The sequence below is a fragment of the Methylobacterium sp. 391_Methyba4 genome (assembly GCF_029691625.1).
Taxonomy (GTDB): domain Bacteria; phylum Pseudomonadota; class Alphaproteobacteria; order Rhizobiales; family Beijerinckiaceae; genus Methylobacterium; species Methylobacterium fujisawaense.
The window spans coordinates 2,136,784-2,367,469 of sequence record NZ_CP121475.1 but is presented as its reverse complement, the minus strand read 5'-3'; the positions used below and the strand labels follow the sequence as shown (position 1 = coordinate 2,367,469).

Here is a 230,686-nt window from a genome sequence, read left to right as displayed (position 1 = left end):
CGAGGGTGAAGGCCGTCACTTCCGGTCCGCCCGCCTCGGAACGCCCGAACGGCGCGGCCTCGCCCCGGCCGGCGCTGCCGCCGAAGGACGAACCCGGACGCAGCGGGAAGAGGTGGGGCGTCGCCTTCCTGAACAGGTGCATTCCGCTTTCCTTCTGCCGGCCCCGGATCGAAGCGTTCCACGACAGGACGCGTTCGTGGTTCGGGGCCGTCCTGGTCTCCGGTGGGCAAGAGCCGTACCGGGACGATCATCTCATGTTGCCATGCCGCGTCGTCGTTGCAACGGCGACACGGCGCCCCCCGTCACTGCTGCGCGCGCTTCCGGAGATACGCGCCGGGATCCGCCTCTTCGCGTTCGCGGCTGGCGTTGTTGATCGGGTCGCTCGACGGCGGGCGGGCCAGCTTCTTGGGCGACTGGCGGTATCCGGTCGGCGGATCCGTGAGCGTGTCGCGGCTCGGCTCGATGTCGGACGGCTCGGCATTGGCGCTCTTGCCCTTCAGGAGCTCGAAGGGGCTGAGCAGGCTGTCGTCGCGGTTGTTGTCGCCGGGCTTCCGCTCGGCCGTGGTCGTGAGGCCCGCCCCGGCGCGGCGGCCGCCGCGCATCTCATCCACGGAGAGCGTCGCGTTGTTGTCGTCGTAGCGGCCCTGGGCCTGGGCACCCCTGGGATTACGCCGCTCCACGGCGGCGCGCTCGCGCTCGACGATCTCGGGATCCTTCGGCCACGCGGTGCTGGTGGAGCGCGCCCGGGGCTGGGGCAGGGCCTTGCCGTCGATCTTGGGCGGCATCACCAGCGGCGGGCGCTCGTGATAGTCGATCGGATCCTGGCGCTTCTCCAAGAGGCCGATGCCCGACAGCGCGTCGCGCATGAATTCGCCGCGCTCCTGCGCCTGCGCGGTGCCGGCGCAGAGCGGGGCCAGGACGACCGCGGCGGAGAGGAGGGGACGAAGCCTGCTATGCCCGGTCATGCTGCCTCACGGGTTCCGGACGGAGCGTCCGGCTCTGGGATGACCGCGGCGCGGCCTGATCCGACGGGTCCCGGCCTGAGACCGGTTTCCGGCGATCGTATGGCGCCTTGGCCACGTTGCGCCAGGGCAGGCATGCAGGTGGACCTGTGTGTTGCGCGGATCACAGGCGCGGCGCGGGGTCGCCCTGCGACGGAAGCGGCCGCTCCTTGCGGCTGTCCGGGGACAGGCTGTCGAGGATCAGGCCGATCACGCCGGCCACGATCGCCGCATCGGCGACGTTGAACACGTACCAGGACCAGCCGCCGGCATGCAGGTGGACGAAGTCGAACACCGCCCCGTAGGCGGCCCGGTCGATGGCGTTGCCGAGCGCCCCGCCGACGATGAGCCCCAGGGCGACGCCGAGGAGCCGCGAGCCGGCCCGGCGCATCCAGATCCCGAGGCCGATCGCGGCGGCGAGCGACAGGACCACGAGGAGCCAGCGCCCGATCCCGCCCTCCTGCTGGAACAGGCCGTAGGAGACGCCCCGGTTCCAGACCACGACGAAGTCGACGAACGGCGCCAGCCGCCAGGGCTGGGTCAGCACGAGGTCGGTGCCGAAATAGAGGCCGAGCTTGGTGGCCTGGTCGAGGACCAGGGTGAGGAGGAGGGCCAGAAGGCCGGCGCGGAAGGGGGTCACGGGCGCCGACCCCGCGACCCGTGCCGTGCGGGCGCATCGCCCTCTCCCCTCTGCGGGGGAGGGTACCCTGCGCAGCAGCGGGAGAGGGGGGAGCGACGGCGCAGAGAAAGGCTGTGGGCTTCAAGACGGTCGCGCCGCAACCGGAAGCCGGGCTCCCCTCTGCCGACCCTCGCGGACGCGAGGGCCACTCTCCCCCGCAGGGAGGAGAGGGAGAGCACCGTCGCGCGCCTCTTCACGCCGCGCTCGCCTCCGGATGCGCCGCGTCCCACTCGCGCAGGGCCCGGGCGTCGCGGGGGGTCACGTCCGGATAGTCCGGATCGCTGCCAACGCTGGGGCTCACCCGCCAGGAGCGGGCGCATTTGCGCCCCTCGGCCGGGCTCGGCACCACGGCGACGCCGCGCACCTCGTCGAGGCGGAAGGCGTCGGCCGGCCCCTCGCCCGCCACCACGGTGATGTCCGAGGTGATGCAGGTGTCGGCGAAGTCGCAGCCCTCGAGCGCGGCGAGCAACTCGGGATCCGCGACGTAGACAAGCGGGGCCGCCTCCAGGCTCGCGCCGATGCGCTTCGCCGCGCGCTCGATCTCCAGGGCGCCGGTCACGACCCGCCGCACCCGCCGGATCTTGTGCCAGCGCTCCGCGAGGGCGGCGTCGAGCCACGCGGCCGGGGTCTCCGGCAGGGTCTGGAGATGCACCGATCCGTCCTCGGACGGGTAGCGATCGAGCCACGCCTCCTCGGCCGTGAAGGCGAGCACCGGGGCGAGCCAGATCGCCACCCGCCGGAAGGCCTCGTCGATCACCTGCAGCGCCGCCCGGCGGCGGACCGAGGAGATCGGGTCGCAGTACAGGGCGTCCTTGCGGACATCGAAGTAGAAGGACGACAGGTCGCCGGTCATGAAGCCGTTGAGCAGCGCCACCACCCGCTTGGTGTCGAAGGCCGCGTAGGCCTCGCGGATCTCGCCGTCGAGCTCGGCGAGCCGGTGCAGGATCAGCCGCTCCAGCTCCGGCATGTCCGCGTAGGCCACGTCGTCGCCCTGAACCCGGTGGGCCAGCGAGCCCAGCATCCACCGCAGGGAGTTGCGCAGCTTCCGGTAGGTCTCCGCGAAGGTCTTGATGATCTCCGGTCCGATGCGCAGGTCGTCGGTGTAGTCGGAGGCGGCGACCCACAGGCGCAGGATGTCGGCCCCCGAATCCTTGATGACGCTCTGCGGCGCGACGACGTTGCCCTTGGACTTCGACATCTTCAGGCCCTTGCCGTCGAGCACGAAGCCGTGGGTCAGGACGATGTCGTAGGGGGCCCGGCCGCGGGTGCCGGCGGATTCGAGCAGCGAGGACTGGAACCAGCCGCGGTGCTGGTCGGAGCCCTCCAGGTACATGACCCGATCCTGGCCGCCGTCGCGGACGCGCGTCACTCCGGCCAGGCCCGGGAAGGCCTCCGGATCGTCCAGCACGAAGGCGTGGGTCGAGCCCGAATCGAACCAGACGTCGAGGACGTCGGTGACCTTGTCGTAGGCGGCCGGGTCGTGGTCCGGCGCCAGGAAGCGCTGGGCGGCGTCGTCCTGGAACCACGCGTCGGCGCCCTCGGCCGCGAAGGCGTCGCGGATGCGGGCGTTGACGCGCTCGTCCTTCAGGATCTCGGCCGTCTCCCGGTGAACGAACACGGTGATCGGCACGCCCCAGGCGCGCTGGCGCGAGACCACCCAGTCCGGCCGGTTGGCGACCATGCCGGTGATGCGGTTCTTCCCCTGGGCCGGCACCCACTGGGTGTCGTCGATGCCCTGAAGGGCCACCTCGCGGAGCGTCCGGTCGCCGAGGGAATCCACCGGCCGGTCCATGGCGATGAACCATTGCGGCGTGTTGCGGAAGATCACCGGCTTCTTGGAGCGCCAGGAATGCGGGTATTGGTGGCGCAGCACCCCGCGGGCGATCAGCGCCCCGGCCTCGGTCAGCGCGGCGATGACCGCCTTGTTGGCGTCGCCCTTCTCGCCCTTGGCGGTGAGCACGCGGGTGCCGGTGAAGCCCGGGGCCGCCTCGGTGAGCACGCCGTCCGCATCCACCGTGTAGGGGATGGTCGTGTCGATGCCGCGCTCGCGCAGCGACCGGCCGCTCGCCATCCAGAGCTCGAAATCCTCGCGGCCGTGGCTCGGCGCCGTGTGGACGAAGCCCGTGCCGGACTCGTCCGTGACATGGTCGCCGTCGAGCATCGGCACCGCGAAGCCGTAGCCGCGCTGGGCCAGGGGATGGTCCAGGGTGAGGGCGGCGAGCATCGCCGGGCTCACGTCGCCGACGCGCGCGAACGCCTCGACGCGGGCGGCCTTGAACACGGTCGCGGCCAGGCTGTCGGCGAGGACATAGGTCTGGCCGGGGGTCGCCCAGTTGTCGGCCGGCGCCTCGGTGACCCGGTAAAGGCCGTAGGCGATCTTCTTGGAGTAGGCGACCGCGCGGTTGCCCGGGATCGTCCAGGGGGTGGTCGTCCAGATCACCACCCGGGCCTGCGCGAGATCACCCTCGGCGCCGGACCGGATCGGAAAAGCACAAAAAATCGTGTCGCTGACGTGCTCCTCGTACTCGACCTCCGCCTCGGCCAGCGCGGTCTTCTCCACCACCGACCACATCACGGGCTTCGAGCCGCGATAGAGCTGGCCGCTCATCGAGAACTTCATCAGCTCGTCGGCGATCACCGCCTCGGCCGGGTACGCCATGGTCGCGTAGGGATGGTCCCAGTCGCCGGTGACGCCGAGCCGCTTGAATTCCTCGCGCTGCACGTCGAGCCAGTGGGCCGCGAAAGTCCGGCATTCCTGCCGGAACTCGATCACCGGCACGTCGTCCTTGTTGCGGCCCTTGGCGCGGTACTGCTCCTCGATCTTCCACTCGATCGGCAGGCCGTGGCAGTCCCAGCCCGGGACGTAGTTGGCGTCGAAGCCGAGGGCGGTCTGCGAACGGACCACCACGTCCTTGAGGATCTTGTTGAGCGCCGTGCCGATGTGGATGTTGCCGTTGGCGTAGGGCGGGCCGTCGTGGAGCACGAATTTCGGCCGGCCCTGGCCGCCGGCGCGCAGCTTCCCGTAGAGGTCCATCCGCTTCCAGCGCTCGATGAACAGCGGCTCGCGCACCGGCAGGCCGGCGCGCATCGGGAACTCGGTCTGCGGCAGGAACAGGGTCTTGGAATAGTCGCGGGCGGGCGCGGTCTCGGGGGTCGTCATCGGATCTCGCATCGGCGGTCGGGCCGGCGAAAGGCCGGCGGAATCGGGTCAGGCGGCAGGAGGATCCCGGACCTCCGCGCGGCCGCGCCGAAGCGGGCCCTCAGGCGGAGGCCGGGCCGGTAATTCGGATCGGGCGGCCGAAGCCGCGCAGGGCGCGCGAAGCGTGCATGACCCGTTCTCTATCAGCCGCTCCGGCCCGAGGCCAGCGGCAGCGCGGATCACGCGCCCGTGACCGCGGATGGGACCAATCGGCGCCTGAACCGTTGAACAGGCACATCCTCCGCGCCCCGAGGCGGCGCGGAGACTCCCAGACCGTATGACCGGAGCAGACCCATGAAGAAGCTACTGATCACGACCCTCGCCCTCGCGCCCCTCGCCTTTGCCGGCGCCGCGCAGGCCCAGGGCACGGCCCGCGGCGCCCAGCGGGGTGCCGAGGATGGCGCGGCTGCGGCCGGTCCTGTGGGCGGGGTCGTCGGTGGCGCGGTGGGCGCGGCCACCGGCACGGTCGGCGGCGTGCTCGGCACCGATCCGGATCCGGCCCGGCGTGCGCGCGAGAACCGCCGCGAGGAGCGGATGGAGCGCCAGGAGCGCATGGGCCGCTGACCCGATCCGTCACCGGATCATCCGGCCGCCTCAGGCGGCCGGACGCGTGTCCCGGCGGATCGTCTCCTGCGCCAGGAGATACAGGCCCGAGCCGACGACGATCATGGCGCCCGCCACGGTCCAGCGGCTCGGGACGTCGCCGAACAGCAGGAAGCCCAGCGTCACCGACCACAGCAGCTGCGTGTAGATGAACGGTGCCAGCACGTTGGCCGGGGCCCGGGCATGGGCCATCACCAGCAGCCAGTGGCCCAGCGTCCCGAACAGCGCGACCCCGAACAGCAGGGCCCAGTGGGTCAGGCTCGCCGGGCTCGTCCAGATCCAGGGCAGGAGCGGGGCCATCAGCGCGAGGCCCGCGAGCCCCGTGTAGAACATGGTCGTGGCGGTCGAATCGTAGGCCGCGAGCTTGCGCGTGATGATCGCGTAGAAGGCGTAGACCACGACGTTGGCGACGCACAGCAGCGCGGCCGGATGCATCCCGCCCACGCCCGGGCGCACGATCACCAGCACCCCCAGGAAGCCGACGCCGATCGCCATGAGCCGCGCCCGCGACGACCACTCGCCGAGCAGCGGCCCGGCGAGCAGCGCCACGGTGAGCGGCGCGGCGAACTGGATCGAGATCGTCTCGGCAAGTTGCAGGTAGCGCAGGGCCAGGAAGTTCAGGGCCGTGGAGGCGAAGAGCAGCAGCGAGCGGACGATCTGCAACGGCAGCCGCCGGCTCTTCACTACGCCCGGCGTGCGCACCGGGTTGATGAACAGGGAGATCATGGCGACGCTGGCCGCGTAGCGCATGAAGGTGGTGACCAGCGGGTCGACGCCGGCCCGCGCCAGGGTCTTGCCGCAGGCATCGAGGCTGGCGAAGAAGGCGACGGCCCCGCACATCAGCGCGATGCCGACGATCCGTCGGCGGCCGGCGAGGTCGACCTCCGGAGCGGCGCGCGGCGCGCCGATGTCATCGGGGACGGAGGTCGCGACCTGCGTGCTCATGCCTGACCCATCTCGGTAGAGGCCGGTTCACTGCCACGCCCGGCGCTTCGCCGGTATCCGCCGCCGCGCAGGGGAACCATGCAGCCCGCACGATCGCCCGGGCCGGGCGGAGCTCAGCGCTTCACCGCGGCCTTCTCGGCGGAGGCCGTCTTCTCGGCGGAGGCCGTCTTGGTCGCGGTCTTGGCGAGCTTCGGCTTGGGCGGCGTGGCGCCGGCGATCAGGGCAGCCAGATGCGACTGGTCGAGCCCCGGAGCGGCGCGCGCGGCCGCCACCGGAACCGCCGCCGCAGGGGCCGGCACCGAGGCGGGGACCAGCGCGGCGGCCCGCTCGACCCGGCGCGGCTCGATGGAGCCGGTCACGGTCGGTTCGGCCGGGCGCGCCGTTGCGGTGGCGGGCGCGGCGGACTCGCGCTGCACGCGCAAGGTCCAGTGGGCGGCGGTGGAGAGCGCGGCGATGCCGAGGATCGCCTTGATGCCGCTGGTGAGCAGGGCTCGCATGGTCGTCAGGCCCGAGAGAACGCGGTTACGCGGAACCGGATCCCCGGCCCGGACGCATCATCGCGCGCGAGCGTGAACGAAGCCGCAACCGTCGCGTTCGGCCCTGTCCCGGAACGGGTCAGATCGCGGCGTCGGGACGGCTCCGGCGCTCGGTCGACGGGGAATCTTGTGGGCCTTGCGCCGAACCCGCGGTTCCTGTTCCCCGCGCTCCCGACACTCCTGCAGCGACTCGGCCCACTGAGCCTCACAGGAACGGTCCAGAGAACTGGTCCGGACCGCCCCGTCACTGCCGACCCCGCTGCCATGCAGGCCCGAGCGGGCTCGCGAAACCTTCAGGCGCATCGGCCGCTGGGGACAGCCCGTGTAGAGGGTGACAGCCGAGCCGGCAACAGAGGCGGGACCGTTTCGGTGGCCCGCGCGGCGATCCGCGCGCCGCCGCGGCCGCGGCGAAGCGTATCAGCGGGCCCCGCGGCCGACCGGAGGGCGCCCCCGAGAGCGCGGGCAAGAGCGCGGGCAAGAGCGCGGGCGCGAGCCCCGTCACGCCGAGCGCGGACCGGGGTCCGCGCCCGGGAAGGATCGCCCGGAGGGCCCTACCGCAGCGAGCCGCAGAAGCGCTGGATACGCCGGCAGGCCTCCTCCAGCACCGCGTTCGACGTCGCGTAGGAGATGCGCAGGTTCGGGCCGAGCCCGAAGGCCGAGCCATGCACCGCGGCCACGCCCTCGGCCTGGAGCAGCTCCATGACGAAGTCCTCGTCGGTCTCGATGGTCTTGCCGGCCTCCGTCTTCTTGCCGATCAGCGCCGCGCAGGACGGGTAGACGTAGAACGCGCCCTCGGGCGTCGGGCAGGTCAGGCCGTTGGTCTGGTTGAGCATCGACACGACGAGGTCGCGCCGGCCCTGGAAGGCCGCCCGGAACGTGGCGAGGTGATCCTGAGGGCCGTCGAGGGCAGCGACCGCAGCCCATTGCGCGATCGTGCTGGCGCCGGAGGTCTGCTGGCCCTGGACGAAATCCATCGCCTTGATGAGCGTCTCCGGCCCGGCCGCGTAGCCGATGCGCCAGCCGGTCATGGCGTAGCCCTTCGAGACGCCGTTCATGGTCAGCGTCCGCTCGACGAGCTCCGGCTCGACCTGGGCCGGGGTGACGAATTCGAAATCGCCGTAGGTCAGGTGCTCGTAGATGTCGTCGGTGAGGATGTGCACGTCCGGATAGCGGAGCAGCACGTCGGTCAGCGCCTTCATCTCGGCGCGGGAATAAGCGGCCCCGGACGGGTTCGAGGGCGAGTTGAGGACGATCCACTTGGTCTTCGGCGTCAGGACCCGGTCGAGCTCCTCGGGCTGGAGCTTGAAGCCGTTGGCCATGTCGGTGTCGGCGAAGACCGGCGTGCCGCCGCACAGGCCGACCATCTCCGGGTAGGACACCCAGTAGGGGCGGGGGATCACCACCTCGTCGCCGGGGTTCAGGGTGGCGAGGAAGGCGTTGTACAGCACCTGCTTGCCGCCCGTGCCCACGATGGTCTGCGAGACCTTGTAGTCGAGCCCGTTCTCGCGCTTGAACTTGCGCACGATCGCCTCGCGCAGGGGCACGATGCCGGAGACCGGCGGGTAGCGGGTCTCGTTCCGGTGGATCGCCGCGATGGCGGCCTGCTTGATGTGCTCGGGCGTGTCGAAATCGGGCTCGCCCACCGACAGGCTGATGACGTCGACGCCGGAGGCCTTCAGGTCCCGGGCCTTCTGGGTCATCACGATGGTCGCGGACGGCTTCACCCGCGAGAGGACGTCGGCGAGGAGAGCCATGGCGTGCGGTGCTCCGGATTGCGTGGGCGAGGAATGCCCGTTCGCCGCCCCTTTTTGCGGCGCGGCGGACCCTAGGCCCGGGACGCTGAGCCGGCAAGGCGGTGCGCGGCACGAAGCCGGATCTCGCGCCGGGCGCGCGGCGCAGGTCTCGCCTGCGCGGCTGCTCTCGCTTTGCGGGATCGTCGTTACCAGATCCTGTCCATGACTCCGCTCTCCGTCCTCGACCTCTCCTTCGTCGGCGCCGATTCGACCCCGGCGCAGGCCCTGCACGACACCCTGGCGCTCGCCCGCCACGTCGACGGCCTCGGCTACCGGCGCTACTGGCTCGCCGAGCACCACGCCCTGCCCAACGTGGCGAGCCCCGCCCCCGAGATCATGATCGGCCAGATCGCCGCCGCGACCCGCGACCTTCGGGTCGGCTCGGGCGGGATCATGCTGCCGAACCACGCGCCGCTGATGGTGGCCGAGCGCTTCCGGGTGCTGGAGGCGCTGTTCCCGGGCCGGATCGATCTGGGTCTCGGGCGCGCGCCCGGCACCGACGGCCTCACCGCCCGGGCGCTGCGCCGCCGGGAGGCGCCGGGGGAGGGCGGCGGGGACGATTTCCTCGACCGCCTGCAGGAGCTCCTGTTCTGGGACGGCGGCTTCCCGGAGGGGCATCCGTTCGCGCGGATCGAGGCGAGCCCCGCGGGGGTGCCGCTGCCGCCGATCTTCCTGCTCGGCTCCTCCGATTACAGCGCTCGCCTCGCCGCCGAGATCGGCTGCGGCTTCGGCTTCGCGCAGCACTTCTCCGGGATGCCCGCGGAGCCGCCGATGCTGGATTACCGGAACCGGTTCCAGCCGACGCGGCTCGGCGCGAAGCCCCACGCGATCCTGGCGGTGGCGGCGATCTGCGCCCCCACGGATGCGGAGGCCGAGCGGCTGGCCTCCAGCGCGCGGCTGGCGACGCTGCGGCGGGAGCGGGGCGAGTACCGGCCGCTGCCGAGCCTCGCCGAGGCGCTGGCCTACCCGTATTCCGACGCCGAGCGGATGCAGATCGCGCGCGGCCGCGACCGCCTGCACGTGGGCGGCCCCGAGACCCTGCGGGCCCGGCTCGCCGACATGGTCCAGCGCACGCAGGCCGACGAGCTGATGGTCGTCACGGCGATCCCCGATCAGGCCGCCCGGCACGAATCCTACGCGCTGCTGGCGCAGGCCTGGGGGCTCGGCGCCGCCTCACAGGCGGCCTGAGCCGTCACCGGCCCCCGCCGCGGGGTCCTGGCGGCGCCGCCGCCGGCCGTGCAGGCTCCCGCCCGGATCACGCCCGCGACCAGACGGGCCGACCGGAGGAGAGGCAGCATGGGCAACCGACGCGAATTTCTGACCGCCACGGCCGCGGGCCTCGCCGCCGCCGCGGCGCCGGCCCGGGCCGCCGAGGAGCGCACGGCGGCTCCGAAGACCGCGCCCAACACCGCGCCGGCGGCGCCGCCGCCCTTCGGCATGCCTCGGGACATGATCCTGCTCAACATGCGCCGCGGCGACGGCTACGCCCTGGGCGTGAAGACCAGGGACGGCGTGCTCGACGTCGAAGCCGCCGGCCGGGCGCTCGGGATGCCGGTTCCCACCGACATGGACGACCTTCTCCAGAACGGGCGCGGCCCGGCGCTGCGGGCGCTGATCGACGCGGTCGAGGCCGCCCCCGACGGGCGCTTCATGCTGGCGGAATCCGGCATCGCCTACGCGCCGGTGGTCACGCGGCCCGAGAAGATCATCATGATGGGCTTCAACTACCGCCACCACGCGGAGGAGACCGGCACACCGATCCCCAAGGACCCGCCGCTGTTCAACAAGTACAACAACGCCCTGAACCACCACGGCGGCACGATCACGCTGCCGACCCAGGCGGCGCGGGAATTCGACTACGAGACCGAGCTGGTGATGGTGTTCGGCCGCGAGTGCCGGAACGTGTCCGAGGCGGACGCCCTCGACTATCTCGCCGGCTACTGCACGGGCAACGATTTCAGCGCCCGGGATCTCCAGACGCTGACCTCGCAATTCATGATCGGCAAGACCTCGGACGGGTTCGCGCCGCTCGGCCCCTACTTGGTGACCGCCGACCGGGTGAAGGACCCGAACAACCTCAAGCTCAAGACGCTGGTCAACGGCCAGGTGCGCCAGGACTGGAGCACCAACGACATGATCTTCAACTGCCGCCAGCTGATCAGCTTCGCGTCCAAGGTGATGACGATCAAGCCGGGAGACATCTTCTACACGGGCACGCCGCAGGGGGTGATCTTCGGCGAGAAGACTCCGCGCAAGGACCGGGCGTGGCTGAAGCCCGGCGACGAGGTGGTCTCGGAGCTGGAAGGGCTCGGGGCGCTGCGGTTCAAGCTGGTCTGATCGCGTTGCGCGACGGCCCGGTCCGCTGCGCCTACACGGGCGCGGCAAGCGACCGGCCCCCTTTCCCGTGCGGGAGAGGGTTGGGGTGAGGGACGAGACGCCACAGGATCGAGCCCGTCCTTGCCGCGCAGTCAGGTCGAGCCCTCTCCGGACAGACCTGATCCCTCACCCTGTCCCTCTCCCGCACGGAAGAGGGGACCCGCGCCCGATCCTGAAACCAGTCGCGCGCCCGGCCGTCCTCAGCGCCCGAACAGGCGACCGAGACGGGCGAGGAAGCCGCCCCCGTCCGCCGGCTTCACGCCGGGCGTCGCCGCCTGCGCGGGCGCCACCTTCGGCGTCAGGACCAATCCGAGGGCCGCCGTGTCGGTGGTCTCGCGGTCGATCAGGATCAGGCTGCCGGTCTCGCGGTTCTCCGCGTAGGCGTCGACCGCCACCGCCCGGTCGAGGCGCAGGGCCACGTCGGCGATGTCGTTGGCCGACAGGCGCTCGGCCGGGCCGGGCCTGCCGGTCTCGGGATCGATGCGCGAGATGATCCGCTCCACGGTCGCGGTGACCGTGGCGGTGCCGATCTTGGCGAACAGGCTGGCACCCGGGTTGAGATCGGTCTCGGCCGCCCAGAACAGGCGGGCGTCGAGGGTCTCGGTGACCCGCATCGGTGCGTCGGTGGCCACGATCACCTGACCGCGGGAGGCGTCGATCTGGTCGGCCAGCACCAGGGTGACCGACTCGTCCTCGCCGGCCTCGGGCAGGTCGCCGTCGGCGGTGTAGATCCGCGCCACGGTCGAGGTCCGGCCGGAGGGCTGGACCGTCACGGAATCGCCCGGGCGCACCCGGCCGCTGGCGATCCGGCCGCTGTAGCCGCGGAACTCGGAATTGGGCCGGTTGACCCACTGCACCGCCATGCGGAACGGCGCGTTCAGCGCCTCGGCGCGGACCGGCACGGTCTCCAGGTAGGCGAGCAGGGGGCCGCCCGTGTACCAGGGCGCCGCGATGCCCGGCTCCACGACGTTGTCGCCGTTCTTGGCCGAGAGCGGGATCGCCTTGACCTCGGCGAAGTTCAGATCCCGGGCGAAGTCGGAGAAGCCCGCGACGATGCCGTCGAAGGTGCCCTGCGCCCAGCCGGCGAGATCCATCTTGTTCACCGCCAGCACGACCCGGCGGATCCCGAGATTCGAGACCAGCAGCGCGTGGCGCCGGGTCTGGCGGGTCAGGCCCTGGCGGGCATCGACCAGGATCACCGCCACGTCCGCCGTCGAGGCGCCGGTGGCCATGTTGCGGGTGTACTGCTCGTGGCCTGGCGTGTCGGCCACGATGAACGAGCGCCTGTCGGTGGAGAAGAACCGGTAGGCGACGTCGATCGTGATGCCCTGCTCGCGCTCGGCCTGGAGGCCGTCCACCAGCAGCGCGAGATCCACCTCCTGCCCCTGCGTCCCGTGCTTGCGCGAATCGCGCTGGAGGGCCGAGATCTGGTCGTCGAAGATCTGCTTGGTGTCGTGCAGGAGCCGCCCGATCAGGGTCGACTTGCCGTCATCCACCGAGCCGCAGGCGATGAAGCGCAGCACCGCCTTGCTGCGGTGGGCCGTGAGGAAAGCCGCGTAGCCGGAGGCGCGATCGGCGAAGGCCGTGGGAGCCTGGTGCACCGTCATCAGAAATAGCCCTCCTGCTTCTTGCGCTCCATGGCGCCGGCCCCGTCCTTGTCGATCACCCGGCCCTGGCGCTCCGAGGTGCGGGCGGCGAGCGTCTCGCCGATGATCTCGGGGAGCGTCGCGGCGTCGCTCTCCACCGCGCCGGTGAGCGGGTAGCAGCCGAGCGTGCGGAAGCGGACGAGCCGCTGCTGCGGGGTCTCGCCGGGCGCCAGCGGCAGCCGGTCGTCGTCGACCATGATCAGCTGCCCGTCGCGCTCCACCACGGGCCGCTCCTTGGCGAAGTAGAGCGGCACGATCGGAATGTTTTCCTGCTCGATGTAGAGCCAGATGTCGAGCTCGGTCCAGTTCGACAGCGGGAAGACCCGCAGGGATTCGCCCCGCTTCTTCTTGAGATTGTAGAGATGCCAGGGCTCGGCGCGCTGGCGCTTCGGGTCCCAGCGGTGCTGTGCGGTGCGCAGGGAGATGATCCGCTCCTTGGCGCGGCTCGCCTCCTCGTCGCGGCGGGCGCCGCCGAAGGCCGCATCGAACTTGTGCTTGTCGAGGGCCTGCCGCAGGGCCTGCGTCTTCATCACGTCGGTGTGGACCTCGGAGCCGTGGCTCACCGGTCCGATGCCGCGGGCGAGCCCGTCCGGGTTCGTGTGGATCAGGAGGTCGAGGCCGAGTTCCTTGGCGCGGGCGTCGCGGAAGGCGATCATCTCGCGGAACTTCCACGTGGTGTCGACGTGGAGCAGCGGGAACGGCAGCCGCCCGGGCGCGAAGGCCTTGCGGGCGAGGTGCAGCAGCACCGAGGAATCCTTGCCGATCGAGTAGAGCATCACCGGGTTCTCGGTCTCGGCGACCGTCTCCCGGAAGATGTGGATGGCCTCGGCCTCCAGCCGCTTGAGGTGGCTGAGGCGGTCGGCAGAGGTCTGTGCGGACGCAGGGGCGCTCGGCGGCACGGTGGCGGCGAGGGCGGCGCTCATCGGGCGAACTCCGGCTGGCGGGCTGAATGATCTTGGTTAGTCTTTAAAGGAGTCTCGAAAACGGCGGCCTCCTGGCCGGGCTGCACCGACGCCCCGGGGCGTCCGACATGCAGGCCGCATTCCTTCTTCTCCTCCTGCTCCCACCACCAGCGGCCGGCGCGCTCGGGCTCGCCGAGCTTCACGGCCCGGGTGCAGGGGGCGCAGCCGATCGACGGGAAGCCCCGGTCGTGCAGGACGTTGTAGGGCACGAAATTGTCGCGCACGAAGCTGTCGACCTGCGCCCGGGACCAATCGGCCAGGGGGTTCAGCTTGATCAGGCCGCGGGCGGGGTCGAACTCGGCCAGCGGCGTCTCGGCGCGGTTGGCGGACTGGCCGGCCCGCAGGCCCGTGAGCCAGCCGCTCGCGCCTTCGAGCGCCCGGCCCAGCGGCTCGACCTTGCGGAAGCCGCAGCAGGCCTGCCGGGCGGCCACCGAGCGCCGGAAGCCGTTGATGCCTTCGTTCCGAACGAACGCCTCCGCGGCCGTGCGCTCGGGCGCATAGGCGGCGATCCGGATGCCGTAGGCCGCTTCGGTCTCGGTCCAGGTGTCGTAGGTCTCGGCGAAGAGGCGGCCGGTATCGAGGGTGACGATCTCGACGCGCCCCTTCGCCAGGCCCGCCATGGCCAGGGCGTGGGTGAGCGCCTGATCCTCGACGCCCAGGCTCGTCGTGAAGACGAGGCGGCCGGGGATCTCGGCGGCGATCAGGTGGAGGCGGCCTGGAAGGTCGAGCCCGGACAGCCGCTCCGCGAGGGCTTCGGCCGTCTGTCGGTCCGGACGGGTCATCGCGCCATGTCCCGGGGTTCGCGTGGTGGGTGGAAAGGCCACGGCCTGCGCCATGCCTGTTGTCGAAGGGCGGAAATGTTCGCTATACCGAACGAAGTCAAGGCGCCCCGGCGCGCTTGACGGTGTCGGGCCGGCGGTTCGGCGTGCGGTTGCGCACAGCAATCGGCGCGGGCAACCTGGTCCCGAGGTAAAAGATTCTTCTCACCGAGACCGGTAGCCTCCTATATGCGCCCGCGCCCCGCGCGCGGCGGAAGCCCACGGAGACAGCTTTGGACGCGATCGATCTGAAGATTCTCGCCCTGCTGCAGACCGACGCGACGCTCTCCATCGCGGCGATCGGCGAACGCGTGGGCCTGTCGCAGACCCCGTGCTGGAAGCGGATCCAGAAGCTGGAGGCCGATGGGGTCATCGACCGGCGGGTGGCGGTGCTCGATCCGGTGAAGCTCGGCCTCGGGCTGACCGTGTTCGTCTCCATCGAGACCGCCGACCATTCCCAGGACTGGCTGCAGCGCTTCGCCGCAACCGTCTCGGCCATGCCGGAGGTGCTGGAGTTCTACCGGATGGCGGGCGACGTGGACTACATGCTGCGGGTCGTCGTCGCCGACATGCAGGCCTATGACAGCTTCTACAAGCACCTCATCGCGGTGCTGCCGCTCAAGAACGTCACCTCCCGCTTCGCCATGGAAAAGGTGAAATCCACGACGGCGCTGCCGCTGCCGGCGCCGCCGAAGAACGGGCGCCATCTGCCCGGCACCTCTCCGGTCCTCTCCGTGGTGGGAGAATGATATTCTCTTTTTTCGCAGTGCAGCGAATGTGATGTTCTCGTCTCCGCCCGTTCTGCAAAAAGAACGTTTCTTGATTGACACGGGCCGCGCAGGCCCCGACATGGTCTCGTAATGTCCCGCCAGAACCTCCTCCCGCGCACCGCCCCGTTCGGGGACGGCGAGCGCGCCAGCCTCGATGCGGTGCTCGGCGCCGCGAGCCCCACGCAGCGCGCATGGCTGGCCGGCTTCCTGGCGGGCCTCGACGCCGCCGGTGGCCAGCCCGCCGCTTTGCCGGCCGCGCCGCCCAAGGCCGCCGCGCCGCTGACGGTGATCTACGCGAGCGAATCGGGGAATTCCGAAGCGCTCGCCGGCACCGTCGCGAAGCTCGCGCGCAAGCAGGGCTTCAAGCCGAAGGTGGTGGATTTCGCCGATCTCGACATCGCGACCCTGCCCAAGGCCGGCAAGCTCGTCGCCATCGCGGCCACCTGGGGCGAGGGCGAGCCGCCGGCCCGGGCCGTGCGGGCCTATGGCGAGCTGATGGGGGAGGGCGCCCCGCGCCTCGACGGCGTCGAGTTCGCGGTGCTGGCGCTCGGCGACACCTCCTACGCGGAGTTCTGCGCCATCGGGAAGGCCCTCGACGAACGCTTCGAGGCGCTGGGAGGCAAGCGCGCCGCGGAGCGGGCCGACCTCGACCTCGACTTCGAGAAGCCGGCGGCCGACTGGATCAAGGGCGCGCTCAAGGCGCTCGCCCCGGCGGAGCAGCCCGACAACGTCGTGGCGGTGGACTTCGCCCGCGCCGGCACCGGCGAGGAGGACGACGCCGAGCCGAGCCGCGAGCCCGTGGTGGTCGAGGTCGTCGAGCACGTGAACCTCAATTCCTCGCGCTCCGACAAGGAGACGATCCACCTCGCCCTCGCCTTCGAGGAGGGCGCCCCGGCCTACGAGCCGGGCGATTCGCTGGAAATCTTCCCTGAGAACGACCCGCAGCTCGTGGACGAGATCCTCAACGCCGCCGGGCTCTCGGGTGACGAGGCCCTGCGCAAGGCGCTGCTGGCCGAGCGGGACATCACCACGCTGTCGGCCGCCACGGTCGAGCGTTTCGTCAAGGCCACCGGCCACACGCAGGCGCAGACGCTCATCGACAGCGGCGAGGCCAAGGCCTGGATCGAGGGGCGGCACCTGATCGACCTGCTGGAGACTTACCCGGCCAAGCTCACGGCCGAGCATCTCGGCACCATCACCCGGCCGCTGCCGCCGCGGGCCTACTCGATCGCCTCCTCGCGCAAGGAGGTGGGCGACGAGGTCCACCTCGCCATCGCGGCGGTGCGCTACGAGACCCACGGCCGCGCCCGCTCGGGGGTCGCCTCGGTCCACGTGGCCGACCGGATCCGCGACGGCGCCAAGCTGCGGGTGCGGCTGAAGCCGAACCGCCACTTCCGCCTGCCGCAGGACCCGGCCACCGACATCATCATGGTCGGCCCCGGCACCGGCGTCGCGCCGTTCCGCGCCTTCGTGCAGGAGCGCCGGGCGATCGAGGCCCCCGGGCGGTCGTGGCTGTTCTTCGGCGACCGGCACTTCACCCACGACTTCCTGTACCAGCTCGAGTGGCAGGACGCCCTGGAGGACGGGTCGCTCACGAAGATCGACGTGGCCTTCTCGCGGGACCAGCCGGAAAAGGTCTACGTGCAGGACCGGATCACCCAGCACGCGCAGGAGTTGGTCTCCTGGCTGGATGGGGGCGCCCATCTCTACGTCTGCGGCGATGCCAAGAACATGGCCAAGGACGTGCGGGCCGCGGTGGTGGGCGCGTACCAGACCGTGAAGAACCTGAGCGCCGCCGACGCGGAGACCCAGGTCGCGGCTTTGGAGCGCGGTCACCGCTACCAGCAGGACGTGTACTAACGGACCGGCCTTCCGAGGCCGCAGGATCGAGATTGGAGCGGAGCAGGACGGGGCGCGGGTCCCCTCTCCCGTGCGGGAGAGGGACAGGGTGAGGGATCCAGGTCTTTCCGGAGAGGGCGCATCCCTCTCCCCGACCCTCTCCCGCACGGGAGAGTGGGGACCGTCGCGGCTCCCGCCCTTCCCGTGAACCGGCACGCGTTCCGCTCGGCACCCACCCCTGACGCGTGGGGTGGGAGACGCGTTCAGACAGACGGATTCACCCCATGGACGACCACAGCCCCCGCGACGCCGCCGAGACCCCGACCCCGGCCAAGCGCGTCTACGAGACCCCGCCGACCGACCGGCCGATCACCGATGCCGAGGCCGCCCGCGCGGCCCAGCTCGCGGCGAACGAGCACATCAAGATCGCCAGCGGCTACCTCCGCGGCACGCTCGCGGACGGCCTCCTGAAGCACGCCACGGGGGCGATCTCGGAGGATGACGGGCAGCTCGTGAAGTTCCACGGGATGTACCTGCAGGACGACCGCGACCTGCGCCCCGAGCGGACCAAGAAGAAGCTCGACAAGGCCTACAGCTTCATGATCCGCCTGCGCATCGCGGGCGGCGTCATCACCCCGAAGCAGTGGCTGATCCTCGACGACATCGCCCGGACCTACGCGGGCGGGGCGCTGCGGGCGACCACGCGCCAGACCTTCCAGTACCACGGCGTGATCAAGTCGAACCTGAAGCGCACGATGGCGGCGATCGACGGCGCGCTCCTCGACACGATCGCGGCCTGCGGCGACGTCAACCGCAACGTCATGGCGGCGACGAACCCGGCGCAGACCGGCGCCCACAAGGCCGCCTACCAGCTCGCCAAGGACATCTCCGACTCGCTGCTGCCCAAGACCAGCGCGTGGCGGGAGATCTGGCTCGACGGCGAGCGCGTGGTCGGCGGCGAGGACGCGGCCGAGGTCGAGCCGGTCTATGGCCGGACCTACCTGCCGCGGAAGTTCAAGACGGTCGTGGCGGTGCCGCCCTCCAACGAGGTCGACATCTTCGCCCACGACCTCGGCTTCATCGCGATCCTGGACAAGAAGAACCAGGTGACGGGCTGGAACGTGACGGTGGGCGGCGGCATGGGCATGACCCACGGCGAGCCCGACACCTTCCCGCGCACCGCCGACGTGATGGGCTTCGTGAAGCCGGAGGACGCCCTCAAGGTCGCCGAGGCCGTGATGACGGTCCAGCGCGACTGGGGCAACCGCAAGAACCGCAAGAACGCACGCCTCAAGTACACGATCGAGCGCTACGGGCTCGACGCCTTCCGGGCCGAGGTGGAGAAGCGGATCGGCCAGAAGCTCGGCGCGCCCAAACCCTTCACCTTCACCAACAACGGCGACCGCTACGGCTGGGTCGAGGGCGACGACGGCCGCCATCACCTGACCCTCTACGTGCCCTCGGGCCGGATCAAGGACATCGAGGGCGGGCCGCAATTCCTCTCGGGCCTGCGGCGCATCGCCGAGGTGCACGAGGGCGATTTCCGCCTCACCGGCAACCAGAACGTGATCATCGCCAACGTGCCGGCGGAGAAGCGCGCCGAGATCGACGCGCTCGTCGACGAATACGGCCTGACCCGGGGCGCGGGCGCGCTGCGGCGCAACTCGCTCGCCTGCGTGGCCCTGCCGACCTGCGGCCTCGCGCTGGCCGAGAGCGAGCGCTACCTGCCGGACCTGATGACCGAGCTGGAGGAGAGCCTCGCGTCCCATGGGCTGGCCGAGGAGGAGATCACGATCCGCTCCACCGGCTGCCCGAACGGCTGTGCCCGGCCGTTCATCTCCGAGATCGGCCTCGTGGGCCGCGGCCCCGAGCGCTACCACCTCTATCTCGGCGCCGCCCACGACGGCTCGCGCCTGAGCAAGCTCTACAAGGAGGACGTCGCGGCCTCCGAGATCCGCAGCACCCTCGATCCGCTGTTTGCCGACTACGCGAAGGGTCGGCAACCGGGCGAGCATTTCGGCGACTACCTGATCCGCGCCGGCCACGTGGCCCGGACCACCAACGGCCCGGACTTCCACGAGCGGACCGGCGCCCTCAAGCCGGCCACCCTCGGCTGACGGCAGGCCTCGCGCGTCCGGGACGGAGCTCCCGGACGCGCCGAGACCGCGACACGGCGGCGGCCGCGGATCGCGGGTTCCAGCCCGGCTCCGGCATGACCGGATCCACCACGACTAATTCTGCGCCCCCGATCCCGAGCCGCCGGAGCGCGGCGAAAGAGATCGGCGCCCCGGAGCGGCGTCCCGCCCGCGCACCGGTCCGAACCGCCGCTCCGGCATACCCTGCACCGGCGTCGAAGACCCGGCGGCGATCGCGCCCTCCCTCCCGACGAACCGCAGGCATCGGCGGCAGGCCGTCCTTCGTCCGCTGCACGACCTCGACGAGAATGAACGTTCATTGACATGAGAATGAACGTTCATTATACGGGTGAAGCCAACAGGAGCGCATGATGGCTCTCACCCTCGAAGGCCGCTGGTCCGATCTTGATGCCGAGCGTTTCGGCGCCCGCGGCCCGGGCGCTCTCGCCCAGCTCCGCACCGTCTGCACCCCCGCCAACCTAACCTTCGGCGCCGTCCTGGCCCTCGCCTGGCTGGCGCTGATCGGCTGGACCGGGGCCGGCCCGGACGGCTGGCAGGCCCGGATCTGCGCGGACCTGCATCAGGGACCGCAATCCTGCACCGTCGCCAGCCTGGGCAAGGATCAGAGCCGCATCACGCCGGTGGCCGTCGCCGTGCAGCCGGGGCAGTGACCGCCGCGGCGGACGGACTTGCGGAGGCCCGCGTCGGGCCCTCCGCCCGGCGCGAGCACATTCTCGACGCCGCCGAAGCCTGCTTCACGCGCAACGGCTTCCATCGCACCACCATGCAGGACCTCGCCCGCGAGGCCGCGATGAGCCCGGGCAACTTCTACCGCTACTTCGAATCCAAGGAGGCCCTGGTCCTCGGGCTGGTCGAGCGTGAGCGCGAGCGCGGCACGCTCCTGGTCGCCGAGATGGACGGCAGCAGTGACCCGCGCGGGACGTTGCTGGGCCTCATCGCCCGCTACTTCATGTCGATCACCCGCGAAGCCGCGGCCCTGCGGGTGGAAATCTGGTCGGAATCGACGCGCAATCCGGCCATCGCCGCCATGACGGTGCAGACCGAAGCCGAGAGCCGGGACTGGTTCGTGGCGACCTTGTCGGCGCTCGCCACCACGCCGGCTTGCGATCCGGCGGCACTTTACGCGCTCCTCGCGCCTCTGATGAAGGGGATCGTCGTGAGCCGCGCCGCGCTGCCCGATTACGACGTCGCCGGGGCGGTCACCCAGATCCACCAGCTCCTCCATGCCGGGCTCGACGGCCGCCTGCCGTGCCCGGCGGATGCGCGTTCGCCTGCGGGCCTCTGATCCGCGCCCGGCGCGATCGCTGCGTCCGCGCCGGACGACGTGACGGCGCACGGGAGGCTGTCGCTGCCCACGGGGCCGAGGACAGTCGCTTCCGATCGCGCGCCGAAACCGGCGCGCGGTACGCCGGCCGGCTCGCAATCCCCCCCTCTTGCGGGCCGGCCGGTCGTGTCCGCTGCTGCCGGCGCCCTCAACCCGCACGCGATTCGGGTTCAACACCGCAACTGTATACACGCACAAGTAGGCACACTGGAGGAGTTTTAATATATCGCCCCGCGATTCGTGCCATTTCAGCCACATTCCCACGACGGATGCGTGTCCCGGCGCCCTAGATGCGCATCGCTGTTGAGATGATCGGGCCGATCCATTCTAGGAGTGCTGAATCGCGCTGGCGCTTCACTCCTGAGAACGATTGTAAACTATGCTTTCTGGGCGGATCGACGAGGTCGATGGCACGCGCCGTCTCCGCGAGTACTTGAGTTTCGCCCATACGGGACTTGCGACGGCCATTCTGGTCCTGTCTTCGACGGCTGTTCACGCGCAGGCGGAGACCGACGAGGTCGCCCTCTCCGAACTCAGCGTGACCGGCACCGGGCCAGCGGCGGAGCGGGCCGGTGGACCGGTCGTCGGCTACCGGGCCACGCGCTCGGCCACCGCCACCCGGACCGACACGCCCCTGCGCGACACGCCGCAATCGGTGCAGGTGGTGCCGCGCGACGTGCTGGTCGACCAGCAGGACATCCGGTTGAGCGACGCGCTGCAGAACGTCAGCAGCGTGCAGCCCGGGGGCACGATCCAGGGCCGGAGCGACACCTTCATCATCCGCGGCTTCAGGACCCAGACCTACGCCATCGATGGCGTCCTCCTGAATCAGGCCGGCAACTTCTCCTCGGTGACCCGGGATCTCGCCGACGTGGAGCGGATCGAGGTGCTCAAGGGCCCGGCCTCGGTCCTGTACGGGCGCGGCGATCCGGGCGGCCTGATCAACATCGTCACCCGGCAGCCGACGCTGATGCCGTCCGGCGACATCAACCTGCAGGCCGGCAGCTTCGGCTTCCGGCGGGTGCAGGGCTCGGTCTCGAGCGCGATCGAGGGCGTGGAGGGCTTGTCCGGGCGGCTCAGCTTCGCCGCCCAGTCGGACCCGACCTTCCGCAACTTCTACGGCCGCGACAATGCCCGCACCTTCGTGGCCCCGGCCTTCGCGTGGACTCCGACCCCGGACACGCGCGTCACGTTCCTCGGCGAGTTCACCCGGGTCGACAACCAGTACGACGAGGGCCTCGTCGCCCGGAACGGCCGCGTGCCCCTGGACAATGTCGCGCGCTACTACGGCGAGCCGTTCTCCCGCTACAACGGCAGCGCCAATTTCGGCCTGCTCAAGGTCGAGCACGACCTCAATGCCAACATCACCCTGCGCGAGGTGCTCAACGCGCAGTGGGGCGGCTTCGATTTATTGGCCACCCGAGCCATCGGTCTCACCAACCGCAACACCCAGGTGACCCGGCGGGAGACTGCGGTCTACTCGACCTACGCGGCCGTCGACAGCCAGACCGAGATGGTGGCGAAGTTCGACCTCCTCGGCTTCCGGCACACGGTGCTCACCGGGGTCGAGTACACGAACGGCTACCGGCGCGCTTACCAGACGCAGAGCACGAACTTCCCGTCGGTCAGCTTCCTCAACCCGGTCCCGGGATCCCCGATCGTCGGCCTCCAGTTCCAGTCCGATCTGAAGCAGAAGAACGCGCTGACCGGCCTCTACGTGCAGGACCAGATCGATCTCGGTCTCGGCCTGCAGATGCTGGTCGGTGTCCGCTACGATACGGGCACCCAGTACTATTTCAGCCGCGTCCCGACCTCGCGCACCATCCCGCCCGAGCAGCAATTGTCCGGCATCTCGCCGCGGGTCGGCCTGATCTACCGGCCGGTGGAGCCGCTGACGCTCTATGCGAGCTACGCGACCTCGTTCAAGCCGCAGACGGACAACGTCTACAACGCCGTCAATCCGCGTCCCGAGACCGGCGAGCTCTACGAGGTCGGAAGCCGGCTCGATCTCAACCCGGACCTGACCCTGTCGACGGCAGCCTTCCGCATCATCCGCAACAACGTTTCGGCCGCCGACCCGGTCAACACGGGCTTCTCGGTGATCACCGGGCAGCAGCGCTCCCAAGGCGTGGAGGCCGACCTCGCCGGACAGGTCTTGCCCGGCTGGAAGGTCATCGGCGGCATCAGCGTCCTCGACGCGCGGATCACGAAGGACACCACCTTCGCGGTGGGCAACCGGCTGGTCGGGGCGCCGGCCTTCAGCGGCAGCATCTGGTCCACCTACCAGTTCCAGGAAGGCTTCCTGCTCGGCTGGAACGTCGGGGCCGGGATCACCTATGTCGGGCGCCGCGCCGGCGACCTGAACAACAGCTACTCGGTGGGCGGCTACGCCCGGCTCGACGCGGCCGTGTTCTACGACTTCAGCGAGCACGCCCGGTTCTCGATCAATGCCCGGAACCTGACCGACCGCCGCTACATCGAGCAGCCGTTCAACCAGTTCAACAACCTCCCCGGCGCGCCGCTCTCCGTGCTGGCGACGATCACCGCCCGGCTCTGAGCCGGGCCGCCGCCTCGCGAAGGCGGCGGCCTCGTCGCGTCAGCGGTGGCTCGCGTCGCCGTCATGCACGCGCGGAGCGCGGCAATCCGGGACAGCGCCCCGCCGATCGGCCGCGCGCTGCCCTGATCCCTCCTCGCCGCACGCAGAACGCCGGGGGCGGCCGAAGGCCATGCCGGCACCGTCTCAGGGGCTCACCGCACGGACGGCCACCGCGGGCGCCTCGGGCTCGGCGGCCCTGCGCCGGGCACCGGCGCGGCGGCGCAGGACGTAGAGGGTCAGGCCGGTGGCCGCGAAACCCGGCATGGCCAGGGCCGCGAGGCAGAACAGCAGAGCGACGAGATCGCCGAAGAAGCGGCCGCGATGCACCTCCAGGATGTTGTCCAGGAGACGCCGGCCCAGCGGCGCATCGGTGGCGCGCTCGGAGGCCAGCAGGGCGCCCGTGAGGGGATCGTAGCGCTCCTCGTTGCGGGCGCTCGGCGCATCGACGCCCTTGGGCAGCCAGCGGATCCGGATCGCCTTCGTGTCGGCCCCCGGCAGGGTCAGGACCGCTGTCCCGGCGGCGTCACCGGTCCGCGCGCGGAAATCCGCCCAGGCGCGGTCGACGGCCGCGCCGCCATCGGCCCCGGCATCGACCGGGCGTCCGGCAGCCTTGCTCCCGGCCGGTCGCGCAGGCTTCCCCGCGTCCGGAGCGCCCGCGAGCAGCCGCGTGGCGCCGTCCTTGAACGACGGGTAGGACCATGTCAGGCCGCTGAGCGCGATGACCAGGTAGACGGGCAGCAGCCACGTCCCGACCACGGCGTGCAGCGACCACCAGCGCGGCCGGCCGGGGCGCGACAGGGCCGGCTTCAGCCAGATCCGCCAGCGATGGATCCTGGGCCAGCGCAGGTAGAGACCCGTCCCGAGGAAAGCCAGCAGCGCCAGGGTGCAGGCGCCCGTGATCGTGCGGCCCCAGCCCTTGGACCCGCCGGGGAGCAGCAGCCAGCGGTGCAGGTCCCGCACCGTGGTGAAGGCCCCCTCCAGCCGCACCGGGCCGAGCAGGGTGCCGTCGTAGGGATCGGCATAGGCGGCGGGCGGCCGCGCGCGGGTCTCGGGATCGCGGGCGAAGCGGACATGGACGCTGGCGCGCGGATCGTCCGACAGGGTCAGCACGTTGGCGATACGCCCCCCCGCCTGCGCGTCGATCCGCGCCGCGAGGGTCGCGGGAGACAGCGCCGTCCGCGCGCCGGGCGTGACCTCCAGCCGGTCGCGGTTGGCGAAGGCGGTCAGCGCCTCCTCGTAGCTCATCAGCGCCCCGGTCAGGCCCATCAGGGCGAGGACGAGACCGGCGGTGAGGCCAAGCGCCCAGTGCAGGCGGAAGAGCAGGGTCCGGAGGGAGGGAATCGGCAGCGTCATGGCAATGCCGGCTGCCTAGCAGAACGCGGCCACGCTGACGACGCCGCAGGGCGCATGCCCCCCGGCCGCCCTCAGGTGATCGGCGCCGGGTTGAACAGGGTCAGATCGTTGAACAGCCCCCACCGGTCGGACCAGGGGCGCTTGCGCCCGCTCGCCACGTCGAGGATCAGGTGGAACAGCTCCCAGCCGACCTCCTCGATCGTGGCCGCGCCGGTGGCGATGCGGCCGGCATCCAGGTCGATCAGATCGGACCAGCGCTCGGCGAGTTCCGTCCGGGTCGCGACCTTGATCACCGGGGCCTGGCTGAGCCCGTAGGGCGTGCCGCGCCCGGTGGAGAAGACCTGGACGGTCATCCCCGAGGCGAGCTGCAGCGTGCCGCAGACGAAGTCGCTCGCCGGGGTCGCGGCGAAGATCAGGCCCTTCTCGCGGACGCGCTCCCCCGGCGCCAGGACCCCGGAGATCGCGCTCGTGCCCGATTTGGCGACCGAGCCCAAAGCCTTCTCGACGATGTTGTTGAGGCCGCCCTTCTTGTTGCCCGGCGACGGGTTGGCCCGCCGGTCGGCCTCGCCCTTGGCGAGGTAGGCGTCGTACCACGCCATTTCGCGGATCAGCGCCTCGGCGACCTCCGGCGTCTTGGCGCGCGGGGTCAGGAGGTGGATCGCGTCGCGCACCTCGGTCACCTCCGAGAACATCACGGTGGCGCCGCAGCGCACCAGCAGGTCGGCCGCGAAGCCGAGCGCCGGGTTGGCGGTCACCCCCGAGAAGGCGTCGCTGCCGCCGCATTGCAGGCCGACCACGAGGTCCGAGGCCGGGCAGGTCTCGCGGGTCCGGCGGTTCAGCTCCGCGAGGCGCGCCTCGGCCATCGCCAGGATGCTGTCGATCATGGCCGAGAAGCCGTGATGGCGCTCGTCCTGCAGCCGAACCACCCCGTCGCCGGCGGCGCCGTTGTCGGGCAGGAGGCGCTCCGAGACGAGCTTCTCGCAGCCGAGGCCGACGACCATGACCGCGCCGCCGAAATTCGGGTTCTGCGCGAGGCTCTGGAGCGTCCGGATCGGCACCACCGCCTCGGGGGCGTTGATGGCGACGCCGCAGCCATAGGCGTGGGTCAGGCCGACCACGTCGTCGACGTTGGGGTAGCGCGGCAGCAGCTCCTGCTTGATCCGCCGGATCGCCACGTCGAGGGTGCCGGCGACGCATTGCACGCTGATCGAGATCGCCAGGATGTTCTTGGTGCCCACCGACCCGTCCGGGTTGCGGTAGCCCTCGAAGGTGTAGCCCTCGAGCGAGGGCAGGGGGGCCGGCACGCGGGTGGCCATCTCCAGGGCGTCGAGGGCGGGGGGGACCGGCGTCGCGACGCGGGATTCCTCGACCCAGGCGCCCCGCGGGATCGCCTGCGTGGCGAGACCTACCACCTCGCCGTAGCGGCGGACCGCCCCGCCCTCCGGGATGTCGGTGAGGGCGACCTTGTGGCCCTGCGGCACGAACTCGACGAGCTCCAGCCCGTCCGGGAAGACCGTGCCGGCCGGCAGCCCGAAGGCGTTGACCACGATGGCGACGTTGTCGTCGGGGCTCAGGCGGATCGTGCGCGGCACGTCGCCGGCGGCGGGCGGGCGGGTCGGGGCTTCGATCTCGGCCTGCATCGGAGGCTCCTTCCGTGACGCGCCCGTCCGGGCTTCTGGCGTGATCAGGCGGCGGCGCCGACGGCGTGGTTCGCCAGGGCCTCGAGCGCCTTCACCATCGCCGAATGGTCCCAGGCCGCGCCGCCCTGCGCCACGCAGGCCGAGAACAGCTGCTGGGCCAAAGCCGTGGCGGGCAGGCTGAGGCCCAGCGTCCGGGCTCCATCAAGGGCGAGGTTGAGGTCCTTCTGGTGCAGGCCGATGCGGAAGCCGGGATCGAAGGTCCGCTCGATCATCCGCGCGCCGTGCAGCTCCAGGATGCGCGAGGTGGCCAGCCCGCCGGTGATCGCCTGCCGCACCTTGGCGGGGTCGGCGCCGGCCTTCGAGGCGAAGAGCAGCCCCTCGGCCACCGCCTCGATCGTCAGGGCGACGATGATCTGGTTGGCCACCTTGGCGACCTGGCCCGCGCCGACCGGGCCGACATGGGTCACGGTCTTGCCCATCGCCTCGAAGAGCGGCCGGGCGCGCTCAAAAGCCTCCGGCTCGCCGCCGACCATGATCGAGAGCGCGGCGTTCTTCGCTCCGACCTCGCCGCCGGAGACCGGCGCGTCGAGATAGGCGCCGCCCCGCTCGGCGATCCGGGCGGCGAAATCCTTGGTGGCCAGCGGCGCGATCGAGCTCATGTCGATCACGGTCTTGCCGGGGGACAGGCCTTCGGCCACGCCGTCGGCGCCGAACAGGACCTGCTCCACGTCCGGTGTGTCGGGCAGCATCAGGATGATCGTGTCGGCGCGCTCGGCCACCGCGGCCGCCGTGGCGCAGGCGGTGCCGCCCGCGGCAAGCAGCGCTTCGGGCACGCTGCGCCGGGTCTTGAGGAACAGGCTGTGGCCCGCCGCGATCAAGTGTCCGGCCATGGGCGCGCCCATGATGCCGAGGCCGATGAATCCGATGTTCATGCGTGTCGATCCCGGTTGCGGTGTTCAGGCGCGGAAGCGGGCGGCCAGCGCCTCGGAGCCGCGGGCGAGCAGCCCCATGTCGGAGCCCACCGCGGTGAAGCGGGTGCCGGCGGCGATGTAGCGGCGGGCCAGCTCCTCGCTCGGCGTGAGGATGCCGGCATGCTTGCCGGCCCGGACGATCCGCGCGACCGCCGCCTCGATGGTGGCGACCACCTCCGGGTGGCCCTGCTGGCCGACATGGCCGAGGCTGGTGGAGAGGTCGCCGGGCCCGATGAACACGCCGTCCACGCCCTCGACGGCGGCGATCGCGTCCAGATTGTCGAGGGCGCGGCGGGACTCGACCTGCACCGCCACGAAGATCTCGGCCTCGCAGCGGGTGTGGTAGTCCTTGATCCGGCCGAACCGGGCGGCGCGGGGCGCCTGCGAGAAGCCGCGGATGCCGCGGGGCGCGTAGCGCGTCGCCGCGACCACCCGGGCGGCCTGCTCGGCATCGTCGATGTTGGGGATCATCAGCGACTGCGCGCCGGCATCGAGGATGCGCTTGATGGTGATCGGGTCGTCGCTCGGCACCCGCACCATCGGGTGCGTGTCGCCCTCCATCATGGCCTGGAGCTGGGCGTAGATGTCCCGGAGGTCGTTGGCCGAGTGCTCCATGTCGAGGAGCAGCCAGTCGAACCCGGCCCCGGCGACCACCTCGGTGGAGATCGGGCTCGCGAGGCTGCACCACAGGCCGACCTGCTGGCGCCCCTCGGCGAGGGCCGCCTTGAAGCGGTTGGTGAGGCTGTCCATCACGATCCTCCCTGGGCGCGCACGCGTCGCGGCGTCTGCGCGCCGTCCGCCCCATCACGCGCAGCCTTCCGGTGCGAGGTCAAAGCCAAACACTGGATCGATCGATGCCGAACATGCATCAATCGGAGGCCCCGTCAGGGTGGGGGCATCTCGGCCAGGATCGAGACCAGCCGGGCGATCAGCGGAGCGTCCGCATCGCGCCGCCACGCGAGGAGGAGTTCCACCGGGCGCGGGGCAGGCAGGGCGAGCGGCCGGAACACCACGCCCTCGAAGCGCAGGCGCTCGGCGGCGGCCGGCACCAGGGCGATGCCGAGCGCCGCCCGGACGAGGGCCAGGATCGAGTGGATCTGCGTCAGCTGCTGGACCATCGGGGGCTGGATCTCGGCCTCGGCGAGCAGGCCGAGGACGAGGTCGTGGAAGTAGCGCGCCTCGTTGGGCGCGTAGCCGATGAGCGGCTCGCGCCCGAGATCGGCGGGGGTGAGCCCGTCGCGCAGGGCCAGGGGGTTCCCGGCCGGCAGGGCCACCACGAGGGGCTCGGCCAGCGCCCGGACGGCGATCAGGTCCGGATGCGTCACCGGCGGCCGCACCAGCGCGGCGTCGATCCGGCCGGCGAGGAGTTCCTCGATCTGATCCTTGCTGACCATCTCGCGCAACGCGAGCGTCACGTCCGGCAGCGCCCGCCGCAACGCGGTGACGAGGCGCGGCAGGAAGTCGTAGGCCGAGGCCGCCGTGAAGCCGAACTTGAGGACGCCCGCGCGCCCCGCCGCCACCTGCCGGGTGACGTGGGTCGCGGTCTCGGCCAGCCGCAGGATGCGCTGCGCCTCGGGCAGGAAGCTGCGGCCGGCGGCGGTCAGCCGGACGGTGCGGCTGGTGCGCTCCAGGAGCTGCACGTCGAGGACGCGCTCCAGAACCTGGATCTGCCGCGACAGCGGCGGCTGCGTCATGTTCAGCCGGGCGGCCGCGCGCCCGAAATGCAGCTCCTCCGCCACGGCGGCGAAGCACCGGAGCTGGCTGAAATCGAACATGAAGGCTCCCTCTTCCGGACCGCGGCGCAGTCGGGCGGGAGCATAAGGCCGTCGCGGCGGCTGCGTTGAGAGGGCCGCCCTCATCCAATTAGCTGAGGCGGCGGCCTCCGGCCCCGACCGGCCTACGGGGTCACCTCGTGCCTACGGGGCCACCTCGTGCCCGGTATAGTCGATCCGGCCGTCCGGCCCCTTGGTCCACGCGTAGATGACGTAGTCGGGCCGGGTGAGGTCGCCCTTCCTGTCGTAGGCGATCGGCCCGACCACCGTGTCCACCGGCTTGCCCTGGTGCAGCCAGTCGGCGAGCGCTTTCCCGTCGCTGGAGCCCGTCTCGGCCATGGCCTTGGCCAGGACCTGCACGGCCGCGTAGGCGTAGAGCGTGTAGGCCTCGGGATCGATGCCCCGGGCGTTGAAGGCCGCCACCACGCCCTTGGCGTTCGGGTTCTTGCGGGCGTCCGGCGCGAAGGTCATCAGGGTCCCGGCCGCGCCCGGACCGGCGATCTGGACGAATTCCTTGTCGGGGATGGCGTCGCCGCTCATCATGCGGGCGGCGAGGCCCTGATCGCGCATCTGCCGGATGATCAGCCCGGCCTCGGTGTGCACGCCGCCGAAATAGACGACGTCGACATTGGCCGACTTCATCTTGGAGACGAGGGCCGCGTAGTCCTTCTCGCCCGGGTTGATGCCCTCGTACAGCACCTCCTTGCCGCCCTTGGCCCGGAACGCCTTCAGCGTCTCGTCGGCCAGCCCCTTGCCGTAGGGCGTCTTGTCGTGGACGAAGGCGATCTTCTGGCCCGGGAAGTGCGCGGCCAGATAGCTGCCCGCCACCGCGCCCTGCTGGTCGTCGCGGCTGCAGGTGCGGAACGTGTTCCACATCCCGCGCTCGGTGAACTTCACGCTCGTGGAGGCCGGGGTGACCTGGATGATGCCGGCGTCGAGGTAGACGTCGGAGGCCGGGATCGTGACGCCGGAATTGTAGTCGCCGACGACCATCTTCACGCCGTCGCTGGCGAACTTGTTGGCCACCGAGACGCCCTGCTTCGGGTCGGAGGCGTCGTCGCCGACCGTGACCGTCAGCGTCCTCCCCTTCAGCGTGCCCGCCTTGTTGAGGTCTTCGACCGCCTGGCTCACGCCGTTCCGGATCTGGGCGCCGAAGGCCGCGTTCGGCCCGGTCATGGGCGCGGCGACGCCGATCTTCACCGGCGCGCCGCCCTCCTGCCCCTGCGCCGCGGTCATGAACAGCAGCCCGGCCAGGCCGGCCCTCAGTAATTGCGTCATCGTTCCCCCGGATGCGGCCGATCAGATCGCCGACGAACGCTGAGTTCGGACAGATCAACGTGCATCGCCGCGCGTCGAGTCGCAGATCATCCAGACCGATCCTGTCGCTCACCTTGCGCAGGGTCAAGTTTTCCGGGGCGGGCCCGGATGGTCCCGGGCCGGGCGCGCCGCGGGGCCGGCGGACGGGTCCTCACGGAGCCGTGCGGTGGCCGTGCGGGCGGCCGGGTCGGGATGGCGTCAATGATGCATCGGGCCGGCGCATCCGCAGCAAACCGTCGTGACCGATGGCCGCCTCCCGTCCCCGCCGCGCCCCCGTCCCCCGCCGTCCGAGACCGCGTCCGGGACGCGGCTGATGGGGCCGCGCGTGGACGAGGATCGTGACGACTCCCGGGACGCGTCGGTGGGCTGGGCCGAGCGCCGCCGGATCGCCGAGCAGGGCCGGGGCGACCGGGCGTGGTCGCTCTGGGGGCCCTATCTCAGCGAGCGGCAATGGGGGACCGTGCGGGAGGATTACAGCCCCTGCGGCAACGCCTGGGCCGCCCTGACGCACGAGGACGCCCGCTCGCGCGCCTATCGCTGGGGCGAGGATGGGCTGGCGGGGATCTGCGACGAGCGCGGCAGCCTCTGCCTGGCCCTGGCCCTCTGGAACGGGCGCGACCGCATCCTCAAGGAGCGGCTGTTCGGCCTGACCAACCAGGAGGGCAACCACGGCGAGGACGTGAAGGAGGTCTACCACTACCTCGACGCGGTCCCGAGCCATGCCTACCTGAAGATGCTCTACCGCTATCCGCAGGCGGCCTTCCCGTACGAGGACCTCGTCGGCGAGAACATGCGGCGCGGGCGGGAGCAGCCCGAATACGAGATCGAGGAGACGGGGCTCTTCGACGGGAACCGGTTCTTCGACGTCACGGTGGAATACGCCAAGGCCGACGCCGACGACATCCACGCGGTGATCACCGCGCTGAACCGGGGGCCCGAGGCCGCCGACCTCCACCTCGTCCCGCAGCTCTGGTTCCGCAACACGTGGTCCTGGCAGGCCGGGCAGGCGCGCCCGCGGATCGCCTGCGCCCCCGACGGGGGCGTGGTCTGCACGCAGGACCGGCTCGGGCCGTACCGGCTCGCCTTCGACGGGATGCCGGACCTCCTGTTCTGCGAGAACGACACCAACCTGCGGCGGCACGGCGGGCAGCCGGACGCCGCCGGGCCGTTCAAGGACGGGCTCCACGCGGCGATCGTCGGCGGCGATCCCGCTTCGGTGCGCCGGGACGCGGGCACCAAGCTCGGCCTCCATTACGCGCTGCGGCTGGCGCCCGGGGAAACCGCCCGGATCCGCCTGCGGCTGTCGGCGGGCACGCGCCCCCGGGTGGTCGACGACGGGTCGCTGGTCCGCCGCCGGGTGGCCGAGGCGGACGCGTTCTACGAGGAATTGCAGGACGGCATCGCGAGCCCGGATTCCCGCGCCATCTTCCGCCAGGCCGCCGCCGGCCTGATCTGGTCGAAGCAGCTCTACAGCTACGACGTGCGGCGCTGGCTGGAGGGCGACCCGCTCCAGCCGCCGCCGCCGCGGGGGCGCGCGGGCGGCCGCAACGGCCAGTGGCGCCACTTCGCGGCGGCCGACGTGCTGTCGATGCCCGACACCTGGGAATATCCCTGGTTCGCCGCCTGGGACCTCGCCTTCCACTGCCTGCCGCTCGCCCTGCTGGACCCGGACTTCGCCAAGAAGCAGCTCCTGCTGCTCACCCGCGAATGGTACATGCACCCGAACGGCCAGCTCCCGGCCTACGAGTGGGAGTTCGGCGACGCCAACCCGCCGGTCCATGCCTGGGCCACCTACCGGGTGTTCGAGATCGACCGGGACCGGCGGGGCGGGCGCGGCGACCTCGCCTTCCTGGAAGGCGTGTTCCACAAGCTCCTGATCAACTTCTCCTGGTGGGTGAACCGCAAGGACGCGCAGGGCCGCAACGTGTTCCAGGGGGGCTTCCTGGGGCTCGACAATGTCGGCGTGTTCGACCGCTCGCGCCCGCCCCCGGGCTTCGGGGTGGTGCACCAGGCCGACGGCACCGCCTGGATGGCGATGTACGCGCTCAACATGATGCGCATCGCCCTGGAGCTTGCCCTCCACAACGACGTCTACGAGAGCACCGCCTCCAAGTTTTTCGAGCACTTCCTGCTCATCGCCGAGGCCATGACCGACATGGGCGGCGAAGGCGGCGGCGACGGCTTCGGCCTGTGGGACGAGATCGACGAATTCTACTACGACGAGGTCGACATCCCCGGCGGCGGGATGCTGCCGCTGCGGGTCCGCTCCATGGTCGGGCTGGTCCCGCTCTTCGCCGTGGAGGTGATCGAGCCCTCCGTGCTCCACCGGCTGCCGGACTTCGCCCGGCGCCTGAACTGGGTTCTGGAGAACCGGCCCCATCTCGCCCAGCTGGTCTCCCGCTGGACCGAGGGCGGCGTGAAGGACCGCAAGCTGCTGTCGCTGCTGCGCGGGCACCGGATGAAGGCCCTGCTGCGCCGCATGCTCGACGAGGCCGAGTTTCTCTCGCCCTACGGCATACGCTCGCTGTCGAAGGTCCACCGCGACGCGCCCTACGTGCTCAACGAGCTGGGCGCCTCCTTCACGGTCCGGTACGACCCGGCCGATTCCACCTCGAACATGTTCGGCGGCAATTCGAACTGGCGCGGGCCTGTCTGGATGCCGATGAACTTCCTGATCGTCGAGGCGCTACGGCGCTTCCATACCTATTACGGCGACGACTTCCGGGTGGAGTATCCGACGGGCTCGGGCGCGATGCTGACGCTCAGCGCCATCGCGGACGCCCTCGAGGACCGGCTGATCGCCCTGTTCGCCAGGGACGAGACCGGCCGGCGGCCCGCCCTCGGGCCCCGCGAGCCGATCGCCCCGGCGCCCGGCGCCGAGGAGCCGCTGCTGTTTCACGAATTCTTCGATGGCGACACCGGCAGGGGGCTCGGCGCCGCGCATCAGACCGGCTGGACGGCGCTGATCATCAACCTGCTGCACGACCGGGCTCGCGCCCGATAGGCGCGCCCGGTCGAGCGGGGTCCGGCGATCCGGTCAGCAGCTCAGACGGCGGCCCTCGCGACGCCCGAACACCCGGTAATGGGCGGCGCCCGATTCCATCTGGCCGTTGGCCACGGCGCGGCGGACATCCGGATTGCAGCGCAGGTATTCCCGCTCGTCGAACCCGTAATTGGCGCGTCCCCGATAATCGTCCCGATCGCGGTAGCCGCGGTCGCGGTCGCGGTAATCGTAGTCGCCGCGATCACGGTAACCGCGACCGCCGTAATCGTCGTAATCGGGGCGCGGCTGTGCCGAGACCGGGCCGACGACGCCCAAGATTCCGAGGCTCACCGCGGCCGCTGCCAGAAACGCCTTCATTGTACCAATCTCCCTTTCGGTGCCTTGAAACGCACAGCGCCACGGATGGTTCGATCGTCCCGGACGTAGCGGCGCGCACCGCAGACCTCCGAGGACGGACCGGGACCATGGCCGCTCTGGCACCGGGGAGCCGCTCGCCAGGGCCGCCCGGGGGCCGCGCGTCGGGGCCGGCCCACCGCCGATCCCGGTCACAGGTAGCGCTTCTCCCGATGCGTCATGGGCGCGGTCAGGCCGCGGATGGCGCGGCCGCCCGGAAGTCTCCGGTGCCGCGCCATCTCCGGAATCCTCGGTCGGGGCTCGCCGCGGGCGGGCAGCTCACGGTGACGGGGAACGGGAGCGGACCTCCTGTCGTGGCTTGCCCGCCGCCGCGCACCGCGGCGTGTCGCGATACGGATGGACCCAGCCCTACCGCACCAGCCGCAGGACGATCGCACGCACCTGTGCCCGATCCGCCGGCTGCGGGTCGACCGAGCGGTGGATCGTCAGGCCCTCGATCATCGCGTCGAGGGCCTTGGCGGTCTCCGGTGCGAAGTGGCGCTCCAGGGCGGCGCGGCTCTTGGCCATCCAGTCCTGCATGACCCGGCGCAGCGGCGGGTTCCGGGCCGCGAAGGCGTAGAGTTCATAGCTCAGCAGCATCGTGCGCGGGCTCGCCCAGGCATCGCTCACGATGAGGTCGACCACGGCCTCGCAGGCCTCGTCGAAGGTCGCGGCCGCGGCGAGCCGGTCGGCGAACCGCGCCGAGACCGTGTCGGCGAGCCCGGTGAACGCCTCGGTCAAGAGCGCGTCCAGGCTTTCGAAATGGTAGGTCATGGAGCCGAGCGGGACGTCGGCCGCCGCCGCGACCCGGCGGTGGGTCGTGCCGGCGACGCCGTACTCGGCGACGACGTCGAGGCTCGCCTGGATGATGCGCGCCCGGCGATCCGGGTCGAAACGACGCTGGGCGGCGGGCACGGGAGCCTCCTCGGATCCGGGATCACGGCCGCCGGGCGGTAGCGCACGCGGCCAGGATGTGTACATATGTACGTATCGTTCGGTTGTGAGATGCCGGTGCTGACGTCCTGTGCGGTCTCGCCGTGCGGGAGCGGGCCGAAGAGGCTGGAGGGGAATCCTCGCCATGACGACAGAGACCATGAAGACTCAGAAGCAGAAAATGCTGGCCGGCGAATTGTACTGCGCCGACGACCCGGACCTGGCCGCCGACAACCGGCGCATCTCGGAATGGATGGACCGCTACAACGCCACGCACACGCGGAGCCAGCCCGAGCGGCAGGCGCTCTTGGAAGAGGCGTTCGCCCGCGTCGGCGCGGGCTGCAACATCCGTCCTCCCTTCCACTGCGACTACGGCTACAACATCAGCCTGGGCCGCGGCGTATTCCTGAATTTTGGATGCTGCATCCTCGACGTGGTATCGGTCACCATCGGCGACATGACCCAGATCGGCACGGCCGTGCAGATCCTGACGGCCGATCATCCCCGCGATCCGGCGCAGCGGCGGCAGATGCTGGAATTCGGCCGCCCGGTGGTGATCGGCGCGAATGTGTGGATCGGCGGCGGCGCCATCATCCTACCCGGGGTGACGGTCGGCGACGACGCGATCATCGGGGCGGGAAGCGTGGTGACGCGCGATGTCCCGCCGGGCGCGACCGTCATCGGGAATCCCGCTCGGCCACGGCCGTGAGGCGAGGAAGCACGGGGGTGCCGCGGGAGGCTGCGATCCGGCCGCTCGGCGGCCGTGCCGATCGGGATCGTGCCGGACATCGCGTCCAGATCGAGCCGCCAGGGACGCCGAGACCCTGGCGCCGGGCGGGGCGGATGTCGGCATCGGTCCGATCGCCCGGCACGGTCCCGCCCAACGCCTGACGCGGTGCGTGGCCGTGCCGGACGATCGCCGCGTGCGGGATCAGTCCGTGTGGATGAGGGCCGCCGGGGCGACCGTTTCGCCGAAGCCGAAATCGGCCAGCCGGTACGAGACCTGTGCGAAGGCGCCGTAACGCGCGGTCCCGAACTCCATCGGGCTGGGCGGCGGCGACGTCAGCCCGCCGCCGGGTACGCCCCCGGCCCAGGCCTCCCCGGAGGATCGTGATGCCGCACGCGGCCTGAGCGGGTCGGGCGCCGTCACGGGGAAGGAGGACGCGCCATGTCCGGCCGGCTTCCCTGTCCAACGGGCAGGTCTCTTGCCTCCGAAGCAAAGCGTGTCGGACCCTCCGGGCGGCTGGCCGGCGCACGTTCGATTCGGCTGCGAGGAGGAAGAACAGGTCATGGCTCGAGAGGGTATGCTCCGCCGGTCGGTTGCAGTGGCGGCGCTGGCAACGCTGGTTCTCGGCCTCCCGGCGCCGGGCCCCGCCTGCGCGGCCGACAAGGAGGTCACCTTCGCCCACCAGGACATGGTGGTGCCGTTCCGGGCGCTGATGGCCTCGGGCGCCCTCGAAAAGGCGACCGGCTACACCGTGCACTGGCGCAAGTTCGGCGGCGGCGGCGACGTGATCCGCGCCATGGCCTCGGGCAGCGTCCAGATCGGCGAGGCGGGATCGAGCCCGATCGCGGCCGCCGCGTCGCAGGGTCTCGATATCCAGCTGTTCTGGATCCTCGACGAGATCGCCGACGCCGAGCAGCTCGTGGCCCGCGCCGGCAGCGGCGTGACGCGCGTGGCCGACCTGCGCGGCAAGACGATCGCCGTGCCGTTCGTGTCGACGGCGCATTACCAGCTGATCGCCGCCCTGGCGGAGGCCGGGCTCGGCCAAGCGGATGTCAGGATCCTCAACATGCGCCCGCCCGAGATCGCCGCCGCCTGGGAGCGGGGCGACATCGACGCGACCTTCATCTGGGATCCGGTGCTCGCCCGGGTGAAGCCATCCGGCACGGTGGTGGTCTCGGCCGGCGACCTCGCCCGCCGGGGCAAGGCGACCTTCGACGGCCTCGTGGTCGACCGCGCCTGGGCGGCCGCGAACTGGGATTTCCTGGTGACGCTCGTCAAGCTGATCGCCGCCCAGGACGCGGCTTATGCCGCCAAGCCCTGGAATGCCGACGCGCCCGAGGTGGCGGCGGTGGCCCGGATCACCGGCTCGGCGCCGGCGCAGGTGCCGGCGAGTCTCGCGGCCTACCGGTTCCCGACCCTCGAGGCGCAGGCCTCCCCGGCCTGGCTCGGCGGTGCCGCCGCCAAGGCCCTGACCGAGACCGCCGCGTTCCTGAAGGCGCAGGGGCGCGTCCAGGCGCTGGCGCCGGATTACGGCCGGTTCGTCACGACGGACGTCGTGGACGCGGCCCGGAAAGGGCCTGTCCCCGGACCGGAGGGCCGATGATCGAGATCCGCAACCTGAGCGTCCGCTACGGACAGGGTGCCGGCGCGGTCGCCGCCCTGTCGCGGATCGACCTGACCATCGGCCCCGGGGAGTTCGTGGTGGCGCTCGGCGCCTCGGGCTGCGGCAAGACCACCCTGCTCTCGGCGATCGCGGGCTTCCTCCCGCCCACCGAGGGTCAGATCCTCCTCGACGGGGCCCCGATCCGGGGCCCGGGGGCCGAGCGGGGCGTGGTGTTCCAGCGCCACGCGCTGATGCCCTGGCTGGACGTGGCCGAGAACGTGGCCTTCGGCCCCAAGATGCGGGGCGTGCCCCGGGCGGAGCGGCAGCGGATCGCCCGCGCGATGCTCGACCTCGTGGGCCTGCCCGACTGCGCCGATCGGAAGGTCTACGAGCTCTCGGGCGGCATGCAGCAGCGGGTCGGCCTCGCCCGGGCACTGGCCGGAGACCCGCGTGTCCTGCTGATGGACGAGCCGCTGGGCGCGCTGGACGCCCTCACCCGCGAGCAGATCCAGGAGCTGATCCTCCGGATCTGGCACCGGACCGGCAAGATGGCCTTCTTCATCACCCACGACGTCGAAGAGGCGGTGTTCCTCGCGACCCGGCTGGTGATCATGAGCCCGAGGCCCGGCCGCATCGTCGAGACGCTGGACCTGCCCTTCTCCCGGGCGGCGGTCGGCGGCCGCGATACGCGGGCCGTGAAGTCGGATCCCGCCTTCATCGCCGTGCGGGAGCGCGTCCTCGAGCGCATCCGCCACGGTGCCGGCGCCCGGCCCGAGGCCGTCCGATGAGCGGGCCGCCCCGCACGGCGCGGGACGCGGCCTCGGGCTCCGCGGCGGATCCGCCGGCGCGCCCCGGACCCCGTCGCCGCGGCGGGATCCCGGTGCCGGCGGTCAGCGTCGCAACCGTGCTCGCGGCCCTCGGCCTCTGGGTGGTCGCCACGGGCGCCGGCTGGGTGAAGCCGCTGTTCCTGCCGCCGCCGGAGGCGGTCCTGTCGGCCTTCGGGCAGGCCTGGCACGGGGCGATCGACGGCGCCCCGCTCGGGATCCACATCCGCGACAGCCTCCTGCGCGTCCTCGGCGCCTTCGGGCTCGCTACCCTGGTCGGGATCCCCGTCGGGCTCGCCATGGGCACGAGCCGGATCGCCCGGGGCATCCTCGACCCGCCGATCGAGTTCTACCGGCCGCTGCCGCCGCTCGCCTACCTGCCGCTGATGATCATCTGGTTCGGGATCGGCGAGCTGTCGAAGGTGCTGCTGATCTTCCTCGCCTGCCTCGCCCCGGTGGCGCTCGCCGCGCGCGCGGGGGTGCGCTCCGCCTCGGTCGACCAGATCAACGCGGCGCGCGCCCTGGGAGCGAACCCCTGGCAGGTCCTGCGCCACGTGGTCTTCCCGGCAGCCCTGCCGGAGATCCTGATCGGCCTGCGGATCGGCATGGGCGTCGGCTGGACCACCCTGGTGGCCGCCGAGATGGTGGCGGCCCAGGCCGGCCTCGGCCAGCTCGTCCTCAACGCGTCCAACTTCCTGCGCACCGACGTGGTGCTGATGGGCATCCTGGTGATCGGCCTGTTCGCGGGCCTGTTCGAGTTCGGGATGCGGTGCCTGGAGCGCGTGCTGGTCCCCTGGAAGGGCAGGGCTTGAGAGGCGACCGACCCGAGCCCACGATCCCGGACGAGGCGCCGATGCGGCGGCGGGGAGGGAATGCCGCAGGTCAATATTGCGCCCTCAACATGCGCACTTAATTGTGTCGCTTGCAGATCCCAACGGAATACGGAGTGTGTACGATCGGAGAGGGCGCGCGGCAGCGGCCGTTTTGGCGATGCGCTCGGGGATGCCACGGATGGCCCAAACGGACGAGGATGTGTCCGAGGCGGCTCTGGTCGCGGCTCTCGAAGCCTCGGGCGGCGTCGGCTTCTGGATGTGGGACATTCTCCGGGACGAGGCGCGGGCCGATCCGGTGAGCGCCCTGCTGTTCAACATCAGCCCGGCCCGGTCGCGGGCCGGCGTCAGCCTCGCCGAGCTCCTGGAGGCCGTCCATCCGGACGACCAGCCGCATATCTCGCAGGTCATCCTGGATTGCGTCCGCACGGGCGGCTCCTACACGGCCGAGTACCGCGTCTGCTCCCCGGAAGGCCGGCTGCGGTGGCTGTTCACCCGCGGGCATTTCTACCTCGATCAGGACGGCCGTCCGTCCACCGGCCGGGGGGTGATCGTCGAGATCTCGGACAGCAAGTCCGCCGGCACAGCCTTCGCGAAGCGCGACGGGGCCACGATCGACGACGCCCTCAGCCGGACCGCCGACCTGTGCCTCTCGCTGCACGACACGGTCTCGCAGCTCCGCGACACCGCCCTGGTGGCGCTGACCGAGACGCTGCTGATCGAGATCGGCCGGCGCCTCGCGGACCGCCAGCGCACCGAGCGCGGCGACGCCCTGCATTGATTGGCCCCCCGTTCCCGTCGAGGCGGCGGCCAGGGCGACGACCGTGGCGCCGGAGCCGCGTCTCCCCATCGACGCCGCCGGCCGGTTGACCCGCGCCGTCAGTCCGGGGCGTCGAGGGCGCGCCCGGCCCCGGAGGGGCGCGCCGGAGGCGGTCGATCCGGAACCGCGCTGGTCCGGATCCCGGCACGGCGCAGGACAGGCTCGATCGGCGCCTCCTCCTGCGACCTTCCGACCGGAACTTGGCCGCGCGGCGCCTGTGTTTGCTGGTTGAACGAGCCATCAGGCTCGCAACTGCTACGAGGCAAACGCCATGACCATGGACGTCCGCGAGATCTACGTCACGGCCCTGAAGAATACCCATGCGGTGGAGATGCAGGCGCTGCAGATCATGGAGCGGCAGGTCGAGCGCCTGGAGCGCTACCCCGAGATGGAACAGGCCCTGCGCCGCCACATCGAGGAGACGCACGGGCAGCGCCAGCGCCTGGAGGAGGCGCTCCAGAGCCTGGGCGACAGCCCCTCGGCCCTCAAGGAGGGCTTCCTGGGCTTCGTCGGGAACATGATGGCGCTCGGTCACACCCCGGCCCAGGACGAGATCCTGAAGAACACCTACGCCAACCACGCCTTCGAGAATTTCGAGATCGCCGCCTACGAGTCGCTGCTCACGATCAGCGACGCCGCCGGACAGCAGGGACACCGGAGCGCCTTCGAGCAGTCGCTCAAGGAGGAGCAGGCCATGGCGGATGCGGTGCGCAAGCTGATCCGTCCGATCACGGAGCGCTACCTCTCCCTGACGGTGTCCGGCGCCAAGGCCGATCGCTGACGTCGCGCCGCCCCGCCCGAAGCGGGGCGGGGACGGCCGCGTCCGACGACCCTCACACCAACGCCGACCCGGCCTGATTGCGCGCACATGGACACTGGAAGCGGTCGATCGACGAACGCTCCCCGGCCGGAGGGGAAAGCCTCCGGAGGGGCCCTGGGGACGGGTTGCGTCCATCTCTGCATCGACATGCAGCGCATGTTCGCCGAGCCCACCGACGCCCTGTGCAGCTCCTGCGACGCGGCGCACGACGCCCTCCTGCTGATGTACCGGATGCGTTACGGCCACCAGGTCGAGACCATGACGACCGCCGAGATCCTCGATCTCTGGCACTGACCCGGCCCGCCGCCCTCCGGACAGGGCCGAACATTCGCACCGTAATAGCCAAGCTCAGGCGAGATCTGCGCGAGCCGTCCGCGACCATCCCGGCTCTCGAACACTCGATCCGTGCGCCGCCGCACGCGAAAAACAGTCGCGCCGCGCGAACCAGCGGCCTGCGCGACCGTTATGATCCTGAACACGGTCCCGGAGGAAAGGTTATGGCCAAGCACGAGATCCTCGGCTACTTCGAGCACCGCCGCGACGGGGCCTGGGTCTGCGTCCGTCCCTTCACCCTGACCACCCGGGATGCCAGCGTCGACATCCGCCAGGGGATGCGCTTCGACTACGGCAAGCGTGTCGGGGGCGTCGACCTGGCCGAGTACCTCGAGCGGCTGGGCTCGCAATTCGGGTCCTGAGGGCCTGCCCGAGGGCTTGGTGGCACCACCGGCAGCCCCGGCGCCGGTCAAAAATGTCTCGACGCGGCGCCGGACCTTGAGCCCAGCGCCGCGCTTCGTCGTTCAGGCGCCACCCCACTGCATCGTCAAGCCGCCATCGACCACCAGAGTGTGGCCGGTGACATAGGCCGCGGCATCCGAGGCCAGATACAGGATCGCTTGAGCGATCTCCTCCGGCTGGCCGGCCCGATGCCACGGGATCCGCTCCAGGGACTGGTCCAGAACCTCCGACCGCTCGAACCGGTCCGCGGTCATCGGCGTCTCGATCAGGCCCGGGGCGACATTGTTGACGTTGATCCGGTCCTCGGCGAGTTCCCGCGACAGGGAGCGGCAGAGGGAGCCGAGCCCCGCCTTCGACATCCCGTAGGGCGCGCTCTCGGGGGTGGGCAGGTGCTGGGCCACGGAGGAGACGAACACGATCTTGCCGTTCCCGCCCTGCGCTCGGCGCATCTTGATGAAGGGGCGCGCACAGAACAGCGGTCCCATGAGGTTCACCCGCAGGATCCGCTCCAGGACCGCGTCGTCCATCTCGGCGACCGGTATCCCGCTCATGGCCTGTCCGGCATTGGCCACGAGGATGTCGAGGGTGCCGAGCTCGCTGCCGATACGGTCGAAGGCCGCCGTGACGGCCGCCGGATCGCCGACATCGAGCTGGAGCACCAGGGCCCGGCGGCCCGCGGCCTCGACCCGCGCGGCGGTCTCGCGGATGCCGTCCGCGTCGCTGTGATAGGTGATCGCAACGTCGGCGCCTGCCCGGGCGAGCAGTTCCGCCGTCGCCTGCCCGATGCCGGAATCGGCCCCGGTGACCAGGGCACGGGTGTCGGTGAAGCTCATCGGGACTCTCTCGCTGGCACCGCCATGGCGGCCGGATGCGGGGGCAATGGGTGTCGCCGGGGCGGGTTCCGGGCGCGCGCACCGGCCGCAGGGGAACCCGATCCGGGTTCGCGTCTTTGACGCCCCACGGCCGCATGGCCTAGTGAGGACGCATGTCCCTGGACGAAACGCCCCACGCGATCGCAGAGGAGTGCGCGCCCGACACGCGGAGCCGCATCCTGGCGACGGCGGGCACGTATTTCCGCGAGATCGGCTATCAGAAGACGACCGTGGCCGACATCGCCCGGACGCTCAAGATGAGTCCGGCCAACGTCTACCGGTTCTTCGAGTCGAAGAAGGCGATCAACGAGGCGGTGCTGGAGCGGCTGATCGGCGAGAGCGAGGCGGTGATCTCGGAGATCGCCGACCGGCCGGGCCTCGACGCCACCGCGCGCCTCGTGGCGGCGATCGAGACCCTGCATCGCGACTGCACCCGCCGCTGCGAGACGTTTCCCCGCCTGCACGAGATGATCGAGGCGGCGATGGTGGAGAGCTGGGACGTCTGCCGTCATCACGTGGCCCGGATCACCGCCGGGTTCGAGCGGATCATCCGCGAGGGGGTGGCCCGGGGCGAATTCGAGGCCGCCGATCCCGTCGAGGCGGCCGCCTGCATCCACGCCGCCATCGCCCGCTACACCCATCCGCTGCTGGTGGGCAGCTCCAGTCTTCAGCCGGTGCCGCCCGTGGCCGCGATGACGGCCTTCCTGCTGCGAAGCCTCGCGCCGCGGAGGCCGCTGTCGTAGCGCGACCGGACGAGATCCGGGATCGTCGCCGGCGGCATCGCGGCCGCCCCGGAGGACCCGCCTCCATGGTCCCGCTCTGACGGTCGGTCCAACGTCGGCATTCCGCCCCCCGCCCCACAGGGGCGAAGCGGCGCGCCGGGACAGTGGCGATCGCCAGCGCGGACACCGCGCCGCCGGATGCGATGGCGGCCGGGGACGACACCTCCGTCATTCCCCGACTGCGCGCAGGCCCCGAAATCCAGAGCCCCGTCCGGTGCCCGGCTCGGCCGCGCGAGACCCCGCGTGGCCCCTTCGCTGCGATCTACTCGGAAGCCGGACCGGCCTCCGGCGCCGGCTCGGAGGCGCTCGGCTGCGGGCCGTCATAGCCCTCGATCACCAGGATCTCGGCCTCGACGCCGCCGCGCTGCTTGGCCTTGGCCGCCTGGTAGAGGTCGGAGTTCCAGCAGGCGAGGGCATCGGCATAGCTCGGGAACTCGATCACCACGTTGCGGGATCGGGCCGGCCCCATCACCGCCTCGTGGGCGCCGCCGCGCACGAGGAAGCGACCGCCGAACTTGGCGAAGGCGGCACCGTTGGCCGCCACGTACGCCTTGTAGGCCTCCGCGTCGCGGACATCGACCCGCGCGATCCAGTAGCCCTTCGTCATGCTGCGTCTCCTGCCTTGCGGAGCGAAGTGGATCCGATCGGCGCGAAGGCAATCCCGGTCCGGTTCAGGCGAGTTCCGCCACGATCGCCTGCGCCACCGCGCGGGGGTCGGCGGCGCCGGTGATCGGGCGCCCGACCACCACATGGTCGATCCCGACCTTTCGGGCATCGCCGGGGGTCATCACCCGCTTCTGGTCGCCGGCCTCGGTGCCCGCCGGGCGGATGCCCGGAGTGACGATCAGCCGGTCCGGGCCGACGATGCGCCGGACCGAGCCCGCCTCGGCAGCCGAGCAGACGAGGCCGTCGATGCCGATCTCGGCGGCCTGGGCGGCGCGCTTGGCGACGAGCTCCGCCACCGGCAGGCCGTAGCCGGCCTCCGCGGCGTCGGCATCGTCGTAGGAGGTGAGCACCGTCACGGCGAGGATCTTCAGCCCCGCGCCCCGGCCGCGGACCGCCGCCCGCATGGTCTGCGGGTAGGCGTGGACGGTGAGGAAGGTGGCGCCGGAGCCCGAGGCCGAGCGCACGCCCTCCTCGACGGTGTTGCCGATGTCGTGGAGCTTCAGGTCGAGGAAGACCTTGAGGCCGCGGGCCGCCAGCCGCTCGGCCAGGGCGAGGCCGCCCGCGTAACCCAGCTGGTAGCCGATCTTGTAGAAGGTCGCGGCGTCGCCGATCCGGTCGATCAGCGCCTCGGCCGCCTGCACGCTCGGCAGGTCGAGGGCCACGATCAGGCGGTCGCGGGGGTCGGCAATCTCGGTCATCGGCGCGTCCTTCGGGGTCGCGGCAGCGATTCCGCGGAACGCCTGCGAGGTCAATGCCGGCACGGCCACTCACCCCGCCAACACCCGCGCCACCTCGGCGCGCAGCACCGGCAGCAGCTCCGCCTCGAACCAGGGCTCGCGCTTCAGCCAGCCGTTGTTGCGCCAGGACGGGTGGGGCAGGGGGAGCACCCGGGGGCGCCGGGGCTCGGCGAGGATCTCCCGCCAGCGGCGCACCGTGCCGGTGAGCCCGCCCTCCATCCGTCCGAGATGCCAGCCTTGCGCGTACTGGCCGATCACCAGGATCAGTTCGAGGTCGGGCAGGCCGGAGAACAGCTCCGCCCGCCAGCGCTCGGCGCATTCCCGGCGCGGCGGCCGGTCGCCGCCCTTGGCGTCGAGGCCGGGGAAGCACGATCCCATCGGCACGATGGCGACCCGGGCGGCGTCGTAGAACTGCGCTTCGTCGAGGCCGAGCCAGGACCGCAGCCGCACGCCCGACGGGTCGGTGAACGGCTGGCCCGTGCGGTGGGCGCGCGTGCCGGGCGCCTGGCTGGCGATGCACAGGCGGGCCGTGGCCGAGCCCTGCACGATCGGCCGGGGCTCCTGGGGCAGGGGCGGACCGTAGAGCGGGCTGTCCCGGCAGAGGCGGCAGGCGCGCAGGCGCGCGGCGGTGTCGTCGAAGGCGGGCATGCCCCGGAGATGGCGCATCGGCGCAGAAAAAAGAAACGGCGCGGTGTCGCGCCGCGCCGTCTTCAGTCGGGTCTCTTGCCTTGGGGGGAAGGCCTCTTCTCCCTACGCCGAACCGGGCCGGTGGAACGTGCGATTCCTCACGCGCCCTTCACGCCCGAGAGGTCGAGAGGCAGGGAGCGCAGGCGCCGGCCGGTGGCGGCGAAGACCGCGTTGGCGATCGACGGCCCGAGCACAGGCACGCCCGGCTCGCCGATCCCGGTGGGCGCCACCTGGCTCGGCACGATGTGAACCTCGACCGTCGGCATCTCGCTCATCCGGGTCGGCGCGTAGGCGTCGAAATTGTGCTCCTGCACCTGCCCGTCCTTGAGGGTGATGCGGTTGCGCAGCACCGCCGACAGGGCGAAGCCCACCGCACCCTCGACCTGCGCGCGGATCACGTCCGGGTTGACCGGAACGCCGACATCCACCGCCGCCACGATCCGGTTCACCCGGACCGCGTTCTCCTGAGCGGTGACGTCGGCGACCATGGCGACGTACGAGCCGAAGGATTCGTGGACCGCAACCCCGAGGCCGCGGCCCGGATCCTGCGGCCTGGCACTCCAGCCGGCCTTCTCGGCGGCGAGCTTCAGCACGCCGGAGAGCCGCGGCGCCTGGGCGAGGAGCGACAGCCGGTAGGCCACCGGATCGACGTTGGCGGCATGGGCCAGCTCGTCGATCATCACCTCCATCACGTGGGCGGTGTGGGTGTGGCCGACCGAGCGCCACCACAGGACCGGCACGCCCTCGCGGCCGTTATGGACGCCGAACCGGTAGGCCGGCAGCGCGTAGGGCGTGTCGGAGGCGCCCTCCACGGTGGTGGAATCGATCCCGTTCTTGACGATCATCGCCTCGAAGGGCGAGCCGATCATGATCGACTTGCCGACCATGACGTGGTCCCAGCCGACCACCGCGCCCTTGGCGTCGATGCCTGCCCGGACCTTGTGCAGCACGGTCGGGCGGTAATAGCCGCCGGCCATGTCGTCCTCGCGGGTCCAGACGAGGTGCACGGGGGCCTTCTCGCCCGACGCCTTCAGAACCGTCGCGGCTTCGGCGAGGTAGTCGGCGGTGGGGGTCGCCCGGCGGCCGAAGGAGCCGCCGGCCCAGTTGCTGTGGAGGCGCACCCGGTCGGGCGTCACCCCGAGGATCGCCGCCATCGTCGCCTGCTCGACGGTCTGGAACTGGAAGCCCGCGTAGACGTCGTAGCCGCCGTCGGCCGCCCGCTCGATCGTGGCGTTCAAGGGCTCCATCGCCGCATGGGCGAGGTAGGGGAAGGTGAACTCGGCCTCGACGACCTTGGCGGCCCCTCTCAGCGCCGCCTGCGGGTCGCCGCGCTCGGAGGCCGTGAGGCCGGAGCCCTTGGCCCGCTCACGGTACTCCGCGAGGATCGCGTCGGACGAGCGGGTCTCGGCGGTGCTGTCGTCCCAGGCGACGGTAAGCGCCTCGCGGCCCTTCATGGCCGACCACGTGTCGCGGGCGATCACCGCCACGCCGGTGGGCACCTGCACCACGTCGAGGACGCCGGCGACCTTGCGGGCGGCGGCGGCATCGAAGCTCTTCACGGTGGCGCCGAAACGCGGTGCCCGGGCCACGACCGCGGTGACCTGGTTGGGGCGGCGGATATCCAGCGAGTAGATCGCCGTGCCGTTGGTCTTGGCCACGGAATCGAGGCGCGGGATCGTCTGGCCGATCAGCCGCCACTCGCTCGGATCCTTGAGCCGCGGCTCGGAGGGGACCGGCAGGGAGGCGGCCGAGGCGGCGAGTTCCCCGAACCGGGCCTGCCGGCCGGAGGGCGCGTGGCGCACGATGTTGTCGGCGACCGTGATCTCCGAAACCGGCACCTTCCAGCGGAAGGCGGCTTCGGCCATCAGCATCTCGCGGGCGGCCGCGCCCGCCTTGCGCAGCTGGAACCAGGAATTGGCCACCGCGGTGGAGCCGCCGGTGCCCTGGATCGGGCCCATCAGGCTGTTGTTGTAGAGCGTCGCATCCGCGGGGGCGAATTCGGTGCGGACCTTGGACCAGTCGGCGCCGAGCTCGTCGGCCAGGATGGTGGCGAGGCCGGTCGTGTTCCCCTGGCCCATGTCGAGGTGCTTGATCACCACCGTGACGGTGTCGTCGGCGCCGATCCGCACGAAGGCGTTGGGCTGCGCCTTGACGTCGGCGAGGTTCGGGCCGGATGCCGCGCGGGCGGATTTCGGGTCGAGCCGGAACGCGACCACGAGGGCGCCGGCGCCGGCGAGCAGGCCGCGGCGGCTGGGACGGGCGGGCAGGGGATTCGGTCGACGGGCGTTCAGCATGGCGGCGAGGCTCCGGTCGGGACCGCGGGGAAGGTGAGGCGTCAGGCCGATCAGGCGAGGCTGCGCGCGGCTTCGTGAATCGCCGCGCGGATGCGCTGGTAGGTGCCGCAGCGGCAGATGTTGCCGTCCATGGCGCCGTCGATGTCGGCGTCGCTGGGCTTGGCGTTGCCCGAGAGCAGGCCGATCGCCGACATGATCTGGCCGGACTGGCAGTAGCCGCACTGGACCACGTCGAGCTTGCGCCACGCCGCCTGGACGGCCTCGGCCACGCGGCCCGACACGCCCTCGATGGTCGTCACCTGCGCGGTGCCGACATCGCCAAGCCGCGTCTGGCAGGACCGGACCGGCTGCCCGTCGAGATGGACCGTGCAGGCGCCGCACTGCGCGATGCCGCAGCCATACTTGGTGCCGGTGGCGTCGAGCCGGTCGCGCAGCACCCAGAGCAGGGGCATGTCGGGGTCGGCGTCGACCGCGTGCGTGACACCGTTGACGGTGAGATTCGGCATGGTCGGCGACCCTTTCTCGACGCGGGCATCCGGGCAGCCCGGATCACGGCGTGCGGCCTCGCACGGGTAAGCGAGCACGCACCTTTAAATAGCGAGCCCATGCCCGGACACGATGTGCGGCACCGCACTTCAATCCGGCGGCGGCACAGCCTCGATACAGCCCCCGATGCTTAAGATTGAAGGGATGCCGGCAGCCGCTTCTTAACACATCCGCCTCATCTTTACGGCGTGCTTCCCAGCCACCGCCGCCCGTCCGCGGAATCGAGCCGAGTTTCAAGACGCGCATGCCCGATCTCACCGTCGAGATGGTCCAGCGCGGTCGCGGCCCCTCGACGGAGGAGGCGGCGCGCCGCCTCGGGGTCGCCCGGGAAATCCGCTCGGCCCGCGAGAAGCTGACCTCGCAAACCGGCCTGGAGCGGGCCTTCGACTACGAGCTGCTGCGCCACTACGCCCAGTACCGGGCCGGCGCGGGCATCCCGCTGGTGGGATTCGCGGCGGCGCTCGCCACGGCGGCGACCTTCTGGATCGCGCCGCCGGTGGCGGCGGCCTGGGCGCTCGGCGTGTTCCTGATGATCACGCTCAACACCACCTTGAGCCGGCGCTTCCTCCGCGCCGACCCGGCGACGATCCCGCTCGCCCGCTGGCGCAGGCGCTTCCTGATCGGCGAGGTGCTGCAGAGCCTGTCGTGGTCCGCGATGATCGGGCTCGGCACCACCGGCGGCTGGACCTTCGCGCTGTTCGGCCTCGTCATCGCCTCCGCCGTCACCACCATGCTGGCCGCGACGGTGCCGCTGGCCGCCATCGCCGCCCTGGTGCCGCTGGCGCTCGCCACCGTGTCCCTCGCCGCCTTCTCCCGCGGGATGGACCTGCTGATGCTGGTGGTGATGGCCGGCGGCGCGCAGGTCTTCTTCCTCGGCCTCTCCCGCCGCCTCTACACCTCGACGGTGGGCGCCCTGCGCTCCCGGGCCGAGAAGGACGCGGTGTTCGGCGAGCTGGAACAGGCCAAGGCCAATTCCGACGAGGCCCGCCGCCGGGCCGAAGAGGCCAACCTCGCCAAGTCGCGCTTCCTCGCCACCATGAGCCACGAGCTGCGGACGCCGCTCAACGCCATCCTGGGCTTCTCGGAAGTGATGAAGAACGAGGTGTTCGGCACCCACACGGCGCCGTCCTATCGGGAATACTCGCACGACATCCACGACAGCGGGATGCATCTCCTGAACCTGATCAACGAGATCCTCGACCTGTCGCGGATCGAGGCGGGGCGCTACGAACTCAACGAGGAGCCGGTGCAGCTCGCCCACGTGGTGGAGGAGTGCCGCCACATGATGGGCCTGCGGGCCAAGGCCAAGAACCAGACGTTCCACGATCTCGTGGACGGCTCGCTGCCGCGGCTCTGGGCGGACGAGCGGGCGCTCCGCCAGATCGTGCTGAACCTCCTGTCGAACGCCGTGAAGTTCACGCCGCCGGGCGGCGAGATCTGGCTGAAGGTCGGCTGGACCGCGTCGGGCGGCCAATACGTCTCGGTGAAGGACAGCGGCCCGGGCATCCCGGAAGACGAACTCGGCACGGTCCTGTCCTCGTTCGGGCGCGGCTCCCTGGCGATCAAGACCGCCGAGCAGGGCTCCGGGCTGGGCCTGCCGATCGTGAAGGGCCTGGTGGAACTGCATGGCGGGCAGTTCCAGCTGTCCTCCAAGCCGCGCGAGGGCACCGAGGTGGTGGTGACGCTGCCAGCCTCCCGGGTCATGGACACGCTGCCGGCCGTCGAGGTCGAGCCGGAGGTGGTGGCCCCCGCGCGCAGTCCCCTCAACCGCGCGGCGTGACCCGCGCCGGTCGGGCCGCCCCGCTCAGTCGAGGCCGCCGAGCACACGGATCCGGGCCCATTCGGCTTCGGTCACCGGCTGCACCGACAGGCGGGAATTGTTGACCAGCACCATGTCGGCCAGGGCCGGATCGGCCTTGATCGCCTCGAGCGTCACAGGGCGGGGCAGCGCCCGCACGGCCTTGACGTCGACCATGCCGAAGCGGCCGGTCTCGTCCGTGTGATCGGGATAGTAGGGGCGGATCACCGCCACGATGCCGACCACCGCCTTGCCCTCGTTCGAGTGGTAGAAGAAGCCCTGCTCGCCGACCTGCATGGCCATCAGCTGCTTCTTGGCGAGGTGGTTGCGCACGCCGTTCCAGTACGTGCCGGCCTCACCGGCCGCGACCTGCTGGTCCCACGACCAGGTCGCGGGCTCGGATTTGAACAGCCAATACGCCATCGCTGAAGGTCCCGCGGACCGCCCGGCCGGGCGGCATGCCCCGCCATAGCCCAGCTTCGGCCTCCGGGAACAGGCCAGCGCCGCGTCCGTCGCGCTCGGCGCGCTCGGCGCGCTCGGCGCACCGAGGGCCGGCGCATGAGACGTCGTTAAAGATCAGTAAAATCTCGCTTATCGAGGGATGCTGTTGGCTGAATATTAAATTCTGGATGCCAAACGTGGCATAAGAGCATCTCTTAATAATCTCCGGTTGCATACATGCTGTCACTGGTCGGCTGCTTCGCCGGAGAGCACAACTTCTGGCTGGTGGTCCTGGCGGCACTCGTCTGCACGCTGGCGAGTGCGACGGCGCTGGAACTCCTCATCCATGCCGGCCGGGCCGGCGGCCGCAACCGCTACATCTGGCTCACCGTGGCCGCCGCCGCCGGCGGGTCGGGGATCTGGGCGACGCATTTCCTGGCGATGCTCGCCTTCGAGCCCGGGCTGCCGTCGGGGTACGGCGTCGGGCTGACCCTCCTCTCCTACGTCGATGCCGTGGCGATCACCGGGCTCGGCTTCGCCCTAGCCACGACCGGCCGGAGGATCCAGGCGGCGCTCGGCGGCGCCGTGGTGGGGTGCGGCATCGCGGTGATGCACTATACCGGCATGGCCGCCTTTCAGGTGCCAGGACACCTTGTGTGGAATCCCGTCCCGGTCGTGATCTCGGTCGGGCTCGCAGCGGCGTTCGGCGCCGCCGCCCTGGTGGTCGGGCTGTCGGCCACCACGGTCCGGGGCCGGTTCGGCGGCGGCGCGCTGCTGATCCTGGCGATCTGCGGCCATCATTTCACCGGCATGGCCGCCGTGACCATCCTGCCGGACCCCACCGTGGAGATCCACGCGAGCGCCATCCGCACCGCCTGGCTCGCCGCCGCGGTGGCGGCGGCGAGCTTCCTGATCCTGCTGCTCGCCGGGGCTGCCCTGGTGCTCGACCTGCGGGACCGCAAGCGTGCTGAGTTCGAGCGTGAGCGGCTGCGCAGCCTCGCCAACGCGGCGGTGGAGGGTCTCGTCGTCTGCCGCGGCGGCGAGATCGTCAGCGCCAACGAGGCCTTCGCCCGGCTCGCCGGCACCGGGGCCTCCAACCTCGTGGGCACGAACCTGGCCCTGTACCTGCCGGGCGTCGCCACCGGGGCCGGAACGGTCGACCAGCCCCTCGAGGCCGACCTCGTCCCGGCGAGCGGCGGCACGATCCCCGTGGAGGTGATCATGCGTCCCGTCGCCGAGTACGGGCGCCTGCCGCACCACGCCGTGGCGGTGCGCGACCTGCGCGCCCGGCGCCGGGCCGAGAGCGAGATCCATTACCTCGCCCACCACGACGCGCTCACGGGGCTGGCCAACCGCACGAGCTTCCACGCGCGGCTGGAGCGGGAGATCCGCGCCGCGGACGTCCAGGGCGGCCGCCTCGCCGTGTTGTGCCTGGACCTCGACCGCTTCAAGGAGGTCAACGACCTGTTCGGACACGCGGCCGGCGACGCGATGCTGCGCGATCTCGCCCTCCGGGCCGGCGGCCTCCTCGACGCGAAACAGCTGATGGCCCGGCTGGGCGGCGACGAGTTCGCCATCCTGACGCCGCAGGCGGAGGGGTCCGCCGAGCGGCTGGCCGAGCGGATCCTGTCCACCCTGGCCGCGGTGCCGGCCGCCTCCGGCCCGGTGATCGCCACCAGCATCGGCATCGCGGTCTATCCCGACGACGCCGCGGACCAGCGTGCGCTCCTGAGCCACGCCGACGCCGCCCTGTACCGGGCCAAGAACGAGGGGCGCGGCACCTTTCGGCGCTACGACGCCAGCATGGGTGCGCAGATCCGCGACCGGCGGCAGCTGGAGCACGACCTGCGCCACGCGGTGACCCGGGGGGAGCTGGAGCTCGTCTATCAGCCGCAGAGCGAGATCGGCACCGGCGCGGTGACGGGCTTCGAGGCGCTGCTGCGCTGGCGCCACCCCACCCGGGGCAGCATCCCCCCGGCCGTGTTCGTGCCGATCGCCGAGGAGACCGGGGCGATCCTGGAGATCGGGGCCTGGGTGCTGCGGGAGGCCTGCCGGGCGGTGTCACGCGAACCAAAGTATTACCGACAAACCCTCGCAAGTCACTGAGATACATACATCAAAGACCACGTCGAGAAGCTTTGGTTTGCAGAAAACGACGCATACATCAGCTCAATCCGAACCGTACCAATGGATATTAATCGCCTCGATTTGCCCAGCAGACATGAAAAAGCCCCGGCCAAACCGGGGCTTCATGCGGCCGAGCGTGACGGACCCGAGCAGGGTTATGAAACCGGGATCGAGTCCCTGCGATAGAACCTGGTTCGAGCGTTACCAATAACGAACGCTGGCTCGATATCCGAGAGCGCGCGAGATATATTACAATATCTCCTATGATTAAGTTTGGATAATTCAGAAATCAGGACAAATTCACGATGAAAATCTTCAATTACATTTCGCTCAATGATGTATATGTTTTTAGGATATAATTTATGGGGAATGGATCTGGCTCGAAGGTAACCCTCCTCGATCAGAGCCTTAACAACCGGCGTCGTGGTCCACAGAAGGCTTCGAGCGACGCCAACAGTCACGCCGCCTTCAATACCGTGATCAAGGCGGTATTTTATCTCACCGGGATCGACGAGAACCGCGAAATATCCAGCAACGCTGGTATTCCGCGCTAGCCGAGTGAGCTTCTTTTCCAGGATCAGCCGGATGACATCGACGCCGGAACATCGCGCACGTTTCGCGGCCGACGGAATCGAGAAGAGGGACTTGGGCGCGGCGTCGACAGGCTCAGCCCCCTCAACCAAGCGGGCGAGGAACGCGTCCAGATCCTTGCGTGCGTAGCACCCCCTCCGTTCGTTTTGGCCGCCACGGTAATCGACGTGCGGTCGGATGAAATCGTGATCGACGAGCAAGCTCGTTTGAACAGCACCGGTCCCAAGATATGTGGCGACCTCGCTGAACGTCAGGCTGTCGGCATCGTCGGCGAGAACTGGACGGGCCTGTTCGGCGGAGAAGATGACGGCAAAATCCGGGAGGTCCGCATGATCTGCTCGAATCAGCCCGGCCGTAGCGAGTACTTTGCGCAGTCGCTTCGAATGGCGGCCGGTCTCGCGGGCGGCAGTCACGATCGAGTGGTTGACCCGCCGTTCGACAACCCGACCGAGGACGATATCGCCGGGCCCGACTGGCATCGTCTCGACGATGTGACGGTGGAGGATGTCACGGACGGGCTCGAAGGCGGCTTCCTGCCGCGTGAAGGCGAGAGATTTGTAGAGATGGCCGTAGATGCCCGATGCCCCCTCCCACCGTGAAGATTTGAAGTCATGTCGGCCGTAGACATCTGAAAGAGCGTTGCGAATGGCGCCTTCGCCACCAAAAGCGGCGGTGCAACCGACATCGCCCGCGCGATGCAGGGCGTCGTCGGACAGGTCTTTGATCCTAGCGGCTCCTCCGAGCGTTACCGAGACGCCGAGCATCTCGCAGGTTGCGACTGCGGCATGGAGTTCGAGTCGATCCAGCCAAGGCGCACCGGTCGGTCGCCCTTCCAATCGGTCGTCGACATAGCGCTCGAGGCAGGAAGGTCGGCGCCGGAGACCGGCATCGGCGCATCGTGCCATCTCGGCACGGCGATCTCGGAAGTGCCAGGCGAAATCGTGCAGGGTCTTCCGAGCGCCTTCCGCAGTATCGATGAGCGCGCAACCGTGCCGAGGACAGGTTCGAAAGACCGAGAGCTGCCATGTCGTACGGCCGTACGGGGCGGGCTCGCCCGTGCATTCGGTCGCCTCGAAATCCTGCAGCACACAGACGGGGCAGGCACGCATCCTGAGACGGCGTAGCATGAGCTTGGATATGCGCTCGCCACGGAGCAGGAAGTCTTTTCCGTCAGGCTTGATGCTGGCCCGCTCCAGCGCGTGGACCGGAGTGCCGGTCAGCGCGCAGAGTTTGGCGAGAGCGGCTGGCTCGCCGTCGATACAGGCCTGGAACGTCAGGCCCATGTCGAGGCAGAATTCGCGTGCCGAGGCGACGCCGTTGCACATGGCCAACCGGGAAACCCAGCTCGGGACCGACTCGTCGGCCGCGAGTTCGCAGCGCAGGCTGAGGGGCGGGCTCACGGGTTGCTCCCCTGAACGCTCGCCTTGGCCGCGCGCTTGCGGGACTTCTTCGGTGGTTCGACGACGGGTTTCGGGGCCAGGGTCGTGACCCAGTCGCGGCTGATGAAGGGGTTCTCGTCATCCGTGCAGCCGATGCGTCCTTCCAGGGCTCGCGCGAAGTGATCGCGCGTGAGGAGGGTGTTCGGCCCGGACGGCTCGAGCGCGCCACCGACCGCGTCGTCGTCCCGAGCGAGGTCGAGGTAATCGGGTGCGAGCGCGGTCTCGATGGCGTCGTGGGTAATCTCGATCGCGACCCCGAACAGGTTTCCGGCGGCGTGGATCAGGCGCGGCGCCAGATCGGTCTCCACGTCCCCCTCGACCGTGAGATCGGCGAACTGTGCCAGCACGGTGATCATCGCCGCGATGTCGGGGTTGTCGTCGGGCATGGTCAGGGGCTTCATCTCGACGAAGCGAGCGCGGCGCTTGAGCTGGATGTCGTTGTGGATGAACTCGGCGACACTGGGCAGGCCGCAGACGATGATCGACAATCGCCACTCGCGATTGATCATCAGGTCCTTGATCGTGTTGGCGACCTTCTGCTGTTCGGCGGCGTTGGCCGTTTGCGTGATGTGCTGCATCTCGTCGTAGACGAGGACGATCTTGTTGCCCTTGTCCAAGCGATGTCGAACCTTCTCCCAGGTGAGGTGCTCCAAAAGATCGCGTTCGAGCGGGTAGCCGGTGTTGTGGAGCGTGTCCCGGCCGAGCTGCTTGAGCGTGCACGGCGAGGTGACGGTGACGACGGTGATCGGGCTGTCCGGGGCCTCGGGATCATGGCCTGCGAGGGCAGGGTGCCGCCGGAGGGTCCGGAGCAGGCTGCGTGTCTTGCCCGCGCCGCTCGGGCCGGTGAAGACGAGGAGCCGCCCCTCGCGCCGATTGGTTCGCGAGTGCGGCTCGCGGATGTTCTCGCGCAGGCCGGCCTGCACGAACAGGCGGTTGCATTCCTCCATCAGCGTCTTGTCGTGGGCGGAGGTGATGTACTTCCCCTTGACGACTTCCAGAACCTCGAGGATTTTGTGTGCTTCCGGACTGACGAAGTTGCGCAGTTTGGCCGACGGATCGATGTTCTCGTGGTTTTCGGGCGTGGACATGGTTCTTCTCTGCTTGCGCGTGGATGATAGGGGAGGGCGGCCCGCCCGGATTGGGGCAGACCGTTCGGGCGAGCGTCAGTCCTCGGCGCCAATGCCGGGCCGCTTCTTCGGCGGGTGGGGGGCAGGGATCTCCGGCTCGACTGGGCGCGGACGGGCCGGGCGCGGCTTGCGCTCGGGTGCGACGCGGTCCTGAGGATCGGTCGTCCCTGCGAGGGGCGCTCCACCGGTCGGGATCACGGCGGTGAACGGGTCGACGACGGGCACGTCGGCGAAGTCGGCATCGCTCGGGATCGTGAACGTGCGGAGGCTACGCTCCGCCCGCTCGATATCCTCCGGCTCGGCGAACCGCGCGAGGAACGTCGCGGCCTTCTCGGCCGCGGACGCCCGGGCCTGGATGGCGCGCAGGGCCTCGAAGACGACGCCCTGCGACAGCTTCGCCTGATCGGCGTAGCGCTTGGCGAGCTGCTCGCACAACGCCCGGTGGTCGGCGAGGCTGACCCCGTCGAAGCCGGTCGTGGCGGCTTGCACCTCGTGCCAGCTGCCATCGATCTCCACCGAGAGCGCGCCGATGTCCTGCGGGTCGACGCGGACGGGCACGCTGATGCCGCCGCGCTTCAGGTAGAGGTCGCGCAGGACGTCGCCGCGGTAGTGCAGGCCCATGAAGCGTAGGCCGTGCCGACCGAGTACGCGCTCGAACCGCAATCCGAAGATCGCGCGCCGTTCGTTACGGCCTGGGATCGGGATGACCCCGTAGTGGTCGGTCAGCCGGTTCCAGGCGTTGGCCGGCGTTTCACCACCGAGCCCTTGATGGGGCAAGTTGTGGTAGACATCGAGGGCGTAGCGCAGGGCCGCGAGGACGAAGTCCTCGACCGTGACGCTCACGCGCTGCATTGCAGGGTAGTCGCCCCGCTCGGCCTTGCTGCCGAAGCTCTGCCCGGTGAACTCCCGCACGAGTTGCAGGGACAGCGTCCGGAACAGGCGCTCGATGGTACCGCGAAGGTGCGGCATGCCGGCCGGTGGGATGTCGTGACCGCTGCCGAGCCCGAGCACCGTGAGATGGAACCGCGGGTCGATGAACGAGCCGCCGCTGTCAGTGACCACGTCCTCCGGGCGCAGCGCCATGTGCCCGGACGGCGTGACCGCCCCGACGGCGGCCGCAAGATCGCCCTTGTCGGACACCACCATCTCGAGGGTCGAGATGGCGTTGCGCACCGAGGCCGTCTGGTCGACCCGCATGCCGAGGACGCAGCGGGTGGCGACGTCGATGGCGACGCACAGGAACCAGCGGCGCTTCCTCAGCTCGTCGAGCTGCTCCTCGGTGAGATCCTTGAGCAGGTCGGTCTGTGAGAGCAGGAAGAACAGGTCGATCTTCCACTCGTCCATCTCCACGCGCTGACCGGGCCGGATCGCCTCGGCCTTGCCGACGATGAAGCGGTGCTTGCGGGTCGCCCGGTCGACGCCGAGTTTCTTCGCCTCGACCAGGAACATGTCGAGGGCGTCGATCCGCTTCGACAGTGTCCGGTCCGAGGGGACGGGGTAGGGGGCGAGCCCGTCGGCCTTCCGCTTCGCGTTCAACGCGTCGAGGTCGGCGCGCAGGTTTCGGTGGCAAGCTTCCCGGGTCGGGTGCTTCTCCGAGGCGAAGCTGGCTGCGTGCTTCTGCAGGAGGCTTTCGACCTGGGGTGCGTAGCGGGGCCGGCGATTGCCGCACCGCATGGTCTTCCGGCGCAGCGCTAGGGGATTGCGACCTGCGGCCTCGTACGCCTCTAGCCAGCTCCGGAACGTTCGGACACTCGGACCTGCGTAGACCACGGTTTCGCTGCCACAGCGCGTCTTGCGCGCCTTCGGCAGGGTCCCGTCCTCGGCCAGCGGCCGGGCGCGGGCCTCGGCCTGCGCCTGGACGGTCTTGCCGATCTCGACGAGGGCCGCCTTGATGCCCGCGTTGGACTCGATCGACGGCCCCTTGCGTGCGCTGCGCGGCTTACCGGCGTTCTCCAAGTGCCACGCGGCTCGGAGCTCCTCGTAGGGCGTGATCCATTCGAGCCGCCGCGCGATGATCGTCTGATCTTCCACGGGTAGGGCGGCGATCGACCCGGCGCCGGTCATCATCCGGGTTCGGACGGAGATCGCCCCATAATGATCGGCGCTGAACTCGAGGTGGCGCTTCGCCGACAGATCGGCGAGGCGTGCGTGCGCGAACTCCTCGGGCAGGCCGGTGGCGACGTTGCGCAGGACGTAGCCTTCTGGACAGTCGCCGACGACGTGGTAGGCGACGCCGTGGATGGTGACCGCGTCGGAGACGCCGAGGCGCAGGCGGGCACCGTTGGAGAGATTGGCCGGGACCATCACGCGACCTCCCCGTCGTTGCGGCGGGCGAGGGTGACGCGGGTGGCGTACCCGATCCGCTCGTCGGCCGTGAGGCGGATCACCCGCTTGGCGATCAGCCGGACGACGGCGCGGAAGGCGGCCGCGCCGTGACCGCTGTCCGCGACGATGGCGCCGATCCGCACCTGTCCCTGGATCGTCGCGACGATGGCGCCGACCACGGCGTCGGCCGGGTGGGGCGGATCGCGTCGTACCGCCTGGATCAGGCGGGCGTTGGACAGCATTGCCGGTGAAATCGAGCGCTCCGTGTAGAGCATCACGCCGTCGGCGAAGCTCTTCGGGATCTGCGGGGCGATGTGCTGCAGGAACCCCGCGACATCGTTTTTGATGGCGTGGGCCTCGTCCTTGACGGAGATGCCGATCCGCCGTCCGTCGTCGAAGTGCGCGCGGAAGTCGAAGGTGTGCCACCCGGGTCGCCCATCAGGATGGACGATGGGCACGGCCGGTGGCTGGTCGTCCAACCGGACGAGACCGGGGTAGGTCAACATCCAGAGGCCGCCGCCTTTCTCGAGCGAGCTCTCGAACAGGATCCGACGGAGCTCGTCGGGTATGACGAGTTCCCCGCGAGACGAGCCTTTGGAACGCAAGGAGATCTTGCGCGACGCCGTCGATGGGTACGGCGGGGTATGGGGGCTGGCCAGCAGAATAGGAGGTTGGTCGCTCGCTCCGGCGATGCCGGAAATGACACGGGCGAACTCGGGGTTTTGTGGATCGAACATGGGTATCCTCATCGGTCTGGGATCGCGCCGCCGGTGGGCGGTGCGAGGAGCGAAGCGGAGGGCTGTCGGCAACCCGCGCTCAGGCTCGGGTCGGACGTGCAGCGTCGGCTTCAGGAGACGGTGAGGATGCTGGGACTGGTCAGGGCGGTTATCCCCGACGAACACAAGGGCGGGTACTTGCACCGCATACATCGATATGCGAACTACACGCCCGTGCTTGACCTGCGCGCGTTAACGCCAAGGGCAGTCACAACATCCGTTCAGGCGGATCGTCGGTGCGCAATTTGGGAATCTGGGCACCGGCATGAAGTGGTCACGACGGGGGCATCCGATGGCCGTCGGATGTCCCCAGACCTGACCCTATGTCGTAGCTCATGCTTGAGAACGACATTGTTAACCTCCTTTGTTGGGCACTGAAACTTTACGATCGATTTTGACATGCTCAGCTGGTATGATGGCCACTCGACGTCGGACCGGATTATCAAGTAATTTGATGCAACACTCCGGCGGACTGGCCAGAAGCTTCCGATAGAAGGTCTCCTGTTGGATTAACTATAGTTATAGTTGTGTTTTTCTACCTTTCACGTTTAGTCCGCGAGCAGTGCCTGCCTAGCGCTGCCGACAGCAAGTTTCAGGAAGTGCGGAGATCTAGGCCCGGGCCGCATGGTGACGGCACTCAAAGCTCAAGATCCTCGTCATGCATGAGGGCGGAATTTCACGCTCACTCACGAACGACGGATGGCAGACCAGCTTCGGCGCATGGTGACGACCACTCGTGGCTGCACTGGTATAGCTACGATCGCTGTTCGCTAGAGTCGAGTCGCAATCCTTCTCCGGCCAAGCTCGTGCTGAGTCTTAGTTAATCAGTGCTCGCTGAGATCGTAGACTCACGACACTCGCCTCTCTCGAGCAAGTCAGCTCAGGATGCGTCCCCGATCGAACATGGGAGGCGCCAGCACCTGCTTCCGCAATGGACATGGCGAAACGCGCTGGAGCGCTGCAAACGTCCGATGCGCTGGCGGCGGACGGCAGGGAGAACCGCGGGGGATCGCCACCCACGATGGCGGCAGATCGGGGCAGGGGCTGTTGTCGGGTTTGACTTATCAGAACGACCAACAGCACGACGCCGAACTGGATGAGGGTGTAGAGCGCGAGGAGGACGTGCCAGCGCGCGAGCTTCTCCTCGAGCCTCGTGATCGCCGCGACAGTCGTCTCGCGTGTGATCACGAGGATGGCTTCCGCCTGATCTTGGGTAAACCCAGACGCGATGAGACCTGTGATGGACGCGAACGGGTACGGCGCATCCGTGTGTGTTATGAGGGCCATGGCGATCATCCGTGCCGGCTGGAGAAACGCACGTATGCGTCTAATTCCAAGACCAAGGGCTCGATCGTTTCCCCGCGATCAAGGCTATCCAAGAACGCCAACTCTTCATTGACGCCGTCTACATCGACATCACGATGCCATGCTCGCGGCCGGCCATCCTCACCCGTGGACCACCGATAGCCGCGTGCCCGCACCTCGTCCTTCAGCACAAAAGGCAAGCCGAGCGCGTAGACGCGCATACTCGGGCGCTTGACCGCCTCCAACAACTCGGCGAGCACCGTTTGACCCGATCGCGGCAGAGGTTGCTCAAGGATCTCCAACAACGCGTAGGCGTCGTCGATGCTGCGATGCGCCTCAAAGTAGAAGCCGAAATGGTAGGCGAGATAGAAGAGCTTCGTTCCCTCGATACCCTGATCGGACCACGGCACTTGTTGTTGTGAACAAGCCCAGGGAAGGTCTTCGAACACGGGAAGAACCTTCTCGATATGCCGGCGATCAAAACTCGCGTTGTGCGCGATGACGATGTCGACGTCTTTCACGAAGGACTGCAAAGCTTCGATATCCAGCCGTCGACCGTGCACCATGTCGTCCGTGATGCCGGTCAGTCGCGTGATCTGCGGTGGGATCGGCTTGCTGGGCTGGTTGAACGCGAGACGCTGGCCAAGCGTGCCCAGAACGACGCCTGCTGGCGTGTAGGCAAATTTTACCAACCCCACCTCGATGATTTCCGCCCAATCCTCAAGACCCGTGGTTTCGACATCGACGATCACGCCTGTCTTCGCATAGGGGCCAAGAGGCCTTTCACAGTATCCACGGCGCGACATCTTGCGCAAGACGCGAAAATCGCTGGAACAACGCAGCGCAATAGCATGCAGCTCGGCTTCGAAATTGTCCATGTCTATAATCCCGAAATGATATGACCGTGGCCATGTCAGCATGGCCGTGGATCCCGATGGCATGAGCTCAGGTTGTCAGCCCCGTTCATTGAGCCTCGGCTCAGCCGGCATCGCTCCGCGCGTCCGTATCGGGGACGTCATGCGGATCTGATCCGGGCCGCGCGGAAAGATCGCGTCGGCGAACTCCTTAACCCTCGTCCCCGGCCGGACATCTGTTTCCGGCTCCCGATCCATGAACTCCGGGTCATGCCGGACTGCGCTTGGCGAGAGCGTCTCGAAGCGCTGGTACAGCGGCGCCAACAAGCCAGGCATCGTTCGATGCAGCTCTTCGCGCAAATGATGTGTCATGCGCTCGACAGTCGCGATCACCGGGACGCCGAAATGTGCATCCACATCGGGCCCGTGCACGGTGAGGTGCGGGGGCAAGCCGGCAGCGCCGAACCAATCGATACAGGCGCTCGTCACGGTATCGATTGTAGTATAACCCTGATCTCTTAAGTAAGATCTCAGCAAAAGTCGAACAGACGCAACATCGCGTTCGAGTGGTTTGCGCAGACGGGGACCCATGTCGCCGCCGCCCCTCTTAATACTGTACGCGCCGGCCCACCCTGACGCGATGTCGATGACGACAAGATCCTGGTTGACGGATCGTACCGCCGGCTGATCATAGCGGAGGCTGAGCCGTGCCAGGCTTTCCGCCGTGTTGGACGCGACGAGGCCGTCAGCCGCCGCCGTGATCGGGATCGTGGGATTGTGAAGCACCTCGAAGCGTCCACTGGCCCTCAACGCCTCCTCGAAAGCCTTCTCGAGCAGAATTCCATGCCGCTTCACGACGGAGGCCGAAATACTAATCAATCGACTGAGTTCGGGCCCGAGGACTTCGTCGAGGGGAAACTTTGTGCTGACGGCCGCGGCGACGGCATCGCTTGCGGCTTTCAGCAGCGTATCGTTGGCATATCGGCTGGACGGCTGGGACAACATCTGATCCTCTCCATGCCTCCGAGCGGCGGGCAAGCCGTTCCGGTTCGTGGCTGGCGTAAAAAGCGCACTTTGGCGCAAATTACGCAACTCGGTATATTTTCCGGTCCGAGGATTAAATGATTACGCCGGAGCAATGCCGCGCAGCCCGCGCGCTTCTCAACCGGTCGCAGAAGGAGCTCGCCGAAGCCACAGGCGTAAGCCTTCGATCCATCCAGGGATTCGAGGCTGGAGATCGTGTTTTACAGAGCTTGGCGATGAGCGCTGTGGAGCGAATCCTTGAGTCCGAGGGCATCGATCTGATCAATCAAGCAGATTGGATAGGCGTCAAATTGCGCCTTCATCAAAGTCGCGCATGAAAGCAGACGTGGCCGTCGTACTTGGCCGTTAATCAAATTCTCGATCGTGGAGTTTTCCACAGATTTGACAAAAATCGCGGTCGTTTTGAATTTCGGGTGAACATTGCGCAGCTAAATCTGAAGAATCCTGGACATACCGACAATTCGGCTGTGAGACCCAGTCACCGCCATACGTGCATCGTCGTACGCTTGGATCATGGAGTCTGGGGCAGCGGAGCGGGTGAAACGGTCGTATCGAGCCAGACATGGATGATCGTGATCGGTCCAGGCACGCCGATGTCCGGCCCTCGATCGATGTAGTCGAACTGCCTGTCGTGTGTGGTCGCGACGTGCCGCCCGAACCTCGTCGGCTGGCGCGAGGGTGGTGTCCCCGTCAAGGTGGCGATCGCGGGTTCGACGTGCGTCCGGTCCCGGACGTAGGCGATCATGAAGGCCTGGGCGTCGAACCAGGCGTACCGGCCATCCACGAAGCGTCGAACGCCGTTCAGGTCGTATTTGCCGACGGTCTGCCCCTTCGCGGCGTCGATAATCTTGCACTCTCCGATCAAGGGGAACCCTGGTATGCCACTGGTCAGGAGGAAGTTGATATCCGGCCTCTTCTCGATCGCGCTGCCGTCGAAGTTGGGCTGCTCAACCCCTCTGTGAACTTCGGAGACCAAAGTGGCGAACGGCGATCGGCGCGCTCCCCGAAGCGCGATCGTCAGACGCACGATCATGTCGAAATTGATCCAACTTTCCTCGTTTGTCGCCAAGCCCTGAGGCACTTCCGCCAACGCTTCCCGCCAAGCGGCGCAGATCGCGTCCGCGATGATCTTGAGGTGAATGGCACGCAGGGGCTCCAACGGCAGGCTGATGCCGCGCGTGAGCAGGACGACCTGATCCCTGGCAGAGGTCACTGCAGACTTGCCGAGCCACCGTTGTCGATCAGGAACTCAATGTGGTTCCAGGCGATATGCCGTGCGCTGCGCAGTCCTTGAGAGAAGGTCCAGTAACGAGGCTGGTCGAGCATGCCTATCCAGAGGCGTCCGTCGGTTCCCTGGTGATAGACCTCGGTCGACCCGCTCTCGTCGGCGGCCTGCACGAATCCCGCGAGCGCCTGCTCCCGAGCGGCAGGGGTGACGACGCCCTTGGGGCGACCCAGCGTCACGAAGCGCCAAGTTCGGCTCGCTCCCGCATCCGCAGGGGCCGCGGTGAGATCGATACCGAAATCCCGCTCCCAAGGCGCCAATTCGGTGTTGAGGCCTTCCAGGAACCCGTCGACGTCGAGGAGAGCGGAGCGCCTCGCTGGCGGGATCAGATCGTCCTCTTCTCGCTCGATGGCCGGTCCGCCGAAAGCGTAGGTCAGCGTGTCCTCGATGATCCGACGGTCGATGTCTGTCAGGCCGTATGCGGATGCCACACGCCTATCCAACTCCTTCTGGTCCAGCCCCTCCGCGTGCCGCTCGTACCATTCTCCGAGCGTGGACCGTTCGTCCACCGCGCGACCGGCCGACGGTATCGGCAGCTTGTCGAAGGTATGCTTCTCAACGACGTCGCGCTCGTAGCCGTATTCGCCGCTGGTCATTAGGAACCACCACTGGGCGAACGAGCTCCTCAGGAGCGCGGCCACGTGCACGGCCATCCGCCGACCTTCGGGAGTTCGCGGGAAGCGGTAGCCGTAGTAGTTCACGCTGTAGGCTGTGTCCTCCATGGCGAGGCCGGATGCGAACCCCCGCTTCCGAGCACGCGCCACCTTGTCCACCACGAGCAGCGGGGCCCGGAAGATCTCGATGTCGCGCGGGTCGTGAATGCGCTCGGCGTCGAAGCGCGTGAGTTCCCGGGGATCGATGAAGGGCTTGGGGATGCCGACCTGGATGTAGGGCATGCCCTTGAGGTAAGCGGCGTCGGCGCCGGGGTACCGCGCATCCTTGCGTGTCCGGCTGCTCTTCCGCAGCTTCTGTATGCCGGTCCCTGAGCGGCCTCCCATCGACCTGACGAGTTCCGCCAACCTGGGATACCCCTCTGTCGTGATTCGTCGGCCGATGGCGAGATCGAGCTCGCTGCCGCGGAACAGGGTCTTGAGCCTCAGCGGATCGCCGGCGAGGTCGCCCGTGCGCACGATCGGGGCGTGGGAGGCGTCGAGCCTGAAGATGCCCGCCTTGTTCAGCCTGGGCTCCTCGCGTGGCGTGATGAACCGCATCGCCGCGGCCGGGCCCGGCGGCCGGTTCTTGGCGAAGAGGATGCAGAACGGAGAGGTGATCTGCGGCCAGACCTTCGTTTTCCTGAGCGCCGCGCCATTGATGACGGAGGTGACGTCGAAGGCCGCGAAAAGCGATGCGCGCGCGTATGGCATGCCGTCAGACTGTTGGAACAGCAGGCCGCCGCTCAGGGCCAACGCGATCTGTCCGTCCGGCTTCGCCCATTCGGCGGCCTGCCACACGAACGGCAGGTCCAGAGCGTTGTTCGGAAGTAGGCTGGACGGTCGTCCGAGAGTCGCGTCGCCGCGCGATTCGGAACCGGACAGGGCTTGGTCGTCGTCGGGATCCATCGGCACCGGCGTTCGGTCGAAGGTGACGGCATGCTGATCGCGGTGGGTCGTCCGGACGCGTTCGGCAGCGATGGCTCGGACCTTCGCCTCGACCCATGCCCAGCCTTCGATCTTCAGCCCTGTCTTCCAGGGTGGGTTGCCGATGACGACGTCGTACTGCCCGTCGTGGAAGGCCGAGACGCCCGGCCCGAGCGAGCCAAGGTGCGCGAGGCTGACCTCGCCCCTGCGGTGCCTCATCGTCGCATTCGTACGGGGCCTGTGAAGTACGGAGCCGCGCAGATCATCGAACTTCAGCTTCGAGATCGGTTCGGGTTCCGGATCGAGTTCTATGGACACGAGGTACAACCCGAGTGCGGCGAATCGCAGAGCCCCTTCGTTCACGTCGAAGCCGGTCACTTGATCGTAGAGGATCCTACGCAGGACCCCGGTATTCGGTCTGACGCCGTCGTGGCGCCAACGTTCCGCGACCAGGTGCCGGAAGGCCGTGATCAGGAACACGCCGGCGCCCGCTGCCGGGTCGAGGAAGCGGGCCTGGTGACGGCGCTCGACGGGAATGGCCTGCAGCGTGGCCCTGACCATGAGGTCGGCGATGATCGTGGGCGTGTAGTAGCTGCCCTCCCTCTTCTGACGGTCCGGTTCGTGGGTGCTCAGGTACCGCTCGTAGACTTGGCTCAGGATGCCGACGGGGATGTGCCCGAAGTGGAGGTCGTCCCACCGCTGCTGCCAGCCGAGCGACATCTGCCCGCCCGGGGCGCGACGCATGATGTCGAGCAGCACGTCGAACCCCTCCTTCGGGAGTTCGTCGAGAAGGTCGAGGTCCAGGGGCAGGAGGTTGCCGTTGAAGTTCCTCTCCAGTTCGGCGCACGTGAGCCGCGCCAGCGCGGGCGTGGCGAACGCCATGTCGGTTCCTAGGTCGGTGAGATGGTCGCCAAGCGGAAGGTCACGGTCCGCGAGGAAGCGGGCGAACAGCGCTCGACCCGCGAGCGATATCGCGTCCGTCTGGGCCATGCCGCATCCGACGAGGGCCGCGAGGGCGAGGCTGAGGAGGTCGAGCACCACCTTCGATACGTTCGCGGCCTTGGGATCGAGGCCCGGTCTCGCCGAGGCGACGTAGGGCAGGATGGCCGTGCCCGAGGGGTCCACGGCGCCGAAGTCGACCGGTTCGGTGCGGTCTCGTTCGAGCTCGACGACGTAGACGTCGAGCCGTCCTCCGGCAGCGACCCCGACATAGGGGATGTCACCCCGCAGGGCCACCACGCGTCGGATGCGCGGGAGATGGTCGGGTCCCTGGAGCCGGTCGCCGTCGATGAGGACCAGCAGAGGGGCAGCCTGCCATTCATAGACGCCGATGACCGGTCCGAGCAGGTCGGGCAGGTTGCCCCGGCGGTCGCGAAGCGTCGCGTACGGCAACGTCTCGACGACGTCCTCGTCGAAGGCGTAGGCCGAAGCCGGGTCGCCGCCGTGGGCGAGGACCACGGTCCGCAGCATCGTCCCAGCCGCGGTCGGTGTCGCCCGTGCGATCATGGCTCGAGGTCCGCGGCGGCGCGGAGGTCCGACCTATACCGCGACGCCAGTTCCCGGAAGAGGGCGTTCCGCTCGACGGGTTGCAAGGCGTCGATGCGGTGCGACAACCCGGCGCGACGGCGGCGCACCCGTTCCCGGTCACGGAAGTCTTCGCCTGCATGGCTGAAGTCGTGGAGAACGGCAGGCTGCGGAAAGTTGAGCCAGGCCGTCTCGATGCGCGGTCCACAGTGACTGGCTCCGGGAAACCGCACGACCCTCCAGTCGTGGAGGGTCTCGACATAAAGTTTATTGTCGTAGCTCGACACGATGACCATGCACGGCAGCCGACGCAGACAAGCCAGAAGCCTAACGTGGTCGTCATGCGTGTAGTCGTACCGGTAGAGGCGCGCCTTCGCACGAGTCTCTTTCGGATACGGAGGGTCGCAATAGACCAGTTCTTCACCCGTGAACGCGTAACCGCGCAGAAAGTCGAGCGCATCCCCCTGAACAATGGTCGTGTCGGCGGTCTTCATGGCCTGCCAGCGCTCGACGACGCGTTCGTCCCTCTCGATGCCGAAGCTGGCCACGGCGGGCCGCTTGTTCCTTAGCACGGCACCGCCACCGAGATGGGTCTCGATGTAGATGCGATGCGGGGGCATCATCGAAATCAGGCGTTGGTAACAGTGGCCCTTGCCACCCGGGTAGCGCATGACCAACAACATCGCGCGATACGCGATGTTGTCAAGCGAGCGTTGTCGCGAGCGAGCACGCGCAGCCGGAGTCCATTGTTGGCTGCGATCTCGGCGTCGAGGCGCTGATCACGCTCTCCACCGGCGAGCGGATCGAGTACCGGAGACCGGCATCCCGCCGCGAGCGGGAGATTCACCGAACGCGGCGCGAACTCACGCGCTGCCGGAAGGGCTCAAACCGCCGGCGGAAGATCAAGGTGTGCTGGGCGGGCCAACTGCGCTGGGTCTGCGGCACGAGCCTGCACCGCGATGCGAATGCCGCGCGGGTCATGCTCGCGCGTGGGCTCGCGGCGCATGCCGCGACAGGGGAGGCCGTGCCCCCGGGGGCGCCGATGTGGGCGGTTACGCCGTGTGTCGTCCCGGAACCTAACTCGCTGCCCACAGGTAGCGCTGGAGACGAGACATCGGATGGGGCAACCAACCCCAAATGACGAAGAACCGTTCTGTGCCCGACACCGGACGATACGTGACATACCGCTCCGCGCTCTCCGTCCAAGGTTGCGGCTGTGTTCAGAGATTGGATCCGATAGCGGCGGTATTGGGTTCGAAACGGGTCGTCGGAGACGTACCTTGCGACGAAGGACGTTGGCGGAAACTGGAGCTGGGCGTGCCGGAGAACTCGACCAAAAAGACCGACTACGATTGGAAGCGCTCCTGGATCGAGCCCAGCCTGTCGCAAGATTTCGGGACCAAGGGGTTCTTCTCTCGTTGGGTCGCGGACCTCTCACAGTCGGATCCCGAGCCTCGAACACTGTCCGACCTCAGAGATGTCGACGGCCTCATTCTCCGCGGGCCATCCGGTTCGGGCAAGACGACCGCGATGCGGAAGGAGATGGACGACCTCGCGACGAAGCATGGCACGGCGCACTGGATTCAGCTCGCGGATCATTCAAGCGTACCGACCGCAGAACTCGATGCGGCGACCACCCGCGACGGATCGGTAGTGTTCCTCGACGGTGCCGACGTGGCGGTGATCTCGCAGCCGGCGCTGTTCGATGAACTTGGACGCACGATCTCGCACCTTCGCGGCGACAGGCGCTTCTCGGTGCGGGTCACGGTGCGGTCCGGGGTCCGATGCGACGCTCTCGCACAATTCTTCCAGGACGCGTTCAACGATGTGCGAGAATTGGCTCTCGCCCCCCTCTCGGCAGCAGACGTCCGGGTCGCCGCCAGAGTGGAGCGGATTGATTCGGACGATTTCCTCTCCTACGTGGGAGCCATTCGCGCCAGCCCGCTGGCCACACAGCCGCCGACGCTCCGGATGCTGTTCGCACTTTGGCAGAGGAACGGCGACCAACCGCGAGGCGCCGCGTTACCGATCCGACGCGAGGTGCTGTATCGGGATGGCTGCCACGAACTCGTCCGCGAGACTGAGATCAACCGTCTGCGTCGCGGCGGTGGCGATCAGGCGCAATTCGTCGGACGTTTGAACGTCGAAGAGAGAATGGCAATCGCGGCACGGGTCGCCGCGCTCATGGTGTTCTGTGACCGGTCCGTGCTGGACCTCGCCGACGGAGCGAGTGGCGCGAGCGCAGGACACGTGGAGGCGTTCGCGCTTGGAGCCGAACGTACGTCTTCCGGGCCTTTGGCCGTCAGACGAGAGAGCATTCGCGAGGTGACACGAACCGGACTGTTCCGCTCGGATGGCGACGATCGATACACGTTCGCCCACCCGAGCTTCATGGACTTCTTGGCCGCTTCCTTCGTCGTTCGCCGCGGATTGAGCGACGCTCAGGTCTTGTCCTTGGTCCGAGCCTCAACCACGGGTCGAGACGTCAGAATTGCGGGCAACCGCATCGACGTCGCATCGTGGCTCGCAGCAATGAGTCCTCGGCTGTTCGACATTCTCGTCGCCACAGATCCCCAAGTGCTCCTGCGTTCCGGCATTCCGCCACGCTCGGCCGCAGAGCGCATGAAACTCGCGGAGGCGTTGCTACGCGCCAGCGGCGACGGATACCTCGACCTTGAGGAAATCGAGCAGAGCGGAGACTTGGTTCTCGTCTCGAATCCGTCCCTATCCGCCCGCGTCGGCGCGGTGATGAGGGACCGAGCCTGCCCTATGAAGCAGCGTCTGTTCGCCGCGATGCTGGCCGAACAGTGCGGCGGCATCACTGGCGTCGCCAGGGATTTTCTGAGCGTCGCGTCCGACGCCGACGAGCCGTTCGATCTACGATGGCGTGCGCTGAACGCACTCCGGTTCGCTCCGATCGAGGAACGACGCGACGCCATCGTCGAACTCGCACGGCACGGCACGAACGGAGACGACGGTCGTCGCCTCCAGGGTCTCGCGCTTCGCCTCGTCTATCCGCGTCTGGCCGGGGCGGGCGAGGTGATCCGCATGTTGACCCCTTTTCACGCGTCGGAATACGACAGCATCTACGAGAAATTCAACCTGATCCTCTTTCGCGAACTCCAAGCGGCTGAACTCCCGGACGCGCTCGCGGCGGTGGCCGAACTCGCGCGCCGACGTTACACGAAGAGGGATAATTTGAGAAATCTGGCCGGCGTCGCTTCGGTTGTGGGTAAGCGCGCCTTCGCGCATCTACACCACCCAGCGACGCGCGATGGCCTGGCCGAGATGATTCTCGCGATACCCGACGATCTGGCTTGGGCCGGTTGGACGGATACGCTCCACAACCGCGGAATGCCCGAGGAAGCCACCGACCTCCTGCGTCGCGATCTCATCGAAGCCGTGGCGCGCCTCGCCAGCGGTTCGGCGATCGCGAAAGTTCTCCTCGAATTTCCGCATCTGGTCAGGGACGAGGATCTTGAGTGGTTGGCGACGGCGGCCGCCGCTCTTCCGGAGGGTACGCCTCGAATCGTCGTCTGCACGCTCGCTGCGGAAGTCGCACGGACGTCCGGCGGTACGAGCGCGTTCTCCGTCCTGCGGAACGTCGGCCTCGATGCGGCCGCGGCGGATGGTATCGTTCTCACGGCGGTCGAGATGGCGCCGGATTTCAGCCGTTGGACCCCGCCGCGGCACGGCGTTGAAGAGCCGGACGAACCAGAGGCGGCCCCACCGGAAGAAGGTCAAGGTCTTGACGACGAGGATTCCCTACTCGACTCCATCGCGGACGTTCGTCTCCTGCACCTGCAACGCTCCGGCTCCGGCCGACCGCCGGCGCCGGTCATCGACCCCGGCTCCTTTCTCGCGCTGCTTGAGCAGGCGGAGCGCCGATTGGTGCGCGACGATCGGGAATTGTTGGTGGTCGTGCTCGAGTCTCTCGACCGCCTCCAACAGCGCCTCAAGGGCGCGACGCCGCTCGTGCGCGGTCTCTGGAACGAAGAGAAGGACGCGGCGCATCCTAAGGACGAGTCCGTCCTGTCGGACGTGGTCGCCGATCATCTCAGGATGGACCTCGGCTTTCGCGCCATCGTCGCCGACCGCGAAGTCGAGATCAGGCCTCGGATCGCGACCACGAAGGGGCAGCGAACCGACATTCGTGTTCAAGCCTTCAACGCGGATCGCTCGAGACTCGGGCGCAGTCGGGTGGCATCTCTGACGATTGAAATCAAAGGATGCTGGAACCCCGATCTACACACCTCCATGAAAGAACAGCTACGCGACCGGTACATGGCGACTACGGATGAGAACACCGGATTGTACTTAGTCGGGTGGTACGTCTGCCCCAGTTGGAGAGGCGCGGAAGTCGCGGGCCGTGTCGCGAGGAAATCCGGCGCCTTGCCGGCGGCGCGGAAAAAGTTGGCGCGGCAGGCGTCGACCTTGTCGACGAACGGCCAGATCGTCGACGTCTATCTGCTCGACGCGACGTTGGCCTGATCTACGCTTCGTCACGCACCGGTCGCCCGATGCAGATCACAGGCGCGTTCAAGTCCCGCCGCGCGACGTACAAGTTGTACCCCTCGCCCATTCAAGCGGCGGGGCTTGAGGCGGCGTTTCGACCCACGCTTGCATCGAGCGACGCCCGCTGACGGCGGCGCTGCGCAGCCTGCGCCTCGCGGGCGAAGCGCGACATCTCAACGGTCTCGCCCGCGCTCGTGGCGATGAGGCTGTTGAGCCCCAAGTCGATGCCGACCGTTCCCGTTCCGCATGTCTCCGCGAACGCCGCCTCGACGCTCAGAACCACAAACTACTTGCCCTGCTGGCGCGCGAGGATTGCGGTACCGAGCTTGGCGCTCGGCGGCAGGTCGCGATGCCATCCGCGTCCTCATTGCCGAGACGCGCGAATGCCGAGAATGCGAATGATCCAGTATGCGAACACGGCCGATCCGAGCGCTAGCAGCAGCACGACGAGCGAGCCGTTCTCGTTGTCGGCCAAAGGCAGCCCTTTGGTGTTGATCCCGAAGAAGCCGGTGATGAGCGTCGGAGGCAGGAACAGCGCCGTGAGCACCGACAGCGTGTAGAGTTGGCGGTTCGACTGCTCGGCCACGCGAGCCGAGAGCTCCTCCTGCAGGAGCCGACTCCGCTCGGCGTTCAGGGTCATGTCGCGGTCGAGAGCGTCGAGGCGCTGCGCGAGGCGTGCCGCCGCCGTGATGGCTTCGGGCGGCAGATCCTGGGCGCCCCCGTCGTCCTCCAGGCGGTGGAACACGGTCCGCAGACCGAGAAGCTGACGGTGGAGGCGCACCGCATCGCGCCGAACCGGGCCCAAGCGCTTGCAGTCGCCCCGGACAGGCTCGTCGAGGAGATGGTCCTCAATACCGTCGAGCTCGTCCGAAAGCCTCGCGCCCGACGTGGCGATGGCGACTATGACGTAGCCGATCAACGTCTCCAACAAGAGTACCGGAGAAGTGATGCGCGCGCCGTCCGCCGCAGCCATTCGCGTCGCTTCCGGACTCTCCACGGGTCGGTGTCCCCCGCTGACGAGGGCGCGCGGACCCAGCACGAAGTGCAAGCGGCCGCTGACGTCGTCGTGTCCGTCGCCATCCGCGAGGCAGCCGAGGTCTGCCACGACCCCGCCGACATGGCTGCCTTCGATCGTGACGCGTTGGTGGTTGTCGGGTCCGAAGGCCGAGGCGGCCAATCCTTGCGGACCGAGACGACCCTCCCTCATGGGCGCGTCGAGGTTCGCCGCACCCAGGTCGAAGTGCAACCAGAGGAACCCCTCTCCGAAGGCACCGAGGTCCGGGAAGTCGATGCCCGTGTCGACGATGTGCCCGCAGCCGCGCTCGTCGAATCGCATTGCCCAAAGCAGGGCGGCCGGCCGGTCCTGTCCGGGAGCGATCGGAGCCGACGACGTGGACGACATCGTTCGTGTTCGGACCGCTGACGGCATGAGTGTACCTCCTGAAAGGCGGGGGCGGCGGCGGCTCCATACGCCGCCTCGATCCGGCCGTGGATGACGAGGACAGGCAGGTTTCCTTCGGCGCCACAGGCGGCGAGGCCGGGGGCGCCGCTTCCGAGCGCGCCGGGCAGCCCCTCGTCGCGGCGACAAACTTCGTCCGCCCCGGGCGGCCTCTCGCGACCCGTCGCGGGGCCTCCCGGGTGGTCCCGCTCACCTTCGGATCGGGTGATACGGTCTTGCCCATCGTGGATCGTCGATCGCAGAATGTGTCGCAGGCCGACTTACGCCCGCCCGTCCGAGGTTGGGGTTTCGATCCGACCGAGGACGATGCGCAGTTTGTTCGCGAGGTCTTCGCGCTGATAGGGCTTGTCGAACGATGGCAGGTCCGCGGGGACGCCCCCGTCGTCGAGCGCGGTCCCCGTGTAGCCGGAGGTCAGCAACAGTCTCAGTCAGGGATGTAGACCGCGCGCTCACTGCCGAGGGTTCGCCTGCTCCGGCGTCGGGTCAAAATGGTACCGGTAGCTCGGTGCGAATATCATTGGTACAGCGAAGCAGTTCGTGATTTGTTCGATCACGTCGCTGGTGCGTTTGTATCCTCGCCCCGAAGGGCGAGGTTTTTCGCGCACGTGTGATTACGACCCACGAAATGTCTTGGTCTGTACGATGTGACGGGGCTGCTATCGTTTGAGCGGCGGATAGCCGTTCACATAGATCCAATCGGTCGCTTGCGCCGGGACATGGCAACCCTGGCATTCCGATTTGTAATCCACGGTGGTCGTCTTCGCGGGATTTCCCGCGTCGAACCACGCCCAGCCCCAGCCGTCACCCCAAAGTTTGTCGCCTGAATGCGTGTTGCGACCGTCGCGTACCATCAAAAACCACCCCTTCAGCTTCTCGGCATGGCTTACCGTCCCGGTCGTCATTGGCTCTGTCGCTGCTTCGTAAACTTCCTTGACGAGGATCGCACCGTCAGGAAAGTGTCCGTCATTGCGATACGCGGCCACGGCGCCAGGCGACGCGTAGACGGTATGGAGCTGTTCTGCTCCCTGATCCTTCTGAGCTGCGACAGACCACGATCCTAAATATTGATATTTCGTCTGGTAATCGGCCGGAATGTGACTGAGTGGGTTACCGTCGGGCGCCTTGTTCACGCTCGCATCTTCCGCGCGCGTCGAAGCAATCCATCCTCCCAGGCCCGACGCAACTACAACCGAGATGGCGAGAAGTCCCAAGGTTCGCATAGTTCTTTCCCGAATACCTAAACGACCGAATCACGATCGAACGAAGATTTAGAACGCAAAGCGACACAGGTCCCGAGCTTACCTCAAGTCCGGCCCGCTATCTCACCCGGCGCGCTGGAACGCGGACCTGAGACCTTCGGTCATGGCGATATTAGAAGAGCGCAGATGCACCCGATGATCGGTCGCCGAGATGTCGGAGCTCCTGATTCCGTGTCAGATCCATGCTCTTCGGTCTACCGAAGCGAACTTCAAAGATAAGACATCCCGACATTCGAGAGAGGGAGAGCAGGATGAATCGTGGGTAAGGGCGTTTCTACCGGCTTGTACAATCGAAGGACCCAAAGATCTGGCGTTGCGTTTTACTCGCGAAGCGACACCCGCATGCGGATCTTAGTCGAATCGATACGGGCCACCGCAGCGATTTCTTTCGAGGTCACAGGCTCATCGACGTGACATACGCCTGTCGGCACTCAAACCACCACCGGCAAATTTGAACGTCGGCTTCTAAAGCCGGCGGGGTAAGAGGCGATTTATCGCCCCGGTGAGCGCGCAGTCCAATGCGTTCGATCTATCGACACCATTCTTCGTAGTTATAGTTTGCGCGCATGTGGCATGGCCCGAAAATTTCGGCTTCGTGATCGTGACGACGCCGAGCTTTTCGCGATACGTGTAGTTAAAACACCGCATCGCGAGCTGCAGGAGCGGCGCGAGAGTTGTTTCTGGGCGCCTCCGGGGCGAAGCTCGAACCTGTAAGACTGAACGCAGAGTACGCGGCCAAGCTAGCGCCCGGTCCCATAACGGTAGCGCGGCCCGGCGGGATTTGATTCACGGTTTCCGGAGCGGTGTGTGATCTGATTGGATCGTATGCGTCGTAGCCCGCGGCGTCGAGACAGCGGCGGCATTTGGCTGATGCGAAGCGTCTAAAGGCTCGTTGGATGGTCTCCCAGAGGGAGCTGTTCGTGCGAGCGGTCTTGGCACGAAGAATGGCCTTGAACTTGGCGAAGGCGAGTTCGATCGGGTTGAAGTCGGGGGAATAAGCCGGCAGGGCTACGACAGCGATGCCATCCGCCGGCAGATTGAGGCGATGGGGGCTGCGTCCAACATTCCTCCGAAGGTCAATCGCCGCTGGAAGCCGTGCTTTTCGCCCGTGCTATATCGTGGCCGGAACGCCATCAAGCGCATGTTCGAGCAGCTTGAGGGCTTCCGCCGGTTCGCCACCCGCTACGACCGGCTCGCCCGCAACTACCCTGCTGCAGTCTGCCTCCCGGCTACCGTCGGCCACGGGCCATGAGACCGGACGGTAGAACAGGCCGGGAACGCGTACGAGGCCCTATTCGGCTGCGGTGAAGAGGTCAAGCCGGGTCATCGACCCCGAATGCGGAAGAACCGTTGCATGCCGCGTGGGGAACACGGCTCCTTCGTCTGCCGCGACAGGGCCGTCGGATTGGACGCGATCCCGTACACCGGATGCGAGAATTGTCCGAAGCCGCGGTAGACAGGAGCCGGCCGTTCGAACTCGGACTTTTTGGTCCAAAAATTGGACTTTCGGAACTTGACCCTCAACCTTCCGCAGACGATCGATGGGCATCGCACAGTACAGCGGAGGGTGGCGGGAGGGCACCGAGTTGGAACTCCATCAGGTCCGCTACTTCCTCGCATTGGCGCAGTCGCTGAACTTCACGCGCGCGGCGGAGCAGTGCAGCGTCACGCAACCTGCTTTGACGAAGGCGATCCAGAAGCTCGAACAGGAACTCGGTGGCGAGTTGCTCTACCGGGAGCGACAGCTGACCCAGCTGACCGACCTGGGTAAGCTGCTGCTGCCGATGTTCGAGACGACGCTCTCGGCGGCCGAGTCCATTCGGCTGCAGGCCGACGACTTCCGCCACAAGACGGTGGCCCCGCTGAAGATCGGGCTCGCGCCCTGCATTTCGGCGTCGCTGGTGGCGACGCCGCTCCTGCAGATCGCCGAGACCATGCCCGGCCTGCAAGTCGAGTTAGAGGAGGCTCCCCCCAAGCAGCTGATCGAGATGCTGCTAGAGGGGCACGTTAACGCCGCGATCTGCGCCGACGACGTCGAAAGCCTGCCGGATCGGATTGATTTCTGGCGCCTGTTCGAGGAGCGTTTCACGGTCCTCGTCGCGCAGCAGGGGCCTCTTTCCGGCGACGGCCCGATCCCGGGCGAGGCGTTAACCGAGGCCGTCTGGCTGGAGCAGATCGGCTGCGATACGGCGCGGCGGTTCTGGGCAGAGCGACTGGCCAGCCCCGATCGGCTCCGGGTCGGCCATCGCAGCCGGCATCTCGATCACCTGCAGCAGCTGGTCAAGGCCGGTCTCGGCGTGATGCTGGCGCCCGAGCACATGCCGTACATCTCGGACCTGACGCGGCGCGTGATTGGGGGGGACGAGTTTCGCAGGGAGATCCGCCTGCTGGTGATGTCGGGCCGCAGATACTTGCCTGCCCTCGGTGCGTTCGTCCGACTCGCGCGCACGAGAGACTGGCGCGCCGATTTCGATCCCACGGTCCCCGACGAACGGGCTGCAACTTCGAGTCCCGATCAGCCCAAGCGTCAAATGGCCACCACCTCGAATAACTTCAGCCCTAAACCGAACGTTTTGGAAACTGGTCCAGATGCGATAAAATGAGTTCGATATCTGCTCGGATCGTATAATCCTCATTGATATATGCGGCCGTGATGACCCCGGACGGATCAATGACGTATGTAGCTGGGACAGGCAGCATCCAAGCCTGTGTGCCGTGACGCCTCGGGAGGTCGATTCCGCGTTCGATCAGCCGGATTTGCGTCGACTGTGGTACGTAGTACAGAACTCCGAAACTCAACGATAATCCATAGTCCAAATCGCATAGAAGCGTCAAACTAAGCCTTTCTTGCTTCAGAAGCTGCCGTGCATATTTGGCGACCTCGGGAGAGACCGCCGCCATACTGGCCGCCCGCGCAACGAAATCTGGGAGGGCGTGATCCAATGCGCCAAGTTCCGATACGCAGAACTCACACCAAGACCCCCGATAGAAGCTCAAGACAAGCGGGCCGCGCCTCAGAAGTTCTTGCGCCGAGACGAATTGCCCGTACGCGTCTGGTAAAATAAAATTCGGAGCGCGGTCTCCGACTTTCAGCGCGTTGTCGATGATTTCGGCCTTCTTCGTCCACTGTAAAGACTCTTCATACAACTCGAGTTGTCGCCGTCCAAATGATCCGAGCTGGCCGGAGCGAATTTCGCGGAGTGATTTCCTTTGCATTGGCGTCTTGACCTGCGATTCCATGGCCAATCCTTCGTTAACACTCTTTATTTCGCTTGGCGAAGATCACCCTCTATCGTAATTGGTTACTAATTAAGGAATTTTGATTACCTGACCCAACTAACGTCAAGGCGATGAAGCGGGATGACCTATCTGAACAGTATTCGTGCGAAACGGTTGGTCCATTGGGCGCGTTCTTGAATCAGCTTTTCGGATTGCTGATGGGCCTTGCGGAGGAATGTCGCGACAGTATGAATTCATTTGCTACTTGTAGGAACGAGACAAAAATGGTCCCGTCTCCAGCCGTTGAGAAATGACTTATGGGAATGATTTGATCGCAACGCCCGCGGCGATACAGTCAAGCTTCGGAGTGAGTGCCGCGACAGCACGATTTCTTCCGTGAGCCGACGACTCGTGGGGCCGAGATCGGCAAGCTCGCTTCTCTGCATCATGCGCTTCCTCATTCCGCGCATGTCCCGCCGTTGGAACGGGGCCATCGTTGCGTCCAATCCCTCGTCGGTCCACCGTCGGCGGCACCGCGTCCAGCTCCAGCCGGTCGGCTCGCGGTATCGCGCATTGTGTGGCACTCGCTCAGCTCCTCGCCGATGCTCTCGCGAGGGCCGATGACCGTCGCTTTCATGCGCACGCCCGCGGCGAGCTGCTTCATTACGACGAAGACGGCCTGATCGCCCCCGGCCCATATCGGGCCGCCCTGAACGATCTCGATCTGCTGGCGCTCGGCGGACGAGGCGAGGCGGGTGCGGTAGGTTCGGCCGGGCCAACGGTCGAAGAACCTCCGATTGCCCTCAACGGCGCGATTGGCTTCGTCGCCGAGCCGCTTCATCTGGCGCCGCTGTCGGCGCGACAGGCTCATGGTGCTCGTCGGCAGCCTCCATCGGTCGGCCGCAGAGCCTCCACGGCCTGGCTCACGGTGAGGAGCGCGGCGCTGGCACATCGTAGGGCATAGGCCAGCCCGCGTCGGTCGCCGATCATGGCGAAGGCAGCGGCTGTCTCGCTGTAGATGCGGGCGATCTCGGCGGCCTCGGCGGCGGCTTCGAACGCGAGGGTAGGGGGCCGCGCCGTCTCCGGCGCGTGTGGTGTTGAGAGGCGCCGTCACTCGTGCGGCTGTCTGGGCCACCGTCCTGACCACCAACGAAGGCCGGGCCGCGCTCGTTCAGTACGCGGCGTTCCAGGCGGAACTCACCTTCGGCACCGACTGACGAGCCAAGGTGCGGTATGAGTTCTGCGGCGACTTCCTTTTGATGCTCCTCGCCGCCCTCGGCAGTGAAGCCGACAAACCCGAAGCCGAGGACGGGCAGCCCAAAGGCCACCCCGCACTTTCCGTAGCCGTGCGCCCCTGCCCGATCCCGTCGGGCCTTTCCTTTCCCACCCTGAGACCTGACATCATGGGTGACGTGCTCACATTCACCCCGCGTCCGAAACGAACTGCACCGGAAGCCCTGCCAGCGCTGGCCGGGGCCGATCTACGTGCCAGCCTGGAGGAGGCGGCACAGACCGCCTTCGACGCGGCGGACCACATCATCGCCGTGCTCGACCGCATGGACGACGACGCGGACCTCAAGGACAGTGCGGACGCCGAGCCTTCGCTGGCGGCCTTCAGGCCCCCGAAGGATCACAGGTGATCTACATGCGCGGGAACGACCAGGACCGCGAGGCTGAGATGCCGGAGGTGGCGGCCGATGCGAACATGATCCAAGTTCCGTCGATGCGCTGGGGCGACGGGGCAACATCATCGCTGCCGCCGGCGCCGCACCCCTCGACCTCGCAGAGGTCTCTCGATGCCTCTGGCGCATTTCGAACAGGACGGAACGCCCGGCTATCTTATGTTCCATTTCGTACGAGCAGGCCGGAGCTGACGACGGTACAAACCTTTAACATCCCCGCCCTCCCAAACCGTTGGGTGCGAACCGTGAGCGGGCGTGGACAGCCGACCAACCGACCCCTCAAGGCAGGCCGACACAGTCACCGTAAACTTAAGCTCGCAGAGTGGATACAGTCTTGGGTGTGCCAACCCAGATCTCAGCATCTACGCCCGCCCTTCAGTGGGGGGACGAACGTCTGGGCGGGCGTGGCGGTCGAGAGGAGACCCGACGCGGAGCAAACGCAAGAAGCGTGCGGCTACGCCCGCCAGACGACTGATCGGGCCTCGCCAAGCGGGCGCAGAAGTGGGAAGAGCGCCGACCCGAGCGGGCTGTCACAGGGCCAGCCAGCGGCAATTTCAAGTATGTAAAAGACCGGTCTCGAAAGCGGAGCATCCACGCCCGCTCACCAGAGAATTGAGGGGGTCACCAGATTGCGGGTGTGGAGGTCGACCGAAGTCGACCAGCCCGCAATTTTTTATTCAATCAAAGCGTTCGATCACGTTCCCGTGTTGCGCGCGAAGGCCAGTCAAGCGGCCGAGCCATGCGGTGACGGTCTGTTGCCGGACGATTTACCGAACGTCATCAAAAAGCGGTCTTGGATGGCGCAAGCGAAATCGTGTTCCTGTGATGACGGCGAGTCGGCTAAACCCATGAGAGCGCTCGCGATTGGCTACCTAAGCCGACGGCTCGTCCTTCTCGGGACGATCATCTGCTCGATGCTCGTCGGTCTTGAGGCATGGCACGAATGGGACCAGCGCGCGGTCGACATCCAGCAGACCGAGACGGCCGCTCTCAACGTCGCTCGCGCCGTGGCCCGAGAGGCCGACGCCACCTTCAGGCTCGCTGAGACAGTTCTGTTCGGCATCGCGGAGCGCTTGCAGGGCGGAAGATGGTCGCCACAAACTCTCGCCCAACTCAGCCGGAGCATGGCCACGGCCACACGCGCGCTAGACAGCGTCGGCGGGTTGTTCGTCTACGATGCCGAAGGCCACTGGATCGCGAGTTCGCTGGACCAGATCCCGTTGGGCGTGAACAACGCTGATCGAGCCTACTTCCAGTACCACAAGGCCAACCCGTCCCTCGCGCCTCACCTGAGTGAGCCGATCCGCAGCCGGTCCTCAGGAGCTTGGATCATCCTCGTCTCGCGACGGCTGCAGAACCCGGACGGAAGCTTTGCCGGGGTGGTCGCCGCGACCGTGGATGTCGAGCACTTCGTCGAACGCTTGTCAGGCTTCGATATCGGCTCGGATGGGGCAATCGCCCTGCTGACCCGAGAAGGCAGGATCCTGGCACGCCAGCCCTTTCTCGGCGATCAAATCGGGCGTGATGTATCGGCTTCTCCCCTCTTCACGAAGGATCTACCCAACCGCTCCTCCGGGGTCGGGCGGTATGTCTCACCGATCGACGGCAGCGCGCGCTTTGCCGGGTTCGCCACGGCGAGCGTGTTCCCTGTGGTGGCCTACGCCGCCATCTCCGAGCAGGAAGCTCTCGCCTCTTGGCGTGCTAGCGCCCTCGGACGCGCCGCCATCCTCGTCGTGCTACTCACAGCTCTTGCCGCGCTTGGTCTGAGACTGGTCCGAGATGTTCGGCAGCGCGAACGAGCCGAGGCTGAGCTAGCGCAGAGTGAGGAGCGCTATCGCGCCGTCACTGAAGCGCAGCTGAGAGAGGCGCGGGCTTATGCGGACTCGACCACGGCTACCAGTGTGGCCATCCTGGCGCAGCTTGCCGAGGGTGTCATCGTCACCGACGCTGTGGGTCGGATCACGCTGGTCAACAAGGCGGCCGCCGAAATCCATGGCGTAGCTCGGCTCGACGTGGAGCCGGACGCTTATAGTGACAGCTACCATCTCTACACCGAAGACGGTCGGCCGCATCCACCCCTCGATCTGCCGCTCGCTCGCGCTGTCAAAGGACAGAAAGTGCGCAGTGCACGCTGGCGAGTGCGACGGCCAGACGGCACTGAGGTGCTCGTGATCGGCAGTGCGCAACCTCTCCTCGACCAAGCGGGCGCACAGATCGGTGCCGTGCTCACGGTGCGCGACGATACCGCGCGTGACGCTGCCGAGAAGTCTCTACGTGATCTGAATGCCAGCCTCGCACAGCGTGTGGCCGAACGGACACGCGAGGCCGAGACGGCGAGAGAACTGGCTGAGGCCGCGAGCCAAGCGAAGTCGGAGTTTCTGGCTTCGATGAGCCACGAGATCCGCACGCCGCTGAACGGCGTCATCGGCTACGCCGACCTGCTGCTTGATGAGGAGGATCTCGGCTCGACGGCGCGCCAGCATGCCGACCGCATCCGTTCGGCTGGCGCTGCGCTCCTCACCGTCGTTAACGACATCCTCGACTTCTCGAAGATCGAGGCTGGTCAAGTCGAACTCTACGCTCAGCCCTTTCGCCTCGACAGCCTGATCGACAACACTCTATCGATCGTGCGCGGCCTTGCTACTTCCAAGCGCCTGATCATAGAGGCCGATATCGGTGAAGAAGTGCCGAATGGGCTGATCGGAGACCAGGATCGGCTTCGTCAGATCCTGCTCAACCTCCTCAACAACGCCGTGAAGTTCACGCACGCCGGAACCGTGAGGCTCGCCATCACGTGCCTCGCGGACGCAGCGGACGCAGCGGACGCAACGATCTTACGCCTTGCGGTGACCGATACGGGCATCGGTATCCCGGAGGAGAAACGGGCGCGCCTGTTCCAGCGGTTCTCTCAGGTGGACGGATCCATCCAGCGGACCTTCGGCGGCACCGGACTAGGACTCGCGATTTGCAAGAGCCTCGTGGAGCTGATGGACGGCGAGATCGGTGTCGAAAGCGCTCTCCCGCACGGCTCGACCTTCTGGTTCACGGCTCGGTTTGGCTGCGGCGACAGCTTGATCGTGCCTCAGACTTTGGAAGCTCCCAGAGTTCCGGCGGCACGTCCCGCCCACATCCTCCTGGTCGAAGATCTGGAGATCAACCAGGAGCTGGCCCGCTCGGTGCTGGAGGCCGTTGGGCATCGTATCGACGTCGTCGAAAACGGCGCCGATGCGATCCAGGCGGTTCAGGCCACGCGCTACGATCTCGTGCTGATGGACATTCAGATGCCTGGCATGGACGGCATCACGGCGACGCGACACATCCGTGAGCTCGATCATCCTGCCAACCGCATTCCGATCATCGCCATGACGGCCAACGTTCTGCCGCAGCAGGTATCGCAGTTTCGAGCGGCCGGTATGAACGACCACATCGGCAAGCCGTTCAAGCGCGACGAAGTCTTCGCGACCGTCGAGCGCTGGATGGGTGAGCCCACCATGAGCATGGCTGCCGCGCCTTCCGTCACGCCCAGGTTGGTTCTGGATCGCGAGATCTACGAAGAGATGCTCGACCTCGTCGGTGCGGAGAAGATGCTCCGGCTCATCGGCGATCTTGCGGTGCAGCTTGCCGAACGCTTTGGTCACGCGTGCTTGAGAAGTCAGGACCCGCATCGCCTTGCGAGCGAGGCTCACAAAGTCATCTCGGCGGCGGGCTTTCTGGGCTTTTCAGAGCTGTCGGGCTTGTGTGCGGAACTCGAAGACGCCTGCAAGGCAGGACGCGATCTCGATGCGCTTCTGGAGCAAGTTCAGACGGCGCGCCAACATGTGCTTGAGGAGATCGAGCAGCTTAGACAAGCTGCATAATTTTTCAATCCGCCTGCTCAGTCGAGGACGGCAAGGATTTTTTCCTGCAAGATTTTTGGAGTGAACGGCTTGATCAAGTAATTATCGACGCCAAATCGCTTCGCAGCCAGGACTGCGTCAGCGTCGGCTCTTGCCGTCATGATCAAAAATTTGGTCCGAGCGAGTTGTGGGTCGGCGCGCACAGCACGCAGGAGCTCGAAACCCGTCATCGGCTCCATGTTCCAGTCCGAGAGAACGATACCATAGACGCGCTTGCGCATCATGGAGAGCGCCGCGGCACCATTATCGGCGACGTCGATGCTGGTGAAGCCGAGTTTGGTGCAAAGAGCCGTCACGATCTCGCGCGTCGTGGCTTGATCGTCGACGATGAGGATACGCGGTCCCGCTGCATTCTCGACCTCATCTGCGCTCATTGATGAGCTCCTCCGGCAGCTTCAGTGGGTTCTGACCACCGTCTCGGGACGGTGGCAGCCGCAACGATGACGGCATCGCCTATAGCGCTCAAATCGATCCAGGGGGAGCACACGGTGTCCTGCCGCGCTTCAAGCGTCATTCTCGACCTTATGGTCCGAGGTTGCCGAGCGGCACGGTCTTGGCTTTTGATCCGCCTATGATCCGATCCGAACTCATCGCCCGCCTCGCGCAGCAGAACCCGCACCTTTTCGCCAAAGAGGCTGAAATAGTGGTGGACGCTCTCATCGACCGCATCACCGCGGCATTGGCAGCCGGCGACCGCGTGGATCTGCGCGACTTCGGCACGTTCTCAGTCCGAGACCATGACGGCTCGACCCAGGCGGTGGCCGAGCGCACGAAGCTACCCCAGTGCCCCACCGGCATCCATGCCGTCGCCGACCACATGGTCGCGCTGATCGACAGCTATGCCGGCTACGCCAACGCGGTGCGCGAGAAGATTGACGAGACCAATCAGGCGGGCGACCCCGACTCGGCCGACCTGTTCACCGAAATCTCCCGGGCGGTCGACAAGCACCTCTGGTTCCTCAAGGCCGACGTGCAGGAGCCGACCGGCACCCTGCGCGACGGAAATAAGTGAGCAAATCATCTATAGCTCGGCGCTGCAGAGACGTCTCCGATCCGGGCGGATCCTGTCGAACCGCCCAGTCGCGCAATAGCCAATCAAGGCATTCGTCAATTCAGATCGTACTGTGCGATTCCCCCCAGATCGTAGACTCCGGGCCGACCGACGGCCGACTTGGTCGCCCGTAAGGTGTACTGTCCTTTGTAAGTTGCCGAACCATCGGCCCCGACATCGTACAAATTGATCGAATATGACCCAAACGCTCCAAGCCAATACATGTGCTTGCCGTCGGACGATATCGTCACGTCCTTGGAGTCGCCCTCCGGCGCATATCCGGTGCCGCGCGTGATCAGAGGCATCCGCTCCAACACCTTACCGCTCGACGGGTCGAGTTTGAACGGCGTGATCACGTTGGTCACGTAGCTGACGACGTACAGCATGTCTCTCTTGGGACTTAGGGCGCTCCAGCAGGCTTCGTCGATGTCTTTTGGATCGGTCTGTCCGGTGGGGTAGTTGGCGATCTTTGTGACTTGTCCTGGCTCATCCTTGAGCACCGTCAATCCGTTGTCGCCTTTGGCGTTCGTGATCGAGAAGTTCGTGACATACAGCGTCTCGGCGCGTGGGCCCCATTCGAAGCCCACGGATCCGGCGATACCCTTTTCTTCGAAATAACGGCGCCGGCCGATCACTCCTTCGGCGAAATCGTAGACGTAGATCCTGCTCGGATGAATTTCCTCAAGCTTTGGATCATCGGTCAAGAAATGTGGAATGCCCCAAGTGCTGACAGCGAGTTTCTTGCCATCGGGACTGAAAGATATCTGCGCGGGTCCTCCATTCTCTCGAGGGTAGTGATCGAGAGTGCGAACATGGGTCAGCGTGCCGGCGAGATTGTCGAGCCGATAGAGTTCGATTGTGCGATCCAGATCGGATGGATGCGGCTTGGTGAGATCCTCATGAAGAAATTGGTCACTGGGTAGCCGTCGAAGCTTCTCGCCGGCGTAAATGACAGTCGGCTGCCCCCACTGATTGCCGACGGCAACCCAAAACTGATCCGGCTGTCCCACGATAGGTGTCGCGCTGATCGAAACCGGATTCTGGCCATAGGAATTGACGCTGCCAACCAGCGTCAGATCCCCGTTTGAACGGTCGATCTTGAATACGGAAATAGAGTGAGCGCCAACATTGGCGGTCAGCAGGAAATTTCCAACGATCTGGGTCTGTCCCTGTGCATCATAATCGCCTTGCGCGGGCGCGGTAGGGTTGGCGCCTCCCCGGACGTAGGTGGGATAGGTCTTCTCGTCGCCGACCGTGCCGTCCTCGTAGCGGGCCAAACGAACAACTTCGTTCACTTCCTCGCCATTGGTAGTCGTGTAGAGGTATCCGACTACTCGCTTTGTCGCGGCGACCTCGGCATGGACCGGCAACGGAACGGCCATCGATAGGGCCGAACTTATCGACAATGCCGTAAGGACTGTTCGGCTTATTTCGCGAGCATTCATTTCAGTTCTCCCAAAATCTTGAAAACTGCGACATCGCATTGTCCGGCCGTCAGAAGGGGTAGTAGCGCAGCGAGGTCAGGCCGGTGACGAGGTGGTTGGAGGCGGCGATTCCGTAGGCCCCCCGGAAGGCGTCGCGCTCGGTGTAGGAGACCTGCGCCCCCGCCACGAGGCGCCCGAAATTGCCCTTGTACAGGTCATGCCAGAAGCCGCCGGTGATCTGGCGGATGTCGCGGGTCTCCGCCTGGCAGGTGCCGCTCGTCGCGCCCTCGACGTCGCAGCCTGTCACCACCAGGGTCGGCGAGCCGTAGCCCGTGGCGTTGAGAGCGCCGGCCCGGGAGGCATGCTCCCAGCCGGCATAGACGAACACGTCGGTGCCGGGCTGGACGTGGGCGACCGCTCCGGCGAGCAGCTGGAAGGCCGGGATCGGCGCGATCGAACCGTCGGCCTTCAGGGCGAAGTCCGGCAGCTGCGCCGAGCCGTAGCGGCCGATGCCCTGGCCGACGAGGCCGCTGACCTGGAGGTCGAGGCGCTTGTCGATCACCGGCAGGGTCGCGGCACCGCCGATCCCGTAGCCCAGCGCGGTGTCGGTGCGGCCGGGGAGGCGGGTCACGGCGTTGAGATTCGTGGCGCTCAGCCGGTCGTCGAAGAAGCGCACGAGGCCCTTCAGCTCGAAATGTCCGAAGCCCGGCTCGAGGGCGACCTTGCCGATGATGTCGGGGACGCTGTTGTTCGAGTAGGTGGTCGTGGTGTTGAGCTGGCCGACCGGGTCGCCGGCATTGCTGAGGTTGACGTTGCTCGGGGCCGCGAACGGACTCGGCGGCAGCACGCTCTGGGGCGATTCCGCCGAGAGGCCGACCCACAGGCCCGGCGCAACGTCCTTGACCACGCGCAGCTGCGGGTTCCGGGTCCAGTTGAAGCCCGGGACGTACTGCACGTCGATGGTGAGCGGGATCTGCTCCTTGAGCGGCGTGATGCCGGACAGGTCGGTGGTGATCAGGCTCCAGGCCTGGCCGGCGAGCACGTGCCAGCCGGTATCGAGGGAATCGACCGTGGCGAAGATCTGCCGGATGCGCGGGTTGTAGCTGTTGCTCTCGCGCGAGTTGGCGTTGGTGGCCGCCCCGAGGAAGTCGATCTCGTAATAGCCCGAGATCTGGAGCGTCGGCTCGACCTTCGCGGTGAACAGCCCGCTCAAGCGGCTCTGCCGGGCGGAGAAGCGGAACTCGTTCTCGCGCGAGCGGGGGTCGTTGCGGAACGGGATGCCGTTGAAATCCGTGCCGACGTCCGAGACGACGTTGGGATTGCGGGCGATGCCCGCCAGCTCGACGAAGCCGCCGGGCGTGAAGCAGACCGCCGGCCCGAGCGCGTAGCTGCCGGCGTTGCAGGCGAGGTCGTTGGCGAGGATCACCGGCGTGCGCGCGCTCGGCCCCGGCCGCGCCCCGCCGGGGCCGCCGACCTGCGCCACGCGCTGCTGGTGCTCGGTCCGGGCGGCGAGGCGCGCCTGCTCGCGCGACAGCACCCGGCGCTCCCTTGCCTCCCCGGCGAGGGCCGCCCGCTGCGTGCCGGCCTGCCGACGCAGGGCGGCCAGTTCCTGCTGCAGGGCCTGCATCTGGCGCTGCATCGCGTCCAACCGGGCCGCCATCTCGGCGACATTCTGGGCTCGGGCCGGAAGGGCACCGAAGCCTGCCGCTGCGACGGCAGAGATAATGGTGGCCGAGAGACACTTGCGCTGCATCGGCGTTCACCGTCGGTAACTTCAGTCCTGAGTGCGGGCCCTTCTGATGCCTCGAACCCGCACGTGTGGTCACGCGCCCGAACGGAATGCATTCGATAACTTGCGCGGCAACCGCCAGAGCAACCGTCGGAACTCCTCGGAACGACGATCAAGCATCCAGAACCGAGGGGGCCGGTCGGCAAGATGGCGCGGCCGCTCCTCGCCAGCGCTTGGCGAGTGTAGGATGAGGTTGTGCCGGCCCTGGACCAAGGATGTTGCTGACCGGTGAGGTCCAATCGGGCCATTGAGGCCGACCGACGAACGCAGCAAGCGCGGCGACGCGACCATAGTCGTTCGCCGCCAACGCCCAGCCGCCCGCAACCGAGGCCAAACTCGCCACGACCGCGAAGGTGAGCGTCATCCCGATGAGTAGCGGCAGGCCGCTCCGAACGAACGGACGGTCCGCCCGCGCGAACACGAACGGGAGAACCGGGAGGATGCAGGGGCTGACGATCGTGACGACGCCGCCGATATCGACCAGGAGGAACAGGAGCTTGGCGCGACCTCAAGCTGCCGTGGGCGTGAAGCCCAGCGCCACGCCGTTCATGCAGTAGCGCAGCCCTGTCGGTTTCGGGCCGTCGGCGAAGACGTGGCCAAGATGGCCGCCGCAGCGGCGGCACGCGACGGCGGTACGCAGCAGGCCGAAGGAACGGTCGCTATCCTCGACCACCGCTCCGTCCAAGGCTGCCCAGAAGCTCGGCCATCCGGTACCGCTGTCGAACTTGGTGTCCGAGGAGAACGCGGCCAGATCGCAGCCCGCGCACGTGAACACGCCCCGCCGATGCTCGTCGAGCAGCGAGCTGGTGTAGGGCCGCTCCGTGCCGCTGCGACGCAAGACGCGGTATTGGTCTTTGCTCAAACGCTGGCGCCACTCTGCGTCGTCGTGGGCCACCTCGAAGCTCCCGGCCGAACCAGACTCGCTGGATCCGAGGGCAGCCGCCAGCGCCGCAGCCCCGCCGCAGAGGCCACCCGCGACCACCAAGCGTCGTGTCACCATCGTCATTCCCCTTGGCTTCGTCGGACGTCGTCCCGGTCGTTCGATATATACGGTCGAATATGACGCGGGATGCGGTTCGGATCGCGCGAAAGGCTCGCCGGTCCGCATCGCCGGTCGCTTCGCCCTCGTCGCGGGAGACTTCGCGGGACAGGGCTGTGAGTTACATGCCGCTCGTGACGCGAGTATCGGACACACGATCGCGGAAGACTTCCGTGCCCGGTTGCGAGATCTTGGCGCGGCCGGTACGTCTGTATGTTCGCTCCACAGATGCGCAGAAGAATGCGCCGCCATACCCTTGATCAGAGTGAGGATGCTTCCGTGCTCCGAGCGGACGTGAAACGCGACCCGCGCGCACGTCGGCGAGTTCTTCAGGACGTCGCTTATGTCCGACCGCAACGAGCCACCCGCCAATCAGTCGCGTCCTCGCATCAGATCAGCAAGGACATTTCTGGCCACGGCGGCGGCAAGCACGCTCCGAGCGAGCGCCGAAGCGAGCGCGAACGTCACTGTCGCCAAGCTATTGTCCGGCCGGGACTGCATCAATTGACAGAGCCTCCTCGCCCTAGAAGGATGAGGATTCCTGCGGCTCACGCCGCAAGTTCCTGTTTCACCGGGGCAGCGCGCTGGGCAAAGCCTGACGCGTCTGACAACCCCTCTGCAGGCGATCGCCGGGGATCGGCTCCGGCCCTGACCGCGTGCCCCGCGGCCAGGATGTCCTGTGACGCGTTCGCGTCGCGGTCGACGAATCGATCCGAGAAGATTGCTCAGCGGCAGCCGCACGGCATCGTGCGGTCGGATGCCGGACGTTGCCGTTGGCTGTCGCTGCCCGGCCCCGCCGGGACTGCCCGCACAATGCACGCTGGTTATGAATTTGATCCCCGACACATTCGCGACGTTGCAGTATTGCGCTGCGCTCAACCCCCGGGCCTCTTGCAAGTCGTGAAGGGCCGCCATTCGGAAAGCCTCCGCGTGCAGCGTCGCACGTTGCGAGCATTAGTTTTGACTTTGCAATAACTGATTGAACGGCATTGAGGAATTCGTAAAGGTCTTGTAATATTTCGTCGTCGGCTTTCTGTTCTATAAAAACGGCACTTGCGAGCTAGTATTGTTTTCAAATCTAGGCGGCGACATGATTGAGCATGAGCGGAAGTCGGGATGTCGCAACCGGCGCTGTGGAGATTGAGATGAAGGTCCTGATCGCGGCCACACCCCTCACAGGGCACGTCAACCCGCTGCTAGCCCTCGGCCGCCTGCTCTCCGCGCGCGGCGATGCAGTACTGGTAACCACGGCCGAGGAGTTCCGAGCGCGGGTCGAGAAGGCAGGCTTGGGATTTGTGCCGTATGAGGACTGCCACTCTGCGGAGTACCGCGAGACCGATCTTCCCGCCGGTCCCGCGCGCTACCGGCACGAATTCGAACGACGCTTCATCGACCCGATGCCGGCGCAAACCGAAATTTTGCGGTCGCTGATCGAGGTCGAGGCGCCTGACGTAATCGTGGCAGGGAGCATGTTCCTCGGCGTCCTACCTCTGCTCCTCGCCGACGGTGCGCGGCCGCCGATTGTCACCGCGAACGTCAGTTTCCTGTTCCTCGACCGGCCCGATCACGCGCCGGTAGGTCTCGGCCTTCCGCCGGCTAAGGACGCCGCCGAGCGAAGTCGCTATGCTGCGATGAAGGCGACCATGGATGCCGAGTTCGTCAACCCCGTGCGCGCTTATGCGGATAGCCACCTCGCGCAAATGGGTTTGCCACCTCTGCCCGCCTCGCTTCCGCATTCCATCGTCGTGCTGCCCGACCTGTTCCTCCAACCCACTGTTCCGGCCTTCGAGTACGATTACGGTCCGCTGCCCCCGGGTCTGCGCTTCATCGGTCTCCTGCCACCTCCGCACGCGGAGGTGGCGCTGCCGGAATGGTGGCATGAGCTTGAGGGTGGCAAGCCGATCGTCCTCGTCACGCAGGGCACGCTGGCCAACACCGATTTCGGCGAGTTGGTCGAGCCCACCCTCGCCGCCCTAGCCGACAGGGACGATCTCCTCGTCGTCGCGACGACGGGCGGTCGGCCGGTGGAAGCCCTGCGCGGATCGCTGCCGGCCAATGCTCGCGTGGCGCAATTTCTACCCTTCGACCGACTTCTGCCGAAGGTAAGCCTGCTCGTCACCAACGGCGGCTACGGCAGTGTCTCGCAGGCCCTGGCTGTGGCCGTACCGATCGTCTCGGCCGGCACGACCGAGGATAAGGCCGAGGTGAACGCGAGGATCGACTGGTCAGGCGTCGGCATCAACCTCGCGACAAATGCCCCGCGAGTCGAGGATCTGCGCGAGGCGATCACGAAGGTGCTCGCCGAACCTCGCTTTCGCGAGCGCGCGAACGCCATGGCACAGTCCTTCGCCGCGCGGGACGCGGTGACCGGGTTCCTATCGGCTATCGACGAACTCGCGTGCTCCGGAATGGTGCGAGGCGGCAAGCCTGTTACAGTCCAGTCGCAGTCGGCTTGACGTGGTTTGCGGCAATGGAAGGGCCATCGGAGTGATTGACGCGACCTCGTCCGAGCGGGCGGCGCTACGCGTCGTCGTCGATCTCAACCGCTGCCAGGGCTACGCCCAATGCTGCTACGCGGCCCCCGACACATTCATTCTGCGCGGGCGCGAGATCCTATTCTACGATCCCGCACCGCCGGCCGCGCGACGCGGCGAGATCGAGCGGGCCGTGCAGGCCTGCCCGGTCCGCGCCATCAGCCTCCAGGCCGGCGCGGACGACGGGGACACGCCATGAACTCGGAATCCGCTGGCATCGTCGTGGTCGGGGCATCGCTCGCGGGCCTGCGCGGGGCGGAGGCATTGCGCCGCGGCGGTTATGACGGGCCGCTCACCCTCGTCGGCGCCGAGCCCCATCGGCCGTACGACCGGCCGCCCCTGTCGAAACACGTGCTCGCCGGTGAGTTGGAGGCGGGCGCTACACGCCTTCCGGAATTCGCGACCTCGGACGCCCCGTTGTGCGCCCGTTGGCGGCTCGGGAGTCCGGCGGTGGCCCTCAATCGAGCGAACCGCAAGATCCAGCTAGCGGATGGTTCGGTGCTGGGCTACGAGAAACTCCTGATCGCCACCGGGGCCGAGGCCCGAGGCTGGCCGGCCGAGACCGGTGGCAGTCTCTCCGGCATCTATACCCTGCGCGGCCGCGACGACGCAGAGGCCTTGCGGGCGGACCTCGCGGCTGGCCCGCGCCGCGTGCTCATCGTCGGCGGTGGTCTGATCGGTTGCGAGACGGCGTCCTGCCTTCGCGATCTCGGCATTCCCGTGATTTTGGTCGATCCTAATCCGACGCCGCTGGCCCGCTCTCTCGGCTCGTTGGTCGGTGGCGTAATCGCCGATTGTATGCACGACGCCGGCGTCGAGTTTCGCCCTGGTACGCAGGTTCGGGCCTTCGAGGGTGACGACGCGGGACGCGTGGCCCGCGCCCGGCTGGCGGACGGCAGTACGATCGAGGCCGATCTCGTCATCCCGGCCCTCGGTGCGACCCGAGCGACTGGTTGGCTCCGTGGCGCTGGCCTGATGGCGGATCCGGCAGGCCTCACCTGCGATGAGGCCTGCCGCGCCCGCGACGTCGATGGGACGCCCTGCTCGGACATCTACGCTGCGGGTGACGTGGCGCGCTGGCCGATCCGGCTCTACGGTGGTCGCCTGATCTCGGTGGAGCACTGGGGCAACGCCGTCGAGCAGGCGGCCCATGCCGCCCGCAACATGCTGGCTAGCTCTGAAGACCAGCAGCCCTACGACCATCTGCCGGCCTTCTGGTCGAGCCAGTTCGGGATCAACATCAAGGCCGTCGGCCTGACCGAGGGAGCCGACGCAATTGCGGTGGTCCAGGGCTCGCGCAAATCCCGGCGGTTCCTCGCTGTCTACGGACAAGCCGGGCGCAGCATCGCAGCGGTGTCGTTCGACGAGGCGCGATGGCTGCCGGCCTATGCCGCGACAATCGCAGCCGAAAGTACCTTTCCGCCGATCGCGGATGCCAATGATCAGCCCCAGATCGAGAAGGCCGCGCCAGGCTTCCCGCAGCCGCGCTCCTCGCCCCGGCAGGCGCTGTGACCGTACCGGAGCCACCTCCGGGCTTGCGCCACCCCTTCGTGATCCAGGGCAGATCCGGCAACGGTACCTCGCCACGGTCCTCTACATTCTTCGGTTCTTCGTCATTTGGGGTTGATCACCCCATCTGACGTCTCGTCTCCAGCGCTGCCTGCGGGCGGCGAGGAGGGTTCCGGGACGACGCACGGCCCCGTGACCCACGTTGGCGTCCCCGGGGGCACGGCCTCCCCCGTCGCGGCCAGAGCCGCAAGCCCGCGCGCGAGCATCACGCGCGCGGCGTTCACGTCGCGATGCACGCTCACGCCGCACGCACACGCGTGCCAGCGGAACCGCGCCGGCACCGAGCGAGCGCTCGGCGCGAAACGCGGATCTCGCGCTCCCGTCGTGAGGCCGGACGAAGATTCTCAATCCGCTCACCGGTGGAGAGCGTGAGCAACGCCTCGACTCCGAGGTCGCCGCCGACGGCGGAGCCGGGCTGCGCGTGTGCGGGCGCGGCGACGCTCGTGCTGTCAAAGGTCAACGCCACGAACCAGCCGCAGCCGACCTTGGTGAAGGTCGCGCCGAGAAGGCGTGCATCCTCCGTTGACATCCTCCCCGCCCTGAAGGGCGGGGATTCCTACCGCGGGTCAGGCCGCGAGGCCCAGCCTCGCCTCGGCGGGTTCCTGGGCCGACGCCCCGACGGGCGAAGTGTGTCCACAGGCTAGCCGGGCGTGTCCCGCCCTTGCGATGTTGATAGCAGCGACGTCGTCGGCGTTGGCCTCGTGCCCGCACGCGACGCAGCGGAATGCGGCCTGGCTCGGCCGGTTCGCAGCGTCGACGTGGTCGCATTCTGGGCAGCGCCGGCTGGTGTTGACCGCCGGCACCTCCAGGAGCCAGCCGCCGCGCCAGCCCTGCTTGTACCCGAGCTGGCGGCGGAACTCGCCCCAGCCCTGATCGAGGATGGCCTTATTGAGCCCCGCCTTCTGCCTGACGTTCGTTCCCGGCTTCTCGACCGTCCCGGCCGCGCTCGCTGTCATGTTGCCGACCCTCAGGTCCTCGACGCAGACCACCGCGTGGTTCTTGCTGATGGTCGTCGAGGCCTTGTGCAGGAAGTCGGAACGGATGCGGGCGATGCGCGCCTGGATGCGCTGTACCTTTGCCTTCGCTTTCCTCCAGTTTGCGCTGAACTTCGTCTTGCGGCTCATCGCCCGCTGCGCCTTGGCCAGCGCGGCCTCGGCGTTGCGGAAAGCGTGGACCGGCTCGATTACGGTCCCGTCCGACAGGGTTGCGAAGCGTGCCACCCCGACGTCGATCCCGACGAGGTTCGTCGAGGGATGGACCGGCGGTTCGACTTCGCGCTTGGTGTGGATCGAGACGAACCATTTCCCGGCCTGCAGGGAGACGGTAACCTGCCTGATCTCGCCCTTGATGAAGCGGGAGGCGCGATAGCGTATCCAGCCGAGCTTGGGCATGAAAATCCGCCCGTTCGGCTGGTCGAGCTTGACGCCCTGCGGATGGCGGAAGGCATCCTCCACGCCCTTCCTCTTGAAGCGCGGGAAGTCGGCCCGGCCCTCGAAGAAGTTGCGGTAGGCCCGGTCCAGATCCTTCAGCGCCTGCTGCATAACCTGGCTGTGCACCTCCCTGAGCCAAGCCGTGCTTGCCTCGGCTTTCCAGGCGGTGAGGTGCCTGCACAGGTCGGCGTAGGAGAGATGCTTCTCGCCGGCGGCGTGCCGGGCCTTCTGCAGGGCGAGCGCCTTGTTGAAGACGAACCGGCGTGAGCCGCAGGATCGGCGAGAGAGCCGTTCCTGCGCGCCGTCGGGCCTTAGTTCGAACCGGTATGCCTGGACGCGGAGCACGCGGCGACGCTAGAACAATGCGGGAACGCGTGCAAGGGTCGCATGGCGGCCACCGCCGCCGGCGCTCTGCATCCCCTCCCTGAAGGGAGGGGCCTTTCGCGCATCTACGGTAAAATCTCGCTTCTCGAAGGCCACTCCGGCGATCCGAACATCCTCGACGGACGATACCGCCTCGAACCAGCAGGTTCGAGACAAAATTCAATGGGGCCTCTGTTCCTTGAGTTTTGCCGCGGCGGCGGCGAAACCGCCGGTCGCGCCGTCGACGAAATGAACATGGTCGCTTCGAATGCGTGAAGGAACATAGCAGGTCAGATTGGCGCTTCCTTGACGATGAATTCCGAAACGACATGCTCCGGACTCACGAGCGATCGAAAGGCAGGTCTCGAGTGCGTCGGCGGTCGCGGAGGTACAGTCTACGGTCATCCGCAAGCCGTCGTCGAACTTGCGGAAATCCGTATTTTCCACAATTTGCCGTAAGTAGCGCCTCGGGCGGAACTCGCCAATCGGGACCCCGGCGCTCAATACCAATCGCGTGGTGGCTGCACGAATGACATCGGCGGCTCGCGCGAGAGCACCCCGATCGGCGTCTACGCCTGCTAGCGCGTCTTCGAGGCCGCCTCCTCTCCAAAAGGGAAGCGGTCCCGCATCGGGCAGCGGTCGCCCGCCGTCACCGGTTCCGGTGAGTAGCATGAGCAAATAGCTGACGACCCCCGCGAACGATAGATTGTCCTCCACGGGTACGACGATCACCGAAAGAATGACGTCATGCTTCGCCTTTACGGGCGCAAATCCGCAATAGAGACCGTCGAGGTTCGGCATCATCCCCCTCGCGGCACGAGCCATGTTGAACATGCCGGCCTTGGCTTGCGCCTCCGCCCACGTCAGCCCTCCCCCGGCGAACATGGCGTAGGCCACGTTGTGCGAAGCCGCAAAGCGCGCGACACGGACATCGGCTCCCGCCTCACGGATCGCCACGATGGGGACTTGCGCGATCCGCATCGTCAGGCCGAGCGAGTCTTCGACCCATGCTGCGGTGCGAGCGAGGACATCGCCGACAATCTCGGCATTCGTTCGGGAGATCGCGACGGTGGCGCCGTCTCCACCGAACGAGAACGGGAGCGCGACCGACGGCAAGGCATTCCGAACAGCAGCGATCACGGCCGCCCCGGCTGTGTTGACCGCCTTATACTTCCCGACGGAAATGGCTTGCGTCGACCCGACGACGTCAGCCAAGGCGACGATCCAATCCGACGGAAGAGGCTGATAGCGCTTGGGATTCACGACTTCACCGAAATCCCGGAAGGGCACGATCTCCGAATAGGGGCAGCAGCCATCCTGCGACCTGTCTGTCATCAAGGCTCCCTGATAACTCTCGAGCTGACGAAATTTCGAGGTCACGCGATCAGATTCCGATCCGTCGCCGTCACGGGTGTTCCGCACCGCGATAGTGCGCCACGACCGGCGGTTAGAAGCTATAGAAACGATAGATCTCGCTTATTGCGAACTTTGGTGGAGTCCTGAATTCAAGCGCCGTCAGCCGCCGTCCGAAAGGTCGGCTCACCGCGTCGCTGCGTGCGGTCATCCATCCCAGGCGCGCTCGACAGACGCGTTGCCCGTTTCGATCCATCCAAATTCGCACGAGCGTAGGTTGGTCAGGCGCGGATCACCGACCGCTTCGTGCGCGCGCCCGGGAACGGGCGACATCTCCATAGCGCGATCGGCCTTCAGGGCGCTTGGTACCGAGATGTCGCGCTCGGGGCGAAAGACAACTTCCGCCCAATTTCCATCATCGTTCTGCATCGTGTTGATGAGCGCGGGGAATTGTACCGCGTGCTCGCCGCGATCCATAGCTCGCTCGGCACGATCGTTTCGACCGACCATTGTCGAGCGCGGCGTTTGTGAACGGCTTGTCCCTGGCCGATCCGACCTCGGGCGTTTCACGACGGCGCCACTCAACGATCGGGGGCGAGCCGATATGCCGTGCGAGCGGCACCCTCGGGAATTTGCTTCCGATACGGAGGCCGCTTTGAACTGTGACAGCATCGCGGTTCCTCGATTAGAGTTTGCGGAGGGCCGGGCCCGGCCCACTTCCGAGCGAGTCGTCACGGGTGTGATCGCGAACGAAATTCCCTTTCTCGCCGGGCTCGATCCAGCCTCTAGCCGCGCGATCCACGAGCGCATGGCTTCGGTCGCGGTAGCCGGAGGGACGACGCTCTTCGAGGAGGGCGAGGAAGGCGACTCGCTCTACACGCTGATCGCGGGCGCCGTCGGGATCTCCACGCGAGATCCATCGAACGGGCTCGTGCAAAGGATAGCGCGCCTTCGCCCTCCCGAGACATTCGGCGAGATGGCGCTCCTGACGTCCGCACCCCGTTCGGCGACGGCAACGGCTCTCCGCGACACGCATCTCCTGCGTCTGGCGCGGTCGGCTTTCGAGGAGGTGATCGATCTCCATCCCAGGACGCTACGTTATTTCGCTCGCCTCCTCGCCGAGCGTCTTCGCAGGGCCAACAGCCACCGTCCGCTCGACGCGATGCCGGGCACCTACGCCGTCATAGCCGTCACGGAAGGGCCGTCCGCCGCCGCCTTCGGCCACGAATTGGCCCGAAGCCTGGACGCGGTGCTGCCAGGATCGACCGGATGCCTGACGGAGTGGCCGACGGGCGCGGACGAGACTTGGTTCCACGCCTTCGAAGCGGATCACGATCGTACGATCTATGTGGCACGTGAGATTGACTGTCCTTGGTGTCGGCTTTGCCTGCGTCATGCCGACCACGTGGTGCTCCTAGCCGATCCTGAAGTGCCGCCGCGACCGGGCGCCGCGGAGTATGTCGCACGCATCGGCTCCGATTGGGTTCGGATCGACCTGGCAATCCGTCAGGATCCAGCAGTGCGCCTCCCGCGATCGCTTCATCCCGCACTCGCCGCCCTTCCCGTTGCGTTGCGCATTCAGATCCGCGATGGCGCGTCGGGCGACTATCATCGCCTCGCACGGCTCATCAGCGGGACCGGTCGCGGAGTCGTGCTCGGCGGTGGTGGCGCGCGGGGGCTCGCCCACCTCGGTGTCTTGCGAGCACTGGAGGAGGCCGCCCTGCCCGTCGACTTCGTCGGTGGCACGAGCATGGGCGCCATCATCGCCGCCAGTGTCGCCATGGGATGGAGCTCGGCGCAGATCGACGCCCATACGGCGGACTTCTTCGGCCGCCGAAATCCCCTCAGCGACTACACGTTGCCCTACATCGCTCTGACGCGGGGAGCGCGCGTCGATGCCGGGCTCTCCGCTCAATTCGGGGGGGCAAAAATCGAGGATCTGTGGCTTCCGTTCTTCTGCGTCTCGTCGAATCTGACAACCGGTGACGCGTCGATCCATCGCCATGGATCCCTCACCGACGCGCTGCGCGCCAGTATCGCCATTCCAGGTCTCTTGCCACCTGTCTGTGCCACGGAAGGCGTTCTCGTGGACGGCGGGATGATGAACAACCTCCCCGCCGATGTGATGTCGACCATGCAGAGGGGGCCGGTACTCGCCGTGGACGTCGGCAGCGATTTGGCCTTTCAGGCCACGCGAGCTCAAACCTGGCATGGTCGCTTGATGCGGCGGCTGCTGCGCACGCCGGACGATATGCCGTCCATAGCCCCGGTGCTGTTACGCGCCGCCACGGTGTCGAGCGACGCGCAAACCACGATCGCAGTGAGCCGGGCCACGGTGGTGCTGAAGCCCACTCTCGCCGGGGTCGATCTTCGCGCGTGGTCGAGCTTCGAGGCGACATCGCGTCTCGGCTACCTATGCGCACAGGAAGCCATAGGCGAGGATCGTATGCGCTCGTGGATAAACCCGGTGTCATGAGACATGCCGCGTTCAGGACGACATATCGGAACGGTTCTATTGCGCAGCTTAGCCAAGTCTCCGCCAAAACGGCCGCTCGCCTCTAGGCGGGGAACGAACGTGTGCTCGACCGGTCGCATCCCGCTCGAGTGCCTGCATAGGATTTCGAAACGCCACCAGCACGACGGGCGAGGATCTCGCCGGGCGAGTCGCGTCCACCCGGGTTTCCTTCTAATTCTGGCGAACCGCCCCGGCGACGGTCGCGATCTCGTCGTCGGACCATCCGGCGCGGCGCGAGTCGGTGCACTCTCTGCCGAGTCCATCGTCCGCGGTTCGCCTCTTCCGACGCCCGAGTACGTCCTGCCGGCGCGCCCGCAAAACCCCGTGCCGTGCAGCACCGGAGCGCAGGCGTAGCGGCTCAACCGACGAGGCAAGCTATGACAGAGGATACGCTATTCGAGGAAATTCTGGATCCGGCGAACCGTGCCGATCCCTACCCGCTCTATGAACGGGCGCGGCAGCGGCCAGTCGCGAGACAACGCGACGGCAGATATGTGGTAAGCACACACGCCGAGATCCGAAAACTGATTTTCGATCCTCGCCTCAGCTCCGAAGATCTTCCTCCGGTGCATCGACCGCGAACCGGAAGCCTGTTCAGGGATCTAGTCATCAATCCCATCAAGGATCACATCACGAACGGGCACCGTCCGCTCATTTTCAGAGATCCGCCCGATCACGACGTCCTGCGCGGCTTCGTCATGGAGCAGTTCAGCGTACCGCGGGTACGGGCCGTGCACCGTCGGGTCGAAAAGCTGGTCAACAGGTTGATCGACGCTTGTCACGGGCGATCCAGCGTCTGTCTCGTCGACGATCTGTCCTATCCTCTTCCGGTCGCGGTGATCTGTGATCTGCTCGGGGTCCCCGAGTCGGACGAGCCGATTTTCCAGAGATGGGCGACGCAGCTCTCGTCCGCCCTTGAGCCCGATGCTCGTCGGGACGATGCCACTCGCCGCGCGAACATCGAAAACTTCGAGGCCATTTCCTCGTATATGCAAGATCTGATTCGCGAGAAGCGACGTCGCCCTCAAGACGATATGCTCAGCGGCTTAGCCGCATCAGATCGGACGGGTAGACGCCGGATGAGTGACTTCGACCTGATTTCGACGGCGGCACTGTTGCTCGTCGCAGGGCACGAGACGACGGTAAACCTGATCACCAACGGGATGCTCACGTTGCTCCGCCATCCGGAGGAATTAGCGCGTCTCAAGCAAGATCCCGAGCGTGCGCCGCGTTTGATTGAGGAGTTGCTTCGCTTCGAACCGCCTGTGCATTTCCGGACCCGGCGAGCGTTGGGCGATATCGAAACAGGCGGCGAAACCATCCCGAAGGGCGCCCCCGTCGTTCTGCTTTTCGCTGCGGCAAATCGAGATCCCGCTCGCTTCGACGAGCCGCAAAGGTTCGACCCGGATCGCGACGACAACCAGCATTTCGGTTTCGGCGGTGGCCTTCACTACTGCATCGGCGCCCCCTTGGCTCGTATCGAAGTCGAAATTGCGCTCGTAACGCTATGCCGCCGTTTGGTGAAACCACGACTGGCCTATGATCCCCCGCCTTACCGACCCGGAGCCGCCTTGCGGGGACCTGGGAAGCTCGGCATCAGCATAGAGGCAATCGTCTGAGAAACCCGGAGCGACGCTTCTCGCTCCTTCCCGGTCGCATCGTCGGGTCCGTGACGGTGCCGGATGACATGCCGGCGAGGCATTGAGACGAGACAACATCGGCGCTGCAGGGGGACTGAAACTGCCATAGTCTCCCGCGTCGTTACCAGGTGTCGAAGACATCGCGCCCCCGAACATCCCGGAGAATCAAGATGCCGTACATTTGTGTGAACTGCCGTTCCGGCCCACTAAACTCCGAGCGTAAGGGCATAACTGCGTCACGCTCCGTGGAAACAGTGATGGGACAGGGACTTGAAGCACTTGCGGATATCGGTGACGCGGCAGTCCCGGTACTTTTCAACATCGCGTAACGGGAAGCAGCCTTTCCGCGGAATTTGAAATGATGGGCTCTCCTGCCGTATCAGGAGGCTAATCGTGGAGTGTTTCGCTGGATCGTTGCGCGGGTTGGCGGCCATCCAGAATCGACTGCGAGTCGTCCGTTGGATTCTCCGTCAGAGCATTTTCCGCCGAGTTGGATCCCGGATTTTCGAAAAAAAATCTGCGCCCTACCAAGTCGTAGAGAGGACGAAACGCTTGTCTTCCGACGCAAGTCTGCTGAAACTCAAAGCCCGGCCGCGCTCAGATGGTCCCGAAGACGCGGGACGACGAAGTCGACGAAAGCGCGCAACTTGAGTGGCAGGCGGTTCTGCTTGTCGTAGATCAGATGCACCGGTCGGGGGGTGGGCTCGTGGGCTTCGAGCAGGAGTTCCAGTCGGCCTCCACGCACATGGTCGACGACTTGGTAGGACAAAGTCCTGATTACCCCTGCGCCAGCTACGCCCGCGGCGATGGCCGCGTCGATGGTGCTGACGCTCAAGCGCGATTTAAGAGGCACGGGGACTTCGGTCCCGTTCGACGAGTAGCGCCAGATGGTAGGGGACGACACGCTCTGGAATGAGATTACATCGTGGTCTACGAGATCCTGTGGAACCGCCGGAACCTCGCGTCGGAGGAGGTAGGCCGGGCTTGCGCATGTCACCCGACGGACGGTGCCGAGGCGTGCCGCGATTAGGCTACTGTCAGGCAAGTCGCCTATGCGCAACGCGACGTCGATCTGGTCGTCAAAGAAATGGGTCACACGGTCGGTCAGCATCAGCTCAATGGATACGTCGGGGAACGCCGCTAGAAAGCTGATGACAACCGGAAGGACATGCAGCCGACCGAACATGGTCGGGGCGGTGACGACCAGATCGCCCTTAGGCTCAGCGTACTCGCCAGCAGCGGCGCGCTCCGCTTCATTCAGCTGTTCCAGGATAATCTTAGTTGCGGCGATGTAGGTTCGGCCAGCGGGTGTCAGCTCCAGCCCTTTGGGCGAGCGGATCAAGAGATCCGCCTTGAGGTGGCTTTCGAGCTCGGACACCTTGCGGCTCACGGTAGCGAGCGGCTGGCCGAGCTTTCGACTTGCCTTGGAGAGGCTGCCACACTCCACTGCCGTGAGCATCACCTGCATCGCGTCCAGACGATCCATGATTCGGTCAAGTCCTACGATCCTGCCTGCCGCTCCGAACGACACTCCAGCGAAAGACAGAAGGGTCAAAGTAGCGTTTCAAGCTCATTGGTTCTGGCCTTGCCGCTTAGTCGATGCGTCTGACGGCAGGTGCTTGGCCATGAAGATCAGGATCAAGTTCGCAATTTCATCCGCCTTCTCATCGAGAGCGAAATGGCCGGCGTTCAGCAGGTGGATCTCAGCGGACGGCATGTCGGCGCGGAACGCCGTCGCGCCCGCCGCAATGAAGGATGGATCGTTCGCCCCCCAAGCCACTAGGGTCGGTGGCTGGTTCTGCCGAAGCCAAGCCTGCCAAGTCGCGTACGCGGCGACGTTGGTCCTATAGTCGTAAAGCAACGCCGCCTGGATATCACGCTGGCCGGGCTTCGACAGATGCGCGATTTCGTCGGTCCAAGTGTCCGGATTGTAGCGCTCGAGATGTGTGGTCCCCGCAGTATGGCGCTGCTCGGTCGCCGCCGGCGACAAGAAGGCATCGATCACCTCAGGGTGTGCGGCCGGATCAGTCCAATACTGAGCGATCTTGCTCCATTTTGCGCCTAGGCCGGCGTGGTAGACGTTGCCGTTCTGGGTGATCAGCACCTGCAGGCGCTCGGGGTGGGCCAGGATCAGCCGCATCCCGACCGGCGCCCCGTAATCGTGGATGTAGAGGCTGTAACGCTCGAGCTTCAGCGCTTCGAGGACATGGTCGACGGTCTGAGCCAGGTGGTCGAAGGTGTAGGTGTAGACTGAGGTTGGCAGCGCGTCGCTCTGACCGAAGCCCGGGAAATCCGGCGCGATCAGATGATACTGCGTCGCTAGTAGTGGGATCAATGTGTCGAACTCCCGCGAGGACGACGGAAAGCCGTGCAGCAGAACGATGGTCGGGGCATCTTTCGGGCCCGCTTCTCGGTAGAAGATTTCGATCCCGTCAACCTGCATCTTATGGAAGGTCGTCGTGGCCGTGGTAGACAGGATAGGTGCGGCGCAGGCCATGACAGGCATAACGAGCGCGAGCGCGGCGCCGAGTAAGCTTTGGATCATCGTCATCGTCCCTCAGATGCCAACCGCGGTCGAACCCGAATGGTCATCGGGGTGGCGGCCCAGTGGCCGAATCGTGCGTTCGACCTCGGCGAACGGGGAACGTCGGAAACGCTCCACGCGTAGCCTTCGTTTACGAGGCGTCGGCCTCACTGCCGACCCTTCAATTGGTCGAAGCCTCCTGGTTTCACCTCCATCGGCGCGAAGGTCGGTTTCGGTATCCCATGACGCTCCGGGGCGAACAAGAAGGCGACGGCGTCGGCGATATCATCCGGCTACCCACAACGGGCGATGCCGACCTCCGCCGCGAACGGATCGACCACCGCGTCGATCGCGAGACCGTGCATTCCGGCCTGGAGCCGTGCCCGATCGCGTTGTAATCGATTACGGCTCTAAGTCTTCGTTCTGACGCGCTCTTTTCCGCCGAACCGGTATCCGTTGCGGCGGAGAGCGCTCTAGCGAGCGCCAGGACCGCGGCAGATCGTACCGACGGCAGCAACAGATGCCTCGGGTGTACAGGCGGACGTATCCGACGTGATCGCGACGGAAACGCTAAACCTTCAGCGCGTCCCATGCCGCAATGGTAAGCCGCCGGGCGGGGCGGAATGCACGTGCGCGACCATCCTCCTACTTTGCATCCGTCGGCGCAAAGGGTTCGAGCTGCGGGACGGCACCAGCGATGCAGGCGAAGCGGCTCGTCAGATGCGGGCCTCGGCGATGGCCAGCGTGTCGATGTACTGACGGAAGCGGATGATCCTCCCATCCTCCACCGTCCAGATATGGGCGTAACGCGCATCGGAGGTCTTGCCTGTCCAAGCATGAACGCCTGTGAAATCGCCGAGCGACACCACGGTCTCGCCCTCCGTGATGAACTCGGTGGGCACAAGCGAGAAGCTGGTCCACTCGGCCATCAGTGGCTTGAACAGACCCTCGGCTACGGGGCCGGGGCCGCGCCCCTCCACCTTATAGTGCCACATGGTGATCCACTCGATATCGGACGCCATCAGGCTCAGGGCGCTGGGAGCGTCGCCGGCTGCGAGCTTGGCGTAGAAATCGCGGACAACATCCGTAGGGGCGGCAGGCATGGTCAGTCTCCGGCAGGGAAGGCCAACGCTCGGCGGCTTGGCCGTTTAGGCCCCCAAGCGGCGCGAGGGTCGCTCAACGACGGGTGGGCTTCAGCGTAGGTGCTTGGCGAGAAAGTCGCGCATGGTTGCGGCTATTTCCCCGGCGTGGGTCTCCAGCGCGAAGTGGCCGGTGTCGAGGAACCGAACGTCCGCCGTTGGGATGTCGCGCCGGTAAGCCTCCGCCCCGGCGGCTAGGAAGAACGGGTCGTTACGCCCCCAGATCGCCAGCAGCGGCGGCTGGTGCTGTCGGAAGTATGCCTGGAAAGCTGGGTAGAGCGCGATGTTGCTCGCGTAGTCGAGGAACAAGTCGAGCTGCGCCTCGTCGGCCTTCGGGCGTTCGAGGTAGTGGCTGTCGAGGGCCGGGCCGTCCGGCGAGACGTGGCTCGGATCGGGCACACCGTGGGTATACTGCCAGCGTACCGACTCCGGCGCGAGGAACGCTTTCAAGGCTTGGCGGTTCGTGTCCGAGGGATCTTGCCAGTAGCGCTGGATCGGGTTCCACCCCTCGCTCAGGCCCTCCTCGTAGGCATTGCCGTTTTGTGAGACGATGGCGGTGACCGCCTCGGGCTTGGCAAGCGCCAGCCTCAGGCCTGTCGGGGCTCCGTAGTCAAAGATGTAGAGGGCGAAGCGATCTAGGCCGATCACCTCTATGAAGCGCCCGACGACCCGGGCGAGGTTATCGAAAGTGTAGGCGAACGCCTCGCGCGGGGGCATCGTCGTCTGGCCGAAGCCCGGCAGGTCCGGCGCGACAAGGCGGAAGCGATCGGCGAGCAGCGGGATCAAGTTGCGGAACATGTGACTCGATGCGGGGAATCCGTGCAGCAGCAGGATCACGGGCGCATCAAGTGGCCCAGCCTCGCGGTAGAACACGTCGAGGCCCTCGACGCTGGCGGTACGGTAAGCGATCTCGGTCATGTTCTTTCTCATCGCAGCGACAGGATGCCATGTGCCGATGGACCGGCAGGACTAGACAAATAGGCTCGTTCGTGCCGGGCGATTGACCTATGTCTGTTCCATCGCAGCGTCGAACGTAACGATAACCAAAGGGTCATGTTTCTTTCGCTCGAAGCCGCAACTTCAATCGTGAGCGTACAATGCGCAATCTTAGCTGTACAACTGTCATATAATATTGATAAATTCCAATCCAATTCGTCCGGAAGAGGACATAAAACTATAATTTCTTCACTCTTGTGTAGTACTGCGCGTCCGATATGTCCGACGCACAGATACTAGTTCGGTAAGCACCCAATGCATATTTCTCGCGTGATCTTGTCGTCAAGCCGATCATCCTTTGTCTGTTCATCGATGATTTGGGTTTCGTCGAGAGTACCAGGGCGAGGCACGGTAGCGCCTGTCGCTGTCGTGTAGGGTGCTTTGGCCGTATTGACAGGTCCGCCGCCTGTGCCGGTTTGGTCCACAGGCTGGGCTACGGCTGATCCAGCGACTAACATCACCATTGCGGCATGACCGATTGTTTGTACGTGGTGCATGATGCTGCCTTGATGGGGTGCCTTGCCCACTCCGCCGCCGGTCCGCGGAGGCTACTCACGCGCCGATGGGGGAAAGGGGACGGGCGCTAGAGTTGTTGATCACGCCGCGAGCTTCCATCACCCGCGTTACATCTTGCTTGATCAAGTAGATCGAAACCACGAGCAAGACGAGATCCTTCAAGAGGAACGCCGCGTTCATCGCCATAGCTGGGAAACCTCCAGCGCCGGCATCCCATCCGTCGGGAACGAACGGCAGGATCGTTAGGGTGGAGACGAACGTGCCGGCGGAACCTAGTGCGCCTAGAACACCCAATTTTTTGTTCCAAAAGCCGAGCAACAAAAGAGCGCCGAATGTCCATTCGGATGCTCCAAGGAAGATCGCGGTGCCACGGATACCGAGAAGCGGTATCGTCCAGAAGGTAAACGGGCCGTGAGTGATCATGGGGAGGAGCGCCCTGATCTCTGATTCGTGCCATTTGTCGTAGCCGAACCACGCGAAGATGATCACCATCGCGACACGGAGCATGTTGTAGTCGAGATCGCGTCTGAGGAGGACTGAGCGGCCAAGTATGTCGATAATGCGGTCCATGAGATGCTCGCGATGGGCATGCAGGGAATTGCTCGTGAGGTCGGCAAGCGGCGCGATCCGGTGCCGGACGGTTCTTCAAGGGCGCGCCGTCGCTTGGACAGGAACCGCCCGCTCCGGGATACTGGCGAACAGGGAACCCAGTCCTTCGGCGAACGTGAGATGGACGATCGCCGCTTCACGCAGTTCGGTGTATGGAAGTCCGGCCATCATTGCGGTCTGGATCACGGCCAGAACCTCGCCGGCTTCGGCGCCAAACATAGTGAAGCCGAGCACGCGATCGTCGCTCGCACTTACGATCGCTTTCATCCAGCCCCGCTTCTCGTCCGTTGCCTCCGTGCGCAGGACGCGGGCCATCGGCAGCGTCGCGACACGCACCGGGATGCCCCGGCGTTGCGCCTCCCCCTCGGAGAGGCCGACCCGGGCAAGCGGGGGTTCGGTGAACATGACATAGGGGACGAGGCGATCGGCGGTGCTTCGGTTGCCGCCGCTCATGTTGTCGCGCACGATCCTGAAATCGTCGACCGAGATGTGCGTGAACTGGGGACTCCCGGCGCATTCGCCGATCGCCCAGATGCCGGGCGCGGTCGTCTCTAGTCTCTCATTCACGTGGATGAAACCGCGCGCGTCCAATTCGACGCCGGTCGTCTCAAGCCCGATGCCGGCGGTGTTCGCGACCCGGCCGGTCGCCACGAGGAGATCGCTGCCCTCAATGGTCGTCTCACTGGCGCCGGTCCGCACTCTGACCGTCACCGCGTCACCTGAGCGGCCCGCCACGCTGACGGGCTTGGTCTCGACGAGCACATCGATCCCCTCGTCTGTGAGGATGCCGAGGATCTCCTGGGCGACGTCGGTGTCCTCGCGCCCCACGAGCTGTGGGCCGGGCTCCACGAGCGTCACCCGACTGCCGAAGCGGCGGAAGGCCTGGGCCATCTCAATACCGACATACCCGCCGCCGATGATGATTAGGTGGGCTGGTGCGGCATCAAGTTCGAGGGCCTCGATATGCGTGAGCGGGTGCGCCGCCTTCAGGCCGGGGATGTTCGGGATTGCTGCGTGTGAGCCGACATCAATAACGACCTCCGCGCCGCGTAGGGTACGCGAGCCACCGTCGTTCAACGCGACCTCGATTGTCTTCGGTCCGACGAAGCAGCCGGTCCCCATGATGAGTTCCGCCCCGCTCTCCGCGTAAGCGTCTTGGTGAGCCACGATCTCGCGTTCGACCATGGCCTGTTTGCGATCTTGGACCCGGCGCATGTCCGTCCGGGTGTCGTCGACGATGGTCCCGAACGAGGCGGCGTTCCGGACGACGTGCGCGACTCGCGCGCTCCAGATCTCGTTCTTGGAGGGCATGCACGCGACGGCCGGACAGGAGCCGCCGATCCAACGGCGCTCGACGACGGCGGTCTTCTTGCCGGCTTTTCCGAAGTGCCAGGCAAGCCGCTTACCGCCCTGGCCGCTGCCGAGGATGACGACATCGTAGGCTTCTGACTCCGTCAATTGGGTCCTCTCACGACGCTCGAATCATTCGATCGCGTAATCATACATGGATAAATCTTGCGTAGAATCTGATTTGTGCTCTAACGATACATTGGAGCACCAATTACGGCCGATCGAGCACCAATATCATCGTTCGACGAGCTGGTGGTCTAGATGGTGCCCCGGAATTCCTCGCGGTATGGATTGGGTCGTGGCGTGATGGCACTGAGACCCCGTTTCATAATGAGGTGAGCAGCTTGGCGGTAGTGCGAGCGGTTGCCCCATGCCCCGACGCTGCCCGACCGCGCGCGGACCGGGCACGCGGCCAGCCCGACTGGCGCCGATTAGGCCTCAGCGGCCACCCGGCGCTCGCTGATGGCATCGGTGCCGAGTAACACCCCGGAACCGCTCTGTGCAGAACGCGGAAAAATCATGCGCCCCGCTTGAGAAACTCGAAGCCCTGCGACACTGGAATAATAGTCCTCAGTTTCGTAATTGTGCAGTAAATAGTCCGCCGACAGAGTCAACGCAGGCGCTTGGTAAGATGCCACGAGTCACCGATCTTGATTGTCCCGGAAGCCCTGGCGATGTTTCGCGACGGGCCCACTAAATGCCGCCGTCGCGTGTTTCAGCCGAGCCATACTCGTTCCACGAGAGACCAGGGAAATCTTCGGCGCTGGATCCCACGGCCGTGCCGGTCTCCGAGGTAGCTTACGTCCGCGCTATTCTGATCGCTTCGGCGCGCCGACGCCGAGCGATGAGTTATTCCGCCCTTCTCGACGCTCTTGGGCACCGCTTCAGCCGACCGAAGATGCGAGCGCTTTGCAAGACGCTTGATGCCATCGACGCTGCCGCCCGGGTCGCGGGCGAACCGGAACTGGCCGTTCTCATCGTGCGGGCATCCGATGGCTTGCCGGGGCAGGGATGGTGGGCTGGAGAGAGGCCACGGAAGTTTGGATACATCGGGCCTCGGTCGGGGACCGAGGCCATGGCCTTCGTGCTTGAGCGACAAAATCTTGCATTCGATCACTGGACGCGGGAGACAGATACCTGAGCAGGATTAGCATCGGTGCAGCTTCGATAGCCCGCTGTCTCGATTGGTAGACTTTGGTCCATCAGTGAACGTGCGCAGCCGGTGCGGCTTCAGGCGGTGGGCCGCCCAGATCCGCTGCACGGCACGCGGAGAGATCCCGACCGCCCGGGCCACGGCGCGGCCGGTCTGGTGCATGGCTTCGCCCGGGGGTTCGGAGCAGGTCAGGGTCAGCACCGCGGCCCTGTGGAACTGCTGGGCGTAGGCCCAGGGCAATAGGTCATTGAGGCCGCTTTGCAGGTGGCCGCCTACGATGCGGGCCATCACATCCGTCAGGTAGGCCTGCGGCTCGATACCGTTCAAATGGCACATCTCGACGAGCGAGGCGACAATTACCCAGTGCACGGCCCGCCGTCGGACGCATCGAATAGGGCGGTCTTTCGCGTTAGGACGAGCGGGCGGATCGCGCGCTCGACCGCGTTGTTGTCGATCTCGACGCCGCCGTCGAGGAACAGGCTTGAGCGCAGCCAGCGCGCGAGCGCGTAGCGGATTGTCTCCCTGTCAACGTTCTCCGTCCCGTTCGCCCGGGCTCTCCGTCGCGTCCAGCGGCAGTTCCGACGTCGCGGCGCGCTTCGCGCGGCGAGCGCGGTAGGCGCTCGGGTCAACGCCGTAAGCGGCCTTGAAGGCACGCGAGAAGTGGCTGCGGCTGGCATAGCCGACGCTCTCTGCAATGACCTTCACGGGCATGGGCGAGGCCGTCAGGAGCTGTGTGCCGAGCCGTAGGCGCACCCGCTGCAGGAATGCGATCGCCCCCTCGCCGAAGGTTGACGAGAAGGTTTGCGCGAAGACGCTTCGGCTCATCCCGCACAGCGCTGCGAGGCTATCCACGGTGTGGGCAGCGTTCGGCGCGTCGAGGATGGCCACGACGGCCCGCACGAGGCGCGGGTCGCGCAACGCATCGAACAGTGGCGAACGCGTCCCCTGCTCCCTCAGGTGAACCCGCAGCATGATGATGAGGGACTGCCGCATCAGGGCTGCAGTGACCTCCTGCGTACCCAGCCCCGGTTGGGCAAGTTCCTCCGCCATGAACGCGAAAGCGTGCCGCAACCGGTCGCTACCCGAGAGATCCTCCACCAGCGCCTCACGCAACCGGTCAAACAGGCCGATCGAGTCGGCATAGTCCGCCGTGATCGAGCCGCAGGCTATCAGGATGTCGCGGCTTCCGTCGCCCGCGGTGAGCGTGATGAGCCCGTTCGGGAGGGCGCCCATCGCGTCGGCTGCGGCGGCGGTGCGGGTCGCGTCGGGGAACCCGAGCGTGTGCGCAGTGTGGCGTGGCGGGATGATCATGGTATTCGGTCCGAACGGGACAGGCGCTTGGTCCCCGACGGCGACTGTGCCTTTGCCGATCAGCACGTAGTGGATGTAAATGGCGTCTGCCGCACCGGTCTTGGCCAAGCGCCATCCCCGCTGGATCTGGCACAGCGCGATGGCGTGGACCCGCACAGACAGCGTGCTTAGCAAGTTCGACAGAATATCATCCGACACGATCTCGCTCGCCCCGCATGCATGATTGCTGTGAGCCCAGTAGTGGCGGCACGTCCCGCTCAGCACTTGGATAGCGTCGATGTATTCCGTGATTTGGAAGGAGAAACTACGGATATACGGGAAGCGACCTCCCGGCAGATGGGAGGTCGAAATGGATTGGCTGGAAGGGATGATGATCTTGATCGCGGCGGAGGAGGGCAGTTTCTCGGCCGCAGGGTGCAAGCTCGGTATCCCGCTGCAGATTGTCGGCCGCAAGGTCGCCGATCTGAAGGCTCATCTTGGCGCTCGCCTGCTCGTGCGCCCGACACGCAGGCTCGCGCCGATCGACGCGGGTGCGGCTTAGATCGCGGCATGCCGGCGCGTCATCGACCAGATCGAGGAGGCCGATCAGGTCTTGAAGAGTGAGTACAGCGAACCGCGGGGCGAACCGATCGGGTACGACTTCGGTTCGTGCGTCGCGGGCTTCTGTGCCCTGGCTCGGCCCGATGTGTTCGGATCGGTCGTCCTAATGATCGCGCCATTTGCGGGGGCACCCGCCCTCGCTTGCCAAGCCGACAGCCTGCGCCTGCCCGCGCAGGATCCGATCCACGCGGGACTGTCAGGAATTCCGTGTGGGGGCGGCGGGTTGAACATCAGGCCGCCATGGCCCTTGTGAAGCGCTCGCCGAAGATGACGGCGAACTGCGCCTTGGCCATGACCCACTCACGGGGTCCCATCTTCCACGCCTTCTCGGAGCGGTTCAAGACCAGGTAGAGCAGCTTCAGCGCGGCCTCGTCGGTCGGGAAGTGCCCGCGGGCGCGCACGGCCCGGCGCAGCGTGGCGTTCAGGGCCTCGATGGCGTTCGTAACCGGTATGAAGATGACGGTGCCGCGGTTCGGTCGGGACGGAGGTCCTGGCGTATGGTGCGACCATCCGGGACAGAGGCACCGGGAGCACGAAGGTGCGGGCAGGCCGATGTATTCGATGAGCTGCGAGCTCGTGTTTGTAGCTGGCCGCCTCTGCGACTCGCCCGGTTGCGCCGTGAGCGCGGATCCGTAGGTGTCGTGTCGCCCGCCGCTCCCCTCCTGAGGCAACGAGAGGAGCAGCCATGCGACGCGTGATCGGAATGGACTTGCATCGCACCTTCGCCGAGGTCGTGGTGTGGGAGGACGGCCGGCTTCGGCATGCCGGCCGGGTCGACATGACCCGCAGCGGTCTGGAGGGCTTTGCGCGCACGCTGCGCGCCGACGACGAGGTGGTGATTGAAGCGACCGGCAACGCGATGGTCGTCTCGCACCTGCTGAGGCCGCACGTGGCGCGCGTCGTGATCGCCAACCCGCTGCAGGTCAAGGCGATCGCCCATTCACACGTGAAGACCGACAAGATCGACGCCGGCGTGCTCGCCAACCTCTACGCGGCCGGGTTCCTGCCGGAGGTCTGGACGCCGGATGCGGCGACCGAGCGGTTGCGCCGGCTCGTGGCGCGGCGCAACCAGGTGGTCCGCCATCGCACGCGGCTCAAGAACGAGACCCACGCGATCCTGCACGCCCACCTCGTGCCGCCGTGCCCGCATGCCGACCTGTTCAGCCGGGTCGGCCGAGCTTGGCTGGAACGGCAGGTTTTGCCCGATGACGAGCACGCGGCGATAAGGCGTCACCTGCGCGAACTCGATACCCTGGGCGAGGATCTCGCCGTCCTCGACCGGGCGATCGGCGAGGCGACGCTCGACAGCCCGGTGGTGCGCCGCCTGCTCACCGTCACCGGCATCAACGTGACAGTGGCCGCCGGCCTCGCCGCCGCGATCGGCGATGTGCGCCGCTTCTCCAGCCCGCAGAAGCTGGTCAGCTACTTCGGGCTCAATCCGCGTGTGCGTCAGTCCGGTCTCGGGCTCGCCCAGCACGGGCGCATCAGCAAGGCGGGCCGCAGCCACGCCCGGGCGATGCTGGTCGAGGCCGCCTGGGCCGCCGCCAAGGCGCCGGGACCGCTGCACGCGTTCTTCGTGCGGGTGCGTGCCCGGCGCGGTCACCAGATCGCCGCGGTGGCCACGGCGCGCAAACTCGCCGTGCTCTGCTGGCACCTGTTGATTAAGGAAGCCGACTACCTCTGGGCCCGCCCGGCCCTCGTGGCCAACAAGATCCGCGGGCTCGAACTGCAGGCAGGCCAACCGCAGAAGAAGGGCAACCAGCGCGGTCCGGCCTACGCCTACAACGTCAAGGCGTTGCGCGATCAGGAGATGGAAATCGCCCGGCGCGCGGAGACCGCTTACGAGCGGGTCGTGGCGCACTGGACGCCGCGCCCATCGAAAGCGGTGCGCGGACGCCTCAAATCGGCAAGGCTCGATTGAAGGCGGCCCGGTGGGGCTTGCAGCCGAGGCCCCACGCTTCGCCACGAGGTCGTCCGCGCCCTGAAAAAGCTACCACGGAAGACGAGACGGGTCTTGTCCATCTCATCCGTCGTGTACAGGATCCGGCGAACCTCGCCGGGGAAGGCGTAAAACGGGATCACCTCGCCCCAGGCCCGTCGCCAGCTCTGGGCGATGGCCGGGTAGCGCCGACCCCATTCGCTCGTCTCGAAGGCCGCCAAGGCCGCCTCGCCAGCCGCGGCATCGAGCGCGCGGTAGATGTCCTTCAGCGCCCCCGCCACGAGCTTGCGGTCCTTGTAGGAGACGAAGTCGAGGCTGTGGCGCAGCAGGTGGACGATGCAGGTCTGGACCAGCGCCTCGGGGAACACCGCCCGGATCGCGTCGGGGAAGCCCTTCAGGCCATCGACCACGGCCAGCAGCACGTCTTCGACGCCGCGGTTCCTGAGCTCGTTCATGACCCGCAACCAGAACTTGGCGCCCTCGTTCTGCTCCAGCCACAGGCCGAGGATCTCCTTGGATCCGTCGGCGCGCACGCCGAGCGCGATGTGGACGGCCTTGTTGCGGACGACGCCCTCGTCGCGCACCTTGATCCGCAGGGCGTCGAAGAACACGATCGGGTAGACCGGCTCCAGGGGCCGGGCTTGCCAGGCAGCGACCTCCACCAGAACCGCGTCGGTCACCGCGCTGATCAGATCCGGTGAGACCTCGATGCCGTAGAGCTCGCGCAGGTGCGCGACGATCTCCCGGGTGCTCATGCCGCGCGCGTACATCGACACGATCTTGTCGTCGAAGCCGGGAAAGCGGCGCTGATACCGGGCGATCAGCTGCGGATCGAACGTCGCCTGCCGATCACGCGGGATCGCCAGCTCGATCCGGCCCGTCTCGGTCGTGACCGTCTTGCGACCGTAGCCGTTGCGCGTGTTGCCGGCGTCCTCGCCCGCCAGATGGTGGTCCATCTCGGCGTTGAGCGCCCGCTCGGCCAGGGCCTTCTTCAGCTCGTCCAGCAGGCCATCGGCCTCGAAGGCCGTCTTTGGATCAGCGCCGGCCAGGAGCTGGTCCAGGATCGCGTCAGGGATGCGGGGTGCTTTGCGTCGTGCCATCGGGAGCCTCCGTCGGATCCACTATGGCCGCCCCCACACGAAATTCCTGACACTCCCATCCACGCCGTTCCTACTGGTCTGCCGCGCCCGCGCAAGCACTACCACCGCTACTTCGCCTCGCCGGCCGCGGCGTTGACATGGATGGCAGCCCGACGCGGGTTGCCGCGTTCCTGCTCGCCTACTTCGATCACAACAGCGCAGACCGGCCGGGCAACGCGCCGCATCCGCTGGGGGGCTGTTGGCCAGCACGATGCGACAGGCGGGCAGTCGCTTCAGCAACAGCGAGCAAGCCGTGCAGGCGGCAGCCTATCCGCCGGTCGCACCACCCGGATGTGATCGGCCTTCGCCTCGACTTTGGCCGCCAACGTCTTGGTGCCGGTCAGGCCGAAGACGTAAGCCACGCCGTTGGCCTCGCACCAGCCCATGACCTCGGGCCGGCCGTAGTACCCGTCACCGCAGATAGTGATCGCGGACTGCGCCCAGTGCCGTCGGATGGCTCGCATCAAACGGCGCAGATGAAGGCGCGCCTCGCGGCCCGACGGCGTCTTGCCCGGCCGAGGATCATCGCCACCGGGCGCGAGGTCGCGGTTTTGTAGACGTGGATGGGCAGGAAGCAGCGGTCATCATGGTGGGCATCGAACAGCGACGGCTGATGCTGGCCGTGAACCACGTAGCAGGTGTCGTCGATGTCAAGGGTGACGCAAGCGGGCGGCATGAAGTAGCTGGCGCAGTACAGATCGACCAGCACCCGCTCAGGCCGGATCAAGTCGCGTAGGCCCGGCGTGTTCTCCAGCCGCGACACGATGGGCTGGCTCATCAGATCCGCGCCGCTCTCAGGCAAGCGTCTGCCGGCGAGTTTGAACGCGGGGCGGCGCGCAGATGGTCGAGGTCATCGGCATCCTCACACTGGAGAACCAAATCCGCGGGCTTGCCATCGTCGGAGTGTGATTGCCGCGGGCGCAAAGCCCTGCGTTTATGGCCATCATCGGGCGATGGATACTGGGGCCGAGATCCGCTTCAGCAACCGGATAACGGATCGTCTCCATCAGGTGGATCTACGATCCCGTGTTTCGACGGATCGTAGCCGATAACCTTCCGGAAAGCACGCAGAAAGCTGCTTCGACTGGTATAGCCAACCTCGTGCGCAGCTTGGTCCACCGAGATTTTGTTCCCGGCGAGCAGCATCGCCGCATGGCGCATACGTAAGTCGCGGAGCGCCGTCATGGGTGGCATCCCGAATAAAAGCTTAAATCTGGCCATGAAAGCCGAACGACTCAGCCCTGCCAAGTGCGCCAAGTTGGTAACGCTATGGCCCCCCCCCGGTCGCGCCACCATCTCCGCAAAGGCGCGAGCAACGTGCGGGTCGCTCAATAGACAGAAGCGCTCCGCCCAAACGTCCCTCGACCTCAAAGATCTGCGTATGACTGCCACCAAAACCTGCTTCATCAGCGCTGTCGTCATCGCGCCCGCGCCAACTTCTTGTGCTATCAACTCATCCAGGGCCGATCGAAGCTGGCGATCCAACTGAGCCGTGGAATCGAATTGTTCTACGATAGGCGAGGACAGCGAGGCGAAGGGGTCGATGGTGACGCCGTAGGTGGCTCTGAAATAGCCGCATATCAGCATCAGGCGTGGTTCCGCGTCACCGGCGACATACCTACGCAGTTCTGTCGGAGAAAAACTATGCAGTTGATCTTCCTTTGTGCGATTTTCGGACCCGATTTCATGATCGAAACCGATCTCGCCGGGTACCTCTAGATGTAAAGCGTGTCCAGCAGGCAAGACAACGAGAGTATGCGGCTGGAGCTGGATTCTTCGCTGGTCTTTGGTGATCAGCTGTCCAGAGCCAGAAAGGTTGTAATGGATCCCTGGCGAGATTGGGCCCTGAAGAATCAATTTCCAGCCTGGACTTACAAGACATTCCGCCAGCTGGACGATATTGACAGAGAGATTTTCAATCAGGCTGTCTAGCTCCGACCGAGAGATGTTGAGGGCCGAATTGTTGGGCACGCCGGCTGCAATCCTTGCTATCGAGTGTCTGCTCGCGTGATGGAAGCGAAACGGCGCGCCGTTCCGAACGTAAAGAAACTACCGCCGGCATAGCAGAGGAGCGCATCGGCTCCGGTTATTTAGCTGAGCATCTACATTAACAACGACGACCCCGGACGAAGAATCGAGTTGTCGAATTTTATGAATATCATTCCATGGGTTTATACGCCTCGTGATCCCGCCGTAGTTGTCCCAGGATTCGGTTTCCTGCATTTCGACGCAGAGGTTTTCGCTGGGCCAATTCTCGTTTTGCGGACCGCAAAGGTACCATCCGTCTATACGTCCTCGCTAAATCGTGAGGCGACAGGCTCAGGTCCGGATGGCCGCCAATATGCCATCCCGGGTATGGAAAGGACATGGCACGGAGCGCGTAATCGGGATTGGTGCCGTTCTTCTCGGCCGGTCTCGCCATGCGGACGCTCTGCCAGTTACGGCTGTCCCTTCACGCGGCCAGGGCCCGCGCCGATTTAGGAACTGCTCGTGCTCGCGCCTCCGACACGAGGCGGCGCACAAGCACGTGGTGAAGATGCCGACCTCCTTGAGCCCGCTCAGCACATCGAAGGCTGTGTTCAGCTTCCGCAAGTCCCAGATGACCCGTGGGCCGATCCGGAAAGGCTGGGGCACCTGCCCTTCTCTCACCAACTCGTCGAACTCTGGGGCGCTGATCCCGATGTAGCGAGCGGCCTCATGCCGGTTGAGACCTCGGCGAGGAACGGCTTCGACCCGAACAGGCGCAAGGGCATCTTGATCCTCGAAGCGGCGCTTCCGCATCCCTAAGATGCCCGCAATAGGCGCTGCACCTCAGCCGCAGACGATGGCAATGAATGCGAGCTGATGACGCGAGAATTCCGAGCGCGTCTGAGGCACTGCGGCTCGGCAACGGATGTCTTGCGATCAATTCGGTTATCGTAGGACGAATAGCTTGTACGCGTCCGTCCTGCCTTTCTGAAACTCCGCGTCGATCGCCGAAAGCGAATGCCAGCTGGAGTGAAGCATTTCTCGTGTTGGGCGGCCATGCTCCGCAGATTATCCGGTTGGCGTGAACCGCGCGATCACGTCGTAGAGAGGCCCAGGGTGGATCATCCGCACCGAGGTGATCGGCTCGCCGTTGCGCCAAGTCCGACGTTCCAGGACGAGACAGGCTTCCTCGATCCGGATCTGGAGGTCCGTCCGCGATCGCTCGTCGGCGTTGCTCGCGCAGATGCGATGCTCCGCCTCGGTCCAGGGTACATGGCCGACGAGCCAAGCGTTCGGTGGGGTGATCGAGAAATCCTGATGTAGGGCGTCCGGAACCGCCCGCAGGCTGATCAGTCGGTCCTCGACGGCGAAGGGACGTTCTTGGGCGAGGTGCAGGCAGCGCAGGGCGAGGACGGGTGCCCGAGAGGGAACGCCGAGGCGCCGCGTGTCCGGGCCTGCGGCGGCGCGCTGGGTCTGGTCGAGCAGCCGATATGCGTAACGCTCGCCCCGGCCCTCGACCTCCGCCTTCAGGTCGGGGATCTGCAGCACTGCCGACTGGATGCGAGGGCGCGACACGAAGGTACCTGCCCTGCGCCGCCGCTCTACCAGGCCGGCGCTGGCAAGCGCGGAAATGACCTTGTTCACGGTCATGCGCGAGCAGGAATAGAGCGCCATGAGCTCGTGCTCGAACGGCACGCGGTGCCCTGGAGGCCAGTCGCCCGAGAGGATCCGGCTCTCGATATCATTGCGGATGCGCTGGTAGAGCGCGATCGGGCTTCCGTCCGTCCCCGGCTTCAGCGGCGCGGTCATGCGGCAAGCAGTCCTTCCAGGGTGCGGCGGAAGCGGGTGGCGATCGCGGCGGAGCCGAGATGCCGACCGTTCTCGACGCGCTTGCGCCCCCCGACCCATACGCAGTCGATCGAGCCCTGTCTCGCACCGAAAATCCAGCTGTCGAGGATCGCGTCGCCCGCACGGCCGACGAGCGCCACATGCCGAGCATTGAGGCTGATCAGGTCGGCTGCCGCGCCGACCCGCACGCCGCCTATCCCTACGCCAAGGGCCTGTCGACCGCCGCACAGGGCCGCATCGAACAGCGCGCGGCCGGTCGAGGCGCCCGCCGCCATGACGTTGCGAGCGCGTCCGGCCAAGCGTTGGCTGTATTCGAACTGCCGCAACTCGCTCGCCGCGTCGATCAGGACGTTCGAGTCGGATCCGATGCCGTAGACGCCGCCCGAAGCCGCGAAGTTCGGACCGTCGAACGTTCCGTCACCGAGATTGGCCTCGGTTACCGGACAGAGCCCGATCACGGCGCCGCGCGCCGCGACGCCGGCGAGTTCGGCGGGAACCGTGTGCGTCGCGTGGATCAGGCACCACGCGGCATCGACCGGCGCGTTGTCCAAGAGCCATTCCACGGGACGGCGGCCGCTCCAGGCGCGGCAGGCTTCGACCTCCGCGATCTGCTCGGCGACGTGGATGTGTACGGGGCCGCCCTGCGCTAGCGGGAGGATCGTCGCCAGTTCGGCCGGCGTGACCGCCCGCAGGGAATGGGGGGCGATGCCGACGATCCCGCCGTCGCAGTCGGCCACGATCCGCCGGCAGACCTCGATCAGGCGGCCGAACCCGTCGACATCGGTCACGAACCGGCGCTGACCGGCCTCGGGCGGGCGGCCGCCGAAGCCGGCATGGGCATAGAACACCGGTAGCAGGGTCAGGCCGATACCCGCCGCCTGTGCGGCGGCGACGATCCGCCCGGCGAGTTCGGCGATGTCGGCGTGGGGGGCCCCTGCCGCGTCGTGGTGCAAGTAATGGAACTCGCCGACGCGGGTGAAGCCGGATTCCAGCATCTCGACGTAGGCCTGCGCGGCCACCGCCTCGAGATCGTCTGCATCCATCCGTCCGACGAAGCGGTACATCACCTCCCGCCAAGTCCAGAAGCTGTCGGAGCTCGGGCCCCGCACTTCCGCGAGACCGGCCATACCGCGTTGGAAGGCGTGACTGTGGAGGTTGCCCAGGCCGGGCAGCCCAATGCGATGGTGCTCGTCGTCGTCCTCCCGCCCGGTACCGACCGCCAGATCGGCGATGTGACCGTCGCGGATAGTGATCCGCACATCGCTGGCCCAGCCCGTCGGCAGCAGCGCCACGTCGAAGAACAGGATCGTCATCGGAAGCTTCCTACGGACCGGCCCGGCGCGAGCCACTTTACAGCGTCCAGCGCGCTCAATATGTATAGACAAATCAAGCGTGCGCCAAGCCGTCGCGTTGGCTCGGATCACGACGTTCGATGGGACAATCCGACCCATGATACAGGTCGATCGCGTCTGGCACGGGTGTCGCGTCGCCACGCTCGCGCAGGGTCGCGAGGGCCTCGGAACCGTCGAGCACGGGTTGATCGCCGAGGCGGGCGGCCGCATCGTCTATGCGGGACCCGCCGCCGAGGCGCCGCCGCTGGAGGCCGCCGAGCGCATCGCCTGCGACGGGCGCTGGATCACCCCGGGCCTGATCGACTGCCACACCCACCTCGTCTACGGCGGTGATCGTGCCCGCGAGTTCGAGCAGCGCCTGGCTGGGGCGACCTACGAGGAGATCGCGCGAGGTGGGGGCGGCATCGTCTCGACCGTGACCGCCACACGTGCCGCGAGCGAGGACGCGCTCGTGGCGGCGGCTCTACCGCGACTCGACGCGCTCCTCGACGAGGGCGTCACCACGATCGAGATCAAGTCCGGTTACGGCTTGGAACTGGCGGCCGAGCGGCGCCAGCTCCGGGCCGCACGGCGCCTCGAAGAGCGGCGCGCGGTCACGATCCGCACGACCTTTCTCGGTGCCCACGCGGTCCCGCCGGAATGGCGCGGCGACGCCGACGGCTACATCGAGGCCGTCTGCGGGACCATTCTGCCTGCCGTCGCGGCGGAAGGGCTCGCCGACGCGGTCGACGCCTTCTGCGAGGGAATCGCCTTCTCACCCGAGCAGACTGCGAAGGTGTTCGAGGCGGCCGCCAGTCTCGGCCTGCCGTTGCGACTGCACGCCGATCAGCTCTCGAACCGCCACGGGGCCGCGCTCGCCGCGCAGTTTCGAGCCCTCTCGGCCGATCACATTGAGTACGCCGACGAGGCCGGCGTCGCCGCCATGGCCGACGCTGGGACCGTGGCCGTGCTCCTCCCAGGCGCGTTCTACTTCATCCGCGAGCATCAGGCTCCGCCGGTCGCAGCCCTCCGCGCGCACGGCGTACCCATCGCACTGGCGACCGACAGCAACCCAGGCACCTCGCCGCTGACCTCGCTGCTGCTGACCCTAAACATGGGCGCCACGTTGTTCCGGCTCACCGTAGACGAGTGCATCGCCGCCGTGACGCGGGAGGCCGCCCGGGCGCTCGGATTGTCGGCCGAAGTCGGCAGCCTCGAGGCCGGCAAGCGCTGCGACCTCGCGATCTGGGATATCGAGCGGCCCGCCGAGCTCGTCTACCGTATGGGTTTCAACCCCCTCCACGCCCGGGTGCACGCAGGCTTGCCGACGCCTGGCATCGGCAGGGGGCGACCATGAGCGCGTGCGACCCGGCCTGGCTCTCGGTCGCGGCCGGTGAGGCTCCGCTGATCGTGAGCCTCCCGCATACCGGGACCGAAATCCCTGAGGATTGCCTCAAGGGGCTCGTCTCACTTTGGCTCGCGCGCAAGGACGCGGATTGGTGGATCGATCGCCTATACGACTTCGCGGTCGACCTGGGCGCCACGGTCATCCACACGGCGATCTCGCGGACGGTCATCGACGTGAACCGCGATCCGTCGGGGCGGTCGCTCTACCCGGGACAAGCGACGACCGGGCTGTGTCCGACCGAGACCTTCGACGGCGAGCCACTCTACCAGCCCGGTGCCGCACCCTCCGCCGCCGGCATAGCCGAGCGTCGCCGGACCTACTTCGATCCCTACCACGCCGCCCTTTCCCGAGAGATCGCCCGCCTGCGCCGCGATCACCCGGCGGTGGTGCTCTACGATTGCCACGCGATCCGGTCGGTCATCCCTCGCCTCTTCACGGGCGTGCTGCCGGTGTTCAACATCGGCACCGACGACGGCCGGAGCTGCGATCCCGACCTCGCCGCGCAAATCGGCGCCTTGTGCGACGCTAGCAGCCTGAGCCGGGTGACGGACGGCCGGTTCAAGGGCGGATACATCACGCGGTCCTATGGATGGCCCGGCGACGGCGTGCACGCGGTCCAGATGGAGCTCGCCTGTCGAGGTTACATGCGCGAGCTGCCAGGACCGGTCGGTCCGGCGACTTGGCCCAGCCCCTACGATCCCACCGACGCAGCCGCGGCCAGGGCCACCCTCGTCCGGGTGCTGGAGGCCTGCCTCGCCTTCGCCCGCAACCAGGCCTGACGCCGGACCGCCCAGGCCCCCTCGACCGGACCCCACGATGACCCGCATCGACAACGCCCGCGTGATCCGCAGCCCGCAGGGTCACGACCTGTCCGCCAAGTCCTGGCTGACGGAGGCACCCCTGCGGATGCTGATGAACAACCTCGATCCGGACGTGGCCGAGCGCCCGGGCGAGTTGGTCGTCTACGGCGGGATCGGCCGAGCGGCGCGCGACTGGGAGAGCTTCGACCGCATCGTTTCCGCGCTCCGGCGGTTGGACGGCGACGAGACGCTGCTGGTGCAGTCGGGCAAGCCGGTGGGCGTATTCCGCACCCACGCCGACGCGCCGCGGGTTCTGATCGCCAACTCCAATCTCGTGCCGCACTGGGCGACCTGGGAGCATTTCAACGCCCTCGATCGCAAGGGGCTTGCGATGTACGGGCAGATGACCGCCGGCTCCTGGATCTACATCGGCAGCCAGGGCATCGTTCAGGGCACCTACGAGACCTTCGCCGAACTCGGGCGGCAGCACTACGGCGGCAGTCTCAAGGGGCGCTGGATCCTGACCGCCGGCCTCGGCGGCATGGGCGGCGCGCAGCCACTGGCCGCGACGATGGCGGGCGCCTCGTGCCTCGCGGTCGAGTGCCGGCCGTCGAGTATCGAGATGCGCCTGCGCACCCGTTACCTCGACCGGCAGGCGGCCGATCTCGACGAGGCGTTGGCGATGATCGAGCGGGCGGGCCGAGACGGGAAGCCCGTCTCGGTCGGCCTCCTCGGCAACGCCGCCGATATCTTCCCCGAACTCGTCCGACGAGGCGTACGGCCCGACGCCGTCACCGACCAGACCTCCGCGCACGATCCCGTCAACGGCTACCTGCCGCAGGGCTGGACCAACGCCGAGTGGGAGAGCCGCCGAGAAATCGATCCCAAGGCGGTGGAACGCGCCGCCCGAGCCTCAATGGCCCACCACGTGCGCGCCATGCTCGACTTCCACCGCATGGGCATTCCGGTGGTCGATTACGGCAACAACATCCGGCAGGTCGCCCTTGAGGAGGGTGTCGCGGACGCCTTCGATTTCCCGGGCTTCGTACCGGCCTACATCCGCCCGCTGTTCTGCCGCGGCATCGGCCCGTTCCGCTGGGCGGCGCTCTCGGGCGACCCGGAGGACATCTACCGCACCGATGCGAAGGTGAAGGAGTTGCTGCCGGACGACTCCAACCTCCACCACTGGCTGGACATGGCCCGCGAGCGGATCAGCTTCCAGGGGCTCCCGGCGCGGATCTGTTGGGTCGGGCTCGGCGACCGCCATCGCCTCGGACTCGCCTTCAACGCGATGGTGGCGAGCGGCGAGTTGAAGGCACCAGTGGTGATCGGGCGCGATCACCTCGACTCCGGTTCGGTCGCCTCGCCCAACCGCGAGACGGAGGCGATGCGCGATGGTTCCGACGCCGTCTCGGACTGGCCGTTGCTCAACGCGCTGCTCAACTGCGCGAGCGGCGCGACCTGGGTCTCGCTCCACCACGGCGGCGGCGTCGGCATGGGCTTCTCGCAACATTCCGGCATGGTCGTCGTCTGCGACGGGACTCCGGAGGCCGCCGTGCGGGTCGGTCGGGTGCTGTGGAACGACCCGGCCACCGGTGTGATGCGCCACGCCGATGCCGGTTACGAGAGCGCCGTGGACTGTGCCCGTATGCACGGGCTCGATCTTCCGAGCCTCGCGTGAGGCGTCCTGACCTGCAGATCCTACGTGCTGCCGACCTTCGAACGGTATCCTGGAAGAACGGCGGTGGGATCACGACCGAGATCGCCGCTCGCCCCCGTAGCGCCGCACTGGACGCCTTCGACTGGCGCGTGAGTACGGCTCAGGTCGCCCGCGAGGGACCGTTCTCGGCCTTTTCCGGCATCGATCGGACGCTCGCCATCGTCTCGGGGAACGGTCTCGTGCTGGAGGTCGAGGGCCGCGATCCCATGACATTATCGGCGGGCTCGGAGCCAGTCGCCTTTCCAGGAGACGTCCCGACCTACGCCCGCCTCGCCGCCGGCCCGATCGCAGACCTTAACGTGATGACCCGGCGCGGCCGCTTCCGCCACGGCGTCCTTCCGGTCGTTCGAGCGGTCGAGCACATGTTCGCCGACGATGTCGATACCGCAGTTCTGGTGGCGACCGACGGCCCGGTGGAAGTCGACGGCCCGGGTGAGGGGGCGAATGCCCGGCTCGCGCCGGGAGACGCCATCGTGATCGAGTCAGCCGCGGATCGACGGATCGGGATCCGGCCGATCGGCGGCGCCTGCGCGTGGCTCGTCACACTGCACACCGCGGTCGTTCAGGCGAGTTCCGGATAGCCAACCGCGCGCGCCTCGTCGTCCCAACGCCGCACCTGTTCGTAATCGGCGACCCGCACTCGGGCGAACCCGTCGAGACGGAGCCGGTCGCGCAGTTCGGCACCCTCCGGCGCTTCGCCGAAGTCCAAGAGCGCCGTCTTCAAGGCGCCGACGATCTCCGCCGGGCAGGTGGGGCTGGCGACGAGGAAGGGGATCGGAGCGGGCCGCGTGCTCGCCACGATGCGGATCAGCCCGCCCAGGTCAGGTTCGTGTCGCAGCATCAGGTCGAGGGCGTAGCTGTCGAGGGGGCTTACATCGACCACGCCCGACAAGATCGCCTCGATCACGCGCCGAGGCGTCACCAGCGGTCCGACGGTCGCGCTGTAGAGGGTCGGTCGCTCCGGCGTGCGGTAGGCCAACAGGTGATGGCGCGGGGCGTTGTAGCCCGAATGCGAATTCGCGATCGTGTAGCCGAGCCGCCCGCCGAAGGTATCTTCCAAGGTGTGGAACGCCGATCTGGCCGAAACGACGAGGCGGGTCGTGTAGAGCGGCCTACCTACCTCGTACCGGCCCGGCGCTGGGGATGGGCGCCGCGACCGGGACCGGTCTGTTTGGCGCCTGCACGAACGGGAACCCACACATGTAGGCGCAGGCGAGGTCCGGCCGGACCCGAAGGGCGGAGAGCGGCGCGGGATAGGCGTGCTCGATCACCGAGAGATCGACGCCGCTCGCCCGGGCAAGCCATGCGAACAGCTCGGACCAAGCGCCCCGCGCCTGCGGGTTCACGCCGTACATGCGCGCGTTCGCGACGAAGGCCATCCGGCCGTTCCTGCCGCCCGACGTCAGGCGAAGCGCAGGCGCTGGCCGATCCCGAGGCGGTCCGCCTTGGCCAGCATGGCGTGGCCCAGCGCGATGTCCGAGAGCGACAGGCCGCGATGCCAGAACAGATTGGTCTCGTTTTCGCTCTCGCGACCGGGCTTCAGACCAGCCACGATTTGCCCGAGTTCGGCGTGGAGCGTCGCTTCCGACAGGCGGCCGGTCTCGACGTGGGCGCGCAGGCTGCCGAACTTGCCGCCCTTGCACTGGCCCCAATCGTCGACGACGAGCTTGCTCATGATGTCGGTGAGCGACAGTTCGACCGCGCTCATCGTGCCGTAGGGTACGACCAGGGCGCCGGGCTTGATCCAATCGGTTTTCAGCATCGGATCGGGCGCGCTGAGCCGCGACGCCTCGACCACGATGTCGGCGCCCTCGACGCAGGATCGCCAATCCTCCGTCGCCCTGACCGGCTTGCCGAGGTCCCGGGAGAGGCGGTCGGCGAAAGCGTCGCGGCTTTCCGGGCGCCGGGAATGCACGCGGATCTCGTCGAAGCCGAACAGGCGGTCGAGCAGGCGCACGTTCCAGTAGGCGGTGCCCCGCGCGCCGATATGGCCGAGGACCTTCGATCCCTTGCGGGCGAGGTGCTTGGCGCCGATCGCCGTCACGGCGCCCGTGCGCATGTCGGTGATGCCGCTGGCGTCAAGGATCGCCTTCGGGATGCCGGTGCGCGGATCGAACAGCGCGAGGATGGCGAGCTCGGACGGTAGGCCGCTCTTGTAGTTGTCCACGAAGTCGCCGACGACCTTGACCCCCGCCGAGTCGATCGGCTCCCTGATCGCTCCCCGCAGCACGTTGAAGTGGCCGTTGGCGACGCCGGGTTCGAGATGCACGCGCGGCTCGATGACCGTCTCGCCGCGCCCCTGGCTCGCCAGCGCGCCCTCGACGGCCGCCAGGATCTCGTCGTCGGTGATCGCCAGCGCCTCGACGTCGAGGCGGTTCAGGTAGGCGATATAGATGGGTTGCACGGCGGGACCCCCTGCGGTGACATCGGCTCGGGCAAGGGATCTCACCCAGTCCGCGCTCAATATGTCTATACATTATGGCCATCGCTGTGGCTGTCAACCGGCTATGGTCGAGCGGGAGAGCGTTCTGCCTCCCTGCTTACGCGATGGCCAAACGCTGCCCATCATCTCGGCTTGCTTGCGTCGGCACATAATATGTATAGACATAGAAGCGATCTCTCCGAGGCTCGAGCCGGGAGTCTGCACGCATGGACGCCGCCCTCACCTTTGCCGACATTCGACAGGAATTCTCCGGGCCGGACTCGGGCTCGCCGACCCGCGTGCTCAATGGGATCAGCTTCGACGTCGGACGGGGTGAGTTCATCGCGGTGATCGGTCCGAGCGGCTGCGGCAAGAGCACGCTTCTCCAGATGGCGGCGGGCTTGCTCAAGCCGACCGCGGGAACGATTCGCCATCGAGGGCGGTCCGTCGCCGGCGTGAACCGCGAGGTCGGCTTCGTGCCTCAGCAGGCGCAACTCTTCCCGTGGAAGACGCTGTCCGAGAATGTGGAGTTGCCCCTTCTCCTGCGTGGCGTCGCGCCTGCGGAGCGGCGCACCCGCGTGGCCGACGCGCTCCGGTCGGTGGGCCTCGAAGGATTCGAGCGCCATTATCCGAACCAGCTCTCCGGCGGGATGCAGAAGCGCGGTTCGATCGCCCGGACCCTGATCTACAAGCCGGACGTGATCCTGATGGACGAGCCGTTCGGGGCGCTGGACGCGCAGACGCGGATGGTGATGCAGGCCGACCTGCAGACGCTTTCCCGACAGGCCGGCGCGACCGTCGTCTTCATAACGCACGACATCACCGAGGCGGTCGTCCTCGCGGACCGGGTGGTGGTGCTCAGCCAGCGCCCCTCGCGGGTGCTCGCCGACGTCGCCATCGACCTAGCCCGCCCGCGCGACGTGTTCGAGCCGTTCCGCAATCCCGGCTTCGAGACCGCCTACGAGGCGGTGTGGTCGCGCTTCCGCACCCAGATCGCCCTTGGAAGCCGGACGCATTGAGGCCGGGAGCCCGCGCCATGACAGATGCCGCCTATCCGACCGTGACCGAGACGACGCCGCCGGCGGACGCGCCGCCGGTCCTCGCGCGACGAACCCATCCCTCGAGAGCGTACGCGGGGCGGTTGATACCCCTACTGCCGGGGCTGGCGTTGCTCGCCTTCTGGCAATGGTCCTCGGGACGCCTCGTCCGCGAGATCTACGTCAGCAAACCCACTGCCGTGGTGGCACGACTCTACGAGCTGTTCGCCTCGGGCGAGATCTACCCGCATCTCTGGACGACCGCCCAGGAACTCGTCCTGGGCTACACGATCGGCGTCGCCGGGGGCGTGGCGGCGGGCTATGCGCTGGGGCGCTCGCCGCGGCTCGCGCGGATATTCGAGCCCTACGTGATGGCCTTCTACGGCATCCCGAAGATCGCGCTGGCGCCCCTGTTCATCATCTGGTTCGGGATCGGCATGGGCTCGAAGATCGCGCTCGCGGCGATCATGGTGTTCTTCCTGGTCTTCTACAACGTCTACACGGGCGTACGCGGCGTCGACCGGGAGCTCGTCAACCTGACCCTGGTAATGGGCGCCAACCAGCGTCAGCTCACGCGACACGTCTACCTGCCGGCGGCGGCGCCCTTCGTGATGCTGGGGATGCGGCTGGCGATCCCCTACAGCGTCATCGGGGTGATCGTCGGCGAATTCACCTCGGCGACGCAGGGGCTCGGCCTGTTCATCCACGAGGCGTCCTCGACCTACGATCCGGCCGGGGTTTTCGCCGGGATCGCGATCCTGCTCGCCTTCGTCGTGGGTGCGGGTTTTCTCGCCGGCCGCCTCGAACGTCGGCTCCTTCGCTGGCGCACGCTCTCCGGAGCGGGTCCGAGCGAGATCTGAACTCCGCCATTCCGTCATGGCCCCAGGATGGGAGTACGCTGAATGCGCAGCATCGTTGATGGGATGCGGGCCCTGGCCCTCGGCGCGATGCTCCTGCTGCCGCCGCATCCGGCCGGAGCCCAGGAAGTCGTGCGCATCGGCCTCGGCGCCCCGACCCTGAGCTTCCTCCCGATCTGGGCCGCGCGGGCGCTCGACACCTTCAAACCGCAGGGGCTGACCGCTACCGTCGCCGCGTTACCGGGCGGCGACGCCTCGGCACTGGCCGCCCTCGACTCCGGCGACATCGACCTCGCGGCAGTCGGGACCGATGCGGTACTCCGGGCCGTGGCCAAGGGCCAGCCGTTCGAGATGGTCGACACCCTGATGTCGAAGGTGACGCTCCAGCTCGTAGCGTCGCCCGCCTACCTGAAACGGGCCGGCGTGACGGCGTCCGACCCCCTGGCGAAGCGGCTTGCCGCGTTGAAGGGCGCGACGGTAGGCGTGACCTCCCTCGCAGGCGTGCAGGAGAACGCTGCCCGTTGGCTGGCGGCCAAGGGTGGGCTCGACCCCAAGACGGGTGTCAAAGTCGCACAGGTAGGCAGCCCGGTCGCCGTGCAGGCTGCCCTCGAGGTCGGGCGGATCGACGCCTTCGTCCTCTCGCCGCCCGAGGGCTACAATGCCGTGATGGCGGGGACGGGCGTCGTCCTCGTTTCGTTGGGCGAGGAGTTCTCTCTGCTCGCCGATCAGCCGTATCTCGTCCTCGTGGCTAAGAAGCCGATCGAGGCTAGAACGGCCGACCTGATCACGAAGACAATTCGCGCCATGCAGGCGGCGAGCCGCTCGGTCATTGACGCGCCGGAGGAGACGGCTGCCGCGATCCGGGGGCGGTTCTTCCCGAAGGCGGACCAGGCTTCGATCGCGGCGTCCATCAAGGCGATGACGAGCGGCGTGACGGGCGGCGGCCGCCTCGACGCGGGTAACGTCGGCAACGCACTGGTCTTCGCCAAGGAGCTCGGGGCAGCGTACGGCAAGGAGATCGATGCGAAAGCCTCGGAAGGCGAACTCTGGACCAACCGCTTCGTCGAAGCCGCGCGTGCGAATTGACGTGGCCGCCCGACCGACGGCATCGATATCGGCTTCGACTGGTCGGCGACCTTCCACTCCGACCGCTTCGCAGACGTCCGCCGCGGCGAGTTAACGATGCGGTATGAACGCGTTCAAACAGAGATCGCGCGACAAGAGAAGCGCGTCTCCTCGCCGAACCACCGGCTACGATCCGAGCCATGGTCGACATCCCGAACGAGCGCGATCCCCGCTTTCCTGCAATCCTGAGCGATGAGCACCATCAGGCCGCTTCGGCTTTCACCCCGGAGAGCTTGCTCCGTGAGGCGCGTCGCCAGAAGAACGTCGCCGAAGTGCCGATCCCGGATCTCTGCGTCCTCGATCCGGACGGCGACATCGTCCGTCACCTGCGAGCGACACCAGGACCGCGAGCGACCGCGTGGCACGAGGCGTTCCTAAGCGTACCGGGAAAGTTCCGAGCCATGCCTGAAGACACCGAATTTTTTCGGTCCCAGACGTAACTCATCTTATTTCATCATTGGACGCACGGGATGTGAAACCGCATAGACTATGGGGAACAGCTGGGAGTAGCCACCCGAAAGCTCGAGATGGCAACGCAGTTTGCTCTGACGTCAGAAATATTCTGCGCGGTTATGATTATCATTCGACACGCTCATTTCCACCGGCCGACCGGATGTGGCCTCTACGGATCGAAGACGACGCGGATCCAAGACGACGCCAGGAAGCGTCCAAGCACCGGCGTTGCGCGCAGCGCCGCCGTGGCGATGAGACCGACGGACACGACCGACGTTCCGGCGGAGACGTTGCCGCCACGCCGGGAATTCCGGGGCCTCGACCGAGCCGTCCGACCGTACGATGATGGAGCAGTTCGATGACAAGATCCGGCGTGTTCTCGGCATTCGTACTATTGGGTGGCGTCATGGGATTGTTGGGATGGTCACAGTCGCGCCCGGCCGCCCAGACTGCATCGTGTTATAAGCCCGAGTATACGGCGTCGGGTGATTTGATGCTGCCAAAGAATTTCGAGCGCTGGATCTATCTAGGGTCTCCACTGACGCCGAACGCCCTGAATGATGGCAAGGCGAATTTCCCGGAATTTCACAATGTCTACATGGAGACCTGCGCTTACGACGAATACAAGCGCACGAAGGTGTTCCCCGAAGGGACAATCTTGTTCAAGGAACTTCAGCTGACACAGAGTAAAGAGAATCCCGACGGATCGAGAACCGAACCATCCGGTCGGGGCTTCTTTCCGGGCAAGCTCAACGGTGCCGATGTGACGGTCAAGGATACGAAGCGCTATGCCGAATCCGGCGGTTGGGGGTACTACAATTTCAACCATCACGAACCGAAGGCGATGACCGCGAAGGTCAAATCCACTTCGGAGTGCGCTTACTGCCACATCGCCAGCGCCAAGAAGGACGAGGTCTGGACGCAATTCTACCCCAGGCTCGACGATTGACGGGCATCTCCGGGTCTCACATCTCCGGTTCGGGCCTAAGCGGGCCGCAGTGTGGCTCGCGGAGGCGGTCCGACGAGCGACCACGCTCCATTTGATCGGCCTGCGGATCGACATGGCGATTTCGCGCCGCGGCGTGTCGAGGGGGCGTTGCAAATCGCGGCCGACGAGGCGATCACGCGCGAGCTCTGCCTGCCGGCACCCCGGTCGGAAGAGCTCCTTCTCCAGCTTCGCGGGCGAACGGGCCCGCCCGTCGCCGCTGGAACACGAGCGGCACGCCCTCCGGCGGCCCGACTTTGAATACCGGATCAACTGTTCGGCGGGCGACCTCTAGACTATTCGACCAAGCCTGTGCAGGCGCGAACTTTTCGGGTATGCGAACGGCGCGAATTGCACGCGTCGTTTCTGATTTCGGCCGCAGCGCCCGGCCGGACAGGCTCGAATCGCGACGCCCGCAGGCCCGATCACCGTCTTGGCCGGCAAAGGACGAGCATCATGGCAGCGTACAGCAAGACTCCAGAAGCCGTCGCAGCGCTTACACCGGAGCAATACCGCGTCACTCAGAAGAGCGGAACGGAGCGCCCCGGAACAGGTGCGCTCCTTCACAACAAGGAACCCGGCATCTACGTCGACATCGTGTCCGGCGAGCCGCTGTTCGCCAGCTCCGCCAAGTACGAGTCCGGTTGTGGTTGGCCGAGCTTCACCAAGCCGATCGACCCCGCCCACGTGAACGAGCTCAGCGACGCGTCGCACGGCATGGTCCGCACCGAGGTCCGGTCCACGTACGGGGACAGCCATCTCGGCCACGTGTTCAACGACGGCCCGCGCGACCGCGGCGGCTTGCGCTACTGCATCAACTCGGCGGCCCTTCGGTTCGTGCACCGGGACGACATGGAGGCGCAGGGCTACGGCGCCTACCTGCCTCAGGTGGAGACGATAAGATGAGTATCGAACGCGCAGTTCTGGCCGGCGGCTGCTTCTGGGGCATGCAGGATCTGATCCGCAAGCAGCCGGGGGTGGTCTCGACCCGGGTCGGCTACACGGGTGGGGACGTTCCGCACGCGACTTACCGCAACCACGGCACGCATGCGGAGGGGATCGAGGTCACGTTCGATCCGGAGCGGACCAGCTTTCGCAACGTGCTGGAATTCTTCTTCCAGATTCACGATCCGACCACGCTCAACCGTCAGGGCAACGACCGCGGCCTGAGCTATCGGTCCGCCATCTTCTACACGAGCCCCGAACAGAAGAGGGTCGCCGAGGACACCATCGCGGATGTCGACGCGTCGGGCCTCTGGCCGGGCAAGGTCGTGACCGAGATCGCGCCGGTCGGCGACTTCTGGGAGGCCGAGCCCGCGCACCAAAACTACTTGGAGAGGATTCCGAACGGCTACACCTGCCACTTCGTCCGACCGGAGTGGAAAATCCCCCGTCGGGCCGAGTAGGGCGATGGCGAACGCACCGTAGTGGGCGACTCGGTTCTCTGGGGGAGGGCCCTTGCGATACGGGCCGCCCGTCGCGCGGAAAGATGTGGGTCTGTATCCCGTGCACGATGTTCTGCGGACATTGCGGCGAGTGTACAGGATTGGGAGGGACGGCCGAGAGTGTCGCTTCAACGTCTGCCACTCTAAAACCGCAGGAATAAGCCGAGGTATCTCGATCCCGTTCTGCTCTCGCGCTTGCAGTGAGCCTGGGTGATCGCCTGGCACATCCTGCTGCCGACCTTCATCGTCGGGCTCGCCTCCTACTGGAGTGAATCCCTTTGGGTGGGCACGGTCAGGCGGCGGTTTTGATCGTGTTTTGGACGTGTCGTTCCTCGAACTGCACGGGGCTCAGATCAACTGCCCGAGCGATGTAGCCGAGAGGGCATTTCCGACCTCGGATCGCCGCCTCCTCAAGCCCGAGATGCTGGACGAGGCGGCACACACCCGCGAACCACCGGAACGGGGGCGCCGGCCGGGGCGACGGTTCGAAGCAATACCTCAAGCCGCGACGGATCAAGGACCGTTCCTGCCGCGACGTCGGCATCTTACCGATCGTGCACAGCGCTCGGATCTGCGCTCCTCAGCCTGAGGGCTAGGGTAAAAGGGATCTCCAACGATAGCGCCGCTCGGGCGACGGGGGGAGCCGCCACCATCCACGTGGTGTTTGGGACGGGTTCCTCGAGGGCTGAGCCATCCGAGCAAAACAGAAGCGCAGTCCGTCGCGGCGTCGAACCCGCCTGATACCGGTCACGTCCATGCCGCCGAGGAATGAAACTCATCACTCCAGCCTTCCTGCCATTGATGGGCCGCGAGAGGCATAACGGATTCGTGGCGCGGGTGGCGGCGATTGGCCTCTTCAAACAGCCCGATCCCGCGGTTCTGGCGACACGGGCCCGCGGACCCGCAGAAGCCTTGCGGCGGAATGGCGGCGTGCCGCTGCCAGACGACTATGAGGTGACATGATGGACACCGCTAGACCATTGTTTTCGATAGCCGAACGCGGCACCGGTTCGTTGTCATTGCTTGGAATGTTGAGATGGGCGCTGGTAATAATATTCTTATGGTTTGGGGGAATGAAGTTTACGGCCTATGAGGCAGCGGGGATCGCGCCATTTATCGCTAATAGCTACCTGATGAGTTGGCTTCACACGCTGTTCGGAATCGCTGGAGCGAGTATGGTCATCGGGGTGCTGGAGCTGTCGACGGCCGCCGCGCTCATAGCGGGGGCCTTCAATCCAGCGCTTTCCGCACTCGGGGCGGCAATGTCGACCCTGACATTCCTGTCGACCCTCAGCTTCTTTGTGAGCACACCTGGCGTGGCCGAAGAGACAGCTGGTGGTTTTCCCGCAATTTCCGCGGCGCCGGGACAGTTCCTATTGAAAGACGTGGTCCTTTTGGCGGCGTCATTGTGCCTTCTATTCGCATCCGTGCGCAATCCGTGGCTGACACGGGCGAGGCTTTGAGCCTTCGACAGTGGGAGCCGGAAACGCCGGAGATACACCGGACTCGGGATTGCTGCAGCACACTTCGATCATGGCCGGGGAAATGACCTGACCGGCTGGCTTTGGACCAGGCTGACGAGAGGATCGGCCTGGACCAGAGGAGTTGGGGATGAAGCGAGGACAGAAGTCGAGTGCGGAGCAGGTCGTGCTGATGCTGCACCAGCTCAAGGTACAGACAGCGCAAGGCAAGAGCATCGCCCGCGCTTGCAAGGAGGCGAACGTTTCCGAGCAGAGTGACGACGAGTGCGTGCGCCACGCGATCTTCTACTCACTGAGCTCGACTTTGGCCGTTTGCGGCGGATCGAGTGGGCCGAGGAGGCAGGCGTGAGGGTAGGCTGGTGGCGTCCCCACCAAGAGGCACCGCCATGCTGCCCCTGCCTGCCCGCTTCGCCGGGATCATCCTGGCGTTCGCACCGCTGTTCGTCGACCGTTCGTGGCGCGATGCTCAGCCGCAGGGCGATGCTCCAGAGAGCCGCCGAGGCCAAGAAGGTCGACCTCAGGGAGGCGAAACAGGGCTTCCTGCGACAGGCCGGGATCGCCCGCTTCGGCACAGGGAAGGAAGTCGCGGACCTGATGGCATTCGCCGTCTCCCCCGCGGCGCACTGGATGACCGGGACCGTGCTCCGGATGGATGGCGGACAGGTCAGGTCGGTCTGCGTTCAGTCTCACACTTCCAGGAGGCCATGATGTCCACGCCTGATGTCCTGATCGGCGCCCGCGCCGTCGTCTTCGATGCCTACGGCACCTTGCTCGATGTCCATTCCGCCGTGCAGCGCCATGCCGGCTCGGTCGGGCCCGACGCGATGGCGCTGTCGGACACCTGGCGCCAGAAGCAACTCGAGTATTCCTGGGTGCTCTCGCTGTGTGGCCGGTACACGGCGTTCTGGACATTGACGGAGCGGGCGCTCGATTACGCCTTGGCCCGTCATCCGAACGTGAACCCGTCCTTGAGGCCGGCCCTTCTGGAGGCCTACCGAAGACTGGACGCCTATCCGGAAGCATCATCGACCCTGGACGCACTTCGGGCGAGAGGGTTCAAGACCGGCATTTTATCCAACGGCGACACGGCGATGCTCGACATGGCGGTTCGAAGCGCGGCGCTTCGCGATCACCTCGACGCGGTGCTGTCGGTCGACCCCGCCGGGGTCTTCAAGACGAGCCCGCGCGCCTACGATCTCGCGCCCGAGCGGCTGGGGGTCGACAGACGGGAGATCGTGTTCGTATCGTCCAATCGATGGGATGTGGCTGGAGCGGCGGCCTACGGCTTCACGCCGGTGTGGGTGAACCGCACGCGTCAGCCGGAGGAGTATCCCGACCTTGCACCGGTGGAGGTGATCGACAACCTCGACGCGCTCCTCAGGTGAACACGGTGGCGATGCACGAACGTTTCGAAGGGGCTTGGCATCAGGGAGCGTTTTACGATCCCGGCGCACCCGTTCCGGAAAGTCACTTGGGAGGTTGGAGGTCGGAAAGGCCGACGTCTCTGATCCAAGTGAAACGGAACGCTACGTCGCATCCGCTTTCGACATCGATCGATCGGAAGCATTCGGATTACTTCTGACGTGAATTTGTCGTTCCTCGTCGCGGCCGAGCGCCGTCAGTCCGAAGACGGCACGCCAAGTTCGCGATAAGGGATGGTTTCCCGGAACGCCAGGGCCGACCAACCCACGAACACCGCCTCCTTCCCCATACTCTCCTCGATGCGCAGCATCTCGTTCCACTTGGCCATGCGCTCCGACCGGGAGTAGGATCCGACTTTGAACTGGCCGGCATCCCAGCCGACCGCCAGATGGGCGATGGTGGTGTCTTCCGTCTCGCCCGAGCGGGCTGACACGATGGTGCCGAAACCCGCCTCCCGGCCGGCGAGCAGGGCGGCATGGGCCTCCGTGACCGTGCCCGCCTGGTTCGGCTTGATCAGCACCGCGTTGGTCGAGCGATCGCAGGCCGCCCGCGTCACGCGCTCCGCGCTGGTCACCAGGAAATCGTCGCCGACGATCTGGCAGCGCTGGCCATAGCTTGCGGTGAAGGCCCGGAACCCCTCGGTGTCGTCCTCGGCCACGGGATCTTCGACGGACACGATGGGATACGCCCGCAGCCAGCGTCCGAGCATGTCGATCATCTCGCCCGTGTCCAGCTTCCGGCCATCGAGCGCCAGAGAGTAGACGCCGGCTCGACCGAACTCGGACGCCGCGACGTCGAGGGAGATCGCCACGTCGGCGCCCGGTTTGAAGCCCGCGGCTTCGATCGCCAGCACGAGCGTGTCCAAGGCCTCCTCGTTCGAGACGAAGACAGGCCAGTATCCGCCCTCGTCCGCAACGCCCTGGAGCTTGCCAGCCTTGCGCATCAGGTCACCGGCTGCGCGATAGATCTCGGCCGTCCAGTCCAGGGCCTCGGCGAACGAGGTCGCACTGGGGCACATCACCATGAAGTCCTGAACGTCGACGCGCCGTTCAGCATGGGCCCCACCCCCGAAGATCTGGATTTCCGGAAGCGGGATGCGCACCCGCTGCGCTCCGGCTAGGAGCTTCCAGACCGGAAGGCCGGCGGCGCGGGCGTGCGCGTGCAGCACGGCCATGGATGTCGCGACGATGGCGTTGCCACCCAGCCGCGACTTGTCGGGCGTGCCGTCCAGCGCGATCATGGCGCCGTCGATCGCCGGAAGATCGCTGGCATCCATGCCGACCAGGGCGCGCGCGATCGGCCCGTTCACGTTGCCGATCGCGCGGCGCACGTCGAGACCGCCGAAGGCTTCGCCTGCGTCGCGCAGGTCGACCGCTTCGCCCGAGCCGGTGGACGCCCCCGCCGGCGCGATGGCGCGACCGACGGCGCGACCGCCCGACGTGACCTCGACCTCGACGGTGGGCCGACCACGGGAGTCCCAAACGCGGCGTCCGTGCACGGCCGTGATGGTCAGGTCGGTCACTGCAAGATCTCCTTCGCCCAATGGCATCGAATATGGGACAGCCGCTGCGGACGGTTCACGATCAGGTGACGAGCCGTTCGCCGGACGCAGTCCCGATCGACCTCCCTGGTGATGTACTCGACGGGCGACTTCCCATCGACGCGGCCGAGGAATAGCGCCGGCAGAAGCCTCGCCGCGCGCGCCTCCAAGCTCTCGGGCGCCTCCCACCGCACGCCGGAGAGGTAGGAGGCCGCCAGGGCGTCGAAGCAGGCGAGATACTGCGCCGCGTGCTGCCGCTTCCAGACGCACTTAAGGAGCAGGTGGTTGAGGCAGAACGCCAAGTCGAAGGCTGGCTCGCCGTACCAGGCGCACTCGGCGTCGAGCAGCACGGGTCCGGCCGGACCGACGAGGATGTTCTTCGGGCTGACGTCGCCGTGCACCAGGACGAGCTTGCGCTCGATCGTCTCCCGGGAGAGCGAGCAGAGCTCCTCCGCGAGGTCGCCGTGCCGCCTCGCGGTCGACTCGAGATAGGGTTCCAGGCGGATGGCGTGGAACGTCTCGTCGTTGGCGAAGCGGCGTGCCACGTCGGCCGAACGGGCCGTCGCCTCGTGAACGGTGGCGATGGTCCGGCCGACCGCCGAGGCGAAAGCCGGCTTGGCCCGGCCGTCGCGAAGTTCGTCCTTCCAGATCGGATGGCTCTCGGGATCCAGATAGGTCATCGCGAACAAGCCCAAGGCGGGTTCGTGCACGAGGATGTCCGGCACGGCCTGTGGGACGGCACGCCGCGCCTCGACGAACCAGCCCACCTCGCTGGCATTGCGCGCGACCGGCACGTTCCATTCCTGTTCGACGCGCAGGCGAGCCAGCGCCTTCTTGACGACGAAGCTGCGCTCGCCGACCACCACCCGGAAGATGTCCGACGCGACCCCGCCGGTGAGAGGCAAGAGCCGCACCGGTTCGCCGAGTTTCACCAGTCCGGACCGGTTGATAAATTCGATCATCGTCGGGTCGACTACGGCCGGAGACGCCGCGCTGACATCCATGACGCGCCTCATCCATGTCGGCGTCCGAGCAGATCGCGCATAGCTACGCCGCTTCGCGTCCACACGCCAAGAGCGCGATCCCCGACAGCGCCGCGCAGGCTGACAACGATGCGTTCCGCACCCGCCCGTCCCGAGCCGCCAAGTCCGTTACGCGGTCGCAGGCGGTAGAAGTACTCGGCGTGACCCGTACCGCCGCGTCTAGCCTCGCGGCACACCAAACCTGGGCGCGGTGAATTTGGTTCGTGTCGGCGGACGCGCAAAGGCCGCCTATCCGCGTCGGCACCCAGCCAGGCCATCCAAAACGGACTTTCTCAACAAAACGAGCCGTAACAGACCTGCAAGCTAGAAAGCCACGAAGCGGACGTCGTGAGGGTCTTCAAGGGGTCGCAATCAGCCCCTCACTGTGAATACCAAGCTTCAGATTTCGACCACTAGCATCGCCGCAAACGCCGAGGAGGCCTCGCATCCAGACAGCGCACGATGACATGGGGATCGTGGACGACCTGCGCCCCATCGTAGACTGGTCCGACGGTCACGTCGGCCACCTCAAAGAAGCCGAACGCCTTGGCGAGCCCCATCGTGGCGATGGAGTCACTGGCTACCAGATTGATCTCGTCGGCGTGATCCAGGCGGTCGGAAATGGCGTTTACCGGCCGTCGCACCTGATTTGCACGATAGCGCACGCCGCCTAAGCTTCCGGGACCTTGCTGAAATCATGCAGATGGTGCTGGTCATCGGAGGTAGCACCTCATCCGATGCCTGTGCCAAATCCGACGGTTTTCCGATCCAGCATGAGTTTATCCGCTTTGGTCGACCCGGGACGCGATGTCGAACACCGTCTCCGGGACGAGTTCGGCGGCCTCCGCCGTGTCGGCATGAAGACCACGGTACGTGCTCGGATCATACCCATAAGCCGCCTTGAACGCGTGGGAGAAATAGCTTCGGCTAGCGTAACCCACACTCTCGGCAATGACTTTCACGGACATTGGCGACGTCCTCAGCAGCTGTGCCGCGAGCCGCAGGCGCACGCGGTGCAGGTACTCGATTGGCCCGTCGCCGAAGGTTGCGGAGAAGCGCTCGGCGAATGTGGAGCGGCTCATTCCGCAAACCGCTGCAAGGCTGCCGACCGTGTGAGGTGCGCCGGGAGTGTCAAGGATCGCAGCGACGGCGGGTACGAGACCGGGATCCCGCAATGCTTCGAAGATCGGCGACCGGGTGCCTTTCTCCTTCAGATGAACTCGGAGCAAGATAGTCAGACACTGCTTCATCAGTGCACTCGTCACTTCCAGCGTGCCGAGACCAGGGTGGACCAGTTCTTCGATCATGAACGCAAAGGCGTGCCGCAGCCGATCGTCGGCCGACAGGTCCTCGACCAACGCGCCATCCAGACGGTCGAAGAGCCCAAGAGCACCAGCGTAGTTGGCCGTGATCGAACCGCACGCCAGCAGGATGTCGCGACTTCCGTCGCCCGCCGTAAGCGCGACCAGCCCGCTAGGGAGAACTCTACGAGCCTCTTCGGCTGCGACCGTGCAGGCCGGCTCCTTAAACCCAAGGGAATGGGCTATCCCGGGAGGCGGGATGATCATGCAGTTCGGTCCGAAGGCGACAGGTGGTTGGTCTCCGACGTTAATTGTGCCGGAGCCCGTCAACACGTAGTGAATGAAGAGTGCATCCGCCGCTCCTTGCTTTGCCAGTCGCCATCCAGACTGAATTTCGCAAAATGCAAAGGCATGAACTTGCACATCCAGCGTGGAAGTAAGGCTAGCAAGTATGTCATTTGTCACTTCAACCGCGCCTCTCTACGTATTCTTAGAATAACACGTAAACCTAATGCGTCTCAACCGAAAGCGACGAGCAAGATGCGACCACACCATATGCTGCTCGAGCCGTGCCATCACTCAGCCCATGGCTGTATGTCTGGCACTTTTCGGAACTGCTGCCAGTGATGTCCGCCCCCATGGATACTCACGATGGCGTGACAGCGGAGGCCGCGGTGACGCGACCTAGGCTACATCCCTGGCCGGTGCGGATCATGCACTGGACGAACGCCGTGGCGATGGTCGTGCTGATCGGCTCCGGCTGGGGCATCTACGACGACTCCGTCATCATCCACGGCGTCTACTTTCCCAAGGCGATCCGGCTCGGCTCCTGGGCGGCCGAGAGCCTGCTCTGGCATTTCGCCGCCATGTGGCTGCTGGCCGCCAACGGCGGCGCCTATCTCGTGTACGGCGTCGCGACCGGGCGCCTGCGCGAGCGCCTCCTGCCGATCCGTCCGCGCGACATCGTGCAGACGCTGCGCGACACGCTGCGGCTCAAGCTCGCGCACGAGGATCTGACGACCTACAACGCCATTCAGAAGATCCTCTACATCGTCGCCATCCTGGCCGGCATCAGCCAGGTCGTCAGCGGCCTGGCCATCTGGAAGCCGGTGCAGTTCTCCGGTCTCGTCGCGCTGCTCGGCGGCTTCCAGGGCGCGCGCCTCATCCACTTCACAGGCATGGCGGTGCTGGCCGGCTTCCTCGTCATCCACGTCGCGCTCGCCCTGCTCGTGCCGCGAACGCTGTGGGCGATGCTGACCGGAGGTCCCGTCCGCCGCCCGGCCCTCCCGGCCGTGGCGCGGGAGGCGGCGCGATGAGATCGCCGTTCCGTCCCCGCACGGTGCCGGATCCCGGCATCCTCGACGATCACCGTCCCCTGGTGCGGCAGATCGAGCGGCGCGGTCTGCTGCGCGGCGGCCTGTCGCTCGGCGCGCTCACCCTGCTCACCGGCTGCGACGTGACCGACACGACCGCGGTCGGTCGGGCGCTGCGCGCGGTCTCCGACTTCAACGACGGCGTCCAGGTCGCGCTGTTCGATCCCCGCAAGCTCGCGCCCGAGTATCCCGCCTCCCAGGTCCTGAAGCCGCCGCGCTTCAACGCCTACTACGATGTCGAAGACGTCAAGCCGATCGACGGCGACGCGTGGCGGCTCGAGCTCGCCGGGTTGATCTCCGACAAGCGGCCCTGGACGCGCCGCCAGATCGCGGAAATGCCCGAGCGCGAGATCATCATACGCCACGTCTGCGTGGAGGGCTGGGACTACATCGGCCAGTGGTCGGGCGTGCCGCTCCGCGCCTTCCTGGAGCGCGTCGGCGCCGACCTCACCGCCAAGTACGTCGCCTTCAAGACGGCGGACGACTACCCGAGCAGCATCGACATGGCGACCGCGCTGCATCCGCAGACGCTGCTCGCGACCAAGTACGCCGGCGAGGAGCTGCCAGACCCGTACGGATATCCGCTGCGCCTGCGCATGGCGGTCAAACTCGGCTACAAGAACCCGAAGTGGATCACGGCGATCGAGGTGACCAACACCTATCCCGGCGGCTACTGGGAGAGCCGCGGCTTCAACTGGTTCGCCGGCCTATGAGCGCCCGCGCGTTTCCGTGCGCCTGTGGCGCCGTCCTGCTGACGCTGGCCCTCACCGGGTCGGGGCGGGCGCAGACGGCCGGTCCCTCGCCGGCCCCCGACCACATGCCGAAGCCCGGCATGACCGTCCCCGAGATGACGGGGCGCGCGGCCGACCGGTCTCCCCAGCCTGTGCGCGCCGGCGATTTGCCCGGCCGCTTCCTGCTCCAGCCAGAGGAATCCCAGCCCGTGCTCGGCCGCGTGACGGGGCTCGTCCGCCGCAACGACGGCGGCACCGACGTGGTCGTGCGTCTCGACGGCACCCTCGGGCTGGACTGGCTCGGCCTTCGATCAGTCGCCTGGAGCGGCTTCGGCCCCCGGCTCGTGGCGGTGCCGGTCGAGGCGGTGGCGCTCCTGGGTGAGTACGTCGCCCTGATGGGCCTGACGCCGGAGCGCCTGCAGGCGCTGCCGACCTTCGCGCCGGGCTCGGCCACCGAGATCCCGCCGGACGGGACGCTCCGCATCGGGATCGTCCGACCGTTTCACTGATCATGCAGGAGGCTTGGACATGGCACGAGGACCGACCTCCGGACCGACCGCCACCTGCGCGATCGGCGTGATGGCCAAGGCGCCGCGGAGCGGACGCTCCAAGACGCGGCTGTGTCCGCCGCTGACGCCGGAGCAGGCCGCGGGACTGAGCGCCGCATTCCTGCGCGACACGACCGCCAACATCCTGGAGGCCGCACGATCCGCGCCGATCGCCGCCTACGCGGCCTACGCGCCGCACGGCGCCGAGGCGCTGATCGTCCCCCATCTCGCACCCGGAACATACCTCGTCCTGGCGGATGGCAGCACGCCGGCACCTGCGACGGTTAAAGGCTTCGGCCGCTGCCTGCTGCAGGCCGTCGAAGGCATGCTCGCGCAGGGCCATGCGGCGGCCTGCGTGCTCAGCTCCGACATCCCGACGCTGCCGACGCGCCTCCTCGTCCAGGCAGCCGGGATCCTGCTCGCGCCGGGGGACCGGGCCGTGCTCGGCGCCTGCGACGACGGCGGCTACTACATCCTCGGCCTCAAGCAGGCCCATGCACGCCTGTTCGCCGACATCGCCTGGAGCACCGACACCGTCGCGGCCGCCACCCGCGCCCGGGCGCGCGAGATCGGCCTCGCCCTCGTCGAGCTGGAGCCCTGGTACGACGTCGACGACGCGGCCTCGCTCGCCCGACTCTCCGCCGACTGGACCGGCTACGCCGCCCCGACGACGCGCGCGGTCCTGGCGCGGTTGACGGAGACGTCGGAGGCCGTGCCGGCATGACCCGGCTTCTCGCCAGCCCCATGCGCCGGCTCGCGGCTCTCGGCCTCGCGCTGCTGTCCGTGAATGTCGGCGCGCTCGCGATCCACCTGCCTGGCGCCGACACGGTCGGCTCGGTCACCCGCGCAAACGTCTTCGTCGGCGTGGTCGCGGTCGGGCTCGGGCTCTACCTCCTCGCCGTGCGCCTCGTGCTGCGGGAGCGACTGCCGCGCGCCGCCCTGTGGACGATCCTCGGCGTCGCCGTGCTGATGCGGGCCGCGCTGCTGCCGGCGCCGCCATTTCTCTCGAGCGACATCTACCGCTACGTCTGGGACGGGAAGGTCCAGGCCGCCGGGATCAACCCCTACCGCTACATCCCGGCCGATCCAGCCCTCGAACGGCTGCGCGATCCGGCGGTCTACCCGCTGATCAACCGGAAAGACTACGCCCGCACGATCTACCCGCCCGCGGCGCAGCTGGTTTTCGCCGCCGTGGGCCGTGTCTCGCACGGCGTCACCGGAATGAAGCTCGCGATGCTGGGCTTCGAGGCCCTGGGCGTGCTGGCGATGCTCGCGGTCCTGCGCGACGCCGGCCTGCCGTCGGCCCGCATCCTGATCTACGCGTGGAATCCGCTGGCCCTGTGGTCCTTCGCCTGCGACGGGCATGTCGACGCCGTGGCGATCGGGCTCCTCGGCCTGGCGCTGCTCGCCCGCCGCCGCCACCGCTACGGGCTCGCGGGCGCACTCCTGGGCGCGGCGACACTGGTGAAGCTGCTGCCCGTCGTGGTCGCGCCAGCCTTCGTGCGCGGCGGCCGGCTGTGGCGGCCGATGCTCATCGGGGCGGCGGCGATCGCCGTCCTGTATCTGCCCTACCTCGCCGCCGGCCGGGACATGCTCGGCTTCGCCGGGGGCTACGGGGCCGAGGAGGGCTACGACACCGGTGCGGGCTACTGGCTGATCGCCGGGCTCGGCCATCTCGGGCTCAGCCCTCCGGACCTGCTGCGGACCTATCTGGTCTGCGCCGGCCTGACGCTCGCCGCGCTCGCGCTCCGAATCGCCTTCGGCCAGGACCGGCAGAGCGTGCCCGACGCCGTCGCGCTGTGCCGCGATGCCGGGATCCTGGCCGCCCTCACCACCTGCGCGGCGAGCCCGCACTACGCCTGGTACTACCCCTGGCTGGCGCTCCCCGCGGTGGTCGCGCCAACCCCGGTGATCATCTGGCTCGGCTCGGCGCCGATCGTGTTCCTGATCGATCCGTTCAACGACCGCTTCCTCTGGCCGTCGCTGGTCTTCGTCCCGGCCCTCGTCCTGGCCGCCCGCGCGCTGTGGCAGGCCCGCACCGCACCCCTCGACGCCCTTCCGGAAGGAACCGCCCCATGACGGCCTCAGCCGCCCTGAAGGATCCGCGCCGCTACTTCGAGGCGATCGGTGCCGACCGCGCCTCCGAGGCCGTAGCACCGCCGGTCTGCCTCTATCTGGAGGTCACGAACCGCTGCAACCTGCTGTGCGAGACCTGCCCGCGTACCTTCGAGACCCTGGAGCCCCCGGCCGACATGAGCTGGGCGCTGTTCACCCGGATCGTCGACCAAGTGCCAAACGTCGCCCGGGTCGTGCTCCACGGAGTCGGCGAGCCGATGCTGGTGAAGGACCTGCCGCGGATGGTCCGCTACCTGAAGGACCGCGGCACCTACGTCCTGTTCAACACCAACGGCACCCTGATGCAGCCGAAGCGCTTCCAGGAGCTGATCGACACCGGGCTCGACGAGTTGCGCGTCTCCCTCGACGCCGCCGACCGGGCCTCCTACCGCAGGGTGCGCGGCAAGAACTTCTTCGACCGGATCGTGCGCGACGTCGGCAAGTTCGTCGCGTTCCAGAAGGCGGCCGGCGCCACGACGCCCCGGGTCTCGCTCTGGCTCACGGGCCTCAAGGAGACCGTGGACCAGCTCCCGGCCTTCGTCCGGCTCGCGGCCGAGATGGGGGTCGCCGAGGTCCATCTCCAGCGCCTCGTCTTCGACGAGGCCGGGTACGGCATGGCCCGCGCCGACCTGTCGCTGTTCGAGAGCGCGCGGGCCGGCGAGGCCGCGGCGATCGCGGCGGCTCAGGCGATCGGGCAAAAGCTCGGCGTGACGCTCGACGCCTCGGGTGCGACCGAGCCCGGGGTCAGTCTCAAGCGACAGGAGGACCGGGCCTGGGCCACGTGCCGCCGGCCCTGGTCGCTGATGTACTTCACGGCCCACGGACGGGCACTGCCCTGCTGCATCGCGCCGTTCTCGGTGCGCGGCTATTCCAACTACACGCTGGGCGACGCGACGCAGGCCACGCTCCGGGAGATCTGGAACGGCGCGGCCTATCGCGATTTCCGCACCGCCCTCCTGTCCGACGCGCCGCCGGCTCCGTGCCGGAACTGCGGCCTGCGGTGGAGCCTCTGAGCGATGCATCCGGTCAGCATCGTCATCCCGACCCTGAACGAGGCCGAGGCGATCGGCGCGGCGATCCGCGAGATCCCGCCGGCCTACGCGGGGGACATCGTCGTCGCCGACGGCGGCTCGACCGACGGGACGCGGGACATCGCCCGGGCCGCGGGCGCCCGGGTGATTGAGGCCGGGCGCGGCTACGGCCGGGCCTGCGCGCTCGGTGCGGCCGCGGCCGATCCGGCCTCGCGCGTGATCGTCTACCTCGACGGGGACGGCGCGGATCGCGGCGACCTGATCGACCGGATCGCCCGGCCGGTGCTCGCCGGACACCACGACCTCGTCCTCGCCTCGCGCACCCTGGGCAGCCGCGAGCCCGGCGCGATGCTCTGGCATCAGGTGCTCGCCGGCCGCCTCGCCGGGCTCGGCATCGGCCTGCGCTACGGCGTCCGCTACACCGACATGTGCGCCTTCCGCGCCATCGATCGCACCGCGCTGCAGGCCCTCGACCTGCGCGAGCTGACCTACGGCTGGAACATCGAGATGCAGATGCAGGCCGCGCGTGCGGGCTTGCGCATCCGCGAGGTGCCGATGCCCTACCGGCGCCGTTTGGGCGGATCCTCGAAGGTGGCGAGTTCGCTCAGCGGGACGCTGCGGGCCGCCACGCGGATCGGCGCGACCTACCTGCGCGTCGCCGCGTCGGCACGGAGCGCGTGAGGTCGGCGATGGCGCTCAAGGATGACGCTGCACCGGGCCTGTGGGCCGGCACTCGGATGGAGGCGCCCGCTCTCGATATGCTGGAGGACCGCGGGACCGCCCCCTCGCGGTCCTTTGCGCTGGCGGTGTACCTGGAACGCTGGTCGACCTGCGCGCACCACGCCCTCGCCGCCTCGGATTCGGAGCCGGTGCCGCTCGCCGCCTTGCTACGACTTGCCGGCCCGGAGGACCGTCTGCGCTGGCGGAAGGCCGATCTCGGCTACGCCGACCCGCGCGGCGCCTCCTGGCTGCGCGCGACCGTCGCCGCCCGCTATCACCGGCTCGATGCCGACGACGTTCTCGTCAGCGCGGGGGCGCAGGAAGCGGTGGCCTGCGTGCTGAGCGCACTGCTCGGTCAGGACGATCACGCGGTTGTGGTGGTCCCGATCTACCAACCCTCGGAACTCACCGTGACGCGGCTGTGCGCGGCCGATGGCGTCGCCCTCCGCCCGGACCGGAACTGGAGCCTCGACCTCGACCGCCTCGCGGCCGCCATCCGTCCGAACACGCGGCTGGTGCTGATGAATTTCCCCAACAGCCCGACCGGTGCGACGCTGGATCGGACGACCCTGGACGGTCTGATCGGCCTCTGTCGCCGAAACGGGCTCTGGCTCGTCAACGACGAGGTCTATCGTCAGACCGACCTCGACCAAGAGCGAGCCGTCCCGCCGGTCGTCGACCTGTACGAGCGCGGGATCTCCATCAACGGGCTGTCGAAGGGGTTCGGGCTTCCGGGCCTGCGCGTCGGCTGGGCCGCCTGCCGCGACCGCGGGCTCCTCGACCGCGTCGTCGCCGCCAAGAGCCTGCTGTCGAGCTGCCTCGCCGGGCCGAGCGAGATCCTGGCGCAGGTCGCGTTGCGCGCCGAGCCGCGCCTGACCGGCCGCGCCCGCGCGATCGGGCAAAGCAACCATCACCGTCTGCGCGACCTGCTCGACCGCTATCCCGACCTGTTCGATCCGGACGAGCCGACCAACCTGGCCTTCGCCTGCCCCCGTTTCCGCGGGCGGGAGGGGGCAAGCGCCTTCGCGCGCGGCCTCGCCTCCGGGGACGGCGTCCTCGTGCTGCCCTCCGGCCTGTGGTACTCGGCGCTGGCACCGGTCCCCGCGGACCGCCTGCGCATCGGCCTAGGCCGCGTCGAGAGCGGCCCCGCGCTCGCGATCCTGGCGGATAACCTGCAGAGACGCTCCGTCCTATGAGCACCGAGCCCGGACGCGACCGAAGCATCGCGCACAGCATTGAGCACCCCGGTGTCGTTCCTCAAGGCGTGACCCGGGAGGCAGTCCCGCGCTCTGCCGGGGTCGGCGGCCTGCGGGCGACGGAGGCCGAGCGCCTCGGCGCCTGCGACGTGGCACCCGTCCCAGCCGCCCGGGACCCGGGGAGCGCGGAAATCCCGTTCCTGGCCGGCCTCGATACGGATGCCGCTGACGCGATCCGGTCGCGGATGACCTCGGTCGCGGTCGCCGGGGGACAGTCGCTGTTCGAGGAAGGGGAGGAGGCCGACGCGCTCTACACGCTCGTGAGCGGCGCGCTCGGCCTCTCGACCCGCGACCCGCGCGACGGCAGCGTGCGGCGTCTTTTCCGCCTCGGCCCTCCGGACGTCGTGGGTGAACTCAACTTGCTCACGGGAGAACCGCGCTCCATCACCGCGACGGCCTTGCGCGACACGCACCTCCTGCGGCTCTCCCGAGACGCGTTCGCCGATCTGATCACCGCCCATCCCGGGACGCTGCTCTACTTCGCCCGGATCCTGGCCGCGCGCCTGCGCACAGCCCATACGGGCTTGACCCTACGCCACGCGCCACGGAGCTTCGCCGTCCTGGCGGTGACCGAGGGCCGTACGGCGACGGCCTTCGGCAAGCGGCTGGCGCAGGCCCTCGACGCCGCGCTGCCGGGGCGGACCGGCTGCCTGTCCGAATGGCCGCCCGAGGCGGACGAGGCGTGGTTCCACCGCTACGAGCAGGCGCACGACCGTACGGTCTTCGTCGCGCACCAGATCGACTGCCCGTGGTGCCAACTCTGCCTGCGCCATGCCGACCACGTCCTGCTGCTCGCCGAGCCCGGCGCGCCGCCGCGGCCGGGCGCTGCCGCCTATCTCGCCGCGATCCGCTCCCCTTGGATCCGCATGGACCTCGCGGTGGCGCAGCCCGCCGGGGTCCGCCTGCCGCGCCCCCTGCATCCGGACGTCGCCGCGCTGCCCTTCTCCCTGCGGCTCCAGGTCCGCGAGACCCATGGCGGCGACTTCGCCCGGCTCGCCCGGATCGCGTCCGGCCATGCCCGCGCCCTCGTACTCGGCGGCGGCGGGGCCCGCGGCCTCGCACATCTCGGCGTCCTGCGGGCGCTCGCCGAGGCCGGGCTCGACATCGACCTCGTCGGCGGCACCAGCATGGGCTCGATCCTGGCCGCCAGCGTCGCCCTGGACTGGAGCCTCGACGCGATCGAGACCCACACGGTCGCGTCCTTCGGGCGCAACCCCCTCGACGACTACACCCTGCCGTTCCACGCCCTGACGCGTGGGGCCAAGGTCGATGCGGGGCTGGCCGAGCGGTTCGGGGATGCCCGCGTGGAGGATCTCTGGCGCCCGTTCTTCTGCGTATCCTCGAACCTTACGACCGGAACCGCCATGGTCCACTGGGCCGGCCCCCTCGACCGGGCGATCCGCGCCAGCATCGCCATCCCCGGCCTGCTGCCCCCGGTGGCGAGTGCCGACGGCATCCTCGTGGATGGCGGCATGATGAACAACTTGCCCGCCGACGTGATGGCCGACCTCGATCGCGGGCCGGTGCTCGCCGTGGATGTCGGCAGCGATGCCGCCTTCCAGGTCATGCCGCGACAGGGCCGGGGCGCGCAGGCGTTCCGGCGCTTCCTGGGCATCTCGGATCAACTCCCGGATATCGCCCACCTGCTGCTGCGCTCCGCGATGGTGTCGAGCGACGCCCAGACCACGGCGGCAGTCACTCGGGCCGCCGTGCTGCTCAAGCCCGCCCTGGCCGGGGTCGACCTGCGGGCGTGGTCGAGCTTCGCGACGACGGCCGAACTCGGCTACCGTTGCACCCGGGAGGCGCTGGACTCGGGCCGCCTGGGAGCCTGGACATGAGCCGCTTCGGCGTTCGAACCGGCGGGGCTTCCGACCGGGCGTTCGTCCGCATATCCTTCCGGAGTCCGTCAATGCGCGTCGTCGTCGATCTCAACCGCTGCCAGGGTTATGCCCAGTGCTGCTACGCCGCCCCGGTCCATTTCGAGGTCCGCGGTCACGAGATCCTGTTCTACGACCCCGCGCCGCTGGAGACGAAGCGGTTGCCGATCGAGCGGGCGCAACACGCCTGCCCCGTCCGGGCCATCGCGGTCGAGCCGGCCGGCCTCGCCGAGGGTGACGCACCATGACGGGCGCGCAGCGACCGGGCCTCGTCGTGGTGGGCGCCGCCCTGGCCGAGCTGCGGGGCGCGGAGGCGCTTCGGGACGGCGGCTATGACGGACCCCTGACCCTGGTTGGGGACGAGCCGCACCGGCCGCCGGCAAATGGTCGACCGGCGCGGCGCAGACCGGAAGGGCGGCGACGGCAATGAGCGCGATGGCGGCGAAAGCGGATGGGGTCATGGTTTTGGTCCCGGCGAGCTTCGGAGCACGAAGAGTTCGGGCGAAGGCGACAATCGTCAGGATGAGGAAGGGCGCTGGCTGGAGCGAACCTCGGGGTTCTCCTCGGCGCGACGATCGCGCCGTGATCTTGAGTGCCGGCAGCGCGCCGGATCTGGGTGTGGCGGCGCACGCCGGATGGCGCGCGGACGGAGCGTAACTCTGGGATGGCTGACGCGATGACCCTGCCGGGCGAGGACTCCGAGTGGCTGGAGGCCGACGGGCTCGGCGGTTTCGTCTCGGGCACCGTCTCGGGCGTCCGGACGCGCCGATACCACGCGCTCCTGCTCACGGCGGCGCACCCGCCGACCGGACGGACGGTCCTCGTCAACGGCATCGAGGCGTGGGTGGAGACCGCGGCCGGACACACCGATCTCAGCACCCAGCGCTACCATCCGGACGTGATCCATCCGCGCGGCTTCGAGCGGGTGGCGGCCTTCACCCACGAGCCCTGGCCATCCTGGACGTTCCGGCTCGCGGATGGCACCGAGATCACCCAGGAGCTGTTGGTCGACCCTGATTCCTGCGACACGCTGCTGCGCTGGCGGCGGATCTCGGGCGCCGGTCCCTGCGCGCTCGTCGTCGTCCCGCTGCTCTCGGGACGGGACTATCACGGCCTGCAATCCGCCAATCTGGCCTTCGACTTCACGCCGCAAGTCGGCGGCGCGGAGGTCGGATCCTGCGTCACGTGGCGCCCCTATCCGGATCGGCCCGCGATCTCCGCCCTGACCACCGGCACCTATCGGCATGCGCCGGACTGGTACCACCAGTTCCTCTACGCCGCTGAGCAGGAGCGCGGGCTCGATTGCGTCGAGGATCTCGCCGCGCCGGGCAGCTTCCGCTTCGATCTCACGGGGCCCGAGACCGCTCTCATGCTGCTGCGCGCGGGTGAGAGCGCGCCGGTCCGCGTCAGGGCCCTGGCCGACCGGATGGTCGCCGCGGCGCGAGCCGCGCGGCTCGGCCCGGACCTCCGGCGGAGCGCCGGGAGCTACCGGGTCGACCGGGGCCGGGGCAGTACCCTGGTGGCGGGTTTCCCCTGGTTCACGGATTGGGGCCGCGACACCTTCATCGCCCTGCGCGGCCTGCTGCTGGCGACCGGTGAACTCGAGACCGCGGAGGCCATCCTGACGGCCTGGGCCGGCGCGGTGAGCGCGGGCATGATGCCCAACCGCTTCCCCGATGCCGGCGAGCAGCCGGAATACAATTCCGTCGACGCCTCTCTCTGGTACGTGGTCGCCGTGCACGACTTCCTGACCGCCTCGGGAGCGGCCGGGCGTCCTGTTCGATCGGAGCCGGCGCTGCGGGCGGCCTGCCTGGCGATCCTCGACGGCTACGCGGCCGGCACCCGCTTCGGCATCCGGGCCGATGCGGACGGCCTGATCGCGGCTGGCCAGCCCGGGACGCAGCTCACGTGGATGGACGCCAAGGTCGACGATTGGGTGGTCACGCCGCGCATCGGCAAGCCGGTCGAAGTCCAGGCGCTGTGGATCAACGCCCTCCACATCGCGGCCACGCGCTGGGAACCGCACTTTGCCACGATCGCAACGACGGCGCGGGCGAGCTTCGCGCGGCGGTTCCCCAATCCGGACGGCGGCCTGTTCGACGTGGTCGACGTCGACCACGTTCCCGGCACGCACGATGCGACCCTGCGCCCGAACCAGATCTTCGCCGTCGGCGGCCTCCCGTTTCCGCTGCTGACCGGGGACGACGCGAGGTCCGTCGTCGATGCGGTCGAGGCCAGGCTCCTGACCCCGCTGGGCCTGCGCAGCCTGTCGCCGGATGATCCCGCCTATTCCGGCCGCTACGGGGGCGACGCGCGGACGCGGGACGGGGCCTACCACCAGGGCACGGTCTGGCCCTGGCTGCTCGGCCCCTTCGTCGACGCGTGGCTCGCGGTCCGCGACCGCAGCGAAGCGGTCCTGATGGAGGGGCGGGCCCGCTTCTTGCCACCGCTGGAGCGCCATCTCGGCGAGGCCGGCCTGGGCCATGTCAGCGAAGTCGCCGACGGCGATGCGCCCCATCAGCCCGGCGGCTGCCCCTTCCAGGCCTGGTCGCTCGGCGAGTACATCCGGATCCGCCGGATGCTCTGCCTCGACGCGTACTGAGGGAGACGGCGATGCCTGAGGACCGGACCCCATCCCCCCTGTTCGAGACCGAGGAGGGGCGCCGCCTGCGGGCCTGCGCCGCGGAGGGCTGGCACCGCTGGGGACCATATCTCGCCGAGCGGCAATGGGGCACGGTCCGCGAGGATTACAGCCGGGACGGCACCGCCTGGGATTACCTGCCCCACGACCACGCCCGCTCGCGGGCTTACCGCTGGGGCGAGGATGGCATCGCCGGGTTCAGCGACGACAAGCAGCTCTGGTGCCTCGCGCTGGCCCTCTGGAACGGGCGTGATCCCATCCTCAAGGAGCGCATGTTCGGTTTGACCAACGCGGAGGGCAACCACGGCGAGGACGTAAAGGAACTCTACTGGTTCCTCGACGGCACTCCGACGCACGCGTACATGCGGATGCTCTACCGGTACCCGCATGCGGCGTTCCCCTACGCCGACCTCGTCGCCGAGAACGGGCGGCGCAAGGGCCGCGACATGCCCGAGTACGAACTGGCCGACACCGGCGTGATGGCGGAGAACCGGTGCTTCGACGTCACGGTCGAGTACGCCAAGGCCTCGCCCGAGGACGTGCTGATGCGGGTCTCGGTCGTCAATCGCGGGCCGGAGGCGGCCGAGATCCACGTCCTGCCCCACCTGTGGTCGCGCAACACGTGGTCGTGGCGGACGGATCCCAAGCGGCCGCTCCTCCGACTCGTCGAGGGTTCATGCGTGGAGGCGACCCGGGCGGCGGGACCCCGGCGGTTGTTCACGGCCCTGCAGCCGGCCGAGTTCCTGTTCTGCGAGAACGAGACCAATGCCGCGCGCCTCTTCGGCGCGGGCGGATCGTACCACCCGAAGGACGCGATCAACGACGACGTGGTGGCGGAGACCCGGCGCCACGTGAACCCGCTGCACGAGGGCACGAAATGCGCGGTGCTGAGCCGGCACAGGCTCGCGCCCGGCGAGACGATCGAGCTGCGCTACCGGTTCAGCCTGGCGGACGCACCGAGCCTCGACCCGGTGGGGTTCGAGGCGGTGTTCGCGCAACGGATCGCCGAGGCCGACGCCTTCTACGCCGTCCTCCAGACGGGCATGGCCGACCCCGACGCCCGCCTCGTCCAGCGCCAGGCGCTCGCCGGAATGCTCTGGTCGAAGCAGTTCTATCACTTCGACGTGCGCCGGTGGCTGATGGGCGACCCGACCCAGCCGGAGCCCCCGCCGGAGCGGCGGCGCGGACGCGACAGCGATTGGGCGCACCTCAACAATGCCGACATCGTCTCGATGCCCGACACCTGGGAATATCCCTGGTACGCGGCCTGGGACCTCGCCTTCCACTGCGTGACCTTCGCGCTGATCGACCCCGAATTCGCCAAGGGTCAGCTCGTGCTGCTGACACGCGAGTGGTACATGCACCCCAACGGCCAGTTGCCGGCCTACGAGTGGGCCTTCGGCGACGTCAACCCGCCGGTGCACGCGTGGGCGGCCCTGCGTGTCTACCAGATGGACGCCGCCCTCACCGGGCGGCCCGACCGGACCTTCCTGGAGCGGGTGTTCCATAAGCTGATGCTGAACTTTACCTGGTGGGTGAACCGGAAGGATGCGGACGGCCGCAACGTCTTCCAGGGCGGCTTCCTCGGCCTCGACAACATCGGCATCTTCGACCGCTCGGCGGCGCTACCGACCGGCGGCACCATCGATCAGGCGGACGGCACCGCCTGGATGGCGATGTACACTTTGAACTTGATGCGGATCGCCCTCGAGCTGGCCGCGGAGGATCCGGTCTACGAGGACATCGCGACCAAGTTCTTCGAGCACTTCCTCTACATCGCCGAGGCGATGACCGACATCGGCGGCAGCGGGGTCGGGCTCTGGGACGAGGCGGACGAGTACTTCTACGACGTCCTGAACCTGCCCGACGGCCGGATGCTTCCTTTGCGGGTACGCTCGCTCGTGGGGCTGATCCCGCTCTGCGCCGTCGAGGTGCTGGACGTCGCGTTGCGCGACCGCTTCCCGGGTTTCGCCCGCCGGGCCGAGTGGATGCTGCGCAACCGCCCCGACCTCGCCGCACTGGTCTCGCACTGGAGCCAGGGCGAAGGCGAGGGACCGGCGCCCGGACCGGACGGCGACCACATGCTGCTGTCGCTGCTGCGCCGGCACCGCATGAAGGCGCTGCTGGCGCGCATGCTCGACGAGTCCGAGCTCCTGTCCGACCACGGCGTCCGCTCGCTGTCGAAGGCGCATGCCGCGCATCCCTTCGTTCTCGCTTGGGGCAGCGCGCGCTACGGCGTGGACTACGAGCCGGCCGAGTCGACGACCGACACGTTCGGGGGCAACTCGAACTGGCGCGGGCCGGTCTGGATGCCGATCAACTTCCTCCTGATCGAGGCCCTCGACCGGTTCGGGACGTTCTACGGCGACGACAACCGCTTCGAGTGCCCGGTCGGGTCCGGGCGATACCTCAGCCTGCCGGAGGTCGCCGACGAGCTGAGCCGCCGGCTCTGCCGGCTGTTCCTGCGCGGCCCGGACGGCCGCCGGCCGGTGCTCGCGTCCTACGGCGCGCTCGCCGACGATCCGCACCTGCGCGACTGCATCCCATTCCACGAGTACTTCGACGGCGATACGGGCGCGGGGCTCGGAGCGATGCATCAGACCGGGTGGACGGGCTTGGTGGCGCTGCTTCTCAGGCCCGGGCGCCTCGCCACCCTGCCGACGACCCACACGATCCCGTCTTGATGGCTGGACCCGTGGCTCCGGCGTCGTGTCCCGCGGGTGAGTACCTGCGTCGGTGATGTCGTCCATCACCGGCTGGTTCAGCGCGCGTAGCGAAGGCCTTGAGGCGTAACGCAATTTGACGAGACGTCGCTGGAGTGTCGTCTCGCTTGAGACGCCAACAGCGAACGATCCACCTTTGCCGGGCCACACGGACGCTCGACGCGTCCGAGGCCGATCGATTTTGCGATCTGCGAACGCTGCTCGGCGTAGTTATGGGCGACCATCGGGTAGTCCGCAGGCAGGCCGTAGCGTTCGCGGTAGCTTTGCGGGTGCAGCCCATGAGCCGTGAGGTGGCGCTTGAGCGTCTTGTAGGTCTTGCCGTCGACGAAGCTGACGAGCCCGTCCGGCCGCACGGACCGGCGGATCCGCGCTGCGCCTGGCTTCTCGGACGTCGCGCCCGGATATCGCGAGTGTGCCGCCGGTCTCCAAGCCAGAGCGTCTAAACCAGAAAGAGATGCGTAAGTGCTTCGGATCAGAGGCGGAAGGTCGCCGACCGGTACGGCGTTCTTGGAAAGGTAGGCCGATACGATCCTGGCAGCCAGCTCCATCATATCAGCATCTACTTTGTGAGCGTTTTCAATCATGTTCGTCTATCTGCCGCCATTGCGCCGATCTTCGCGGCGGCGATTATCGCTGGGATCTCGGGAATGCAATCGAGTAGGGCTCGGAAAGATACAATTGGCGACAAATTTAGGACGCGCGGCATACCTGCTCTGGATTGCGGCTTCACGAGCCAATCTGGGCAATTCACGATGTCAACTGGCGCAGTCAGCCCGAATTAAGTTACCGGGCATGGCGCAAGTTTCGATCGTCGAGCTCCGGATCGTTCGGAATTTGGCCGCGCTCCAAACGACCTTCTCGGCCGCTGATGTACCAGGGCCGCTCACACGGCCCGAACTGGGCGGCGCTTGCCGGTCTCTGCGGGGCGCTGGCCACGCTGCTGGCGATCACCGGCGTGCTGATGTGGCTGCGCAAGCGGCGCAACACGGCGGCAGTGCGGCGCGACGCGACCGCGTTTCCCGACCGGCGCCTGATCTCAGCTGAAAACGCTTAGGCGAAGGGAGCCCCTCCGATGCTCGTCCACAACCCGCAGGTCCTGAGCGCGGATCAGGTTGCCCGGTGCCGGACCATCATGGATCAGGCAGCCTGGACCAATGGGTGGGCGCCCGCCGGGTTCCAATCGACGCAGGTCAAGAAGAACCTGCAATTGCCGGAGGACGCGCCCGAGGCCTAGGAACTCGGCGGCATGGTCATGCTCGCGCTCAAGCGTAGCCCGCTGTTTCTCTGGCCGCGCTGCCGCACACCATGTGCCCGCCGCTGTTCAACCGGTACGACGCCGGCATGACCTTCGGCGCACTCATCGACAGCGCCATCTGGCAGTCGCTGGACGGCCAACGTATTCGCACGGACATTTCGGCGACGCCGTTTCTCAGCGGACCGGACGAATACGACGGCGGCGAGCTTACGGTCTACGACACCTACGGCAGCCACGCCGTCAATCTCCCGGATGGCGACCTGTTGATCTATCCCGCCGACAGCCTGCACAACGTCACGCCGATCACGCGCGGCTCGCGGGTGGTGTCGTTCTTATGGATCCAGAGCCTGATCCGCGACCGGACGCGCCGGGCTCTGCTGTTCGACCTCGACACGTCGATCAGGCACCTGACCCGCGACTTCCCGGGGCACGAAGCGCTCGTCTCACTGACGGGCACTTACCACAATCTGCTTCGGCAGTGGGCCGAGACATGATGCGCGGTCGAGACAAGCTGCCTTTCGCCGTCCACGAACCGTCATCAGTGAGTCCGTGCTCCCGGCCGCGTGCGGATAGTACGGTGAGCCGGGATCAGGTGGCGGCGGACGCGTAGAGCGATCTTCGCGGCGGACCGTCCTGCGTCCACGGAGCGCGCGGCGAATTGCGGACGTCGGTCGTGCCCCGGCTATCGAGCCAAGTGGCCAGATCGCTGCGACGTCGCTCGATCCGTCCTCGGTCGGCAGCCGCAGAGGAACGCGACTTCGGCCGCCACGACCGGGTCGGAACGGCGGCCTGAGACGAGAACCCCTGCGCCTGCACCGAGCAGGGATCGCGCGACCGCGAGGTCGACGTCGCTCGACCCGCCGGCGAGCGGAAGCTCCTGGCGGGTCGTCCATGTCTACGCTCCGGCAAGCTTGTCCTGCGTCCCCATGTCGAAATCGCTGGCGTCATGGCGCTCGTGGAGTTGGTCCGCAGGCTCGCCGGTGATCCGGTTGACCTTGCGACCCCGCCGCACTGCCGGTCGCGCGAAAACCTGCTCGGCCCAACGGAGAACGTTCTTGAAGTCCTGGATGGCCAAAAAATCGGCTGCGTCGTACAGCCACCCCTTCACCAAGCCACCGTACCAAGGCCAGATCGCCATGTCGGCGATGGTGTACTCCGCGCCGGCGACGAATTCGTGTTCCGCCAGCCTTCGATCGAGCACGTCGAGTTGCCGCTTCACTTCCATGGCGTAGCGATTGATAGGGTATTCGAGCTTCGTCGGCGCGTAGGCGTAGAAGTGCCCAAAACCGCCGCCGAGGAAGGGGGCGGAACCCATCTGCCAGAACAACCAAGAGAGCGTCTCGGCGCGCGCCGGCTGCTCCGAAGGCAGGAAGGCGTCGAACTTTTCCGCCAAGTACGTCAGGATGGCCCCGGATTCGAAGACGCGGATCGGCTTAGCGGCGCTGCGATCCACCAGCGCCGGGATCTTCGAGTTCGGATTGGCTTCGACGAAGCCGGAGCCGAACTGGTCGCCGTCGCCGATCCTGACGAGCCAGGCGTCGTACTCGGCACCCGCGTGGCCGATCGCTAGCAACTCCTCCAGCATGATGGTGACCTTCTGCCCGTTCGGCGTGCCGAGCGAGTAGAGCTGTAGGGGATGCTGGCCGACGGGCAGCTCCTTGTCGTGCGTCGCTCCTGCGACTGGCCGGTTGATGTTAGCGAAGCGGCCGCCGTTGGCCCTGTCCCAGGTCCAGACCTTGGGTGGGACGTATTCGGCTGGATCGGTCATGACACGTCTCCTGTGGCCCGGCTCAGGCTGCGGGCGGGAAGTTCGAGGGGAACAGCGCGCGCTTGGTCTCCTCGTCGTTGACCGTCTTGAACGTGTAGTCCTTGCCGACGGCGCGCGCCCGCGCTGCAGCGGGACGCCCGTCGACCATCGCAAATAGCCGCTTGAGGTTCGGGTAGGCCGCGAGCGGATCGGGCTCACCTTTCAGCACGCGCTGGGCGCGGTCGAGCCAGCCCCAGGCCGAGATGTCGGCGATCGTGTAGCTGTCACCGACGATCCAGTCGCGCCCGGCCATGTGGTCGTCGAGCACGCGATAATGCCGCTCGGCCTCCCGCCGGTAACGGTTGCGTGCGTAGTCCAGACCCTCGGGCGCAGCGAACTGGAAATGGACGGCTTGGCCCGAGAAGGGACCGAGGCCGGACGCTACGAACAGGAGCCACGAGAGCAGCTCCGGGCGGTCGTCCGGCGCGCCGAGGAGCTTGCCGGTCTTCTCTGCGAGGTAGAGCAGGATCGCGGTCGAGTCGAAGACGCGGGCCTCCCGGCCGCCGGGCCCGTCCGTGTCCACGATCGCCGGCACTTTGCCGTTCGGATTGACGGCGCGGAAGGTGGGAGCGTGCTGCTCGCCCCGGCTCGTGTCGATCGGGATCGTCTGGTAGGGCAGGGCGAGCTCTTCGAGGAGCAGCGCGACCTTCGCCGGATTGGGCGTCGGATGGTAGTAGAAGCGGATCATCTGCGTTCTCGAGTGCTGCGGATGGATATGAGGTCGAGCCTCTCCGCGTTCGATGACGCGGCGAGGAGGCCGCCTACGACGACGACCAGAAGTGCCGTCCTCTCGAGCGGCGTGGGGATCTCACCCTGGAAGGGGACTGCGAGGATCCTCGATCGCGACCTCGTGCGACGTGCGCAATCCCGTACTTCCCGGACGGGCGGATCGGCAGCGGAAGTCCGCAGGTTCTTCCCATCGCCCCATGGCGATCCTCCCAAATCGACGCGGCGATCTTCCACTACCGAAGATCGGCACGCCGGATTTGCGCGAAGAGTTCCCGAGTTTTAATATGTCCGTTCTAGAATGCGCAAGGGCCGCGTTCGTGACAGAAGCGGCGGATTGCGGGCACGAGAGACGAGCGATGGCGAGGCCGAGGCAGTTCGAGGAGGGTGCGGCGCTCAATGCCGCCATGCTCTGCTTCTGGCGCCACGGGTACGACGCCACCTCGATCAAGGACCTGAGTGGGGCGACCGGACTGACCACGGCGAGCCTCTACAACGCGTTCGGCGACAAGCGTGCCTTGTATCAGAGGGCGTTCGACCACTACGTCGAGGGCACGATCGCCGAAAGGATCCGGCGGCTCGAAACACATCCCGGGCGGGACGCGATCGCCATGTTCTTCCGCGAGATCCTCGACCGCTCGTTGGGCGACCCCGAGCACAAGGGATGCCTTTTGGTCAACGCAGCACTGGAGACGGCCCAACACGAGCCGGAGTTTCGGAAGACCGTCGGTGACCTCCTGATCCGTCTCGAAGCGTTTTTCCGCAATCGCGTCGAGGCGGGGCAAGAGGACGGGACCATTACGCGGTCGCTGCCGCCCGCGACACTGGCCCAGCACCTCCTGGGCTCGCTTATGGGCTTGCGCGTGCTCGCGCGCGCTCGACCCGAGAGACCGTTGCTTGAAGGAGTCGTGTGCTCCGCGCTCGCCTTGCTCGATCGCCGCGACGGCGAGAGACCTTGAGGGTTCGCGCGAAGACTTGATCGACGAATGCGGCGCCTCGCCGGTGACAGCGGGATTTCGCGTGGAGTTCGGACGGGCGAGGCGTTGTGCGAGCTCGGAACGGAACGGCGGTCGCGCCGAGCTCGCGAATTTGCCTGCACGAGCGAGGGGTTCGACGAGTTCCGGGATGTTCATGGTCGCGCGAGCGCTTTGAGGGGAGAGCTGCCGAAACTCCCTGGCCCCCAACACGCTTTGGTGCGCCGGATGGCTCGGCGGCCCAATCGACAGGGCTGCCAGCCACACCGGGACCGTGGGACGCGATTGTGTCCGACAATTCGAAGATCTTCGCGGCCGTCGATACGGCGATATCACCCGGCTGGGCCGGGCGGCCCGTACGGCTCGCCAAACAGGTGCACGAGCCGCTTCGAGGCCACCCGGCGTACGACATTCACCCACCACGCGCGCGCGGTCGTCTCGTGCAGGATCTGCAGATCGTGCGGCCCCCGCTTGATCCAGGAACGGCGCCTCAGGATCACGATCGTGGGGAGATTCGAGGCATTTTGTCGAACCCGGGCCAGGCTGGGAACCGACGTCGTTCCTGGATAGAACGTCGGCCATCCACCGTCAGAGCCCTCGCTCGACCTTACCGGAGATACCCCTGAGACCGGCTTCGTAGATGCCGGAAATCGCCTTCCTGGTTCTGTCGTTTGGGGCGCCCTTCGACCGGAAGTTGCAGGTCCAAGTGACTTTCGAACCGTTGCCAGACTTCGCCACGTGGATCGTCGATCTATAGTCCGCGACCGGGAGTACGCCGTCGAGCATGGTATAGGTGTAACTCATCGCGCCATCGTCGCGGACTTCCTGTCGTTCGACGACGGTGCCGCCGTCCTTAAGGGTAAGCGTGCGCAGCGTGTTGCCATCCTTCTCGGACAGGGTGCACTTTTCTACCGCCGGGTGCCAATCGGCAATTCCGCAAAACTCACCAATCGCCTTCCAGACCGTCTCGGGAGCGGCGGCGATGTCGACCGACTTGGTATATTCCAACGCCGAGGCAGACGTGAATGGCGCCACCACGAGCGCCGCGGCGGCGATGACGCGCTTGAACATTCGAGTTTCCCTTAGAAGCAATCGCATTTCTGAAAACCTTGAATCGCAAGCATCGTGCGCTTGAGGCGCCGGGTGGTTTCGACGGCACGAGCTCAGGCACCCTCGACCAAACTAAACGTTAGATCACCTCCGCACCATTCGCATCGTCGCTACGGCCTCGATACGGGCTCGATACGGCATGATAGATTACGATCCTGGCGCTGGGGCTTCCGATCGACGGTTCAGCGCGACTGTCTGCTCAGCGCGAAGTTCGACGAGAGAGGCTCTCGGTTACATCCGCTCGGTCCAGGAGCCTACGATTCGGCCGGAAAGACCGTCCGCATCTATTCGTCGATCCCGCAAGAAGCTATACCGTTCGAGTTGAACTTTCCGAGAATTCTCGGGCACGCTCGTCCCATTCGATCGATAGCCTGTCCTCGCGACACGGCTACGAAATTCGCACGTGGCACCGGTCGAAAGTGATTTTCGGGAGCCGGAGACGATCGTCGTGCTGATCTCCGAAAGGCGCCTCTGGCCGTCGGCAGAAGCACACGCGCTCGCGATCGGAGTCGGCTTCGACCGCACCACATGACCGACGTGACTTCAGAGATCGGTTTGCAGACGTCACTGCTTGAGCACCCCGCTCGGTTCGAGGCCTCCCGCAGGAGCTTGCGGAGGAGATCCCGCATGCCCGCTGGGGTACTCGGCGAGAGCGAAGCGCTCGACGCTCACACGACAGTCTCCACTTGCGAGAGGTAAGCGCCGAAGCCGAGCGCTTCGATGTCCTGTTAATAAATCGAGCGAAGGCCAGACCCCCGGTGCGGCGGCACGGTCCGCTCCGAATCCGCGATCGCATCTCGACACTTTCGAAGCCGGATCGTCGCAGAACTGCAGTACCGCTGGAAATTTACCACGGGAATGAAGTCGATAACACTTAGCTATCCCGAAGCGTAGATGGCAGAGTCGACGCGACCGTCGCAGTCGAGTAACTCAACTAACTCACGTCCTAGGGCGAGCGACAGAGTCGACACTTCCGCAGGAGGGTGTCGACGAATCCGGGCCCGCAAACTCTCTGCGATGCGGTCCGAAGCGCATGTGGCCGGCGCAATATCGAAATCATCACGAGCGGGTCTGAAGGACTGGTCAGGGCTATGCTGAACGCTTTCCAAGATCCGACCAGCGGAGCGCTACACGCCACCGACCACCACAACCAGGATCACGAGCGGTTGGAGCGAATGGGCCTTAGAACTAGATAGCTCGCGATGATCGACCGCTAGGTACCAAGCCCGAGCGTTTGTGCACCGCACGACTGAAGTAGCGACGAAGGCGAAGCGGGTTCGATGCCCCCACAAGTTCGTCGCGGCGATCGATAGGACCATGTTCGGATTTTCTCCCAACCCGACCGCGCCCGATAGCATCGCGCACATCATTCAGGTGGCGCTCGCACCCGCCTTCCTGCTCTCGGCGCTGGCAACGTTGCTGAACGTGTTCTCGACTCGCCTCGGTCGGATCTCCGACAAGGTCAACGCCATCTCCGCGGAAATCGAGAGGGCTACCGCGGCAGAAGCGACGCGCCTCATGCGGAGGTCCGCTTATCTGCGACGGCGCTCCCTGTTGCTCGACGTAGCCGTAGTGCTCGCCTCGCTGGGCGGTTGCTTGATCGGGATCGCAGTATTGACGTTGTTCGTCGGAGCGCTCCGCGATGTGGCGACCGCCTCGATTCTGTTCGCGTGTTTTGGAGTTGCTCTGATCTGCACCGTCGCCGCGATCGGCGCGTTCATGGCCGAGATCCTCATGGCGGGCCGCGGTTTGCGCGACGAGGTCGACCGCCAGCAGGATAAAGCCATCGCACCTCGGTAACACGATCTGCTTCTCGGCAAGGAAGCCCCGCAAGCGAAGGGTCCGGGGTCACCAGCGACGTCGTGCACGTCGCCGGCGGCGTCTTGGCGGAACACTGGAACGTCTTGCAGGACAAGGCGAAATCGGAGAAATCGCGAAGCGGCCGACCTACGTTCGGGGACCACTTCCCGGTCGGTGATGCCGCTACGAGGACCCGCCGCCGCGTCGTGGCCGGGGATCGGAGCAGAAGGTCCGTCGTCCCCAGTGACCAGCGGCGGCCCGCCTATATCTTCGAGATCGCGAAAGGGTTCGAGCGGACTTGTATGTCTGCGCTGGAGGCATCCCTTGAGGTGAGCCTTGGAGGCCGTTGAAGAAGTCGGCCAGCGGCGAGTGAACCGCACCGGGTTTTCCGGAGGCCGTTTGGTTTGGGTCAGGCGGCCAAGGCTTGCACCTCGGCCTGAGTATAGTAACGCGCTTCCGCTTCGGCGGGAGGCACGTTGCCGATTGGTTCGAGCAAGCGGCGGGTGTTGAACCAATCCACCCATTCGAGCGTGGCGTACTCGACCGCCTCGAACGACCACCACGGCCCGCGTCGATGGATCACCTCCGCCTTGAACAGGCCGATGATCGTCTCGGCCAGAGCATTGATGCTCCTATAGCGGTCAAGCGGTTTTTCTGTCGGGCACTGAAGCCGACCCGATACACAGGTGCCGGTAGATTTCTCGGGCGATGTAGCGCTTCAAGCATCGGCGGATCTCGCGAGGCGACTTGCCTTCGTTAGTTCGGCGCTGGATGTATTCTCGGGTCGGCAGATGATGCCGCATCCGGACCACAGCGACGCGGTACAGGGCGGCGTTCGCCCGGCGATTACCACCGCGGTTCAGGCGATGGCGACTGGTCTTTCCGCTCGATGCCGGCACCGGGCACACGCCGCAGAGTTTCGCGAATGCGGCTTCCGACCGGATCCGCTGGGGATTGTCGCCCAGAACGACGAGCATCTCGGCGATGGTGCCGGTCGACACGCCAGGTGCATCCATCAGCGCTGGGGCCTGGGCCCGCACCAACTGTTCGAGGACGGCGTCGTGCTCCTTGATCTCGGCATCCAGCACCAGCCACCGATTGGCCAGTGCGCGAAGCGCCACCTTGGCGGACGCGGTGGTGGAGACCGGCGCTCCCGGCCGCAACGCGGCGATCGCGCGGATGAGCGTCATCTTGCCGGTGATGCCGATGAACCGCTCGCGTAGCGCCTGTGGTGCATTGACCAGCAGCGTTTTGAGCGTGACCATCGCCTGGGTTCGCGCCTTGAGCGCGGTGTCGCGAGCGATCTTGAGGTGACGGATCATCTCGACGGCCCCATCGCCGAGCTTGGGCTCGTCGGTAGCCTCGCCGGCCAAAACAGCCCGAGCAGCCGACTCTGCATCGACGGTATCGGTCTTGCCCTGGCGGCGACGGAGCTGCCGGTTGACCCGACCAACTTCGATGACGCGCAAGCCCATGGCAGTCAGGGCCCGCGTGAGGCCGGCACCGTAGGAGCCGGTTCCCTCGATGCCGAAGGCATGCACGACACCGTGCTTGGCCGCCCAGGCTGCCACCTCGCGATACCCCACGCTGGTCACCGGGAATGATGCGGTGGCAAGCCGTGCGCCCAATCCGTTGATCGCGACGGCGACGTGGACATCCTTGTGCGTGTCGACGCCGATGAAGACGGCGTCCGGTGTGATAGCGTGCATACAGGTCCTCCAGGTCGGTAGAACCCGAAGGCGATCTGCGAGCGGACAGGACTGTGACGGGACGGCACTCCCTCAAGCTCCTATCAGGTCACGTCTCGTGACGCCCCGGGTGCAGCCTGGAGGGCCGACAGATCAATGCCATGACACGCGGTCAATCGTAAGGACGGGTCAGGCCCCACAGGCTGCACGCACCTTCTCACAGTCGTAGGAATCCCCGACGCTGCCGACAGAGGGCTCGATGCCTGCCTCGGCGAGGCGCTCGGTGTAGCGAATGCTCACGTATTGAGACCCGCGGTCGGAATGGCAGACGAGACCGCTGCCAGCGAAGGGGCGGCGTTCGTGCAGGGCCTGCTCCAGAGCATCGAGCACGGAGTCTGCCCGGGCCGACCGCGACACACGCCAGCCCACAATCCGGCGGGCGAAGACGTCGATCACGAAGGCCGCATAGACGAAGCCGCTCCAGGTCGCGACGTATGTAAAATCCGCCACCCATAGCCGGTTCGGGCATTCGGCCCTGAACTGCCGATTGACCCGGTCGAGCGGGCAGGCCGCCGCCGGATCGGGAACGGTGGTGCGAACCCTCCGCCCCCGGACGACGCCAGCCAAGCCCATCGATCGCATCAGCCGGACCACCGTGCAGCGCGCCACAACAATTCCTTCGCGGGTGAGCTGCCGCCAGACTTTGCGCACGTCGTAGACCCGGAAGTTCGCCTCGTACATCCGCACCGCGCGCGCGGACCTCGGGGGAGAAGGGTCGGGTATGCTTCGTCATGGCTCCAGTCTCTCAAGAGTTATCCTCCGAAAATCCCGGGGCGGTTCAATCGCAGGTCGATCCTGCTCGCCGGAGACCTCGCCGTGCTGGATCGACGTACGGCCGTGATGGCTTCCTCGGCCGACAGCAGGACGCTTCTCGTCGAAGTGCCTCGCGCGAGCCTGGAGCAGGCGCTCGGGTCGACGCGGCGGTACACGGCCCTGACGATCGGTACCGACCAAGCCAGCACGTCGTTGGTCACCGGCTTCTTCGACGGACTGGTCCGCACCCATGAGCGCCTGCCGCCGGATACGGCGGCGCGCGCAGCGTCGATCGGCATTGACCTCCTGGTCGCCAGTATCGCGGAGCGCCTCGCGCGAGAGGCGCCCAAGTCCGTCCGAGGCACGCTCATCGTTCAGCGCGCCGCCGCCTACATCGAAGCGCAACTCGGCGATCCGACTCTCGATCCCCACACACTCGCAGCCGCAATCTAAATGTCGTTGCGCTATCTCCAGGAGCTTTTCCGCGAGCGCGACCGCAACATCGCCGGGTGGATCTGGCGGCGGCGTCTAGAGGTCGCCGCACAGAGGTTGGCGGATCCCGGCCATGCCCATATGTCCGTGAGCGCGCTCGCCTACGGCTGCGGATTCATCAACCAAGCCCATTTCAGCCGGAGCTTCAGGCACCGTTACGGACTGACGCCGACCGAGCACCGATGGCGAGCCTTGAACTCAAAGGCGGAACTGGCATGACGGCCTCCCGCCGGATCTCGCCGACGTGTCGAGTGGTTGCGGGGCCCCAGGAGGCGCCGCTCGCGTCGGCGACCCGCGGCCGACCAGGTCGCGCACCCGAACAGGTGTCTAACGAGTTCTTCGCACTCTGTGCCCACCTCTAGACAATGTCCGTCGAAATCGGTTTATTTACTTAATCCGCCGCACTCGGAAACGGCCAAGTTTGCTCCGACTTGACCTGAGAGAGCTCTCATCGAGGTTGGTAGCGTCTTTTGCGGGAGAGGGTCCATGATCCGTTTCGCATTGGCATCCGTCTTTCTTGCGGTCTCGTGCACAACCACACATCCGGCAGTCCCGAAACGGATTGGGCTTGTCGTCGGTATTGAGAACTACCGACGCTTACCCGGTCTTCCAAGTTCCGTCGACGACGCAGACGCGGTCTACAAGGCAATTAAGAAAGTCGGGTTCGACGTCGAATCGCTTGTCGACCCTTCGTGGGACAGAATGGACGCGGCAATCTATAGACTTAAAAGCAGAGTGTCGCCGGGCGACATTGTGTTTTTCTACTTCGCTGGACATGGTTTTGAGAAAGCCAATAAACGCTATCTCGTACCGGCCGACATGGCGCGGTATCACGCGAGTCAAGAGGATGCGGCGATAGCGGACTCCTTCGCCGTCGATGAGATCAGGGATGAACTGCGAAGTCGCGGGACGGCATTGGTCGTATCCGTGATCGATGCGTGCCGACGCGATCCGTTCGTCGGGGCGCCAACCCTTGTAGTGCCTCTTCAGCAACATCCACTTCGCCTGACCATCCATGATCGGGGCCGCAAAGAGGATCGCGAGTTAGCGCAACGGGGAAAATACTTTGAGTTTTATGCGACCAGCTCCGGTCGAAGCGCATTGGACAAGTTAAATCTTGAGGACCGAGATAAAAATTCGGTATTTACGCGATTGTTTATCAAATCACTAAAGACCTCGAGCATGTCGTTTCCAACGATAGCTCGAACAGTTGCCGGTCAGGTCGAGCAGCTTACCAGCAATTTCGGACCAGAAACGGCCCAGTTACCGACCGTGGAGACCAATATATCCTCCGACTTCTACTTGGCGCCGGAGCCCGCGCCAACGCTGCAGTCAGCCGCGAGTCGGGACGCCGCGGCCACACCGATGCCGGGGCCAGATGCACACGCACAATGCGATGCGTTGGCAGCTTCGCCCGACGATGAAGGACGGCCGCGCTCGGTCAGAGGTGTGCAACGGATGTTCATCGACTTCACTGCGGCGATCCCGATCTGCCAAGCCGCAGCTTCGGTTGACGACCGCGATGGGCGCATGCATTTCCAGCTCGGCAGAGCCTATCACGCAGCCGGCAACATCGACGCGGCACGCCAAGCTTACCTCGTAGCGGAACGCGTCTCTTACCCGGCAGCTCTCGTCGGTTTGGGAGAGCTGTCGTTCAAAGAACAGGAAGGTCCCTACCCAGGCGTCAAGGACGCCTACTCATACTTCGTACGCGCGGAGGCAGGCAACACCCGGGGGGAAACCTATCTTGCCCTCATGTACATCTATGATCAAGTCCGGCCGTCGATTTCCGCGTCGGCTTTGGACGCCCTTCAGGAAGGCCACCGGCTTCTACTGGATGCAGACCGACGTCGCGACCCGGAGGCCGCGTTCTGGTTAGGACGCCTTTACCATCAGCGCGATACCGGCGTGCGGCAGGATTTCGCCGTAGCTGAAGCCTACTACCACAAAGCAGAGAGAGCCGGCCATCGCCGCGCCATTTTGTATTTGGGGAACCTCGCCCGAGATAGGCCGCCCTACGTGAACCGGACCCGGGACATGCTCGATTATTGGGGTCAAGCGGCGCGCCTTGGCAGCGGCCAAGCAACGTTCAATCTCGGCCACTACTTTGAAACGTCAGTGGGCGGAATGGATGGCCGGTCGCAAGCTTGTGCCTACTATGATCAAGCGTCGCAGATGGGCCATCGCGATGGCTGGTCGGCGTACGTCAGGCTATGCGCGGCCATGGCAGACGCGCCCGACCGCCTGAACCGGCGCTAGGTCTGGCCGGCCCAACGTAGGAGTTGCGGCGGCTTGGTCGGCCAAGGCAATCGGCGTCCCGCGCACGGGCGGCACACGCATTCGTCACCATCGAATAGCACCGCGTGCGATGGCCCGGTACACGACCGCGGCGACGGGCGATGAAGTTCGGAGTTCCGCGATCGTCGAGACAGCTTCGAGGCCGCGCGCGTCACGGCCCACGCAGTTGCCGGCGAGGCTAGCGATGGCATTCGCCAATCGTGCTTCCGGTGCGCCTGTTGCGTCTTCTGCGACGAAGCGCACCGCGAGCTCCCGCAGCCGCTTTCCCGCTCGGTCTTCGAGGCCAATCGTTGCCAGGCCATTCGCATCGGTCGGCTCGAGCCGGATGTCGCCGTCCGTCCCGATGGCAGGAAGCACCCGCAAGGAACTGCCGTCCGCGCGAAGAAGAGTGATGCGGCGCACGGGCAACCGACCCCAGAGGATGGTGATATGCGTGCGCCGGCGACCGATGGCTTGAACTGCCGCCGGGCGCCGGGCCGGGCCGTCGCAAGCCGCTGCTGGCACGTCAGGACGTTCATCCTCGCCCTCGCCGCGCGCGATCGTCGGGCTGCTTTGAATGAGCGCCGTTGAGGCGAACAACCGCCGAACCCACAGGGGCGGCGCGAAGGTCTGAGCCATCGTACTTTCGCGCCTGACGCGATGCACGTTCTGCTGCGGCGATAGCACGATCCGGCTGTTGCCACGGAACGGGTCTATGACGAGGTCCGGCTGTCCGGACACAATCTCCACGATGTCGTCGTCGAAAAGGAGCATCCCGGGATAAACGGGCAATTCGCGGCCCTTCCGGCGTACGACGGCCGCGCCTCCGAGCGGTGATTTGTACACGGCAACGAACGCCTGAGCGTCGAGGACGGCTTGTTCGCTCGGAATGTCCCCTTGAGCGGCGGAGATGCCGACAGACGTGACGAGGGTCGCCGTCGCTGCAAACAACGCCGCGGCTGGAGCAAGACTTCGTTGCATTGCCGATCTTCCTACTACGATGCTTGCCCCGGTATCGCGGTATCGTTCTTCAATTAGGCCGCCCACGCAGCCCATGCATCGATTTGAGCATCCTATGAAACAGTATCTCCACGCCATAATGCGTAGTTCGCAAGAACCATACCGCACCCTCAGCGAATCCTTCGAGACTAAAAGCGACAAGGGGTGTCAATAGGTCGGGAGGATACTCACCTTTCTCAATCTGCAATGTCGAATGATACACTTCGAATAACGTCATGCCGACGGCTGACGCCAAGAAAGCCAGCACGAATATGGATGCAACGCCTGCGCGAATGCCAGCACGGTCGAACGTCGGGCGATGTCTGACGCCCGCGACAAGGAACTCTATGCTCAGCCAGGCAGGAAGGTAGATCACCGTCGTGATGAGGATGAGGATCGCCTTGTGTTCCAACCTAGCGATCAGGCCGGGGCGCTCCGCCGTCGCGAACCGAAGGAACGAACGGACCGCGTTCAGTACCACTTCGGGCCCCGCCATCGGGCCGATGGGCGTTGCGTGCACGTCCTCAGCACTGAGGGCGGAAGTGCCAATCACGACCACGGCGTCAGCCATGGACCACGCGGGAAACGGCTCGACCCGTTCGGTCGTGGCCGCATTCGCTCCGAGGCGAACGCGGACATACGCGGCATCACGCTTATCGCTGTCGTTGGATGTGACCACGGACATCGAAGCGACGTCGGGATCGATGTCGTAGGCGAGCGAACGCAGCGAATACAGGATCTCTTGCACCCTGCTCGTGACCGTTCCGCTGGGCGCGTCCAAGCACACGTTGGCTTCCCGTGCCTCTCCCGCGCCGCTGCCTCCCGCGATCTCACAAGGCGTTGCCTGACCCTCTCGAAGCGCGTCCGCGAACGACCGCAGCGTGGCACCGCGATTGGCGACCGCGATGGCCGCCGCATAAGGGACGCTCGGCACCAGGAACTGCGTGCCACCTTCGATCGGCCTCACCTCGACCATAGGAGGATAGCCCTGATCCGTGCCGTCCGGGATGGTGAACGTGCGGGCGGCGGCCACGACGAGCCGGTGCCGTGGGACAAGGCGCAACAAGTCGGAATCGGGCTCGCGAGCGAGCCAAAGCTTCGTGCCGCCATCCGACCGCCGCCCGGCGACGCTGTAGATGACCGGGGGCCCGTCAAGGGGCAGGGCCGCTGCGTCCGGCCCCGGCCATAGCGGCGCGCTCTGGCGGTCGATCAAGGCCGCATCGAGAATGACGACGGCTGGAGCTGGTCTGCTACGGAGCACGGCTTTGAGCGTTTCAAACACGAGTTCGGGTTGTGCAGGGTGCCCCGCTTGGCACCGCCCTCTGTCGCGTTCACGCTTGTAGAAGGCCTCGCACGCCTCTTGAGAGAGATCGAGAAACACCAGGCGAGGCTCGAGGAACGCCGATGCCAGTTCGCGACGGCGACCGCCGAATCGATCTGCGTAGACCCCCATGCCCCACCCGGTGCCGATCCGGCTTATGGCAAGGAAAGGATTTCCGAGTAACGGCACGGACGGGCAGATGACAACCAGCACTGACATCGTGCCAGCAAACAGTGCGCCCGTCATTAAGTGGGCAAAAGCCGAGATGATCTTTCTCTTGATCTCGGTCGGGCACATCAGAATTTTAGACCACCTCGCATTTTGACCCGGAACGCACCGCAAATTGCAATCGGCGAGGCGCTGCAGCAGCAGAACTCGACGCTCGTAATTGAGGCTTCAGCACTGCAGTGCGATACACCAGGGACGCAGCACAACGACTCGTTCTTGACTATTTATCACGGCACAGCTTGTGAATCCAGAAGTCGGACAGGCGCCTATTGACAGAACCTCCTCGCTCTTGAAGGGCGAGGATTCCTTGTGGCTCACGCCGCAAGTTCCTGTTTCACTGGAGCTGCGCTCTGGGCCAGACCCGGCGCGTCTGACAACCCCTCCACAGGCCATCGTCGGGGATCGGACCCGGCCCTGACCGCGTGCCCCGCGGCCACGATGTTGTGCGCTGCATTCGCGTCGCGGTCGTGCGTGACGCCGCAGGCGTCGCAGGTCCACGCCCTGACGTGCAGCGCCCGCTTGGGACCCACGACGCCGCAATACGAACACGTGCGCGTGCTCGGGAAGAAGCGGTCAATCGCGACCAGGTCGCGCCCGTAACACGCCGCCTTGTACCGGAGCATCACAAAGAGCGAGCCCCAAGCGGCGTCATAGAGCGAACACACCAGCCGCGTGCGGGCGAGCCCGCGCACGTTGAGCGTCTCGACGTGAATCGCTTGGTTCTCGCGGATCCACTGGGTCGAGAGCTTATGGTGATGATCGCGCCGCGCGTCGGCGACGCGCACGTCCAGGCGTGCCACCGTACGCCTCGCCTTCTCCCGGCTGTTCGAGCCTCTCTTCTTCCTCGCCAACGCCCGCTTCGCCCGTCGGAGACGATGCTGGCGCTGGCGCAACCAGCGCGGGTTAGCGACCGACGCGCCGTCCGTGGAGACGGCGAACGTCATGAGCCCCAGATCGATGTCAATCGCCGGACGCAGCGGCTCCGGCACGGGCGAGGGCTCTACCTCAACCCGGAACAACACCTGCTGCGGCAACGTCTGACGTTGCCACTGGATGTGCGCGATGAACACAGCGTTATCGCGCAGCAGCCTAAGCCGGCCGAACCACGGCCTGACGCGACACAACAGCGACAGTTAATAACGGCTTGTCGGGAGGCGCTCAGCACAAAACTGCGCTGGCCGACCGTTTGTGGCGCCGACAACCGCGCGCGTCCGGACCGAGCGATAAAAAGCCCGACACAACCACGCGCCCCCTCTGGCTGCGAGCGCGAAGGATGTCTAATGTGGCGCGAGCGACGGGAAACTGCTTCGCACACCGATATCGAACCACCTGTTTGGCCCCTTTCGTGGGCATTCAAAATGACCATGCTGCCGACAGTTTCTGACAACAACAGCCGACGATTTTCAGCGCATTCGCAGATTGCGGGGCCGCGTGTCGCCGCGGTCATTGCGCCGTGCTCTGCTCGAAAGGCTGTCGCGGCCGCGGAAAGCGCGCGCGCAGTTTCCCTCCCACAGGCCGCGCAGTCGGTGCTTGAAACTGCGTGGCAGAGGCGCCTGTCCGAACTCCCGACGTGCCTTGCGGCCAGCGATCTGTACCGGGGCCGTGGCTTCGGGACCGCCGGTCGCGCGGCAGTTCGGGCACGATGTGATTTCTTTATCGCCTCGGCGGGCCTTGGTCTCGTGCGCGCTGACCGCGACGTTCCGGCCTACGGGTTGACCGTGACCGGCATCGCAGGACCGGACGCGGTTCGTGGCCGCGTCAAAGGCGATTTCGATCCCGCCTCCTGGTGGCGCGCGCTTCAGAACGGCCCATACGCGACGGCATTCACCGAAGTCTTTCAGGGCGACGGCCTGATTCTGATAGCCCTCTCGCATGCTTACGCGCGTCTCCTGTCCGACGATCTCTCCGCCCTGGATGAGGCTTGCTTGACGCGCGTCAGGATCGTGGGCGCCGATCTCGCGCGCCATCTCCCGGGGCGCGTCCGCACGGCCGCCCTTCTTCCATATGATAATCGCCTCAACCGTCTCGTTCCGGGCGTGCGAGGCGACTTCTGCCAGAGAGGTCTAGGCCACTTCGTCGATCTTCTCGCTGACGAGCGTGCGAAGGTTCCCGGCGCGACAGATATCGCGGCGCACCGCAGTATGGTCGAGGACGCGCTCGGGGTGGCCAAAATGGAGCCTGCGCCCCAGCGCTCCCGGGTTACCGATGCGATCATCGCGCAGCGCATCTCGGCGCACCTCTCAGCCAGCGCATCCCCGCCGAGTGTCTCCCGCTTGTTGCGAGCAGTCCGGGACGAAGACGGGATCGCCTGCGAAGCAACCCGCTTCGCGCGCCTCTACCGCAGCGTGACGCAGACCGAACCCGAGGGAGCAGCGCGATGACGAGAGCGATGCCGACGAACCGGCCGAGCGAGAGCCGTCTGAAATCACGCTCGGCGCACGATCATCTCGTGGTGCGTGCTCTGCGCACAATGCAGGCGGACGGCGTCGCCGTGTATACCTTTTTCCTCCCGGGCGCTGATCTCCTCCGGGTTGCCGAGATCAGCCGCATCCACCGTGACGCGGACCGGGGAGGATTACGCGGCTTCCAGCGTCGGGAGATCCGCGACCACGTCCGGTCGATTACAACCTTCCTCGACAGCGCGAAGTCGGTGCTATTCCCGAATGCCGTCCTGCTCGCGATTACGCCGAGTGCCAGTTTCGTCCGCTCGCGCGGCGAGAAACCGACGGGTGAGGTGCGTGCCGCCGAGGCTGGCACCCTCTACTTGCCGAAGCCGCTGCGTGATGGGGATCCGAAATCCGCTTGGGTCATCGACGGCCAGCAGCGCTGCCTCGCGCTTGCGCAGGCCCGCAACCGCTCGCTCCCCGTTCCGGTCGTCGCGTTCGCGTCCGAGGATCTCGCCCTGCACCGACAGCAGTTTATCTTGGTCAACAAGGCCAAGCCTTTGTCGAGCCGTCTCATCGACGAGCTCCTGCCCGAGGTCGCCGGGGAGTTGCCGCGCGATCTCGCGCCGCGACGGATCCCGAGCGCCTTGTGCGATCGTCTCAACACGGATCCCGCCTCGCCATTTCACGGCCTCGTCCGACGACCCTCCGATTCCGGTCAGGGCGGTCCCGGACGACCGCCGGCGGACGCGGGCGTCGTCATCGATAGCGCATTGGTGGCGGTGATCCGTGCTTCCATCGCGAGCCCGCTCGGCGCCCTCGCGCCCTACAAAGGCGCCGGAGATCGCCCCACCGATGCGGAGGCGATGTACCGTGTCCTCGTCGCGTTCTGGTCGGCGGTTCGCGAGACGTTCCCGGACGCCTGGGGGCTGCCGCCCTCGCGCAGTCGCCTCATGCACTCAGCCGGCTTGCTGGCGATGGGCTGCCTTATGGACCGGATCATGTCGCGCGTTGGCGCAGCCGCCGATCCGCGCCGCTTCGCTCGCGAGGCGCTGGGGCGCATCGCACCCCACTGCCATTGGACGGAGGGGCACTGGACAGAGATCGGCCGCGGCTGGGACGAGGTGCAAAACATCTCCCGCGATGTGCGCGCGCTGACGGATCACCTCGCGCGCCTCGACCACCAGGCCGCCTTCACCAAGGCGGTCGCCTGATGCGCTTCGTCTTCGCCGATGCCCTCGACGTCGTCGATCCGGGCTTCGACTTCCTCGCCGATCGCAACGCGCGCGACCGGACCCGGCATAGCGGGGACCAGTACCCCCACGAGTTCCTCGACGAGGCACCCTATGACGGGATCCTCGTCTCGCGCGCGATCGTCGGCGACGCATTTCGCACGGGCAAGTACTCCGAGAGCCAGATGATGCGGTTCCGGCGCGAAGGCGCACGCCGTTTCCTGCGCTACGCCGAGGACGAGTATCCCGGCAGCATCGTCATGGGCGACTGTGGCGCCTTCTCATATGCGGCCATGGCGGAGCCGCCTTACAAGCCCGAAGACACGCTCACGTTCTACGGCGATGGTCGTTTCACACACGGCTGCTCGCCCGACCACATCATCTTCGATCTCGACGAGGGGGAGGGCCGCACACGCGAGGCGGTCCCAGAGGCGACCCGAGGCCGTTACGATCTTACGCTTCAGAACGCCAGTGAATTCTTGGCCGGTGCGCGACGCCTCGGGCGAGGTTTCACGCCGATGGGTGTCATCCAGGGCTGGTCGGCCCCGAGCATGGCGCGCGCCGCCGCAGACTTGGCACGCATGGGTTACGAGACCCTCGCGGTGGGAGGCACCGTACCCCTCAAGATCGAGCAGATCCGCCGCGTGCTGAGCGCGATCCGTGACGCGGTGCCGATCTCGACAGGCGTGCACCTGCACGTCCTCGGCTTCGGCAAGATCGAGCACCTCGCCGACCTCGAGCGCTTCGGGGTGGCGAGCTTTGACACGACTTCACCGCTCGTGCGCGCCTTCAAGGACGCGCGCAAGAACTACTGGGCCCGTGACCGGGCGGGCAATCTCACCTTCTACACGGCGTTGCGGATCCCGCAGGCCGTCGAGAATAACCACCTGAAGCGAAAAGCGCTTAAGGGGAGTGTCAATCAGGAGGTGATCCAGCGCCTTGAGGCCACCGCACTGGCGGGCGTCCGCCGCTACGCCGCCAGGGACGCCGGTGTCGAGGAGGCCCTTGACGGTGTCATGGCCTACTGGGACACCCTGAACTGGAACGAGGAGGTGTCGCCCGCGCGACGGGCCGAAGCCCTCCAGCGTCAGCGCCAGATCTACACTCGAACGCTCGAAGATCGCCCCTGGGAACTGTGTAGCTGCCGGGTCTGCCGGGAAGGGGGCGTCGAAGCCCTGATCTTCCGTTCCTCCAACCGGAACAAGCGACGGGGCATGCACAATCTTCACGTCTTTCACAAACACCTGAGTGCGTTCAGGGCGGAGGTCGTCGCGTGAGTCCATCCAACTCCAAGGCCGTGGCGCTCGTGCGGAAGGCGGACGTCGAACAGCCTTCCCCGCGGTCGGAGACTAATGCCCTGGTCTACGACGTCATCCTGCCCCGGCAGAGCGGCGAGTGCCCCGTCTTCACGTTTGCCGCGCGCGCCTGTGACATCGACCGGTTCGCACGGATCGAACGAGCTGGCCGCAGCTCAGAGGGCGCGCTCAGCGGCTTCCAGCGCCCTCAGATCGCGAGCCACATCAACGAGATCAGGGATTACCTGGAGAAACCCGAGGCGATCCTGCCGAACGCGATCATCGTGGGCTTCATAGGCGGCGTGCACCTGGAGCGGACGGCGCCGGGACAGGGACGGCTCACGATCGAAGCGGGCGGCGAGCCGGTCGGTTGGATCGTCGACGGACAGCAGCGCTTCACAGCCCTCTCGAAGCTGGTCGATCGCGACTTCGAGGTTCTCGTCTCCGGGTTTCTCTGCGGCAGCCTTGAGGAACTGCACCGCCAATTCATCCTGATCAACTCGACCCGGCCGCTGCCGAAGGCCCTCGTCTACGAGTTGCTCCCGCGCATGGGGCATCTGCCGGCCAGAATGTCCAGTCGCAGCCAAGCGGCTCTCCTGACGGAAGCTCTCAACTATCGGCCCGAGTCGTCCCTGCGCGGCATGATCCGCCAGCAGACGAACCCGCGGGGCATCATCCGCGACACGGTGCTTCAGAAGATGATCATCAACTCGATCACCGATGGCGCACTGCGGCTCTATGCCGGGGATGACGCGCTCTTGCTGGAACACGGCACGCGCCTGATCAGTGAATTCTTCCATGCCGTCCGGCACCTCTTCGCGAACGCCTGGGACGGCCACACGCCCAAGACCTCGCGCCTCGTGCACGGAGCCGGCATCATCGCTCTGGGCTACGCCATGGAGTTCCTGCACGGGGTCGATGGCGCCGAGGACCGAGCAGAGTTCGTGGCTGGGCTGAGGCCGCTCGTCGGGCGAACGGCGTGGACCTCCGGCGCTTGGCGCTTCGACGACGAAACTCGATCGTGGAACGGTCTTCAAAACGTGCCGGCAGATCTCCGGAAGCTATCGCTCCACCTCGTCGGCATTCTGAGGCGTGCACGGGAAGGGGAGGGCGCTGTACGCGACGGCGGCCAGCAAGATGCTGATCCCCTCCTCAACGACATGCTACCACTGCTCCGCACCCTCGCGGCGGCCCCCTCGAGAAGGGGCTGATCGCCCAAAATCATACAGCGACGTCGTTGGGCCGAATGGGTTCTAGCGTGCGCGCCTTGGAGGTGGACCGGTGTCGTACGCAGTCAAGGAGATCTTCTACACGCTCCAGGGTGAGGGCCGGAATGCCGGCCGTGCCGCGGTATTCTGCCGCTTCACGGGCTGCAACCTCTGGTCCGGGCGCGAGCAGGACCGCGCGCGCGCGATCTGCCGCTTCTGCGACACCGACTTTATCGGCACCGACGGCACGAGCGGTGGCCGCTTCGGGTCGGCAGACGATCTGGCCCGCGCGATCGAGGCGGCGTGGAACGGCGGCGCGATGCACCACCTCGTCGTGCTCACAGGCGGCGAGCCTCTGCTCCAAGTCGATGCAGAATTAATTGCCGCCCTGCACGCGCGCGGCTTCGAGATCGCGGTCGAGACGAACGGCACGCAGGCGGCCCCGCCCAGCATCGATTGGCTCTGCGTCAGCCCGAAGGCCGGAGCGGACCTCGTTCTAACGGAAGGCGATGAGATCAAGCTCGTCTATCCGCAGATCGGGGCTGAACCCGAGCGCTACGTCGGCTTGGCCTTCGACCACTTCATCCTACAGCCAATGGACGGGCCGGATCGCGCCTCCAATACGGCAGCCGCAGTCGCCTACTGTCTCGCACACCCGACGTGGCGCCTCGGCGTACAGACCCACAAGGATCTCGGAATTCGATGAGTATCCATTCGATGAAAATCACGCAGGCCTTCACCTTCGAGGCTGCGCATCGTCTGCCACATGTGCCAATGACGCACCGCTGCTACCGCATGCACGGGCACTCTTACCGTGTGGAGATGCGGCTGAAGGGCGAGGTCGATCCACATACGGGCTTTGTCGTCGACTTCTTCGACGTCGAAGCGGCGTTCGCACCGCTGCTCGCGCAACTCGACCACCATTGCCTGAACGAAGTCACGGGGCTGGAGAACCCGACCGCGGAGAACATCGCGCTCTGGATCTGGGAGCGGGCGCGACCAGCATTACCGCAACTTGCGGCGGTCAGCGTCTACGAGACGCCGCACTGTTGGGCCGAGTACGAAGGAACGGACGCGGAGACGTCGCACCGTGGCTGAGACCGCCCTCGTACTATTCTCGGGTGGACAGGATTCGACGACCTGCCTCGCCTGGGCGCTCGAACGGTTCGACCGCGTCGAGACGGTCGGCTTCGACTACGGTCAACGCCACAAGATCGAACTTGAGGTTAGACCGAGGGTGCTTGCTGCGCTCAAGGCAGGATTTCCCGCTTGGCGCGACCGCCTTGGGCCGGATCACCTCCTCGACCTGTCCGTCCTCGGCGCAGTGAGCGAGACAGCACTGACCCATGACGTGGCGATCGCCATGGGAGAACACGGTCTTCCGACGACGTTCGTACCGGGCCGAAACATCCTGTTCCTGACGCTAGCGGCGGCGCTGGCTTACCGGCGCGATGCCCGCCACCTCGTCACCGGCGTCTGCGAGACGGACTTTTCGGGCTACCCTGACTGTCGAGACGACACGATCAAGGCCCTGCAGGTGGCGCTCAATCTCGGCATGGAGCGCCGCTTCGTGCTGCACACGCCTCTGATGTGGATCGATAAAGCGGCAACGTGGGCTCTCGCTCTCCAGACGGGTGGCCGGGAGTTTGTGCGCATTGTGCGAGACGAAACGCACACCTGTTACCAGGGCGATCGCGATCATCACCACGATTGGGGGTGGGGTTGCGGAGTGTGCCCGGCCTGCGATCTCCGAGCGAAGGGGTATCAACGCTGGGTTTCCGATGCCGACGCCGATCTCGATCGACGGGTTCATCCGGCCTGACGGTCCGTACGGCAGGTCAGCGCGCCCCTCCTCTTCGCAGCATGTGCCCGAGTGGTTCCCCGAGCGGGACTTTCGCGCCGAAGCGTTAGGAAATAAAGCCTACTTCGAAAATAGCGGAATGCGCGCCAATCCCTCTTCCTTCAGGGGGGAGGGTTGGGGCGCGCTCGCGGCGTCAGCCGCGATCCTGACACAGAACGCTCACTGCGCATTCCCTGAAGCGCCGAGCCTGCCACGACCACGACTGGCCGCTACCACATGCGGGCGGCGATCTCCCGTTCCTCGGGGCCCATCACATCAGCATAGATCGAGGTGGTGGCGATATCGGCATGGCCGAGCCAGCGTTGCAGGAGGTTGAGCGGCACGCCGGAGCGCACCGCGTGCACGCCGAAGCCGTGGCGCAGGCCCTTGGGCGAGGCCGCGCTCGCCCCGATCCTGGCCTCCAGCATCACCGACTTGATGTGCCGCCAAGCGGTCGTGCGTCCTATCGGCCACAGGCGCGTGTCGGGCGGTTGTTGGCCATGCACATTCTCCAGCGCGACCAGGACCGCCGCCGGTACGGGTACCTCGCGCACGATCCCGGGACGTCGCTTCTTCAGGCAGCGTATGCTGATGATCCCGCTCTCGCGATCCAGATCGGCGTGCCTCAGGTTGAGCGCCTCGGTGATCCGGCAGCCGGTCCAGGCCAGCACGAGGCAGAGCGTCTCGACCTCCGGCCGCGAGATCCGCGCCGCGCCGATGAAGCGCAGGCGCTCGCTCGGCGTGAGGTACTTGCGCCGTCCACGGACGGTGTGGAGCGACAGCGGAGGAGCCGACGCGATGGTTGTCATGGGCCGGACCCTGCGGAGATCCGCCGCGTGCCTTGGCGACGAATCGAGGAACGATTTTTCCAATTCTGTTCCACGCCGCCGCGTCGGCGCGCTGCGCCTCGGTACGGGTGAAATGGAACACGTCGGTACCTCGGCTTGCCACAGCTTTGCAAGTGTAGAACACCAGTCTTTTCAGAGAAGTGAACAGAATTGGAAATTCTGTTTCACGAATCGCCATCAGTCATATCCTGTTCCCGGACTGCTGTGAATCGCATAAAGCTGAGTCGGACCAGAGCGTTGCTCTTTCCGAATCGCTTGGACGCAATACCGCCTCAGCACTGGATGCACCTGCACATGGTCTGCGCGGCGCGGAACGGTCCTGCGCAAGGCTGCGCGGTCGGAGAGGCGGCTCACCGCGCCGTTTCGCGTTCGCGCTTCTCGCGATCGGCGTGATTACCGCGCCGGCGGCATCCGCCGGTTCGGCCACCGCGTCCGATTGGGTCGATGCTTACACGCAGGAGGCGCTGGCGGCTCCGATCACGCTCGAGAACGCGGTGAAGTATCGCTGGTACCAGATCAGCGCTGCCGACCGTGGCAGACACCCGTTCGTGGACATCGCGCCGGCGACGGCGCTGCTGCGCCGGCACGCCGATGCGGCCTCGCCCGAGCTGAAGCGGCTGCTCGACGCCCGCTTCGCCGCCGTGCGGTCGCTCGACGAAGCCGGCCCGTTCCATGCCCAGTGCGGCTGGATCATGCAGCGCGAACTTGGCCAGGGCTTGAGCCAGGTTCAGCTCGATCTCGACAGCTACTGCCGTGATCGCGCGGTGCCGACCCTGTACATGCGCCTGGTGCGCGAACGCGCGCGAGCGCTCGACATTCGCCTCTCAACCCTGCGCACCCTGGACATAACGTATCCGAGCCGCCTCATCGGCACCGCCGGCGCGGTCGGACATGAGGACGTTCCCGCCGCCTACGCCCAAGCGCTCGAGGAGCGATTGGGTACAGCCCAGCCCATACTGTATGGCGAGTTGTCCGAGCATTTCCGGGCTCAGGCCATCGGCGACGAGCCCGTGCGGACGGATGTCGCCCAGTGCCGCGACCTGCTCGGGCCGTGGTACCGCCAGCCCGATCCCGTCCGCGACATGGCGCTGAACGATCCGCTCCGCGGCGCCGCAGCCGGATCGGAGCCGGCCGCGCGCTTCGGACAGAGCGTCGTCGGGGCGTGCCGTCGTGAAGCCAAAGCGTGGCTGATACGTCAGCAGCACGGCATCGACGACGTCATCAAGGCCGGCTTTGCCGCCATGGATCCGAAGGCCTTGCCCATCCTGTCGGTCCAGACGCGCTGTGCTGCCGTGCTCGGCCGCTGGTTCACCGGCTTCGACGGCTTCGACCCCGCCTTGACCGATCCGTTGATGCACACCTGCCGTGATGGGGCGGTCGCACGCAACGCGCAGGCGATCGACATCCGGGCGCGCGCGCTGGCTGATCGGTTCGCGGAGGCTCCGAAGACGCTGGTCGGCTTGGAGGTGAACGACTGGTTCGAGCCGGCAACCGAGGATCTGCAAGCGGCCCACGACCCGCGCGATCCCGGCCGCGGCGAAGTGGACGAGGCGCTACGCGCGCGGACGGCGGCCTTGGTGCAGCCGCTGCGGGATGTCGCCCGGGATGCCGCAATCCGAGAGGTGGTCGCTCGCTACGCGCCTGCCGATCCGAGCGACGCGAATCTGCTGCCGGTACGCCGCATCTGCGGTCCCTATCTCGGTCGCTCGACCCGGCCTCTACCGTCGGGCGGCGACGACCTGCGCAAGGCGATCGCCGACGCCTGTCGCGCGGGTGAGAGGCAGGTCGGCGTCCGCCGTGCGGAGGTGGCGCTGGCAGCGGCCCACGTTGACGACGTCCTCGCAGACGGCCCGCTCGGACTGACGGCGTTGGGTGGACGCGTGAGTTTCGTGGATCCTCGTGCGCTCGTCGTCGCCGCGGCCGCAAACGGCGTCCAAGTCGCCTTCCGGAGGACCTCATGGTGGTTCTTCTGGTCCCGTGAGCACGTCCACATCACGCCGCTCGGACGAGACGCACCGGCGCTCGAAGGAACGCTGGTGCCCGAGACCCGCGCCGACGGTGTCCGGATCTGGCGCGTTACCGCTCTCAAGAGCTTGCCGGGCCTCGACGGGCCATTCGCGACGGTCGCCTGCCTGATCCAGGGTCAGCAGGAGGTGGCGAACACCATCCTCGGCCTCGGTCTCGCCGGAGCGGCGAGCCTCTTCGTCTTCGATGCGCCTCATACGGGCGGCGCGTTGTTCCGCACAGCGATCGAGATGGGTGCGACGTCGACGCGGTGTGTGAGCGCGCGGCAGAGCTACTTCGCCGTGACCTACGCCGCCGCCCATTGACGGCCCCCCTGCCGCCTTGCCCTCGCTCCTGATGGTCGCGACCGATGCTCCTGCAGCCCTTGGAACGTAGCGCCCCCGGCCTGCAGCACTACGATGATATGCTGGCGCTCACCGGGCGACAGTACCGCCTAACTCACGATGGTCTCGCCATCGGCGTCGTCCTCGGCATGCTCGATGCGCGGACCGGGCGGCTGCCTATCGGCCTCGTCGATGCGCGGAACGCCTACTGGGCCGAGACCCTGTACTACGACGCCAATCGGCGCACGATCGACGTCTACGATCCGGATCGATGGAGCGCCTTCATCGACACCTATGCGGGCGGGGGCTGGATCCTCCCCCTCGTCAGCGGCTTCGGACGCCTCACGCTTGCGATTTTTGGGGGCGGTAACTCGTTCGTAATGAGAGGCTTCGCTCTGGCGGCCATCCCGGCGATGCTGTTCGGCGTTTACGGCCTCGTCGCCTACGGGTTCCTCGGCCTCATCGTATATCTCGTAGCCGCGCAGTGGACGCAGTATCTGCCGCACGCGATCGGCGGGATCATCGCCTGGCTCGGCCTTTGTATCGTTCTGTCCATCGAGCACACCGCACGCCGTGTTCGGATCGGACGCCGGCTGGAAACCCTAATCGAGCGGCAGCTCATGCCGATCTTCGGCTGAGGCATCTCGGCCCGCTCGATCTCAGAATTTCCCCACCTCACGAAAGAATATGTCATGATCAAGCGCGTCGTCGCGATGGTGCTCGTCTGCTGCACTGGCGTCGGCACCGCGCAGGCTGAAGCCTGGCAGAAGCTGACCTATTCAGATCCGCGCCACCCATCGGTGTTCTCCCCGGTGGTTACGCCGCTATGGCAGCGTGAACTGGCCGGGAAACCGTTCTATCAACTCCATGCCGCGCGTTTCGAGGCGGAGGGTACGACGTACCTCGTGAGCGTCGCCTTCGCCGGCGGGATCTGCGCCATGGGCGCCAACGACCGCAACGCAGTGGCGGAGCCGGCGATCTGTCCGGCGCGGGTCGACGTGCTACGTGATGGCAAGGTGGTGCAGACGGTTCGCGGCAGGGTGTGCTCAGTCGCGCCTCTGCCTGAGGACACGACGGCGAACCCGACCGATGGCACGGAGGTGCGGTTCGACGCTGCTACGAGGACTGTCAGCTTCCGGTCGCATCTCAGCGGCAAGTGGATCCGGACGTGTCAGCGCCAAATGCAGGTGCGCTGAACAGCGAACGATCGGGATGCCTTGGTGGCCGCGCGGGGCGGAACACGACCGCGACCAGAACGCCGCGCTGAACATCGCCTGTCTGGGGCGCGAGATTCTGTGTCCGTCCGGGCATGGAAGCCCCGTCTTCTGAGGCGGGGAGGCATCACGCGGTGGCGTTCTCGCCTCACGCCGCCCGCACCGTTGCGAGGAAGCGCTCGACCTGGGCAGCGAGGTGCTCGGACTGGCGCGACAGTTCTGAGGCCGCCCCGAGCACCTGGCTCGCCGCCGCGCCGGTACCCTCCGCCGCGCCCGCTACGCCGGCGATGGTGCTCGTGACCTCGCCCGTGCCCTGCGCCGCTTGGCCAACGTTTCTAACGATCTCCTGCGTGGCCGCACCCTGCTGCTCGACAGCAGCGGCGATGCTCGTCGCCACCCCGCTGATCTCCTGGATCCGTGCCGTGATGCCGCCGATCGCCGTCACCGCCTGGCCGGTCGAGGTCTGGATCTGCGCGATCTGGCCCGAGATCTCGCTCGTAGCCTTCGCGGTCTGCTCGGCTAAGGCCTTCACCTCGGACGCCACGACCGCGAAGCCCTTGCCTGCCGCGCCGGCCCGCGCCGGCCCGCGCCGCCTCGATCGTGGCGTTGAGCGCCAAGAGGTTGGTCTGCCCGGCAATCGTCGAGATCAGCCCGACGACGTCGCCGATGCGCGCCACCGAGCCTTCAGGTACGCAGCCCTCGATGGAATCGAAACTCGCTGCCTGCGCCGCGATAATTCCCGTCCTTTAGGGCAGGAAGATCTGTCAAGCTGGCTTGATCCGAACCACGTAGGTGCCGGGCATCTTCGGGCCGCTGCCCTCAACCTGAAGCTCATGGTCAGGGGTAAGGGTCATTTTCTGCCAACTAATATCGAAGCCTAGATAATGATCAATGTGATTGAGCCAGCCTTCTTCGATCAACTCGATTTTTCCATCGTGCGTAAGATGGCAAGTTGTGGCCACAGATCTTATATGACCTTTTGCCTCATATTCGATCTCAGCTTCGAATATTGCAATATTCTCTCCGAACCATCGAAATTTACCCTTTTTCTCCCAATATTTTCCAAATTCATATACAGCGTCAAATCTTGAGTGCCAGTTGTCTTTAGCCAAGGGTTAAGCTCCACAAATGCTCTCGCAGGGGACTGTCGCCTTAGTGCGACGTGGGAATGCGGCAACGCCTTTGCTCTCGGAACAAAGCCAATACGATCTGCGTGTGGCGCTGCGATCGCGCAAATACCGCCTTCGGCCCAACCGCGCTTGAAGTGTGGTCCTCGACGCCATGCTGCGCGACTTCTGCGGCTTGTACAACGCCGGCCTCCAACAGCGTATCGAACCCTATCGCAGGTGGCACGTGAGCCTGCGCTGCGCGCAGCAGGCGGACGAACTCAAAACCTGCCGCACCGCCGATCCCGAGGGGCTCGGACGCTGGTCGTGCACAGCTCTGCAACAGGTGCTGCGTCGGCTCGACCAAGCCTACGCGGCCTTCTTCGAGCGCGGGCACGGGTTCGCGCGCTTCCGCGCCGCCGCCAGCGCGAACTCGCCTGCCGCCGCCGCGGCAGCCGTCGGCGTCCCAAGGCCAAGGGCCGCCTCGGCGCCGCCTCGGCGAAGATAGCCCAGCAGCGACGCGATCACCTACATAAGCTCATGCGCGCCCTGGTCTCGCGCTACCGAGGCATCGCGTTCGAAGTGCTCAACCTCGCCAGGCTGAAGCGCGGGAAGCCCGCCCGGTCCATCCACGACGCGGCGTGGGCGCTGCTCGTCGAGTTCGTCAGGTTCAAGGCTGCAAGCGCCGGGGCCGAACTCGTGCTGGTCAATCCGCGCGGCACCTCACAGACCTGCCCGGCCTGCAGCACGATCCGGCCCAAGACGCTCCGCGAACGCCTGCACCGCTGCACCTGCAGCTGTGTGCTGGACCAGGACGTCGCCGCCGCCGAGATCGTGCGTCGGCGGGCATTCAGCTAGGGCCGGGATATCGGCCCTCAGAACATAAGCCAGCGGAGTACTGCATAGCTGTCCTGAGAAGCCGCCTGCTTCAGCGGGGGGAAGTTATCACCGAACGCCCGCCGGCTCCGGCGTGCAACAATGTTGGAACGGGGTGTGCCGAAACGGCAACGCGATGTTCAACTTCTTTCGCACAGTGCTTCGTCTGAGCGCACCTTCCGGTTGCGGTTCCGCGGAGAGCAGAATAGCCTCCCGCTGTCACGGCCGCTTGGGCGACGACGTTCTTCGAGGAATCTGGCGGACCGGTGAGTAATCGTCCCGCGACGGGGCCCTCGGGCCGATGAGTGACACGCGGGCGGCGACCTGGCGCGAGCGTTCGCGCAACCGATGCCGCCGCGCGCTTCTGAGCGCCCAGACGCTTGCGGACCGCCTCGCGCTCTTGCGCAGCCTAGCGCGCCTGAATGACGGGCGGGTCGACCTCGCCGCAGAAGGCCTACGCCTGGATGGGATGCACAGAAGCCACCTGTATCGTTTCGGCTTGACGTGCTCGGACGACGGTCAATTGCGCATCTTGGACGAGCGGGCGCTGCCGACGATCCCGCCGGGATATTTTCAAGCCGAGCGGTTCGACCCGACGCTCCGCCGGGGCTGGGCGGGTGCGACGCCCGACGGCGCACTCCTGAGACTCACCCCTCACACCGCGTACAGCACGACGGCGCAGAAGGCCGCCGCGCGCGCGGTGCTCACGATGCCGGACGGGGCGGGACTGCTCGTCTGCATGCCGACCGGTTCCGGCAAGAGCTTGATCTTCCAGCTCGACGCCCTGTGGTGTCGAGAAGGGGAGGTCGGGGGCTGCATCGTCGTGATCACGCCGACGGTGGCGCTGGCCCTCGACCACGAACGGACGCTCTCCACGATACCGGGACTTGAGCGAAGTCGCGCCCTCACCGGCGACCTGACCGGGTCCGCGCGCGCCGCGCTCCTCGACGCATTTCGGCGCGGCGAGATCCCGATCCTCCTGTTGTCGCCCGAACTCGCGTTCGGTGGCGCACAGGACGCTTTATTGGAGGCGGCCGCCCCGCCGGCGACCAAGCTGGGAGGTCTTCAGGCCCATCTGCGTGCCGTCGTGATCGATGAGGCTCACATCGTCGAGAGTTGGGGACGCAGCTTCCGCCCGGACTTCCAGCGGCTTCCGGCGCTGATCGGCGAACTGCGCGCGGCGGATCCGTCCCTGCGCACCGTCCTGCTCTCGGCGACGCTTCCCACGGCAGCCAGGGACGTCCTGCGCGGCGCCTACGGCGCACTCGGATCCTGGCTGGAGATCGACGCCGGGGTTCCGCGCTACGAGTTCGACGTCGTGGTGGAGCACTACACACGCAATGACGACCGCCTCGAGGCCCTCGATCAGGTCATCGACAGGGCGCCGCGACCGATGATCGTCTACACAACCCTGGTTGGCGATCCTGACCAAGCGCCGGACGGACCAAGCGAGCGCCTGTCAGCAGAGGCCGTATACGAACGCTTGCGCGCGCGGGGCTACGCGCGCATGGCCCTGTTCACCGGAGCGTTGACCGATCCGGTCGAGCGTCGGCGTATCGTTCGGGACTGGTCCGAAGACCGCCTCGACATCGTGGTCGCCACCTCGGCCTTCGGTATGGGCGTCGACAAGGCGGACGTTCGCACCATCGTCCATGCTTGCCTGCCCGACGGCCCTTCGCGCTGGTATCAGGAAATCGGTCGCGCTTCGCGCGACGGCCATCAAGGTCTCGCCGTCTGCCTGTTCACCAGTGATGAGGGCGCCCCTCATGCTCCCGGACCGGGGACCCGCACCGATGTGGATGACGCCCTGGCGCAAGCGACAGGATCGTGGCTCACCCGTGAGAAGGCGGTGGCTCGCTGGCGCGCGCTGCTCGATGAGGCTTTGGCGGGGCGTTGGCACGAAGGACGTCGCCGGATGACGCTCGATCTCGACGCCGTGCGCCTGGGTTTGCCGGCTCATGCGACGACCGACTACAACCGGACCTGGAATATGAGCCTCGTCATGCTCATGCAGCGTGCCGGCTTGTTGCGGGTCGTCGGGGTCGGAGGCGAGGGCGATGATCTCGGGGCGCGGTGGGACGTCGAACTCGCGGCTTCGGCCCTGCTGGATCCCGATCGTGAGGACGTTTGGGATCGCGTCTTCACGGTGCGCGACGCCGAGCAGAGGATCGCCCGCCGTGAGACCGGCCGGTTCGTGAAGGTCATGCGCGCGCCGTATCAGCGCTGCGTCGTCCAAACCGTGTTCGAGCAGATCGATGGCGCGGAGAGCCGCGACGTCCCGGTGTGCGGACGCTGTCCGGCGTGCCGAGCGGCCGGCGATGCGCCACCGCTGGCCATCGTGCCGCACGGACTCGAGCGGGTCTGGCCTGTCGGGGCCCGCGGTGTTCGCTCGGACCTGCCCGCAGGGCTGACGTTGGTCGATCCCGAAGACCCCAACTGGGAACAGGGCTTACCACGCCTGCTCCAAGGCCTCCTCGCCGTGGGTGTCGAGCAGTTCGTCGTTCCGAACGAGATCGCGGTGAGGGCCGCGACGGCTGTCGCCTGTGCGGGACAACGACCAGGGCTCATCCTGTCACACGACGATTGGCTCGCGCCAGGTCTGGCCACGTGCGACCTCGCCTGGACCGGGACGGCCGTCCTCCTGCCGCCCGACGCCGATGTCACGACTGCGCTCCTGACCCGCTGCCGCGAGATCGCTGCGACCCGGCCCGACTTGCCGCTCGTGGTCGTCGGAGCGGCAGCGCGCGAGGTTGCGGGACGACGGCTCGATCAAGCTGTGTCGCGGCTCGCCCCCCTGACCGAAGCGATGCTCGATGTCCTAGCATCCACACGAAGCGGTATTGAGGTTGCTGCGTGAGCATCCTGTCATCCACGCAGGGCACGCCGGAGCGCGTCTGGTCGCTCGTCGGAGCTTTGGCGGCCAACGGTGGGACGCTACCTCGGAGCGAGGCTCAGGATTGGCTCAATCCTGGCTTTTTGGTCGCCGAGCAGACGATCAGCGAGAAGGCAACGGCCTTCGCGCAAACGCTCGGAGCTGCGACGAGCCTCGGGGTCGTTCGACCTGAGGCCGGGCTTCTCAGGCTTGATCCCTCCTGCACGGCCACGGCCTTCAGCGACTTCTGCGACTGGGTGCACGACCGATTGGTGTCTCTGGACAGCCACGCCAAGGATGCCGTTGTGTTGGAAACCTACGCCTATGTGGCGACAGAATCGCATCGGCAGGGCTCGCTCGCCTTCGTCCATGGCTGGACGGCCGACGCCTTCGCGGACGCCGCAGACAAGGCGTTGCCCGACGAGGCCGACGACGACGGCGAGCGCCGAATCAACCGGACCAAGTTGCCGACGTGGCGGCGCTGGCTCGATTGTCTTGGACTTTCGATCGCACTTCCCGGTGTGAGCCAGTCTCACCCCTCTGCCGACGCGCGTCTGGCCCGAGAGTTTTTGCATATCGAGATGGGTGCAGAGGAGACGGGTGTCGAATTGCCGGCGGAGGCATGTCTTCAAAGGCTGGCGCAGCGTCTACCCTACCTCGATGGCGGCCGCATGTTCGTAGAGACGGCCCGGCGGATCGGACACGCGCCCAGCCGTCGCCAACTCTCGCCGCTCCTGAGCGCGAGTTTGCGCAACTTGCACGACGAGGGGGTCATCGAACTACGCCTGCGCGGCGACGCGGGGGACGTCGTGCACCTCTCGCCCGAGTCCACACACCAAATTCAAACCTTCCACGCCGTGATGATCTCGGGAGGTGCGCAGTGACGAGTGACGCGCTGGCGCCGCCCCGGACGGCATGCTGGGCCGCCGAGAACGTTGCACCCGTTCTGGGCAACGAGGCGCTCGAGGGCCAGGAGGGCGTGTTCCTGGCGACCCACACACCCATCCGCGATTTCGCGATAGCCGGCAGCCACGCCGGCGAGATTCGCGGCCGGGACGAGCGTGCGGTGCTCGAGGCCCTCACCGACCCGACGCGCGAACACGCCTTCTGCGTCGTTCAAGGCGAGCCTGGGTCGGGCAAGTCACATCTGATCCGATGGCTATCCGTCAATTGGCCGCGCGGGTCTGACATCAAGCTTCTGCTCCAGCGTGCCGACGGGAGCCTCGAAGGGGCACTCCGCCAATTGCGAGCCGAACTCCCACCCGAGTTCAAGGACCTATTCGACACCCTCGGACGCCGCCATCATGCGACCCCGCAAGGGCGCGCGAACCTGTTCCTCGGCAATCTCGTCGCGGCCCTCGATCCCTGCCATTTCGACCCACCTCTCCCCGACGTGGAATGGTGCCGGCAGCACAATGCGACGGAACTCGTCGGGCATCCGCTGGTCAGACGCGCGTGGAAAGGGCCGTCGCGCATCCTGAGCGTACTCGACGGCAAAGCCCGAGAGGGCGAGTCCGAGCGGAATTCGGCGAGCGCGAGCTTCGATCTGTTCGATATCGAGGAGTTGGGAAGGCTTTGTGCCGGCTTCCGAGGGACCGGTGTTCTGCCGGCGACGGAGCGACTGGCCGCGCGCCTTCTCGAGGAAGCCGAGGTGATCGAGGAGCATCGGGCGGCCGGGTGGACTGCGGAGGAACTGGAACGCGATCGCCGTGCCGACCTCAGAATGAGCATCGCGCTTCTCGACGCTCTCAACCGGCGACGCAACGACGCGGTCTACAACCTCATCGGCGTCTCAGCCGAGGGTCTGAAGCGACTGTTCCGGGAGGTGCGCGCTGCCCTCGAGCAACGCGGCCAGCGCCTTGTGCTTCTCCTCGAGGACATCACGAGTTGGGAGGGCATCGACGACAGCCTCATCGATGTCCTCGTGACGAACGCGGGAACGCGTGGTGCCGAAAAGCCGCGTGACATGTGCCCGCTGATCTCGGTCGTCGGGATCACGCCGCAGTACTACGATAAACTTCACCCAAATTACCGCGCTCGCATCACGCACGAACTGAGCCTTGGATCCGCGCGAAGCGGGGGCGAACTCCAGGACGTCGCAACGTTGCGGGAGCGCACAGCGCGCCTGACCTTTGCAACGCGCTATCTCGCGGCTGTGCGGGTGGGTGCGCCGGCATTGACGCGATGGCGGGAGGAGGTGCGCATCGAACCGGGTATCCCACCGCCGAACCGATGCACGCACTGCCCAGTTCAGAGCGCCTGCCATCACATCTTCGGCGAGGTCGACGGGATCGGCTTATTTCCCTTCACCGCGGACGGGTTCGAACGCTTCTTCAAGGCGCTCAACGAGCATGATCAGGGCATGACCTGGAAGACGCCGCGCGGGATCTTGCAAGCCGTGCTCGGACCCAACCTCTCTCAACCTGAAGCGGTGGAGATTGACGCGTTCCCGACGGTGCTGATCGAGAGCAAGGCCCTCCCAGCAGACACCCGCCAATTGTCCTCCCGCCTCGAGCGGATCGTCGAGGTGAGCGCGGCCGACGAGGTTCTACCGCGACTTCGTCGCGTGCTCGCCTATTGGGGTGATAAAGAGCGCGCGGACACGACGGTCCTCACGAATGGGGATCTGGCGTTCGCAGGCGTGCCGCGCGGGGTGTTCGAGGCCTTCGGCCTGCCCTGGATCGGCGAACAGACCGCCACGCGTGCCGACGCGAACTCGCCCGAGGCTGTCGCGGTAGTGGTGAGAGAACCGCCGAGTGACGCGGCGGAGGCTGGCCCCGCTCCGGTCGAGGCTACGGAGGCACCTACCCCGGAGGTGTCCGAGCGGGCCGAGGATTTACTCAGGCTGCGGTCGCCGAGCACGAGGACACTTGGTCCAGGGTTCAGTACTGCACGCCAACGAGGTGTCGCGGCGCCGCCATCCCGCCAGCGCGCGCCGACGCGCAGCGAATTGGAGCGCCAGCGCACACAACTCAGGGTCTGGAAGGACACTGGAACGCTCGAGGACCCTTCGAGTTGGAATGCGACTTTGTTCGAACTCGTGCGGACGATCGATGCGAGACGCGTCGGACTCGATCCCTACACGTTCGGGCGATTGCTCACGCAGGAGCAGGTCAAGATCGAAGGCACCGCCCCAGCGAACCGGAACTACTTCAGTATTGGTCGCGAGCGTTGGATTCGTGAGGGTCTCGAGGCGTACGTCGCTTTGCGGCTCGATCACGCCATGAGCGTGGAGGATGCCGAGTTTCATCGGCGCCGCCTGACAGTCATGCGACGGCAACTCGAGAGGCTCGTTGCACGGTATGCAGATCGGCGGCTGACGATCCTGCCCGGCAATGACCAACGCTGGACCCCTGTCACGGCGCTGACGCAAGTTCTCCTCGCGCGTGCCTGGCTGCGGGGAACTTCGATTCCAGCCGATCCTGTGCCGGTACAACTCCGAGCAATTTTGTCGGACGAGGGAGACGCAGCCAGCGATCCCACGGCGCGCTGCACGCCGTGGTCCGACTGGCTCAGCAAGACCAAGGCCTGGCACGACGATCCCTTCCGCATCGCGCTGCGTAAGATGCTGAGTACCCCGCAAGGCACATCCACGGGCTTCGGCCTCGCCGATCTGTCGAACGCGGCGGGTGCAATCGCGCGCTTAAGGGAAACGTTACGCTTCGATCCCGTGCCGATCGGCGCTGGGGTCGACCACGGCGTGCGAGAATTCGATCGTGTTCGCGAACTCGTTGCGGAGTTGCAGAACAGTCTGCCACGCATCGTGCGGATCGAGCGAGAGCAGATGCGTCAGCGAGCCGAGACGGTGCGCGTCGCCTTGCGCGGTCGCTCAGTCCGCGCGCACTTCGAGCGGGTCGACCGGCTTGTCGAGAGCGTCGCCGGCCTGCTCAACGCTGCGCCCAGTTTGGTCGATCAGTGGAAAGGCACCTACCAGCGCACCAAGGCGCGCCTGGACACAGGCGCCGACGTGCGGGTGCAGACATTGCTGCTGGAACTCGCCGAAGAGATCGCGGGCGAGCAGGAGGGCACGGCACCGCTGCGACCGCCGCTACAGCTTGGCCGCCTCGCGCGGGCGCCAGCGCGCGATCTGGAGGACATCCGCACCTGCATTCAGATCGGCGAGCAGGTCGTAAGCACTCTCCTGGCCGAGGGGCAGAGTTGTGTTCGGGAGGGCAGTGGCTCGGCGTCGATCGAGGACGTGCGGCGTGTCGGACGCGACCTGCGCGCCGCCATCACCGATGCGTCCACGGGCGGGGCCACGAAGGCGGCATGAGCGACGCCCTGACCGAACTTGAGGCGTTGTTGCCGCAGATTGGGCCGGCGGTCGACCGTCGACGCTTCGGCGAGAGCCTTGGCCGCACGGCCGACGTTTTGCGTGACGCGTCACGTCACGTGCAGAGGTTGCGGGCTCTCCTCGACATCGCACGCGAAACTGACTTCGAACACGAAGCTGTCAAACAGCGTGGAATGTTGACCCCGGATCGGCGTCCAAAATTGACCCCCTGGATGGATGTGTCGTGACGCCCCTGGTCAGCCCGGCGGAGCGGATCGAGGTGGCGCAGCCGGGCTGATCAGGGATCCAGAAGGCGCGACGGGTAGCCGACCTCAGGCGCGGTTCTTGAAGCGCCAGCTCTCGTTGCCGGTCTCGACGATCTCGCAGTGGTGTGTGAGCCGGTCGAGCAGCGCGGTCGTCATCTTGGCGTCGCCGGCAAACACCGCCGGCCATTCCCCGAAGGCGAGGTTGGTGGTGACCACGATCGAGGTGGTCTCGTAGAGCTTGCTGATCAGGTGGAACAGCAACTGCCCGCCCGACTGCGCGAACGGCAGGTAGCCGAGTTCGTCCAGCACCACGAGGTCGAGGCGGGCGAGGTGGTCGGCGATGCGGCCCTGCCGGCCGGCCCGCGCCTCCGCTTCGAGCCGGTTGACGAGGTCGACCACGTTGTAGAACCGAGCCCGGGCCCCGTCCCGGATGCAGGCCCGGGCCATCGCGATGGCCAGATGCGTCTTGCCGGTGCCGGTGCCGCCGACCAGCACGACGTTGCGCTGGTGGGCCAGGAACTCGCCGCCGGCGAGATCGCGCACCAGCATCTCGTTGATCGGCGTGCCGGCGAAGGCGAACTCGGCGAGGTCCTTGGCCAGGGGCAGCTTGGCGATCGTCATCTGGTAGCGGATCGAGCGGGCCTGCTTCTCGCTGATCTCGGCCTGGAGCAGGTCGCCGACGATCTGCTGCGGCTCGTGGGTGCGCTTGACTGCGACCTTGATGATCTCGTCGTAGGCCGCCTTCATCCCGAACAACTTCAGCTCGCCCATCGTGGCGAGGATCTGCTGGCGTTCCATCATCGGGCTCTCCTCAGGCTGTCGTAGCGGGCGCAGTCGGCAACGGGTTCGTGGCGCAGCCGCAGACCCTCGGGCGTCGGGAGGGTGACGGCGGCAGCAGGCTCGCGCTGGCGAGCCAGGATGTTGAGGACGACGTCGGCCGAGTGGACGCCTTCGCGCAGCGCCTCGGCACAGGCGGCTTCGACCGCGGGCAGGCCATCGCCGAGCACGGCGGTGAGGATCTCGACCATCTGGCGGTCGCCGTCGGCGCTGCCGGCAAGCTTGCGCCGGATCCGGTCGAGGGCGGCGGGCAGAACCCAGTCCTTGAACGGCGCCCCGTTGCGCAGCGCGCCGGGTTTGCGGGCGAGCACGGGAACGTAGTGCCAGGGATCGAACACCGTCTGGCCACGGCCGAAGGCGCGGGCATGCTCGGCAACGATGCGGCCGTCCTGGCGGATCTCGACACGCTCGGCGTAGGCGCGCACCTCGACCGGACGGCCAATGGCCGAGGCGGCCACCGAGTACTTGTTGTTGTCGAAGCGCACGAGGCAGGTCGAGGAGACGGCGGCCGGCACGGCGTGGAAGCCGTCGAAGCAGCCGGCATAGGGCACCAGCGCCGCCCGCTCGGCCTCGAACCGCTCCCAGACGCTGCGCTCGCGCTCCTCGGGATGAGGATGGGCCTTGGCGTAGGCGATCACCCCGTCGAGCAGCATGGCGTTCAGTTCGTCGTAGCTCTTCACCCGGATGCGCGGGGTGAACAGGCGCTCGCGCACCAGCCCGACCTGGTTCTCGACCTGCCCCTTCTCCCAGCCCGAGGCCGGCGTGCAGGCCACCGGCTCGACGAGATAGTGCGAGCACATCTGCAGGAAGCGGCGATTGTAGGCGCGCTCGCGCCCGACGAAGATCGTCTCCACCGCGGTCTTCATGTTGTCGTAGATCCCGCGCTGGCAGGCACCGCGGAAGAAGGCGAACGCCCGGTCATGGGCGTCGAAGACCATCTCCTGGCTCTCACGCGGGTAGGCCCGCACGAACAACATGCGCGAGTGGCAGAGCCGGACGTGGGCGACCTTGACCGTCGTGGTCACGCCGCCGATCAGCACGATCTCGTGGCTCCAGTCGAACTGGTAGGCCTCGCCCGGGGCGAAGGAGAGCGGCACGAAGGCGGGCGCCGTGATGGCAGTGCGCTCCCGCTTCCAGCCCTTGGCGTAGCGGCGCACCGCGTCGTAGCCGCCCTCGTAGCCGAGACCGCGCAGCGCCTCGAACACCCGGATCAGGGTCAGCCGCTCGCGCGGCGGCCGGCTGGCGTTCGTGGCCAGCATCCGGTCGAGGTCGTCCCGCCATGGTCCCAGCTTGGGCAGCGGCTGCACCTCGCGCTCGTAGGCGAAGCTGGTGGCTCCCGAGCGGATGACCTTGCGCACGGTGTTGCGGGAGACGTGCAGGTCGCGGACGATATCCTTGATCGACCGGCCGCGAATGAAGAACTCGCGCCGGATGCGCGCAATCGTGTCCACGCCCTTCATCCCCCACCACCCGTCCGGTCGTCCCGGAGGGCAGTCTGCGAGAGCAAGTTTCAGGGGGTCAGAATTGGACGCCGATCCCCCGCATCAGGGGGTCAAAGTTGCACGCCGAAACACACACGAAGCGGGCCAAGCGAATGCACTGTCTCATCTCTACGAAGCCGTAGACGAGGCGGCCGATAGTATGTTGAGGGCCGCAAGCGCGAACGATCTCCGCGACGTGCAGGACGGTTGGAAGAGTTTCATCCAGGAACTCGGGCGCGCTGAAACGCAGTTGCGCCGTCATTGGAAGCTGATCGTCGAGCGTGACTTCCGCCCGCTTGCCGTGATCGGGCGATTGCTCGAAGCGATCGAAGCCACATCGGAGATTGGGTCACGTTACATCGCGTGCGGTGAGGCCGCGGAACGCTCGAGTGACCTGACGGCCTCTGCTACCTCTTGGCGCGATGTTGTCGTTCAACTCGGGCACCAGAGGTTTGCGCTGGAGAAAGAGCGACACTCCCTGACAGAAAACGCCGAGGTCGACACATTCTTGGATGCGCTCGCAACAGGGCAAGCGACGCTGCGTCACGTGACGCAGGATGTCCGAGATTGGCTCGACCGCAACCAAGCGCTTGAGGGTTTCTCGGTTCGTAGCCGCGGCTGAACCGTCCATAGGCTTTGCAGCGAGAGCCGAGTGACAACTCCGCCCTACATCTGAGCTCGACTGGTGCTTAATTGAAGGGAAGCGCTTTTCGCGCGATCCGTTGACCAAGCCTCCTCGCCTTTCGGGCAAGGAGGCTCTGTCAAGAGCAGAGGAAGCGTGAGAGTAAGCTCCGGCTCGTTGACGTCTCAACGAGATCATCGGACATGAGGTTGCTTCCTTGGTGGAGGCAGGCCTGGCACCCGTCGGGGCAAAGGCGAATGCCGAGGCGATAGACCTGCTCGGCCAAGCGTGCCGATGGCGCGAGTGACTCGGTCTGGTCCGCGTCTTCCACCTCCCCATAGGCCCGCAAAAGACGCTGCAGGATCGGCCGTGTTCCCATCTCGGCGTCCGCGACAGTCGCGCTGACAGCCTCCCAGGTTCCGGCAGGGCGACCGAGGCGCTCGACGAGAGCGGCCTCGCTGGCGCGGATTTCCAGCGCGAGGTCGATGAGTTCGAACCGCTCGGCCCCGACGGATTCGGCACCGAACAGGATGCGCAGGATCAAGGCTAGGGAGACGGAGGGGGCGCTTCCCTCTGAGATCGGAGCGCCGAGTTCGGCTGCCAGGGTGCGAACCTGCTCGAGATTTCTTGGATCATACATGCGCCACCGCGCGCGCTCCGACACGGACGCCGCGAGGAGGCGCTCCATGATCGCATCCTCGGCCGCGTTCGGGCAAGTGGTGAAGAAGCCGTCGTGCCAGTGCGCGGCGGCCTCGGACCAGCGTGCGAGGAACGAGCGCGTGGTGCCGTCCCCGTAAGCGCCCGCCTCGGCGACCGTGATGATATCGTCCGCGCGATCGCCAAATTGGAGAGGGAGGCGGGCGTGGATGAGCACCTCGCGCTCGTCGCCATGCCCGAGAAGGACGAAGGACTGTTTCAGGCGCAATGCGAGACCGTGGACCACGACGCCGCGGAGGTAGCCCGCAAACATCGCATCGGAGCGCGCGTCCTGGAGTGCGGCTTGAAGCACGCCCTGGAATTCCTGGCCCCCGGCGACTTCGCCGAGGCGCGTGACACGGCGCTCGGAGAGTTGCGGATGTGCCAGCAGGTGGGTCCGCCACGTGTCCATGAGGAGCCGACTGAGTTCCCCGCCATCCCAGAAATGCAGCAGGGCGTTCAAGCGGGTGCGAAGGTCCGGGTGCGCGGCGGCCGTGACGATGAGATCGGCGGCCCGTCGCGCCTCGTAGGTGTTGGCGCGGGCGCTCTGGGCGCGGCTCGCCACTTGGTGGCGGAGCAGTTGCGCGCGGTGCCAGCGTCCTTCGGGAGTGTCGCGCAGACGATCGGCCTCTTGTCCGACGAAGGCGTCGAGGCGCTCGCGATCGAGGTGCAGGCGGACGCCCTCGGTCTCGACGCGGTAACCGTGCAGGAGCGTTTCGGTCGTACCCGGTCGCGTGAACCGCTGGGTGAGATAGACGTCCTCCGCCTGGGGATCCTCCAATCGAACCTGAGCGTCCCCGCCCCAGTATAGATGTGTCACAGCCAAACCCGTGCGTCGGGCCGAGACGCCGCGCCCGACGAACTGTTCCGCGCGCGTTGCGCAGGCGGGCAAGGTCGCGCGAGGAAGGGTTTGCCCGAGCGCCGGATCGGCGCGAACGACGAGGAAACCGCGAAGCGCCCCCCGGCTCTGATGATGCACGGGGGACGCTCCGCCCCCGATGGGTGTCGAGAGCGGGACTACCTGCCCCGGTCCGCCGTGCTGCACCGAGGACGTGGGGCCGGATCCTGTCACTCCCCAGGCCGGTTCCCAGTCGGCCCCCCACATCCGACCCGCCGTCGCGAATTCGACGACCCGCGGCCGGCAGATGCGAGGATGGATCTCGGTACCGATCTCGGTCCGGGCTCCGTCAGGCAATGCATCGATGAGGGTTGCCGGGTCAAAGCCCTCTGTCGGAAAGTACGCCGCTTCACGGTAGCTCTCTGGCGTAAGCCAGGGTGCCTCGCCCTGAATGGGCACGATCCAGTGTAGGTAACGGCCATCGTAGCGCCGCGTGATGTTGCCAGGTGCGGCGGTCGCGAGCGCGAGCGACAACGGTTCAGGTCGCAGTGGTGTGCCCGTCGCGGCATCCTCGGGTACGCGCACTCCGGCCGCGAGGGCGTCGGAGGCGTTGAAGAGCACTGTCGCTACCCAAGGCAAAGCTTCGCGCAGGCCTGCGAGGCTGCGCGGGCGATCCCCGCGGTCAAGTTCGAGCAGTGCATCAGACCAAAGCGCAGGGAGGTCGGCGATCCCGAGCGAGGCGCACAGGTCCGGGCCGAAGGCGACGTCGACGAGGTCTTGCGCGAAGCTGAGAGCCGCCGGATCTGGCCTTAGGTCCGCGTTCAGCGCAGGCCGTCCGCGCACGCCTTCGAAACGCGCGAACCCGTCGAGCAAGGCTGCAACGGCCTGTCCTCGGCGCACGAAGAAGTTGCTCGGGTTGAGCGGAACGCCGAACCCACCCGCTTCCAGCATGGTGCTTGGCCGGCGAAAGTACCAACTGTCCCGAGGCGAGTAGAGCGACAGGGTCACGCCGGTGATGGGTCGGTCGTTCACGCCCCGGCCACCCCGCCCTTTGCGCTGGACGAAGCTCGCCAAGTTACGTGGGGCGTAGTGCTGGTACACGAGGGCCATGTCCGGATCGTCGTACCCCACCTCGAGCGACGAGGTCGCGAAGACGAGATCGGCACCTTTGATGAGGGTTTCGACCCTTCCTCCTGTGCCAGAGTAGACCGGCGTCTCGGCGACCGCGAGGGGTTGGCCTGGCCTGCGGCGGCCCTGCGCGCCGACCTGGCGGCCGTCTGTCGCCGCGAAATGCCAGCATTCGCCCTCGCGGAAGGCGTCGCAGCCGAGCGGTTCACCACAGCACTGATTGCGCGGCTCACCGGTGAGCGGGTCGTCGTCGTACATTCGGGTCCGATAGGATGCGAGGCGACCGCCTTCCTCGGCGTCAAGATAGTCGCCGTGTAGGCGCCGGAGCTTGTCGATCGAATCGAGGAAGACGATCCCGCGGTATCCGCCCTCTGCGCCGGTCCGCCGACGCATGCCGTGCGCGAGGCACATCAAGCTCTGGATCGTCGTCGAGGCTCCCGCCACGTCGCGTCCGCGCGACTCGACCTCCGGTTGAGCGAAGTAGAAGTATTCGCGACCCCGCGGGTTCTCGTCCGACTCTCCGGGTTGCGGAGCCAACGTTGCGACCGCAGGTCGATCGATGAGACGCCCCCAGGCGTCGGCCGGATCGCCCAGGGTCGCGCTCATGCCGATCGCGAGGGGAGGGCGCCGCTCCGGATGATTCGTCTGTAAGCGCGCGAGCAGGCGGCGGAACGCGTAGCCCACCTGTGCGCCGTGGCCGTGCGTGTAGAGGTGGATCTCGTCGGCGAGGAGGGCGCGCGGAGGATGAGAGGCTCCGCCCGCCCCATCACCGAAGAGTGCGCCGGCGCTGGGATCGTGTAACCACTGGTGCAGGGACTCCGTCGTCGGGAGGAACAAGGATGGCGGCGTGTTTCGAAGGCCGCGCTTGGTCCCGATCCATCCGTCGTAGTGCCACCCGCAAGCTTCACAGGCGAGCCGGTCGGCATTCGAGCGGCCTCGTCCAAGTTGCATCTGCAGAGTGCTGCTGCAGCTGGGCTCCGGACAGGGGAAGAGGGGGAACTCGTAAGAGCCGGTCGTCGACGCACGACGCCAACCGCTATCGCCGCCGCGGGAGGCGATGTGCTCGAGCGCCGCTTCGTCCCGCGGCACCTGTGCATTTTGGAGACCCAGCGTGACGAGTGGTCCGTCGGAGCCTGCTGCGAGCGCGGCGGCGTAGCGGACCAAGCGCTGAGCTTGGTTGGCCGCGAGACGCACGCGCGGATAGACCAGGATCGCGCGTGTCCCCCGGATCCCACCCAGCGCATCGGCGAGCGCCCCGGCGATGAGCGGAAGGCAGGCGGCCTCGGTCTTGCCCGACCCGGTCTCCGCCGTGACCACGAACGCGTCCGGCCGCGCGGGCGGCTCGACCTCGCCGTGCCAAGCGCGCGAGAGCGACACGAGGGCCCGCGCCTGGAAGCCGGCGATGCCCGGATCGGCGGCTTGCCACAGCCGCTGTAGCGACCCTTCGAGGAGCCCCAGCGCCTGCACGGCTTCAGGGCGGTCGGAGAGGCTCCCGCGCAGTTCACCGATCGGCTCGGACAGCGGCGTTCGTCGCTCGGGCTTGCGCCGATCGCGGATCTCGACCTTCGAGCCGCGCACGAGGTATGGGCGCCGGGTCGCGTCCCCTTTGGCGAAGCGCTGCTTGACGTAGCGCAGTTCACGAGCGAGTTCGGCCATACGGCTGCGCACGCGCTCGTCCTCGCAGAGGAGCACGTGTCCATGCTCGCGCAAGCGGTCGAGGGCTGCATACACACCGCGCTGCGCCCTACGATCGCGCAGGTGCCGCATGATCTCCGGGACGGCCGTCCATGCCTCGACGACCCCGAAATTGATGCGGCGCGCTTCGATGTCCTCGAGAGCATTCAGAACACGGAAATCGTCGTCCGTCAGTGCCTGCGAGGGGGGAGGAGAGGGGGGTTCCGCGACGCTCGAACCGCTGTTTCGTGGCAGATCGACCGTGAGATCACCCCGCGCGGTGCGCTCGAGGACGACCGATCCGGGCTCGCGCGCGAGATCCTCCAGGATCGGCAGGAGCACGTCGTTGCCCTCGCGATCCATCCAGACGAAGCGATGGCGGACATTGCTGTAGAACGGCGCTCTGCGGTTGCGGCGTGCACCGATCACGACCTCCTCGAGGCGTGAGGCGACCGTCGCTGGGTCGGCGGCGTAGGGTACACGGGGCGGATCACGCGGCTCGGCGACCCAGAAAGGCCCTCGCGGGCTGCGGGCCTGCCGCAGCCCAATCAGGCCCAATCGAAAAAGATCGCGCCAGGTGTCAAAGGGCAGGCCGCGACGCGCGAGGCGGCGCTCGACGTCGGAGACGGTCGCGGTACCGTATTGCAGGTTGGCCGCAGCGCTCGCTCGGATGGCGTCGAGCAGGTTCTGATGATCCGCCGTGAAGGCCGGCTCCGGTTCCACGGCGATGGACGTCAGTGCCGGGGACGGCTCGATCGCAGGCAGGGCCGCGAGATCGTCAAAGCCCTGCACCCGTACGGCGACGCGGACGCGCTCGCCATCGGGCCCGGGCAGCGTGACGGTCCCGACCTCCGCACCCGAATAGACGTATTCGCGCAGCAACTCCGCGGAGGCGAGGTCGTCCTCGTCGGACGGCACGGCGTCGAGCAGACGACGGCTCACGAGCAGAATGAGTTTCGTACGCGCGCGAGTCGTCGTCACGTTGAGACGTTCGCGACCGAAGATGAACGACGCCTCGGCCAGCGCGAACTCGGAGTCCGCAACACAGTAGGACGCGATGATGGCGTCGCGTTCCTTGCCCTGGATACGATCGACCGTCTCGACCACAGGGTTGTGGCCGGCACGATCACTCAAGGCCGAGCGGATCTCGGCGTTCTGGGCACGGTGCGGGCTGACGATCGCGAGGTGGTCCTGCCAGAAGGCGTCATCGTCCACCGCTCCGCCATCGCCGGGAGACACGACACGGGTTCGCAGGCGAACGGCGAGGCGCGCGGCGAGGAGCGCCTCGAACGGGTTCGCGGTCGCCGCGGAGGGCCCGTTGTAGACAAGGGAGACGATCGGGTAGGCGGGATCGAGCGCGATCCGCTCCCAACCCTCAAGGCCATCCGACCAGCCCTCGCTCAAGGCGAGGCGACTGTTCCTCACGGGATCCGCCGAGCGGTAGGCACGCGGGTAGAAGTGGCGTTCCGGGAATGCAGCAAGCGGCCCGTTGAGGCGAAAGGTCTCGTCGAGGGCAAACTCGGCGGCACCGACCGATTGAAGGAAGTGATAGAGCGATCCACCGACGGCGCGGCCGTCGAGGACGGCTTCATGAGGTGTGCGCACCGGCGGCAGCTGCCGGTGATCGCCGGCCACGACGACCCGTCCATCTTCGGCGAGGCCGGCCAATGCCATGAGGCCGTGGCCCAGAACCATCTGGCTTGCCTCATCGATGGCAACCAAGTCGAACAACGGGGCGGTCCAGCCGTCAGCGCCATCGACCCGCGCCTGGCTCAGCAGGCGGTTCAACGACCAGATCGATGCGCCCACGACGACGGTGTCGCCCTGCAAGGCCGCGACGGCGTCGTCCACACCGCGACCGGTCAGCCGCCCAATGTGCTCGATGCCGGCAGCGAGCCCCGAAGGGGGAGCGTTGCCCAAGAATAGCACGCGCGGCGGCTCCGACAGATAGGTCTGCGTTCGCCGGTGCACGGTTTCGAGCAGGTGCCCGATGGCGTTGCGGGTGAAGGCGGTGACGAGGATCCGTGCAGGTAAGCCCGCCTCGCGTCGTGCCCAGAGATGGCCTGCGATAAGCCACCCCAGGAGGTGCGTTTTGCCAGTCCCTGGGGGCCCTAGGACGAGCGAGGCGCGGTGATCGGCCATCTCCCGCCAGGCGCGCTCCTGAGCCGGACGCAGGGCTCGATCGGCGTGCGCGACGATTTCGGGTAAGGCGAAGTGCGAGAGGCCCCTCAGCCACGTTCGCCCGCTGGCGGGCGGGAGCGAGGCGGAGAATGTGCCGGGCTGCCGAAGGAATGCGAGAAGGTCGTCTCGGACGGTCACGCGCGCGCCCCTTGAACCGGCTCAGCGCCGAGGTGACGGAGGAATCCTGCCGCCCGGACCGTGTTCACGTCACGGAACACGCGGTCGATGAACCAGCGCGTGGTGTCGTCCGAGCGCGTTCGCATCGCGGCAAAGATCGGCCCGTCCCAGACTGCGGCATCGACGGTGACCAGAAGCCGCCCCGGATTATGCGGGGTGTCCGGCTCGACGATCCGGCATGAGGTCGCGTCCCAAAGAGCCGGGCTGAGCCGGACGTCCGGATCATCGTCTGTGAGGATGAGGTCGAAGTTCGCTGCCGAAAGATCCGAGTTGCGGCTCTCCGGCGGCACCTCGAACAGGGCCCAATGCTGTCGCCGGGTGCGATTCTGACCGGAGCGCAGAAGGCGAAGATCGGCGATGCAGCGTCCGGTGTCGCGCCGCCGCTGGGCCGGTTGGGCGAGATCTACCAGGGTACCGAGGAGGCCGGAGCGGTTTTCCAGGATCTCGAACGCCTGCAGAACGTCGAGATCCTCGGCCTCGAGCGGGTCGAACGTAGCCTGGAAGCGGAACGGGCGCTTGGCGAGACGCAACAGCGGGGTCCCGCCTGCCGAGACAGCCCTGCGGTTCTCGGCGAGCAGCCAGTTTGCCAGCGCCCTCGTGGCAGACAACCGCGCCCGGACGTCGTCCTCGACTTCCGCCCGTGTCGGCGTGTACGCGCGAGGGGTCGCGAGCGCGCGTATGACGTCGATGGAGAGAAGCGAAGAGAACGGGCGGGCGAACCCGTCGGCCGGCGTGTAAGCCTCCTCGAGAAGCCCCTCGGCGAACAACGCCCGCGACACCCCCCTGAGATCATAGGCGCTCATCACCGGCACGGCGAACAACGCCTCGATGACGTTGCGCAAGGCGGTCGCAGGCAAGTGGTGGACGCCGCGAAATTCGGGTTCGGGGACGACATCCTCGGGCGGGAACATGCGCACCATGTGCAGGAGACCGGTCCGGATCCGCGGGTCCTGCAGGTGGCGCGCGATCGCCGCCTGCAAGTTCAACACTTCAGCCGGTTCGTAGAAGAGGATATGCGCGTGGATGGCTCGAGCCGGGTCGAGATCCGCGTCGGCGTTGTGAGCGTCGATCGCGGAGAGATCCTGCACCACGGCGGCGAGGATCTCACAGAGTGCGTCCACCTCCGCATTTGGCGCGGTCGCCCCGGCGATGACGCGCACGACCTCGCGCCGGCGACCGCCGGCATCCTCGTACGCGTATCCGATCGTGGCCAAACGATTTTCGATGGGATCGTGATCGACGAGAAGGAGGAGTGTCGCGTCGATACGGGCTGGCATCAGGAAGGTTGTGGCCTCGGCAAGCCTTCGGGTTCGACCTTGGGTCAAGGCTTGAGCACGTTGGACGAGGCGCTCGGCGTGACGCTGAAGCGTCCATCCTCCCTGACGACCGCGCAACAAGCCTTGAGCACCTGCGAGCGCGCCGACTGAGCGCACACCGAGATTCAAAAGTGTCCGCTTGCTCTCATGGGAGAGACCCGGCACCGCAGACAGATCCCGCGTCTCCGGAGGAAGCTCTTCTCTGATCGCGCGCGAGCAATGGCTCAGATACTCACACTGTTCACACTTGAAATAGAGATGGAAAAAAGTCTCATCGCGCCCCGCGCCGACGTCTTTCCTGATGAGACTGGGTAGTGTCTGACCACAGAACTCGTCAACGAGACGGAGGAAGGGCGCCAGTGGGAACGGGGCGACGACCCAGTCATCTCCATCGCTATCGCCATCCTCCGGCACATGCCAGATCTCACCATCGCTCGCGATCTGCGCGCGCACGCCGAGGTCGCTGAGCACGCTTTCCAGAATGCGCGCATAGAAGGCGACTTGGGCTTTGTGAAACGGTCGCGGGTTGCGTGTGGCCTTGACGTCGATCACGCGGAAAACGGGTACGTCGCCGGTGCGGTCGACCCCGACGAGGTCGGGGTAACATGTGCGCAGATTGAGAGGATTGTCAGGAGCAAGAAAGGTCGGACGAACGCGGCGCGGCTTCAGGCTGAGTTGAGTCGCGTAGGGGAGTGCGAAGGCACCCCGCAGGAAGGCGAAGCTGTCGACTTCACCGAGATGATCATCATTCGAGGACGGGCGCAGAACGCCCTGCTCGCGATGCAAACGCGCGATCACTCTGTCCTCGTAATCCACGCCGAGCGCGGCCCAGGCCGTCGGGCGCCGGTCTCGCGACACGCTGGCGGCTTCCAGATCAAGGGCATCCATGATCTCATACCGAGCCTTGCGTTCGCAGCGATATTGGAACCAGTTTTTGACGACCGTCGCGCTGACGCTCAAACTCATTTTATATATTCCATCTCAAGTAAATTATATCAACGCCACATAGTCCGATACGATGCTTGAGCGAATGCTCTATAATATCTGACATTCATCCCAGATGCCGGTCGCTTGCTGAGTGCTTCGACGTTTATCATTTTGTGCGACACGCGTCGTCACGAATGACGGAGCTTTTCAACCAGGACCGCGCCTTGTGCCGCGCCGGCAACCCGGGTCAGGACAGCGGGGATCGCCAGCTTGTGGAGCACGTAGCGTCCGCCCCTCGTCTTTGCAGCCGTCCGTTCTCGCACGGTCACGCCGCGTTCACGGCTCGGCCGAGAGGGCGGTAGCCGGCGATATGGCTCCCCATCGGCGCGGACTTGCCGTACGTGGCACGCAGGACATCGCGCGGCCTCGGAGAGCAGCCGAGCATGGGACGGCCGACCGCGGATTCTCTCCCGTCGGGACTCGGCCCGATCGCGGGCGCACGGGGTCACCTCGGCGGCTATCGACACAAGAGCACCCGTTCAAAGGCGGCGATATCCTCTCCTTGGACGGAGGCAATGGCCGCACGATTTCGCAAAATGAGAACGCGAGTTTTTATGCGTGAGACTGTTCAGGCTTAGGCCGAGGAATGTTCATGCTTCCTCGTGCCGGTTCAAATCTCATCCTCGAGCCTGTCCTCCTCGCCGATAACGTTGCCATTACGCTGATAGCCCTCGCAGAAATAACGGAAGTCGCACGCCGCACACGTCTTACCGTCCCGGCAATCGTCCACCCAGGTCTGGAGGATGCTGACGGCCTCATCCTCGCGGCGGACGCAGTCCTCGATCCGGGCTACGGTGTCATCGAAAGCGCCGGTGGCCTCTTCGATGCTCATGTCGTCAACGGGGACGACGCGCACCGCTCGCGAGAGCAGAAAACTCGGGCTGAAGTCGGCGCGTGCGCCCGGCCGCCAGTTCTCCAACATCCGCCGATCGCTGTCGAAGACTGGCCCAACATCCGTGCGGTCCTTGCCCAAGGCCGCCTTCAGCGCGAGCACATCCCCTTCGCCCGGCGCGAGTTCGTTGACGTAGATCAGGATGCCGGCGGCGACACGGCGACTTCGGCGCTGCTCATGGCGCAGCCAGGCGTAGGTCTGAACCTGCCACTCGCCGTCGCGCCACTCGCGCGTATCGTTGTCGGGGCGGCGCGTGCCCTTATAATCGACGATCACCTCAAACTCGCCGGCGAGATTAGGGCACCGCGCTTGGACGGCCTGTCGGATGAGATTGTCGGTGGGCGCCGTGCCGAGTTCGAGCTCGGTCAACACATCGATGACGCCGGTGAGCGCGTACTTTTCAGCCCGATGCGCGTTGGCGATCGCGCCGGGTATGTCGCGCGTGCCGATAACCCGCTCCTCGGCCTCCGCGATAAGCGGGAATAAGTGCGGGCCGAGCATATTCACGGCCGCCTCGGCCCGGCGGTAGGCGGCGAGCCTCGCCTTGCGGCTGCGGGCGCGCTTGTTCTGGTTGAGGAGCGACTCCTCGACCGGCCAGCCGAGATTGCGCAAGTCGAACGCGGCGAGGCCTTCTGGGGGCTTCTCAATCCGGTCAGACAGGTTGAGACGCGTGTAGGGGAGCGGAAAAGGTAGGCCGCCCTCACTCTTACAAAGCCGGTACACATTCTCCAGGAGCCCGTGGATGAACTCGCCGTACCAGAGCTGCACGGGCCGCGACGGCGGTAGGGCGCTGCCATTCTGGTAGCGGTACTGCCGCGCGCAGCGGCGGAACGACAGCAGGTCGCCGGTCAAGGAGTACTCGGGGACGATCCGGTCTGGGCGCTTGCGGGCGATGCGCATCTCAGATCCTGACGAACGGCAGTCGGTCGGCGTCGACCGGTGGCGGCCGCAGCGACGGATCACTCAGCCAGGCCCAACTCTCGTCGCGACGCCAGAACTTCGCGACGTTCTTGATCTTCGTCCTGAACTGTAGCCCCTGCTGGCAGCCGACCAGCATCAGCAGGCTCTGCGGCCGGCTGTAGGCGACGTAGTAGAGGCGCACGAGGTCTTCGAAGGTGCGCTGCATGCCAGTCCGCTGACAGCGGGCAAGGCCAACCGGGGTCACGGCCGCTAAATCATCCTCCAGCCGCACCACCGAACTCACCTCGTCGGGGAAGCGCCGGAAGCGCTGGCTGCTGTGGTTCGTCTTGAAGTCCGACGAGACGTCGACGATCACAAGCGGGTATTCCAGTCCCTTGGCTTGGTGAATGGTCATGATGTTGAGTCGGTCGCGGGGCACGCTCGGCATGATGTCTTCGTCGACTTGGACGAGGTTCTCCGCGATCGGGGTAAGCACGTCGCGGATCGCGCCGTTGACCGAGCGCGTGCGGTGAGGCTCGTCCCGCTGGATGGCGGCCTTGTAGCCCGAGAAGGTCGCCGCTGCCGCGACTGTCCTGGTGATCGCCTCCAGGTAGACCTGCGCCTCGGGATCGTCCTGAAACGGCAGGAACCACGGCAGGAAGCTGTAGCAGACGTCGAGCAACGGCCACTCGGTCTCGTCTCCCTCGCCGCGAACGGCGAACGACCGCCAGCGTTCCACCTTCGCCGAGAGCAGTTCGCCGCGCGGGGAGCGCGGATTGGTGGCGAGCATCGTGTCGGCGGCGGCGCGCCACAGGTCGAGGAAGTCGTTGGCTTGGTTGGTGAGGAACGCCTGCTGTTGGCGCTCGCCCCGCAGGCCGGGCGCGGGCGAGGGGTCGATGCTGACGAGGGCAAGCCCGAGGAACTGCTGGACGATTTCAATGTCGCGCAACGCTCGGCCACGCGGGTTGAACACGGCGAGGCCCCGCGCCTCCAGAGCGCGCCGCAGGTGTAGCGGCAGCCGCTCTTTGCCGGGGGTACCCTTGTACGGCCGGCTGCGCTCAGCCACGGTTGAGGCCAGCAGCACGGCGTCACCGAGGTCGCCGCCCTCGGCGGGCAGGATCGGTTCGGCGAGCGTGTTCTCATGCGGGAGCGGGGTGCGTCCGCCCTGCCGGAACACCCTATGGAGGAATTCGGCGAGATCCGTCGCCAGCGTCGGGGCGTCGTCCCTGAACATGCCGATGACGCCGATTGCCGCGGAGCCGCTGGTTGAGACGACACGGCGCACGTAGGGTGCTGGTAGTGGCACCCGCGCGCCGGCGAAGTCCGGATCGTTGGCGACGTGCGCGGAGAAAAATTCGACGATCTGCTCGGACGATCGGTAGTTCTCCTCCAAGCAGACGAGTTGCGGTTCGGAGCAGCCGAGTTCCTGCTGAGCGCGTTCGCGGAAGTCGCGGAAGAGTTCGATTGTGGCGCCGCGGAACCGATAGAGCGATTGGTCGTCGTCCCCCACCACCGTGAGGCTCGCGCCGGTCCGGCGCACGAGTTCGAAGTAGATCGCCTCCTGCAGCGGGTTCGTGTCCTGGTATTCGTCAACCATCACCATACGCAGCGTTTGCATGCCGCGCGGCATGCGGCCCGCCCGGAGCCGCTCCAGGAACCGCCGCTCGAGCAGGGCAAAATCCATCTGGTTGGTGTTGGCGAGATAGCGCTCGTAGCGCTCCTTCACGCGAAGGATGGCCTGCCGGAACGCTCGGTCACCGTGCGGGGCGGCGTAGGCATCGAGGTCGACGCGGTCCTGCACCAAGCGATCGACGATGGTGCGCACGATCTCCGTCGCCTCGCCGTTGTTGCGAACTGGATCGCCGGTGAAGCTGTATCGGCCGAGGTAAGTGCGCAATGAGTCGCCCATATCCTGCAACTCGCGCCAAACCTCGCCGCGCCGGTAAAGAATCGTGCGCGCGGCCGACTGCTCCAGGATGACCGGGGGCGCCTCGTTCGGCTCGCGCATGTCGCGTACCGCGTCCTCGCAGATGCTATCGAGTGTGCCGGCGATGTAGCGGTTGACATCCATGGTCGACAGGTGCCGAACATGGTCGTGGTCTCCCGCCGCGATTGCCTCGGCGACGAGGTGCGCGCGCAGTCGCGTGCCCCATTCGGTCAACCTCGACCGGATCTCTCGTCCCGCCTTCTCGGTAAACGTCGTGATGAGCACGTCCTCGGGCGCGACGCCATCGACGAAGGTGAACCGCAGCGCCCTGAGCACCAGCGTCGTCGTCTTTCCCGTGCCGGGGCCGGCGACGACAAGCAGCGGAACCGCGCCTGACCCCGCAATAGCCTCGCGCTGCCGCTCGTTTGGGACATGCGTCGAGAGCGCCTGCGCAACGATACCCGGGAACGCTTCAAGCGTCGGCGAAGTGGCGAACATCGGCAATTCAGCCCTCTTCCGTTCGCTTGGCCAGGACCGGCGTTCGAGGCGCGAGGGCGGCATCGCCATCGGCAAAGATCGATCCGCGGTCGACCGCCTTGAGATCTTCAAACTCGTCGTCGCCGTTGGCCGGATTGGTGGACATCGTCTCGAGGCCCGCCATCACTCAGTCTCTACCCGCACGCGTGTCGTAATTGGTGCTCTTCCAGTCAGCCTCGAAGAAGCGTGCATCGAGGTCGGCTAGGATGTCGCGCGGATTGACATGCGCCTTCTCCGGATCAGCCACGTCCACGAACTCGCGCAGCCGCAGGTTGCACGCCCACGTTACGAGGGTCGCCGAGATGAAGCACGTCATGTAACAAAAAAGCAAAACCAGCAATCTCTCGCCTGCCGTCACGGCAATACAAGGATCACGATCTGTCAAATAGACAATCATCGACTCGGCTCCGCTAGGCTGAATTAGCTTTTTTGCTTTGCGAAACCAAGTGTCCCCTCCCGATCGCTTCCGCCGTTTCTCGGTCTTGGCGCATCTCACACCTGCATACCAAGTGGTCCGGAGATGGGATAGTGGGTCCTTCGTCGTTTGGGGTTGATCGTCGGGTACGGCGCCGGGCGATCTTCGCCACGGCGGCGGCCAGGCGTGCGTTGGCTTTGAGCCGTCGCTTCGAGCCAATCTGGCAGCGGGCGAGAGGGCGCTGTCGGCGACGCTGCGCCGTGTGCGTCCAGCGGGCGTAGCGCAGGGCCGGGATGGTGTCGCCGTCGCTGGTGGCGATCAGGCTATCGGACCGACAAGCCCGCTTTCCGCTTCAACCTTCGCCCGATCCTGTTCCTCGCGCGCGGCGCCGTCCTGTTCACGGCCGCTGTCAGCGCGCTGGGCGCGACCGTCGCCCCGCTGCGCGTCCTGAGGCCGATCGACGAACACAGCCGGGGGGGGGTGCCTGGCTGTAAACTTCCCCTCGCTGAGCCGAGCGGATCCGCCGCTCGCCCCCATGACGAGCGCGTTGGGCGCGCTGGTGCGCGCCCAGCGCGAGCGCAATTCGTCGGCGTCCTCCGTTGAGCGTCAAGCGAACGACCTCGCCGAACAACCGGAAGGTGCGCTCGTCATACTGGACGGAGGCGTCACGGTAGATCGCGACGATGCCTCGGGTGGCGCGAGCCGCCTTGCGATTGGCTGCGACGCGGGCGATCGCCCCCTGGGCGAGGTTTGCGGAGAGTCCATGCCGGGTGCGCACCGCCCGGTAGACCTCGGCGCGCAGACGCGCTTCGTTGGTCAAGCCGGCGGGCGTGTCGCGAACCACGGTCCGGCACGCTGCCCCGAACGCCCCGACAGTGGCGGCGAGAGCCGACCGGTCCTCGGGTGTGGGATCGAGTTTGCAGGGTACCGTGAGGATCTGCACGGCAAGCGTGTTCCCGTTTTGATCCCCAGCGGTCTAGCCGGAGACCGCAGCCCTCACAATGCGTAGTTCGCTGCCGCGGTTCCCTGCCTGAAGGCAGGGGGATCAACTGCTATTCGCTGAAAGTGGGCGCGCCGTTCCCACTCAAGGCCAGGATATCGGCCTTCAGGATCTAAGTCAGCGGAGTACCGCATAGCTGTCCTGAGAAGCCGCCTGCCCAGCGGGCGGAGTGGTCACAATCAGGCTGCCTCGCCTTGGCTTCGCCTGACCCTTCTTTTCGAGCCGTGCTTTTGCGTTTCATCAGCTGCGCCTTCGACGGGGCGCGTCTTTGCTGTCCCCAAACCCAACGTCCGCGCAAGCTCGGACCGTTTGGCGGCGTAAGTCTTGGCAACCATAGGATAATCAGACGGCAAACCAAACTTCTTTCGATACGTGCTTGCGTCAAGACCGTTCATGTGAAGATGTCGTTTTAAGGTCTTGTACGGCTTGCCGTTGATAAAACTGACAAGGTAATCGGGGTTAATTGAGGCTTTGATGCGTTCCGGAGAAATCGGCTCTGGCGTAAACGAAGGCCTCCGAGCCTCGCTCGTACCTCCGTCCGCTCCTTCGCGTTCCAAGCCGACACGCACGAGTTCGCGGATGAGGTCGCCACTGCTTTTCCCGAGCCGGGAAGCGCGGGCACGCACTTGATCGTCGAGAGCTTCCGGAAAGTAGACCGAGCGCAGAACGAGGTCGTCCTCGGCTTCACAATCCATGGCTGCCTCCGTACCCCCAGCGATTGGCCGGTCCACGCACATGTATAACGCTCGAGGAGTCGCGTTCATACCCCGCCGGGATCGAGACCTGTTCGCCGTCCGAGCCCAACGACCGAAATCGCGCCGTCGCCGTGACCACTTCGCGTCTCGGCGGATCGGGCATGGGATCAGGGCGGGGCGTACTTCCTGATGAGCTTGTCGGCCATCCATCCCAGGGCCATCAAGTTGCGGGCGGCGGGCCCAACCGCAGCGCCGCTTCCTGGAACGTGCAACCCAGGATGCGGGAACGGGTCACGCACCGCGAACGTCCCGTCTACGAGGCTCACACCGGACTGTTTGAGGGCATCGAGTGCAGCCTGCGCCGGCCGCTCAAGCAATTGCCTGAACCACAAGCCGTCGAACCCGCGGCAATCGACAGCGAGGGCGGCGGGCAGCCGTACGTTCGGCCCGCTCCCGCGTTTCACCACGACCCAGAGATCGTGCCCGCGGCCGCTCGGGGCGGGCTTGGTCGCGTAGTGATCAGCCCGGCCGGGGAAATAGGAGAGATTGCCGTGATCAGCGATGCGTTCCAAAACGGGGGCCCACACGGCACCAGCATCCAGCCGATCCAGGAATTGCTGCTGCTGCGTCAATGACCGCAGTGCCCAAGCGTCGTCGTCCCCGAAGAGTCGATTTTCGAACGCGTTCGGGATGCGCGCGTGCAACGTGGCTTGGCTGCCGACAATCCAGATGGGATTGCGCTCGAACCGCCGCGCCATCAGCCAACTCACAGCTGCCGCCGAAGTGCCCCCCGCCCCGATGACGACGACCGGATTCTCAGGATCGTCCAACAGCATCCGGACCAGGCTTTCCGATCTCCAGAGGTTCTCCCCATCAAGGACGCGCATCGTCGCGCCGGCCAGGGGGGCCACTGGTGGGCCGCTCCCCGTGATCACGACAGCGTCGTAGGCGTCGGGCAGCAACCCGCCAGAGGTGACCCGAACGCGCCACCCCGCAGCCGTATGTTTCAGACCCACGACCTCTTCGGTGATGAGTCGATCGGCCGAGCCCTGAATTGCCCAATCGATGTAGTCGGCGAACAAGCGGTGCGACGGCGCGGGACACCCCCTATCGACCCACCGGGCGTAGGCATCGCCACGGGAGATGAGGAAGCGCGTCCAAGAGAAATGCGCGAGCATGAACTCGGCCACATCGCGACCGTACGGATGGGACGCGTACGGAAATCCCAGGTCTCGGAGTGCGGGCGTGCACAGCGGGGTGGAGCCGTCGGAATAGCCATATCCGCCGCTCCACGCCGCCCCTGGCCGGGCGCGGTCGATGGCATGCACCTCGAGCGCGCTAGCGTGGCCGCACTCTCGCAGCGCCCTGCTCTTGGCTGCTATGGCCGCAGCCTTCGGACCTGCCCCGACGATGGCTATCCGTGTCATACCACCTCCAGGCAGCCGATGGAGCACCCGGTTCAGATCACGTCACAGCCCGGCTGCGCGACGGGCCGGGGAAGTCGTCGCCAGCAGATTTGTAAGAAGCGCCCTGTTCACCAATCGCGGATCGCGACCGAAGATCAGGGCAGCATCCATTTGTCTCCGTCACGGAGCAGAATTTTATCTTTGACTAGTCGACTGAGCTGAGGGCTTAGACTGCCTCGCTCGTAAGAATTACCGAGAAGATTGTTGACGTGAGGCAGGATTTCGAGAGTTGACATCCCCCTCCCATGTGTCCTCAGGACAATCAATGCGGCCTCTTTGATCGTCCGCGGGGGCGCCTGCGCTTCCACACCCTGCGGGTTCGTGCTTTCATCAGGCGAGTGCCCCAGAAGTCCCGTCACCCTCGGTTCGGGTAGATCAAGCCTCACAGCCTTGGCTGCCGTCCTGAGGCGGTCGATCTCTCCTTCAATCTTGAGAAGTTGCCGTCGCGTTTCCTCACGATCGCGGCACAGCGCCTCGTGCAAATCGAGGATCGTCGCGGCAACCCGATCTTCCTGAGGGGGATCGCTCATGGGTCTCGTCTACCAAGACTTGGGTCTCGTGGCAACTCGGGACCCGTCGCAGAATCGAACGGACCCAAGCCGCTCCGAACTGACCCGGATTAAGGGTCGATGGCACATCCACCTGCCCTCCAGGCACATCACCGGCGTGGCTGAGGCAACGTGATCGTAAACTTCGGGTCTCTCGGGTCAGTCTGGGGTCCAGCCATGTCGGTGTTGCGGCCATCGGTTTAACATCCTCCTCGCCCTGAAGGCCGAGGGTTCCTGCGGCTCACGCCGCAAGTTCCTGTTTCACCGGGGCTACGATCCGAACCAGGCCCGGCGGGTCCGACGCCCCCTCCACAGGCGATCGCCGGGGATCGGACCCGGCCCTGACCGCGAACCCCGTGGCCAGGATGTTCTGCGACGCGTTCGTGGCTGACGCCGCAGGCGTCACAGGTCCAGGTGCGGACGTGCAGCGCCGGCTTCGGACCGGGCCGATGGTGGGACCAAGGCCTGTGTGATCGCCGAAGCCGCAGGATGCGCCGTCGGCTTCCGACTCGCACCAGGACAGGCCTTGCCCCACGCCGTGCCCATGCTCGGCTGCCTACCCGGCCGGCTCTTGTAGGTCGTGGCTGCCGCGGCCACTCCAGCCGCGGCTTCCGCCGCCACATCCACGAGACGAGCGCCAAGACCGTCATTCCGTCCAAGCCCGACGAAGCGCCCGGTGCCCAGCCTGGATCTACGCCAATCGCAACCGCGTCGAGCGCTTGTGAGCGTGGCCAGAAAAGGGCGGGCGGTGGCCACCCGCTACGAGCAGACCGCCATCAGCTTGACCGCCGCTATCTGCCTCGCCGCTGCCTGCAATTGGAACAGGTGACGACAGACCCTCGCTGGCACACGCGCGACTTGACCCGCCAGCGGCGGTGGGGATTCTTTCCCGTGTGGTCTCGATCGAGACGCGCGCGCGCACGACCCAGCGTTCACGGAAGTGACCGGAGAGATTGCGATGGCGGACAAGACGCTGCTCTTCGTGCACGGGACTGGCGTGCGGAGTGTGGGCCGTGAGCAGACCGTCTCACGGATCCGCAAGGGGCTCGCGAAGGCTGGCCTGGGCGACATCCAGCTGGATTTTGTCGACTGGGGCGAAGCGCACGGATCGAAGGTGAGCAAGGAGGATCTCGAGCAAGTCCTGCCGCTCGGTGCTGCGATGGCCCTGGACGACACGACGGAAGCCGAGATTGAGGCCGCGCTTTGGTCCGATCTCCTCGTCGATCCTCTCGTCGAACTTCGCATGGCCGCGCTGAGGCGCTCAAACGTCCCGCTGACCGATGTTCCGATTCCCGGCGGCCCTCAGCCCGCCGACTTCGCGCTCATACAGGCGATTCACGATCTCGGGCCCAAACTCGCTGACCCTTTGCCTGGCGAGGTGACGGCTGAGGCAATCCGCGATGCGGCTCGCTCATTGGCGGCGGAGTCGCTCGTTCGAGAGGCCGCCCGTTCGGTCGGCTCTGCGCAAGACCCCGACCTCGTCGCCGCGACGGCGCGCGCCATCGTCGCGACGGCCCTGCGACGGGCGCGCTCCGAACCCGGTGCTGGACCGTCGGCGCTTTATCTCCGGTCCGAACGCGAGGCTCTCGTCGACGAGGTCCGTACCGGACTCGCGCCTACGACGCAGGGGATCGGCGGGTGGCTGCGCGACAAGGTCCAGGGCTTCGCGACCGCACGGGCATCCGACTGGGCGATCAAGCGACGCGATGGGCTGATGGGGAGTTCGTCGCCGTTTCTCGGCGACATCCTGCTCTACCAACGTCGCGGCGACGAGATCCTCGCCATGATCGAGTCCAAAATCCTGGAACTCGCCGGCAGCGGCAGGCAGGTGATCGCGCTCGGCCACAGCCTCGGCGGCATCATGCTCGTCGATCTGCTCTCCCGTCCACGCGACGAGCGCCTGCCCGTCTCAAAACTGATCACCGTAGGCTCGCAGGCGCCGATGCTTTTCAAATTTGACGCGTTAGGCACGATGCGGCCCGGACATGCGCTTCCAGAGGGGACGCCGTTTGTGCCTTGGCTCAACATCTATGACCGCAGTGACCTCTTGTCGTTCTGCGCGACGCGTGTCTTTCCGGACGTGGCGGGCATAGAGGACCACGAGTACAAGTCAGGTGCATCGTTTCCCGAGGCCCACAGCGCCTATTTCCTCGGCGACGAGGTCTACACGCGCATCAAGCAGTTCCTCGGCTAGCCGTGCGCGACGCCTACGCCCTCGTGATCGGCATCGATCGGTACGACCTCGACGGCATCACGACGCTCCCGCACTGCGTCGACGACGCACTCGTCGCGCTCTCTTGGCTCCGCGCGATCGGGGTTCCCGATGACCGGATTCTTCTTCACCTCGGGCCGTCGCCGGGGCGGATCGTCGACACGGGCGGTGTGATCGTCCACGGTTGCGATTACCCAAGCATCGTACGCTCGATGAACTTGCTGGCCAGGCTCTCGGCCGACCAACTCTTCGTTGTCCTGTCCGGTCACGGCCTCTACGTGCTCGCAAAGGGGTCGGTGTTCCTCCCATCGAATTACGGAATCGATGGCATCAAGTCTAACATCTGGCTCGAAGAGTACCTTCGCTATTTCCTAAGCTGGAGCTTCCGGCGGCAGTACGTCATCTACAACGCTTGCAAGGAGCCCATCGCGACGATCGGCCAAGTCTCGCCGGTGACACCCCAGGGGCCACAGCAAGCTCCGGAAAATTACAACGTCGTCGCCAGCAACGCGCTCACAGTGTGCCACGCCGCGGCACCGGACGAGAAGGCGTGGGCCGGCGCGCCCGGGGAGACGCTGATAACGTTCCTCTGCAGAGCACTCGACCTTGAACGCCTCGGCAACATGGAGGCGGCCGATCCGCTGCAATCCGCCGTCATCTACGATTGGGATACCGGGGCACGCGAAATCGACCTCAAGGGGGTGTTCGACCTCGCCGTCGGACCGAGCTTCGCTCTCAGGGCGCTGGCGGCCGGGAACCGGCAGACACCTTTCTCTCAGCGTCTTGAGACTGCCGAGCGGACCGGACGGTCTCCGATCTTCGATCTCCCGCAGGACACCTACCTCCCCGTCGTCGTCAAAGCGGATCCGATCGAGGCCACACAGGCCGTCACAGAACTGATCCTCCGCTCTCCCGAACCGACGCGTCAGCTGCTTCTGCCTGGTATCGGCAAGCCGATCAGTCTCCCGATGCGCTGTCTCGGTCCGGTCGGTGCGACCGTGTGGACCTCGTTCAGCGCAGATCCCACGAGCCCGTGGCGCAAGCGTCGGTCGCCGGCCCCGACCGAACTCGTCGGCGATGGCGTCGAGATCACCTTGGAACTTGTGAGGGCGACGACCCTTCCAATCGGCACCGGTCCGTCGGCGATCGCCACGCCTGGGGGAGCTCAGGCAAGCGCCTCGTCTCCCAGTGGCATCACTCTCGACGCCTTCAACATCCGAGCGAACGGTCCCGCCGGCGTGCCGCACGTCTTGCCAGATCTCACCTACGCGTCCGTACGCTCCGGGCCGCTCGCCCAATCCCCGCCACAGGCCGGCGTCTTCGTCGAGGAACACGCTTTCGGGACTGACATCCGTTTCGACCCACTGATTCCCGGTGCCGATGGTGCCGCGCGAAATCTCGCCCTGGATTGGCTTCGTGCGCTCCGATCCAGCTACTCGGGCCGGAATCTCGAGATCCTTCTTTCCCCGGTCGGCGACGACTTCGATCGTCCCGCCACGAACTTCCGATTTGTCCTGCCGCCGGGCGGGGCGCGGCGGCTGGGAGGACACCTGGCTGACGTGCCACTCGTGTCGATTGAGCGTGTCGGATCCTCCGATGCAGCGCGCAAGATGTCGCTCGTGGAAATCGATCGCCATCCGACCGAGTATCTCGAAGCGGGCTTCTATCGCGTTTCGTTAGACCTACCCTGGGGAAATTGGGCCCGCGTCTTCGACGTAGGCCTTGCGGAGAGTGTCACCGAGTGCGCGCTGCCGGACCGGATCGGCCTAGAGCCGCTGCGCAACATGGCGTCGTTTGGCGCCCTGTCGGAGCGCGCTCAATTACGGCGGTGCGAGACGATCCCAGCGGTGTCCTTCAACGTAACTGTGAAGGCACAGGGGCGCCCCCTCGCAATCGTGGGTGCGGGCGTCGACCTCCTTCTTCACAGGGACATGGGCGGCGTTCGGATCGAGCCTTACTCCGACACGGCGGTACCCGAGTGGGACATGGCGTTTTCCACCGGTCGCGCGAGCGCGATCGAGACACCGCGCATCCGCGAACTGCTCGGACCCGATGCCGCTGCAGCTTTTCGAACCTCGGTCGAGCGAGACCTTATGCTGCTCGCGTGCGCTTACGCAGCGTTCGGTCGAAACGAGGGCGGTGTCGCTCTCGAGGCACTCGACGGAATGCAAGGCGTTCTGCGCGAGGGCCCCGATGCGCACCTCCTGAGGTTCGCGACCGGCGGGAGCAGCGAGGATCGCGTCATCCAGGATGGCGCCGACAGCTCGCTCGTACCCCTTCTGCGCTGGGGTGTGCCCGTCCTGCAGACCATCTTGGGTGCCCACGGCCGTGAGGTACCGGAGTGGACGAGGCACCTGACGTTCGGCTCGGCCTGGACGACCATCGACGAGGCGGGCGTCGAGGCGCTCACGCTCGCCGATCAAAAGGCCAACCGATCGCGCGTCTGGACGCAGGTCATCGACTTGGACGAGGCTCGTGCGGTATCCGTCGTCCGCTCTCGTCCGACCCGTTCTTTGACGGTTGTGGGAACTGCCCTCCGCTCCGGCTCAGCCGTCGCGTACGCCTCGGCATTCGAGGCGCTACTCCGCGGCGTCGACATCCTCGCCGACGCGGTGAAGGTGACGCTCGGCCCGAAGGGCCGCAACGTCGTGATCGAGAAGAGCTTCGGCGCCCCGCGCATCACCAAGGACGGTGTGACGGTCGCTAAGGAGATCGAGCTCGCCGACAAGTTCGAGAACATGGGCGCCCAGATGGTGCGCGAAGTGGCCTTGAAGACCAACGACATCGCGGGTGACGGCACCACCACCGCGACCGTGCTGGCCCAGGCCATCGTCCGCGAGGGCGCCAAGTACGTCGCCGCCGGCATCAACCCGATGGACCTGAAGCGCGGCATTGATCAGGCTGTTGCGGCTGCGGTTAAGGACATCACGGGCCGCGCCAGGAAGGTCGTCTCGTCGGAGGAGGTCGCCCAGGTCGGCACGATCTCCGCCAACGGCGACAAGGAGATCGGCGAGATGATCGCCCACGCCATGCAGAAGGTCGGCAACGAGGGCGTCATCACGGTCGAGGAGGCGAAGACCGCCGAGACCGAGCTCGACGTCGTCGAGGGCATGCAGTTCGACCGCGGCTACCTCTCCCCGTACTTCATCACGAACGCGGAGAAGATGGTCGCCGAGCTCGAGGCCCCCTACATCCTCATCCACGAGAAGAAGCTCTCCTCGCTCCAGGCCATGCTGCCGGTGCTCGAGGCCGTGGTCCAGACCGGCAAGCCGCTCCTGATCATCGCCGAGGACATCGAGGGCGAGGCTCTGGCCACGCTGGTGGTCAACAAGCTCCGCGGCGGCCTGAAGGTCGCGGCCGTCAAGGCGCCGGGCTTCGGCGACCGCCGCAAGGCGATGCTCGAGGACATCGCGATCCTGACCAAGGGCCAGATGATCGCCGAGGACCTCGGCATCAAGCTCGAGAACGTGACGCTGCCCATGCTCGGCCGCGCCAAGCGCGTGCGCATCGAGAAGGAGAACACCACGATCATCGACGGCGATGGCGAGAAGTCCGACATCGAGGGCCGCATCGCCCAGATCAAGGCGCAGATCGAGGAGACCACCTCGGACTACGACCGTGAGAAGCTCCAGGAACGTCTGGCCAAGCTCGCGGGCGGCGTCGCGGTGATCCGCGTCGGCGGCGCGACCGAGGTCGAGGTCAAGGAGAAGAAGGACCGCGTCGACGACGCGCTGCACGCCACCCGCGCGGCGGTCGAGGAAGGCATCGTTCCCGGCGGCGGCACCGCGCTTCTGCGCGCCAAGAAGGCGGTCGCCGAGCTGAAGTCCGAGATCCCGGACGTCCAGGCCGGCATCAAGATCGTCCTCAAGGCGCTTGAGGCGCCGCTGCGCCAGATCGCCCAGAACGCGGGCGTGGAAGGCTCGATCGTGGTCGGCAAGATCACCGACAACACCTCGTCGGAGACCTTCGGCTTCAACGCCCAGACCGAAGAGTATGTCGACATGATCCAGTCGGGCATCGTCGACCCGGCCAAGGTGGTGCGCACCGCCCTGCAGGACGCGGCTTCCGTGGCCGGCCTGCTGGTGACGACGGGGACGATGGTCGTCAGCGGGACGACGTCGGGGCAAAGCGGTCACGCGCGCCGAACGGACGAGGCAGCGGCCGAGGCGTGAGGCGAGATCGGTCACCGATCCGGCCGAAGACGCTTCGAGAACGCCTGCGCCGCTGCACCTGCGGTTGCACGCCCGACCGAGTCGTCGCCGCCGCTCAGATCCCCGATCCATCCATGCGGGGGACCGATGCGGTGCGGTCGGCGAGCAGCTGAGCGCCAAATCAGCCGATCCCGCTTCAAGACCGATCTACAGCTTGAGGGCTGAGGTTTCACGGATTTTCGATGAGGACGATGGTGCGGAGCCCCGTCGAGGCGAAATGCCGTCGCACATAGCGGGCTGAAGCCTTCGAGCTTGGCATGATGCGCAGGTCGCCGTTGCCAAGGATTTCCGCATGCTCGAGGGCGACCGCGATGTCGTTATTCGCCCCCCTCCGACGCGACCCTGCCGGACGGTCCGCCGCAAGCGCCGCTTCGAGACGCGCACGAACATCGGTTTCCTCCGGTGCCGCGACGATCGATTGCAGGCGATGCGCGTAAGCTCGAACGCCGGGATCCGCCCGCCCTGCCTCGACGTCAGTAAGTTCCTCGAACCCGAGGTCCGGTATTCTTCCCGAGGCGAGTGCCCCGTCCGGTCGCACGACGGCGCGCAGGTCGGGGATGGGGAAGGGCCTAGGCCGGCCTCCTTCGACCAGGAATTTGGCGACGTCTGCCAGCAGGTGGCAGTCGGCTTCGCCGATGACGAGGATGGCGCCAGCCTGCCAAGCCAGGAACGCCTGTAGCAGGAGTTCCGTGAGATAGGCATGCGCGGCACCGATGCTGGCCCGCTGCAAGCTGCGAGAACTGTCGTCCTCGACCCAAGCGTCCGGCGCGTCGACCTGGTCCAAGATCACCTGGGATCGTTCGGAGTAGCTCCCTAGGAAGTCCACCGCCTTCACCAGCCCAGCGGCATCGTCGTACAGGGCCACCCAAGCGCTCCTCGTAAGCGCCATGCCAGGCGCGAAGCTCGGGTGCACGCGATCCCCGGTTAGGTCCTCCTCATCTTCGTCGTCGAGCGGGTACCAGTCCGGGGTGGCCACGACAGTCTCGCTCAGGGCGGCTAGCGTTGCGGCACGATGGGTGAGCAGCCGGTCTTCCTCGTGCTGGGCGCCATCGGCATTGTCGTAGGCAGGGCTTGCCGCATCGCCAGAGGCACGCGCACGCGCATTAGCGTACACACGGTCCAACTGACCGGCCAAAACGATTTTCATGGTGGCAGAACTTTCTCTTCTTATGCGGATTTGTGCTGTGACAGAATGGCGTATGGCCGACTCAGTTCGGGTCGGGCTGCTCGGCACACCAAGCGCACCACGCGTAATGAACCGGGAGGGGTACGACGGGGATCTTCACCCGCACGGCGAATTCGCCCGGCAAGAGCGTCTCGTGCAGCGTGATCAAGCCACGCCTCTCGAGCGCCGCGAGCGTTGCATGCGCATGACCTCGATCGTCGCCGGTGGCGATGCGCTCGAAGGCTGCGATCTGAACCTTCGTACAACCTCTCTCCACTGCAGGATGCCGAGGTTTCGTCGACATGACAGCCTCTCCTCGTGCAGAGCACACGGATTACTTTGCAAATCCCCGGCCCAACAACGGCAGGGAGATCTTAGATTGTGCTGTTACTATAGCGATTCGCACAAGCTCTGCTCAGGAGGCCGTTTGCTGGACCTCCCGTGGCCGGTGAGCTGTGGTCTCGAGGCAACGTGCTCGCTCATGAGTTGCGCGGGGCAACTTCGACAGCCGAGCTGTGAGGCGCTCGGCCCTTCAGCCGTAGCGCTCCAGATCGCCGAGGAAGGCCTCGAGCACTGCGCGGACTGTCTCGCTCGTGACCTCCGGGTATTCGAACAGCGGCTCGGAGGAGGGGACTGCGTCTTCTGCGATCTGGGACAGTTCCACGTGGGTTGCCACGGCCAAGCGCCGGGCACTCCCGTAAAAGCCGACGAAGCAGGGCGGCCAGATCAGGTCGGCCGCCGCCGTTCGATTTGGCCAGCGGTTGCAGTAGAAGCGGATGCCCGGCGTGGCGTAGACCGCCATTCGGTCCTGATCGTCGTCGCGGACCACGGAGACGTGCCAGCCGCGCTCCGTTGCCTGGTCGGCGAATTCGCGCATCGTCGGCTCGATCACCGTGCGCGACACGACGTCGAACCGTGCCGCCTCCGCCGCGAGCGCGGCAGCAAGAGCAGGGTCGTTCTCGGCGACGTACTCCTGAAAGCGTCGCTGCTGCGCGCGTGCGCCTGCACGGCCGGCCTCCAAGACTTTCTCGAACGGCCAAGCCTCTTCATGATCGTCGTAGGCGTCTGGGGTGTTGCTCATGGTTCAGTGTCCTTCGAGGGATTTCGTTTCGATCCAACCCTGCAATCGCAATAATTGTTTTATAGAGTTTTTCTCTCCAATCTCGCAAAAAGCTTACTTGATATTCATCTTGCGCAATCCAAGGCTCATGTACGAGCGCGACCCCGGATGCGAATGGACAGGACAAGCAGATGAGTTCAAGCAACATTTCACCCCAAGCAACGGCTTTCGCGTATCGGTCATGACCAAATCGCGCGCCATGCGTCAGCTAAGGCTTCGTGAGCTGGAGAGCACGATGACATGTATCTTCGGTTTCAACGGCTTTCGATCACTCCAGTGGAACGGATCAATTTTGACGCGGCCAAGATCGTCGATGTCAATGGTTCTGACCCAAGTCGACGTGAGCGTGATGTCGGTCGCCGCCGCGCGGATCAGCGGACTGGACCTCTGTGCCTCCTCAAGCGCTGCCTTCAACAAAGTCCCGACGTTGACGGTGCGGCTTTCCGACAGCCGGCTGAGACGGCGACGATACGTTCGCATCACCGGATCCTCCAGCATGGCGTTGAGGTCGCCGTGATCGCCTGGCTCCAGGTTCGCGATGGCACCCGAGGTCTCACTATCGGACGTTCTAACCTTCCGGAGATCAGGGATGCAGAATGGCAAGGCTATGCCGTTCCCGATGACACAGTGCATCAGCTCTACAAGGACTTGCCGGTCACAATCTGCCAGGACGAGGGTCGCGCCGGTCTGCAAAGCCTGCAGGACCGCAAAAAGGATCCCTTCGACGTGGTGCTCGAGGTTCGGTTCGTGCGGATCCTGTGGCGCACGCAGGCGCGTCATCTCGACCGTCGCGTCCGAGAAGGCCTTCATGACCACGACAAGTTTGGCGAGACGCTCCGCGTCATCTTCGAGCTCGGCTCTGCGAATCGAATCGTACATACGACCGTCCTGGCCGCGATGCGAAACGACCTGCTCGCCAGGTGGCGAACGGTCCAGCGGGCTTACGACGCCGTTACTAAGCGCGGACATCATCCCCGCGCGGTGGTAGAAAGATCGGTACGGCTCGAACGTATCCGCGTGAGGCGACCGACCGGGCGAGGGCTCCGCCCGGAATCGGTCCGGCCTCCCTCCCATCAGAAAAGAACGGTCGAGATGACCGCCATACAGAATGTTCATCGACAGCTCTCGATAGGGATAACTGGAGCTCGGCCAATATGTCGAGGCGGCTCGGGAAGTAGTTCGCCGCCTTCGGCCGTTCCCGGTTTCGGCGTGCGAACGATGTTTCCAGGATCAGAGTGAGGCGGATGAGGTCGCGGCTTGGCGCCCCCCTTACTGCGGGGCATCGTCCAGGTCCGGGAAATCGGACCAGAGTTCCGGCTCGGCGAAGCCTGCAGGCCACGCGTACGCGGCGATGATGCGACAGCAGAGATCGTAGATCCATTCTTGGTTCTCGCCGAACACCTGACGGAAGTGTTCAATCCTCCGGAGATCGTGGATACGCACCGATTGGCGAGCCTCTCGAAGCGTCTGATATCCAAACGTGACCAGCTCGATGGCCCGTTGGACGTAAACCCTCCGCTCGCTCAAATAGAACGGCATCACTTCCCGCCGCAGCCGCTCTACGAACACGCGATAGGTCAGCTCCTCCAGTTCGATTTCGTGGAGCGTGTGCAGCACCTCTAGGGAGGGTAGCCAGGGATCGCGCGACTCGAACGCCACGACCGTACCGTCGAGCGTGCCCTCGCACGGCGGCCCCGAAAGGTTGGCCTCGCGGTCGTTCAGCCAGATCGCGGCCGTGGCGCTGTCCCAGACGTCCAAGGGATGGAGCAGGTCATCACTCGGCGGGAAGCGCTCGAGCCAGACCGCCGCATCCTCGGGACGCCATGTCTGCAGGTGGCGCCCGAGCGGAGCGAGCGGCTTGTTCCGGTCCGGAAACGCCGTTTGCGCGGCGGCGGGCGAAGGATCGGCCAAATCCTGCGCCATCATCTTGGCGACGCCTGCGCGGACGTTCAGTGGCACGAGCGTGGGATCGGCATGCGAGACGATCTGATTCCGCATCGCTTCGGAGTGGAGCGCGCCGCCCAGGCGACGCACGACCTCGGGATGCGTGAGTGGTATCGAACCGTCGATCGCCGCCTGCAGGCGCTCGAGAGGTATGGCGCGCCGTCTTGCGAAGCTCTCGAGGATCGGCCGAATCGCGGCGTTCGTCCGCTCGCGGACGAGATCGGCGCGCTCCTTCAGGGACACGACCGCCGGAAGTGCGACCACCGCGGCGGAGGAAGGTGCGTCGTCTCGCGCTCTGAGGACGCGCCCGGCTTCGCCCGATGCCTCATCCGCTTCGGCCTGCCTTAGCGCGATGGCGCCGTGCCGCGTCCCGCCTCCTGGGGACGGCGCCTCCGTGCTCTCCATCTTCGAAGATCGGACGATCCGTACCTTGCAGCGCGAGATCGCGACGATGGACCGAGGCGAACTGTCCTCTACGTGATGCGACAGATCTCCTGTCGGATCGGAGCGGTCCGTCATTGTGATCACTCCAAAAAAGATCGGCGAGAACACTTGGAAGATCTCGCGGTCATAGAACTTCGGTCAGAGCCGAGCTTGGGGTAGGACGATTGTGTGGTCGCCGCAGCGATTCACGCAAGACCTCGTGAAATCGCCGTTCCGAGTCGTGGGCTCGACCGCGACGGTCGGCACTCGACAAGCCAAACGTGCATCCAGGCTTTAGGACGCGGCAGAAGACGTGATATCCAACGCAGCATTAGAATGCTGTTTTAGAGACCGTTTTGGCCCCGGATTGATATCCAACGCAAGCTGAAGCCGTCGAACTCTTTAAGCTTGGGCGAAGCGCTGTGGTATCGAGCCTGGCGATTCCTCAGAGACCGTCCCCGCTTACGGCACACGGATTTGTGAACTTGAAGACGCGAAGGGTGATGCTCGTGCCCCGTCTACCTGAGCGCCGAAGGTCGGTAGCTCAGGTGGTCCAGGGTTTAGAGTCGGGACGCCGGCTAGGCGGACGAGCCCAATCTGGTCGAATCGGTCTGGATCAGCATCCGGTGGTTCGATGCACTCTTGTAGCAATTCCTCTCGATCGAGCCGCCATGTGGAGGGGCTTCGCCGCGCGGTCGATCGCGCCGATAACGTCGCTCGGCGCGAGATGCCGAATTATCGGAAATCCTCCAAACCTCGGCCTCCAGGCCGAGGAGGCTTCGCGCCTGCGCAGCGTGAAGGGTTGAGAAAAACGGTGTCGACGACGCGGTCCGACCCCGAGCGGATCATTCGGTCGCGCGACGATCGCAAGTGCCCGTGTGCGGCTGCGGCGAGGCTGGCGCCGGCGATCGCGCACTCAACTCACTCGCATATGGTTCGAGGATGGTGCGTGCGGCATCGGGCAATTTGCAGACGGAATTGGACAAGGGGATGCGCCAAGTCGGCTCACGCTCCCACGCTTCCGAGAACGCTCGGCCGAGTGTGTGTTCACGGCCGACCAAGACGAGAGCCTCGATGAGTTCGGCGGCCCGGGCGAAGTCTTTCTTGGTCCCGATCTGGCCGCGCGAGCCGATACCCTGCGGTCCATGCACGATCAGCGTGTGGACCGCATAGCGCTCGGGGGAGGGGATGGTCACGGTTATACCGGGGCCGTGTAGGACGATCGATCGCACTGGCGCATCGACCAAGAAGTCAAGACCTCGTGAGGTTTGAGTTGCGGCACTGCCCGGTTCTGGCGTTTCCGTTGGCCGAGACGTGCGAGCGTCGTCACCACGAGAAGCGGTGACATGGACGAGGCGGAACCGGCTCTCGCTTTGTAAGCCCATCGCGCCTGCTTCGTCGTCGATGCAGGAGGGAGGAGCGAAGCTCGGATCGATGATGTGACGCACGTCGACCTGGCTGGAGATCCGACCCTTGAGGCAGACCGAAATCTGGTCGGGTCGTGCGAGGTCGTCGCCGCCCATGCTCAAGGTTCTGGACAAACGCACACCGAGGACGCCGCTGTAAGTTTGGTAGGCTGCTGCGCCGATCAGGATCGCACGGGAGGGAAATAAGCCGGCTTTTGCCAGACCCTCGATCAAGCGGCCCACGGCGGCCGGAGGCCGAGGCATGCCAGCGCCGATCAGAGCGTCGACGGTGCTACTCCGTTCAGCGCGAACGGCCTTGATCCGCTGGAACTGCGCGATCCACTCGCCGACGGCGGGATCGTCGGTCGGACCGACGTAGCGGCTGTATCGCCTCCCTCTGTCCTGCGCCTCCGCAGCCAGTCGGTAGCCTTGATAGTACGCGTAGTTGCGAGCTGCCTCATTCCCGCTCCCCTTCCGGCGGACGAGAATGCTGCCGTTTTCCGGAAACTGCGAGTCGAATAGGTCTTCCAGACCCTGCTCCAGAAGGTCGGCGTACAGCGTGTGCATTGCGAGCGATAGCGGTTGCAGCATACGCTACTCCGATACATGCAAATGTGCAATTTGCATGTACTTACCCTGGAACGCGTTTCAAGGATGTGGGTCTCCAACGTGGAGGTTGACGACAGCGGCACCCATGCCGGGAGGCAGCTATGCGCTGGGTGTCAACAGACGACTACTTAAGCGCCTGACGTATTTATAAGTCGCTTCGATACTGGCTATGCTTCTGTGAGCGTATATTTAGCTTCGCAGAACACTGGCCGAACCCTCTGGCGATCGCCGTCAACGTCTCGGCGGTGCAGCTCCACAACCCGCACTTCGTCCAGTTCGTCCACGGGACCCTGTTCGAAGCCGGCCTGAAGGCGGAGCGCCTCGAGATCGAGATCACCGAGACCGCGCTGATCCGGGATCCGGCCCGGGCGCTCCTCACCCTGCGCCAGCTCAAGGCGCTCGGCGTGCAGATCGCCATGGACGATTTCGGCACCGGCTATTCCTCGCTGTCGAACCTGCGCGCCTTCCCTTTCGACCGGATCAAGATCGACGGCTCGTTCATCAAGGCGGTCCACAGCAACCCGCAGGGGGCCGCGATCGTGCGCTCCGTGCTGGGGCTGGGTCGGGGTCTGGGGCTCGCCGTGGTGGCGGAGGGCGTGGAGACCGCCGAGGAGCTGTCCTTCCTGGCGCAGGAGAACTGCACCCTCGCCCAGGGTTATCTGCTGGGCCGACCCGAGCCGATCGCGCGCTTTTCCACCCACACCCACGGCGCGGCGCCGGACCGGGCGGCCGCCGTGGCCTGAGGCGCATCGGGCCGGTCGCCTCATCTCGAAGAGGGGCGGCCCCGGCGCCGGCTCATCCCGGCGGAGGTGGTCGATGGCGGCCCCGCGGTCGGGCTGCCGACGCTGTCGCGGGTCCGATCCGCGATCCGGGGAGGCGCTCCGCGCAGCGCCCCCGGCCCCGTCGTCGACAGCCACGCGCCCAGAGGGCCGAGCCCCTGGGCGGCGGATCGGGGCGGAGCCGTGACGGATCACGCAGGGCCTGCCCCCAGCACCCGCCAGAAACCCGGATGCGCGGTCCCGGGTCCGGGCGCCGGGCGCGTCGGCAGCCTGCGCCCCGGGGAGGGCGCCCCGGGGACGGCGCCCTCAGTCGGTCTCCCCGCGCAGAGGCCGGGCCAGCAGGCCGGCGATCACGTCGTCGACGCTGGCCGAGCCGGCCACGATGGCGGCGACGGCTTCCGCCACCGGCATCTCGAGACCCTTCGCGGCGGCGAGGCCCGCGAGGGCCGCGGCGGTGAAGGCCCCCTCGGCGAGCTTGCCGCCCGCGGCCTCGGCCGGGCTGGCGCCGGCGCCGAGCCGCTGGCCGAAGGCGAAGTTGCGCGATTGCGGCGAGGAGGCGGTGAGCACGAGGTCACCGAGCCCCGAGAGCCCCATCAGCGTCTCGGGCCGCCCGCCGAAGGCGCGGGCGAAGCGCATCAGTTCGGCGAATGCCCGGGCGATCAGCGCCGCCCGGGCGCTCTCACCGAGGCCGCGCCCCACCACGATCCCGCAGGCGATGGCCAGCACGTTCTTGCCGGCGCCGCCGATCTCGACGCCCCGCACGTCGTCGGTGTGGTAGAGGCGGAAGCTCGGCCCGGACAGCAGGGCGCTCAAGCCGGCGGCGAGGCCGGCATCGGCCGCCGCCAGGGTCACGGCGGTGGGCAGGCCGCGGGCGACGTCGGCTGCGAAGCTCGGGCCGGACAGGACCGCCACGGGCACACCGGGGGGCAGGACCTGCTCGGCCACCGCGCTCATGAAACTGTCGCTGCCGCGCTCGATTCCCTTGGCGCAGAGGATCACCGGCCCGGCGCTGGCCAGGGGACCGCGCAGGGTTTCCAGCACGCCGCGCATGGTCTGGGCGGGCACGACCACGAGCGTCGCCCGGGCGCCCGCGAGGGCGTCGGCATCGGCCGTCGCGCGGATCGCGGGATGCAGCGGCACGCCCGGCAGGTAGCGCGGATTCTCCCGCTGGGCCTGGAGGGCGGCCGCGGCCTGCGCATCGCGCAGCCAGAGGGTGACGGGATGGCCGGCCCCGGCGGCGGCGTTGGCCAGCGCCGTGCCCCAGGCCCCGCCGCCGACGACGTTGATCGGGGTCTCCGCGCTCATGCCGCTTCCTCCCTGTCCGCGCAGTCCAGCCGGTAGAGCACGTGCGCGCGCAGCGGCCCCTCCGGCACCGCCGGATGCGGGAATGTCCCGGCCGGCCTCAGGCCGAGGCGCTCCATCACGGCCCGGGAGCGGTCGTTGCCGACCGCCGTGAAGGCCACGACGCTCCGGATCCTGCAGCGCCCGGCGAGATCGGCGAGGGCGAGCCGCGCAGCCCGGGTGGCGAAGCCGTGGCCCCAGGCCTCGCGTGCGAGGCGCCAAGCCAGTTCGACCGTCGTTCCGGGCCGGTCGCCCCCCGGGAAGGGCAGGGGTCGCAGGATCCGCATCGGGCCGGCGAAGCCGATGAACCGGCCCGCATGCTCCAGGGCCCAGGGGCCGAACCCGTCCGCCACGAAGCGGCGGTCGCAGAGGCCGGCCTCGGCGGCGCTCTCCGCCTCGGTCCGGGGCCGCGGGAAATGAGCCATCACCGCCGGATCGGCGTTGAGCGCCGCGAAGGGCGCCGTATCCTCCGGCCGCCAGCGGCGGAGGGTCAGGTCGCCGTCCCGGAGGGCCTCCGGCACCGGGGCGGCGGCGATCTTGCCGCGCCAGGCCAGGGAGCGGCGGTTCAGGAGCGCGAGGTCCGCACGGCCGGCGAGCACCGCCTCGCCCAGCGCGATCGCGATCTCGAGCTGACCGAGCGGCATGGTGGCATAGGCGGGCGGGCGGGTATGGTCGCGCCAGGGGCCGCCGCAGGCATTGTCCAGGAGGATACGGGCGAAGCAATGGTCGAGCCGCACCGGCCAGTCCGGACGGACGGCTTCGGGCAGGCGGCGCTCCACCAGATCCCGCCAATGCGTGCGCCGGTCCGCCGGGTTCATCCGGCCGGCACCGCCGCCCGGGCCGCCAGCGGCCAGCGGGGCCGCGCCGGGGCCGTGAGGTCGTCCACCAGCCCGAGGCGCAGGCGCTCCAGCCCGGCCCAGGCGATCATCGCGCCGTTGTCGCCGCAGAGCGGCAGGGGCGGCGCCACGAAGCTCAGGCCCGCCTCGCCGGCCAGGGCGGCCAGCGCCCGCCGGATGGCACCGTTGGCCGCCACGCCCCCCGCCGCCACCAGGGCGGTGGGCCGTCCGGCCACGTCCGAGAAGGCGCGCAGGGCGACCCGGGCGCGGTCCACCACCACGTCGACCACGGCGGCCTGGAAGCTCGCGCAGAGATCGGCGACGTCGCGCTCGGCCAGCGGGGCGATGCGCTCGGCCTCGATCCGCACGGCGGTCTTGAGGCCCGAGAGGGAGAAGTCGGCCTCGCGGCGGCCGAGCATCGGCCGGGGCAGGGCGAAGCGCTCGGGATCGCCGGCCTCGGCCATGCGCTCGACCGCGGGACCACCGGGATAGCCGAGGCCGAGGAGCTTGGCGACCTTGTCGAAAGCCTCGCCGATGGCGTCGTCGACGGTCGAGCCGAGCCGCACGTAGTCGCCGACGCCGCGCACGGCGACGAGCTGGGTGTGGCCGCCCGAGACCAGGAGCAGCAGGTACGGGAAGGCGACGCCGTCGGTGAGCCGCGCCGTGAGCGCGTGGGCTTCCAGATGGTTGACGGCGAGCAGGGGCTTGCGGGTCACGAGCGCCAGGGTCTTGGCGGTGACGAGGCCGACCAGCACGCCGCCGATCAGCCCGGGGCCGGCGGCCACCGCGATGCCGTCGAGGTCCCGGAAGCCGGTCCCGGCCCGGTCGAGGGCACGGGCGATCAGCCGGTCGAGCACCTCCACGTGGGCGCGGGCGGCGATCTCCGGCACGACGCCGCCATAGGCCGCGTGCTCGGCGATCTGGCTCAGGACCTCGTTGGCGCGGATCTGGCCGACACCATCCTCGTCGACCGACACCACGGCGGCGGCGGTCTCATCGCAGGTGGTCTCGATGCCGAGCACGGTCTTCTGCACGGGTTGAACTCCTCCGATCCGGACCGCATCCTATCCGCCGGCGGTCACGGCGCGAAAGCGGAGCATGGTCTCAGCCGTCCGTCCCATCCGCCTCCTGCGGTGCCGGAGCGCAGGGCAGGCCTCGGGATGAGGGGACGGCGCGAGGACGCCCTCAGTCGACGGCGACCATGACGTCGGAAGCCTTGATCACCGCGTAGGCGGGACCGCCGGCGACGAGCTTGAGGGATTCGACGGCCTCGTTGGTGATCGAAGCGGTGACCACTTGGCCGGGGCTGATCTCGATCTTCACGTGGGAGGTGGTCGCCCCCTTGTCCACGGAGAGGACCGTGCCCTTGAGAACGTTGCGCGCGCTGATCTTCATGGTCTGCTGCCTCGCTCCATAAGCCGCACCGGAACAGGTCGCGTCGGGCGGCCTCGGGCAGGTCTCCTACAGCATGGCGGGGTCCCGCGCGACCGCCTCAGCGCGGATCGGCCTCAGGCTCGCCGGCCTCGTCCTCGGGGATCGGCGCGGCCCCCCAGGCGGCCAGCGCGGCGTTGAGATCGTCGAGGACGAAGTGCCGGGCGCTGTCCCGGTCGTATCCGTCGGCCAGGAGGTCGTCGTAATCGGTGAAGACGTGGCGTGCGTACGTGATGAGGGCGAGGCGTGCCGCGGTCTCCGGGGCGGCCCGGCGCAGGCCCGGGCTGGCCAGCGCCCGGTCGAGGGCGGCCTCCGCCTCGAAATCCGGGAGGCGCGGGGCAAGCCGGGCCAGCGCCGCGGCGACGGCGTCCCGGCGATTCAGCGGCGGCGATCCAACGCTCATCGCAGGCCTGCCGACGGCATGATTTTAACGGAGCGATCGGGTAGGATCGGCCTCAGATGAGGCGGGGCCTGCACGGGATCCTCCGCCGGGGAGATCAGGTCCATGGCAATTCTTCGTCCCGCGCTGCTTCTCGGCCTCTTCCTCGGGGCGGCGCCGGCGCTGGCCCAGGGCCCGGCTCCGGGCATGAATCCGGGCACCAATCCGGGCTCTGCCGCGTCCCCGGCCACGGCGGGTTCCCAGGTCAGCGGCCGCCGGACCACGGCCACCGGCCAGACCAAACCCCCGGGCGGAACCGCAGCCACCGGATTGCCGCAGCCCGTGAACCAGGCCGAGATGATCAAGGCTCAGAAGGCCGCCGAGGCCCGCTCGAAGGCCTGGGACAGCAAGATGCGCCACACGATGGGCTCGATCTGCCAGGGCTGCTGAGGCCCGGGCGGTCGTCCCGGACGCCGGAGACCCGCGTCCGGGACGAGGGTCCGAAAACGCGAAGGGGCCGCCCGAACGGGCAGCCCCTCCTCGGTCGCCGGGGCGACGGGATCAGCGGGAGTAGAACTCGATGACGAGGTTCGGCTCCATCTGCACCGGGTAGGGCACCTCGGACAGGCTGGGGATGCGGGTGACGCGGGCGGTCATCTTGGCGTGGTCGGCCTCGATGTAGTCCGGCACGTCACGCTCGGAGAGCTGGGTCGCCACGATGACGATCTCGAGCTGGCGGGAGGACTCCTTGACCTCGATGAGGTCGCCGGCCTTCACCTGATAGCTCGGGATGTTGACGCGGACGCCGTTCACCTTGACGTGCCCGTGGTTGACGAACTGGCGCGCGGCGAACGGGGTCGCGACGAACTTCGCCCGGTAGACCACGGCGTCGAGGCGGCGCTCGAGCAGGCCGACGAGGTTCTCGCCGGAATCGCCGCGCAGGCGGATCGCCTCGGCGTAGTAGCGGCGGAACTGCTTCTCGGTGATGTTGCCGTAATAGCCCTTGAGCTTCTGCTTGGCGCGCAGCTGCGTGCCGAAGTCGCTCATCTTGCCCTTGCGGCGCTGGCCGTGCTGGCCGGGGCCGTATTCGCGGCGGTTGACGGGGCTCTTCGGGCGGCCCCAGATGTTCTGGCCCATGCGGCGGTCGAGCTTGTGCTTGGCCTGAATCCGCTTCGACATATCTTCCGCGTCCTCTCGTGACGAGAATGAGGAACGCGCCCTCCTTTTCCCGGCCCTTCGCGGTCCGGGACGACAGGGCGGGAGGATCCCGCCCACGGGTGCGCGTGAAAACGCGACGGGGCCCCGTGCGGAGCCCCATCGACGGCGGGTCTTTAGGGGACGGACGCGCCGCGGTCAACCGTGAGAGGTCAGATGGACGAGTCAGTCGTGGTCCGGCGCGGCGCGCCCGCGGACGCGGAGGCGATCCGGGGGCTGGTGGAGGCGGCCTACACCAAATGGATCCCGGTAATCGGGCGCCTGCCGATTCCCATGCAGGCGGATTACGCGCAGGCTTTGCGGGACCACCGCTTCGACCTGCTGCGGACCGGTCCGGATCTCGCCGGCCTGATCGAGACGCGGGCCGAGGCCGATCACCTCTTGGTCGTCAACGTCGCGGTGGACCCGGCCTTCCAGGGCCGGGGCTTCGGCAGCCGGCTGATGGGACGGGCCGACGCCGTCGCGGCCGAGGCCGGGCTCGCGCGGCTGCGCCTCTACACCAACAAGAAGTACACGGCGAACCTGCGCCTCTACGGGGCGCTCGGCTACCGGGTGGAGCGGGAGGAGCTCTACGACGGACCGGGCCGGACCCGCGACGACGACGTCACCGTGCACATGGTGAAGGACTTGGTTTGAGGCATCGGCGCCGGCCTTACCGTCATCGCGAGCGCAGCGAAGCGACCCAGGGTGGCGCGCCGCCGTAGAGCGTGGCGCCTCTGGATTGCTTCGCGGCGCTCGCAAAGACGAGGCGTCTCCCGGCTCCCCTCAGGTCACCACGCTCGGCTCAGGCCGTCCGGTGCGCGGCTCGATCTCGGCGATCGCGCGGGCCGCGGCCGCGACCGGGGCCAGCACCTCGGCAACGGCCAAGTCGAGGCGGTCCGGTGCGTTCTCGTAGCGCTCTAGGTAGACCCGCAGCGTCGCCCCGGCGGTGCCGGTGCCGGAGAGCCGGAACACCGCCCGCGCATCCTCGGCGAAGCCGATCCGGATGCCCTGGCGCTCGGTGAGCGAGCCGTCCACCGGATCGCGGTAGGCGAACTCGTCGGCCGTCGAGACCGTGAGATCGCCGATCCGCGTGCCCGGCAGCCCGGCGAGTTTCTCGCGGAGCGCGTCCATCAGACCGTTGGCGGCGTCCGAATCCACCTCCTCGTAGTCGTGGCGGGCGTAGTAGTCGCGCCCGTAGGTGCGCCAGTGCGCCCGCACCAGCGCGTCGGCCCGCTCGCCCGTGGCGGCGAGGATGTTGAGCCAGAGCAGCACCGCCCAGAGCCCATCCTTCTCGCGCACGTGGTTCGAGCCGGTGCCGGCGCTCTCCTCGCCGCACAGGGTGATGAGGCCCGCGTCGAGGAGATTGCCAAAAAACTTCCAGCCGGTGGGCGTCTCGTAGGCCTTGATGCCCAGCGCGGCCGCGACCCGGTCGGCGGCGCGGCTCGTGGGCATGGAGCGCGCGACACCGGCCAGCCCGCCCGCGTAGCCCGGCGCCCGGTGGGCGTGGGCGGCGAGCAGGGCGAGGCTGTCGCTCGGCGTCACGAACAGGCCCGGGGCCACGATCATGTTGCGGTCGCCGTCGCCGTCCGAGGCGGCGCCGAAATCCGGCGCGTCCGGCCCCTGCATCAGGTCGAACAGGTCGTGGCAATGGACCGGGTTCGGATCCGGGTGGTGACCGCCGAAATCCTCTTTCGGGACCGCGTTGACCACCGTGCCCGCGGGGGCGCCGAGCATCCCTTCCAGGATCGCCGTCGCGTAGGGGCCGGTCACCGCGCTCATGGCGTCGAAGCGCATGCGGAAGCCGGAGGCGAACAGGCGCGCCACCGCGTCGAAGTCGATGAGCGTGCGCATCAGCGCGGCGTAGTCGGCCACCGGGTCGATGACCGTCACCGTCATGCCGCCGAGGCGGGTGTCGCCCAGAGTGTCGAGGTCGAGGTCCGGGGCCTCCACGAGGCGGTATTCCGTGATCGCCTTCGCCCGCGCGAAGATCGCGTTCGTCAGCGTCTCGGGCGCCGGGCCGCCATTGGCGGCGTTGAACTTGATGCCGAAATCGCCGTCCGGCCCGCCCGGGTTGTGGCTCGCCGAGAGCACGATGCCGCCGAGCGCCTTGGCCTTCCGGATGACGCAGGAGGCAGCCGGCGTCGAGAGCAGGCCGCCCTGACCGACGAGGACCCGGCCGAAGCCGTTGCCGGCGGCGAGGCGCAGCGTCTTCTGCACCACCTCGCGGTTGAGGAACCGGCCGTCGCCGCCCAGCACGAGGGTCGCGCCCGCCTTGTCGGGCAGGGTGTCGAAGATCGCCTGGACGAAGTTCTCGACGTAGTTCGGCTGCCGGAACACCGGCACCTTCTTGCGCAGGCCGGAGGTGCCCGGCTTCTGGTCGGGGAAGGGCGTGGTCGCGACGGTGGTCGGAGTCGTCATAAGCGGGCGTCTCCCGGAATCTCCCGCCTCAATGCCCGTCCGGGAGCTTGGCGTCACCAGCCCCGGCGACAGGGGCGGGCTTTTTTCACGCGGTTTCGCCGGATCGGGCGACGGAACCCGCCGCCTGTCCGCCGCCGGCCGGTCCGGAGCGTTGCGCCCGCCGCCGCCCGCCGGTTGAATCGCCCGAGCCGCCAGACAAGGCGGATTGGAGGAGACATCATGGCGGACAGACCAATGCGGACGGACCCGGACGCGGCCCGGCCCGGCCGGGGCTTGGCCCGGCGCGAGCTGGTCGGGGCGCTCGCCGCCGGGGCGGCGGTCGCGGCCTCGGCGGCCCAAGCCGTCGCGGCCCAATCCGTCGCGGCGCCTGCCGTCGCGGCTCCTGTCGTCGCGGCTCCGGCGGCCCAGCTGACGACGGACGAGTTCCGCCTGCCCTGGAGCGAGCCGGGGGTCGAAATCTACGTGCGCAACAAGCGGCCCGCGGGAACCGAGCGGTTCCCGGGCGACCGGATCCTGCTCTACGTGCACGGCTCCACCTACCCGTCCTCCACCGCCTTCGACCTGCCGCTCGGGGGGATGTCGGCCATGGACTACCTCGCGGGCCTCGGCTTCGACGTCTACTGCGTGGACCTGCCGGGCTACGGCCTGTCCGGACGCCCGGCCGCCATGGA

General features: G+C 67.0%; 187 protein-coding genes and 18 pseudogenes (2 of these 205 running past the window's edge). 96 read left to right on the top strand and 109 right to left on the bottom strand.

Annotated elements, in window-relative coordinates; genetic code table 11:
- From P9K36_RS10970 to ileS, 4 genes are all read right to left on the bottom strand, one after another.
- A protein-coding gene (locus tag P9K36_RS10970) for a pitrilysin family protein (RefSeq protein WP_043346924.1) crosses the window boundary here: on the bottom strand, positions 1 to 142 show its beginning. The gene continues 1,268 nt to the left of window position 1, outside the view; only the first 142 of its 1,410 coding nucleotides appear in the window; its start codon is at positions 140 to 142; its stop codon lies beyond the left edge, outside the window.
- Positions 143 to 302: 160 nt separating this feature from the next.
- Positions 303 to 965: a hypothetical protein gene (locus P9K36_RS10965; RefSeq protein WP_043346925.1), complete on the bottom strand. Its 663-nt coding sequence runs from the start codon at positions 963 to 965 to the stop codon at positions 303 to 305.
- Between the two features lie 160 nt (positions 966 to 1,125).
- Positions 1,126 to 1,641, bottom strand: coding sequence for a signal peptidase II (lspA, locus tag P9K36_RS10960; protein ID WP_043756978.1), 516 nt, complete (start codon positions 1,639 to 1,641; stop codon positions 1,126 to 1,128).
- 232 nt (positions 1,642 to 1,873) lie between these two features.
- On the bottom strand, positions 1,874 to 4,840 hold the full coding sequence (gene ileS / locus P9K36_RS10955) for an isoleucine--tRNA ligase (protein WP_043756976.1): 2,967 nt from the start codon (positions 4,838 to 4,840) through the stop codon (positions 1,874 to 1,876).
- A gap of 333 nt (positions 4,841 to 5,173) precedes the next feature.
- On the opposite strand from ileS, the gene P9K36_RS10950 reads away from it, so the two are divergent.
- Positions 5,174 to 5,443: a hypothetical protein gene (locus P9K36_RS10950; protein ID WP_043346930.1), complete on the top strand. Its 270-nt coding sequence runs from the start codon at positions 5,174 to 5,176 to the stop codon at positions 5,441 to 5,443.
- A gap of 30 nt (positions 5,444 to 5,473) precedes the next feature.
- Here P9K36_RS10950 and P9K36_RS10945 read toward each other — a convergent pair whose 3' ends face one another.
- From P9K36_RS10945 to P9K36_RS10935, 3 genes are all read right to left on the bottom strand, one after another.
- Positions 5,474 to 6,427, bottom strand: coding sequence for a DMT family transporter (locus P9K36_RS10945; RefSeq protein ID WP_043346933.1), 954 nt, complete (start codon positions 6,425 to 6,427; stop codon positions 5,474 to 5,476).
- A gap of 113 nt (positions 6,428 to 6,540) precedes the next feature.
- On the bottom strand, positions 6,541 to 6,924 hold the full coding sequence (locus P9K36_RS10940; protein ID WP_043386864.1) for a hypothetical protein: 384 nt from the start codon (positions 6,922 to 6,924) through the stop codon (positions 6,541 to 6,543).
- Positions 6,925 to 7,514: 590 nt separating this feature from the next.
- Positions 7,515 to 8,717, bottom strand: coding sequence for a pyridoxal phosphate-dependent aminotransferase (locus P9K36_RS10935; RefSeq protein ID WP_043756972.1), 1,203 nt, complete (start codon positions 8,715 to 8,717; stop codon positions 7,515 to 7,517).
- A 201-nt stretch (positions 8,718 to 8,918) separates the two neighbouring features.
- On the opposite strand from P9K36_RS10935, the gene P9K36_RS10930 reads away from it, so the two are divergent.
- Positions 8,919 to 9,944 carry an LLM class flavin-dependent oxidoreductase gene (locus P9K36_RS10930; protein WP_043756970.1) on the top strand — a complete coding sequence of 342 codons (1,026 nt, stop codon included), beginning with the start codon at positions 8,919 to 8,921 and terminating at the stop codon, positions 9,942 to 9,944.
- 108 nt (positions 9,945 to 10,052) lie between these two features.
- Positions 10,053 to 11,093 (top strand): fumarylacetoacetate hydrolase family protein, encoded by a 1,041-nt coding sequence (locus P9K36_RS10925; protein ID WP_100793956.1) that lies wholly within the window; start codon positions 10,053 to 10,055, stop codon positions 11,091 to 11,093.
- 239 nt (positions 11,094 to 11,332) lie between these two features.
- On the opposite strand, the gene cysN is transcribed toward P9K36_RS10925, so the two are convergent.
- From cysN to P9K36_RS10910, 3 genes are read right to left on the bottom strand one after another with little or no spacing between them, the layout of a single operon-like run.
- Positions 11,333 to 12,739 (bottom strand): sulfate adenylyltransferase subunit CysN, encoded by a 1,407-nt coding sequence (cysN, locus tag P9K36_RS10920; protein ID WP_278307095.1) that lies wholly within the window; start codon positions 12,737 to 12,739, stop codon positions 11,333 to 11,335.
- Complete coding sequence (cysD, locus tag P9K36_RS10915; RefSeq protein WP_278307094.1) at positions 12,739 to 13,701, bottom strand: sulfate adenylyltransferase subunit CysD; 963 nt, start codon at positions 13,699 to 13,701, stop codon at positions 12,739 to 12,741. The genes cysN and cysD overlap by 1 nt, the downstream gene beginning before the upstream one ends.
- Positions 13,698 to 14,522, bottom strand: coding sequence for a phosphoadenylyl-sulfate reductase (locus tag P9K36_RS10910; RefSeq protein ID WP_278307093.1), 825 nt, complete (start codon positions 14,520 to 14,522; stop codon positions 13,698 to 13,700). Before P9K36_RS10910 ends, cysD begins: the two co-directional genes overlap by 4 nt.
- Before the next feature lie 269 nt (positions 14,523 to 14,791).
- On the opposite strand from P9K36_RS10910, the gene P9K36_RS10905 reads away from it, so the two are divergent.
- From P9K36_RS10905 to P9K36_RS10880, 6 genes are all read left to right on the top strand, one after another.
- Positions 14,792 to 15,307 (top strand): Lrp/AsnC family transcriptional regulator, encoded by a 516-nt coding sequence (locus tag P9K36_RS10905; protein ID WP_043351854.1) that lies wholly within the window; start codon positions 14,792 to 14,794, stop codon positions 15,305 to 15,307.
- Positions 15,308 to 15,418: 111 nt separating this feature from the next.
- Positions 15,419 to 17,188 (top strand): flavodoxin domain-containing protein, encoded by a 1,770-nt coding sequence (locus tag P9K36_RS10900; RefSeq protein WP_043756960.1) that lies wholly within the window; start codon positions 15,419 to 15,421, stop codon positions 17,186 to 17,188.
- Between the two features lie 263 nt (positions 17,189 to 17,451).
- The gene (locus P9K36_RS10895) at positions 17,452 to 19,284 is read left to right on the top strand and encodes an NADPH-dependent assimilatory sulfite reductase hemoprotein subunit (protein ID WP_278307092.1); all 1,833 of its coding nucleotides are present in this window, start codon (positions 17,452 to 17,454) and stop codon (positions 19,282 to 19,284) included.
- A gap of 389 nt (positions 19,285 to 19,673) precedes the next feature.
- On the top strand, positions 19,674 to 19,973 hold the full coding sequence (locus tag P9K36_RS10890) for a hypothetical protein (protein WP_347568056.1): 300 nt from the start codon (positions 19,674 to 19,676) through the stop codon (positions 19,971 to 19,973).
- A complete protein-coding gene (locus P9K36_RS10885; RefSeq protein ID WP_278307090.1) occupies positions 19,970 to 20,608 on the top strand; it encodes a TetR/AcrR family transcriptional regulator in 639 nt (212 codons plus the stop codon). The genes P9K36_RS10890 and P9K36_RS10885 overlap by 4 nt, the downstream gene beginning before the upstream one ends.
- Before the next feature lie 418 nt (positions 20,609 to 21,026).
- Entirely contained in the window at positions 21,027 to 23,204 is a 2,178-nt protein-coding gene (locus tag P9K36_RS10880; protein ID WP_043756949.1) for a TonB-dependent siderophore receptor, read from the top strand.
- A gap of 183 nt (positions 23,205 to 23,387) precedes the next feature.
- Here P9K36_RS10880 and P9K36_RS10875 read toward each other — a convergent pair whose 3' ends face one another.
- The 6 genes from P9K36_RS10875 to P9K36_RS10850 form a co-directional block, all read right to left on the bottom strand.
- A complete protein-coding gene (locus tag P9K36_RS10875) occupies positions 23,388 to 24,596 on the bottom strand; it encodes a PepSY-associated TM helix domain-containing protein (protein WP_043756946.1) in 1,209 nt (402 codons plus the stop codon).
- A 71-nt stretch (positions 24,597 to 24,667) separates the two neighbouring features.
- The gene (garD, locus tag P9K36_RS10870) at positions 24,668 to 26,236 is read right to left on the bottom strand and encodes a galactarate dehydratase (RefSeq protein WP_051975940.1); all 1,569 of its coding nucleotides are present in this window, start codon (positions 26,234 to 26,236) and stop codon (positions 24,668 to 24,670) included.
- 44 nt (positions 26,237 to 26,280) lie between these two features.
- Complete coding sequence (locus P9K36_RS10865; RefSeq protein WP_043379506.1) at positions 26,281 to 27,168, bottom strand: 2-hydroxy-3-oxopropionate reductase; 888 nt, start codon at positions 27,166 to 27,168, stop codon at positions 26,281 to 26,283.
- Between the two features lie 24 nt (positions 27,169 to 27,192).
- Positions 27,193 to 27,957, bottom strand: a complete 765-nt coding sequence (locus P9K36_RS10860; protein WP_278307088.1) for an HpcH/HpaI aldolase/citrate lyase family protein — start codon at positions 27,955 to 27,957, stop codon at positions 27,193 to 27,195.
- A 134-nt stretch (positions 27,958 to 28,091) separates the two neighbouring features.
- Positions 28,092 to 28,982, bottom strand: a complete 891-nt coding sequence (locus P9K36_RS10855) for a LysR family transcriptional regulator (RefSeq protein ID WP_043379508.1) — start codon at positions 28,980 to 28,982, stop codon at positions 28,092 to 28,094.
- Positions 28,983 to 29,123: 141 nt separating this feature from the next.
- Positions 29,124 to 30,215 carry a branched-chain amino acid ABC transporter substrate-binding protein gene (locus P9K36_RS10850; RefSeq protein ID WP_244447781.1) on the bottom strand — a complete coding sequence of 364 codons (1,092 nt, stop codon included), beginning with the start codon at positions 30,213 to 30,215 and terminating at the stop codon, positions 29,124 to 29,126.
- 394 nt (positions 30,216 to 30,609) lie between these two features.
- On the opposite strand from P9K36_RS10850, the gene P9K36_RS10845 reads away from it, so the two are divergent.
- Positions 30,610 to 33,300: a glucosidase gene (locus P9K36_RS10845; RefSeq protein ID WP_278307087.1), complete on the top strand. Its 2,691-nt coding sequence runs from the start codon at positions 30,610 to 30,612 to the stop codon at positions 33,298 to 33,300.
- A 33-nt stretch (positions 33,301 to 33,333) separates the two neighbouring features.
- Here P9K36_RS10845 and P9K36_RS10840 read toward each other — a convergent pair whose 3' ends face one another.
- Entirely contained in the window at positions 33,334 to 33,657 is a 324-nt protein-coding gene (locus tag P9K36_RS10840) for a hypothetical protein (protein WP_043356119.1), read from the bottom strand.
- Between the two features lie 405 nt (positions 33,658 to 34,062).
- A complete protein-coding gene (locus P9K36_RS10835; RefSeq protein ID WP_043379780.1) occupies positions 34,063 to 34,608 on the bottom strand; it encodes a TetR family transcriptional regulator C-terminal domain-containing protein in 546 nt (181 codons plus the stop codon).
- Between the two features lie 163 nt (positions 34,609 to 34,771).
- On the opposite strand from P9K36_RS10835, the gene P9K36_RS10830 reads away from it, so the two are divergent.
- From P9K36_RS10830 to P9K36_RS10795, 8 genes and pseudogenes are all read left to right on the top strand, one after another.
- The gene (locus P9K36_RS10830) at positions 34,772 to 35,335 is read left to right on the top strand and encodes a sugar O-acetyltransferase (protein WP_043756939.1); all 564 of its coding nucleotides are present in this window, start codon (positions 34,772 to 34,774) and stop codon (positions 35,333 to 35,335) included.
- Positions 35,336 to 35,915: 580 nt separating this feature from the next.
- The gene (gene tauA / locus P9K36_RS10825; RefSeq protein WP_278307086.1) at positions 35,916 to 36,956 is read left to right on the top strand and encodes a taurine ABC transporter substrate-binding protein; all 1,041 of its coding nucleotides are present in this window, start codon (positions 35,916 to 35,918) and stop codon (positions 36,954 to 36,956) included.
- A complete protein-coding gene (locus P9K36_RS10820) occupies positions 36,953 to 37,744 on the top strand; it encodes an ABC transporter ATP-binding protein (protein ID WP_043756933.1) in 792 nt (263 codons plus the stop codon). The genes tauA and P9K36_RS10820 overlap by 4 nt, the downstream gene beginning before the upstream one ends.
- A complete protein-coding gene (locus tag P9K36_RS10815) occupies positions 37,741 to 38,592 on the top strand; it encodes an ABC transporter permease subunit (RefSeq protein WP_043756930.1) in 852 nt (283 codons plus the stop codon). The genes P9K36_RS10820 and P9K36_RS10815 overlap by 4 nt, the downstream gene beginning before the upstream one ends.
- A 199-nt stretch (positions 38,593 to 38,791) precedes the next feature.
- A complete protein-coding gene (locus P9K36_RS10810; protein WP_043379521.1) occupies positions 38,792 to 39,391 on the top strand; it encodes a PAS domain-containing protein in 600 nt (199 codons plus the stop codon).
- 310 nt (positions 39,392 to 39,701) lie between these two features.
- Positions 39,702 to 40,211, top strand: a complete 510-nt coding sequence (locus P9K36_RS10805) for a ferritin-like domain-containing protein (RefSeq protein WP_043756927.1) — start codon at positions 39,702 to 39,704, stop codon at positions 40,209 to 40,211.
- Positions 40,212 to 40,421: 210 nt separating this feature from the next.
- Positions 40,422 to 40,544: pseudogene (locus P9K36_RS10800) on the top strand (cysteine hydrolase); the annotation flags it as partial.
- A gap of 203 nt (positions 40,545 to 40,747) precedes the next feature.
- Positions 40,748 to 40,945, top strand: coding sequence for a hypothetical protein (locus tag P9K36_RS10795; protein WP_012318739.1), 198 nt, complete (start codon positions 40,748 to 40,750; stop codon positions 40,943 to 40,945).
- Between the two features lie 102 nt (positions 40,946 to 41,047).
- Here the strand turns inward: P9K36_RS10795 and P9K36_RS10790 are convergent, their stop codons facing one another.
- Positions 41,048 to 41,818, bottom strand: a complete 771-nt coding sequence (locus P9K36_RS10790) for an SDR family oxidoreductase (RefSeq protein WP_043756918.1) — start codon at positions 41,816 to 41,818, stop codon at positions 41,048 to 41,050.
- Between the two features lie 152 nt (positions 41,819 to 41,970).
- Here P9K36_RS10790 and P9K36_RS10785 point away from each other — a divergent pair, with 152 nt between their 5' ends.
- On the top strand, positions 41,971 to 42,600 hold the full coding sequence (locus P9K36_RS10785; RefSeq protein ID WP_043379529.1) for a TetR family transcriptional regulator: 630 nt from the start codon (positions 41,971 to 41,973) through the stop codon (positions 42,598 to 42,600).
- Positions 42,601 to 42,901: 301 nt separating this feature from the next.
- Here the strand turns inward: P9K36_RS10785 and P9K36_RS10780 are convergent, their stop codons facing one another.
- The 5 genes from P9K36_RS10780 to P9K36_RS10760 all read right to left on the bottom strand — a co-directional run bounded on the left by P9K36_RS10780 (position 42,902) and on the right by P9K36_RS10760 (position 47,529).
- The gene (locus P9K36_RS10780) at positions 42,902 to 43,246 is read right to left on the bottom strand and encodes a DUF1330 domain-containing protein (protein ID WP_043346068.1); all 345 of its coding nucleotides are present in this window, start codon (positions 43,244 to 43,246) and stop codon (positions 42,902 to 42,904) included.
- A gap of 64 nt (positions 43,247 to 43,310) precedes the next feature.
- Entirely contained in the window at positions 43,311 to 44,003 is a 693-nt protein-coding gene (gene pyrF, locus P9K36_RS10775) for an orotidine-5'-phosphate decarboxylase (protein ID WP_043346079.1), read from the bottom strand.
- 69 nt (positions 44,004 to 44,072) lie between these two features.
- Positions 44,073 to 44,690, bottom strand: a complete 618-nt coding sequence (locus P9K36_RS10770; protein ID WP_043379530.1) for a uracil-DNA glycosylase family protein — start codon at positions 44,688 to 44,690, stop codon at positions 44,073 to 44,075.
- Between the two features lie 137 nt (positions 44,691 to 44,827).
- Positions 44,828 to 47,023 carry a xanthine dehydrogenase family protein molybdopterin-binding subunit gene (locus P9K36_RS10765; RefSeq protein ID WP_278307085.1) on the bottom strand — a complete coding sequence of 732 codons (2,196 nt, stop codon included), beginning with the start codon at positions 47,021 to 47,023 and terminating at the stop codon, positions 44,828 to 44,830.
- 50 nt (positions 47,024 to 47,073) lie between these two features.
- Positions 47,074 to 47,529, bottom strand: a complete 456-nt coding sequence (locus P9K36_RS10760) for a (2Fe-2S)-binding protein (RefSeq protein WP_043346072.1) — start codon at positions 47,527 to 47,529, stop codon at positions 47,074 to 47,076.
- Between the two features lie 284 nt (positions 47,530 to 47,813).
- Between P9K36_RS10760 and P9K36_RS10755 the strand changes: the two genes are divergently transcribed.
- Positions 47,814 to 49,349, top strand: coding sequence for a HAMP domain-containing sensor histidine kinase (locus tag P9K36_RS10755; protein WP_043346075.1), 1,536 nt, complete (start codon positions 47,814 to 47,816; stop codon positions 49,347 to 49,349).
- Between the two features lie 24 nt (positions 49,350 to 49,373).
- Here the strand turns inward: P9K36_RS10755 and P9K36_RS10750 are convergent, their stop codons facing one another.
- On the bottom strand, positions 49,374 to 49,790 hold the full coding sequence (locus P9K36_RS10750; RefSeq protein WP_043379533.1) for an EVE domain-containing protein: 417 nt from the start codon (positions 49,788 to 49,790) through the stop codon (positions 49,374 to 49,376).
- Between the two features lie 255 nt (positions 49,791 to 50,045).
- Here P9K36_RS10750 and P9K36_RS10745 point away from each other — a divergent pair.
- Positions 50,046 to 51,863 (top strand): annotated as a pseudogene (locus tag P9K36_RS10745) (diguanylate cyclase); the annotation flags it as partial.
- Between the two features lie 227 nt (positions 51,864 to 52,090).
- Here P9K36_RS10745 and P9K36_RS10740 read toward each other — a convergent pair.
- The 6 genes from P9K36_RS10740 to P9K36_RS10715 form a co-directional block, all read right to left on the bottom strand.
- Positions 52,091 to 53,926: a TniQ family protein gene (locus P9K36_RS10740; RefSeq protein WP_278307084.1), complete on the bottom strand. Its 1,836-nt coding sequence runs from the start codon at positions 53,924 to 53,926 to the stop codon at positions 52,091 to 52,093.
- Positions 53,923 to 55,053 carry an ATP-binding protein gene (locus tag P9K36_RS10735; RefSeq protein WP_278307083.1) on the bottom strand — a complete coding sequence of 377 codons (1,131 nt, stop codon included), beginning with the start codon at positions 55,051 to 55,053 and terminating at the stop codon, positions 53,923 to 53,925. Before P9K36_RS10735 ends, P9K36_RS10740 begins: the two co-directional genes overlap by 4 nt.
- A gap of 75 nt (positions 55,054 to 55,128) precedes the next feature.
- Positions 55,129 to 57,396: a Mu transposase C-terminal domain-containing protein gene (locus P9K36_RS10730; RefSeq protein ID WP_278307082.1), complete on the bottom strand. Its 2,268-nt coding sequence runs from the start codon at positions 57,394 to 57,396 to the stop codon at positions 55,129 to 55,131.
- Positions 57,396 to 58,226, bottom strand: a complete 831-nt coding sequence (locus P9K36_RS10725; protein WP_278307081.1) for a hypothetical protein — start codon at positions 58,224 to 58,226, stop codon at positions 57,396 to 57,398. The genes P9K36_RS10730 and P9K36_RS10725 overlap by 1 nt, the downstream gene beginning before the upstream one ends.
- Positions 58,227 to 59,485: 1,259 nt before the next feature.
- On the bottom strand, positions 59,486 to 60,376 hold the full coding sequence (locus P9K36_RS10720) for a 3'-5' exonuclease (protein ID WP_278307080.1): 891 nt from the start codon (positions 60,374 to 60,376) through the stop codon (positions 59,486 to 59,488).
- Between the two features lie 75 nt (positions 60,377 to 60,451).
- Positions 60,452 to 61,357 carry a hypothetical protein gene (locus tag P9K36_RS10715; protein WP_278307079.1) on the bottom strand — a complete coding sequence of 302 codons (906 nt, stop codon included), beginning with the start codon at positions 61,355 to 61,357 and terminating at the stop codon, positions 60,452 to 60,454.
- A 116-nt stretch (positions 61,358 to 61,473) separates the two neighbouring features.
- Between P9K36_RS10715 and P9K36_RS10710 the strand changes: the two genes are divergently transcribed.
- A complete protein-coding gene (locus P9K36_RS10710; RefSeq protein WP_278307078.1) occupies positions 61,474 to 61,713 on the top strand; it encodes a helix-turn-helix transcriptional regulator in 240 nt (79 codons plus the stop codon).
- 194 nt (positions 61,714 to 61,907) lie between these two features.
- Here the strand turns inward: P9K36_RS10710 and P9K36_RS10705 are convergent, their stop codons facing one another.
- The 3 genes from P9K36_RS10705 to P9K36_RS10695 all read right to left on the bottom strand — a co-directional run bounded on the left by P9K36_RS10705 (position 61,908) and on the right by P9K36_RS10695 (position 66,453).
- Positions 61,908 to 62,609, bottom strand: a complete 702-nt coding sequence (locus P9K36_RS10705) for a hypothetical protein (protein WP_278307077.1) — start codon at positions 62,607 to 62,609, stop codon at positions 61,908 to 61,910.
- Entirely contained in the window at positions 62,606 to 65,650 is a 3,045-nt protein-coding gene (locus P9K36_RS10700; RefSeq protein ID WP_278307076.1) for an N-6 DNA methylase, read from the bottom strand. The genes P9K36_RS10705 and P9K36_RS10700 overlap by 4 nt, the downstream gene beginning before the upstream one ends.
- A gap of 110 nt (positions 65,651 to 65,760) precedes the next feature.
- Positions 65,761 to 66,453, bottom strand: coding sequence for a DNA adenine methylase (locus P9K36_RS10695; RefSeq protein WP_278307075.1), 693 nt, complete (start codon positions 66,451 to 66,453; stop codon positions 65,761 to 65,763).
- Positions 66,454 to 67,099: 646 nt separating this feature from the next.
- Between P9K36_RS10695 and P9K36_RS10690 the strand changes: the two genes are divergently transcribed.
- On the top strand, positions 67,100 to 70,273 hold the full coding sequence (locus tag P9K36_RS10690; RefSeq protein ID WP_278307074.1) for a hypothetical protein: 3,174 nt from the start codon (positions 67,100 to 67,102) through the stop codon (positions 70,271 to 70,273).
- 91 nt (positions 70,274 to 70,364) lie between these two features.
- Here the strand turns inward: P9K36_RS10690 and P9K36_RS10685 are convergent, their stop codons facing one another.
- The 5 genes and pseudogenes from P9K36_RS10685 to P9K36_RS10665 all read right to left on the bottom strand — a co-directional run.
- On the bottom strand, positions 70,365 to 70,580 hold the full coding sequence (locus tag P9K36_RS10685) for a hypothetical protein (protein ID WP_278307073.1): 216 nt from the start codon (positions 70,578 to 70,580) through the stop codon (positions 70,365 to 70,367).
- An 81-nt stretch (positions 70,581 to 70,661) separates the two neighbouring features.
- A complete protein-coding gene (locus P9K36_RS10680) occupies positions 70,662 to 71,699 on the bottom strand; it encodes a CorA family divalent cation transporter (protein WP_278307072.1) in 1,038 nt (345 codons plus the stop codon).
- A 317-nt stretch (positions 71,700 to 72,016) separates the two neighbouring features.
- Complete coding sequence (locus tag P9K36_RS10675; protein WP_278307071.1) at positions 72,017 to 72,175, bottom strand: hypothetical protein; 159 nt, start codon at positions 72,173 to 72,175, stop codon at positions 72,017 to 72,019.
- 237 nt (positions 72,176 to 72,412) lie between these two features.
- A complete protein-coding gene (locus tag P9K36_RS10670) occupies positions 72,413 to 72,886 on the bottom strand; it encodes a cytochrome P460 family protein (protein WP_278307070.1) in 474 nt (157 codons plus the stop codon).
- Positions 72,887 to 73,832: 946 nt separating this feature from the next.
- Positions 73,833 to 74,030 (bottom strand): annotated as a pseudogene (locus tag P9K36_RS10665) (IS630 family transposase); the annotation flags it as partial.
- Between P9K36_RS10665 and P9K36_RS10660 the strand changes: the two are divergent.
- Positions 74,019 to 74,267 (top strand): annotated as a pseudogene (locus P9K36_RS10660) (transposase); the annotation flags it as partial. The pseudogenes P9K36_RS10665 and P9K36_RS10660 overlap by 12 nt on opposite strands.
- A gap of 289 nt (positions 74,268 to 74,556) precedes the next feature.
- The gene (locus tag P9K36_RS10655) at positions 74,557 to 75,618 is read left to right on the top strand and encodes a LysR family transcriptional regulator (protein ID WP_278307069.1); all 1,062 of its coding nucleotides are present in this window, start codon (positions 74,557 to 74,559) and stop codon (positions 75,616 to 75,618) included.
- On the opposite strand, the gene P9K36_RS10650 is transcribed toward P9K36_RS10655, so the two are convergent.
- Positions 75,575 to 76,255: a peroxiredoxin-like family protein gene (locus P9K36_RS10650; protein WP_278307068.1), complete on the bottom strand. Its 681-nt coding sequence runs from the start codon at positions 76,253 to 76,255 to the stop codon at positions 75,575 to 75,577. The two genes, P9K36_RS10655 and P9K36_RS10650, sit on opposite strands and share 44 nt — an antisense overlap.
- A 436-nt stretch (positions 76,256 to 76,691) precedes the next feature.
- Complete coding sequence (locus tag P9K36_RS10645; protein WP_278307067.1) at positions 76,692 to 77,105, bottom strand: hypothetical protein; 414 nt, start codon at positions 77,103 to 77,105, stop codon at positions 76,692 to 76,694.
- Positions 77,106 to 77,328: 223 nt separating this feature from the next.
- On the opposite strand from P9K36_RS10645, the gene P9K36_RS10640 reads away from it, so the two are divergent.
- The 3 genes from P9K36_RS10640 to P9K36_RS10630 all read left to right on the top strand — a co-directional run bounded on the left by P9K36_RS10640 (position 77,329) and on the right by P9K36_RS10630 (position 81,773).
- On the top strand, positions 77,329 to 77,451 hold the full coding sequence (locus P9K36_RS10640; RefSeq protein ID WP_278307066.1) for a hypothetical protein: 123 nt from the start codon (positions 77,329 to 77,331) through the stop codon (positions 77,449 to 77,451).
- A gap of 9 nt (positions 77,452 to 77,460) precedes the next feature.
- The gene (locus P9K36_RS10635) at positions 77,461 to 77,874 is read left to right on the top strand and encodes a hypothetical protein (RefSeq protein ID WP_278307065.1); all 414 of its coding nucleotides are present in this window, start codon (positions 77,461 to 77,463) and stop codon (positions 77,872 to 77,874) included.
- Between the two features lie 677 nt (positions 77,875 to 78,551).
- Positions 78,552 to 81,773 carry an ATP-binding protein gene (locus P9K36_RS10630; protein ID WP_278307064.1) on the top strand — a complete coding sequence of 1,074 codons (3,222 nt, stop codon included), beginning with the start codon at positions 78,552 to 78,554 and terminating at the stop codon, positions 81,771 to 81,773.
- Between the two features lie 17 nt (positions 81,774 to 81,790).
- Here the strand turns inward: P9K36_RS10630 and P9K36_RS10625 are convergent, their stop codons facing one another.
- Complete coding sequence (locus P9K36_RS10625) at positions 81,791 to 82,186, bottom strand: response regulator (RefSeq protein ID WP_278307063.1); 396 nt, start codon at positions 82,184 to 82,186, stop codon at positions 81,791 to 81,793.
- Positions 82,187 to 82,383: 197 nt separating this feature from the next.
- On the opposite strand from P9K36_RS10625, the gene P9K36_RS10620 reads away from it, so the two are divergent.
- Positions 82,384 to 82,824: an HU family DNA-binding protein gene (locus P9K36_RS10620; protein ID WP_278307062.1), complete on the top strand. Its 441-nt coding sequence runs from the start codon at positions 82,384 to 82,386 to the stop codon at positions 82,822 to 82,824.
- 95 nt (positions 82,825 to 82,919) lie between these two features.
- Here P9K36_RS10620 and P9K36_RS10615 read toward each other — a convergent pair whose 3' ends face one another.
- The 4 genes and pseudogenes from P9K36_RS10615 to msrB (P9K36_RS10600) all read right to left on the bottom strand — a co-directional run bounded on the left by P9K36_RS10615 (position 82,920) and on the right by msrB (P9K36_RS10600) (position 87,076).
- On the bottom strand, positions 82,920 to 84,245 hold the full coding sequence (locus P9K36_RS10615; RefSeq protein ID WP_278307061.1) for a beta-propeller fold lactonase family protein: 1,326 nt from the start codon (positions 84,243 to 84,245) through the stop codon (positions 82,920 to 82,922).
- Between the two features lie 112 nt (positions 84,246 to 84,357).
- The gene (locus P9K36_RS10610; protein WP_278307060.1) at positions 84,358 to 85,947 is read right to left on the bottom strand and encodes a hypothetical protein; all 1,590 of its coding nucleotides are present in this window, start codon (positions 85,945 to 85,947) and stop codon (positions 84,358 to 84,360) included.
- A gap of 400 nt (positions 85,948 to 86,347) precedes the next feature.
- Positions 86,348 to 86,569 (bottom strand): annotated as a pseudogene (locus P9K36_RS10605) (cytochrome c biogenesis protein DipZ); the annotation flags it as partial.
- Positions 86,570 to 86,584: 15 nt separating this feature from the next.
- Positions 86,585 to 87,076 carry a peptide-methionine (R)-S-oxide reductase MsrB gene (gene msrB / locus P9K36_RS10600; protein ID WP_278307280.1) on the bottom strand — a complete coding sequence of 164 codons (492 nt, stop codon included), beginning with the start codon at positions 87,074 to 87,076 and terminating at the stop codon, positions 86,585 to 86,587.
- A 1,184-nt stretch (positions 87,077 to 88,260) separates the two neighbouring features.
- Between msrB (P9K36_RS10600) and P9K36_RS10595 the strand changes: the two genes are divergently transcribed.
- The 3 genes from P9K36_RS10595 to P9K36_RS10585 are packed head-to-tail and all read left to right on the top strand — an operon-like array spanning position 88,261 to position 91,161.
- On the top strand, positions 88,261 to 89,571 hold the full coding sequence (locus P9K36_RS10595; RefSeq protein WP_278307059.1) for a nucleotide disphospho-sugar-binding domain-containing protein: 1,311 nt from the start codon (positions 88,261 to 88,263) through the stop codon (positions 89,569 to 89,571).
- 31 nt (positions 89,572 to 89,602) lie between these two features.
- Complete coding sequence (locus tag P9K36_RS10590; protein WP_278307058.1) at positions 89,603 to 89,848, top strand: ferredoxin; 246 nt, start codon at positions 89,603 to 89,605, stop codon at positions 89,846 to 89,848.
- Complete coding sequence (locus P9K36_RS10585; protein ID WP_278307057.1) at positions 89,845 to 91,161, top strand: FAD-dependent oxidoreductase; 1,317 nt, start codon at positions 89,845 to 89,847, stop codon at positions 91,159 to 91,161. Before P9K36_RS10590 ends, P9K36_RS10585 begins: the two co-directional genes overlap by 4 nt.
- A gap of 295 nt (positions 91,162 to 91,456) precedes the next feature.
- Here P9K36_RS10585 and P9K36_RS10580 read toward each other — a convergent pair whose 3' ends face one another.
- The 4 genes from P9K36_RS10580 to P9K36_RS10565 all read right to left on the bottom strand — a co-directional run bounded on the left by P9K36_RS10580 (position 91,457) and on the right by P9K36_RS10565 (position 94,841).
- A complete protein-coding gene (locus P9K36_RS10580) occupies positions 91,457 to 91,747 on the bottom strand; it encodes a hypothetical protein (protein WP_278307056.1) in 291 nt (96 codons plus the stop codon).
- 37 nt (positions 91,748 to 91,784) lie between these two features.
- The gene (locus P9K36_RS10575) at positions 91,785 to 92,993 is read right to left on the bottom strand and encodes a transposase (protein WP_278307055.1); all 1,209 of its coding nucleotides are present in this window, start codon (positions 92,991 to 92,993) and stop codon (positions 91,785 to 91,787) included.
- A gap of 198 nt (positions 92,994 to 93,191) precedes the next feature.
- Positions 93,192 to 94,391, bottom strand: a complete 1,200-nt coding sequence (locus P9K36_RS10570) for a DUF3095 family protein (RefSeq protein WP_278307054.1) — start codon at positions 94,389 to 94,391, stop codon at positions 93,192 to 93,194.
- 180 nt (positions 94,392 to 94,571) lie between these two features.
- Positions 94,572 to 94,841, bottom strand: a complete 270-nt coding sequence (locus P9K36_RS10565; RefSeq protein ID WP_278307053.1) for a hypothetical protein — start codon at positions 94,839 to 94,841, stop codon at positions 94,572 to 94,574.
- Between the two features lie 262 nt (positions 94,842 to 95,103).
- Between P9K36_RS10565 and P9K36_RS10560 the strand changes: the two genes are divergently transcribed.
- Together P9K36_RS10560 and P9K36_RS10555 are read left to right on the top strand one after the other, a co-directional pair.
- Positions 95,104 to 96,840 carry a patatin-like phospholipase family protein gene (locus P9K36_RS10560; RefSeq protein WP_278307052.1) on the top strand — a complete coding sequence of 579 codons (1,737 nt, stop codon included), beginning with the start codon at positions 95,104 to 95,106 and terminating at the stop codon, positions 96,838 to 96,840.
- A gap of 416 nt (positions 96,841 to 97,256) precedes the next feature.
- Complete coding sequence (locus P9K36_RS10555) at positions 97,257 to 98,498, top strand: cytochrome P450 (protein WP_278307051.1); 1,242 nt, start codon at positions 97,257 to 97,259, stop codon at positions 98,496 to 98,498.
- Positions 98,499 to 99,099: 601 nt separating this feature from the next.
- Here P9K36_RS10555 and P9K36_RS10550 read toward each other — a convergent pair.
- Both P9K36_RS10550 and P9K36_RS10545 read right to left on the bottom strand, forming a co-directional pair.
- Positions 99,100 to 100,005 carry a LysR family transcriptional regulator gene (locus P9K36_RS10550; protein WP_278307050.1) on the bottom strand — a complete coding sequence of 302 codons (906 nt, stop codon included), beginning with the start codon at positions 100,003 to 100,005 and terminating at the stop codon, positions 99,100 to 99,102.
- 84 nt (positions 100,006 to 100,089) lie between these two features.
- The gene (locus P9K36_RS10545; protein ID WP_278307049.1) at positions 100,090 to 101,070 is read right to left on the bottom strand and encodes an alpha/beta hydrolase; all 981 of its coding nucleotides are present in this window, start codon (positions 101,068 to 101,070) and stop codon (positions 100,090 to 100,092) included.
- A gap of 215 nt (positions 101,071 to 101,285) precedes the next feature.
- Here P9K36_RS10545 and P9K36_RS10540 point away from each other — a divergent pair, with 215 nt between their 5' ends.
- Positions 101,286 to 101,441, top strand: a complete 156-nt coding sequence (locus P9K36_RS10540) for a hypothetical protein (protein ID WP_278307048.1) — start codon at positions 101,286 to 101,288, stop codon at positions 101,439 to 101,441.
- Between the two features lie 318 nt (positions 101,442 to 101,759).
- Here the strand turns inward: P9K36_RS10540 and P9K36_RS10535 are convergent, their stop codons facing one another.
- From P9K36_RS10535 to P9K36_RS10505, 7 genes and pseudogenes are all read right to left on the bottom strand, one after another.
- Positions 101,760 to 102,146, bottom strand: a complete 387-nt coding sequence (locus tag P9K36_RS10535) for a nuclear transport factor 2 family protein (RefSeq protein WP_278307047.1) — start codon at positions 102,144 to 102,146, stop codon at positions 101,760 to 101,762.
- Between the two features lie 90 nt (positions 102,147 to 102,236).
- Entirely contained in the window at positions 102,237 to 103,100 is an 864-nt protein-coding gene (locus P9K36_RS10530) for an alpha/beta hydrolase (protein ID WP_278307046.1), read from the bottom strand.
- A 630-nt stretch (positions 103,101 to 103,730) separates the two neighbouring features.
- Complete coding sequence (locus tag P9K36_RS10525) at positions 103,731 to 104,264, bottom strand: DUF417 family protein (protein WP_278307045.1); 534 nt, start codon at positions 104,262 to 104,264, stop codon at positions 103,731 to 103,733.
- Positions 104,265 to 104,339: 75 nt separating this feature from the next.
- Positions 104,340 to 105,761 (bottom strand): FAD-dependent oxidoreductase, encoded by a 1,422-nt coding sequence (locus tag P9K36_RS10520; protein WP_278307044.1) that lies wholly within the window; start codon positions 105,759 to 105,761, stop codon positions 104,340 to 104,342.
- A 1,099-nt stretch (positions 105,762 to 106,860) separates the two neighbouring features.
- Positions 106,861 to 107,013: pseudogene (locus P9K36_RS10515) on the bottom strand (IS630 family transposase); the annotation flags it as partial.
- 18 nt (positions 107,014 to 107,031) lie between these two features.
- Positions 107,032 to 107,327, bottom strand: a pseudogene (locus P9K36_RS10510) (transposase domain-containing protein); the annotation flags it as partial.
- Positions 107,328 to 107,331: 4 nt separating this feature from the next.
- Positions 107,332 to 108,315: an AraC family transcriptional regulator gene (locus tag P9K36_RS10505; protein ID WP_278307043.1), complete on the bottom strand. Its 984-nt coding sequence runs from the start codon at positions 108,313 to 108,315 to the stop codon at positions 107,332 to 107,334.
- Between the two features lie 151 nt (positions 108,316 to 108,466).
- On the opposite strand from P9K36_RS10505, the gene P9K36_RS10500 reads away from it, so the two are divergent.
- Complete coding sequence (locus P9K36_RS10500) at positions 108,467 to 108,658, top strand: LysR family transcriptional regulator (protein ID WP_278307042.1); 192 nt, start codon at positions 108,467 to 108,469, stop codon at positions 108,656 to 108,658.
- A gap of 289 nt (positions 108,659 to 108,947) precedes the next feature.
- Here the strand turns inward: P9K36_RS10500 and P9K36_RS10495 are convergent.
- Positions 108,948 to 109,160 (bottom strand): annotated as a pseudogene (locus tag P9K36_RS10495) (transposase); the annotation flags it as partial.
- A gap of 260 nt (positions 109,161 to 109,420) precedes the next feature.
- Here P9K36_RS10495 and P9K36_RS10490 point away from each other — a divergent pair.
- Entirely contained in the window at positions 109,421 to 110,638 is a 1,218-nt protein-coding gene (locus tag P9K36_RS10490; RefSeq protein WP_278307279.1) for an IS110 family transposase, read from the top strand.
- Positions 110,639 to 110,733: 95 nt separating this feature from the next.
- Here the strand turns inward: P9K36_RS10490 and P9K36_RS10485 are convergent.
- From P9K36_RS10485 to P9K36_RS10465, 5 genes and pseudogenes are all read right to left on the bottom strand, one after another.
- A pseudogene (locus tag P9K36_RS10485) lies at positions 110,734 to 111,756 on the bottom strand (IS256 family transposase); the annotation flags it as partial.
- A gap of 317 nt (positions 111,757 to 112,073) precedes the next feature.
- Positions 112,074 to 112,659: pseudogene (locus tag P9K36_RS10480) on the bottom strand (transposase); the annotation flags it as partial.
- A gap of 114 nt (positions 112,660 to 112,773) precedes the next feature.
- On the bottom strand, positions 112,774 to 113,766 hold the full coding sequence (locus tag P9K36_RS10475) for an AraC family transcriptional regulator (protein WP_278307041.1): 993 nt from the start codon (positions 113,764 to 113,766) through the stop codon (positions 112,774 to 112,776).
- Between the two features lie 1,065 nt (positions 113,767 to 114,831).
- Entirely contained in the window at positions 114,832 to 115,572 is a 741-nt protein-coding gene (gene hutC / locus P9K36_RS10470) for a histidine utilization repressor (RefSeq protein WP_278307040.1), read from the bottom strand.
- Entirely contained in the window at positions 115,569 to 116,924 is a 1,356-nt protein-coding gene (locus tag P9K36_RS10465) for a formimidoylglutamate deiminase (protein WP_278307278.1), read from the bottom strand. The genes hutC and P9K36_RS10465 overlap by 4 nt, the downstream gene beginning before the upstream one ends.
- A gap of 136 nt (positions 116,925 to 117,060) precedes the next feature.
- Between P9K36_RS10465 and hutI the strand changes: the two genes are divergently transcribed.
- Genes hutI through P9K36_RS10445 form a run of 4 tightly spaced genes read left to right on the top strand, consistent with a single transcriptional unit; the run spans position 117,061 to position 121,451 of the window.
- Entirely contained in the window at positions 117,061 to 118,299 is a 1,239-nt protein-coding gene (hutI, locus tag P9K36_RS10460; protein WP_278307039.1) for an imidazolonepropionase, read from the top strand.
- The gene (gene hutG, locus P9K36_RS10455) at positions 118,296 to 119,129 is read left to right on the top strand and encodes an N-formylglutamate deformylase (RefSeq protein ID WP_278307038.1); all 834 of its coding nucleotides are present in this window, start codon (positions 118,296 to 118,298) and stop codon (positions 119,127 to 119,129) included. Before hutI ends, hutG begins: the two co-directional genes overlap by 4 nt.
- 37 nt (positions 119,130 to 119,166) lie before the next feature.
- Positions 119,167 to 120,831 carry a urocanate hydratase gene (hutU, locus tag P9K36_RS10450; RefSeq protein ID WP_278307037.1) on the top strand — a complete coding sequence of 555 codons (1,665 nt, stop codon included), beginning with the start codon at positions 119,167 to 119,169 and terminating at the stop codon, positions 120,829 to 120,831.
- A gap of 11 nt (positions 120,832 to 120,842) precedes the next feature.
- Positions 120,843 to 121,451, top strand: a complete 609-nt coding sequence (locus P9K36_RS10445) for a HutD family protein (protein ID WP_278307277.1) — start codon at positions 120,843 to 120,845, stop codon at positions 121,449 to 121,451.
- Here P9K36_RS10445 and P9K36_RS10440 read toward each other — a convergent pair.
- Genes P9K36_RS10440 through P9K36_RS10430 form a run of 3 tightly spaced genes read right to left on the bottom strand, consistent with a single transcriptional unit; the run spans position 121,433 to position 123,274 of the window.
- Complete coding sequence (locus P9K36_RS10440) at positions 121,433 to 121,930, bottom strand: PhnD/SsuA/transferrin family substrate-binding protein (protein ID WP_278307036.1); 498 nt, start codon at positions 121,928 to 121,930, stop codon at positions 121,433 to 121,435. The two genes, P9K36_RS10445 and P9K36_RS10440, sit on opposite strands and share 19 nt — an antisense overlap.
- Positions 121,931 to 121,982: 52 nt before the next feature.
- Positions 121,983 to 122,249 carry a hypothetical protein gene (locus P9K36_RS10435; RefSeq protein WP_278307035.1) on the bottom strand — a complete coding sequence of 89 codons (267 nt, stop codon included), beginning with the start codon at positions 122,247 to 122,249 and terminating at the stop codon, positions 121,983 to 121,985.
- 23 nt (positions 122,250 to 122,272) lie between these two features.
- Positions 122,273 to 123,274 (bottom strand): ornithine cyclodeaminase family protein, encoded by a 1,002-nt coding sequence (locus P9K36_RS10430; protein ID WP_278307034.1) that lies wholly within the window; start codon positions 123,272 to 123,274, stop codon positions 122,273 to 122,275.
- A gap of 245 nt (positions 123,275 to 123,519) precedes the next feature.
- Between P9K36_RS10430 and P9K36_RS10425 the strand changes: the two genes are divergently transcribed.
- From P9K36_RS10425 to P9K36_RS10375, 11 genes and pseudogenes are all read left to right on the top strand, one after another.
- The gene (locus tag P9K36_RS10425; protein ID WP_278307033.1) at positions 123,520 to 124,311 is read left to right on the top strand and encodes an ABC transporter ATP-binding protein; all 792 of its coding nucleotides are present in this window, start codon (positions 123,520 to 123,522) and stop codon (positions 124,309 to 124,311) included.
- Between the two features lie 17 nt (positions 124,312 to 124,328).
- On the top strand, positions 124,329 to 125,189 hold the full coding sequence (locus P9K36_RS10420) for an ABC transporter permease (protein ID WP_278307032.1): 861 nt from the start codon (positions 124,329 to 124,331) through the stop codon (positions 125,187 to 125,189).
- A gap of 87 nt (positions 125,190 to 125,276) precedes the next feature.
- A complete protein-coding gene (locus P9K36_RS10415; RefSeq protein WP_278307031.1) occupies positions 125,277 to 126,272 on the top strand; it encodes an ABC transporter substrate-binding protein in 996 nt (331 codons plus the stop codon).
- Positions 126,273 to 126,451: 179 nt separating this feature from the next.
- Positions 126,452 to 126,751 carry a hypothetical protein gene (locus P9K36_RS10410; protein ID WP_278307030.1) on the top strand — a complete coding sequence of 100 codons (300 nt, stop codon included), beginning with the start codon at positions 126,452 to 126,454 and terminating at the stop codon, positions 126,749 to 126,751.
- A 371-nt stretch (positions 126,752 to 127,122) separates the two neighbouring features.
- Entirely contained in the window at positions 127,123 to 127,713 is a 591-nt protein-coding gene (locus tag P9K36_RS10405; protein WP_278307029.1) for a cytochrome P460 family protein, read from the top strand.
- A gap of 492 nt (positions 127,714 to 128,205) precedes the next feature.
- Complete coding sequence (gene msrB, locus P9K36_RS10400; RefSeq protein WP_278307028.1) at positions 128,206 to 128,655, top strand: peptide-methionine (R)-S-oxide reductase MsrB; 450 nt, start codon at positions 128,206 to 128,208, stop codon at positions 128,653 to 128,655.
- Positions 128,652 to 129,155, top strand: a complete 504-nt coding sequence (gene msrA, locus P9K36_RS10395) for a peptide-methionine (S)-S-oxide reductase MsrA (protein WP_278307027.1) — start codon at positions 128,652 to 128,654, stop codon at positions 129,153 to 129,155. Before msrB (P9K36_RS10400) ends, msrA begins: the two co-directional genes overlap by 4 nt.
- A gap of 807 nt (positions 129,156 to 129,962) precedes the next feature.
- Complete coding sequence (locus tag P9K36_RS10390) at positions 129,963 to 130,157, top strand: hypothetical protein (RefSeq protein WP_278307026.1); 195 nt, start codon at positions 129,963 to 129,965, stop codon at positions 130,155 to 130,157.
- The gene (locus P9K36_RS10385) at positions 130,154 to 130,657 is read left to right on the top strand and encodes a DUF417 family protein (RefSeq protein ID WP_278307025.1); all 504 of its coding nucleotides are present in this window, start codon (positions 130,154 to 130,156) and stop codon (positions 130,655 to 130,657) included. The genes P9K36_RS10390 and P9K36_RS10385 overlap by 4 nt, the downstream gene beginning before the upstream one ends.
- A 148-nt stretch (positions 130,658 to 130,805) precedes the next feature.
- Positions 130,806 to 130,931, top strand: a pseudogene (locus tag P9K36_RS10380) (IS3 family transposase); the annotation flags it as partial.
- Between the two features lie 448 nt (positions 130,932 to 131,379).
- Positions 131,380 to 132,060, top strand: coding sequence for a haloacid dehalogenase type II (locus P9K36_RS10375; RefSeq protein WP_278307276.1), 681 nt, complete (start codon positions 131,380 to 131,382; stop codon positions 132,058 to 132,060).
- Positions 132,061 to 132,293: 233 nt separating this feature from the next.
- Here P9K36_RS10375 and eno read toward each other — a convergent pair whose 3' ends face one another.
- The 4 genes from eno to P9K36_RS10355 form a co-directional block, all read right to left on the bottom strand.
- The gene (gene eno, locus P9K36_RS10370; protein ID WP_278307024.1) at positions 132,294 to 133,619 is read right to left on the bottom strand and encodes a phosphopyruvate hydratase; all 1,326 of its coding nucleotides are present in this window, start codon (positions 133,617 to 133,619) and stop codon (positions 132,294 to 132,296) included.
- Positions 133,616 to 134,599 carry a phosphotransferase gene (locus P9K36_RS10365; protein ID WP_278307023.1) on the bottom strand — a complete coding sequence of 328 codons (984 nt, stop codon included), beginning with the start codon at positions 134,597 to 134,599 and terminating at the stop codon, positions 133,616 to 133,618. The genes eno and P9K36_RS10365 overlap by 4 nt, the downstream gene beginning before the upstream one ends.
- Before the next feature lie 473 nt (positions 134,600 to 135,072).
- Positions 135,073 to 135,324, bottom strand: coding sequence for a hypothetical protein (locus tag P9K36_RS10360; protein ID WP_278307022.1), 252 nt, complete (start codon positions 135,322 to 135,324; stop codon positions 135,073 to 135,075).
- 114 nt (positions 135,325 to 135,438) lie between these two features.
- A complete protein-coding gene (locus tag P9K36_RS10355) occupies positions 135,439 to 136,383 on the bottom strand; it encodes an AraC family transcriptional regulator (protein WP_278307275.1) in 945 nt (314 codons plus the stop codon).
- A gap of 215 nt (positions 136,384 to 136,598) precedes the next feature.
- Between P9K36_RS10355 and P9K36_RS10350 the strand changes: the two genes are divergently transcribed.
- The 12 genes from P9K36_RS10350 to P9K36_RS10295 all read left to right on the top strand — a co-directional run bounded on the left by P9K36_RS10350 (position 136,599) and on the right by P9K36_RS10295 (position 150,936).
- Complete coding sequence (locus tag P9K36_RS10350) at positions 136,599 to 137,276, top strand: cytochrome b/b6 domain-containing protein (RefSeq protein WP_278307021.1); 678 nt, start codon at positions 136,599 to 136,601, stop codon at positions 137,274 to 137,276.
- A complete protein-coding gene (locus P9K36_RS10345) occupies positions 137,273 to 138,046 on the top strand; it encodes a molybdopterin-dependent oxidoreductase (RefSeq protein WP_278307020.1) in 774 nt (257 codons plus the stop codon). Before P9K36_RS10350 ends, P9K36_RS10345 begins: the two co-directional genes overlap by 4 nt.
- A complete protein-coding gene (locus tag P9K36_RS10340; protein ID WP_278307019.1) occupies positions 138,043 to 138,573 on the top strand; it encodes a hypothetical protein in 531 nt (176 codons plus the stop codon). The genes P9K36_RS10345 and P9K36_RS10340 overlap by 4 nt, the downstream gene beginning before the upstream one ends.
- A gap of 19 nt (positions 138,574 to 138,592) precedes the next feature.
- Positions 138,593 to 139,336, top strand: coding sequence for a DUF2064 domain-containing protein (locus P9K36_RS10335; RefSeq protein ID WP_278307018.1), 744 nt, complete (start codon positions 138,593 to 138,595; stop codon positions 139,334 to 139,336).
- Positions 139,333 to 140,691, top strand: coding sequence for a glycosyltransferase 87 family protein (locus P9K36_RS10330; protein ID WP_278307017.1), 1,359 nt, complete (start codon positions 139,333 to 139,335; stop codon positions 140,689 to 140,691). The genes P9K36_RS10335 and P9K36_RS10330 overlap by 4 nt, the downstream gene beginning before the upstream one ends.
- Entirely contained in the window at positions 140,688 to 141,740 is a 1,053-nt protein-coding gene (locus tag P9K36_RS10325) for a radical SAM protein (protein WP_278307016.1), read from the top strand. Before P9K36_RS10330 ends, P9K36_RS10325 begins: the two co-directional genes overlap by 4 nt.
- 3 nt (positions 141,741 to 141,743) lie before the next feature.
- Complete coding sequence (locus P9K36_RS10320) at positions 141,744 to 142,439, top strand: glycosyltransferase family 2 protein (protein ID WP_278307015.1); 696 nt, start codon at positions 141,744 to 141,746, stop codon at positions 142,437 to 142,439.
- Between the two features lie 8 nt (positions 142,440 to 142,447).
- Entirely contained in the window at positions 142,448 to 143,674 is a 1,227-nt protein-coding gene (locus P9K36_RS10315; RefSeq protein WP_278307014.1) for a pyridoxal phosphate-dependent aminotransferase, read from the top strand.
- Entirely contained in the window at positions 143,671 to 145,572 is a 1,902-nt protein-coding gene (locus tag P9K36_RS10310; RefSeq protein ID WP_278307013.1) for a patatin-like phospholipase family protein, read from the top strand. Before P9K36_RS10315 ends, P9K36_RS10310 begins: the two co-directional genes overlap by 4 nt.
- Before the next feature lie 71 nt (positions 145,573 to 145,643).
- Entirely contained in the window at positions 145,644 to 145,859 is a 216-nt protein-coding gene (locus tag P9K36_RS10305) for a ferredoxin (protein ID WP_278307012.1), read from the top strand.
- Positions 145,860 to 146,275: 416 nt separating this feature from the next.
- Positions 146,276 to 148,213, top strand: coding sequence for an amylo-alpha-1,6-glucosidase (locus P9K36_RS10300; protein WP_278307011.1), 1,938 nt, complete (start codon positions 146,276 to 146,278; stop codon positions 148,211 to 148,213).
- Positions 148,214 to 148,224: 11 nt separating this feature from the next.
- Positions 148,225 to 150,936, top strand: coding sequence for a glucosidase (locus P9K36_RS10295; RefSeq protein WP_278307010.1), 2,712 nt, complete (start codon positions 148,225 to 148,227; stop codon positions 150,934 to 150,936).
- 77 nt (positions 150,937 to 151,013) lie between these two features.
- On the opposite strand, the gene P9K36_RS10290 is transcribed toward P9K36_RS10295, so the two are convergent.
- A complete protein-coding gene (locus P9K36_RS10290) occupies positions 151,014 to 151,559 on the bottom strand; it encodes a MucR family transcriptional regulator (RefSeq protein ID WP_278307009.1) in 546 nt (181 codons plus the stop codon).
- 284 nt (positions 151,560 to 151,843) lie between these two features.
- On the opposite strand from P9K36_RS10290, the gene P9K36_RS10285 reads away from it, so the two are divergent.
- The gene (locus P9K36_RS10285; RefSeq protein WP_278307008.1) at positions 151,844 to 152,029 is read left to right on the top strand and encodes an LPXTG cell wall anchor domain-containing protein; all 186 of its coding nucleotides are present in this window, start codon (positions 151,844 to 151,846) and stop codon (positions 152,027 to 152,029) included.
- Positions 152,030 to 152,047: 18 nt separating this feature from the next.
- Positions 152,048 to 152,724, top strand: a pseudogene (locus P9K36_RS10280) (Fe2+-dependent dioxygenase).
- 401 nt (positions 152,725 to 153,125) lie between these two features.
- On the opposite strand, the gene yghU reads toward P9K36_RS10280, so the two are convergent.
- Both yghU and P9K36_RS10270 read right to left on the bottom strand, forming a co-directional pair.
- Positions 153,126 to 153,998, bottom strand: a complete 873-nt coding sequence (gene yghU, locus P9K36_RS10275) for a glutathione-dependent disulfide-bond oxidoreductase (protein WP_278307006.1) — start codon at positions 153,996 to 153,998, stop codon at positions 153,126 to 153,128.
- Positions 153,999 to 154,020: 22 nt separating this feature from the next.
- Entirely contained in the window at positions 154,021 to 154,725 is a 705-nt protein-coding gene (locus P9K36_RS10270; RefSeq protein ID WP_278307005.1) for a glutathione S-transferase C-terminal domain-containing protein, read from the bottom strand.
- A gap of 238 nt (positions 154,726 to 154,963) precedes the next feature.
- On the opposite strand from P9K36_RS10270, the gene P9K36_RS10265 reads away from it, so the two are divergent.
- Positions 154,964 to 155,722: a TetR/AcrR family transcriptional regulator gene (locus tag P9K36_RS10265; RefSeq protein WP_347568054.1), complete on the top strand. Its 759-nt coding sequence runs from the start codon at positions 154,964 to 154,966 to the stop codon at positions 155,720 to 155,722.
- A gap of 603 nt (positions 155,723 to 156,325) precedes the next feature.
- Here P9K36_RS10265 and P9K36_RS10260 read toward each other — a convergent pair.
- Positions 156,326 to 156,808 carry an SRPBCC family protein gene (locus P9K36_RS10260; RefSeq protein WP_278307004.1) on the bottom strand — a complete coding sequence of 161 codons (483 nt, stop codon included), beginning with the start codon at positions 156,806 to 156,808 and terminating at the stop codon, positions 156,326 to 156,328.
- Positions 156,809 to 157,250: 442 nt separating this feature from the next.
- Between P9K36_RS10260 and P9K36_RS10255 the strand changes: the two genes are divergently transcribed.
- Both P9K36_RS10255 and P9K36_RS10250 read left to right on the top strand, forming a co-directional pair.
- Complete coding sequence (locus P9K36_RS10255; protein WP_278307003.1) at positions 157,251 to 157,379, top strand: hypothetical protein; 129 nt, start codon at positions 157,251 to 157,253, stop codon at positions 157,377 to 157,379.
- Positions 157,380 to 158,164: 785 nt separating this feature from the next.
- On the top strand, positions 158,165 to 158,647 hold the full coding sequence (locus P9K36_RS10250; protein ID WP_278307002.1) for a DUF2721 domain-containing protein: 483 nt from the start codon (positions 158,165 to 158,167) through the stop codon (positions 158,645 to 158,647).
- A 409-nt stretch (positions 158,648 to 159,056) separates the two neighbouring features.
- On the opposite strand, the pseudogene P9K36_RS10245 reads toward P9K36_RS10250, so the two are convergent.
- The 3 genes and pseudogenes from P9K36_RS10245 to P9K36_RS10235 all read right to left on the bottom strand — a co-directional run.
- Positions 159,057 to 159,272 (bottom strand): annotated as a pseudogene (locus P9K36_RS10245) (IS3 family transposase); the annotation flags it as partial.
- 16 nt (positions 159,273 to 159,288) lie between these two features.
- Entirely contained in the window at positions 159,289 to 160,356 is a 1,068-nt protein-coding gene (locus P9K36_RS10240; RefSeq protein WP_278307001.1) for an IS110 family transposase, read from the bottom strand.
- 201 nt (positions 160,357 to 160,557) lie between these two features.
- Positions 160,558 to 161,079: pseudogene (locus tag P9K36_RS10235) on the bottom strand (IS3 family transposase); the annotation flags it as partial.
- A 132-nt stretch (positions 161,080 to 161,211) separates the two neighbouring features.
- Here P9K36_RS10235 and P9K36_RS10230 point away from each other — a divergent pair.
- The 3 genes from P9K36_RS10230 (at position 161,212) to P9K36_RS10220 (ending at position 163,899) form a co-directional block, all read left to right on the top strand.
- Positions 161,212 to 161,601: a hypothetical protein gene (locus P9K36_RS10230; protein ID WP_278307000.1), complete on the top strand. Its 390-nt coding sequence runs from the start codon at positions 161,212 to 161,214 to the stop codon at positions 161,599 to 161,601.
- Entirely contained in the window at positions 161,602 to 161,859 is a 258-nt protein-coding gene (locus P9K36_RS10225) for a helix-turn-helix domain-containing protein (protein WP_278306999.1), read from the top strand. It begins immediately after the preceding gene.
- A 267-nt stretch (positions 161,860 to 162,126) separates the two neighbouring features.
- Entirely contained in the window at positions 162,127 to 163,899 is a 1,773-nt protein-coding gene (locus tag P9K36_RS10220; RefSeq protein ID WP_278306998.1) for a caspase family protein, read from the top strand.
- Between the two features lie 84 nt (positions 163,900 to 163,983).
- On the opposite strand, the gene P9K36_RS10215 is transcribed toward P9K36_RS10220, so the two are convergent.
- From P9K36_RS10215 to P9K36_RS10205, 3 genes are all read right to left on the bottom strand, one after another.
- Complete coding sequence (locus P9K36_RS10215) at positions 163,984 to 164,898, bottom strand: hypothetical protein (protein ID WP_278306997.1); 915 nt, start codon at positions 164,896 to 164,898, stop codon at positions 163,984 to 163,986.
- Between the two features lie 49 nt (positions 164,899 to 164,947).
- Positions 164,948 to 166,534, bottom strand: a complete 1,587-nt coding sequence (locus P9K36_RS10210) for a CHASE2 domain-containing protein (protein WP_278306996.1) — start codon at positions 166,532 to 166,534, stop codon at positions 164,948 to 164,950.
- A gap of 245 nt (positions 166,535 to 166,779) precedes the next feature.
- Positions 166,780 to 167,535: an RNA-guided endonuclease TnpB family protein gene (locus P9K36_RS10205; RefSeq protein WP_278306995.1), complete on the bottom strand. Its 756-nt coding sequence runs from the start codon at positions 167,533 to 167,535 to the stop codon at positions 166,780 to 166,782.
- A gap of 288 nt (positions 167,536 to 167,823) precedes the next feature.
- On the opposite strand from P9K36_RS10205, the gene P9K36_RS10200 reads away from it, so the two are divergent.
- From P9K36_RS10200 to queC, 7 genes are all read left to right on the top strand, one after another.
- Entirely contained in the window at positions 167,824 to 168,846 is a 1,023-nt protein-coding gene (locus P9K36_RS10200) for a hypothetical protein (RefSeq protein WP_278306994.1), read from the top strand.
- Positions 168,843 to 170,063, top strand: coding sequence for a DGQHR domain-containing protein DpdB (gene dbpB / locus P9K36_RS10195; RefSeq protein WP_278306993.1), 1,221 nt, complete (start codon positions 168,843 to 168,845; stop codon positions 170,061 to 170,063). The genes P9K36_RS10200 and dbpB (P9K36_RS10195) overlap by 4 nt, the downstream gene beginning before the upstream one ends.
- Positions 170,063 to 171,358 (top strand): tRNA-guanine transglycosylase DpdA, encoded by a 1,296-nt coding sequence (gene dpdA / locus P9K36_RS10190; protein WP_278306992.1) that lies wholly within the window; start codon positions 170,063 to 170,065, stop codon positions 171,356 to 171,358. The genes dbpB (P9K36_RS10195) and dpdA overlap by 1 nt, the downstream gene beginning before the upstream one ends.
- Complete coding sequence (gene dbpB / locus P9K36_RS10185) at positions 171,355 to 172,587, top strand: DGQHR domain-containing protein DpdB (RefSeq protein WP_278306991.1); 1,233 nt, start codon at positions 171,355 to 171,357, stop codon at positions 172,585 to 172,587. Before dpdA ends, dbpB (P9K36_RS10185) begins: the two co-directional genes overlap by 4 nt.
- 70 nt (positions 172,588 to 172,657) lie before the next feature.
- Positions 172,658 to 173,290 carry a 7-carboxy-7-deazaguanine synthase gene (gene queE, locus P9K36_RS10180; RefSeq protein WP_278306990.1) on the top strand — a complete coding sequence of 211 codons (633 nt, stop codon included), beginning with the start codon at positions 172,658 to 172,660 and terminating at the stop codon, positions 173,288 to 173,290.
- Positions 173,291 to 173,301: 11 nt separating this feature from the next.
- Positions 173,302 to 173,682: a 6-carboxytetrahydropterin synthase QueD gene (queD, locus tag P9K36_RS10175; protein WP_278307273.1), complete on the top strand. Its 381-nt coding sequence runs from the start codon at positions 173,302 to 173,304 to the stop codon at positions 173,680 to 173,682.
- Positions 173,675 to 174,406: a 7-cyano-7-deazaguanine synthase QueC gene (gene queC / locus P9K36_RS10170; protein ID WP_278306989.1), complete on the top strand. Its 732-nt coding sequence runs from the start codon at positions 173,675 to 173,677 to the stop codon at positions 174,404 to 174,406. Before queD ends, queC begins: the two co-directional genes overlap by 8 nt.
- A gap of 248 nt (positions 174,407 to 174,654) precedes the next feature.
- Here queC and P9K36_RS10165 read toward each other — a convergent pair whose 3' ends face one another.
- Positions 174,655 to 175,233 (bottom strand): site-specific integrase, encoded by a 579-nt coding sequence (locus tag P9K36_RS10165; RefSeq protein ID WP_278306988.1) that lies wholly within the window; start codon positions 175,231 to 175,233, stop codon positions 174,655 to 174,657.
- Between the two features lie 428 nt (positions 175,234 to 175,661).
- Between P9K36_RS10165 and P9K36_RS10160 the strand changes: the two genes are divergently transcribed.
- From P9K36_RS10160 to P9K36_RS10150, 3 genes are read left to right on the top strand one after another with little or no spacing between them, the layout of a single operon-like run.
- A complete protein-coding gene (locus P9K36_RS10160) occupies positions 175,662 to 177,602 on the top strand; it encodes a hypothetical protein (protein ID WP_278306987.1) in 1,941 nt (646 codons plus the stop codon).
- 44 nt (positions 177,603 to 177,646) lie between these two features.
- Positions 177,647 to 178,258 (top strand): hypothetical protein, encoded by a 612-nt coding sequence (locus P9K36_RS10155; RefSeq protein ID WP_278306986.1) that lies wholly within the window; start codon positions 177,647 to 177,649, stop codon positions 178,256 to 178,258.
- 54 nt (positions 178,259 to 178,312) lie between these two features.
- Positions 178,313 to 178,816: a hypothetical protein gene (locus P9K36_RS10150; protein ID WP_278306985.1), complete on the top strand. Its 504-nt coding sequence runs from the start codon at positions 178,313 to 178,315 to the stop codon at positions 178,814 to 178,816.
- Positions 178,817 to 178,982: 166 nt separating this feature from the next.
- Here P9K36_RS10150 and P9K36_RS10145 read toward each other — a convergent pair.
- Together P9K36_RS10145 and P9K36_RS10140 are read right to left on the bottom strand one after the other, a co-directional pair.
- Positions 178,983 to 179,514: pseudogene (locus tag P9K36_RS10145) on the bottom strand (methyl-accepting chemotaxis protein); the annotation flags it as partial.
- Between the two features lie 84 nt (positions 179,515 to 179,598).
- On the bottom strand, positions 179,599 to 179,946 hold the full coding sequence (locus P9K36_RS10140) for a hypothetical protein (protein ID WP_278306984.1): 348 nt from the start codon (positions 179,944 to 179,946) through the stop codon (positions 179,599 to 179,601).
- Between P9K36_RS10140 and P9K36_RS31025 the strand changes: the two genes are divergently transcribed.
- The 5 genes from P9K36_RS31025 (at position 179,926) to P9K36_RS10115 (ending at position 188,209) form a co-directional block, all read left to right on the top strand.
- The gene (locus P9K36_RS31025) at positions 179,926 to 180,798 is read left to right on the top strand and encodes a transposase (RefSeq protein WP_347568053.1); all 873 of its coding nucleotides are present in this window, start codon (positions 179,926 to 179,928) and stop codon (positions 180,796 to 180,798) included. The genes P9K36_RS10140 and P9K36_RS31025 overlap by 21 nt on opposite strands.
- A 319-nt stretch (positions 180,799 to 181,117) precedes the next feature.
- The gene (locus tag P9K36_RS10130) at positions 181,118 to 183,673 is read left to right on the top strand and encodes a DEAD/DEAH box helicase (RefSeq protein WP_278306982.1); all 2,556 of its coding nucleotides are present in this window, start codon (positions 181,118 to 181,120) and stop codon (positions 183,671 to 183,673) included.
- On the top strand, positions 183,670 to 184,572 hold the full coding sequence (locus tag P9K36_RS10125) for a hypothetical protein (protein WP_278306981.1): 903 nt from the start codon (positions 183,670 to 183,672) through the stop codon (positions 184,570 to 184,572). The genes P9K36_RS10130 and P9K36_RS10125 overlap by 4 nt, the downstream gene beginning before the upstream one ends.
- Positions 184,569 to 187,961, top strand: a complete 3,393-nt coding sequence (locus P9K36_RS10120; RefSeq protein ID WP_278306980.1) for a hypothetical protein — start codon at positions 184,569 to 184,571, stop codon at positions 187,959 to 187,961. The genes P9K36_RS10125 and P9K36_RS10120 overlap by 4 nt, the downstream gene beginning before the upstream one ends.
- On the top strand, positions 187,958 to 188,209 hold the full coding sequence (locus P9K36_RS10115; RefSeq protein WP_278306979.1) for a hypothetical protein: 252 nt from the start codon (positions 187,958 to 187,960) through the stop codon (positions 188,207 to 188,209). The genes P9K36_RS10120 and P9K36_RS10115 overlap by 4 nt, the downstream gene beginning before the upstream one ends.
- 84 nt (positions 188,210 to 188,293) lie before the next feature.
- Here P9K36_RS10115 and istB read toward each other — a convergent pair whose 3' ends face one another.
- Both istB and istA read right to left on the bottom strand, forming a co-directional pair.
- Positions 188,294 to 189,028 (bottom strand): IS21-like element ISMdi27 family helper ATPase IstB, encoded by a 735-nt coding sequence (gene istB / locus P9K36_RS10110; RefSeq protein ID WP_278305569.1) that lies wholly within the window; start codon positions 189,026 to 189,028, stop codon positions 188,294 to 188,296.
- Complete coding sequence (istA, locus tag P9K36_RS10105; protein ID WP_278305570.1) at positions 189,025 to 190,524, bottom strand: IS21-like element ISMdi27 family transposase; 1,500 nt, start codon at positions 190,522 to 190,524, stop codon at positions 189,025 to 189,027. Before istA ends, istB begins: the two co-directional genes overlap by 4 nt.
- 181 nt (positions 190,525 to 190,705) lie before the next feature.
- Here istA and P9K36_RS10100 point away from each other — a divergent pair, with 181 nt between their 5' ends.
- Positions 190,706 to 191,167, top strand: coding sequence for a hypothetical protein (locus P9K36_RS10100; RefSeq protein ID WP_278306978.1), 462 nt, complete (start codon positions 190,706 to 190,708; stop codon positions 191,165 to 191,167).
- Between the two features lie 139 nt (positions 191,168 to 191,306).
- On the opposite strand, the gene P9K36_RS10095 is transcribed toward P9K36_RS10100, so the two are convergent.
- From P9K36_RS10095 to P9K36_RS10070, 6 genes are all read right to left on the bottom strand, one after another.
- Positions 191,307 to 197,645 carry an AAA domain-containing protein gene (locus P9K36_RS10095; protein WP_278306977.1) on the bottom strand — a complete coding sequence of 2,113 codons (6,339 nt, stop codon included), beginning with the start codon at positions 197,643 to 197,645 and terminating at the stop codon, positions 191,307 to 191,309.
- Positions 197,646 to 197,818: 173 nt separating this feature from the next.
- Positions 197,819 to 200,143 (bottom strand): hypothetical protein, encoded by a 2,325-nt coding sequence (locus P9K36_RS10090; protein WP_278306976.1) that lies wholly within the window; start codon positions 200,141 to 200,143, stop codon positions 197,819 to 197,821.
- A 631-nt stretch (positions 200,144 to 200,774) separates the two neighbouring features.
- Positions 200,775 to 201,956: a PD-(D/E)XK nuclease family protein gene (locus tag P9K36_RS10085; RefSeq protein WP_278306975.1), complete on the bottom strand. Its 1,182-nt coding sequence runs from the start codon at positions 201,954 to 201,956 to the stop codon at positions 200,775 to 200,777.
- 1 nt (position 201,957) lies between these two features.
- Positions 201,958 to 204,381 (bottom strand): UvrD-helicase domain-containing protein, encoded by a 2,424-nt coding sequence (locus P9K36_RS10080; RefSeq protein WP_278307272.1) that lies wholly within the window; start codon positions 204,379 to 204,381, stop codon positions 201,958 to 201,960.
- A 7-nt stretch (positions 204,382 to 204,388) separates the two neighbouring features.
- Entirely contained in the window at positions 204,389 to 204,544 is a 156-nt protein-coding gene (locus tag P9K36_RS10075) for a hypothetical protein (protein WP_278306974.1), read from the bottom strand.
- Between the two features lie 3 nt (positions 204,545 to 204,547).
- Positions 204,548 to 204,817 carry a hypothetical protein gene (locus tag P9K36_RS10070; RefSeq protein ID WP_278306973.1) on the bottom strand — a complete coding sequence of 90 codons (270 nt, stop codon included), beginning with the start codon at positions 204,815 to 204,817 and terminating at the stop codon, positions 204,548 to 204,550.
- Between the two features lie 553 nt (positions 204,818 to 205,370).
- Between P9K36_RS10070 and P9K36_RS10065 the strand changes: the two genes are divergently transcribed.
- Positions 205,371 to 205,844 (top strand): hypothetical protein, encoded by a 474-nt coding sequence (locus tag P9K36_RS10065; RefSeq protein ID WP_278306972.1) that lies wholly within the window; start codon positions 205,371 to 205,373, stop codon positions 205,842 to 205,844.
- A 170-nt stretch (positions 205,845 to 206,014) separates the two neighbouring features.
- Here P9K36_RS10065 and P9K36_RS10060 read toward each other — a convergent pair whose 3' ends face one another.
- The 3 genes from P9K36_RS10060 to P9K36_RS10050 all read right to left on the bottom strand — a co-directional run bounded on the left by P9K36_RS10060 (position 206,015) and on the right by P9K36_RS10050 (position 208,526).
- A complete protein-coding gene (locus tag P9K36_RS10060) occupies positions 206,015 to 206,530 on the bottom strand; it encodes a MucR family transcriptional regulator (RefSeq protein WP_278306970.1) in 516 nt (171 codons plus the stop codon).
- A gap of 167 nt (positions 206,531 to 206,697) precedes the next feature.
- Positions 206,698 to 207,957, bottom strand: a complete 1,260-nt coding sequence (locus tag P9K36_RS10055) for an FAD/NAD(P)-binding protein (protein WP_278306969.1) — start codon at positions 207,955 to 207,957, stop codon at positions 206,698 to 206,700.
- A gap of 134 nt (positions 207,958 to 208,091) precedes the next feature.
- On the bottom strand, positions 208,092 to 208,526 hold the full coding sequence (locus P9K36_RS10050; RefSeq protein ID WP_278306968.1) for a hypothetical protein: 435 nt from the start codon (positions 208,524 to 208,526) through the stop codon (positions 208,092 to 208,094).
- A gap of 472 nt (positions 208,527 to 208,998) precedes the next feature.
- Between P9K36_RS10050 and P9K36_RS10045 the strand changes: the two are divergent.
- The 3 genes and pseudogenes from P9K36_RS10045 to groL all read left to right on the top strand — a co-directional run.
- Positions 208,999 to 209,373, top strand: a pseudogene (locus P9K36_RS10045) (transposase); the annotation flags it as partial.
- A gap of 129 nt (positions 209,374 to 209,502) precedes the next feature.
- Complete coding sequence (locus tag P9K36_RS10040; RefSeq protein WP_278306967.1) at positions 209,503 to 210,738, top strand: hypothetical protein; 1,236 nt, start codon at positions 209,503 to 209,505, stop codon at positions 210,736 to 210,738.
- A gap of 2,540 nt (positions 210,739 to 213,278) precedes the next feature.
- Positions 213,279 to 214,847, top strand: a pseudogene (gene groL / locus P9K36_RS10035) (chaperonin GroEL); the annotation flags it as partial.
- Positions 214,848 to 215,136: 289 nt separating this feature from the next.
- On the opposite strand, the gene P9K36_RS10030 reads toward groL, so the two are convergent.
- The 6 genes from P9K36_RS10030 to P9K36_RS10005 all read right to left on the bottom strand — a co-directional run bounded on the left by P9K36_RS10030 (position 215,137) and on the right by P9K36_RS10005 (position 221,616).
- Positions 215,137 to 216,114, bottom strand: coding sequence for a hypothetical protein (locus P9K36_RS10030; RefSeq protein WP_278306966.1), 978 nt, complete (start codon positions 216,112 to 216,114; stop codon positions 215,137 to 215,139).
- A gap of 61 nt (positions 216,115 to 216,175) precedes the next feature.
- Positions 216,176 to 216,436, bottom strand: a complete 261-nt coding sequence (locus P9K36_RS10025; protein ID WP_278306965.1) for a hypothetical protein — start codon at positions 216,434 to 216,436, stop codon at positions 216,176 to 216,178.
- A 228-nt stretch (positions 216,437 to 216,664) separates the two neighbouring features.
- Positions 216,665 to 217,213, bottom strand: coding sequence for a hypothetical protein (locus P9K36_RS10020; RefSeq protein WP_278306964.1), 549 nt, complete (start codon positions 217,211 to 217,213; stop codon positions 216,665 to 216,667).
- A 243-nt stretch (positions 217,214 to 217,456) separates the two neighbouring features.
- Positions 217,457 to 218,368, bottom strand: a complete 912-nt coding sequence (locus P9K36_RS10015) for a hypothetical protein (protein ID WP_278306963.1) — start codon at positions 218,366 to 218,368, stop codon at positions 217,457 to 217,459.
- A 153-nt stretch (positions 218,369 to 218,521) separates the two neighbouring features.
- Complete coding sequence (locus tag P9K36_RS10010) at positions 218,522 to 219,601, bottom strand: hypothetical protein (protein WP_278306962.1); 1,080 nt, start codon at positions 219,599 to 219,601, stop codon at positions 218,522 to 218,524.
- A gap of 863 nt (positions 219,602 to 220,464) precedes the next feature.
- Entirely contained in the window at positions 220,465 to 221,616 is a 1,152-nt protein-coding gene (locus P9K36_RS10005; RefSeq protein ID WP_278306961.1) for a GSU2403 family nucleotidyltransferase fold protein, read from the bottom strand.
- A 224-nt stretch (positions 221,617 to 221,840) separates the two neighbouring features.
- Between P9K36_RS10005 and P9K36_RS10000 the strand changes: the two are divergent.
- Positions 221,841 to 222,377 (top strand): annotated as a pseudogene (locus tag P9K36_RS10000) (EAL domain-containing protein); the annotation flags it as partial.
- Positions 222,378 to 222,719: 342 nt separating this feature from the next.
- On the opposite strand, the gene P9K36_RS09995 reads toward P9K36_RS10000, so the two are convergent.
- From P9K36_RS09995 to P9K36_RS09975, 5 genes are all read right to left on the bottom strand, one after another.
- Positions 222,720 to 223,718: an NAD(P)H-dependent glycerol-3-phosphate dehydrogenase gene (locus P9K36_RS09995; protein WP_043350600.1), complete on the bottom strand. Its 999-nt coding sequence runs from the start codon at positions 223,716 to 223,718 to the stop codon at positions 222,720 to 222,722.
- Positions 223,715 to 224,572, bottom strand: coding sequence for a GNAT family N-acetyltransferase (locus P9K36_RS09990; RefSeq protein WP_043756909.1), 858 nt, complete (start codon positions 224,570 to 224,572; stop codon positions 223,715 to 223,717). Before P9K36_RS09990 ends, P9K36_RS09995 begins: the two co-directional genes overlap by 4 nt.
- A complete protein-coding gene (gene tsaD, locus P9K36_RS09985) occupies positions 224,569 to 225,624 on the bottom strand; it encodes a tRNA (adenosine(37)-N6)-threonylcarbamoyltransferase complex transferase subunit TsaD (protein ID WP_043350596.1) in 1,056 nt (351 codons plus the stop codon). The genes P9K36_RS09990 and tsaD overlap by 4 nt, the downstream gene beginning before the upstream one ends.
- Positions 225,625 to 225,775: 151 nt before the next feature.
- Positions 225,776 to 225,985: a molybdopterin-binding protein gene (locus tag P9K36_RS09980; RefSeq protein ID WP_043350594.1), complete on the bottom strand. Its 210-nt coding sequence runs from the start codon at positions 225,983 to 225,985 to the stop codon at positions 225,776 to 225,778.
- 97 nt (positions 225,986 to 226,082) lie between these two features.
- Positions 226,083 to 226,424, bottom strand: a complete 342-nt coding sequence (locus tag P9K36_RS09975; RefSeq protein WP_043379540.1) for a DUF2293 domain-containing protein — start codon at positions 226,422 to 226,424, stop codon at positions 226,083 to 226,085.
- A 102-nt stretch (positions 226,425 to 226,526) separates the two neighbouring features.
- On the opposite strand from P9K36_RS09975, the gene P9K36_RS09970 reads away from it, so the two are divergent.
- Complete coding sequence (locus tag P9K36_RS09970; protein ID WP_043379541.1) at positions 226,527 to 226,850, top strand: hypothetical protein; 324 nt, start codon at positions 226,527 to 226,529, stop codon at positions 226,848 to 226,850.
- Positions 226,851 to 226,961: 111 nt separating this feature from the next.
- On the opposite strand, the gene rpsD is transcribed toward P9K36_RS09970, so the two are convergent.
- Positions 226,962 to 227,579, bottom strand: coding sequence for a 30S ribosomal protein S4 (rpsD, locus tag P9K36_RS09965; RefSeq protein ID WP_010686187.1), 618 nt, complete (start codon positions 227,577 to 227,579; stop codon positions 226,962 to 226,964).
- Between the two features lie 192 nt (positions 227,580 to 227,771).
- Here rpsD and P9K36_RS09960 point away from each other — a divergent pair, with 192 nt between their 5' ends.
- Positions 227,772 to 228,251 (top strand): GNAT family N-acetyltransferase, encoded by a 480-nt coding sequence (locus P9K36_RS09960; protein ID WP_043379543.1) that lies wholly within the window; start codon positions 227,772 to 227,774, stop codon positions 228,249 to 228,251.
- A gap of 129 nt (positions 228,252 to 228,380) precedes the next feature.
- Here P9K36_RS09960 and P9K36_RS09955 read toward each other — a convergent pair whose 3' ends face one another.
- On the bottom strand, positions 228,381 to 230,015 hold the full coding sequence (locus P9K36_RS09955; RefSeq protein WP_043379544.1) for an alpha-D-glucose phosphate-specific phosphoglucomutase: 1,635 nt from the start codon (positions 230,013 to 230,015) through the stop codon (positions 228,381 to 228,383).
- 219 nt (positions 230,016 to 230,234) lie between these two features.
- Between P9K36_RS09955 and P9K36_RS09950 the strand changes: the two genes are divergently transcribed.
- Positions 230,235 to 230,686: the start of an alpha/beta hydrolase gene (locus tag P9K36_RS09950; protein WP_278306960.1), read on the top strand. 706 nt of this gene lie beyond the right edge of the window; only the first 452 of its 1,158 coding nucleotides appear in the window; the start codon lies at positions 230,235 to 230,237; its stop codon lies beyond the right edge, outside the window.

Bases quoted from the DNA above. Each gene is read 5' to 3' on its own strand.
- P9K36_RS10965 (WP_043346925.1), bottom strand. From the start codon at position 965: ATGACCGGGCATAGCAGGCTTCGTCCCCTCCTCTCCGCCGCGGTCGTC.
- ileS (WP_043756976.1), bottom strand. From the start codon at position 4,840: ATGACGACCCCCGAGACCGCGCCCGCCCGCGACTATTCCAAGACCCTG.
- P9K36_RS10950 (WP_043346930.1), top strand. From the start codon at position 5,174: ATGAAGAAGCTACTGATCACGACCCTCGCCCTCGCGCCCCTCGCCTTT.
- P9K36_RS10945 (WP_043346933.1), bottom strand. From the start codon at position 6,427: ATGAGCACGCAGGTCGCGACCTCCGTCCCCGATGACATCGGCGCGCCG.
- P9K36_RS10940 (WP_043386864.1), bottom strand. From the start codon at position 6,924: ATGCGAGCCCTGCTCACCAGCGGCATCAAGGCGATCCTCGGCATCGCC.
- P9K36_RS10935 (WP_043756972.1), bottom strand. From the start codon at position 8,717: ATGGCTCTCCTCGCCGACGTCCTCTCGCGGGTGAAGCCGTCCGCGACC.
- P9K36_RS10930 (WP_043756970.1), top strand. From the start codon at position 8,919: ATGACTCCGCTCTCCGTCCTCGACCTCTCCTTCGTCGGCGCCGATTCG.
- P9K36_RS10925 (WP_100793956.1), top strand. From the start codon at position 10,053: ATGGGCAACCGACGCGAATTTCTGACCGCCACGGCCGCGGGCCTCGCC.
- cysN (WP_278307095.1), bottom strand. From the start codon at position 12,739: ATGACGGTGCACCAGGCTCCCACGGCCTTCGCCGATCGCGCCTCCGGC.
- cysD (WP_278307094.1), bottom strand. From the start codon at position 13,701: ATGAGCGCCGCCCTCGCCGCCACCGTGCCGCCGAGCGCCCCTGCGTCC.
- P9K36_RS10910 (WP_278307093.1), bottom strand. From the start codon at position 14,522: ATGACCCGTCCGGACCGACAGACGGCCGAAGCCCTCGCGGAGCGGCTG.
- P9K36_RS10900 (WP_043756960.1), top strand. From the start codon at position 15,419: ATGTCCCGCCAGAACCTCCTCCCGCGCACCGCCCCGTTCGGGGACGGC.
- P9K36_RS10895 (WP_278307092.1), top strand. From the start codon at position 17,452: ATGGACGACCACAGCCCCCGCGACGCCGCCGAGACCCCGACCCCGGCC.
- P9K36_RS10890 (WP_347568056.1), top strand. From the start codon at position 19,674: ATGGCTCTCACCCTCGAAGGCCGCTGGTCCGATCTTGATGCCGAGCGT.
- P9K36_RS10880 (WP_043756949.1), top strand. From the start codon at position 21,027: ATGCTTTCTGGGCGGATCGACGAGGTCGATGGCACGCGCCGTCTCCGC.
- P9K36_RS10875 (WP_043756946.1), bottom strand. From the start codon at position 24,596: ATGACGCTGCCGATTCCCTCCCTCCGGACCCTGCTCTTCCGCCTGCAC.
- garD (WP_051975940.1), bottom strand. From the start codon at position 26,236: ATGCAGGCCGAGATCGAAGCCCCGACCCGCCCGCCCGCCGCCGGCGAC.
- P9K36_RS10865 (WP_043379506.1), bottom strand. From the start codon at position 27,168: ATGAACATCGGATTCATCGGCCTCGGCATCATGGGCGCGCCCATGGCC.
- P9K36_RS10860 (WP_278307088.1), bottom strand. From the start codon at position 27,957: ATGGACAGCCTCACCAACCGCTTCAAGGCGGCCCTCGCCGAGGGGCGC.
- P9K36_RS10855 (WP_043379508.1), bottom strand. From the start codon at position 28,982: ATGTTCGATTTCAGCCAGCTCCGGTGCTTCGCCGCCGTGGCGGAGGAG.
- P9K36_RS10850 (WP_244447781.1), bottom strand. From the start codon at position 30,215: ATGACCGCGGCGCAGGGGCAGGAGGGCGGCGCGCCGGTGAAGATCGGC.
- P9K36_RS10845 (WP_278307087.1), top strand. From the start codon at position 30,610: ATGGGGCCGCGCGTGGACGAGGATCGTGACGACTCCCGGGACGCGTCG.
- P9K36_RS10840 (WP_043356119.1), bottom strand. From the start codon at position 33,657: ATGAAGGCGTTTCTGGCAGCGGCCGCGGTGAGCCTCGGAATCTTGGGC.
- P9K36_RS10830 (WP_043756939.1), top strand. From the start codon at position 34,772: ATGACGACAGAGACCATGAAGACTCAGAAGCAGAAAATGCTGGCCGGC.
- tauA (WP_278307086.1), top strand. From the start codon at position 35,916: ATGGCTCGAGAGGGTATGCTCCGCCGGTCGGTTGCAGTGGCGGCGCTG.
- P9K36_RS10820 (WP_043756933.1), top strand. From the start codon at position 36,953: ATGATCGAGATCCGCAACCTGAGCGTCCGCTACGGACAGGGTGCCGGC.
- P9K36_RS10815 (WP_043756930.1), top strand. From the start codon at position 37,741: ATGAGCGGGCCGCCCCGCACGGCGCGGGACGCGGCCTCGGGCTCCGCG.
- P9K36_RS10810 (WP_043379521.1), top strand. From the start codon at position 38,792: ATGGCCCAAACGGACGAGGATGTGTCCGAGGCGGCTCTGGTCGCGGCT.
- P9K36_RS10805 (WP_043756927.1), top strand. From the start codon at position 39,702: ATGACCATGGACGTCCGCGAGATCTACGTCACGGCCCTGAAGAATACC.
- P9K36_RS10795 (WP_012318739.1), top strand. From the start codon at position 40,748: ATGGCCAAGCACGAGATCCTCGGCTACTTCGAGCACCGCCGCGACGGG.
- P9K36_RS10790 (WP_043756918.1), bottom strand. From the start codon at position 41,818: ATGAGCTTCACCGACACCCGTGCCCTGGTCACCGGGGCCGATTCCGGC.
- P9K36_RS10785 (WP_043379529.1), top strand. From the start codon at position 41,971: ATGTCCCTGGACGAAACGCCCCACGCGATCGCAGAGGAGTGCGCGCCC.
- P9K36_RS10780 (WP_043346068.1), bottom strand. From the start codon at position 43,246: ATGACGAAGGGCTACTGGATCGCGCGGGTCGATGTCCGCGACGCGGAG.
- pyrF (WP_043346079.1), bottom strand. From the start codon at position 44,003: ATGACCGAGATTGCCGACCCCCGCGACCGCCTGATCGTGGCCCTCGAC.
- P9K36_RS10770 (WP_043379530.1), bottom strand. From the start codon at position 44,690: ATGCCCGCCTTCGACGACACCGCCGCGCGCCTGCGCGCCTGCCGCCTC.
- P9K36_RS10765 (WP_278307085.1), bottom strand. From the start codon at position 47,023: ATGCTGAACGCCCGTCGACCGAATCCCCTGCCCGCCCGTCCCAGCCGC.
- P9K36_RS10760 (WP_043346072.1), bottom strand. From the start codon at position 47,529: ATGCCGAATCTCACCGTCAACGGTGTCACGCACGCGGTCGACGCCGAC.
- P9K36_RS10755 (WP_043346075.1), top strand. From the start codon at position 47,814: ATGCCCGATCTCACCGTCGAGATGGTCCAGCGCGGTCGCGGCCCCTCG.
- P9K36_RS10750 (WP_043379533.1), bottom strand. From the start codon at position 49,790: ATGGCGTATTGGCTGTTCAAATCCGAGCCCGCGACCTGGTCGTGGGAC.
- P9K36_RS10735 (WP_278307083.1), bottom strand. From the start codon at position 55,053: ATGTCCACGCCCGAAAACCACGAGAACATCGATCCGTCGGCCAAACTG.
- P9K36_RS10730 (WP_278307082.1), bottom strand. From the start codon at position 57,396: ATGGTCCCGGCCAATCTCTCCAACGGTGCCCGCCTGCGCCTCGGCGTC.
- P9K36_RS10720 (WP_278307080.1), bottom strand. From the start codon at position 60,376: ATGGACAATTTCGAAGCCGAGCTGCATGCTATTGCGCTGCGTTGTTCC.
- P9K36_RS10715 (WP_278307079.1), bottom strand. From the start codon at position 61,357: ATGTTGTCCCAGCCGTCCAGCCGATATGCCAACGATACGCTGCTGAAA.
- P9K36_RS10710 (WP_278307078.1), top strand. From the start codon at position 61,474: ATGATTACGCCGGAGCAATGCCGCGCAGCCCGCGCGCTTCTCAACCGG.
- P9K36_RS10695 (WP_278307075.1), bottom strand. From the start codon at position 66,453: ATGCGCTACCCGGGTGGCAAGGGCCACTGTTACCAACGCCTGATTTCG.
- P9K36_RS10680 (WP_278307072.1), bottom strand. From the start codon at position 71,699: ATGTCGTCCACGTCGTCGGCTCCGATCGCTCCCGGACAGGACCGGCCG.
- P9K36_RS10655 (WP_278307069.1), top strand. From the start codon at position 74,557: ATGGGCATCGCACAGTACAGCGGAGGGTGGCGGGAGGGCACCGAGTTG.
- P9K36_RS10650 (WP_278307068.1), bottom strand. From the start codon at position 76,255: ATGGAATCGCAGGTCAAGACGCCAATGCAAAGGAAATCACTCCGCGAA.
- P9K36_RS10645 (WP_278307067.1), bottom strand. From the start codon at position 77,105: ATGAGCCTGTCGCGCCGACAGCGGCGCCAGATGAAGCGGCTCGGCGAC.
- P9K36_RS10625 (WP_278307063.1), bottom strand. From the start codon at position 82,186: ATGAGCGCAGATGAGGTCGAGAATGCAGCGGGACCGCGTATCCTCATC.
- P9K36_RS10620 (WP_278307062.1), top strand. From the start codon at position 82,384: ATGATCCGATCCGAACTCATCGCCCGCCTCGCGCAGCAGAACCCGCAC.
- P9K36_RS10615 (WP_278307061.1), bottom strand. From the start codon at position 84,245: ATGGCCGTTCCGTTGCCGGTCCATGCCGAGGTCGCCGCGACAAAGCGA.
- P9K36_RS10610 (WP_278307060.1), bottom strand. From the start codon at position 85,947: ATGGCGGCCCGGTTGGACGCGATGCAGCGCCAGATGCAGGCCCTGCAG.
- msrB (WP_278307280.1), bottom strand. From the start codon at position 87,076: ATGGTGACACGACGCTTGGTGGTCGCGGGTGGCCTCTGCGGCGGGGCT.
- P9K36_RS10595 (WP_278307059.1), top strand. From the start codon at position 88,261: ATGAAGGTCCTGATCGCGGCCACACCCCTCACAGGGCACGTCAACCCG.
- P9K36_RS10585 (WP_278307057.1), top strand. From the start codon at position 89,845: ATGAACTCGGAATCCGCTGGCATCGTCGTGGTCGGGGCATCGCTCGCG.
- P9K36_RS10580 (WP_278307056.1), bottom strand. From the start codon at position 91,747: ATGTCAACGGAGGATGCACGCCTTCTCGGCGCGACCTTCACCAAGGTC.
- P9K36_RS10565 (WP_278307053.1), bottom strand. From the start codon at position 94,841: ATGGATCGCGGCGAGCACGCGGTACAATTCCCCGCGCTCATCAACACG.
- P9K36_RS10555 (WP_278307051.1), top strand. From the start codon at position 97,257: ATGACAGAGGATACGCTATTCGAGGAAATTCTGGATCCGGCGAACCGT.
- P9K36_RS10550 (WP_278307050.1), bottom strand. From the start codon at position 100,005: ATGGATCGTCTGGACGCGATGCAGGTGATGCTCACGGCAGTGGAGTGT.
- P9K36_RS10545 (WP_278307049.1), bottom strand. From the start codon at position 101,070: ATGACGATGATCCAAAGCTTACTCGGCGCCGCGCTCGCGCTCGTTATG.
- P9K36_RS10540 (WP_278307048.1), top strand. From the start codon at position 101,286: ATGACGCTCCGGGGCGAACAAGAAGGCGACGGCGTCGGCGATATCATC.
- P9K36_RS10535 (WP_278307047.1), bottom strand. From the start codon at position 102,146: ATGCCTGCCGCCCCTACGGATGTTGTCCGCGATTTCTACGCCAAGCTC.
- P9K36_RS10530 (WP_278307046.1), bottom strand. From the start codon at position 103,100: ATGACCGAGATCGCTTACCGTACCGCCAGCGTCGAGGGCCTCGACGTG.
- P9K36_RS10525 (WP_278307045.1), bottom strand. From the start codon at position 104,264: ATGGACCGCATTATCGACATACTTGGCCGCTCAGTCCTCCTCAGACGC.
- P9K36_RS10500 (WP_278307042.1), top strand. From the start codon at position 108,467: ATGGATTGGCTGGAAGGGATGATGATCTTGATCGCGGCGGAGGAGGGC.
- P9K36_RS10490 (WP_278307279.1), top strand. From the start codon at position 109,421: ATGGACTTGCATCGCACCTTCGCCGAGGTCGTGGTGTGGGAGGACGGC.
- hutC (WP_278307040.1), bottom strand. From the start codon at position 115,572: ATGACCGCGCCGCTGAAGCCGGGGACGGACGGAAGCCCGATCGCGCTC.
- P9K36_RS10465 (WP_278307278.1), bottom strand. From the start codon at position 116,924: ATGACGATCCTGTTCTTCGACGTGGCGCTGCTGCCGACGGGCTGGGCC.
- hutI (WP_278307039.1), top strand. From the start codon at position 117,061: ATGATACAGGTCGATCGCGTCTGGCACGGGTGTCGCGTCGCCACGCTC.
- hutG (WP_278307038.1), top strand. From the start codon at position 118,296: ATGAGCGCGTGCGACCCGGCCTGGCTCTCGGTCGCGGCCGGTGAGGCT.
- hutU (WP_278307037.1), top strand. From the start codon at position 119,167: ATGACCCGCATCGACAACGCCCGCGTGATCCGCAGCCCGCAGGGTCAC.
- P9K36_RS10435 (WP_278307035.1), bottom strand. From the start codon at position 122,249: ATGGCCTTCGTCGCGAACGCGCGCATGTACGGCGTGAACCCGCAGGCG.
- P9K36_RS10425 (WP_278307033.1), top strand. From the start codon at position 123,520: ATGGACGCCGCCCTCACCTTTGCCGACATTCGACAGGAATTCTCCGGG.
- P9K36_RS10420 (WP_278307032.1), top strand. From the start codon at position 124,329: ATGACAGATGCCGCCTATCCGACCGTGACCGAGACGACGCCGCCGGCG.
- P9K36_RS10415 (WP_278307031.1), top strand. From the start codon at position 125,277: ATGCTCCTGCTGCCGCCGCATCCGGCCGGAGCCCAGGAAGTCGTGCGC.
- P9K36_RS10410 (WP_278307030.1), top strand. From the start codon at position 126,452: ATGGTCGACATCCCGAACGAGCGCGATCCCCGCTTTCCTGCAATCCTG.
- P9K36_RS10405 (WP_278307029.1), top strand. From the start codon at position 127,123: ATGACAAGATCCGGCGTGTTCTCGGCATTCGTACTATTGGGTGGCGTC.
- msrB (WP_278307028.1), top strand. From the start codon at position 128,206: ATGGCAGCGTACAGCAAGACTCCAGAAGCCGTCGCAGCGCTTACACCG.
- msrA (WP_278307027.1), top strand. From the start codon at position 128,652: ATGAGTATCGAACGCGCAGTTCTGGCCGGCGGCTGCTTCTGGGGCATG.
- P9K36_RS10390 (WP_278307026.1), top strand. From the start codon at position 129,963: ATGAAACTCATCACTCCAGCCTTCCTGCCATTGATGGGCCGCGAGAGG.
- P9K36_RS10385 (WP_278307025.1), top strand. From the start codon at position 130,154: ATGATGGACACCGCTAGACCATTGTTTTCGATAGCCGAACGCGGCACC.
- P9K36_RS10375 (WP_278307276.1), top strand. From the start codon at position 131,380: ATGATGTCCACGCCTGATGTCCTGATCGGCGCCCGCGCCGTCGTCTTC.
- P9K36_RS10365 (WP_278307023.1), bottom strand. From the start codon at position 134,599: ATGATCGAATTTATCAACCGGTCCGGACTGGTGAAACTCGGCGAACCG.
- P9K36_RS10350 (WP_278307021.1), top strand. From the start codon at position 136,599: ATGGATACTCACGATGGCGTGACAGCGGAGGCCGCGGTGACGCGACCT.
- P9K36_RS10345 (WP_278307020.1), top strand. From the start codon at position 137,273: ATGAGATCGCCGTTCCGTCCCCGCACGGTGCCGGATCCCGGCATCCTC.
- P9K36_RS10340 (WP_278307019.1), top strand. From the start codon at position 138,043: ATGAGCGCCCGCGCGTTTCCGTGCGCCTGTGGCGCCGTCCTGCTGACG.
- P9K36_RS10335 (WP_278307018.1), top strand. From the start codon at position 138,593: ATGGCACGAGGACCGACCTCCGGACCGACCGCCACCTGCGCGATCGGC.
- P9K36_RS10330 (WP_278307017.1), top strand. From the start codon at position 139,333: ATGACCCGGCTTCTCGCCAGCCCCATGCGCCGGCTCGCGGCTCTCGGC.
- P9K36_RS10325 (WP_278307016.1), top strand. From the start codon at position 140,688: ATGACGGCCTCAGCCGCCCTGAAGGATCCGCGCCGCTACTTCGAGGCG.
- P9K36_RS10320 (WP_278307015.1), top strand. From the start codon at position 141,744: ATGCATCCGGTCAGCATCGTCATCCCGACCCTGAACGAGGCCGAGGCG.
- P9K36_RS10315 (WP_278307014.1), top strand. From the start codon at position 142,448: ATGGCGCTCAAGGATGACGCTGCACCGGGCCTGTGGGCCGGCACTCGG.
- P9K36_RS10310 (WP_278307013.1), top strand. From the start codon at position 143,671: ATGAGCACCGAGCCCGGACGCGACCGAAGCATCGCGCACAGCATTGAG.
- P9K36_RS10305 (WP_278307012.1), top strand. From the start codon at position 145,644: ATGCGCGTCGTCGTCGATCTCAACCGCTGCCAGGGTTATGCCCAGTGC.
- P9K36_RS10300 (WP_278307011.1), top strand. From the start codon at position 146,276: ATGGCTGACGCGATGACCCTGCCGGGCGAGGACTCCGAGTGGCTGGAG.
- P9K36_RS10295 (WP_278307010.1), top strand. From the start codon at position 148,225: ATGCCTGAGGACCGGACCCCATCCCCCCTGTTCGAGACCGAGGAGGGG.
- P9K36_RS10290 (WP_278307009.1), bottom strand. From the start codon at position 151,559: ATGATTGAAAACGCTCACAAAGTAGATGCTGATATGATGGAGCTGGCT.
- P9K36_RS10285 (WP_278307008.1), top strand. From the start codon at position 151,844: ATGTACCAGGGCCGCTCACACGGCCCGAACTGGGCGGCGCTTGCCGGT.
- yghU (WP_278307006.1), bottom strand. From the start codon at position 153,998: ATGACCGATCCAGCCGAATACGTCCCACCCAAGGTCTGGACCTGGGAC.
- P9K36_RS10270 (WP_278307005.1), bottom strand. From the start codon at position 154,725: ATGATCCGCTTCTACTACCATCCGACGCCCAATCCGGCGAAGGTCGCG.
- P9K36_RS10265 (WP_347568054.1), top strand. From the start codon at position 154,964: ATGGCGATCCTCCCAAATCGACGCGGCGATCTTCCACTACCGAAGATC.
- P9K36_RS10260 (WP_278307004.1), bottom strand. From the start codon at position 156,808: ATGTTCAAGCGCGTCATCGCCGCCGCGGCGCTCGTGGTGGCGCCATTC.
- P9K36_RS10250 (WP_278307002.1), top strand. From the start codon at position 158,165: ATGTTCGGATTTTCTCCCAACCCGACCGCGCCCGATAGCATCGCGCAC.
- P9K36_RS10240 (WP_278307001.1), bottom strand. From the start codon at position 160,356: ATGCACGCTATCACACCGGACGCCGTCTTCATCGGCGTCGACACGCAC.
- P9K36_RS10225 (WP_278306999.1), top strand. From the start codon at position 161,602: ATGTCGTTGCGCTATCTCCAGGAGCTTTTCCGCGAGCGCGACCGCAAC.
- P9K36_RS10220 (WP_278306998.1), top strand. From the start codon at position 162,127: ATGATCCGTTTCGCATTGGCATCCGTCTTTCTTGCGGTCTCGTGCACA.
- P9K36_RS10215 (WP_278306997.1), bottom strand. From the start codon at position 164,898: ATGCAACGAAGTCTTGCTCCAGCCGCGGCGTTGTTTGCAGCGACGGCG.
- P9K36_RS10210 (WP_278306996.1), bottom strand. From the start codon at position 166,534: ATGTGCCCGACCGAGATCAAGAGAAAGATCATCTCGGCTTTTGCCCAC.
- P9K36_RS10200 (WP_278306994.1), top strand. From the start codon at position 167,824: ATGACCATGCTGCCGACAGTTTCTGACAACAACAGCCGACGATTTTCA.
- dbpB (WP_278306993.1), top strand. From the start codon at position 168,843: ATGACGAGAGCGATGCCGACGAACCGGCCGAGCGAGAGCCGTCTGAAA.
- dpdA (WP_278306992.1), top strand. From the start codon at position 170,063: ATGCGCTTCGTCTTCGCCGATGCCCTCGACGTCGTCGATCCGGGCTTC.
- queD (WP_278307273.1), top strand. From the start codon at position 173,302: ATGAAAATCACGCAGGCCTTCACCTTCGAGGCTGCGCATCGTCTGCCA.
- P9K36_RS10165 (WP_278306988.1), bottom strand. From the start codon at position 175,233: ATGACAACCATCGCGTCGGCTCCTCCGCTGTCGCTCCACACCGTCCGT.
- P9K36_RS10155 (WP_278306986.1), top strand. From the start codon at position 177,647: ATGCTCCTGCAGCCCTTGGAACGTAGCGCCCCCGGCCTGCAGCACTAC.
- P9K36_RS10150 (WP_278306985.1), top strand. From the start codon at position 178,313: ATGATCAAGCGCGTCGTCGCGATGGTGCTCGTCTGCTGCACTGGCGTC.
- P9K36_RS10130 (WP_278306982.1), top strand. From the start codon at position 181,118: ATGAGTGACACGCGGGCGGCGACCTGGCGCGAGCGTTCGCGCAACCGA.
- P9K36_RS10115 (WP_278306979.1), top strand. From the start codon at position 187,958: ATGAGCGACGCCCTGACCGAACTTGAGGCGTTGTTGCCGCAGATTGGG.
- istB (WP_278305569.1), bottom strand. From the start codon at position 189,028: ATGATGGAACGCCAGCAGATCCTCGCCACGATGGGCGAGCTGAAGTTG.
- istA (WP_278305570.1), bottom strand. From the start codon at position 190,524: ATGAAGGGCGTGGACACGATTGCGCGCATCCGGCGCGAGTTCTTCATT.
- P9K36_RS10100 (WP_278306978.1), top strand. From the start codon at position 190,706: ATGTTGAGGGCCGCAAGCGCGAACGATCTCCGCGACGTGCAGGACGGT.
- P9K36_RS10095 (WP_278306977.1), bottom strand. From the start codon at position 197,645: ATGGCCGATCACCGCGCCTCGCTCGTCCTAGGGCCCCCAGGGACTGGC.
- P9K36_RS10090 (WP_278306976.1), bottom strand. From the start codon at position 200,143: ATGAGTTTGAGCGTCAGCGCGACGGTCGTCAAAAACTGGTTCCAATAT.
- P9K36_RS10085 (WP_278306975.1), bottom strand. From the start codon at position 201,956: ATGCGCATCGCCCGCAAGCGCCCAGACCGGATCGTCCCCGAGTACTCC.
- P9K36_RS10080 (WP_278307272.1), bottom strand. From the start codon at position 204,381: ATGTTCGCCACTTCGCCGACGCTTGAAGCGTTCCCGGGTATCGTTGCG.
- P9K36_RS10075 (WP_278306974.1), bottom strand. From the start codon at position 204,544: ATGGCGGGCCTCGAGACGATGTCCACCAATCCGGCCAACGGCGACGAC.
- P9K36_RS10070 (WP_278306973.1), bottom strand. From the start codon at position 204,817: ATGATTGTCTATTTGACAGATCGTGATCCTTGTATTGCCGTGACGGCA.
- P9K36_RS10065 (WP_278306972.1), top strand. From the start codon at position 205,371: ATGACGAGCGCGTTGGGCGCGCTGGTGCGCGCCCAGCGCGAGCGCAAT.
- P9K36_RS10060 (WP_278306970.1), bottom strand. From the start codon at position 206,530: ATGGATTGTGAAGCCGAGGACGACCTCGTTCTGCGCTCGGTCTACTTT.
- P9K36_RS10055 (WP_278306969.1), bottom strand. From the start codon at position 207,957: ATGACACGGATAGCCATCGTCGGGGCAGGTCCGAAGGCTGCGGCCATA.
- P9K36_RS10050 (WP_278306968.1), bottom strand. From the start codon at position 208,526: ATGAGCGATCCCCCTCAGGAAGATCGGGTTGCCGCGACGATCCTCGAT.
- P9K36_RS10040 (WP_278306967.1), top strand. From the start codon at position 209,503: ATGGCGGACAAGACGCTGCTCTTCGTGCACGGGACTGGCGTGCGGAGT.
- P9K36_RS10030 (WP_278306966.1), bottom strand. From the start codon at position 216,114: ATGAAAATCGTTTTGGCCGGTCAGTTGGACCGTGTGTACGCTAATGCG.
- P9K36_RS10025 (WP_278306965.1), bottom strand. From the start codon at position 216,436: ATGTCGACGAAACCTCGGCATCCTGCAGTGGAGAGAGGTTGTACGAAG.
- P9K36_RS10020 (WP_278306964.1), bottom strand. From the start codon at position 217,213: ATGAGCAACACCCCAGACGCCTACGACGATCATGAAGAGGCTTGGCCG.
- P9K36_RS10015 (WP_278306963.1), bottom strand. From the start codon at position 218,368: ATGAACATTCTGTATGGCGGTCATCTCGACCGTTCTTTTCTGATGGGA.
- P9K36_RS10010 (WP_278306962.1), bottom strand. From the start codon at position 219,601: ATGGAGAGCACGGAGGCGCCGTCCCCAGGAGGCGGGACGCGGCACGGC.
- P9K36_RS10005 (WP_278306961.1), bottom strand. From the start codon at position 221,616: ATGCTGCAACCGCTATCGCTCGCAATGCACACGCTGTACGCCGACCTT.
- P9K36_RS09995 (WP_043350600.1), bottom strand. From the start codon at position 223,718: ATGAGCGCGGAGACCCCGATCAACGTCGTCGGCGGCGGGGCCTGGGGC.
- P9K36_RS09990 (WP_043756909.1), bottom strand. From the start codon at position 224,572: ATGAACCCGGCGGACCGGCGCACGCATTGGCGGGATCTGGTGGAGCGC.
- P9K36_RS09980 (WP_043350594.1), bottom strand. From the start codon at position 225,985: ATGAAGATCAGCGCGCGCAACGTTCTCAAGGGCACGGTCCTCTCCGTG.
- P9K36_RS09975 (WP_043379540.1), bottom strand. From the start codon at position 226,424: ATGAGCGTTGGATCGCCGCCGCTGAATCGCCGGGACGCCGTCGCCGCG.
- P9K36_RS09970 (WP_043379541.1), top strand. From the start codon at position 226,527: ATGGCAATTCTTCGTCCCGCGCTGCTTCTCGGCCTCTTCCTCGGGGCG.
- rpsD (WP_010686187.1), bottom strand. From the start codon at position 227,579: ATGTCGAAGCGGATTCAGGCCAAGCACAAGCTCGACCGCCGCATGGGC.
- P9K36_RS09960 (WP_043379543.1), top strand. From the start codon at position 227,772: ATGGACGAGTCAGTCGTGGTCCGGCGCGGCGCGCCCGCGGACGCGGAG.
- P9K36_RS09955 (WP_043379544.1), bottom strand. From the start codon at position 230,015: ATGACGACTCCGACCACCGTCGCGACCACGCCCTTCCCCGACCAGAAG.